This window comes from Lysinibacillus sp. Bpr_S20 (genome assembly GCF_023337835.1).
Classification (GTDB): Bacteria; Bacillota; Bacilli; order Bacillales_A; family Planococcaceae; genus Lysinibacillus.
The window spans coordinates 115,344-346,029 of the sequence record NZ_JALNLQ010000003.1; the positions used below are offsets into that span (position 1 = coordinate 115,344).

The 230,686-nt window shown below is 37.1% G+C and carries 221 protein-coding genes, 6 pseudogenes and 3 riboswitches (2 of these 230 only partly in view); of the genes and pseudogenes, 50 read left to right on the top strand and 177 right to left on the bottom strand.

The window, feature by feature from the left end; all coding sequences use genetic code 11:
• From MWJ95_RS08400 to MWJ95_RS08495, 20 genes are all read right to left on the bottom strand, one after another.
• Positions 1 to 466, bottom strand: partial view of an ABC transporter permease gene (locus MWJ95_RS08400; RefSeq protein ID WP_249073800.1) — the 5' portion only. The gene continues 284 nt to the left of window position 1, outside the view; 466 of the gene's 750 nt are visible here — the first part of the coding sequence; the start codon lies at positions 464 to 466; the stop codon falls past the left edge of the window.
• The gene (locus MWJ95_RS08405; protein ID WP_249073799.1) at positions 463 to 1,185 is read right to left on the bottom strand and encodes an ATP-binding cassette domain-containing protein; all 723 of its coding nucleotides are present in this window, start codon (positions 1,183 to 1,185) and stop codon (positions 463 to 465) included. Before MWJ95_RS08405 ends, MWJ95_RS08400 begins: the two co-directional genes overlap by 4 nt.
• Before the next feature lie 179 nt (positions 1,186 to 1,364).
• Positions 1,365 to 1,520, bottom strand: a complete 156-nt coding sequence (locus MWJ95_RS08410; RefSeq protein WP_249105569.1) for a hypothetical protein — start codon at positions 1,518 to 1,520, stop codon at positions 1,365 to 1,367.
• Positions 1,521 to 1,743: 223 nt separating this feature from the next.
• Positions 1,744 to 2,847, bottom strand: a complete 1,104-nt coding sequence (locus MWJ95_RS08415) for a C45 family autoproteolytic acyltransferase/hydrolase (RefSeq protein ID WP_249105009.1) — start codon at positions 2,845 to 2,847, stop codon at positions 1,744 to 1,746.
• An 87-nt stretch (positions 2,848 to 2,934) separates the two neighbouring features.
• Complete coding sequence (locus MWJ95_RS08420) at positions 2,935 to 3,783, bottom strand: MerR family transcriptional regulator (RefSeq protein ID WP_249105011.1); 849 nt, start codon at positions 3,781 to 3,783, stop codon at positions 2,935 to 2,937.
• A 690-nt stretch (positions 3,784 to 4,473) separates the two neighbouring features.
• Positions 4,474 to 4,794, bottom strand: coding sequence for a hypothetical protein (locus MWJ95_RS08425; RefSeq protein ID WP_249105013.1), 321 nt, complete (start codon positions 4,792 to 4,794; stop codon positions 4,474 to 4,476).
• A 164-nt stretch (positions 4,795 to 4,958) separates the two neighbouring features.
• On the bottom strand, positions 4,959 to 6,527 hold the full coding sequence (locus MWJ95_RS08430; RefSeq protein ID WP_249105015.1) for a putative ABC transporter permease subunit: 1,569 nt from the start codon (positions 6,525 to 6,527) through the stop codon (positions 4,959 to 4,961).
• Entirely contained in the window at positions 6,496 to 7,233 is a 738-nt protein-coding gene (locus MWJ95_RS08435) for an ABC transporter ATP-binding protein (protein WP_249105557.1), read from the bottom strand. The genes MWJ95_RS08430 and MWJ95_RS08435 overlap by 32 nt, the downstream gene beginning before the upstream one ends.
• Before the next feature lie 542 nt (positions 7,234 to 7,775).
• Positions 7,776 to 9,056 carry an alpha/beta hydrolase gene (locus MWJ95_RS08440; RefSeq protein ID WP_249105017.1) on the bottom strand — a complete coding sequence of 427 codons (1,281 nt, stop codon included), beginning with the start codon at positions 9,054 to 9,056 and terminating at the stop codon, positions 7,776 to 7,778.
• A gap of 13 nt (positions 9,057 to 9,069) precedes the next feature.
• Positions 9,070 to 10,149 carry a DUF1648 domain-containing protein gene (locus MWJ95_RS08445; RefSeq protein ID WP_249073793.1) on the bottom strand — a complete coding sequence of 360 codons (1,080 nt, stop codon included), beginning with the start codon at positions 10,147 to 10,149 and terminating at the stop codon, positions 9,070 to 9,072.
• Positions 10,150 to 10,156: 7 nt separating this feature from the next.
• A complete protein-coding gene (locus MWJ95_RS08450; RefSeq protein ID WP_249073792.1) occupies positions 10,157 to 10,534 on the bottom strand; it encodes a GntR family transcriptional regulator in 378 nt (125 codons plus the stop codon).
• Positions 10,535 to 10,995: 461 nt separating this feature from the next.
• Positions 10,996 to 11,373 carry a carboxymuconolactone decarboxylase family protein gene (locus MWJ95_RS08455; RefSeq protein ID WP_249105018.1) on the bottom strand — a complete coding sequence of 126 codons (378 nt, stop codon included), beginning with the start codon at positions 11,371 to 11,373 and terminating at the stop codon, positions 10,996 to 10,998.
• A gap of 211 nt (positions 11,374 to 11,584) precedes the next feature.
• A complete protein-coding gene (gene argH, locus MWJ95_RS08460; protein WP_249073790.1) occupies positions 11,585 to 12,958 on the bottom strand; it encodes an argininosuccinate lyase in 1,374 nt (457 codons plus the stop codon).
• 77 nt (positions 12,959 to 13,035) lie between these two features.
• The gene (locus tag MWJ95_RS08465; RefSeq protein WP_249073789.1) at positions 13,036 to 14,226 is read right to left on the bottom strand and encodes an argininosuccinate synthase; all 1,191 of its coding nucleotides are present in this window, start codon (positions 14,224 to 14,226) and stop codon (positions 13,036 to 13,038) included.
• An 847-nt stretch (positions 14,227 to 15,073) separates the two neighbouring features.
• Positions 15,074 to 15,523 carry a GNAT family N-acetyltransferase gene (locus MWJ95_RS08470; RefSeq protein WP_249073788.1) on the bottom strand — a complete coding sequence of 150 codons (450 nt, stop codon included), beginning with the start codon at positions 15,521 to 15,523 and terminating at the stop codon, positions 15,074 to 15,076.
• A 571-nt stretch (positions 15,524 to 16,094) separates the two neighbouring features.
• Entirely contained in the window at positions 16,095 to 17,438 is a 1,344-nt protein-coding gene (locus MWJ95_RS08475; RefSeq protein WP_249073787.1) for a serine hydrolase domain-containing protein, read from the bottom strand.
• Complete coding sequence (locus tag MWJ95_RS08480; protein WP_249073786.1) at positions 17,425 to 17,880, bottom strand: MarR family winged helix-turn-helix transcriptional regulator; 456 nt, start codon at positions 17,878 to 17,880, stop codon at positions 17,425 to 17,427. The genes MWJ95_RS08475 and MWJ95_RS08480 overlap by 14 nt, the downstream gene beginning before the upstream one ends.
• A 57-nt stretch (positions 17,881 to 17,937) precedes the next feature.
• Positions 17,938 to 18,105: a hypothetical protein gene (locus MWJ95_RS08485; RefSeq protein WP_249105020.1), complete on the bottom strand. Its 168-nt coding sequence runs from the start codon at positions 18,103 to 18,105 to the stop codon at positions 17,938 to 17,940.
• Positions 18,106 to 18,349: 244 nt separating this feature from the next.
• Complete coding sequence (locus MWJ95_RS08490; protein WP_249073784.1) at positions 18,350 to 19,105, bottom strand: SDR family NAD(P)-dependent oxidoreductase; 756 nt, start codon at positions 19,103 to 19,105, stop codon at positions 18,350 to 18,352.
• An 8-nt stretch (positions 19,106 to 19,113) separates the two neighbouring features.
• Positions 19,114 to 20,061: an MBL fold metallo-hydrolase gene (locus tag MWJ95_RS08495; RefSeq protein WP_249073783.1), complete on the bottom strand. Its 948-nt coding sequence runs from the start codon at positions 20,059 to 20,061 to the stop codon at positions 19,114 to 19,116.
• A gap of 501 nt (positions 20,062 to 20,562) precedes the next feature.
• Here MWJ95_RS08495 and proC point away from each other — a divergent pair.
• Entirely contained in the window at positions 20,563 to 21,369 is an 807-nt protein-coding gene (proC, locus tag MWJ95_RS08500) for a pyrroline-5-carboxylate reductase (protein ID WP_249105022.1), read from the top strand.
• A gap of 45 nt (positions 21,370 to 21,414) precedes the next feature.
• Entirely contained in the window at positions 21,415 to 22,425 is a 1,011-nt protein-coding gene (gene namA, locus MWJ95_RS08505; protein WP_249105024.1) for an NADPH dehydrogenase NamA, read from the top strand.
• A 305-nt stretch (positions 22,426 to 22,730) separates the two neighbouring features.
• Here the strand turns inward: namA and MWJ95_RS08510 are convergent, their stop codons facing one another.
• The 6 genes from MWJ95_RS08510 to MWJ95_RS08535 form a co-directional block, all read right to left on the bottom strand.
• Positions 22,731 to 23,528, bottom strand: coding sequence for a class I SAM-dependent methyltransferase (locus MWJ95_RS08510; protein ID WP_249105026.1), 798 nt, complete (start codon positions 23,526 to 23,528; stop codon positions 22,731 to 22,733).
• Between the two features lie 327 nt (positions 23,529 to 23,855).
• Positions 23,856 to 24,740, bottom strand: a complete 885-nt coding sequence (locus MWJ95_RS08515) for a sensor histidine kinase (protein ID WP_249073779.1) — start codon at positions 24,738 to 24,740, stop codon at positions 23,856 to 23,858.
• Positions 24,741 to 24,753: 13 nt separating this feature from the next.
• A complete protein-coding gene (locus tag MWJ95_RS08520; RefSeq protein ID WP_249105028.1) occupies positions 24,754 to 25,536 on the bottom strand; it encodes a hypothetical protein in 783 nt (260 codons plus the stop codon).
• Positions 25,529 to 26,452, bottom strand: coding sequence for an ABC transporter ATP-binding protein (locus MWJ95_RS08525; protein ID WP_249073777.1), 924 nt, complete (start codon positions 26,450 to 26,452; stop codon positions 25,529 to 25,531). Before MWJ95_RS08525 ends, MWJ95_RS08520 begins: the two co-directional genes overlap by 8 nt.
• Before the next feature lie 82 nt (positions 26,453 to 26,534).
• Complete coding sequence (locus MWJ95_RS08530; RefSeq protein WP_374110136.1) at positions 26,535 to 27,209, bottom strand: response regulator transcription factor; 675 nt, start codon at positions 27,207 to 27,209, stop codon at positions 26,535 to 26,537.
• Between the two features lie 256 nt (positions 27,210 to 27,465).
• Complete coding sequence (locus tag MWJ95_RS08535) at positions 27,466 to 28,347, bottom strand: LysR family transcriptional regulator (protein ID WP_249073775.1); 882 nt, start codon at positions 28,345 to 28,347, stop codon at positions 27,466 to 27,468.
• A gap of 128 nt (positions 28,348 to 28,475) precedes the next feature.
• Between MWJ95_RS08535 and MWJ95_RS08540 the strand changes: the two genes are divergently transcribed.
• Positions 28,476 to 29,495, top strand: a complete 1,020-nt coding sequence (locus MWJ95_RS08540) for a DUF2332 domain-containing protein (protein ID WP_249105030.1) — start codon at positions 28,476 to 28,478, stop codon at positions 29,493 to 29,495.
• Between the two features lie 115 nt (positions 29,496 to 29,610).
• On the opposite strand, the gene MWJ95_RS08545 is transcribed toward MWJ95_RS08540, so the two are convergent.
• The 6 genes from MWJ95_RS08545 to MWJ95_RS08570 all read right to left on the bottom strand — a co-directional run bounded on the left by MWJ95_RS08545 (position 29,611) and on the right by MWJ95_RS08570 (position 34,971).
• Positions 29,611 to 30,666 carry an LLM class flavin-dependent oxidoreductase gene (locus tag MWJ95_RS08545; protein WP_249073773.1) on the bottom strand — a complete coding sequence of 352 codons (1,056 nt, stop codon included), beginning with the start codon at positions 30,664 to 30,666 and terminating at the stop codon, positions 29,611 to 29,613.
• 14 nt (positions 30,667 to 30,680) lie between these two features.
• On the bottom strand, positions 30,681 to 31,622 hold the full coding sequence (locus MWJ95_RS08550; protein ID WP_249105033.1) for a ring-cleaving dioxygenase: 942 nt from the start codon (positions 31,620 to 31,622) through the stop codon (positions 30,681 to 30,683).
• Positions 31,623 to 31,676: 54 nt separating this feature from the next.
• A complete protein-coding gene (locus tag MWJ95_RS08555) occupies positions 31,677 to 32,120 on the bottom strand; it encodes a MarR family winged helix-turn-helix transcriptional regulator (protein WP_249073771.1) in 444 nt (147 codons plus the stop codon).
• Positions 32,121 to 32,219: 99 nt separating this feature from the next.
• Positions 32,220 to 32,840 (bottom strand): sporulation-specific diadenylate cyclase CdaS, encoded by a 621-nt coding sequence (gene cdaS / locus MWJ95_RS08560; RefSeq protein WP_249073770.1) that lies wholly within the window; start codon positions 32,838 to 32,840, stop codon positions 32,220 to 32,222.
• A 200-nt stretch (positions 32,841 to 33,040) separates the two neighbouring features.
• On the bottom strand, positions 33,041 to 33,271 hold the full coding sequence (locus MWJ95_RS08565; RefSeq protein WP_249073769.1) for an acyl-phosphate glycerol 3-phosphate acyltransferase: 231 nt from the start codon (positions 33,269 to 33,271) through the stop codon (positions 33,041 to 33,043).
• 269 nt (positions 33,272 to 33,540) lie between these two features.
• A complete protein-coding gene (locus MWJ95_RS08570) occupies positions 33,541 to 34,971 on the bottom strand; it encodes a DHA2 family efflux MFS transporter permease subunit (RefSeq protein WP_249073768.1) in 1,431 nt (476 codons plus the stop codon).
• Between the two features lie 173 nt (positions 34,972 to 35,144).
• Between MWJ95_RS08570 and MWJ95_RS08575 the strand changes: the two genes are divergently transcribed.
• Positions 35,145 to 35,678, top strand: coding sequence for a TetR/AcrR family transcriptional regulator (locus MWJ95_RS08575; protein WP_249073767.1), 534 nt, complete (start codon positions 35,145 to 35,147; stop codon positions 35,676 to 35,678).
• A 107-nt stretch (positions 35,679 to 35,785) separates the two neighbouring features.
• Here the strand turns inward: MWJ95_RS08575 and rnz are convergent, their stop codons facing one another.
• The 18 genes from rnz to MWJ95_RS08665 all read right to left on the bottom strand — a co-directional run bounded on the left by rnz (position 35,786) and on the right by MWJ95_RS08665 (position 53,053).
• Entirely contained in the window at positions 35,786 to 36,718 is a 933-nt protein-coding gene (gene rnz, locus MWJ95_RS08580) for a ribonuclease Z (protein WP_249105035.1), read from the bottom strand.
• A 99-nt stretch (positions 36,719 to 36,817) separates the two neighbouring features.
• Positions 36,818 to 37,651, bottom strand: coding sequence for a class I SAM-dependent methyltransferase (locus tag MWJ95_RS08585; protein WP_249105037.1), 834 nt, complete (start codon positions 37,649 to 37,651; stop codon positions 36,818 to 36,820).
• Complete coding sequence (locus tag MWJ95_RS08590) at positions 37,648 to 39,147, bottom strand: cobyric acid synthase (RefSeq protein ID WP_249073764.1); 1,500 nt, start codon at positions 39,145 to 39,147, stop codon at positions 37,648 to 37,650. The genes MWJ95_RS08585 and MWJ95_RS08590 overlap by 4 nt, the downstream gene beginning before the upstream one ends.
• Positions 39,148 to 39,831: 684 nt before the next feature.
• Complete coding sequence (locus MWJ95_RS08595; protein ID WP_249073763.1) at positions 39,832 to 40,368, bottom strand: cob(I)yrinic acid a,c-diamide adenosyltransferase; 537 nt, start codon at positions 40,366 to 40,368, stop codon at positions 39,832 to 39,834.
• A gap of 14 nt (positions 40,369 to 40,382) precedes the next feature.
• Positions 40,383 to 40,943 carry a nitroreductase family protein gene (locus tag MWJ95_RS08600; RefSeq protein ID WP_249105038.1) on the bottom strand — a complete coding sequence of 187 codons (561 nt, stop codon included), beginning with the start codon at positions 40,941 to 40,943 and terminating at the stop codon, positions 40,383 to 40,385.
• 39 nt (positions 40,944 to 40,982) lie between these two features.
• Positions 40,983 to 41,750, bottom strand: a complete 768-nt coding sequence (gene cobA / locus MWJ95_RS08605) for a uroporphyrinogen-III C-methyltransferase (protein WP_249105040.1) — start codon at positions 41,748 to 41,750, stop codon at positions 40,983 to 40,985.
• Positions 41,747 to 42,385, bottom strand: coding sequence for a precorrin-2 dehydrogenase/sirohydrochlorin ferrochelatase family protein (locus MWJ95_RS08610; RefSeq protein ID WP_249105042.1), 639 nt, complete (start codon positions 42,383 to 42,385; stop codon positions 41,747 to 41,749). Before MWJ95_RS08610 ends, cobA begins: the two co-directional genes overlap by 4 nt.
• A complete protein-coding gene (locus tag MWJ95_RS08615; RefSeq protein ID WP_249105045.1) occupies positions 42,378 to 43,745 on the bottom strand; it encodes a cobyrinic acid a,c-diamide synthase CobB in 1,368 nt (455 codons plus the stop codon). Before MWJ95_RS08615 ends, MWJ95_RS08610 begins: the two co-directional genes overlap by 8 nt.
• Positions 43,746 to 43,756: 11 nt before the next feature.
• Complete coding sequence (locus MWJ95_RS08620) at positions 43,757 to 44,878, bottom strand: cobalt-precorrin 5A hydrolase (RefSeq protein ID WP_249105046.1); 1,122 nt, start codon at positions 44,876 to 44,878, stop codon at positions 43,757 to 43,759.
• Positions 44,871 to 45,656 carry a precorrin-4 C(11)-methyltransferase gene (cobM, locus tag MWJ95_RS08625; protein WP_249073757.1) on the bottom strand — a complete coding sequence of 262 codons (786 nt, stop codon included), beginning with the start codon at positions 45,654 to 45,656 and terminating at the stop codon, positions 44,871 to 44,873. Before cobM ends, MWJ95_RS08620 begins: the two co-directional genes overlap by 8 nt.
• Entirely contained in the window at positions 45,656 to 46,363 is a 708-nt protein-coding gene (gene cobI, locus MWJ95_RS08630; RefSeq protein WP_249073756.1) for a precorrin-2 C(20)-methyltransferase, read from the bottom strand. Before cobI ends, cobM begins: the two co-directional genes overlap by 1 nt.
• On the bottom strand, positions 46,356 to 47,576 hold the full coding sequence (cbiE, locus tag MWJ95_RS08635) for a precorrin-6y C5,15-methyltransferase (decarboxylating) subunit CbiE (RefSeq protein WP_249073755.1): 1,221 nt from the start codon (positions 47,574 to 47,576) through the stop codon (positions 46,356 to 46,358). The genes cobI and cbiE overlap by 8 nt, the downstream gene beginning before the upstream one ends.
• On the bottom strand, positions 47,533 to 48,666 hold the full coding sequence (locus tag MWJ95_RS08640) for a cobalt-precorrin-5B (C(1))-methyltransferase (protein WP_249073754.1): 1,134 nt from the start codon (positions 48,664 to 48,666) through the stop codon (positions 47,533 to 47,535). The genes cbiE and MWJ95_RS08640 overlap by 44 nt, the downstream gene beginning before the upstream one ends.
• Positions 48,666 to 49,325 (bottom strand): precorrin-8X methylmutase, encoded by a 660-nt coding sequence (locus tag MWJ95_RS08645; RefSeq protein WP_249073753.1) that lies wholly within the window; start codon positions 49,323 to 49,325, stop codon positions 48,666 to 48,668. The genes MWJ95_RS08640 and MWJ95_RS08645 overlap by 1 nt, the downstream gene beginning before the upstream one ends.
• Positions 49,326 to 49,337: 12 nt before the next feature.
• Positions 49,338 to 50,099 carry a precorrin-6A reductase gene (cobK, locus tag MWJ95_RS08650; protein ID WP_249073752.1) on the bottom strand — a complete coding sequence of 254 codons (762 nt, stop codon included), beginning with the start codon at positions 50,097 to 50,099 and terminating at the stop codon, positions 49,338 to 49,340.
• On the bottom strand, positions 50,096 to 50,992 hold the full coding sequence (locus tag MWJ95_RS08655) for a sirohydrochlorin chelatase (RefSeq protein ID WP_249073751.1): 897 nt from the start codon (positions 50,990 to 50,992) through the stop codon (positions 50,096 to 50,098). The genes cobK and MWJ95_RS08655 overlap by 4 nt, the downstream gene beginning before the upstream one ends.
• A 14-nt stretch (positions 50,993 to 51,006) precedes the next feature.
• Positions 51,007 to 52,677 carry a precorrin-3B C(17)-methyltransferase gene (gene cobJ, locus MWJ95_RS08660; RefSeq protein WP_249073750.1) on the bottom strand — a complete coding sequence of 557 codons (1,671 nt, stop codon included), beginning with the start codon at positions 52,675 to 52,677 and terminating at the stop codon, positions 51,007 to 51,009.
• A 4-nt stretch (positions 52,678 to 52,681) separates the two neighbouring features.
• Positions 52,682 to 53,053 (bottom strand): (2Fe-2S) ferredoxin domain-containing protein, encoded by a 372-nt coding sequence (locus MWJ95_RS08665; RefSeq protein ID WP_249073749.1) that lies wholly within the window; start codon positions 53,051 to 53,053, stop codon positions 52,682 to 52,684.
• A 138-nt stretch (positions 53,054 to 53,191) separates the two neighbouring features.
• Positions 53,192 to 53,374, bottom strand: a riboswitch (cobalamin riboswitch).
• A gap of 216 nt (positions 53,375 to 53,590) precedes the next feature.
• Positions 53,591 to 53,775, top strand: a riboswitch (cobalamin riboswitch).
• A gap of 213 nt (positions 53,776 to 53,988) precedes the next feature.
• Here MWJ95_RS08665 and MWJ95_RS24440 point away from each other — a divergent pair.
• The 6 genes from MWJ95_RS24440 to MWJ95_RS08690 all read left to right on the top strand — a co-directional run bounded on the left by MWJ95_RS24440 (position 53,989) and on the right by MWJ95_RS08690 (position 60,549).
• Positions 53,989 to 54,120, top strand: a complete 132-nt coding sequence (locus tag MWJ95_RS24440) for a hypothetical protein (protein ID WP_283175734.1) — start codon at positions 53,989 to 53,991, stop codon at positions 54,118 to 54,120.
• A 46-nt stretch (positions 54,121 to 54,166) separates the two neighbouring features.
• Positions 54,167 to 54,913 (top strand): energy-coupling factor ABC transporter permease, encoded by a 747-nt coding sequence (locus MWJ95_RS08670; RefSeq protein ID WP_249105048.1) that lies wholly within the window; start codon positions 54,167 to 54,169, stop codon positions 54,911 to 54,913.
• A gap of 3 nt (positions 54,914 to 54,916) precedes the next feature.
• A complete protein-coding gene (locus MWJ95_RS08675; protein ID WP_249073747.1) occupies positions 54,917 to 55,189 on the top strand; it encodes an energy-coupling factor ABC transporter substrate-binding protein in 273 nt (90 codons plus the stop codon).
• Positions 55,190 to 55,194: 5 nt separating this feature from the next.
• Complete coding sequence (gene cbiQ, locus MWJ95_RS08680; RefSeq protein WP_249073746.1) at positions 55,195 to 55,965, top strand: cobalt ECF transporter T component CbiQ; 771 nt, start codon at positions 55,195 to 55,197, stop codon at positions 55,963 to 55,965.
• The gene (locus MWJ95_RS08685; RefSeq protein ID WP_249105050.1) at positions 55,965 to 56,801 is read left to right on the top strand and encodes an energy-coupling factor ABC transporter ATP-binding protein; all 837 of its coding nucleotides are present in this window, start codon (positions 55,965 to 55,967) and stop codon (positions 56,799 to 56,801) included. The genes cbiQ and MWJ95_RS08685 overlap by 1 nt, the downstream gene beginning before the upstream one ends.
• 262 nt (positions 56,802 to 57,063) lie before the next feature.
• On the top strand, positions 57,064 to 60,549 hold the full coding sequence (locus MWJ95_RS08690; RefSeq protein ID WP_249105051.1) for a S8 family peptidase: 3,486 nt from the start codon (positions 57,064 to 57,066) through the stop codon (positions 60,547 to 60,549).
• A 196-nt stretch (positions 60,550 to 60,745) separates the two neighbouring features.
• Here MWJ95_RS08690 and MWJ95_RS08695 read toward each other — a convergent pair whose 3' ends face one another.
• Entirely contained in the window at positions 60,746 to 61,186 is a 441-nt protein-coding gene (locus tag MWJ95_RS08695) for a GNAT family N-acetyltransferase (protein ID WP_249073743.1), read from the bottom strand.
• Between the two features lie 113 nt (positions 61,187 to 61,299).
• The gene (locus tag MWJ95_RS08700) at positions 61,300 to 62,397 is read right to left on the bottom strand and encodes a glycosyltransferase family 4 protein (protein ID WP_249105053.1); all 1,098 of its coding nucleotides are present in this window, start codon (positions 62,395 to 62,397) and stop codon (positions 61,300 to 61,302) included.
• Positions 62,398 to 62,666: 269 nt separating this feature from the next.
• Between MWJ95_RS08700 and MWJ95_RS08705 the strand changes: the two genes are divergently transcribed.
• The 3 genes from MWJ95_RS08705 to MWJ95_RS08715 are packed head-to-tail and all read left to right on the top strand — an operon-like array spanning position 62,667 to position 65,164.
• The gene (locus MWJ95_RS08705; RefSeq protein ID WP_249073741.1) at positions 62,667 to 63,266 is read left to right on the top strand and encodes a glycosyltransferase family 2 protein; all 600 of its coding nucleotides are present in this window, start codon (positions 62,667 to 62,669) and stop codon (positions 63,264 to 63,266) included.
• A gap of 21 nt (positions 63,267 to 63,287) precedes the next feature.
• Positions 63,288 to 64,316 carry a polysaccharide biosynthesis protein gene (locus tag MWJ95_RS08710; protein WP_249073740.1) on the top strand — a complete coding sequence of 343 codons (1,029 nt, stop codon included), beginning with the start codon at positions 63,288 to 63,290 and terminating at the stop codon, positions 64,314 to 64,316.
• A complete protein-coding gene (locus MWJ95_RS08715; protein WP_249073739.1) occupies positions 64,313 to 65,164 on the top strand; it encodes an SDR family oxidoreductase in 852 nt (283 codons plus the stop codon). Before MWJ95_RS08710 ends, MWJ95_RS08715 begins: the two co-directional genes overlap by 4 nt.
• A 310-nt stretch (positions 65,165 to 65,474) precedes the next feature.
• Here the strand turns inward: MWJ95_RS08715 and MWJ95_RS08720 are convergent, their stop codons facing one another.
• The 7 genes from MWJ95_RS08720 to MWJ95_RS08750 all read right to left on the bottom strand — a co-directional run bounded on the left by MWJ95_RS08720 (position 65,475) and on the right by MWJ95_RS08750 (position 74,857).
• Positions 65,475 to 66,848, bottom strand: a complete 1,374-nt coding sequence (locus MWJ95_RS08720) for an MFS transporter (protein ID WP_249105055.1) — start codon at positions 66,846 to 66,848, stop codon at positions 65,475 to 65,477.
• A gap of 64 nt (positions 66,849 to 66,912) precedes the next feature.
• On the bottom strand, positions 66,913 to 68,196 hold the full coding sequence (locus MWJ95_RS08725) for a (Fe-S)-binding protein (RefSeq protein WP_249105056.1): 1,284 nt from the start codon (positions 68,194 to 68,196) through the stop codon (positions 66,913 to 66,915).
• Positions 68,189 to 69,601 carry an FAD-binding oxidoreductase gene (locus MWJ95_RS08730; protein ID WP_249073736.1) on the bottom strand — a complete coding sequence of 471 codons (1,413 nt, stop codon included), beginning with the start codon at positions 69,599 to 69,601 and terminating at the stop codon, positions 68,189 to 68,191. Before MWJ95_RS08730 ends, MWJ95_RS08725 begins: the two co-directional genes overlap by 8 nt.
• 133 nt (positions 69,602 to 69,734) lie before the next feature.
• Positions 69,735 to 70,430 (bottom strand): FadR/GntR family transcriptional regulator, encoded by a 696-nt coding sequence (locus MWJ95_RS08735; RefSeq protein ID WP_249105059.1) that lies wholly within the window; start codon positions 70,428 to 70,430, stop codon positions 69,735 to 69,737.
• A gap of 469 nt (positions 70,431 to 70,899) precedes the next feature.
• Positions 70,900 to 72,012: a DUF4261 domain-containing protein gene (locus MWJ95_RS08740; RefSeq protein ID WP_249073734.1), complete on the bottom strand. Its 1,113-nt coding sequence runs from the start codon at positions 72,010 to 72,012 to the stop codon at positions 70,900 to 70,902.
• Between the two features lie 486 nt (positions 72,013 to 72,498).
• Positions 72,499 to 73,848, bottom strand: a complete 1,350-nt coding sequence (brnQ, locus tag MWJ95_RS08745; RefSeq protein ID WP_249073733.1) for a branched-chain amino acid transport system II carrier protein — start codon at positions 73,846 to 73,848, stop codon at positions 72,499 to 72,501.
• A gap of 28 nt (positions 73,849 to 73,876) precedes the next feature.
• Positions 73,877 to 74,857, bottom strand: a complete 981-nt coding sequence (locus tag MWJ95_RS08750; RefSeq protein ID WP_249073732.1) for a proline racemase family protein — start codon at positions 74,855 to 74,857, stop codon at positions 73,877 to 73,879.
• A gap of 338 nt (positions 74,858 to 75,195) precedes the next feature.
• Here MWJ95_RS08750 and MWJ95_RS08755 point away from each other — a divergent pair, with 338 nt between their 5' ends.
• Complete coding sequence (locus MWJ95_RS08755; RefSeq protein ID WP_249105061.1) at positions 75,196 to 76,170, top strand: proline dehydrogenase family protein; 975 nt, start codon at positions 75,196 to 75,198, stop codon at positions 76,168 to 76,170.
• Between the two features lie 50 nt (positions 76,171 to 76,220).
• Here the strand turns inward: MWJ95_RS08755 and MWJ95_RS08760 are convergent, their stop codons facing one another.
• Positions 76,221 to 77,552 (bottom strand): AAA-type ATPase lid domain-containing protein, encoded by a 1,332-nt coding sequence (locus MWJ95_RS08760; protein ID WP_249073730.1) that lies wholly within the window; start codon positions 77,550 to 77,552, stop codon positions 76,221 to 76,223.
• A 185-nt stretch (positions 77,553 to 77,737) separates the two neighbouring features.
• Between MWJ95_RS08760 and pruA the strand changes: the two genes are divergently transcribed.
• A complete protein-coding gene (gene pruA / locus MWJ95_RS08765) occupies positions 77,738 to 79,282 on the top strand; it encodes an L-glutamate gamma-semialdehyde dehydrogenase (RefSeq protein WP_249105062.1) in 1,545 nt (514 codons plus the stop codon).
• 338 nt (positions 79,283 to 79,620) lie between these two features.
• Here pruA and MWJ95_RS08770 read toward each other — a convergent pair whose 3' ends face one another.
• Together MWJ95_RS08770 and pdxR are read right to left on the bottom strand one after the other, a co-directional pair.
• Positions 79,621 to 80,067: a YfmQ family protein gene (locus MWJ95_RS08770; protein ID WP_249073728.1), complete on the bottom strand. Its 447-nt coding sequence runs from the start codon at positions 80,065 to 80,067 to the stop codon at positions 79,621 to 79,623.
• A gap of 172 nt (positions 80,068 to 80,239) precedes the next feature.
• Positions 80,240 to 81,670, bottom strand: coding sequence for a MocR-like pyridoxine biosynthesis transcription factor PdxR (gene pdxR / locus MWJ95_RS08775; protein ID WP_249105064.1), 1,431 nt, complete (start codon positions 81,668 to 81,670; stop codon positions 80,240 to 80,242).
• 579 nt (positions 81,671 to 82,249) lie between these two features.
• On the opposite strand from pdxR, the gene MWJ95_RS08780 reads away from it, so the two are divergent.
• From MWJ95_RS08780 to MWJ95_RS08790, 3 genes and pseudogenes are all read left to right on the top strand, one after another.
• Positions 82,250 to 82,858, top strand: coding sequence for a transglutaminase-like domain-containing protein (locus MWJ95_RS08780; protein ID WP_249105065.1), 609 nt, complete (start codon positions 82,250 to 82,252; stop codon positions 82,856 to 82,858).
• Positions 82,859 to 82,960: 102 nt separating this feature from the next.
• Positions 82,961 to 83,160 (top strand): annotated as a pseudogene (locus tag MWJ95_RS08785) (hypothetical protein); the annotation flags it as partial.
• A 184-nt stretch (positions 83,161 to 83,344) separates the two neighbouring features.
• The gene (locus tag MWJ95_RS08790; RefSeq protein WP_132358150.1) at positions 83,345 to 83,878 is read left to right on the top strand and encodes a hypothetical protein; all 534 of its coding nucleotides are present in this window, start codon (positions 83,345 to 83,347) and stop codon (positions 83,876 to 83,878) included.
• Positions 83,879 to 84,066: 188 nt separating this feature from the next.
• Here the strand turns inward: MWJ95_RS08790 and MWJ95_RS08795 are convergent, their stop codons facing one another.
• The 3 genes from MWJ95_RS08795 to MWJ95_RS08805 all read right to left on the bottom strand — a co-directional run bounded on the left by MWJ95_RS08795 (position 84,067) and on the right by MWJ95_RS08805 (position 86,946).
• Positions 84,067 to 84,858 (bottom strand): putative hydro-lyase, encoded by a 792-nt coding sequence (locus tag MWJ95_RS08795; RefSeq protein WP_249073725.1) that lies wholly within the window; start codon positions 84,856 to 84,858, stop codon positions 84,067 to 84,069.
• 65 nt (positions 84,859 to 84,923) lie between these two features.
• Positions 84,924 to 86,141, bottom strand: a complete 1,218-nt coding sequence (locus tag MWJ95_RS08800; RefSeq protein ID WP_249074090.1) for an NRAMP family divalent metal transporter — start codon at positions 86,139 to 86,141, stop codon at positions 84,924 to 84,926.
• 40 nt (positions 86,142 to 86,181) lie between these two features.
• A complete protein-coding gene (locus tag MWJ95_RS08805; RefSeq protein WP_249105067.1) occupies positions 86,182 to 86,946 on the bottom strand; it encodes a LamB/YcsF family protein in 765 nt (254 codons plus the stop codon).
• A 276-nt stretch (positions 86,947 to 87,222) separates the two neighbouring features.
• Between MWJ95_RS08805 and pxpB the strand changes: the two genes are divergently transcribed.
• Together pxpB and MWJ95_RS08815 are read left to right on the top strand one after the other, a co-directional pair.
• Positions 87,223 to 87,963, top strand: coding sequence for a 5-oxoprolinase subunit PxpB (gene pxpB, locus MWJ95_RS08810; RefSeq protein WP_249105069.1), 741 nt, complete (start codon positions 87,223 to 87,225; stop codon positions 87,961 to 87,963).
• Positions 87,954 to 88,943: a 5-oxoprolinase subunit C family protein gene (locus tag MWJ95_RS08815; protein WP_249105072.1), complete on the top strand. Its 990-nt coding sequence runs from the start codon at positions 87,954 to 87,956 to the stop codon at positions 88,941 to 88,943. The genes pxpB and MWJ95_RS08815 overlap by 10 nt, the downstream gene beginning before the upstream one ends.
• A gap of 267 nt (positions 88,944 to 89,210) precedes the next feature.
• On the opposite strand, the gene MWJ95_RS08820 is transcribed toward MWJ95_RS08815, so the two are convergent.
• The 11 genes from MWJ95_RS08820 to MWJ95_RS08870 form a co-directional block, all read right to left on the bottom strand.
• A complete protein-coding gene (locus MWJ95_RS08820; protein ID WP_249073721.1) occupies positions 89,211 to 89,969 on the bottom strand; it encodes an IclR family transcriptional regulator in 759 nt (252 codons plus the stop codon).
• Between the two features lie 194 nt (positions 89,970 to 90,163).
• Positions 90,164 to 91,435: an MFS transporter gene (locus MWJ95_RS08825; RefSeq protein ID WP_249073720.1), complete on the bottom strand. Its 1,272-nt coding sequence runs from the start codon at positions 91,433 to 91,435 to the stop codon at positions 90,164 to 90,166.
• A gap of 378 nt (positions 91,436 to 91,813) precedes the next feature.
• Positions 91,814 to 92,959: an alanine dehydrogenase gene (gene ald / locus MWJ95_RS08830; protein WP_249105074.1), complete on the bottom strand. Its 1,146-nt coding sequence runs from the start codon at positions 92,957 to 92,959 to the stop codon at positions 91,814 to 91,816.
• Between the two features lie 140 nt (positions 92,960 to 93,099).
• Positions 93,100 to 94,410, bottom strand: a complete 1,311-nt coding sequence (locus MWJ95_RS08835; RefSeq protein WP_249105075.1) for an aminotransferase family protein — start codon at positions 94,408 to 94,410, stop codon at positions 93,100 to 93,102.
• Positions 94,411 to 94,568: 158 nt separating this feature from the next.
• Positions 94,569 to 95,822, bottom strand: a complete 1,254-nt coding sequence (locus MWJ95_RS08840; protein WP_249073717.1) for an ArgE/DapE family deacylase — start codon at positions 95,820 to 95,822, stop codon at positions 94,569 to 94,571.
• A 72-nt stretch (positions 95,823 to 95,894) separates the two neighbouring features.
• Positions 95,895 to 97,283 carry an APC family permease gene (locus MWJ95_RS08845; protein WP_249073716.1) on the bottom strand — a complete coding sequence of 463 codons (1,389 nt, stop codon included), beginning with the start codon at positions 97,281 to 97,283 and terminating at the stop codon, positions 95,895 to 95,897.
• 13 nt (positions 97,284 to 97,296) lie between these two features.
• Entirely contained in the window at positions 97,297 to 98,601 is a 1,305-nt protein-coding gene (locus tag MWJ95_RS08850; protein ID WP_249074089.1) for an APC family permease, read from the bottom strand.
• 114 nt (positions 98,602 to 98,715) lie between these two features.
• Positions 98,716 to 100,350 (bottom strand): amidohydrolase, encoded by a 1,635-nt coding sequence (locus MWJ95_RS08855; RefSeq protein WP_249105077.1) that lies wholly within the window; start codon positions 100,348 to 100,350, stop codon positions 98,716 to 98,718.
• Between the two features lie 157 nt (positions 100,351 to 100,507).
• Positions 100,508 to 101,164: a GNAT family N-acetyltransferase gene (locus MWJ95_RS08860; RefSeq protein WP_249073715.1), complete on the bottom strand. Its 657-nt coding sequence runs from the start codon at positions 101,162 to 101,164 to the stop codon at positions 100,508 to 100,510.
• Between the two features lie 566 nt (positions 101,165 to 101,730).
• Positions 101,731 to 103,152 carry an NAD-dependent succinate-semialdehyde dehydrogenase gene (locus MWJ95_RS08865; RefSeq protein WP_249073714.1) on the bottom strand — a complete coding sequence of 474 codons (1,422 nt, stop codon included), beginning with the start codon at positions 103,150 to 103,152 and terminating at the stop codon, positions 101,731 to 101,733.
• A 60-nt stretch (positions 103,153 to 103,212) separates the two neighbouring features.
• Complete coding sequence (locus MWJ95_RS08870; protein WP_249073713.1) at positions 103,213 to 104,589, bottom strand: aminotransferase family protein; 1,377 nt, start codon at positions 104,587 to 104,589, stop codon at positions 103,213 to 103,215.
• Positions 104,590 to 104,729: 140 nt separating this feature from the next.
• Between MWJ95_RS08870 and MWJ95_RS08875 the strand changes: the two genes are divergently transcribed.
• From MWJ95_RS08875 to MWJ95_RS08895, 5 genes are all read left to right on the top strand, one after another.
• On the top strand, positions 104,730 to 105,641 hold the full coding sequence (locus MWJ95_RS08875; RefSeq protein ID WP_249073712.1) for a LysR family transcriptional regulator: 912 nt from the start codon (positions 104,730 to 104,732) through the stop codon (positions 105,639 to 105,641).
• Between the two features lie 963 nt (positions 105,642 to 106,604).
• Positions 106,605 to 107,309: a response regulator transcription factor gene (locus MWJ95_RS08880; protein ID WP_249073711.1), complete on the top strand. Its 705-nt coding sequence runs from the start codon at positions 106,605 to 106,607 to the stop codon at positions 107,307 to 107,309.
• 3 nt (positions 107,310 to 107,312) lie between these two features.
• Entirely contained in the window at positions 107,313 to 108,731 is a 1,419-nt protein-coding gene (locus tag MWJ95_RS08885; protein ID WP_249105079.1) for a HAMP domain-containing sensor histidine kinase, read from the top strand.
• Between the two features lie 190 nt (positions 108,732 to 108,921).
• A complete protein-coding gene (locus MWJ95_RS08890; RefSeq protein ID WP_249073709.1) occupies positions 108,922 to 109,674 on the top strand; it encodes an ABC transporter ATP-binding protein in 753 nt (250 codons plus the stop codon).
• Positions 109,671 to 112,199, top strand: coding sequence for an ABC transporter permease (locus tag MWJ95_RS08895; RefSeq protein WP_249073708.1), 2,529 nt, complete (start codon positions 109,671 to 109,673; stop codon positions 112,197 to 112,199). The genes MWJ95_RS08890 and MWJ95_RS08895 overlap by 4 nt, the downstream gene beginning before the upstream one ends.
• A 109-nt stretch (positions 112,200 to 112,308) precedes the next feature.
• On the opposite strand, the pseudogene MWJ95_RS08900 reads toward MWJ95_RS08895, so the two are convergent.
• The 9 genes and pseudogenes from MWJ95_RS08900 to MWJ95_RS08940 all read right to left on the bottom strand — a co-directional run.
• Positions 112,309 to 112,578 (bottom strand): annotated as a pseudogene (locus tag MWJ95_RS08900) (MFS transporter); the annotation flags it as partial.
• Positions 112,579 to 112,609: 31 nt separating this feature from the next.
• Entirely contained in the window at positions 112,610 to 113,890 is a 1,281-nt protein-coding gene (locus tag MWJ95_RS08905; RefSeq protein WP_249073707.1) for a histidine--tRNA ligase, read from the bottom strand.
• An 802-nt stretch (positions 113,891 to 114,692) separates the two neighbouring features.
• On the bottom strand, positions 114,693 to 114,842 hold the full coding sequence (locus tag MWJ95_RS08910; RefSeq protein WP_249105081.1) for a hypothetical protein: 150 nt from the start codon (positions 114,840 to 114,842) through the stop codon (positions 114,693 to 114,695).
• Between the two features lie 288 nt (positions 114,843 to 115,130).
• Positions 115,131 to 115,517: a DUF5071 domain-containing protein gene (locus MWJ95_RS08915; RefSeq protein WP_249073706.1), complete on the bottom strand. Its 387-nt coding sequence runs from the start codon at positions 115,515 to 115,517 to the stop codon at positions 115,131 to 115,133.
• A 132-nt stretch (positions 115,518 to 115,649) separates the two neighbouring features.
• Positions 115,650 to 116,087 carry a VOC family protein gene (locus MWJ95_RS08920; protein WP_249073705.1) on the bottom strand — a complete coding sequence of 146 codons (438 nt, stop codon included), beginning with the start codon at positions 116,085 to 116,087 and terminating at the stop codon, positions 115,650 to 115,652.
• Positions 116,088 to 116,409: 322 nt separating this feature from the next.
• Positions 116,410 to 116,838, bottom strand: coding sequence for an NUDIX hydrolase (locus MWJ95_RS08925; protein WP_249105083.1), 429 nt, complete (start codon positions 116,836 to 116,838; stop codon positions 116,410 to 116,412).
• A gap of 226 nt (positions 116,839 to 117,064) precedes the next feature.
• Positions 117,065 to 117,442 carry a VOC family protein gene (locus MWJ95_RS08930; RefSeq protein ID WP_249105084.1) on the bottom strand — a complete coding sequence of 126 codons (378 nt, stop codon included), beginning with the start codon at positions 117,440 to 117,442 and terminating at the stop codon, positions 117,065 to 117,067.
• Positions 117,443 to 117,719: 277 nt separating this feature from the next.
• Entirely contained in the window at positions 117,720 to 118,199 is a 480-nt protein-coding gene (locus MWJ95_RS08935; protein WP_249105086.1) for an alpha/beta fold hydrolase, read from the bottom strand.
• A gap of 181 nt (positions 118,200 to 118,380) precedes the next feature.
• A complete protein-coding gene (locus MWJ95_RS08940) occupies positions 118,381 to 118,680 on the bottom strand; it encodes an alpha/beta fold hydrolase (protein ID WP_249105088.1) in 300 nt (99 codons plus the stop codon).
• Positions 118,681 to 119,177: 497 nt separating this feature from the next.
• Between MWJ95_RS08940 and MWJ95_RS08945 the strand changes: the two genes are divergently transcribed.
• Both MWJ95_RS08945 and MWJ95_RS08950 read left to right on the top strand, forming a co-directional pair.
• Positions 119,178 to 121,277 carry a hypothetical protein gene (locus MWJ95_RS08945; protein WP_249073703.1) on the top strand — a complete coding sequence of 700 codons (2,100 nt, stop codon included), beginning with the start codon at positions 119,178 to 119,180 and terminating at the stop codon, positions 121,275 to 121,277.
• Positions 121,278 to 121,635: 358 nt separating this feature from the next.
• Positions 121,636 to 122,370, top strand: a complete 735-nt coding sequence (locus MWJ95_RS08950) for a hypothetical protein (protein WP_249073702.1) — start codon at positions 121,636 to 121,638, stop codon at positions 122,368 to 122,370.
• A 154-nt stretch (positions 122,371 to 122,524) separates the two neighbouring features.
• Here MWJ95_RS08950 and MWJ95_RS08955 read toward each other — a convergent pair whose 3' ends face one another.
• The gene (locus MWJ95_RS08955) at positions 122,525 to 123,760 is read right to left on the bottom strand and encodes a DNA polymerase IV (protein ID WP_249105090.1); all 1,236 of its coding nucleotides are present in this window, start codon (positions 123,758 to 123,760) and stop codon (positions 122,525 to 122,527) included.
• 144 nt (positions 123,761 to 123,904) lie between these two features.
• On the bottom strand, positions 123,905 to 125,302 hold the full coding sequence (locus MWJ95_RS08960; RefSeq protein ID WP_249073700.1) for an aminotransferase-like domain-containing protein: 1,398 nt from the start codon (positions 125,300 to 125,302) through the stop codon (positions 123,905 to 123,907).
• A gap of 133 nt (positions 125,303 to 125,435) precedes the next feature.
• Between MWJ95_RS08960 and MWJ95_RS08965 the strand changes: the two genes are divergently transcribed.
• Entirely contained in the window at positions 125,436 to 126,599 is a 1,164-nt protein-coding gene (locus MWJ95_RS08965) for an aminotransferase-like domain-containing protein (protein ID WP_249105091.1), read from the top strand.
• A 311-nt stretch (positions 126,600 to 126,910) separates the two neighbouring features.
• On the opposite strand, the gene MWJ95_RS24445 is transcribed toward MWJ95_RS08965, so the two are convergent.
• From MWJ95_RS24445 to bioD, 5 genes are all read right to left on the bottom strand, one after another.
• Positions 126,911 to 127,036, bottom strand: a complete 126-nt coding sequence (locus tag MWJ95_RS24445; RefSeq protein WP_269079327.1) for a hypothetical protein — start codon at positions 127,034 to 127,036, stop codon at positions 126,911 to 126,913.
• A 727-nt stretch (positions 127,037 to 127,763) separates the two neighbouring features.
• Positions 127,764 to 128,756, bottom strand: coding sequence for a biotin synthase BioB (bioB, locus tag MWJ95_RS08970; RefSeq protein ID WP_249073698.1), 993 nt, complete (start codon positions 128,754 to 128,756; stop codon positions 127,764 to 127,766).
• Positions 128,757 to 129,314 carry a biotin transporter BioY gene (locus tag MWJ95_RS08975; RefSeq protein ID WP_249105559.1) on the bottom strand — a complete coding sequence of 186 codons (558 nt, stop codon included), beginning with the start codon at positions 129,312 to 129,314 and terminating at the stop codon, positions 128,757 to 128,759.
• The gene (bioA, locus tag MWJ95_RS08980) at positions 129,314 to 130,717 is read right to left on the bottom strand and encodes an adenosylmethionine--8-amino-7-oxononanoate transaminase (RefSeq protein ID WP_249073697.1); all 1,404 of its coding nucleotides are present in this window, start codon (positions 130,715 to 130,717) and stop codon (positions 129,314 to 129,316) included. The genes MWJ95_RS08975 and bioA overlap by 1 nt, the downstream gene beginning before the upstream one ends.
• Positions 130,698 to 131,402, bottom strand: a complete 705-nt coding sequence (bioD, locus tag MWJ95_RS08985) for a dethiobiotin synthase (RefSeq protein ID WP_249073696.1) — start codon at positions 131,400 to 131,402, stop codon at positions 130,698 to 130,700. Before bioD ends, bioA begins: the two co-directional genes overlap by 20 nt.
• Positions 131,403 to 131,767: 365 nt before the next feature.
• Here bioD and MWJ95_RS08990 point away from each other — a divergent pair, with 365 nt between their 5' ends.
• The 4 genes from MWJ95_RS08990 to MWJ95_RS09005 all read left to right on the top strand — a co-directional run bounded on the left by MWJ95_RS08990 (position 131,768) and on the right by MWJ95_RS09005 (position 135,025).
• Complete coding sequence (locus MWJ95_RS08990; RefSeq protein ID WP_249073695.1) at positions 131,768 to 132,232, top strand: hypothetical protein; 465 nt, start codon at positions 131,768 to 131,770, stop codon at positions 132,230 to 132,232.
• A gap of 139 nt (positions 132,233 to 132,371) precedes the next feature.
• The gene (locus tag MWJ95_RS08995; protein ID WP_249105094.1) at positions 132,372 to 133,091 is read left to right on the top strand and encodes a GNAT family N-acetyltransferase; all 720 of its coding nucleotides are present in this window, start codon (positions 132,372 to 132,374) and stop codon (positions 133,089 to 133,091) included.
• A 130-nt stretch (positions 133,092 to 133,221) separates the two neighbouring features.
• Positions 133,222 to 133,920 (top strand): ABC transporter ATP-binding protein, encoded by a 699-nt coding sequence (locus MWJ95_RS09000; protein ID WP_249073693.1) that lies wholly within the window; start codon positions 133,222 to 133,224, stop codon positions 133,918 to 133,920.
• Complete coding sequence (locus MWJ95_RS09005; protein WP_249105096.1) at positions 133,913 to 135,025, top strand: ABC transporter permease; 1,113 nt, start codon at positions 133,913 to 133,915, stop codon at positions 135,023 to 135,025. Before MWJ95_RS09000 ends, MWJ95_RS09005 begins: the two co-directional genes overlap by 8 nt.
• A 111-nt stretch (positions 135,026 to 135,136) precedes the next feature.
• Here MWJ95_RS09005 and MWJ95_RS09010 read toward each other — a convergent pair whose 3' ends face one another.
• From MWJ95_RS09010 to MWJ95_RS09025, 4 genes are all read right to left on the bottom strand, one after another.
• Positions 135,137 to 136,177, bottom strand: a complete 1,041-nt coding sequence (locus MWJ95_RS09010) for a beta-carotene 15,15'-monooxygenase (protein WP_249105097.1) — start codon at positions 136,175 to 136,177, stop codon at positions 135,137 to 135,139.
• 1 nt (position 136,178) lies between these two features.
• Positions 136,179 to 136,661, bottom strand: coding sequence for a MarR family winged helix-turn-helix transcriptional regulator (locus MWJ95_RS09015; protein ID WP_249105099.1), 483 nt, complete (start codon positions 136,659 to 136,661; stop codon positions 136,179 to 136,181).
• A 207-nt stretch (positions 136,662 to 136,868) separates the two neighbouring features.
• Complete coding sequence (locus tag MWJ95_RS09020) at positions 136,869 to 137,267, bottom strand: hypothetical protein (RefSeq protein WP_249073689.1); 399 nt, start codon at positions 137,265 to 137,267, stop codon at positions 136,869 to 136,871.
• Between the two features lie 191 nt (positions 137,268 to 137,458).
• Positions 137,459 to 138,346 carry an AraC family transcriptional regulator gene (locus MWJ95_RS09025; RefSeq protein WP_249105101.1) on the bottom strand — a complete coding sequence of 296 codons (888 nt, stop codon included), beginning with the start codon at positions 138,344 to 138,346 and terminating at the stop codon, positions 137,459 to 137,461.
• Between the two features lie 110 nt (positions 138,347 to 138,456).
• On the opposite strand from MWJ95_RS09025, the gene MWJ95_RS09030 reads away from it, so the two are divergent.
• The gene (locus tag MWJ95_RS09030) at positions 138,457 to 139,419 is read left to right on the top strand and encodes a DMT family transporter (protein ID WP_249073687.1); all 963 of its coding nucleotides are present in this window, start codon (positions 138,457 to 138,459) and stop codon (positions 139,417 to 139,419) included.
• Positions 139,420 to 139,430: 11 nt separating this feature from the next.
• Here the strand turns inward: MWJ95_RS09030 and MWJ95_RS09035 are convergent, their stop codons facing one another.
• Together MWJ95_RS09035 and MWJ95_RS09040 are read right to left on the bottom strand one after the other, a co-directional pair.
• Entirely contained in the window at positions 139,431 to 140,063 is a 633-nt protein-coding gene (locus tag MWJ95_RS09035; RefSeq protein ID WP_249073686.1) for a LysE family transporter, read from the bottom strand.
• Between the two features lie 908 nt (positions 140,064 to 140,971).
• Entirely contained in the window at positions 140,972 to 142,438 is a 1,467-nt protein-coding gene (locus MWJ95_RS09040; RefSeq protein ID WP_249073685.1) for an amidase, read from the bottom strand.
• Positions 142,439 to 142,572: 134 nt separating this feature from the next.
• Here MWJ95_RS09040 and MWJ95_RS09045 point away from each other — a divergent pair, with 134 nt between their 5' ends.
• Positions 142,573 to 143,304, top strand: a complete 732-nt coding sequence (locus MWJ95_RS09045) for a response regulator transcription factor (RefSeq protein ID WP_249073684.1) — start codon at positions 142,573 to 142,575, stop codon at positions 143,302 to 143,304.
• A 185-nt stretch (positions 143,305 to 143,489) separates the two neighbouring features.
• Here the strand turns inward: MWJ95_RS09045 and MWJ95_RS09050 are convergent, their stop codons facing one another.
• The gene (locus MWJ95_RS09050; RefSeq protein ID WP_249105560.1) at positions 143,490 to 144,227 is read right to left on the bottom strand and encodes a tetratricopeptide repeat protein; all 738 of its coding nucleotides are present in this window, start codon (positions 144,225 to 144,227) and stop codon (positions 143,490 to 143,492) included.
• A gap of 188 nt (positions 144,228 to 144,415) precedes the next feature.
• On the bottom strand, positions 144,416 to 144,688 hold the full coding sequence (locus tag MWJ95_RS09055; protein WP_249105103.1) for a hypothetical protein: 273 nt from the start codon (positions 144,686 to 144,688) through the stop codon (positions 144,416 to 144,418).
• 27 nt (positions 144,689 to 144,715) lie between these two features.
• Between MWJ95_RS09055 and MWJ95_RS09060 the strand changes: the two genes are divergently transcribed.
• The 3 genes from MWJ95_RS09060 to nspC all read left to right on the top strand — a co-directional run bounded on the left by MWJ95_RS09060 (position 144,716) and on the right by nspC (position 147,503).
• Complete coding sequence (locus MWJ95_RS09060) at positions 144,716 to 144,922, top strand: hypothetical protein (RefSeq protein ID WP_249073683.1); 207 nt, start codon at positions 144,716 to 144,718, stop codon at positions 144,920 to 144,922.
• Positions 144,923 to 145,137: 215 nt separating this feature from the next.
• Positions 145,138 to 146,367 (top strand): saccharopine dehydrogenase family protein, encoded by a 1,230-nt coding sequence (locus tag MWJ95_RS09065; RefSeq protein WP_249073682.1) that lies wholly within the window; start codon positions 145,138 to 145,140, stop codon positions 146,365 to 146,367.
• Positions 146,364 to 147,503, top strand: coding sequence for a carboxynorspermidine decarboxylase (gene nspC, locus MWJ95_RS09070; RefSeq protein WP_249105105.1), 1,140 nt, complete (start codon positions 146,364 to 146,366; stop codon positions 147,501 to 147,503). The genes MWJ95_RS09065 and nspC overlap by 4 nt, the downstream gene beginning before the upstream one ends.
• Before the next feature lie 167 nt (positions 147,504 to 147,670).
• Here the strand turns inward: nspC and MWJ95_RS09075 are convergent, their stop codons facing one another.
• From MWJ95_RS09075 to aepX, 9 genes are all read right to left on the bottom strand, one after another.
• Positions 147,671 to 148,882, bottom strand: coding sequence for an MFS transporter (locus MWJ95_RS09075; protein WP_249105107.1), 1,212 nt, complete (start codon positions 148,880 to 148,882; stop codon positions 147,671 to 147,673).
• A gap of 258 nt (positions 148,883 to 149,140) precedes the next feature.
• Positions 149,141 to 149,728 (bottom strand): O-methyltransferase, encoded by a 588-nt coding sequence (locus tag MWJ95_RS09080; protein ID WP_249073679.1) that lies wholly within the window; start codon positions 149,726 to 149,728, stop codon positions 149,141 to 149,143.
• A gap of 437 nt (positions 149,729 to 150,165) precedes the next feature.
• A complete protein-coding gene (locus tag MWJ95_RS09085; RefSeq protein ID WP_249105109.1) occupies positions 150,166 to 151,053 on the bottom strand; it encodes an amidase in 888 nt (295 codons plus the stop codon).
• 43 nt (positions 151,054 to 151,096) lie between these two features.
• Positions 151,097 to 151,186: riboswitch (cyclic di-GMP riboswitch) on the bottom strand.
• 232 nt (positions 151,187 to 151,418) lie between these two features.
• Positions 151,419 to 151,625, bottom strand: a complete 207-nt coding sequence (locus MWJ95_RS09090; RefSeq protein ID WP_249073677.1) for a DUF6366 family protein — start codon at positions 151,623 to 151,625, stop codon at positions 151,419 to 151,421.
• A 248-nt stretch (positions 151,626 to 151,873) separates the two neighbouring features.
• Positions 151,874 to 152,365, bottom strand: coding sequence for a chemotaxis protein CheW (locus MWJ95_RS09095; RefSeq protein ID WP_249073676.1), 492 nt, complete (start codon positions 152,363 to 152,365; stop codon positions 151,874 to 151,876).
• A 25-nt stretch (positions 152,366 to 152,390) separates the two neighbouring features.
• Positions 152,391 to 153,506 (bottom strand): M20/M25/M40 family metallo-hydrolase, encoded by a 1,116-nt coding sequence (locus MWJ95_RS09100; RefSeq protein ID WP_249105111.1) that lies wholly within the window; start codon positions 153,504 to 153,506, stop codon positions 152,391 to 152,393.
• A gap of 554 nt (positions 153,507 to 154,060) precedes the next feature.
• Entirely contained in the window at positions 154,061 to 155,167 is a 1,107-nt protein-coding gene (locus tag MWJ95_RS09105) for a 2-aminoethylphosphonate aminotransferase (protein ID WP_249105113.1), read from the bottom strand.
• Between the two features lie 128 nt (positions 155,168 to 155,295).
• Positions 155,296 to 156,423 carry a phosphonopyruvate decarboxylase gene (gene aepY / locus MWJ95_RS09110; protein ID WP_249073673.1) on the bottom strand — a complete coding sequence of 376 codons (1,128 nt, stop codon included), beginning with the start codon at positions 156,421 to 156,423 and terminating at the stop codon, positions 155,296 to 155,298.
• A 4-nt stretch (positions 156,424 to 156,427) separates the two neighbouring features.
• On the bottom strand, positions 156,428 to 157,330 hold the full coding sequence (gene aepX / locus MWJ95_RS09115) for a phosphoenolpyruvate mutase (RefSeq protein ID WP_249105114.1): 903 nt from the start codon (positions 157,328 to 157,330) through the stop codon (positions 156,428 to 156,430).
• Positions 157,331 to 157,593: 263 nt separating this feature from the next.
• Here aepX and MWJ95_RS09120 point away from each other — a divergent pair, with 263 nt between their 5' ends.
• Positions 157,594 to 158,364 (top strand): YheC/YheD family protein, encoded by a 771-nt coding sequence (locus tag MWJ95_RS09120; protein WP_249073671.1) that lies wholly within the window; start codon positions 157,594 to 157,596, stop codon positions 158,362 to 158,364.
• 473 nt (positions 158,365 to 158,837) lie between these two features.
• Here the strand turns inward: MWJ95_RS09120 and MWJ95_RS09125 are convergent, their stop codons facing one another.
• The 3 genes from MWJ95_RS09125 to mce all read right to left on the bottom strand — a co-directional run bounded on the left by MWJ95_RS09125 (position 158,838) and on the right by mce (position 162,251).
• Positions 158,838 to 159,803, bottom strand: a complete 966-nt coding sequence (locus MWJ95_RS09125; RefSeq protein ID WP_249105115.1) for a coiled-coil domain-containing protein — start codon at positions 159,801 to 159,803, stop codon at positions 158,838 to 158,840.
• A gap of 481 nt (positions 159,804 to 160,284) precedes the next feature.
• Positions 160,285 to 161,832, bottom strand: coding sequence for an acyl-CoA carboxylase subunit beta (locus MWJ95_RS09130; RefSeq protein WP_249073669.1), 1,548 nt, complete (start codon positions 161,830 to 161,832; stop codon positions 160,285 to 160,287).
• Between the two features lie 5 nt (positions 161,833 to 161,837).
• Complete coding sequence (gene mce / locus MWJ95_RS09135; protein WP_249073668.1) at positions 161,838 to 162,251, bottom strand: methylmalonyl-CoA epimerase; 414 nt, start codon at positions 162,249 to 162,251, stop codon at positions 161,838 to 161,840.
• Between the two features lie 125 nt (positions 162,252 to 162,376).
• Between mce and prli42 the strand changes: the two genes are divergently transcribed.
• Positions 162,377 to 162,472 carry a stressosome-associated protein Prli42 gene (gene prli42 / locus MWJ95_RS24450; RefSeq protein ID WP_158003016.1) on the top strand — a complete coding sequence of 32 codons (96 nt, stop codon included), beginning with the start codon at positions 162,377 to 162,379 and terminating at the stop codon, positions 162,470 to 162,472.
• 20 nt (positions 162,473 to 162,492) lie between these two features.
• Here prli42 and MWJ95_RS09145 read toward each other — a convergent pair whose 3' ends face one another.
• From MWJ95_RS09145 to MWJ95_RS09190, 10 genes are all read right to left on the bottom strand, one after another.
• A complete protein-coding gene (locus MWJ95_RS09145; protein WP_249105117.1) occupies positions 162,493 to 163,470 on the bottom strand; it encodes an aromatic acid exporter family protein in 978 nt (325 codons plus the stop codon).
• A gap of 223 nt (positions 163,471 to 163,693) precedes the next feature.
• Positions 163,694 to 164,134: a BrxA/BrxB family bacilliredoxin gene (locus tag MWJ95_RS09150; RefSeq protein ID WP_249073666.1), complete on the bottom strand. Its 441-nt coding sequence runs from the start codon at positions 164,132 to 164,134 to the stop codon at positions 163,694 to 163,696.
• Positions 164,135 to 164,368: 234 nt separating this feature from the next.
• Positions 164,369 to 165,466, bottom strand: coding sequence for a methylmalonyl Co-A mutase-associated GTPase MeaB (meaB, locus tag MWJ95_RS09155; RefSeq protein WP_249105119.1), 1,098 nt, complete (start codon positions 165,464 to 165,466; stop codon positions 164,369 to 164,371).
• Complete coding sequence (gene scpA, locus MWJ95_RS09160; RefSeq protein ID WP_249105121.1) at positions 165,466 to 167,619, bottom strand: methylmalonyl-CoA mutase; 2,154 nt, start codon at positions 167,617 to 167,619, stop codon at positions 165,466 to 165,468. Before scpA ends, meaB begins: the two co-directional genes overlap by 1 nt.
• Entirely contained in the window at positions 167,616 to 169,307 is a 1,692-nt protein-coding gene (locus tag MWJ95_RS09165) for a methylmalonyl-CoA mutase family protein (protein WP_349294138.1), read from the bottom strand. Before MWJ95_RS09165 ends, scpA begins: the two co-directional genes overlap by 4 nt.
• 133 nt (positions 169,308 to 169,440) lie before the next feature.
• Positions 169,441 to 170,784, bottom strand: a complete 1,344-nt coding sequence (locus MWJ95_RS09170) for a dihydrolipoamide acetyltransferase family protein (protein ID WP_249105563.1) — start codon at positions 170,782 to 170,784, stop codon at positions 169,441 to 169,443.
• A gap of 479 nt (positions 170,785 to 171,263) precedes the next feature.
• Positions 171,264 to 172,247 carry an alpha-ketoacid dehydrogenase subunit beta gene (locus MWJ95_RS09175; RefSeq protein ID WP_249105123.1) on the bottom strand — a complete coding sequence of 328 codons (984 nt, stop codon included), beginning with the start codon at positions 172,245 to 172,247 and terminating at the stop codon, positions 171,264 to 171,266.
• The gene (locus MWJ95_RS09180) at positions 172,247 to 173,263 is read right to left on the bottom strand and encodes a thiamine pyrophosphate-dependent dehydrogenase E1 component subunit alpha (RefSeq protein ID WP_249073661.1); all 1,017 of its coding nucleotides are present in this window, start codon (positions 173,261 to 173,263) and stop codon (positions 172,247 to 172,249) included. The genes MWJ95_RS09175 and MWJ95_RS09180 overlap by 1 nt, the downstream gene beginning before the upstream one ends.
• 188 nt (positions 173,264 to 173,451) lie before the next feature.
• Positions 173,452 to 174,879, bottom strand: a complete 1,428-nt coding sequence (lpdA, locus tag MWJ95_RS09185; protein ID WP_249105125.1) for a dihydrolipoyl dehydrogenase — start codon at positions 174,877 to 174,879, stop codon at positions 173,452 to 173,454.
• Positions 174,880 to 175,022: 143 nt separating this feature from the next.
• Positions 175,023 to 176,117 (bottom strand): Leu/Phe/Val dehydrogenase, encoded by a 1,095-nt coding sequence (locus MWJ95_RS09190; protein ID WP_249105127.1) that lies wholly within the window; start codon positions 176,115 to 176,117, stop codon positions 175,023 to 175,025.
• A gap of 308 nt (positions 176,118 to 176,425) precedes the next feature.
• On the opposite strand from MWJ95_RS09190, the gene MWJ95_RS09195 reads away from it, so the two are divergent.
• Positions 176,426 to 176,662, top strand: a complete 237-nt coding sequence (locus MWJ95_RS09195; protein ID WP_132356638.1) for a DUF2627 domain-containing protein — start codon at positions 176,426 to 176,428, stop codon at positions 176,660 to 176,662.
• 68 nt (positions 176,663 to 176,730) lie between these two features.
• Here MWJ95_RS09195 and MWJ95_RS09200 read toward each other — a convergent pair whose 3' ends face one another.
• From MWJ95_RS09200 to MWJ95_RS09220, 5 genes and pseudogenes are all read right to left on the bottom strand, one after another.
• Positions 176,731 to 177,456: a glycerophosphodiester phosphodiesterase gene (locus MWJ95_RS09200; protein ID WP_249073658.1), complete on the bottom strand. Its 726-nt coding sequence runs from the start codon at positions 177,454 to 177,456 to the stop codon at positions 176,731 to 176,733.
• A complete protein-coding gene (locus MWJ95_RS09205) occupies positions 177,449 to 179,020 on the bottom strand; it encodes a DUF342 domain-containing protein (RefSeq protein WP_249073657.1) in 1,572 nt (523 codons plus the stop codon). Before MWJ95_RS09205 ends, MWJ95_RS09200 begins: the two co-directional genes overlap by 8 nt.
• Before the next feature lie 360 nt (positions 179,021 to 179,380).
• Positions 179,381 to 179,575 carry a hypothetical protein gene (locus MWJ95_RS09210; protein ID WP_249105129.1) on the bottom strand — a complete coding sequence of 65 codons (195 nt, stop codon included), beginning with the start codon at positions 179,573 to 179,575 and terminating at the stop codon, positions 179,381 to 179,383.
• A 73-nt stretch (positions 179,576 to 179,648) separates the two neighbouring features.
• Positions 179,649 to 180,029, bottom strand: a complete 381-nt coding sequence (locus MWJ95_RS09215; protein WP_249073655.1) for a PH domain-containing protein — start codon at positions 180,027 to 180,029, stop codon at positions 179,649 to 179,651.
• Between the two features lie 350 nt (positions 180,030 to 180,379).
• Positions 180,380 to 180,685 (bottom strand): annotated as a pseudogene (locus MWJ95_RS09220) (DnaA N-terminal domain-containing protein); the annotation flags it as partial.
• Positions 180,686 to 181,810: 1,125 nt separating this feature from the next.
• Here MWJ95_RS09220 and MWJ95_RS09225 point away from each other — a divergent pair.
• The 3 genes from MWJ95_RS09225 (at position 181,811) to MWJ95_RS09230 (ending at position 183,768) form a co-directional block, all read left to right on the top strand.
• Entirely contained in the window at positions 181,811 to 182,695 is an 885-nt protein-coding gene (locus MWJ95_RS09225; protein WP_249105131.1) for a 3D domain-containing protein, read from the top strand.
• Between the two features lie 91 nt (positions 182,696 to 182,786).
• Positions 182,787 to 182,936, top strand: coding sequence for a PspC domain-containing protein (locus MWJ95_RS24690; protein ID WP_481817349.1), 150 nt, complete (start codon positions 182,787 to 182,789; stop codon positions 182,934 to 182,936).
• 415 nt (positions 182,937 to 183,351) lie between these two features.
• A complete protein-coding gene (locus MWJ95_RS09230) occupies positions 183,352 to 183,768 on the top strand; it encodes a DUF3139 domain-containing protein (protein WP_249105133.1) in 417 nt (138 codons plus the stop codon).
• Positions 183,769 to 184,040: 272 nt separating this feature from the next.
• Here MWJ95_RS09230 and MWJ95_RS09235 read toward each other — a convergent pair whose 3' ends face one another.
• From MWJ95_RS09235 to MWJ95_RS09325, 19 genes and pseudogenes are all read right to left on the bottom strand, one after another.
• The gene (locus MWJ95_RS09235; RefSeq protein ID WP_283175735.1) at positions 184,041 to 184,256 is read right to left on the bottom strand and encodes a hypothetical protein; all 216 of its coding nucleotides are present in this window, start codon (positions 184,254 to 184,256) and stop codon (positions 184,041 to 184,043) included.
• A gap of 455 nt (positions 184,257 to 184,711) precedes the next feature.
• A pseudogene (locus MWJ95_RS09240) lies at positions 184,712 to 184,867 on the bottom strand (sporulation initiation factor Spo0A C-terminal domain-containing protein); the annotation flags it as partial.
• Positions 184,868 to 184,982: 115 nt separating this feature from the next.
• Entirely contained in the window at positions 184,983 to 185,258 is a 276-nt protein-coding gene (locus MWJ95_RS09245) for a hypothetical protein (RefSeq protein WP_249105135.1), read from the bottom strand.
• Positions 185,259 to 185,416: 158 nt separating this feature from the next.
• Positions 185,417 to 186,331, bottom strand: a complete 915-nt coding sequence (locus tag MWJ95_RS09250; RefSeq protein ID WP_249105136.1) for an adenylate/guanylate cyclase domain-containing protein — start codon at positions 186,329 to 186,331, stop codon at positions 185,417 to 185,419.
• A 238-nt stretch (positions 186,332 to 186,569) separates the two neighbouring features.
• Positions 186,570 to 187,145, bottom strand: a complete 576-nt coding sequence (locus MWJ95_RS09255; protein WP_249105138.1) for a recombinase family protein — start codon at positions 187,143 to 187,145, stop codon at positions 186,570 to 186,572.
• Positions 187,146 to 187,924: 779 nt separating this feature from the next.
• Positions 187,925 to 188,896: an XkdQ/YqbQ family protein gene (locus MWJ95_RS09260; protein WP_249105140.1), complete on the bottom strand. Its 972-nt coding sequence runs from the start codon at positions 188,894 to 188,896 to the stop codon at positions 187,925 to 187,927.
• On the bottom strand, positions 188,886 to 191,105 hold the full coding sequence (locus MWJ95_RS09265) for a phage tail tape measure protein (protein WP_249105142.1): 2,220 nt from the start codon (positions 191,103 to 191,105) through the stop codon (positions 188,886 to 188,888). Before MWJ95_RS09265 ends, MWJ95_RS09260 begins: the two co-directional genes overlap by 11 nt.
• 3 nt (positions 191,106 to 191,108) lie before the next feature.
• On the bottom strand, positions 191,109 to 191,546 hold the full coding sequence (locus MWJ95_RS09270) for an HK97 gp10 family phage protein (protein WP_249105144.1): 438 nt from the start codon (positions 191,544 to 191,546) through the stop codon (positions 191,109 to 191,111).
• A gap of 3 nt (positions 191,547 to 191,549) precedes the next feature.
• Positions 191,550 to 191,837, bottom strand: a complete 288-nt coding sequence (locus tag MWJ95_RS09275) for a vWA domain-containing protein (protein ID WP_249105146.1) — start codon at positions 191,835 to 191,837, stop codon at positions 191,550 to 191,552.
• 83 nt (positions 191,838 to 191,920) lie between these two features.
• Positions 191,921 to 192,340 (bottom strand): hypothetical protein, encoded by a 420-nt coding sequence (locus tag MWJ95_RS09280; protein ID WP_249105147.1) that lies wholly within the window; start codon positions 192,338 to 192,340, stop codon positions 191,921 to 191,923.
• 2 nt (positions 192,341 to 192,342) lie between these two features.
• Positions 192,343 to 193,032 carry a hypothetical protein gene (locus tag MWJ95_RS09285; RefSeq protein WP_249105149.1) on the bottom strand — a complete coding sequence of 230 codons (690 nt, stop codon included), beginning with the start codon at positions 193,030 to 193,032 and terminating at the stop codon, positions 192,343 to 192,345.
• Entirely contained in the window at positions 193,022 to 193,447 is a 426-nt protein-coding gene (locus MWJ95_RS09290; RefSeq protein ID WP_249105151.1) for a calponin homology domain-containing protein, read from the bottom strand. The genes MWJ95_RS09285 and MWJ95_RS09290 overlap by 11 nt, the downstream gene beginning before the upstream one ends.
• A complete protein-coding gene (locus MWJ95_RS09295) occupies positions 193,448 to 193,621 on the bottom strand; it encodes a hypothetical protein (protein ID WP_249105153.1) in 174 nt (57 codons plus the stop codon).
• Between the two features lie 325 nt (positions 193,622 to 193,946).
• On the bottom strand, positions 193,947 to 194,525 hold the full coding sequence (locus MWJ95_RS09300; protein ID WP_249105155.1) for an HNH endonuclease: 579 nt from the start codon (positions 194,523 to 194,525) through the stop codon (positions 193,947 to 193,949).
• Positions 194,506 to 194,658 carry a hypothetical protein gene (locus MWJ95_RS09305; RefSeq protein ID WP_249105157.1) on the bottom strand — a complete coding sequence of 51 codons (153 nt, stop codon included), beginning with the start codon at positions 194,656 to 194,658 and terminating at the stop codon, positions 194,506 to 194,508. Before MWJ95_RS09305 ends, MWJ95_RS09300 begins: the two co-directional genes overlap by 20 nt.
• Positions 194,659 to 194,734: 76 nt before the next feature.
• Positions 194,735 to 194,935 carry a helix-turn-helix domain-containing protein gene (locus MWJ95_RS09310; RefSeq protein ID WP_249105158.1) on the bottom strand — a complete coding sequence of 67 codons (201 nt, stop codon included), beginning with the start codon at positions 194,933 to 194,935 and terminating at the stop codon, positions 194,735 to 194,737.
• Between the two features lie 69 nt (positions 194,936 to 195,004).
• Positions 195,005 to 195,919 (bottom strand): hypothetical protein, encoded by a 915-nt coding sequence (locus MWJ95_RS09315; RefSeq protein ID WP_249105160.1) that lies wholly within the window; start codon positions 195,917 to 195,919, stop codon positions 195,005 to 195,007.
• A gap of 243 nt (positions 195,920 to 196,162) precedes the next feature.
• Positions 196,163 to 196,648 (bottom strand): helix-turn-helix domain-containing protein, encoded by a 486-nt coding sequence (locus MWJ95_RS09320; protein ID WP_249105162.1) that lies wholly within the window; start codon positions 196,646 to 196,648, stop codon positions 196,163 to 196,165.
• 1,162 nt (positions 196,649 to 197,810) lie between these two features.
• Positions 197,811 to 198,068, bottom strand: coding sequence for a hypothetical protein (locus MWJ95_RS09325; protein WP_249105164.1), 258 nt, complete (start codon positions 198,066 to 198,068; stop codon positions 197,811 to 197,813).
• Positions 198,069 to 198,179: 111 nt separating this feature from the next.
• Here MWJ95_RS09325 and MWJ95_RS09330 point away from each other — a divergent pair, with 111 nt between their 5' ends.
• Both MWJ95_RS09330 and MWJ95_RS09335 read left to right on the top strand, forming a co-directional pair.
• Positions 198,180 to 198,422 carry a helix-turn-helix domain-containing protein gene (locus tag MWJ95_RS09330; protein WP_249105166.1) on the top strand — a complete coding sequence of 81 codons (243 nt, stop codon included), beginning with the start codon at positions 198,180 to 198,182 and terminating at the stop codon, positions 198,420 to 198,422.
• Between the two features lie 94 nt (positions 198,423 to 198,516).
• The gene (locus MWJ95_RS09335; RefSeq protein WP_249105168.1) at positions 198,517 to 199,245 is read left to right on the top strand and encodes a hypothetical protein; all 729 of its coding nucleotides are present in this window, start codon (positions 198,517 to 198,519) and stop codon (positions 199,243 to 199,245) included.
• A 674-nt stretch (positions 199,246 to 199,919) separates the two neighbouring features.
• Here MWJ95_RS09335 and MWJ95_RS09340 read toward each other — a convergent pair.
• From MWJ95_RS09340 to nusB, 13 genes are all read right to left on the bottom strand, one after another.
• Complete coding sequence (locus MWJ95_RS09340; protein WP_249105171.1) at positions 199,920 to 200,891, bottom strand: tyrosine-type recombinase/integrase; 972 nt, start codon at positions 200,889 to 200,891, stop codon at positions 199,920 to 199,922.
• 138 nt (positions 200,892 to 201,029) lie between these two features.
• A complete protein-coding gene (gene spo0A, locus MWJ95_RS09345; protein ID WP_249073651.1) occupies positions 201,030 to 201,821 on the bottom strand; it encodes a sporulation transcription factor Spo0A in 792 nt (263 codons plus the stop codon).
• 325 nt (positions 201,822 to 202,146) lie between these two features.
• Positions 202,147 to 203,094, bottom strand: coding sequence for a SpoIVB peptidase S55 domain-containing protein (locus tag MWJ95_RS09350; protein ID WP_249073650.1), 948 nt, complete (start codon positions 203,092 to 203,094; stop codon positions 202,147 to 202,149).
• Between the two features lie 120 nt (positions 203,095 to 203,214).
• Positions 203,215 to 204,906 (bottom strand): DNA repair protein RecN, encoded by a 1,692-nt coding sequence (gene recN / locus MWJ95_RS09355; RefSeq protein ID WP_249073649.1) that lies wholly within the window; start codon positions 204,904 to 204,906, stop codon positions 203,215 to 203,217.
• 35 nt (positions 204,907 to 204,941) lie between these two features.
• Positions 204,942 to 205,391, bottom strand: coding sequence for a transcriptional regulator AhrC/ArgR (gene ahrC / locus MWJ95_RS09360; protein ID WP_249073648.1), 450 nt, complete (start codon positions 205,389 to 205,391; stop codon positions 204,942 to 204,944).
• A 100-nt stretch (positions 205,392 to 205,491) separates the two neighbouring features.
• Entirely contained in the window at positions 205,492 to 206,310 is an 819-nt protein-coding gene (locus tag MWJ95_RS09365) for a TlyA family RNA methyltransferase (RefSeq protein WP_249073647.1), read from the bottom strand.
• Positions 206,310 to 208,211: a 1-deoxy-D-xylulose-5-phosphate synthase gene (gene dxs, locus MWJ95_RS09370; protein ID WP_249073646.1), complete on the bottom strand. Its 1,902-nt coding sequence runs from the start codon at positions 208,209 to 208,211 to the stop codon at positions 206,310 to 206,312. Before dxs ends, MWJ95_RS09365 begins: the two co-directional genes overlap by 1 nt.
• Before the next feature lie 163 nt (positions 208,212 to 208,374).
• The gene (locus tag MWJ95_RS09375; RefSeq protein WP_249105173.1) at positions 208,375 to 209,256 is read right to left on the bottom strand and encodes a polyprenyl synthetase family protein; all 882 of its coding nucleotides are present in this window, start codon (positions 209,254 to 209,256) and stop codon (positions 208,375 to 208,377) included.
• Positions 209,257 to 209,259: 3 nt separating this feature from the next.
• Positions 209,260 to 209,493, bottom strand: a complete 234-nt coding sequence (gene xseB, locus MWJ95_RS09380; protein WP_053483717.1) for an exodeoxyribonuclease VII small subunit — start codon at positions 209,491 to 209,493, stop codon at positions 209,260 to 209,262.
• Between the two features lie 2 nt (positions 209,494 to 209,495).
• Positions 209,496 to 210,848 carry an exodeoxyribonuclease VII large subunit gene (gene xseA, locus MWJ95_RS09385; RefSeq protein ID WP_249105175.1) on the bottom strand — a complete coding sequence of 451 codons (1,353 nt, stop codon included), beginning with the start codon at positions 210,846 to 210,848 and terminating at the stop codon, positions 209,496 to 209,498.
• An 863-nt stretch (positions 210,849 to 211,711) separates the two neighbouring features.
• Positions 211,712 to 212,527 (bottom strand): undecaprenyl-diphosphate phosphatase, encoded by an 816-nt coding sequence (locus MWJ95_RS09390; RefSeq protein WP_249073643.1) that lies wholly within the window; start codon positions 212,525 to 212,527, stop codon positions 211,712 to 211,714.
• A 161-nt stretch (positions 212,528 to 212,688) separates the two neighbouring features.
• Entirely contained in the window at positions 212,689 to 213,555 is an 867-nt protein-coding gene (gene folD, locus MWJ95_RS09395) for a bifunctional methylenetetrahydrofolate dehydrogenase/methenyltetrahydrofolate cyclohydrolase FolD (protein ID WP_249073642.1), read from the bottom strand.
• A gap of 33 nt (positions 213,556 to 213,588) precedes the next feature.
• Positions 213,589 to 213,969 (bottom strand): transcription antitermination factor NusB, encoded by a 381-nt coding sequence (gene nusB, locus MWJ95_RS09400; RefSeq protein WP_249073641.1) that lies wholly within the window; start codon positions 213,967 to 213,969, stop codon positions 213,589 to 213,591.
• Positions 213,970 to 214,582: 613 nt separating this feature from the next.
• Between nusB and MWJ95_RS09410 the strand changes: the two genes are divergently transcribed.
• The gene (locus MWJ95_RS09410) at positions 214,583 to 215,752 is read left to right on the top strand and encodes an MFS transporter (RefSeq protein ID WP_249073639.1); all 1,170 of its coding nucleotides are present in this window, start codon (positions 214,583 to 214,585) and stop codon (positions 215,750 to 215,752) included.
• Positions 215,753 to 215,807: 55 nt separating this feature from the next.
• On the opposite strand, the gene MWJ95_RS09415 is transcribed toward MWJ95_RS09410, so the two are convergent.
• On the bottom strand, positions 215,808 to 216,218 hold the full coding sequence (locus MWJ95_RS09415) for an Asp23/Gls24 family envelope stress response protein (RefSeq protein WP_249073638.1): 411 nt from the start codon (positions 216,216 to 216,218) through the stop codon (positions 215,808 to 215,810).
• Positions 216,219 to 216,688: 470 nt separating this feature from the next.
• Here MWJ95_RS09415 and MWJ95_RS09420 point away from each other — a divergent pair, with 470 nt between their 5' ends.
• Positions 216,689 to 216,841: a hypothetical protein gene (locus tag MWJ95_RS09420; RefSeq protein ID WP_249105179.1), complete on the top strand. Its 153-nt coding sequence runs from the start codon at positions 216,689 to 216,691 to the stop codon at positions 216,839 to 216,841.
• Between the two features lie 311 nt (positions 216,842 to 217,152).
• On the opposite strand, the gene MWJ95_RS09425 is transcribed toward MWJ95_RS09420, so the two are convergent.
• From MWJ95_RS09425 to MWJ95_RS09435, 3 genes are all read right to left on the bottom strand, one after another.
• Positions 217,153 to 217,521, bottom strand: a complete 369-nt coding sequence (locus tag MWJ95_RS09425; protein WP_249105180.1) for a hypothetical protein — start codon at positions 217,519 to 217,521, stop codon at positions 217,153 to 217,155.
• 184 nt (positions 217,522 to 217,705) lie between these two features.
• Entirely contained in the window at positions 217,706 to 217,867 is a 162-nt protein-coding gene (locus MWJ95_RS09430; RefSeq protein WP_249105571.1) for a hypothetical protein, read from the bottom strand.
• A 206-nt stretch (positions 217,868 to 218,073) separates the two neighbouring features.
• Positions 218,074 to 218,256, bottom strand: coding sequence for a hypothetical protein (locus MWJ95_RS09435; RefSeq protein ID WP_249073636.1), 183 nt, complete (start codon positions 218,254 to 218,256; stop codon positions 218,074 to 218,076).
• 390 nt (positions 218,257 to 218,646) lie between these two features.
• Between MWJ95_RS09435 and MWJ95_RS09440 the strand changes: the two genes are divergently transcribed.
• The gene (locus MWJ95_RS09440; RefSeq protein WP_249073635.1) at positions 218,647 to 218,955 is read left to right on the top strand and encodes a hypothetical protein; all 309 of its coding nucleotides are present in this window, start codon (positions 218,647 to 218,649) and stop codon (positions 218,953 to 218,955) included.
• Positions 218,956 to 219,372: 417 nt separating this feature from the next.
• Here the strand turns inward: MWJ95_RS09440 and MWJ95_RS09445 are convergent, their stop codons facing one another.
• The 9 genes from MWJ95_RS09445 to MWJ95_RS09485 all read right to left on the bottom strand — a co-directional run bounded on the left by MWJ95_RS09445 (position 219,373) and on the right by MWJ95_RS09485 (position 225,548).
• Positions 219,373 to 220,308: a hypothetical protein gene (locus tag MWJ95_RS09445; RefSeq protein ID WP_249105182.1), complete on the bottom strand. Its 936-nt coding sequence runs from the start codon at positions 220,306 to 220,308 to the stop codon at positions 219,373 to 219,375.
• A 459-nt stretch (positions 220,309 to 220,767) separates the two neighbouring features.
• Positions 220,768 to 222,126, bottom strand: a complete 1,359-nt coding sequence (gene accC, locus MWJ95_RS09450) for an acetyl-CoA carboxylase biotin carboxylase subunit (protein ID WP_249073629.1) — start codon at positions 222,124 to 222,126, stop codon at positions 220,768 to 220,770.
• A gap of 13 nt (positions 222,127 to 222,139) precedes the next feature.
• On the bottom strand, positions 222,140 to 222,646 hold the full coding sequence (gene accB / locus MWJ95_RS09455) for an acetyl-CoA carboxylase biotin carboxyl carrier protein (protein WP_249073628.1): 507 nt from the start codon (positions 222,644 to 222,646) through the stop codon (positions 222,140 to 222,142).
• 201 nt (positions 222,647 to 222,847) lie between these two features.
• A complete protein-coding gene (locus MWJ95_RS09460) occupies positions 222,848 to 223,405 on the bottom strand; it encodes a SpoIIIAH-like family protein (protein WP_249073627.1) in 558 nt (185 codons plus the stop codon).
• Positions 223,406 to 223,825, bottom strand: a complete 420-nt coding sequence (locus tag MWJ95_RS09465; protein ID WP_249073626.1) for a hypothetical protein — start codon at positions 223,823 to 223,825, stop codon at positions 223,406 to 223,408.
• Positions 223,826 to 223,887: 62 nt separating this feature from the next.
• Positions 223,888 to 224,031, bottom strand: a complete 144-nt coding sequence (locus tag MWJ95_RS09470; protein WP_166672062.1) for a hypothetical protein — start codon at positions 224,029 to 224,031, stop codon at positions 223,888 to 223,890.
• A gap of 1 nt (position 224,032) precedes the next feature.
• On the bottom strand, positions 224,033 to 224,944 hold the full coding sequence (locus MWJ95_RS09475) for a stage III sporulation protein AE (protein ID WP_249073625.1): 912 nt from the start codon (positions 224,942 to 224,944) through the stop codon (positions 224,033 to 224,035).
• Positions 224,945 to 224,956: 12 nt separating this feature from the next.
• Entirely contained in the window at positions 224,957 to 225,334 is a 378-nt protein-coding gene (locus MWJ95_RS09480; protein WP_249073624.1) for a hypothetical protein, read from the bottom strand.
• Between the two features lie 4 nt (positions 225,335 to 225,338).
• Complete coding sequence (locus MWJ95_RS09485; protein ID WP_012295089.1) at positions 225,339 to 225,548, bottom strand: hypothetical protein; 210 nt, start codon at positions 225,546 to 225,548, stop codon at positions 225,339 to 225,341.
• A gap of 377 nt (positions 225,549 to 225,925) precedes the next feature.
• Between MWJ95_RS09485 and MWJ95_RS09490 the strand changes: the two are divergent.
• Positions 225,926 to 226,087 (top strand): annotated as a pseudogene (locus MWJ95_RS09490) (IS5/IS1182 family transposase); the annotation flags it as partial.
• Between the two features lie 167 nt (positions 226,088 to 226,254).
• Positions 226,255 to 226,671, top strand: a pseudogene (locus MWJ95_RS09495) (transposase); the annotation flags it as partial.
• A 319-nt stretch (positions 226,672 to 226,990) separates the two neighbouring features.
• Here MWJ95_RS09495 and MWJ95_RS09500 read toward each other — a convergent pair.
• From MWJ95_RS09500 to MWJ95_RS09520, 5 genes are all read right to left on the bottom strand, one after another.
• The gene (locus MWJ95_RS09500; protein ID WP_249073623.1) at positions 226,991 to 227,998 is read right to left on the bottom strand and encodes an NAD(P)H-dependent flavin oxidoreductase; all 1,008 of its coding nucleotides are present in this window, start codon (positions 227,996 to 227,998) and stop codon (positions 226,991 to 226,993) included.
• A gap of 201 nt (positions 227,999 to 228,199) precedes the next feature.
• Positions 228,200 to 228,757 carry an elongation factor P gene (efp, locus tag MWJ95_RS09505; RefSeq protein WP_249073622.1) on the bottom strand — a complete coding sequence of 186 codons (558 nt, stop codon included), beginning with the start codon at positions 228,755 to 228,757 and terminating at the stop codon, positions 228,200 to 228,202.
• 17 nt (positions 228,758 to 228,774) lie between these two features.
• Positions 228,775 to 229,836: a M24 family metallopeptidase gene (locus MWJ95_RS09510; RefSeq protein WP_249073621.1), complete on the bottom strand. Its 1,062-nt coding sequence runs from the start codon at positions 229,834 to 229,836 to the stop codon at positions 228,775 to 228,777.
• 2 nt (positions 229,837 to 229,838) lie between these two features.
• Positions 229,839 to 230,273: a type II 3-dehydroquinate dehydratase gene (gene aroQ, locus MWJ95_RS09515; RefSeq protein WP_249073620.1), complete on the bottom strand. Its 435-nt coding sequence runs from the start codon at positions 230,271 to 230,273 to the stop codon at positions 229,839 to 229,841.
• A gap of 60 nt (positions 230,274 to 230,333) precedes the next feature.
• Positions 230,334 to 230,686 carry the 3' portion of a hypothetical protein gene (locus tag MWJ95_RS09520; RefSeq protein WP_249073619.1) on the bottom strand. Its footprint extends 73 nt past the window's final position, so 353 of the gene's 426 nt are visible here — the last part of the coding sequence; its start codon lies beyond the right edge, outside the window; it ends in the stop codon at positions 230,334 to 230,336.

The following is a 230,686-nucleotide window of genomic DNA, read 5'->3' on the forward strand; positions in this document are numbered from 1 at the left end:
ATAGACCTGCTAATATAAAACTCAATGGATATAATGCCAGTAAAACAAAATTACTAATCAAAATAATCATAAAGTAAGATGAAAGTGAAATATCAATGATGAAGGAATAACCAATGAGTAGTAACACTAAAAATACATTTAATAATGTAAAGACACCAATGCCCATCCCCATATAGTAAGTGTGTGGCTTAACGCCTGTTCGCTGTATCCATTGGAACGTTTTATTAGCCTTCATATCTGCCAAATATATAGTAGCGCTAGAAAATGCAAATGAAAAAATTAACATTAAAATTGAAACCGGTAAAAACTGACCTTTAACCAGATAATCAAATGCTTCTCCGGACATCATGTTTTTACAAATAACTGACATGATCAAAAAAATAAAGGCTGGTGACAAGTTTCCAATAGACATGCCTGTATTACGTATACTTTCTAACATATAAATTCGTGCAATTTGTTTCATCATCCCGCTCTTCCCCCTAAAATTTGTCCTGTCACTTCATAGTAAAGACCTTCGATTCCCGGCAATTTCGCCTCAGTGTATTTTCTATAAAGCTCATCTTGTGTGTTATTTTCAATAAGCTTCCCGTCCTTTAAGATCACTACATAATCAAATAACTCTTCTAATCCTGCTACCTCATGACTAATAATAATAATCATTTTGTTACGTCGACGAATTTCATCTTGTAAGTAAAACATCAATTGCTTTTTCTTCGTTAAATCTAAATCAGCAAATGGCTCATCTAATATGATAATCGGTTTATTTAATAAAAAGGAAAGGTAGATCGATACTGCTTTTCGCTGACCACCTGACGCATTTTTTAATAAGATGTGGTCATAAGTTGGTAATCCTAATATTTCATAAAGCTCTCCCAAATCAACCTTAGTGTTTGTCAATGTAGTAAAAAGAGCAATGACTTCACGAATTTTCAGATGCTGATAACTCGAAAAAAATTGGTACTGCAGTGCAACTTGCTCTTGTACATGTTGAGACGTCTCGTTGAATACAATGGTACCTGCATCAGGTTTTACATCTCCAGCTATACATTTTGATAATGTAGATTTACCCGCTCCATTCTGACCTAACAATAAATAACAATACCCCATTTCAAATATGGCCGACACACCATCCAAAACGTTCACACCATTATATTTTTTCACAAGATCCTTCACAATAAGCTCCAAAATAATCCCTCCTAATTTTTATATTCATTGACTATACAAACGGGGATTGCAAAAAGTTCATTTTATTTTTAAAAAATATGAAATAAAATTAGATGTTTCTATAAAATGATTTTTTTATATAAAATGAGTATTATTGGAAATTGAATGAAGTTAAAGGAATATCGCCATAAAGTGAGCTTCTACGACTTCTTTAAGACATTCATCTTTGCAATTTGTGATTCCTTTGAAAAATCAACAAGTTCATTGCTCTGACGAAGCATATTATCTTTTAGCACAACAATATCGTAGATCGCCATGTATGGACTTAAATTAAGGGTTTCTTGATTTGAAATCATCAGGGGCACCACCTGCACAATTCTTTTAAAGGAAAGCGAGACAGATGAGACCCCGCACGAAGTGAAGCATAGGCCCTCGGCCGCGGAAAGCGAGCGGAATGCTCCGGAAAACAACAGTAGAGTCACAGTGCCAAATAAAAAAGCGAGGTATTTGAATACCTCGCGAAGTGAGAAGATATGGACTTTTTCAGTGCCCTCCGCAAAGGAAAGGTCTTTTTGTTGTTTAAGATTTCATTATTTTCCAAAACTCTGCTCCATAGCTTTTATTATTAAATTCAACAGATGTTTGTGTTTTCGCAAAATTCTCACCAACGTCTATCTTGTTTACCTGATTTTGTACTGGTGAGCCAAATGAAAATTCCAGTTGCAAATCAGTAAGGTTAAACAAAATTGAATGTACTGTTCCAAAGCTTTCTTTGTAATTATGGACGGATAATCCTTTAGGGAACTCTGTTAAGAGAAGTTCTTGGATTTCGCCTATAGATCTTTTTCCACTTTCTTTAAATTTCTCCTCTAAAATATCATATCTTAGTTGAGAATGCTCGAGCTTGCCAGGCTCCATTTCTTGTATTGCGGAAAATAGTCCGTGGTTAGTGGCAATAAGATAATCTAGTTCTGCACGTTTCACTTCTTTTATTCCGTCATATGTTCCAATCAAAGCTGCGTCGCCATTGGCATCAGCCAAAAGTAAATTCATATTCGTTCCTACTGGCATATTGTTAACCATATAAATTGCTTCTTCGACATTTTTACAATTTTCTAATAGGGCTCTAACAATAACCATAAACTGTAATCCAGGTACTACTGGTGGTCTCATGCCAGGATATTTGCCAATGGGCATGCCACACGATGCATAGGCAACACATAGCCCCTTCTCATTTAAACCTTCACTTCGACCGAATGTTGAAACAGAAAATCCTGTATGAGTATATTTCCCTTCCACACGAGTAGTACATAAGCGCATATCCGAAATATCAGGAGATAAATCATAATTTCTTAAAACATATGTTTTACCATCCGCCATTTTCCCAGGTAAAATAGCCCCTAAACTACACCCTCCAGGAATTAACCACGCATTTTGATAAAAATTTAGTTGTTCAGGCGCATAACCAAAGCCTTCTGCAAATCCTTCTAATTCTTTATTTAAACCTGGGCAATACTGCTCTATTTGTGCTTTCATTTCAAAATAAGCGTTGTTCGAAGTTAGTTTTTCCGTAAAGAATAGCGATTTTGCAAAAAGGTTTTTTTGAAACTCTCGCGCTTGTTGTTGTCCTATCTCGTATGAACTACCTTGAAGAAATGCAAACTGTCCTGTATTTGTTTTCATCGATATACCCCATTCTATATTTAAGTAGCAAGACATTTCTTATCTTGCTAAATACAGAATAAAGTCTCCATCTACTGGAGAGTTTAGCTAGTTTCTTATTTTCACAAATATTTTTGTCAAAAAATCATTTGGATGTAGCCCAATATTTGGTTTAATATTAATTGGATTTACTACTTCAGTTGGGATTAAGCCCTTTATGTACTGCTCCATAAATGTCCCTTCTGCCTGAAGAGCCTGCTCAGTCAGCCATTCCTGCAAGCGACTATAGCCAAAATGTAACTCTGAATACGATCCCTTTACATGTATGCAAGCATACCTGCCTTCGGGTATTACTTTAATATACTCTGTCAGTTGAGCTGCTTTTACAGGCAACAGTAGTTCAACATCCGCTATATTTTGCTTCCTATACTGTTGATGAAAAATTGTAGTTAGCTCCCCTTCTATCTCTAATTGATAAGCATAGATTCGTTCAAATAATTTTTGTACTAGCCTATCCATTTCCATTACATTAATCTTTTCACGGATGGCAAGCACCTGAATTTTTGGTCGTTCTTCTATGTAACAACTTGATAATATTGGCTTTGGATTAAACGTTTCAGCGTTCCTAATAGAATTTTTTACTTGGACAATATTTTGAATTTGTTCAGCAATTATTTCTTGTTGATGCTCTAATTCCAGAACTTTTTTATGTAATCTTAGCTCTAAATCTTGCCAATCATTTTTTCCTCTCATAATCTGTTCAATCTCTTTTAATGAAAAATGACAATTTTTTAGTACCTGAATCGTATTCAGTTCTTTCATTTTATCGTAATCAAAATAACGATAGCCGGTCACTTCATCTATAAAAGATGGTTCGAGTAATCCAATATCACTATAGTAACGAATAGTTTTTACAGGAACATTACACAGGTTCGAAAATTTCCCAATGCTATACATAAAAACACCTTCTTTTTAAATAGTTACATGTGCTATGTCATTCATTTTAATGCTTAGTTATTGTACGTTAAAGTAGTAGTATTTGTTTCACTATAATGAACTTATTAACATGGTATACGTTTTAACAAATATCATCGACAACTTGCTCAAAAAACAAAAGAGTATGCTCATCATTTTTTGATTTGAGCATACTTCTTTTGGTTATATACTAATTTATTTCGTACGGGTATTTGCCCCGCTTCCGCGGGTATTTACCCTGCTTCCGCACGCGGGTATTTACCTTCCTTCCGCGGGTATTTGCCCTGCTCCCGCGGGTATTTGCCCTGCTTCCGCGGGTATTTGCTCTGCTTCCGCGGGTATTTACCCTGCTTCCGTGCGCGGGTATTCACCCTGCTTCCGCGGGTATTTACCCTGCTTCCGTGCGCGGGTATTTACCCTGCTCCCGCGGGTATTTACCCTGCTTCCGCGCGCGGGTATTCACTCTGCTTCCGCGGATATTTGCCCTGCTTCCGCGGGTATTCACTCTGCTTCCGCGGGTATTCACCCTGCTTCCGCGGGTATTCACTCTGCTTCCGCGGGTATTCACTCTGCTTCCGCGGGTATTTACCCTTTTTATATCAAATTTTTCTAATACGAAAACTGGGTTTTCAACAAGTAAAATTGCAAAGAAGCTTTGAATTGCAAGAGGAATTATATATTCCAATTTGATAAGATTGTATAAACCATAAATCCACCTACTATTAAGTTCCCAATAATTATAAATGGTAAGTTTCCTTGTAATTTAGTATTTTTCTTTTTCCCTACTCCACCTAACGCAGTAATCCCTATAAATAAAGACAATGCAGGATATATAAAGATAAAATACTTACTGCCGTTTAAATTGGGACCAGCTATGTTGAAGGTAATAGGAATCTCATCCGATATATTTTGTACACCAATAATTGAAAACGCCAAAAACAAGGCACAAAATATCCAAGGAATTATACGTACTGACTTTTTAGATGTATTCATAATAATCTCCATTCTCTCCTGTGTCCGCTTCACGATACAAACAGTAATGAAAGCGAGTGAGCGGAACACTCTATTTTTCGATTTTTCAATTAATTTCAGTCTTTATTTAGCTTACTTTTTTCAATAATATTTAATAATTTCATCTTCACACTACTCTTCCCAAATTAAATAGGCTCACCATTTATTGTTTTTGCATATAACATGCTAGTTACGATGCCCAAGCATAAAATAATAATAACATCATATATACCTACTATCGAACCTAACCATAGTACTCTTGGAACTGCTGCAATGAATACCAGAATCGCTGCACCGAAAAACCCCAATACACTTGATATACTCCGCTTTACTACTTGGAGTTCTGATTGCCAACTATAATTGACAAATCTTAAATTAATAGCGACTCCGTATATTGCTGAAAATACTGCAAATGCACATGGAAGAAGTACTAATGTCATGGAATGAAATAATGTTGCTTCAAACACTCTTCCGATTATTATTCCGTTTATTATCGTAAGAGGTATTGTAAGCGTAAGATTAACAAGTATCTTACTCTTTACAACCAATTCTTTCGACAATGGAAAAGTTTTGATTATCCAAATATTTTTACCTTCAAGTGAAAAAGACACGCTACTTGTATTTGATAGGCATACCATCAATGACATTATATACGGTGTTACGCCATACAGAGTCTCTACTGTATTAATAGTATTTATCGGCATATTTTCCATCACTTTTGTAATTGAAATCATTAAAGAAATCGTAAAAATAACCATCATGATCATTCCGAATGTTGTGTTTATTAAGTACGTTGTGGACGAAAATAGTCGTTTGATTTCTTTCACATATAATGCTTTTAATTTACTTGATCTTTTTAATGTGTTTATTTCATATTTTTTGTTACTACTCATTGATCGAATTTTAGTATTTAGTCCTTTGTATACAAACGAGAGACCTATAATGAAAATCACTGTTAACACTATTGAAACTGCTATATATATAAGAAAATCTCCCACTTTTCCTGTTACCAGTATTTTATTAAACAAATAAAACATTGGATACACTTGGTTAGCCTGATTCAATATATTTGTTAAGATCAATTTCATATCGCTTGGGTCTAATTTATAACTACTCAATGTTGGTGCTAATACTAAAAATAAAATAATACACATATAGCTAAATGATGAAACCGCACGAGAATATTTTGCTCTCGATGAAACTTCTAAAACTACTATACTAACAATTGATGCTATAATTGATGGCACTATTGCAACTGTAAGTATTCCAATCAGTATCTTTATCCAAAAAACGCCGCTTACTGTTCCTGTAAAGAAATATACTGCTCCCATTAGAATCATGATTATTAAAGATACTACCGTATTCAAGAAATATATATATAAGAATCTACTTACTACTATTATCGATGTTTTAATAGGAAGTGACATTAATGTGTCATAATCTCTTTTTCCAAAAAACTCATCACTAGCACTAAAAAATGCTATAAACAATGATATAAGAGTACTCACTAAAAATGAATATGCAAGTATGTGTTCTCTCATATTATATTCATTCAGCAAATATCCAAGACTTGTAATATACGCTAGCCCGAAAGCAGACGCAAGAAATATACCAACAATAGCCATTTTATCACTAAAGTTGGCTTTACCTTTTAGGGTATTAAGTCTCACTAGTGAAATAATCCTAATTTTCAGAAGAATCGATAAGTTTTTCATCTTTTAACTCCTTCATAAAGAACTCTTCCAATGTTTGATTTTGTATTATGTCATCCATCGTACCACTATAAACTAGCTTTCCACGATTAATCATGGCCACCTTATTACAAAGCTTTTCTGCAACATCTAAGACATGTGTTGAAAAAAATATTGCATTCCCTTTAGCAGTCATTTTCTTCATTATCTCTTTTAAATCAACTACTGCTTTTGGATCAAGACCTACAAATGGCTCGTCCAGAATCAAAAGCTTTGGTTCATGAATAATAGCCCCAGTTATTGCTAACTTTTGCTTCATTCCGTGAGAATAAGAGGATATTAGATTTCCAAGACTTTCTGTTATTCCAAACATTCCAGAATATTCTTTTATTCTCTTTACTCGAACATCTTCCGGAACTCCGAAAATATCTGCTACAAAATTTAAATACTGGATTCCTGTCAAATGTTCATATAATTCGGGACTATCAGGAATATAAGCAAATTTCGATTTGCATACAAGCGGCTCTTTCTTAATAGAATGCCCATCAATGTAGATGTCGCCTTCTTCAAAATCTAGGATTCCTACTACTGATTTGATTGTTGTACTTTTCCCTGCTCCATTATGACCTATAAATCCAAAAACATCGCCATTTTCAACACATAAACTAATGTTATCGACAGCTTTTTTTTCACCTTTATACACTTTTGAAAAATTTTTAATATCTAGGATTCCCATTCTTTCATCTCCTTACCTTATTATTACCGATCGATTACTTACAACCTCGCTAATGACCTTCGTAAAGCTTTCACGGAAATCATCACAAGTAAAAGTGGTTATCATCAAATGTTTGAAGTTTAAATCCATCTGGAACTTTGCTTCAGAATAGGGGTTATCATTACTTACTATTGGTTTTGAATGGGAGCTTTGCAAACTCTAATTTTTCAAGTGGACTGTTGCTAAATGGCTTTCGGATAGTCTTCGTTCTGATCTCTACGATTCTCTATTTTATGTTCACAAAGTACAGTTAGATTCAGAACTTATAGTTTAACTTGGCTTACTTCCTATGATTGAAAGTAAACCAAGTTCTTTTCTATTATTTTTTATGCTCAGACCATCTTTCAAGTCCTTCCTCACCTTTGAAAGCGCATTCTCTTATATCGCTTTGGATTGGTGAAGAAAATATAATCGCACTTTTAATTTCGCCTAATTGTATATCAGAAACTTTCACTATCGATTCCTTTGTAGAATCAGACCTTCTCCATTCCTAGTCTCTATTTCTTAATAAATTGCTGGATGGCTGGCAACAATTCTTTATGAAGTGGTAATGATGGGTCTGAATACGTCGCTAAATTTTTCGAGCGATCGGCTGGAGCATTTTTTAACACATGATTCATGCCGTCCATATATACAAGTTCGGCATCTGGTTTACCTTTCTTTAATGCTTCCGCATCCGTTGCAACTACTTGTAAGTCAGTTGTTCCTTGAATAATTAAAACTCGGCTGCTTACTTTTGCTAACTCACTTGCAGGGTTATATTTTAACCATGAAATCATATATGGTTGAATGGAAGAGCGGAAGAGAGATTGTAATTCTGGTGAAACGTTCTTCACTAGCTCGCCTTTTTTCAAGGATGCAAGAGCATCTGTTGATTCTTTTAGAAGGGCTGGTGTAAACTGACCTTTTACTTGCTCTAACAGAACTTCATCTATTGGTCTTCCAGTGCCTGCGATGGAAACAAAGGACTCTACCTTTGCTTTTTGTGCGGCTAGCAAACCGATCAGTGAGCCTTCGCTATGACCAATAATATGAACACTTGAATAAGCTTTGTCGGCTAACAGGGTATTAATTACTTGAACTGCGTCATCTACGTATTGGTCGATCGTTAAATCCTCTTCCTTTGTTAAAAGAGATTGATTATCGCCAATTCCACGTTTATCATAGCGGACAGTTGCAATACCATCTTTTGCTAAGCCTTCTGCAATCATTTTTAAGCTATTATTTTTACCAGCTAAGGCTGAATTTCCATCCTTATCAGTTGGACCAGAGCCTGCTATAATAAGCGCAACTGGAGATGATTGGTTGCTAGCCTTTTGAAGAGCCGCTGTTAACTCACCATCTTTGACGGGAACCTTTAACGTTTCATACGTAACTGGTTGTTTTGGCTGTTCTTTGAATGGCTTTAAGACAAGTGGGAATTTGCCACCATTTTGTTGGAATGTTGCTTCTATTTGCCCATCTTTTAATGTGCCTTTAATTTCAATTGCAGAGCCATTTAAGTTGATCGAAACATTCACTTGATCTCCATTATATGTAATGCTTTTAAATGGATAATTCCCTTGCCCAGGTACTGATAGTTTCCCGTTATCTTTTTGCAAATCAACAATAATTGGAAATGCTCCATTCGGTGTCTCAATATTCCCTTCCCATTTACCTATTAGTTGTTCATTCATTTTATTGTCCCCTTTCGTCTCTTTCCCTTTTGTGTTGTCTTCCTTCTGAGCGCATGCTGTTAATAATAAAAGTGCACAACATAAAACTAATAGTTTTTTCATAAAATCTCTCCCTCTATATGAAAATGACTAACAAGATTGGTAAAAATATGACAAGTAAAATGATATAGCTCCATTTATTCGCCATATTCACAGTCCAACCAATACCGTATTTCTTTTCTACTAATAGTGAAGGGTCATTTTTATTACTATAAAAAATACCCCATTTCCAGTATCGATCATCGGCTGAAGCTGTTTCGTTTGTATGTAAATCATCAAAGCGCTCATTACTTTTACTTAATTTCCAATTGAAGAGGATAAGTCCCCCTAAAGAAACGATCATAGATACAATAAAAAGAGGGAAGAAATAAGGAGCTGTTTGATCTTTTAAAATCACTGTCGTGTAATGTAAAACAACAAAAAGAATGGTCATATTATAATTAATCGCCGCTAAATACCAGCTGCCATATTTACGCTGAGTAAGCTCTCTATTGGCCGAAGCTTCTTTCGCCTGTGCGCTCAATTGAATTTTGGCACTTTTCATACCAAAACTTATAATGAATAAGCTAATTTGTGTCCCTAGTAAAATAAGTGGCATGACAATTACAGAGATCCACGTTTTTTCAGTCCAACCGTCTGCCTCACCTGCTGCATTCCAATGGGTTGCAAACACATCCGGAATGGCATTGTAATTCATATAGGTAAAGGTAATCAACGCTAACGTGATAATAATTGGTAATGCGAAAAATACAGGTGAAAGTACTTCATCTCTATCACGTATAGATAGATCCGTCACATAAACAGTTTTGACATGTGCCTCCCAATTTTCTTGCTTTTTTAGTTTTTTTATTTTTATATGATAAGACATAGAAAGAGCAGCTGATAGGAGAAACATGACACATAGGAATATAAAGGATAGTAAAACAAATTTCTCTTCCTGAATGGACGTCAATAATAGTAAAATTTGGCCTAAAAGAAATGCAGCTGCGATGCTCCCTACAAACATGCTGTAGTGCTTTTTAAATAGTTGTAATTGCTGATGTTGCACATAGGGCTCTGGAATTGACACACCAAACACTGTTGTTTTTCTCGACAAATATGGTGTTACTGTTTCCAGTACCCCTACAAAGATAAAAATGCCTATTATAAAAAGCATATTTCCCCTACTTCCATTGTTTTAAAATTCGATGAAACAAACTTGTCATCTGATCTTTTTCGAGGCCACGTGCAAAGGCCTCTGCCATAATTGGTTTTAATGCATTTTCTACTTTTTCAACTTCCGTCTCTTGCAATTCTTTTTTTTGACCACCGATAATGAGAGCCTTTGCTTTCGGCTTTAATTCGATTAACCCTTTTTCTTCGAGTTCGTGATAGCTCTTACTTACCGTACTGACATTAATGCCTAAATCTGCAGCCATTGAACGAACTGAAGGTAATGTATCACCATTTTTTAGCTCTCCCTTAGCAATTAACTCAATTAACTGATTTGCTAACTGTTTGTAGAGCTGTAATTCACTGCTTGGATCTAAATGAATATTCATTTTACCCCTCCAATCTGTACCGCTTATCACCAAACAGAAATCTGTCATACTTAGAGTAGTACAGATTTTTGAAAAAGTCAAATTTTTCTATAAAGTAAAACTGAATCAGCGGGGTTTTTTTCCGCTAAAAAAAGGACCCAGAAAAATTCTGGATCCAAGAACACTTATTTCTATTTGATTTGATCTGTATCGGTTTTTGCTTCTTCTTAAGATACAGTAAAACAGAATATCCTCTGCCTCACCTTTTCCTTAAGATTTTAGAAGCTCACCCTATACAGTTGTGGCGGACTTTCCTGAGATTCCTGGTCTTTGGGTGTTAGACTACTCATTCTACATCCTCCTAATCACATTAGATTAATAAGTGGTTCCGCTTTTAATATGAACTGTTTCACGAATGTTTATTCACCTGATGCGCCTTTTTATTTAAAATCCTTCGTATAGCTTGAAACATCAAGAAAATTTTACGCTCCTTCTTTAAAAACCTGTTGCGCTATCATTAAAGCATTTTGTACACGTGGAAAACCTACATATGGCACTAATTGTAATAGTGCTTCGACAATTTCTGTCTGAGTCAAACCTGCATGTAAACCACGTTTAATATGTGTTTTTGTTTGTGGGGCAGCACCTTGCGTTACTACTGCCGTAATGACAACTAGTGCACGGCTTTTTGCATCTAGCCCAGGTCTTGAATAAACATCCCCATAGGCAAATTCAATAATCATTTTGCGTAAATCTGGTGCAATGTCAGCTAGTGTATCCGCCTCAAGCATTCTTGCCGCTTCTTCATTTGTCACATACTGTTTAATTGTTTCTAACCCCTTTGTCAAACGCTCATTCATTGAAAATCCCTCCTATTATTATTTTTATTACACAAAAACCCCAATTCCGCGTCTCCAGAATTGGGGATTGTCCTTTACCTATGTAAGGGGCTCTTTTTCGTTTCACCCTCTGGCTCTAACAAAAAAGGAAATGTTTTTTCATAGTGCCTCACTGGACAGCTTTAATGAATATCTATGCAAAGTCACAAGGACACGCACGTAACAATAATGATTACATAAGACAAGCTTTTGCCTTTTCGATTTGGATAATTACTTGGTCAAATCCTGTTCCACCTAATGAATGACGACGACGAACCGCAGCTTCAGGTGCTAATACATCATAAATATCAGCCTCGATAAGCTCACTTTCTTTTTTCATGTCTGCAAGCGGTAAATCTAATAAATAGATGCCCTTTTGAATACATGTGAATACAAGTTTTCCTGTCACTTCATGTGCTTCACGGAAAGGCATACCTTTTGTTGCTAGATAATCTGCAAGCTCCGTAGCGTTGGAGAAGTCAGCGTGTACTGCCTGGTGCAAACGCTCTGTATTGACAGTCATCGTGCGAATCATACCTTCAAAGATTTTTAGTGAACCTAGAATTGTATGGACTGTATCGAACATACCTTCTTTATCTTCCTGCATATCTTTGTTGTATGTTAACGGTGTTCCTTTTAAGACTGTTAATAGGCCCATTAAGTTACCGTAAACACGTCCTGTTTTCCCACGGATTAACTCCGCCATATCAGGATTTTTCTTTTGTGGCATAATAGAAGATCCTGTTGAGAAAGCATCATCTAATTCAATAAATTTGAATTCATCTGTCGACCACAATATTATTTCTTCAGCAAAACGAGATAGATGCGCCATTAATAATGATGAATTACTTAAAAATTCAACGATAAAATCACGATCACTCACTGCATCCATAGAGTTTGCATAAACCTCGCTAAAGCCTAAAAGCTCGGCAGATTTTAAGCGGTCGATTGGGAAAGTTGTACCTGCCATGGCACCTGCACCTAAAGGCAAAATATCGATACGCTTAAGCGACTCTGTAAAGCGCTGTTTATCACGCTCTAACATCCAGAAATAGGCCATTAAGTGATGTGCAAATGAAATTGGTTGTGCACGTTGTAAATGTGTATAACCAGGCGCAATTGTTTCCACATTCTCTTCAGCCTTTTCTAGCAACGTCTTTTGGAAGGTCTCGATTAAACCGATTGCTTCCTTCACACGTTTTTTCAAGAAAATATGCATATCCGTTGCAACTTGGTCATTACGGCTACGACCTGTGTGAAGCTTACCACCTACAGGACCAATTAAATCAATGAGCATTTTTTCCAGATTTAAATGTATATCTTCATTTGCAACTGTAAATTCAAGCTCACCTGCGCTTGCTTTCTCTTTTAATTGTGCAAGTCCACCAAGAATAGCCTCTACGTCCGCAGCTGGTAAAATTCCTGTTGAGCCAAGCATCGTAACATGCGCAACGCTGCCTTCAAGGTCTTCTAGAACAAGCTGTTGGTCAAAGCCAATCGATGCGCCAAATTCGTCAACCCACGCTTCTGCTGATTTTTGGAAACGTCCGCCCCAAAGTTTTGTCATAACAGCTCACCTTTTCCTTTGTATAAGGTGCAGCATAACACAAAGCTATCCCACACCTTGCTTGTCAAAAATTGTTTTTATTTATTTACAGAAGAATTAACCACTGTTGGAAGGCCCCATAATTCGATGAAACCTACTGCTGATGCATGGTTGAATTGGTCTTCTTTAGAGTATGTTGCTAGCTTTTCACTATAAAGTGAATTTGGAGATTTACGTCCTTCCACAATTGCATGACCTTTGTAAAGCTTCACACGCACAGTTCCGTTTACAAATTTTTGTGATTCAGCAAGGAAAGATTCCAGTGCAACACGTAATGGAGAGAACCATAAACCATCATAAATTAATTCAGATAATTTTTTCTCAATGACTGGCTTGAAGTGCGCTAACTCTTTTACAAGTGTTAAATCTTCTAGCTCTTTATGTGCAGTTAATAGCACTTTTGCTCCTGGAATTTCATATACTTCACGAGATTTAATACCAACTAATCGGTTTTCTACGTGATCGATACGACCAACACCGTGTGCACCAGCTACTGCATTTAGCTCTTGAATTAAATCAGCAAGCTTCATTTCTTTACCGTTTAACGCTACTGGCTTACCAGCAACGAATTCAAGTTCTACGTATTCCGCTACGTCTGGAGCGTTTTCCACAGAAACGGTTAAACCGTAAGCTTCTTCTGGTGGAGATACCCATGGATCCTCCATTACACCCGCTTCGTTTGCACGGCCCCATAAGTTTTGGTCGATAGAGAACGGTGAATCTAACGTTGCTGGAATCGGTACATTATGTTTCATGGCATATTCGATTTCTTCATCTCGACTCCAGCCCCACTCACGTACAGGTGCTAATACTTCTAAGTCCGGATTTAACGCCTTGATAGAAACTTCAAAACGAACTTGGTCATTCCCTTTACCTGTGCAACCATGAGCTACTGCATCCGCTCCGACTTGATTCGCAATTTCCACTAATTTTTTTGAAATTAATGGACGAGAAAGTGCCGATACTAATGGGTATTTTTGTTCGTACCAAGTATGAGCTTGTAATGAAATTAATGCATATTCTTCTGCAAACTCATCTTTCGCATCTACCATATATGATTCAATTGCTCCTACTTGAAGAGCTTTATTTTTTACGAATTCAAGGTCCTTACCTTCACCAACGTCAAGGCACACTGCAATAACATCCCAACCTTGTTCTTTTAACCATGGAATTGCTACAGAAGTATCAAGACCACCTGAATATGCTAAAACTACTTTTTTATTTGCCATAAAAAATGCGCCTCCAATTAATCTATAAGTTATGTATGTTTATACATCCAACTAAAAGTTTATACACGAATAGTATCATGTTATAAAAATAAAAACAAGTGTATTTTTATAAATTAATAGACTTTTATGTTTATTGTAAAAAGTGTGTCATTCCAATACTTTAAGTGCTTGTGCGAACTATGTATATTTTTACTCGGAAAAACGATTTTTTACTTATAACTTGAATATATATAGTATAAATTTCGGGAGTAAATGGCTCTTTTGCAAAATGAGGGGTTGATTTCCGTTCCGACTGGGCGCTTTGTAGCTGACGCTTCGCTTTCGCACAGAGCAAAGCTTCCTGGGGGCGTCCGATGAGCCGCTTGGGCAAACACGATTTTGGTCACGAAGGCGTTATCACAGGATGTGATGCTCTTAGCCTTCGTTCCCCTATCGCTAATCCCCAAGGAGTCGCCCAGTCTCCACTCCAATCAACTGATTCACATAGCATGTGTTTCTGGCATGTCTCTATAATTTATTGTTTTTAAACGCTATTAAAAAGAACCCATTGCGTAAAATGAGTTCTTATGTCTACAAAAAGGTCAATATTAATTTAATGTGTATAAATTAGCAAAGGTTGGTTTTTAACTCTTCGTTGGCGCTTTCCACTGGTTTGGCTTTAATCACCTTGATTAATTTATACATTTGAAAGGGTACGCTCAATTGGTTCATCTAATATTCTGAGCAATAAATAAGGCTTTTTTTCTCAAAGATTGTTGCTTCTGCCTTGACTATCTTCTTCAACTTAAGCTCTCCGATAGTTGAAGAAGAACTATAGTTTTTTACCACAATCACACCTAATAAACATTTATTTGGATATCCATTCATATTGAATATCAGCTAAATTTTCTTCATTTTCATGCCCTCTCCCTATGATTTCAAATCCTTGTTTTTCATAAAATCGTTGTGCATTTTCATTTACTTCGAATGTATATAATGTTAATCTCCCACTTGATTGTGCTTTAACTTTATCAAGTAATGTATGACCTATACCAATTCCTTGATAATCTATATGAATATATAGTTGGCTTATTTCCCTTTCATTATAGGCAATCATTCCAACTACTTTTTCATCAATTAACGCTAAATCTATTTGGAACTGTTCAGATAATATATGATTTAAAAAATAAACGTGACTTTCAAAGCTGTGACTTTCTTTCTGACCAATAGCCTGTTCCTTACTATTTCGCCACATGTCCACTGTTTGTTCAGCGTATTTGGGATTATACGAAGTAATTATCACTTTGTGTTGGTTCACTACAATACCTCCTCAAATTTTGTTTACTTTATAATTGTTTTCCTACTATAAAGTCGATGAATACTACCTGTTGCAGGTATTTTAACATTTGCAAAGCTTTTTTCTAGTTTCTACTTACTCCGTTAGTTCAATAAAAAAAAGAGCTGCATATGCAACTCAATGATCTCTGATAAATGCCCCGGTTAGTTGAAGAAGAAAAGAAATCTTACTAAAGTATTTTTTTTATTATCTTTCTCTTTTTATTAGACTCTCTATAAATTCGTAGAAATCGCTATTCCTCATTTCGTAGTTTATGAAATAACCTACATCTTCATCTTTAGTTGTAAAAATGATTGTTTTGCCGTTGCCGTAAATATAAGTTGTAAATACCATCTTTCGATATCCACAATCAAAGTAACTCTTTTTTTGAAGTGCGATGGAATTTTAAATTCTTTAATGATTGAACGATAGTATCTTTGTCTTCTTTTTACATTTCAGCTTTATGCAAAGTATAAAGCTTTCGTCTACAAATCTATGAATTAATGATAGCTAACGGTTCTATTTGTTCTCAAATTAAAAAGGCATATAAATGTTATTTTCCTTTAAGCACGTGGTCGTTTATTTTTCTAGCGATCGTTTTTTGATCGTCATTGATAACGGTTAATATGTCTTGCTTAATCGTTACAAGGACACCTAAACCACGTAGGAAAAATTCATCCACTTTCATCGCATGTAACTCAAGTGGCATTGTAGCTGGCAGGAAAATATATAAGCGATGATCCTCTTGTAACGCTATTTCCACAGCATGTTCAGGATGCTCCTGGAGTTGGTATTTACCTTCATAGCTTTGTAAAACTTCAATTGGTAAATGTACAGCTTTATATTGCTCAGGCCTTTTCGGCAAATGGAATTCATGTGTCGTTAATACTTTTTCAATCGCTTCGCCGATAGCTATCTCATAATCTATTTCTTGCTCTTTACTGCGTAAAAATACAAAGACCGTCTTAGATTGCGGATAAATTTTAAAGGTTGTTGCATACCCCGGCCATCCTCCGTTGTGCCATATACATTTTCCAAGTTGTTCATCCTCGGAAATAATCCATCCCATCCCGTAAGAAAAAGGCTGGTCTACTGTAAGAGTTGAAGGTGTAAAGGCTTGCTCAAGTAAAGCTTCATCCCACAGCTGTGCCTGCATAACAGCACGCCCTAATTTCCATAAGTCCTCTACCGTTGAATAGATTCCACCATCGCCAGTAATATAGTTCAAACAAGTAGTACCTTTCGTTTCCTCAAATTCTGAAGGGTCCACGTGTTGTCCGGCATACACATCATACACATAGCCCTGTGCAATTTCATTCGTATATTGTTCAGTAAAAGTAGTTGATGTTACCGTTGTGTTTATCATATTTAATGGTTGAAAAATAGCTTCATCCATATATTCAGAATAGCTTTTATTGGTCACACGCTCGATTAAAAGAGCTAGTAAGACGTAACCTGTATTGCTGTATTCCATTCGCTCACCTGATTCAAAAAGTCGCGGTGGTGCATATTGAATTAGTAGCTGTAACGCGTCTTCATTTGTAGCAGCTGTTGTTTCATCCCAATTTGAAAACAATGCCATATAATCAGGTAAACCTGATGTATGATGTAATAAGTGACGTACAGTAATATTTGAGTAAGGGAAATGATCGAACCATTGATGAATATCATCATCAAATGATAATTTCTTTTCTTGTACTAAAAGTAAAATGCCCAATGCTGTGATTGGTTTTGATACTGATGCTAAGTTAAAACGTTGATGGAGTTCCATAGGTGCGTGTGTTTGAATCGAAGCTTCGCCATAGGCACCTTGTAATAAAATGGTCTCATCTTGTGCAAGCAACACAGTACCATTAAACGTATCATCAAGCTGTTCTTTCACTTTATTCCAATCCATTTGAAATTTCCTCCTCAACAATTCGATTTAAGCGCTGGATTAAGCTACGCAATTGTTCTAAATCTTCCACCGGCATTTTGCTATAAATCTTTTCAATAATGAGTTCATTAATTTGCTCATCGCGATGATAATACGCATCTCCATTTTCAGCCAACATAACAACCACTTCTCTGCGATTGTTAGGGTTAATATCGCGTTTTAAATAGTTTTCTTTTTCAAGTCTCGATACTATTTGACTCACTGCACTCGGGGAGATTTCCATATAGTGAGCGATTTCGCCCATTGTACACTTCTTATGCTTGTGTACAAAATCAATGACCAGCGTTTGTTTCATCGATAAATCATCTGTAAATAGAGCTTCTTGAGCCTTCGCTAATTTTACATTCATTTCATAAGTATATTGATTAATGTCATCTACAATTTGCTTAATTTTCTCAGTCATTTTTACCAACCTTAATATTTTAGTTAACTTAAATATTAACCAAACGAAGTGTTTTGTCTACTTATTTTCATTTTTTACTGTTTCAGTTGTCCTAAATGAATTAACTATCTCCCCAACATTATCAATAATTCCATCCAACTCTTTCGTTATTTCTTTTACTTCAGGATCCTTATCCACATCTACTACTCCAATTCTAAATATCCAATCTTTTTTCTTTTTAGCCATTTTTGCACCCACTTTATCGTTTAATTTTCTTCCTATAAAATTTCAAATATGTTAATTCCAAAACTAAACAAATAATTCACCTAACAAAAATCTTTTCAATTAAAACAATATTTATTCTTCTTAATATTTTATCTAACTTAAATATTAATGAAGATAAATTATTTTGTCAACGAAATGGATTTTTAAAAATAAAAAAACTGTAAGCATACTCGATTTTTACCCGAATATGCTTACAGTTAAATACCTATTTTTTATTAAAAAATGATTTCCCTAAAAATTCAACGGTTGCAGGTGCGATTGCATAAAGCTTACTTGATAACCCCATGATTCGTGGTAAATTAACCTCTCGTACAGGGCGCTCGATTGTTTTTATCGTCGCGCGTGCCACTTCTTCAGCGGTTAATAAAAACCTTCCTAAAGACTCGCGATAGCCACTTTCATCACTTGCCTTATCTAAAAATGGTGTATCAATTGGACCTGGATGAATCGCAGTGACTTTCACATGATAAGGAGCTAGCTCCATGCGAAGTCCATTCGTAAAGCCAACAATCGCATGCTTTGTTGCTGCATAAACACTAGCCTTCGGTGTCGCTACCTTTCCTGCCTGTGAGCCGATGAAGATGAGCTGCCCTTGCTGACGTTGTATCATAGGCGCTGCTAGACGTTTTGCTAAATACATCGGTACACTGACATTTAGTTCTACCATTTGTTTAATCGCTTCATCTGATAATTCAGGTGCCATACCGAATTTACCTACCCCGGCAGATAAAATAGCTACATCGAGCGGAGGTAGCTGTGCGCATACTTCATCTATAGTAGCTACATTCGTTAAATCTGCTTGAATCACGTTAGCACCTACGCGCTCTAATGCTTTCAATGCAACCGTATTGCGTCCTGTTGCATAAACTGTATGACCTTGTGCTACTAATAATTCTGTTATTTTCAGTCCAACACCACTTGTTGCACCTGTCACAAAGATTGTCTTTTTATTCACGCGCATGTTTACACCTACTTTCTATGAAATAAATAAATACCTTCTTCCGTTTTTGTAGATGTAATCAAATTGTTGGCCTCTAAGTAATCTAAATAACCGAGCGTTTTAGACAGTGTCAGACCAAGTTGACGTTGGAAAATTGCTGGGTAAAAGCGCTTCGTTACTTGTACAGCAGTTAATGCTTCGTCACCAAATAATTCGCAAACCTTCAAAGCTTGCTGATGCTGGCGTTGTAATCGTTTATCAATTAAATCAGGAATATTCTGCAACTCTGCACCATGTCCTGTATACATTGTTTTAACTGGTAACCGTCGTAATATTTCTAGCGATTCATTATATTGTAGTAACGATTTCGTACGTCCTAATGTACGGTCTAGTGGTGGCTCAATTAACGGGTTTGGCGTTATTTTTTCAAGCAATAAATCTCCACCGATTACATCATGCGTTTTTTCATCCCAGAAGATTAAGTGACTTTGTGCATGCCCTAATGTTTCAATAGCCGTTAATCCTGGATGTCCTGGCACTTCATCCCCATCGTTAAGGATTTGTGTTAATGGTCGTTCACCTACAAGCTCTATTTCACGGCGGACATGTACACTCGGCTGAATATATTCTTGAGGAACACCGTGCTCAAATAAGCGTTCACTGTAAAACTGTACATGGTAACGTAAAAAATCGTCGTCATGACGAAGCCATTTATCGTTATAGGCATGCCCTAAAATTTCTGCGTTTGGAAAGGCATCCACCCAACCTGCATGATCTGGATGATGATGGGTTAACACAACCTGTTCAATATCTCGCATGTCAAAGCCCGCTGCGCGAATACCCCATTTAAGCGCATCATAGGCTTCCATTGTTTTTGGACCAACATCAAAAATTGTCAACGCATCGCCTTTGACAACAAATGCATTCACATCTCCTACGTCATAGGGTGTTGGTATTTCTATTTTGTATATAGACAAAAGCTGTTTCCCCCTTTTATGCAACTAGTGAATACCGATTCATTCTATTTTACAAGTTTTTCTTCTTTTCGTCACCCTTCTGTTGACAGGTTAATGTATTATCAATATAATTTTGAATAATCTAATTATTTTTATGCGTTGATGAAGCCAAGTACGTAATTGATGAAGGTGTCTTAGAGAGTGTTACATTTGCTGAAAGTAACATCACCCGCTCCCATTACCGAACCTACTTCTGAGCAGTTATGAAAACATAACCGTTTCCCTTGCGATAAAAGGGCTATAAGTTGTGCCAATTGGCAAACAAAGGTGGTACCGCGGAAACAAAAGCGTTTTCGTCCTTCATTATAAGGACGAGAGCGCTTTTTTTATCTTTATTCAGCTACAAATGTTTTATCTGCGCGAAAGCGAAGCGGCAGCTACAAATGTTTTCTGTAGCGAAAGCGAAGCGGCAGCTACAATTACGCCAAGGCGAAATTGATTTTGAGAACTGGAGGTTTTATCGTGAAAAAAATACTATTTATAGGTGCAGGCTCTATGGCAGAGGCCTTGATTCAGGGTTGGATAAAAGAAAAAGTATTTACAGCACAAGAAATTTACGTCACCAATCGCTCAGACAAGGAACGTTTAGAGTTTTTGCATGACACGTATGGTGTAAATAGCCATATTGACCATGATATTTATCAGCGCGCTGATTTAATCATTTTAGCGATGAAGCCTAAGGATGCCGTTGCAGCGATGCGTGAACTAAAACCTAAAATAGCAGAGCACTCAGCCGTTCTTTCTATTTTAGCCGGTATCGCGATTACTACTATTACAGAACATTTAGGTGCTCGCCCAGTCGCACGCGTTATGCCTAACACTTCTGCAACTATTGGGATGTCTGCAAGTGGAATTGCCTTTAATGATAAAGTGACTGCCGAACAGCGCTCCACTTTCTTACAGCTTCTAGAGGCGGTCGGTTCAGTTATTGAGGTAGATGAGGATCAATTACATGCTGTAACGGCTCTTTCAGGGAGTGGCCCAGCTTATATTTATTATTTAATGGAGGCATTTGAACGAGTTGGTACAAAGGTGGGTCTCTCGAAGGATACAGTACGACTTTTAATGACGCAAACTCTTGCTGGTACTGCGGAAATGCTGAAGCAATCCGTCGATGAGCCTGATGTCTTACGCCGTAAAGTCACAAGTCCAGGTGGTACAACAGAAGCTGGAATAAAGGCTCTTGAACAATATCAATTTAATGAAGCGATAGAAGCATGCATTAAAGAAGCAGAAGCTCGATCTCGTTCACTTGCAAATAGTAAATAATGGGTGCAAAATAGGGTATATCACTAGGGATTAGGGGGCTTTATTTTGGCAAAATTATTTGAACCTTATCAATTACAAAATATCAATTTAAAAAATCGTGTTGTCATGGCACCGATGTGTATGTACTCAGCGAAGGATGATGGGCTTGTCACACCATTCCATCAAGTACATTATGCAACGCGGGCTGCTGGTCAAGTTGGTTTAATCATTGTCGAAGCGACAGGTGTTGTACCAGAAGGTCGTATATCTAGTAAAGATCTTGGAATTTGGGATGATGCTCATATCGAAGGTTTACGTCAATTAGTTCAAGGAATGAAGGCTTACGGAGCAAAAGCTGGCATCCAGCTCGCACACGCTGGACGTAAAGCAACTGTTGATGGAGAAATATTTGCGCCATCAGCCATTGCTTTTAGCGATGCTTTTAAAACGCCAACGGAAATGACATTAAAAGATATTGAATATGTTGTCGAAGCATTTAAACAAGCAGCTGTCCGGGCAGCTAAAGCAGGCTTTGATGTTCTTGAAATCCATGGAGCACATGGCTATCTAATAAGTGAATTTTTATCACCAGCAACGAATAAGCGCAACGATCAATACGGTGGATCCGTGGAAAATCGTTATCGATTATTACGTCAAGTCATCGATGCTATACGTAGTGTTTGGGAAGGTCCTTTACTTGTGCGTGTTTCTGCTGAAGACTATGTAGAAGATGGGACAACAATGGATGACTTTATTGTCTTTAGTCGCTGGATGAAATCGCAGGGTGTTGATTTAGTGGATGTTTCTACAGGTGGTGTCGTGCAAGCTCATATAAATGTTTTTCCAGGCTACCAAGTCCCTCATGCTGAAGCGATTAAACATGGTGCTGATATCCCAACAGGCACAGTCGGCCTAATTACGACAGCTATTCAAGCAGAAGAAATTTTGCAAAACAATCGTGCCGACTTAATTTTCTTAGCACGTGTTCTTCTACGGGAGCCCTATTGGCCACTTCATGCTGCCAAGGAATTAGGTGAAGAAGTTCAACCTCCAGTGCAATACGTACGTGGCTGGTAAAAAACAAAGTGCACACTTGCTAATCATCACAAAATAAAAAACAGCTTGTTGATGTATGTTAACAAGCTGTTTTCATTCAATAAATCGGTTATTGTTTTTTCTCCATCTCTTGCCTTCACTAACGTCTCTTACACTTCTTCATTGATGAATGCGAACATACTTTGCTCACAATTTTTCAATTGCTGTGGCTCTTTCTTTTTCTTAAGCCTATGTTAAATAATACTGTTAATTTATTAAAATAAATAACGGGAACTTCATTTCTCAGAATTACCACCTTTAATTAAAGCCCCTTTTATGGAACAAGGCTAACAATTCTTTATACCGAGCTTTACTGATAATGTTAATTTTTCTTTAAACTCTCCAGAGTTAGAAATATCAAGCAGGGCTTCTCTAAGCTCACGTTCAAATAGCTCGATGTTATTTCCAAGAAAAAGTTTAGAACCATAAGATGTGGAATATAGATTTCCGAGTATTGACTCGATGGTCCAAGTTATTTCGTATGTAGGTAAATTGTGTATCTCAACATTAAATTTTGAATTTGACAGTACTTCTTCATGACTCATAATGGGATGAGTATAGGTAGCCTTACCAGCTCTTCTATCTTTCCCGTACCATTTTTCTATGATTTCATTTGTTTTTTCTTGCCATTCAGTTAACGATTGGTTTGGGTCATAGTTATCAATAATAGCTACTCCACCACCATCAGTAACCATATTGAATAGTTCATCTAAAACCTTTGGTCTATCCATCCAATGAAAGGCTTTTGCTATGATTACGAGATTTAATTGTTCATTGTGTTGTGCTTTATATTGTTCTAGTTTTCCATTAAACCAATGTATTTGCCCCATTCTTACCTCTTGATGAAGACGTTTTGCTTCATTAATCATTTCTGGCTCAGTGTCTATTCCAACTATTTTATTACACCAATCCGAAAATCTCATTGTAAGTTGTCCTGTACCACATCCTAAATCAAGTAGGTTCTGCTCCCCATTCAAAGAGAATTTTTCTACCAAGAACCTTATTAGAGAAGAAGGATACATAGGTCTGTATTTAGAATAATAGATTGCTGAACCTTTAAATAAATCCTGACCATACTTATTCAAATTACTCAACCTCCAATAATTTAATTTTAGTCTTCCAAGTCCGTTAAGTACCCTTTAACGGAAAAACGCTTTGACAATCAATTGGAAGATTCTGGTAATCCGAGTTTATCATAGGTCACATTGTTGAGAACAGACAGCTCTCAACAATCATCTTACTAACACCCTTTCTTATCAAGTAGGGCGATTAATCGCTACCAACATAATCACCCCTAAATATACTATAATTACCATAAAAAGTTTTATATTTCCACATTGGAAATAACATTGTTATAAACGTTATATGTAATAGTAATAGCCAAGATGCAATAAGCTTCTTGGCTACTACTATTACATATTCTTTTTTAAACTCACTAAAAACTCAATCATGCCACCTTCTATTTTGGCCGTGGCACTTCCACCTAATTTTTCTGCTAGCAGCTTAACTATAGATAGCCCTAAACCAGTGTTTTTACGTCTGGAATTGTCTGTTGTATAAAATCGATCGAAAAGCTGGTTAGGATTTAGTTGAATATTTTCGTCAATCGGATTTTGAAAACAGATATATGCATATTCCTCTTCTAGCCACAACTTAATAGTTACATCACCTTGAGCATGCATGATGCTATTTCGTACTAAGTTTTGCACAATACGTAAAAGCATTTCTTCATCAGAATTAATGATGAGAGGCTCGAATTTAGGTAAGTTGACGGCTATTCCTTGTTGTTCAAATTGCGCAAAGGCACCAGCAATTTCTTCAAATACAATATTGGATATATTGATACGATTTTTTTTAGGTTGATCTTCATTACTGTGCAAATAGGAATATTCAAAAAATGTTTCTACTAATTGCTCTAGTCTTCCAACATGTTTTTGTGAAATTTCAAGCTTTGTAAGCTGCTTTTCTGTTAAGGGTTCTTTTAAAAGCATTTGTTGATAGCCCTTTATTGCCGTAAGAGGCGTACGAAAATCATGAGAAATGTTTGAAATCATTTCCTTAAAGTATTTTTCTTCCCGTTTAATATACGACCTTGATTTTTGTGATTCTAATAATATGCGATTTATATTAGCCACTAGTTGATTTACTTCTTTGTTTAATAGCTCTACGCTAATTGGTTGCGTATATTGCTCATGTAGACGTTGTGACAATTGTACGTTCATCAATCGTAGTTGCCTTTGTAGATAAAAAATATAAAATAGTAATCCTACAATGATTACAATTGCCACAAACCACATTCCCTACATCCCCTTACCTGATTTCTGCTTTTCTAAATGTCATGAATGTTAAATACAAAACTACTATTATAAAGATTACACAAATGGAAACGGCCGAAATTATATCACCTTTACTCATGCTTACATTAATCGTAATGAACTCCACTGAATATGGTGTAAAGGATAATATGTTATTCATTATCTCAAATGAATTCTGGAAGCTCGCTACCTGTCCAAAGAACATGGACATCATATAATACGCAGCTACGACAAGAACGGATTTTCTTAAGACAAAGGCAAGTAAAATACAAATCGTTAACTGGGCAAGATAGACCATTGTCATTGTGATCATTATTGTTACGTATTCACCAAAGCTACCACTAGTAGTCAATGTTAGAATGCTTAAAAAACCTGCTGCATTCCTCCCCATACTAAACGTGCTGTCCATTGATAAACCAATTATAGTTACGATGATATACGGACTTACAAGAACAAGTAGTAATAACCAGTAAACAATCGCTTTACTTATGACAATTTGGATTCTTGCAAACCCACTTATAATAGGATGATGGATATTTTTTGTGTCAAAATCTGAACAAATAAGTGTCGTGGCAAGTACTGCACCTACTATTGACATCATATTCATATCAGATAATAAAAAACCAATATTACTGATGTTTTCATTGATTGACTTATTGCCGATACCATAGGCAATACTAAACATTGCTATTGCAGAACATGTTGTAAGAGCCAGTAAGACCCAAAATATTTTAGATTTAGTTGTTTTATAGAGGTAAGCACGTACTAAATTAAACATGTTGCTCACCTCCAATTAACGTTAGGAAGTAGTTCTCTAATGTATCTCCTTGTAGACTAAATTCGGTAAGCGTTATCCCATTTTCAAATAACGCTGTTGATACATCTCCGAGGTCTTCTAAGAAATCATACAATTTAATCGTTTTATTAGGCATGACTTGAAAGTTTTGTGTTTTAAGAACTGCTTCTAATACATGTACACATTGTTCTGGAGCTGTACAACCAATGCGAATATAATGTCTACATTCTTCATCAAGCTGTTGTTGAGTCATTTGTTTCATAATTTTCCCTTTATGAATAATGATATAATCAGTCGTTGTTAAATAAAGTTCTGGTAAATTATGACTTGAAATTAATATCGTCATCTGTCGCTCTTCACAAAGGCGTGTTAAAAGCTGACGAATTTCCACAACACCTTGTGGATCTAGCCCATTTACCGGTTCATCTAAAATCAATAGCTCTGGATTAGTTAATAATGCAATAGCAATGCCTAATCGTTGTTTCATTCCTAATGAAAAATGCTTCGCTTTCTTGTTGTTTGTACCCGTCAATCCAACCAATTGTAGTATTTCATCTTCAAGCTCCTCGTTCGGGATCCCTCGCATGTAACGATGATATTTAAGATTACCTTTTGCCGTCATATCAGGGCTAATCGCCGGTTGTTCAATCATGCTGGCAATACGTTTTCGTTGCTGCTGTATTTCCTTGTCAGATGATTTTCCAAATAACTCAAATGACCCTTCTGTTTGAAAACTAATCCCTGAAATAATCTTCATTAAGGTTGATTTACCCGCACCATTTTCACCAATAAGTCCATAAATACGACCCTCTTTTAATTCAATTGATACGTCGTGAAGTACTGGTTGTTTTTTATATATTTTAGTTAATTGATTCGTTTTTAATATGGTTTCACCCATACTAAGCACCTCCCTTTCATATTCATAGATTACTCATGAAAGGTATAGATAAAGTAAAGATGGCGTATAGATTTCGAATAATTTATGGACGTAAACGATAGCCAAGCCCTCGAAGCGTCTCGATATAATCCACCTGTGGATTTTTTGCCTTTAATTTTTGACGTAGATTACTAATATGGATTTTAATAATATGTTCATCCCCTAAGTATTCTTCTTGCCAGATCGATTCATACAAATTTGCTTTCGTGAATACTTTCTCTTTGTTTGTCATAAACAATTCGAGCAATGAATATTCCTTTGCCGTTAGCAAGACCTCTTCACCACTCACTGTCACTCGCTTAGCGACATCATCCAATACTATATCTTTGAATTGTAGCTGCTTCATTGGTGTAGCTTGTTTTTTAACACGACGTAAGATCGATTCAATACGGGCAAGAACCTCACCAAGGTCAAAAGGTTTCGTAATATAATCGTCCGCTCCTAATCGAAGCAAATCAATTTTTGTTGATACTAAATCTTTAGCTGAAATCATAACAACAGGTACATCCGAAATAGCGCGAATTTCCTTTAGCAATTCATCCCCACTTTTATAGGGAAGCATAATATCAAGAAGCACAAGATCAAACTCATTTTGCATAAATGCCCGCTGACCTGCTACCCCATCCATCACACTTGTCACCTGATAATCTGCTTGCTCAAATAACTCTGTTAACATTGCATTTACATCTTCATGATCCTCAACCATTAAAATTCTCAATACCATCACACCTTTGTTAAAATATCCCTATTCATAGTATATAAAACTTTATGTTAGTCAACATTAAATAATTTTAATAGCTATCAACATAACGTGAGTTGATTTCCGTTCCGATTGGGGCGCTTTCCTGAAGTAGCCCAGCCTCCACTCCAATCAACTTTACATAGCATAGATTACAAAATGACTTCCCTACTTTTGATATGAACCATTAATAAAGATATGACCTAAATAAACAATACGAAATTGCTAACGATAATCACAAATAATCCCTCGTTTGAAATAAACAAACTAACTCTTCAGGAACCTTTACCGAATCCTTATAAAAAAGGTATACAGGAACACTTGGTAAAGCTATTTCATCGAAGGGAACGATATTAAAGCGCCCCTCCATACGTTCTCTTCTAACAATCATCCGCGGTAAAAATGACATACCTAATCCATCTTTTATTAAGCGTTTTACCACATAAGATTGAGATATGGACACTTGCTTTCTAACTACAAATTTCTCCTGTAATTTATGTAATAAATCCTCCCAAATAGTCGGATGATGATGTGTAAATAACGTGTAGGTTTGAAATAATTCCTCATAATCAATATAAGCTCCTGTCTCATCATCGAAAGCATCTAGCGGAATAACCAATTCTAAAGTACTTTCTACAAGAAGCTCTTGATGCCAATGTCGATAACGAGTTGGCAATAAGGATATACCAATATGCGCCTTATCACGATTGATTAGATCCTCAATTTTTGCTGAATCCTCCACTAGAATCGATATTTCAATGGACGGGTGTTCATTGATAAACTGATAAATTACATGAGGTAATATCGTTTCCACCATTAAAGGAGTCATTGCAATAACTAACTTTTCTTCAATTCCTTTTGTCGCTAACTGAAAACGTTCAATACTTTTATCCCATTGATGGATAATTTGCTGAGCTTCCATGAGAAAAAGGTGCCCTGCCTCCGTTAATTGCACACGGTTTTTTTCACGTTTAAATAATTTAACATTCAAAAATTGTTCTAACTGATGAATATGAACTGTGATACTTGGCTGCGATAAATGTAGTTCTTCTGCTGCCACTCTAAAATTACTAGATTTAGCTGCTACTACAAAAGACTGTAACCATTTATAATCCAATATCTCCTCGTCCCCTTCAATTAATGTTTTTAATCAACTTCATTATCTATATTTAATTTACTAAATTATCCAACAATAATAAACTAAAATAAGATCCATTTACTTTTACACACAAAGGGGAGAATCGTATGTTAGCAAAATTAAGTCAACAATTCCGTACTTTTGCAAAAAATGAATGCGAAAATTCAAGTCCGTTGTATGAACATTTAGCGATTAAGATTGCTGATGATGATGAACTATTAAACATTGCGACATTTATTCCTCAAGGACAACCTGTACCTAATTTACTATTAGCTGGTGTTCAGTATTTGCTGTCATCATCAGAGGACGAATTAGTGCATTTTTATCCATCTCTAACGACAACACCCAAAGCATTAAATGAAGTGTACCCAGTTTTTAAAGCATTCGTCTTGTCACATTCAGACGAATTGAAGACTTTATTTCAAGAAAAACTTGTTCAGACAAATGAAATTCGTCGTTGTTCTTACCTTTATCCGATGATGACCGAAATTTATGAACGCCACAAAAAACCTTTAGCCTTCATAGAAATCGGTGCAAGTGCAGGACTTCAACTTGGCATGGATCAATATAATTACTGCTATAATCAACAGCTTCATATAAATAATTCTAATAGCGATTTTGTTTTATCCTCAGAAAATCGAGGACAACCGCTCCCAGCTTCCATTACAAATACTCCCGTTGTTTGTAAGCGAGTAGGCATCGATTTAAACCCTATTGATATTCATAATGAGGAAGAGCTCCGATGGCTCGAAGCATTAATTTGGCCAGAGCATCAACAACGAAGACTTTTGTTACATCAAGCACTCCCTATTCTAAAAGAGCTCGATTTACAACTGGTAAAAGGCGATGCCATTAAACTGATAAAAGATATTAGTAAAGAGATAAACCAAGATGCGATGTTAGTTGTATATCATACACATGTGGCAAACCAAATCCCTCTGGAATTACGCCTTGAATTACTGGAGCAATTAAAAGAGATCAGCATGGAACGACCTCTATTCCATTGTTATAACAATCTATTTGATACGCAACTGCATCAAGATTTTATGGATCAAGGAGAAATAGAATCTATCCGTATAATGGAGCGACCTGATGGTCATGCTCGATGGTTTAAGTGGTCCAATTAAAAATAAAAATGGCTACGAAAAAACGCTGCGTAAGATTGCCTTCTTATGCAGCGTCATTTACAATAAAATTAAATTTTCTATTTATTAAAGTATGGTTCTCTTTTCTATCTATGCCTTATTTTGCTGTATATTTTTTAATCGCAGGTAAAATATCGTTCCCGATAATTTCGATATTTTTCATTAATTTATCGAATGGTACACCGCCAAAATCAATTTGTGCCATAAATCGTTGCATACCATAGAGCTCGTATTGATATAGTAATTTTTCAATAATTTGTTCTTTACTTCCAACCATTAAGGCATCTTGTGTATCTGGCGCTTCCGCAAATTGTTGCTTTGGATAACCAGCGCCACGAATTGCTTGGAATCCACCATTTAAATGTGGGTACATCCCTTCTAGTGCCTCTTGCGTCGTATCCGCAACGTAAAATAGGCTTGCTGTAGCAATTGGTAACTCTTTCGGATCAAAACCACTTCGCTCCGCTGCTTCTCTGTAGGCATCAACTGATGGCTTAAAGTTTACAGCGGGACCACCTAATGTCGTTAACATCATTGGAATGCCCATATAGCCTGCTTTAATGGCACTAGCAGGAGGGCCACCGACAGCTCGCCAAATTGGGAACGAGCCATTTTTAGGTTGCGGCAAAATTTGCGCATTGTGAAGTGGCGCACGGAATTGCCCTTCCCAAGTAACAAGCTCATTGTCATTTATTTTTTTCAGTAGCGCTAATTTTTCTTCAAAAATGTCTTCATAGTCCTTTAAATCAATGCCTAGTAATTGATATGCACCTACTCGAGAGCCACGACCAGCTACTATTTCTGCACGTCCATCTGAAAGTAAATCAATCGTTGCAAAATCTTCATATACACGTACTGGATCAGAAACGCTTAGTACCGTCGCAGAGCTTGTTAATTTAATTGTTGATGTAGCTTGTGCGATCGCCCCTAAAACAACCGTATGTGCCTGTGTAGTAAAGTACGATTGATGACTTTCACCCACACCAAACACATCAATACCTGCTTGTTCTGCAAGCTGACTTACTTCAACTAGCTCTTGGATTCGTTGCTGAGCTGAAATTCGTTCACCTGTTAATGGATTTGGAATATGATCCCCTAATGAATAGAGGCCAAATTCGATGCCTTTCGATTGATCAATGCGGTATTTTTCCATGATTAAACCTCTCCTTAATCTAATGGTTCTAAATTAGCTTCGATTTCTGCACGTCTTTCTTCTAAAAATGGCGGAAGATCAAGTTCCTTACCAAGATCCTCTACTGCCGAATCAACAGTAAACCCTGGTCCATCTGTGGCCATTTCAAATAAAATGCCATTTCGGTCTCTAAAATAAAGACTTTGGAAATAATAACGATCTACAATGCCAGTGCTATCAAAGCCCTGCTCCTTAATTTTGGCATCCCATTCTTGTAATTCTTCCAATGTTCCAACACGTAGTGCAAGATGATGAATACTTCCACGACCAGGTTTCTCACTTGGCCCTTCTAATTCTTTCACGACGACTTCTCCAAGTACTTCACCAGAAATGGATTGCAACACCGCTTCTTTTTCATTTTCTGTTACGACTGTGTAGCTAAATAGCTCTTTTAATAAGCTTACTGTCCGTTGCAAGTAGCGAACTGTTATTTCAACTGTACCCATCCCTAAAATGCGATGTTCCGCAGGGATTTCGGAGCCATCCCATGGTTGCCAATGAGCAGGTGTTTCGTGACCATGATTGTTTAAAAGCACCATTCGTAATCCTTCATGATCCTCAAAAAACAATGCATCTTTACCTGCATAAGTTGTAATCTCACTATGTTCAACCTCTAATTTTTGAAAGCGATTTTTCCAATATTGCAGACTGTCATAGTTCGGCACTAATAAGCCAATACGTGTAATAGCATTAGTTCCTCGAACTGTTCGTCCTGCTACGGGCATTTCAAAAAATGTTAATTCTGTACCTGCAGCTCCAGTTAAGTCTCCATAAAATAAATGATACATAGAAGGTGAATCTTGGTTGACAGTCTTTTTCACACGACGTAAGCCAAGAATTTTTGTATAAAAATCATTATTACGTTTGCCGTTTTTTGTTAGCATTGATATATGGTGATGTCCGCTTAATTTGTTCATAAATGTTTCCTCCTTATTTTCACTTGACTAAGCAAGTGATGTTGTAAAAAAAAATCACGCTGGTGGTAGTTTTTTTTCACGGCTATGCTTCTCTAATTTTGACATTAGTGTATTTAAAGTTTTCATTTCATCTTCTGTTAATACTTCTTCAAAAAATGAAGATTGGAATTGTAGCTGACTTGGTGTTGCCTCATCAATCACCTGCTCGCCTTTTGCTGTCAGTGAGATTGTTTTGGTCTTCCAATGTTGCTTACGTTCAATAAGTCCCTCTTTTTCAAGACGAGCAAGCATCCGAGATATACCACCTTGCGTCACTGTCACTTTCTCTGCTAGCTGTAATTGCGTTAACGGTGCATATGTCTTTATTTGTATGAGGACATCAAATTGCGCAGTCGTTAAGTCAAAGCGCTTTAAAAACTCATTGGATAGCTGGTTACTTTGATTGGTAAAGCGCATCATTCGAATCCATGTCAGTGATCCAAGCGTATGTTTTCGCATCGCTTTCTCCCCCTCTCATATATCACTTTACTACGCAAGTTATAAACAAGCAAGAAAAATATCTTGAATTCGAGATATTATCTAGTGTGAAGCCTCACACTAGATAATGCCATGCGTTGTAACCGGATATAAGTTTCCTTTAAAGGCAAAAGAAATTCTCCCTGTTTCTTCAGACACTACCATAACAAGCGCATCACTTACTTCGCTTAACCCTAATGCCGCTCGATGTCTTGTGCCTAATTTCTTTTCCCCCGTATATCTGTCTGAAAGTGGCAGTACATTGGCTGCTGACTGAATTAGATTTTGGCTAACTAAAACTGCACCATCATGAAGCGGATTTCCAGGAAAAAAAATAGATTCTAATAAGGAATGCGTTACTTCTGCACCAATATGAATACCAGGCTGTAAAAGTGATGCTAGAGAATCCTCTCGTTCAATCACAATTAGTCCACCGTGTCTTCTTTTCGACATGTTTTGTACGCATTGCGAAAGCTCAGGATATTTTTCAGTAAACGGGGAAAGATAGCAATTTAAATAAAATGTTGCAGCTTTCATTTCAATCGTTAAAAACTTCTCTTTAATTTTTTCAAAATTCCCAAGAAGACAGTTTGCATCGGTATCCATTGCTTCTACACTTTGCTGTAATGAATTAATAACTTGCAAAAGCTCTTCCTTCAATGTTTGTTTCATTGGCGAAAAATCGCAATTAGTTGGATCCACAAAAAACACCCCACTTTTCAAATTTATTATGTATTTATTTTTTAGTTTCTCTTATTGAAATTATTTTATTCGCTTGAGGTTTCATTCAGTCTTCTTTCTGAAAAAAATGATTCCGAAAATGTAATTTACTTATCAAAATGAAATTAAAAAACACGTGTAGCCATTAGATGATTTAACGAATACACGTGTTGTCATTTAGCTTACATTTGCCCTGTACGAATTTTCTTAATAATGCTAAATGTCGTATAAGCAGCAGCTGGTGCAAGTACAAAAATAAAAATAAGCCAAACCGTTAAGTTGTCCGTAGCCTTTAACGTGTCATAATTTGAGATAACAAAAAAGATAAGTCCAAATAATAATAAATAACTCAACACATTTGGAAATATAACTATTAAACGCGCTAGTGCTGGCGGCACCTTTTGCTGATTCATATAAAACCACTCCCCTTTAGTCAATTATACGAAACTCTACTATTAACCGCATTATTTTTCTCTAATATTCTAAATCTTTGTAATACAACTTTTCCTACATGATCTTTTTCACTTAATAGGTCGAGACAATGTACGTTAATGATAAAAATAAGAGCCTTGCTACATAATTGTAGAAAGGCTCTTCAGCTTGTCGACAAAAGGATGAATACAAAAAATGTAAATTAATCCTTTTCAATAATTCCTCTTCCAATAATAATTTGTTGATATATTTACAAACTATTATTTAATCTTTTTTTAGATGGCACAAATAAAGTTAAAACAAATGCAAGTATCGCTAAGATTGTCATGAAATAATAAGCATCACTTGAACCTAAGATGGAAGCCAGTTTGCGAATACCTTCAGCCGTAGCATTTGGTGTTTCGGCTAACAATGTTTTCGCATGGTTTGTTGTTTGTGCTGTAAAAATTGTAATAACTACTGCCGATCCAATGGCACCTGCGATTTGGCGTAATGTATTATTCACTGCTGTACCATGTGTAACAAGTGTCTTCGGTAAGGCATTCAAACCAGCTGTGTTCAATGGCATTGTGATAAAACTCAGCCCTATTCGTAGAAAAATGGTACGTATCATTAAAAAACTAAAGGCTGTTGTTTCTGTTAAATCTGTTACAACCCACATGGAAGGAATGACAAAAATCAAACCTGTAATAAATAACGGCTTTGCACCAAAGCGGTCATACATTTTTCCTGTCACTGGAGACATAAAAGCATTTACAAGAGCACCCGGTAATAATAATAAGCCAGCATCTAATGCCTTAAACCCTCTTCCATTTTGTAAATATATCGGTAATAAAATCATATCTGCATACATCATCATTGTGACAATAATATTAATGATAGATGTTAGCGTAAATAATTTATTGTTAAAAACGGATAAGTTAAGAAGTGGATCAGAAGATTTCATTTGACGAAGACAGAAGATTGCCGTAGTCATGATCCCTACAAGTATAGTACTTATGACAACTTTATCATCCCAACCATGGCTTCCTGCATTACTAAAACCATACAAAATAAGACCGAAGCCAATTGTTGATAAAATAACACTCATTATATCTAACTTCGTGTTAGCTGTTTCTGAAACATTAATTAAATATTTCATTGCCATGAATATAACGATCACAACAAATGGAATAATTCCGATAAATAACCAACGCCATGAATAATAATCTATTACAAAACCTGCTAATGTTGGTGCAATGGCTGGAGCGAAAATCATAGCAAGCCCAATTAACCCCATCATACTGCCCCTTTTTTCAGGAGGGAAAATAAACATCACAATGCTCATTAGCAATGGCATAATAATTCCTGCTCCAACCGCTTGAATCATACGACCTATTAATAAAGTGGTGAAGTTTGGAGCTACTGCACAAAAAATAGATCCTACTAATAAAAACAGCATTGAACTTATAAATAATTGGCGTGTTGAAAAACGTTTCATTAAATATGCTGTAATAGGGACTAGCACCCCATTTACTAACATAAAACCAGTAGCTAACCACTGAACAGTTGTCGCAGAAACGGAAAATACGTCCATTAAATTACTTAATGCAACGTTTAACAGCGTTTGATTTAGTGTAGATAAAAAACACCCGAAAATTAAAACTGTTAATAGTACTTTTTTATTTATCGATTCTGACATTACATTCTTCCTCTTTCTACTTGTTTTATTAACACTATGTCAATAAAATAGATAATAACACGTTTATTTTTTGATTCCTATTTACAATTTTTCAAGAAGTGTCAATTAAACAACAAAATTAAAAATACTATTCATTAAATTTGTATTTAATAGATAGATAAAGGAGAATTAAATTGACTACACAAAAAAAGCAAGACCCACGAGCTATTCGCTCTAAACGGGTATTTAAAGAAGCTGTCGTAGAAATATTAATCGAAAACCCAGATATTTCGAAACTTACTGTACAAAAAATAGCCCAACGTGCCGAGCTAAATCGAGCAACATTTTATTTACATTTTATCGATATTAATGATTTATTAAAGCAAGTAGTTTACGACATTTTCGACGACCTGTTGTCGAAAATGTCTCCAACTTTACAAATTGATAATTTAAATAATCAAGAACAATTAATCACGTTTTTAGATTACTTTTATAAGCATCGAAAAATTTTAGCTGTGCTATTTGAGCACCCTGGTTTCATAAAAAAAATGCATATGACATTAACGGACTTGATTGTCGTACAACGTAAAAGTGAAGGCGCTGATAGTACTCTATCAATGGATATTCTCGCCTCTTCAATACTTGGGATCCTCATGTGGTGGCTCAGAAATGGGGTTCATTTTAGCTCCGAATATATAGCAAACCAAATTGTTGAATTGTATCGGTGATTATTCCTCATTCACCTTTTCAATTTCTAATTGGCTAAAAACATGAATGATAAAAAAAGTACCTTTTAAATGACGCTACATTTAAAAGGTACTTTATGTGTTTTTGATTAAGTTAATCTATTGTTATTCCATGTAAATACTGATTGATCGGATGTAAGGAAGGTTTGTGGGAAAATCTCCTGAGCATCCGCTAAAAATTTCGGTAAATCATGTGGTAAAAAACGCGCACTTAAATGGTTGAGAAGTAAATAGTTTGCGCCCGCTTGTTGTGCGACTTTTGCCGCTTCTATATTTGTAGAGTGGCCATAGCTTGCTGCTAAATCTGTCGTCGTGCCATCAAAGGTCGCTTCATGAATTACGATATCTGCTCCATTAGCTAATGAAACAGCCTCTGGACAGTATTTTGTATCGCCTAATATTGTAAGCGTAAAGCCCTTTTTCGGCGGAGCAACAACATCTATTGCATAAACAATCGTGCCATCCTCCAGCTCAATATCTTTCCCAGCTTTTAATTGTCCTAACAAAGGACCTTTTGGAACACCAAGAGCCTGTGCTTTTTCTATTAACAGCTCGCCAGGCAAATCCTTTTGCTCAATTCGATAGCCGAAGCATGGAACTACATGTCGCAATTCACTTGCACTTACTGTGAAATGTTCATCTTCATAAATAACACCTTCACGGACTTCAACAAATTGTAATGGATAGGTTAAATGCGTTTTTGACAAGGCTAACGTTTGCTCAATCCATTGCTGTAAACCTTGTGGACCAAATATCGTTAATGGCTCATCTCCACCTTGAAATGAACGAGAGCTTAAAAAACCAGGTAATCCAAAAACATGGTCACCATGTAAATGTGTAATGAATATTTTCGTTACTTTACGTGGCTTTAAGGACGTATGCAAAATTTGATGTTGGGTCGCCTCCCCACAATCAAAAAGCCACATTTCCCCCACTTCATCTAAAAGCTTTACCATTAGGGCACTTGTATTTCGTTCCTTTGAAGGCATTCCTGCGCCTGTTCCTAAAAAATGTAGTTGCACATATGCCACCTCACTTCTATATCTATATCGCTTTATTGTACCCTATCGCTCCCAATAAAAAAAACCTTTGGTCACTAGTTTTGTCCAAAGGTTTCATAATTATTTCGGTTCCCATGATACGAGTGCAGCGTGGAAATCATGTCGATAATAATAACGCCCATTCTTTTCCTCAATAAAAGGCAAAAGCGACTCTTCAACATGTGCTCTATGAAAAGTATCATTTAATATTTTTTTACTCTGTGGTGTGACAAGTTGTTCATAGCTGTCATATTCATACACTCGTTCTAACGGTATGATTTTGCACTCTGCATAAATATCCATTTCATATAGCAAATTTAAAAATTCTATATAATCTCTTCTTGGAAATTTAATATCGTAGCCATACTTTTCGTATAAAATTTCATAATGAGGTTGAATCGGCCCAGTCGTCATGCCAATAATTGCGCGCTTTTTAGCTAGACGATTCATATGGAAAAGTGCTGCTTTAATTTCATACATACGATAAAAGCAATTGACCCCGATGACGATATCGTGTTCTTCTATTTCATCGGCAAGGCATTCCCATTTTGCATGAATATAAGAAACGTGTTGCTTATCCTCCAGGCAACTTTCTAAGTAGCTAAGGATACTTTCTGAGCTATCTACACAAGTTAGCTTTCGCGCATGATTTGCTAGCGGAAACGTATAATTGCCCCAGCCAGGGCCAATTTCCAATACCGAGTGCTCGGGTTGAATACTTTTTTTAATTTCTTGAAAAATTTTCGCAGCATATGGATCTGTTTGTCCAGCCTTTTTTCGGGCGATTGACTGCGCCCAAAACTGCTCCTCTAGTTGATCATTGACCATTCTTTCAGGCATTTGGCCATGCCAGTCTTTCATACCTTCCTGCCATAACGCTTCATAATCAATGGCTAACGGTCCTTTTCTTGTCATATAGGTACCTCTAAATTCATGATTTCGTATACTTTTTTCATATCGAGATTCGCACGCACATGCTTTGCAAGCATATTGTAAGCATCCTCTCTACGTTCTGCGTCACTTTTAACATCACTTGGTAAAGCAGCAAGGCCCTTTTTCACGCGAATGTCGTTGATGAGCTTTCGTGTAAAGGTACGATTATGGAATAAACCATGGAAATATGTTCCGACCACTTGTTCATCTGCACTTACTGCCCCATCTACACGACCATCTGCCAGTTGTAAAAATGGTGTTACTTCATCACGTAAAATTTTTGTACGCCCAAGATGAATTTCATAGCCAGTAAACGTATCCTGCCCTCTTGTTCCCGTCATTTGAACAGTTTTTTTATCGCCCACAAATACAGTTTCCATTGGCAATAATGCTAGACCTTGCGCTGAATCGCCATTTCCTTCTACAGCATCTGGGTCTAATAACGTTTCGCCAAGCATTTGGAAACCACCACAAATCCCAATAATTTTTGTCCCTCTTGCGCGTAATTCAGCAATCGCTTGATCGAAGCCTTGTGACTTTAACCATGCTAAATCATCCATTGTACTTTTTGTTCCAGGTAGTATAAGTAAGTCGGGTGTACCTAGCTCATTGACATTGCCAATTAAACGGACACCAACTTCTGGCTCATCGAAAAATGGATCAACATCTGTAAAGTTTGAAATACGTGGCAAGCGAATCATGGCCACATCCACTGCAAACTCTCCAGGCTTTGGCTTTTTAAAGCGTAATGAAGATAATGCTAGTGAATCCTCAGCCTCAATATTAACCTCTACATACGGGACAACTCCAAGAACAGGAATTCCTGTTTCACGCTCCACCCATTCAATGCCATCATCCAGTAACTCACGCATTCCTCTGAATTTATTAATAATCAGACCTTTTACACGTGCACGTTCTTCTTCATCCAGTAATGCGAGCGTTCCAACAATCGATGCAAATACTCCACCTCGATCAATATCAGCAACTAGCACAACCGCTGCATCTGCTAGATGAGCCATGCGCATATTGGCTATATCACGGTCTTTTAAATTAATTTCTGCCGGGCTTCCCGCTCCTTCAAGGACAATGACATCATATGTATTTTGTAAAGTTCGCACTGACTTTTCAACTATTGGCATCGCTTCTTGCACAAATTGATTGCGATAGCTTTTAGCGTCCATATTTAAAAAATGCTTACCATGAACGATTACTTCCGATACCATATCCTGCTTCGGTTTTAGCAATATCGGATTCATATCCGTCGTTGCAACAACTCGTGCTGCCTCTGCTTGTACACCCTGCGCACGGCCAATTTCCCCGCCATCTTGAGTGACAAACGAATTAAGGGCCATATTCTGTGATTTAAATGGTACTACCTTTAGCCCATCATCAGAGAAAATACGGCATAGCGCCGTACAAATCATACTTTTCCCTACATCAGAAGCCGTTCCTTGAATCATGATAGATGTTGCTGGCATAATCCTTTCCCTCCTTTATTTATAGTTGATGCGCTGGAGCAGAATTTACTTCGCGGGTATTTTGCTTCGTTCCGCGGGTATTTCATCACAAAGCGCGGGTATTCTCCTCCATTTCGCGGGTATTTCACCACAAAGCGCGGGTATTCTCCTTCGTTTCGCGGGTATCACTTAAAACGCGGGTTTTCATCCGATGCGAGGGGGCAACCCGATTCGCAGGTATTCTCCTTCGTTCCGCGGGTATTTCACCACAAAGCGCGGGTATTCTGCTCCGTTTCGCGGGTATCACTTCAAAACGCGGGTTTTCATCCGACGCGAGGGGAGCAACCCGATTCGCGGGTATTCTACCCCGTTCCGCGGGTATTCTGCTCCGTTCCGCGGGTATTTCATCACAAAGCGCGGGTATTCTGCTCCGTTTCGCGGGTATCACTTCAAAACGCGGGTTTTCATCCGACGCGAGGGGAGCAACCCGATTCGCGGGTATTCTACCCCGTTCCGCGGGTATTCTGCTCCGTTCCGCGGGTATTTCATCACAAAGCGCGGGTATTCTGCTCCGTTTCGCGGGTATCACTTCAAAACGCGGGTTTTCATCCGACGCGAGGGGAGCAACCCGATTCGCGGGTATCACTTCAAAGCGCGGGTATTCTCCTCCATTCCGCGGGTACCCATCGATACGAGAGAATCTAATTAGAACTCTAGACCTTTTACAGCTGGAATGCCTTCGTCATAATAATGCTTGGTTGCATCGATTGTTGAGACTAGATCTGCCATTGCAATAAGTGCTGGGTTGGCGCTACGTCCGGTTACGACTAAATGCATGGTAGTTGGGCGCTGCTGGATGGCTTCGATGACTTCGGTTAATGGGAGCACATCAGCGATTGGGAATTTTGTAATCGCAAGCGCGTTGTTGAGCTCGTCTAATACGAGTAAATCAATACTGTCGTCTTGTAGGGCAGCCTTTGTTTTTTCCCATGCCTTTGCTAAAGCGGCACGATGCTCCTCTGGTGTTTTTGTCCAAGTAAAGCCGATGCCCATTTGCTCCATTTCTACTCCAAGTTTACGAAGAGCAATTTGCTCTCCGTATGTACGCTCTGGTGATTTAATAAATTGCATATATCGGACATTTAGGCCTCGGCCAACTGCGCGCAATGTGACACCAAGGGAAGCTGTTGTTTTACCTTTCCCTTCACCTGTATAAACTAAAAACAAACCTTTTCTAGCCATTTTTCAAGCCTCCCCTAAAGCCATGTTGTTTTTTCTTCAAATGATGTACGTTTCTTGTCTTTAAGTTCTTGCTCTTCTGGATAGCCAATAAAGATCGTTCCGACTACCTTTTGTGATTCACTTGCACCAATGAATGCATGCATACGTGGATCATGGACAAGACCTACCCCTCGTGTACGCCATACAAAGCCAAGTCCTAGCTCCTCTGCGGCAAGCCACATAGACATGATGGCACTACATACGGCAAAGACATTATCTGCTGTCGCATCAGCATCACCCTCAACAATATCTGCTGTTACAACTATAGCAACAGGCGTTGTTTGAACTACTTTTAATGAGCTTTCCACTAAATTCGGTTTTGTAGGAAATCGCTCTTGTAAATAAGTATTTGCCATTTCTTCATAGCGTCTCATCGCATCGTCCTGAATAACATAAAAATGCCAAGGCTCACGCATACGATCATTTGGAGCATAAGTGGCAGCTTGTAAAATTTGCTCAATCTTCTCTTTTTCAACGGGCTGTGTCGTGTAATTGCGAATTGCACGACGTTTTTTTAATGCCTCGATTACTGTCATGATGTAATTCCTCCTTATGCTTAAATACGTTTTATTCCTTTATGTAAAGGCCAGTCCTTGCTCTTCAAACCATTGGATTTTCTCGCGTACATTGACGACCTCGCCAACAACAATCATGGAAGGGTTATGGTAGCCTTCTCGTTCAATAATGCTCGAAATTTCATCAAGCTGACCTGTAATAGTACGCTGTTGATCTGTTGTTCCCCACTCAATAACGGCGACTGGAGTAGTTGCCTTGCGACCATTTTCGATGAGCTTTCGAGAAATATAAGCAATATTACCAACACTCATATAAAAAGCGACTGTATCGATACCGGTTGCAAGTGCAGGCCAATTTAAAAAGTCCTGTCCTTTTTCCTCACGACCGTGCCCTGTTACAAGAGCAAAGCTAGTTGCAAAATCACGGTGTGTTACAGGAATACCAGCATACGCCGGAGCAGCAATCCCTGCTGTAATACCTGGTACAATTTCATAAGCAATACCATGATTTTTTAAGATTTCCGCTTCCTCTGCACCACGACCAAAAACGAAAGGATCGCCACCCTTTAAACGTGTGACAATCTTGCCTTCCTGCGCCTTTTCAACAAGTAATGTATGAATCTCATCTTGAATTAAGTGATGCTTACCAGGTAATTTACCACAGTACACAAGCTCAGCATCTTGTTTCGCAAACTCTAGTAATTTCGGGTTCACAAGACGGTCATATGCAATGACATCGGCCTTTTGAATACATTCGAGCCCGTATACTGTAATGAGCTTCGGATCTCCTGGTCCGGCTCCAACTAAATACACTTTTCCATCTTTCATCGCGCTACTCCCATCAGTATTTGTTGTAAAAATGCTTCCCGTCGATCAATGTCTCCATTGCGTGTCCATTCTAATAAGCTTGGTTCCAGTAATGCTTGTAAAGCTTTACGTCTTTCAGGACCCTTTTCAAACTTCGCAGCAATCATTAAACGTGCTTGCTGAAGGAAACAAACATAGTCATCATAAACCTCATCAAATTGCTCTTCGAGATCAGCTTTGATTTTCCGAGCTAGTGATGGACTGGCACCTGATGTTGATACAGTTAATACTAAAGGACCACGGCGTACTGTTGCAGGCGTTATAAAATCGCTCTCAGCCTGTGCATCAGTACGGTTGATGAGCTGCCAATGCTGGGCAGCTTCTTGTACAGCCTCATTTACTGACGTATCATTTGTTGCGGCAATAATAAGTGATGCATCATCTAAGTCACGCGGTTCAAATTCTTTTTCATGCCACGTAATTTGCCCGGATTCCGCAAGTGGCACCAATGAGTCATCTAGGGTTGGGCTTACAACGACAATATTGGCTTTAGCCGGAATCAGTGACGCTACCTTCTGTGCTGCTACGTGACCTCCACCAACAATTACTACGGTTTTATATTCAATATTGATGTGAATAGGAAAATAATTAGTCATGATTTTTCACCTTCTTACAAGCTGTTAGCCAATTGTCAACAAGCTTTGGGTTTGATACAAAATGAAAATGCGTATAGCCAGCTACTAAATTCCCTGCTTGATAGCCTTCTTGTTTGTTACCAAAGCGTCCCTTCGTTTCATAGGCCGGCGTATTATGCGAGCCGCTATATTTTGAATAGTGGAATTCATGTCCCTTGGCTTCTTCATCTGTACCAATTAAAAAATTATGTTGTGTGCCAAAAATTTCACGGTAGCCGAGAGCCGCTAGCTTTGTTTGCATCGCTACCTCACCTGGAATAACACCTACCATGTCATATCGGTCACCATTGCTATTCGTGATAGCCTCTGTCAAATACATGAAGCCTCCACATTCAGCTAATGTCGGTAGACCTTTAGCGATTACTTCACGAATAGATTTTTTCACATTGGCATTTTCCGCTAATAGATCAGCAAATTCCTCTGGGAAGCCCCCACCTATATACAAACCGTCTGCTTCTGCGGGAACAGGCTCATTTGCAAGTGGTGAGAAAAATTGCAGCTCCGCTCCTTTTGCACGTAGCAGCGCTAAATTTTCTTCATAATAGAAGTTAAACGCGGCATCCTTCGCTACGGCAATGCGAATATTTTGCGATGGCTGTTCTGCAAATAGTTGCCCTGATTCTTGTAGAACTGGAGCCTTTGTTAATGCAAGTAATTGATCTAAATCAATCGTCTCTGCCATTAAAGAACCTAGTTTATCAAAAAATGTATCGAGTTCTCCTCGTTCAATCGCTGGCACTAAACCTAAATGGCGGCTAGGAATATCAATCCCTTCCTCCCGCTTCAAATAGCCGATCACAGGAATTCCACACTCCTGCTCAATAGCAGCCTTCGCAATTTCATAATGGCCAACACTACCAACTTGGTTAGCAATAACGCCAACGATATTTGGCTTATCAGACAACAATTGAAAGCCTTTCACAACTGCCGCTACACTGCGTGCCATACTTGCACAATTGACTATTAAAATAACAGGGCTCTCTGTCACAACACTAATGTCTGCTGCAGAGCCAGCATCTGATAGCGGACTTTTTCCATCATAAAAGCCCATAACTCCTTCAATAATAGAAACATCAGCGTCTTTACTTGCACGCGCAACAATATCACGCACCGCTTCATGTGAAAACATCCAGCTATCGATATTGCGCGATACCCGTCCTGTCACAGCAGTATGATAGGTAGGGTCAATGTAATCGGGACCACATTTAAAGCCCTGCACAATTTTCCCCTTTTCTTGTAATGCTTTCATTAGCCCAATGGTAAAGGTTGTTTTACCAACTCCACTGCCAGTACCAGCAAGTACAAAGCGATTCGTTTGCATAGGCTTCCTCCTTAAAATAATAATCTAGCAACCGAGATGGTAGCATTGCCCGATTTTTTCTTTTCTAGCACAAGCGACTCCACCTGTGCATAACGCAATGCTGCCGGTTCACTCACCCCGTATGCTCCTGTATATTTAAATACAGTTTCCGAAGGTGAAGGGAAATCAATTTCATTTAATTGCGCCGGTGAATATGTAACAAATTCCCAATCGTGTTTTTTCGTTATTTCAAGGAAGCATTGTTCGTCCTTTTTTAAATCGATCGTGCATAGCGCTTTGACACTTTTCTTCGAAAGTTTTAACTCCGCAAGAGTTTCATCAATGACCTGCTCAACTTCTTCCACAGATGTTCCTCGATTACAGCCCATGCCAAGCACAACCGATTTTGGTCGATATATAACACCATTTTCAAGAAGCACTTCTTCCTCTTGATCAATGATACGGTCAGTAATGAGCAGTGTCGCATGTGGTTTCGCTTCAATCGCTGCATATGTCGACGGGTAAATCTTAATGTGCTCTGGCATCGGTGTGTCACGCATCCACCAATCACCTTCCCCCGTTTCCTGAACGATGGCAACATGCTCCTCATTAACAACAGATGCACTGACAGGCGTCAGTTTATCGGCACTATCCCATACCCAGCCAAAACGTGCTCCAAATAAATCAACTGGAATGGTCTTTTGCACATCGGAAGCTGTTGTAATAATTGGATTTGCTCCAAGTGCTGCAGCTACTTCATGCGTCAACTCATTGGCGCCACCTAGATGTCCCGATAAAACACTAATCACATTTTCACCACGGTCGTCAATAACAACAACACCTGGATCTGTCTTTTTATCCTTTAAAATCGGTGCTATCATGCGGACAACTGCACCGAGTGAGATGATTACAATTAAGCCTTTGTATTGCTTAAAAAGAGTAGGAAGCAGTAGACGGACAGTACCTGTAAACATTTGAATATGCTTTTCTGCTTCATCGCCCTGCTCAAATTTACTCATGTAATATAAGTCGCTCGCAGCAAAAGTCTGCTGCAAACGACGACCGATTTGAACACCATGCTTTGTAATAGCTACAACCGCATAAGGATTTCGTTGGTCAACCTCTGGTAAGATGCCCTCTTGTAACTCAATCACTTGTCTTCACACCTTTTCTGAAACCATGTGTAAAGGTAGCATCATATAATTTCGAACGATATTGATCTTTATCATGAATAGTCGGATCTAATGCCCAGCCAGCTAAAATCATCGCATGCTTACGAATACCGTTCACACGCATTGCTTCATCCAGTTCAATTAATGTTGTACGTACAATTTTTTGATCTGGCCAAGAAGCTCGTTGAATAACAGCTACTGGTGTGTCATCTGCCCAGCCAGCACTTTGTAATTCTTTGACGATTTTCTTTGTTAGCGTTGCGCTCAGGAATAACGCAATTGTACAGTGATGACTCGCTAAATCGCGTAGCTTTTCGAATTCTGGTACAGGTGTACGCCCTTCGGCACGCGTTAAAATAAGTGTTTGTGTTAAGTCAGGAATTGTTAATTCTGCCCCGATTGCCGCCGCAGAAGCGAAGACAGAGCTAACACCAGGAATGACCTCATAGCCAATGCCCTCTTTTTTTAATAGGGCCACCTGCTCCATGATCGCGCCATACATAGCAGGGTCCCCTGTATGCATACGAGCTACTACTTTACCCGCGTTAACACGATCTACCATAACCGCTACCATTTCCTCTAAATGCATCCCTGCAGTACGAATAACCTCTGCATCTGGTTTTGCTTTTGCAATAAGGTCCTCACTCACTAAAGAATCTGTATACATTACAACGTCTGCCGTTTGTAGCATATGTAAGCCTTTCACTGTAATTAAATCCGGATCACCAGGACCAGCACCGACAATATATATTTTCTTCATTATTTGCGCACCACCATTAACGTTAAATATTCTAAATCGACACCGTCTAGCTCCCGTACATCCCAAATGATTTCCTCGTCAGATGTTACCTTCGTTACGACGGATGCCTTATCTAGTAAATCTAAATCACGTAGTACCTCAAGCATTAAATCAATAACCTTCGCTACTTTTATGAACACTACTGCATCGTGACTTTCAATCGCTTCACGCATTGCCTCATAGTCATCGTGTGCAGGTACAATAGCCACACGGTCATCGCCATCCGCCAGCGCAATTCCCAGTCGTGATGCTGAACCATTGAACGAAGAAATACCAGGAACCGTTCGAATTTCAACGTCAGGATGCATGTCCTGCATAAGCTTCATCATATGGATGAACGTACTATATAATAATGGATCTCCCTCCGTTACGAATGCAACGTCCTTACCTTCTTGTAATTTTTCATAAACAAGTTGAACTGATTTTGTCCATTCTCGCTCTAAAACAGCCTCATCCTTGGTCATTGGAAATACTAGGCCAAGCATATCCTTTTCTTCTGGGTTAATGTAGACATCTACGATACGATGGGCGTAGCTTTTACTGCCTTTTAGTTTTTTCGGATAAGCAATAACAGGCGATTCCTGAATGACACGGAATGCTTTGACTGTAATTAACTCTGGATCGCCAGGCCCTACGCCCAAGCCATATAAAATACCAAGATTACTCATAATTTTCTTCCTTTCGATATGCAGAAATAATATAAATCGGATTTAATGGGACAAAACGTGTCATATCTAATATTGGTTTACTGCGCGCAAGCTGTGCCTGCAATATGTCTACAGCAAAGCCACAAGACTTAAATGCTTCAACTGCCTTATATAAATTTTCAATTGTTGCAGCATTCAAGACAATACGACCATTTGGCTTTAAGCGTGTACAGCACAATTGTAATAACTCCACCATTTCTCCTCCTGTACCGCCGATAAAAATCGCATCCGGATCAGGGAAGTTTTCAAGTCCTGCTGGCGCTTTACTATGAATAGCTGTAATATCTACACGGAACTTTTGCTGATTTTGCAGGCAATTTTCTAAATCAGGTGCGTTTTTCTCCACTGCAAATATTTGACCTTCTGGCGCAAGCTTACCAGCCTCAATAGCCATCGAACCTGTACATGTACCAACATCCCAAATGATACTATCCTTTTGTAGTTGCATTGCTTGTAAACTTAAGACACGAATTTCCTTTTTCGTAATTAAACCTTTGTCTGGCTTTCGCTGCGAGAATTCTTCATCATCGATACCAAGCACATACCGTTTCGGCACTGAAGTTTGCTGTAGAATGACAACATTTAAAGAAGAAAAATCTTCCGTTTCTAATTCATCCAGTGAGTACCAGCCGAATTTTTCATTTGTACCTTGTAAATTTTCTGCCACAAACGCACGGTATTCTGTCATACCAAAATGCTTTAAATAACGGGCTAGCGCATTAGGGCTATTCTCTGCATCTGTTAACAGTGCCACTTTCTTTTTACCATCAATTCGTTGTGCTAAACCTTTCATGGAGCGACCATGAATACTTGTGACATAAGCATCCTGCCAGCTTTCCCCCACCTTTGAAAAAGCAAGCTGGACTGAGCTCATATATGGATAAACTTCAATGTCTAGCTTTTTCGCTAAATAACTACCGATTCCATAAAATAATGGATCACCTGACGCTAAAATAACTGTATTTCTTGTTTCTGCAGATAATCGTTCAACAAGCGCTGAAAGACCACCTTTAATCAACATTTTTTCTCCAGTAAAGTTCGGGAAAAATGCTAAAACGCGCTCTCCCCCAACAAGCACCTCACAGTCTTCAATCCACTGTACATACTGTGGTAGCAAGCTTTCTTGTCCGTTATCCCCGATCCCAATCAATTTCATCGATCGATGCAATGTCATCAGCCCTTCCTAATAATTGTCCCTGCATCGAATAGATCGATGTGGAAAGCGATAAACCGCCTTTAATATGATGTAATGATGAATAACAGCAAGCCTCACATAAACGGTGAAAGAAAGCATCATAGCCACTTTCCGCCATAATTTCTCCGACCTGTGAAGCTGTGTTTGCCTCTCGTACGTTCGCTATGGTCTTCTCATCAGCCCCTATATCCACTGCTAATTGTGCTAAAAAGTTAAAGTCAATAGGAGCACTTTTGGAGTGCACCATCATGACACCTTGTGCCACCTTCGAGAATTTCCCCATCATCCCAACAAGCGATACTTGCTTCATCCCAAGTCGTTTACAATGCTTTAATGTAAAGCCTACAAAATCGCCCATTTCTATAAATGCTTCCTCTGGCAAATTAGGGTACTGTGCCATTGCGAACTTTTCACTACGTCCACCTGTCGTGACAACTAAATGCTGACAACCAGCCTCTTTTGCAACACTAATCGCTTGGACAATGCTGGCCATATAGGCGGAACTCGAAAAAGGCACGACGGTTCCCCTTGTGCCTAAAATGGAGATGCCTCCAATAATACCAAGGCGCCCATTTAACGTTTTTTTAGCCATTTCCTCACCCTCTGGAACAGAAATAACTACGTTAACGCCTCGTTTAATGTGAAATTCATCTAGTACGCCTTGTACAGTACTATGAATCATCTTTCGTGGCACAGGATTGATGGCTGCTTCTCCGACAGGTACTGGTAAGCCGGGCTTTGTTACGCGCCCGACACCAATTCCACCGTCCAGATGAATGCCTGGTATATCCGCCCAGCTCACTGTGCCAATAATGAGTGCTTTATGCGTTGCATCCGGGTCATCACCTGCATCTTTAATCGTTTCACAGCTTACAGCATCATTCTGAAATGTACATTTTTCTATCGTAAAGGTCGCATCTCGTCCAATTGGCAAATGAATTGTACTTGTTTCTTGCTCTTCATTTGTAATTAAAGCAAGTAATGCAGCCTTCGTTACCGCAGTTGCACAGGCTCCCGTTGTATAACCGTGACGCATGTCCTTGGGATCCTTTTTAGGCTTCCGCTCCATTATTTTTTCGCCTGTTCATCCGCTAAAAGTGAGACAGCATTCAATGCGGCAACCGTCACTGTACTACCGCCTTTACGACCAACATTTGTAATATAAGGAATACCTTCTAGTTTTAATAGCTCTTCCTTCGATTCAGCGGCTGAAACGAAGCCAACTGGCATACCGATAATTAAATCTGGTTTCGCTAAGCCTTCTTTAATTAAACGAATTAATTCCAGCAATGCTGTCGGTGCATTCCCAATTGCATATATACCGCCTTCATGTAATTTAGCGGCCTTTTGCATGGAGATAATCGCACGTGTAGTGTTTTGTTTTTTTGCTTCAACTGAAACGTCTTCATCTGCAATATAACAGTGTAAATCTCCTCCATGCTTTTGGAAGCGTTTTTTACCTGAACCACTTTCAATCATTTGTACATCTGCAATGACATGGCGACCTGCAAGAATTGATTTAATCCCAGCCTCGATTGCGCCCGGGGTAATAATCACGCTACGTCCTAATTCAAAGTCAGCAGAAGCGTGAATAATACGACGTACAACTTTCCACTCGTCTTCTGAGAAATTATGCTCGCCCATTTCTTCTGCAATAATTGAGAAACTGTAATCGTAAATTTTATCTGGGTCTACTGTTAATGGTTTGAAATCTGTTTTAAAATCCATCGGAATTGCCTCCTAAAGTGTGTTTTGTACAGCTTGTAATACATCTTCAAATGTTGAATATTGCTGTCCGTATTTTATATTTGGTCTTGCAATTAAAATCGTTTCGATGCCACATGCAAGAGCAGCCTCTAGCTTTTCATCCACCGAGCCTACCTTGCCGCTTTCTTTCGTAATCATCAATGTCACATCATATTGACGAAATAGTGCCTCGTTTAATTCCTTTGAAAAAGGTCCTTGTATGGCAACAATATCTCTTTGTGCCACACCAAGTGCTTCACATTTTTCCATATTATCGAGTCGAGGAAGCATACGCGCAATCACTCGCGTATTCTCTAAGCCATGCAACACCTTTGTAAAGGTCGCTAACGTCTTACTGCCCGTCGTTAGCATAATGACACCACGTTTTTCTGCTGCTAATTGGGCAGCCTCCTCATAATCTTTCACAACCGTAATGAGTGGATGGGCATAATGCCAATGTGCACGTTCATAGCGAATATACGGAACATTTGCTTGCTCCGCTGCCGCCATAGCATTTTTCGAAGCTTCTTCAGCAAATGGATGAGAAGCATCTACAACTAAACGATATCCCTGGTCCTTCATAATCGCCGCCATTTCTTCCGCTGTTAAACGACCAACTAAATGAGGTAGTCCCACTTCTGCAAGGCTTGAGGCGGCTGAATCCGTCACAACAGTTGCTGTCACAGCGTAATTTGCTGACTGTAATTCAAGCGCTAAATTCCTTGCATCACTCGTCCCTGCTAACATGAAAATCATTTCACTGGCTCCTCTTCATGGTGATGATGATGGTCGTGATGGTCATGCTCATGATCGTGCTCATGGTGGTGATGATGATGTGCATGTCCATGAACTGCCGCATAAGCACGATAATTTTCCAAATCTTGCATGCCTGTTGATGTGCCATTTACAGCTTGCTCAATACGCTCCAATAGCACATTTTGCAAACGCTCATGATAGCCAAAATAGTTGGCAATTTGAATTTCACAATCCACATATTTTTCGTTAAATTGCTCACACATACCATTCATTCGTTCCATTAGGACCCCTGTGAATAAGAAATACGGTAGCATAATGATTTTTTTAGCACCCAGCTTCACACAGCGCTCCATTCCTTCTTCAACACGAGGATCTGTGACTCCCATAAAGGCGCTCTCTACATACTGAACCGGGAGTTTTTCCCACAGCAAACGTGTAATTTTATAAAAATCACCATTTGCATATGGGTCACTACCGCCTCGTGCAATTAATAAAATCGCAGTATCCTTATGTTCTTCTTCTGCATTAAAACCGATTTCTGCAAGACGATCTTCTAAAATCGCAAATATTTCTTCATGAATACCGATTGTTTGACCATATGTGAACGTGATATTCGGATAATGCTCACGCGCATGCTCGATCTCTGCAGGAATGTGCATTTTTGAATGTCCAGCATGAAGCAGGATAATCGGAATAACATGCACCTCAGTAGCACCCTTTTTCACACAGTTCGTAATACCTTCTTCGATGTTTGGCGAAGCAAACTCTAAAAAACATGTTTCTACTAAAAAACTTGCATCAATGCGAGGTGTCATTTGCTTGATAAAATTGCGTACCTCTTCATTTCCTGCTTCTAAACGGCTCCCGTGGCCGACAAATAAAATTGCTTTCATCTCATTACCCCTCACTAGTCGCCGCATGGAGCTGGCTCAACTTTTATTTTTGAAGACATATCCTGATACGTAAAATGTAGGATCTTTTTCACACGCTTGAAGTATTTAAACAAACGTTCATTTGGATGTGCATTTGCTTTATATTCTTCGATAATGTCGGTGATCAGCGGTATGAGCTGTTCAGGCTCTAATCCCTCCACAACCGGCTGGGCCGCATGTGCTGTTCGTCCAACCGGCTTGGCCCCAATAAAAACATCAAATTTACTTTTACGATAAACAATACCAATATCATCAAATACTGCTCGATAACACGCCATACCACAGCCGTTAAAGCCAATATTTAATGTTTTCGGTAATGCCATACCACCGAGCTTTTCTTGAATCTCTTCTGCATAAGGAATCGAATCGACCTTTTCTCCGTAACAGAAGTCACAAGCCTTTAACGACAGCACGTCACCAATTGGGGCTAGTAAAAACCCAACTTGACGAAGCTTTGCTGTAATGTCTTCAGGCGCTGACGTAGGAATTTTCAAATGAATTTGATGGTCTGGTGTATACTCCATCGTTCCTTTCTCACCAACTACCTCCGCTAACGTCATCATTTGTTGAGGCGTAAAAAATTTATTGGCTACCCCTGGACTAACAGCTAATTCAAAAATGGATTCGATTCTTTGTTGCACGAGCTTAGGTGTTGCTTTCACAGCGCTAGTTCCCTTCACTAAAGCAAGAGCTGCTGTCGCCATTTCAAGTGAAGATTTTTTAGGCTTTGGTTGTGGTGTTATAGCTAAACTGGGCTTCATACGATTGGCATTGGGATCTGTCGCAAAATCACTACGTGCAGAACCTGTTTCTTGATTCATGGCCCATGGTTCATTTTCTTCCTTCAGTCGTTGATGCGGTCGTAACGGTTGTTTTTCTTCACCAAGTGTATATTTACGCTGATAACCACGTGGTGTAATCATTTTATTGTCATAGAAAAATGTTGTTGAATTCCCGATAACCACTGTTGTTAACATACCGATATCATGTTCAAGCATTTCTGATAAAGTCGTCATCGTTATTTCCTGACGGTCACGATACGCGCTTTTCACAAGTCCAACCGGTGTATCTGGCGAACGATATTCCAATAAAATTCGTTGTGCCTCTACGATTTGTCTCGTACGGCGTCCACTTTTTGGGTTATAAAGAGCAATAACAAAATCCGCCATCGCTGCTGCCTCTACTCGTTTTGCAATTAAATTCCAAGGTGTTAAGTGGTCACTTAAACTAATCGTACAGGCGTCATGCATAATTGGAGCACCTAGTAAACTTGCACATGAATTAATAGCAGAAATACCAGGAACGATTTCAACCTCGATACCAGTTGCTTCTGTCCAGCCTAGCTCGATTAAGACCTCATATACTAATCCAGCCATTCCATAAACGCCTGCATCTCCACTAGAAATAACCGAGACGATACTTCCAGCCTCCGCTTGACGTACTGCTTCCTGCGCTCGAGAAACCTCCTCTGTCATACCAGTACTAATAATCGATTTTGCACTTACTAAATCCTGAATTAGTTCAACATACGTTTTATAGCCTATGATCATATCACTTTGTTGTAGTGCCTCTACAGCACGAGTCGTAATATGTTTAAAGTCTCCAGGACCAAAGCCAACTACGAAAATCTTACCTTTTTGCGCCATTTTGTTACCCCTCTTTCACCTTTTCAATACCTTTAATGGCTGTTGTTTGTGCTGTACGCTGTAGCGAACCTTCACGCATTGTAAAGACATGCTCATTCTGTAAAGATTCATGATTTAAATCTTGAACGAGTGCTCTTCCATGCTCCTTTGTCGGCACACGGTACCAATTCCCTTGAGGATATGCAATGACCACACAAGCATCCTTACACCTACCATTGCACCGAGTCCTCGTCGTATGTATTTCCTGATCAAGCGCTAGCAACTGAATCTCATCACGGATTGCCAGTGTAATATCCTCAGCATCTTTTTTCATACAGCTACTACCATTACAAATAAAAAGATGCGTTTTCATCCCCTCTAAATTCCAAGTTGTCATCGTTGTTCTCCCCTCATTTGCTTTAAGAAAAAGAAAAACCTCTACTCTAAAACGAAGAGTAAAGGTTTTGTAGAAGCCAAATAAAAACGAATATTACGGATACTCGCTCTCGCTTCAACTTCTCCCTCCGAAAAGTTTGCATGCATTATCACATAAGCAGGTTTCCTGACTTAAGCTTCCTTTTACTTTCGCGCCTTCCTAGTTTTCACTAGTGGCATCCGCGATTTCATCAGCTTTTACAGTAGCGGGGGCTGTATCGGATTTTCACCGATTTCCCTATTATCTTGAACATATTCAAGCACTTATGGACGTTTTATATAAATTTATGTAATTGAAAACTGTTTCTATCATAGCTTATTTTTTTAAAATTTCAATATTTCTTTCTTAATTTGTGACATTTTTATTCATTTTTTTAGAAAAATGAGACATTCGTTTACTATTTATCCGAATTTTCTACATAGATATTCAATTTTAAATTTTTTCACAAAAGTATAGCATATTTATGGAAAATCATGTTACACTTTGTCGTGAAATCTCACAACTTCATCTTTTTTCGGTGCGAATTGTTCAGCATTTCGCTTAAAAGGGAAGCCGGTTTAAGTCCGGCGCGGTCCCGCCACTGTACTAGGGAGTTTTATAGAGAATGTCACTGTCCAATGGATGGGAAGACCTATAAAACGTTGAACTAAAGCCAGGAGACCTGCCGAAAAATATGTGATCGTTTCAACCTACGAGGATGGGTGTGCGGCTGAGCAGATTAGAATTTTATTTGCATTTTTTAGCTATGCACTTTTCCACTATCGGAGAAGTGCTTTTTTCATTCAGAAGAGACTCCATCTCAAGATAGTAAATGAGTACAGATATGGTCCCAATCGGGCCAAAACACCTACTGAATGAAAAAAAGCCTCTGGCGGATGTCGCGGATTTTTAAAGGAATGAATTGTGATTGCACAATTCAAAATCCGAATGCATTATTTATCTGTGCGAAAGCAAAGCGACAGCTACAAATGGTTTCTGTAGCGAAAGCAAAGCGACAGCTACAATTACGCCAAGGCAAAATTATATAGCCTCGCATACTATTTCGAAAAATTTTAAAGCTAGGAGGAGAGATTTTTGAAATTTTCAGGTTGGAAGCTTAGTTATTTCTTATTGGCATTTTTATTCGTGCCAAATCGTGCATTTGCGATGCACATTATGGAAGGCTTTTTACCAATTGAATGGGCCATTTTTTGGTGGGTGGTATCGATACCATTTATTATTTTAGGATTACGTTCTATTCGTAAAACTATTGATGAAAATCCTGAAACAAAAATGATATTAGGTCTATCGGGTGCCTTTGCTTTTGTGCTATCAGCCTTAAAAATCCCTTCTGTAACGGGGAGTTGCTCGCATCCGACAGGAGTTGGGCTTGGGACAGTTCTTTTTGGACCATTGGCGATGAGTGTTATCGGGACAATCGTATTATTATTCCAATCTTTACTTTTAGCACATGGTGGACTTACAACTTTAGGCGCTAATGCATTTTCTATGGCAATTGCTGGTCCTATTATTGCTTATTATGTTTTTAAGGGTTCACAAAAAATAGGTTTATCATTTTCGGTTGCCGTCTTTTTAGCAGCCATGCTTGGTGATTTAGGGACATATGTTGTCACTTCTGTACAATTAGCTCTTGCATTCCCTTCTGAAGTTGGTGGCTTTATAGCTTCATTCACAAAGTTTGCTGGTATTTTTGCGTTGACGCAAGTTCCTCTTGCTGTTAGTGAAGGTCTTTTAACAGTGATCGTTATGAACTTCCTGAAAAAATACAATGTCAGTGAATTAAAAGCTTTACGTATTTTCTCAGCAAAGGAGGCTCATTAAAAAATGAAAAAAAACTTATTGCTTTTAGCCATTGTTGTATTGCTAGCAATCTTCCCTCTATTCATTCAAAAAGGCGCAGAATTCGAGGGGGCTGATGGCGAAGCAGAAGCAGCAATTGGTGAAATCGATGCTAGCTATGAGCCATGGTTTGAAAGTTTATGGGAGCCACCAAGTGGTGAAATTGAAAGCTTATTATTCGCTCTGCAAGCTGCTATTGGCGCTGGATTTATCGGCTATTTTATTGGCTTAATGCGTGGCAAACATAAAGAAGGTTAAACGCCATGTTACTCATTGATAAGTATGCTTATATGAATAAACTAGCATCTGTTCATCCGCTAGAAAAAATGGCGTTATCCCTTGGACTACTTTTATTGTCGCTTATCATGAGAGATGAACGAATTTCACTCATCACATTTCTTGTGATGAGTGCTTTTATCATTTTAGTCGCAAAAATCCCTGCCAAATATTACGGCAAATTATTATTGCTACCTGGATTTTTTTTACTATCAAGTTTAGCATCCATTTTAATTTCTATAGGGCCAGCAACAAGTTCGCTCCCTTCAAACATTTGGTCATTTTCTCTTCATAATTGGACAATTTTTGTAGGTAGTGCGAGCCTAGTGACAGCACAACAGCTTTTTTTCATCGTCCTTGGCAGTATTAGCTGTTTGTATTTTTTAATTCTCACAACATCTGTTCAATCCATTTGTTACGTTTTGCGACAATGGCGACTTCCTACTCTGTTTGTAGAGCTAGTAGAGCTAACGTATCGTTTTATTTTTATCTTTTTAGATAGTATGCAAAAAATTCACCTTGCCCAACAGGCTCGATTAGGGTACAGCTCCCCTATGCAATGGCTTCGCTCCGTATCAATGTTGATTGCAGCTTTATTTGTCGAGATGTTCCAACGAAGTCGTGAGCTGAATAATGCGATGGAAGCACGTGGTGGCGAAGCTGTCTATTGGCAGCAGGATGTCAGCTATAACATAAATAATTGGCTAGGTATTGCCGCTATTTTTATACTCCTTATCATTTATGGAGGTTTTTTCTAATGACAGACTTATACTTTGAATTAACAGATTTATCTTACGCTTATGCAGATGGAACTCATGCCTTAACAGATATTACACTTCAGATTCCAAAGGGGAAAAAAATCGCTTTACTTGGTCATAATGGGGCTGGAAAATCAACGTTATTTCAGCATTTAAACGGTATTTTAAAGCCTACTAATGGAAGTATATCCTTTTGCGGCAACGAACTTAAGTATAGTAGAAAAGCATTAAAAGAATTGCGTCAACAAGTTGGTATTGTTTTTCAGGATGCGGACAACCAGCTTTTTTCTGGCACAGTTAAGCAAGATATTGCATTTGGACCGCTGAATCTTGGCTGGACAACCGAAAAAATTGAAGAAAAAATGGCATGGGCTGTCGCTCAAACTGAAGTCGAAGCACTACTAAATAAACCAATCCATTTTTTGAGTGTTGGACAGAAAAAACGTGTCGCTATGGCAGGAGTTCTGGCAATGGAACCATCCATTTTATTATTAGATGAACCGACAGCTGGACTTGATAATTATTTCAGTGCTCAAGTTTTACACTATTTAGCCTCGTTAGAGAACGGTGAAAGAACAATTTTACTAGCTACTCATGATATCCCATTAGCCTATGAATGGGCAGATCAAATAATCGTGATGGAAGCTGGGAGAATTATTTATAATGGAGATCCAGTCGACATGTTTTTTCAAGAGGATTTGCTTGAAAGAGCTCATCTTGAACGCCCTTGGGTTTTCGAAATGGCCCTTGCCCTACAAAATAAAGAACTATTTGAGAAAAACATCAAAATGCCTCGTTCGAAGGAAGATTTACAGAGACTTATTGAACAGCTGTAAGGCAATTTGACCAACGCCAATTGTGCCAAACCACTCCCCTACTCTCATCTCACAAATCAAGTAGGAATGGTTCCAGCAGACTATATATATTTATGTGCTGTTTTTAGTTCTAATCGTAATAGCACTTTTACAAAAATTTATAATGGAAAAATATAGAATGGTTCTTTTGGAAAAATATACGCTATTTACGAAACTTTTCTATTACTCATTCGTAATAGTAGAGATGGCTCAAATAATGAACACACCCAAGGAGGAAAAACAGTTGAAGAATTGGAAAATGAAATCATTCGCTATAGTAGCTTCTGCAGCACTAATGGTTCCTGCTACTTCAGCCTTTGCCGAAACACCGCAAAAAACAGCAAAGAACCAAGAGTTAGTGAAATTAGCTAGTAACAAGGACCAAGCATTCAAGAATCAAAAGGAATGGATTAATAAAGATACTATTATCGTAAAACATTCCGGTCTTGATAAAAATGTGCACAAAAAAATTGGCTCAAAAGTGATTCGATCTATTCCTTCATTAGGTTACGATGTTATCCAACTTAACAAAGGAACAAGTTTAGAAAAAGCAGTTTCATATTATGCTAAACAAAAAGGGGTTAAAAGTGTATCTCCAAGCTATGTTTATCATTCCTTTGGCACACTAGAAGATCCGAAGAAAAAAGATATGTATCACTTAAACTTACTTCAAATTGATAAAGCACTAGAATTGGCAGGTAACAATGAGGTAAAAGTGGCAGTTATTGATTCTGGTGTGGATTTTAAACATCCAGATTTAAAATCTCAAGTACTTCCATCCTATAATGCAGCAGCCCCTGCCAATACTCCTATTCCTAGTGAGCACGGAACACATGTAGCAGGAATTATTGGTGCAGCAAAAGATAATGGCATCGGAGGACATGGGATTAATCCTAACGCTAAGCTTCTTCCAATTGATGTATTCAACGGAAAAGATGGTATATATGATTTCGACATTGCACAAGGAATACTTTACGCGATCGAGCAAGGCGCTGATGTGATCAATATGAGCCTTGGTGGTTACGGAGAATCTCCTTTAATGCAGGAAGCAGTTCAAAAAGCAATTGAAAAAGGCGTTACCATTGTAGCAGCTGCGGGAAATGAATCGACAGATCAATACTCCTTCCCTGCTTCTTACGAAGGCGTTATTAGTGTAGGTTCTACGAATGATAGAAACAAACTATCAAGTTACTCTAACTTTGGTCCATCGGTTGATCTAGTAGCTCCAGGTGAAGAGATTTATAGTACAGTTCACGATCAGAAAGGATCATCCTATGTAAAATATAGTGGAACATCGATGGCATCTCCTGTTGTTGCTGGTGTAGCATCCCTATTAAAATCAAAACATCCGGATTTAAAACCTTATGAAATAGAAGCAATTCTAGAAATGACTGCAAAGGATTTAGGGGACAAGGGCTATGATCTTACTTACGGAAATGGCCTTGTAGATCCTGTGAAAGCATTACAGTTTAATATTAAAAATCTACCTAAACAGTATTCAGAAACAAAAGAAGAGCGTCTGAAAAACGCAAAAGTCCTTAAAAAGGATATATTTAATACTGAAAAAGGTGCATTTAAGCAACCTGACGAAATAAACTGGTACAAAGTTGATTTAGAAGCAGATGAGTATGCTCAACTGACATTAAAAGGTGCAAACAAATATGACTATGCATTTGATTTGTATTTCTACCCTGAAGGTAACAACGAAGAAGTAGAACCAATAAACATCAATGATGTTCGTGTAGGCAAGCAAGAAGGATACCTATATAAAGCAGATCAAAAAGGAACCCTTCTTATTGGCGTGAAGGATCATAATGGTAGCTATAGTTTAAAAGGCGAATCTAACTACACTTTCACAGCCCAAACGACTAATAAATTACCTATTGATTCATTAGATATGGATCATATGGATACTATTGAAAAATTCCCCTTCAGTACAGCTGGGAAAAACTATACCCTACTTTCTGAAGATCATCTAGGTGACAAAGATTATTTTACATTTTCAGTGAAAGAACCAACGACATTGAAATTTGATTTAACTGGTATTCCAGGTGTTACAGCATCTATGGAGCTATATCTAAAAGAAGATATGGTTAATGATGAAGTCGATGATGAAGAATTCGATGAGGCCTATCCAATCCGCACATCTTATGGCACGGATAAAGGCGAAGGAGTAAACTTAGTTGTCGATGCTGTGCCTGGTGAAGAGTATGTAATAAGTGTATCTAATACAAATAGTAGCACTTTTTCACTTGATATGTTCTTTAGCGGCGGTATTAATACCGAAGAAACTATTAGTGAATCAATCATTCCATACACATTAAAAGGTGAAGTGGTTACCCTTCCAAAAGATGAAGACGGCCTTTCATTTAATGGAGAAACGCAAGAAATCAATGTACAAAAGGATGTTTTACCTTTAACTGAATATAATACTAAAAAACGTAATCAACTAAATGATTTCATGAATATCTTCATGAATCCAGGTGCTATGGAATTACCGGAAAACGTGGACCAAATTATGGACCAAGCGATTCGTTTTGATATTGGTCAGGATCAAAAGGCATACTTCCAAACAGAAGATGATGAAGATTACTTCACATTTACAGCTAAAGAAGATGCGGTATACGGTTTCAAAATTCAAAAAGGTATGAACCAATCACCAGCTGGTACGATATTTGAATACGATGAGGAAACAAATGCATTAAACCCAGTTACTTCTTTAACGAATGACATGGGGATACTTGGTCTACTTTTTGGATCAACAAGTGATCCAAACGATGCGAAGACAGTTGCATTGAAAAAGGACAAAACTTACGTTGTAAAAGTAATGAATCTTGGTGACCGTTCCGCTGAGCCATATACACTTAAAACAAGTAAAATGGCCGCTGTTCCAGAGGAGGATAATCGAAATAATAATTCACCAATAGCTGCTAAAACAATTCGACCTGGTATCACTTACAAAGATCACCTTATCTATCAAGATGATACTGATTTCTACTATTATAAACAAAAGGGCAAAGATGAGGTAATGAGTCTTCTTGTTTCATCTGTACCATTTACGAAAGAACAGCTAGATCAATTACCTAAAGAACTTCAACATGACTTAAAGTTTTCAGGCTCTATTATAGAAGATACAAATGGTAATATGGAAATTGATCCAAAAGAAATGGCCACAGAAATTCCATTTGGACAAGGTGAGGACCTTCTTCAAATACTGCTTGGTCTTGGCGGGACAACAGATCTAAATACTTCTTTTAAAGCAAAAAAAGATCACGGTTACTTTATTGTTCTTAACGGCAGTAATGTTGGACAACTATCAATCCAACCATATAATTTAACTTTGGTTGATCATAAAAATGTAGATGAAGATGCAGATTCCAAGTTAGTTAACGGTATACCGACAAAACCAAACGTACTTAAGAAAAAAGACGGTAAATGGGTTGCGACTCAATATCTAAATGCTGGTGTTCCATTTGGAGATAAGGACTATTTTGTATTTACAAACGACAGCAAACGCAATGTATTCTTCTCTCTTCAAACAGAGAAAGCACTAGATGGTGTCATCCGTATTATTGATGCAAAAGGTAAAACAGTCGAAACGTTAGATCTTTACGGAGCAGGAGATGCTGAGGTAGGTACAGTCGAACTGGATAAAGGAACTTACTATATTGAAGTGAGTGAATATTACGGTAAAGCTAGTACTCAACCTTATACACTCGAAGTAAAATAAGACATCCTTGGACTGAAAATTAGTAGAAAAATAGAATTTTCGGTTGAAGAGAATGTAGAAAGACTGAGGCTGGGACAAAACTGGCCAAAACTTTAAAAAGCGCAAGAAATCAATTTTTGATTTCTCGCGCTTTTTTGATGTGAAATTTTTATCCTTTAGCTATAACGTTTAAATGACTACTTCTAGATCATCTTTTCTAGCTAAAATATTTAACATAGTTACTATATTGATCCTGCATCATTTCAAGCTTTTCATATAGCTTCCGCGCATTCACATTATCAGGTGCCGTTTGTAGTGTTACATAACGAGCATACTGCTGCTCACAATATTGAAATACCTTTTCCATTAATGCCTTCCCCACCCCTTGGCCTCTAGCATCTTCGGTTACATATAGATCATTCAATATATATGCGCGCTGCAGTGCAATGGACGAAAATGTTGGATATAATTGTGCAAATCCGATTGCTTTGTTCTTTTCCACAACTATAAAAATAATAGATTCTTGTAAGGCCATTCGTAGTTGTAAAAATGCCTTGGCACTGCTTACATCTGATTCAATCCCATAGAACTGGCGATATTCATCGAAAAGTATTGTTAGCTCCTCTAGTTCCTTCATTGTTGCCTGAAGTATTTCCATCTTATTCTCCCCTTGTGTCTGCCCTTGATTGTCAAAATATGAATCTAACTTTATTATAAAGAAAAAAGTAGAACAAAGGAAAGAATACCATCTTTTTCGAGCAAAAATACGCCTTAACTCGGTTTTCCCTCTAAATACTTCGCCACTTTTTGCACAATCTGCTTCCAATTTAATTCCGCTCTTGCGAATGCTTGGAGGTGTTCGCAAGTATCAGCCAATAAAGCTTCCTGGTTTGTTACTTGCTGCAATGTCCGTCCAACACTTTGCCAATCATGTGTCGGATGTATTGTTCCGTAACGTTGATGATGAGTAATATCTGAAGCCCCATCTACATCGGTCGTCACAATATAACAACCATTTTTCGCTGCTTCAGCAAAGACATGAGCATAGCATTCTACTAAGGAAGTTAGGCAAAAAATTTTAGCCTTTCTATATTCCTCCTCCAATCGCACCTTATCATAAATCGGTCCCAAAATTTTGACATTCGCTGCAAATGGACTTCCATCAAGTACGTTCAACAGCTCCTGTCTAAACGCCTCTGACATTGGACCTATTAAACGAAACTCCCAATCTGAAAGTTGTGCTGCTAAAAATGCTTTTACTGCTAATAGAATTTGTTTTTCAGGAGCATCCAAACGACCAACCGTTACGATTCTATTTTCTTTCTCTTTAAATGAAACAGGGACTGTTTGGAACATTTCATAAAAGCCGTTAGGAATATGTTTAATATCCAAATTCGAAAATTCATGAATTGCATTTTGAATGGATTCACATTCAGAGGATAATACATCACAAAGTTGGAGTAACTCCAAAAAATAAGGATACGTTTTTAATCGATTTAACCAAAACCGATTAACATCTAGTTTCATATAAATTTTTCCATTCGGGTTAAATTTTTTATACGTTTTTAATATCGATAAATACGATGGGTATGGCCCTATTGCAAATGCAATATCGATGTCCTTTGCATGCTCTATTAAATAGCTATTCATATTTGCAACATAGTCATCCTCAAACGGGATATGTTGAAATGTGACAGCAGGAAAGGTTTGTTTCAATAATTCTTCATTCATTTCAGTTGCTAAAATACTAACATCATAGCCTAAATATTCACCTAACAAAATAGGCACTAGGCACAAATCCTTGAAAAGATGTGCGTCGGAGAGCTTATACGATTCCACACTACATATGAAGGCTATCTTTTTTGACATAATATCCCCCTCTTTTAAATGAAACGTTTTATTAAATTATGATTTCTTGTTCAATAATGTGAAAAGATTAGTATAAGTACCATTAACACACTAGTAAAATTGCCTTTCTCTCTTATCAATAACTAACAAATGTCAGCAATTGCCTACAGAACAACTCTTTCAACGCATATAGTAATAATGAATCCTTTATGTCAATCAAAGTAACCGTATAGACTTTATAAAACTCCTGCTAAACACTTCTACTAATAATAAAAGAATCGAGGTTTTACATGAAAATTAGCTTTTTATCACCAGCCTACAATAGTGACGAGTGGATATTGACAATGTTAGAAAGTATTCCTAAAGAATACGCCTATGAAATTATCGTGTGCGATGATGGCTCTACCGACAATACATTAGCCATATTAAAGGACTATCAAAAAAACTGTCCTGCCTTAAAAATTATTACTCACCCAACTAATTTAGGTGCTAGTGTAGCCTATAATCGATGTATCGCAGAAGCTACTGGTGATTACGTAGCTATCATTGATAGTGATGATCACTACTTACCCGCTATTCGAAACGTCTTAGCTCAAGTAGATGGTCAGTTTGATATTTACTATTACAACATGTTAATAAAGGACGGCTATGCATTTATAAAGGATGAATCAAACCAATACACATTACCTGGACAATTTAAAATTATCCGAAGAAGTTTTATAGGTGATGCAACCTTTACTGTAAGGAAAGATATTGCCGGGGATTGGGATTTTAATTGTGCTTTAATGGATAAAAATCCGACAAGTAAATATACAAATGAATTGGCATACTGGTATAACTTCCCTAGGGAAAATTCTGAATACGATTTACATCGAAGAGGATTAAAATGATTCATTACTTGAGGTGTGACAATGTTTAAAGATAAAGTTCTTCTCATTACAGGGGGTACTGGCTCTTTTGGTAATGCAGTATTAAAGAGATTTTTGAATACAGACATTAAGGAAATACGCATCTTTTCAAGAGATGAGAAAAAGCAAGATGATATGCGTAAACTCTATCAACATCCGAAAATTAAATTTTATATTGGTGATGTACGTGACATTCAAAGCATTCACAATGTAATGTATGATGTCGATTTTGTTTTTCACGCTGCCGCTCTTAAGCAGGTCCCCTCTTGCGAATTTTTTCCAATAGAAGCCGTTAAGACGAACATTCTAGGTACTGATAATGTTTTAACTGCGGCTATTCAAGCAAGTGTTAAAAAAATTATTTGCCTATCTACTGATAAGGCTGCATATCCAGTAAATGCAATGGGCATTTCGAAGGCAATGATGGAAAAAACGTTTATTGCTAAGTCAAGAATGGTTAATCCAGATAAAACATTGATTTGCGGGACACGATACGGAAATGTCATGGCTTCACGAGGCTCTGTTATCCCTTTATTTATCGAACAAATTAAAGCTGGCAAGCCTTTAACGATTACAGATCCAAAAATGACACGCTTTATGATGAGTCTTGATGAGGCAGTAGAATTAGTTTTATATGCCTTCTCACACGCTGACAACGGGGACATTATGGTACAAAAATCCCCCTCTGCACATATCGAGGATTTAGCACAGGCTTTACTAGAAGTTTTTCAAGCTAAAAATAAGATACAAACAATCGGAACACGACATGGCGAAAAGATGTACGAAGTATTATTAACAAAAGAAGAAGCTGCAAAGGCCATTGATGTGGGGAATTTTTATAGAATCCCTGCAGATAACCGAGATTTAAATTATGGAAAATATCTTGATGAGGGCTCTCCTAAAATTACGTTAACCGACGAATACAACTCTACTAATACGAAAATACTGTCCGTCGCTGAAATAAAAGAAAAATTATTAAAGCTTCCTCTCATTCAAGAAGAATTACAAAATTGGACAGGAGGAAAACCTTGAAATTTTTAGTACTTGGAGCTACTGGAATGGCAGGCCACACAATTTCACTCTATTTGTACGCCCAAGGACATGAGGTAACAACCTATTCACGAACTGCCTTTTCATGCGGCAATAATATTACGGGAGATATTACAGAAACAAGTTTTTTAAAGGCACTTTTATTCGATCACGAATATGATGCTGTAGTCAATTGCATCGGTGTGTTAAATGACGCTTGTGAAACGGACCGCGAAAAAAGCGTATATCTCAATAGTTATTTGCCTCACGCCATAGAAACTTTATTAAAAAACAGTAACACCAAGCTTATTCATTTGAGTACAGATTGTGTATTCTCAGGAAAAGCAGCCCCCTATCATGAAAAAAGCCTTCGCGACGGGGAAACCTTTTACGATCGTTCGAAGGGACTAGGAGAAATCGAAAGCCCACAACATCTGACATTTCGTAACTCTATCATCGGCCCTGATCTGAAGGAGGATGGCATTGGCCTTTTTAATTGGTTTATGAAGCAGCACGATACTATTCACGGCTATACCGGTGCAATATGGACCGGGGTTACGACCCTAACGTTAGCAAAAGCAATTGAACGTGCAGCAATTGAAGGAACAACTGGCCTCTACCACCTCGTCAACAATAGCAGTATTTCAAAATTTGAGCTGCTGAAATTATTCAATACGCATTTCAAGGAAAATAAAGTAACAATCCAACCATATCCCCTCGTAAACATTGATAAAACACTAGTCAACACTCGAAAAGACTTTTCATTTACTGTTCCTAGCTATGAAGACATGATCCTTGAGATGAAAAACTGGATATGGCAACATAAAGATTTATACCCCCATTATTTTTAAATGGAGGTTCAAGTTGCTAAAGAGAAAGTACGGAGACCATGCAGAATGGCCACGAGCTATAGAAAGAACGTATAGTCAGTCATACCTTGATTAACTAAATCATAGCACCGTCATTTAATTCAAGTGGAGCACCGTCTTTTTTGAAAATAGCTGAAATTCGGTTGTACGTCAAAAGTGGCAAAATCGCATTAAAACGACGGAAATTTCCATTTCTATTTCTATTGAACTCTTTAGTAGGATGAAGAAAGACTAAAAAAACAGCTTGTTGGATTTTAATAATCACAAGCTGTTTTAATAATTTAATAGTTATTTAAGAGAAAATATTAACACTATCTTCTTTTACATTCCCTTTAACTTTTTCTGTTTCTTTTACTTTATTTTTATCCCCTTTTTTCTCAACGTCTTTTAAGAAAATAATCATGATAGAACTAATTAATAATAATGTACTTAAAAAATATAATCCGACCGTCGTTGTATTAAATGTATCTTTTAAATACCCCATCATATATGGTCCAACAAAACCACCTAAGTTACCAAATGAGTTAATCATGGCAATACTTACCGCAAGTAAAGACGGCGCCAATAACAACTGTGGATAAGTCCAGAATGGTCCTTTGAAACTATACATTCCTGTTAAAGCAAATGTAATCAATACCATAGATAAAACAGGATATGCACTAAATACCCCTGCACCAGCTAGCGTAATAGCAGCAATCAATAAAGGGAAAGCAGAGTGGAACTTTCTTTCTTTCGTACGATCTGAGTTACGTGACCATAAAATCATCACAATTGTCGCTACGATATAAGGCACCATAGCAATAAATCCAACTTGTGTATTTGATAAGTCATCTGAGAATCCTTTAATAATTTGCGGCATCCAATAACCTACGCCCAAACTTCCTGTCAAATAAACAAAGTAAATAATTGATAAATACCATACACGCCAATTTTTAAATGCTGCAAAATGACCATCTTGTTTTACAGCTTTACTTTGCTTTACATTTTTCTCATTTTCAATTGTCTTCGTTAACCAAAGCTTTTCATCATCATTTAACCATTTTGCATCCATTGGCTTGTCTGTTAATAATTTAAATGCAATAAATCCACAAAGAATAGCTGGAAATGCCTCTAAAATAAACATCCAACGCCATCCTTCAAAACCTAAGAAATAGAAATTATCCATAATAAGAGTTGATAGCGGTGCTCCTATGATATATGAAACTGGAATGGCCACTGAGAAAATAGCAATGGCAGAGGCTTGTTCCTTACCTCTGAACCAATAGGTTAGATACAAAATAATTCCAGGGAAAAATCCCGCTTCTGCAACCCCTAGCAAGAATCGAATAATATATAATTGCACTTCAGTTTGTGCAAAAGCCGTACAGCCCGAAATGATACCCCATGTAATCAAAATACGCGCAATCCAAATACGTGCGCCAAACTTCTCCATTAAAATATTACTTGGAATTTCAAATACAAAATATCCTATGAAGAAAATTCCTGTTGCTAAACCGAAAACCTGGCTTGTTAAACCTAAATCTGCATTCATTTCTAAAGCAGCATAACCTATATTTGCCCGGTCTAAGTATGCTAAAATGTAACATAAAATCAAGAACGGCAAAATACGTATAGATACTTTTTTCATTAATTTACGCTCGTCAACTTGTGGTAAATTATTTTCCATAAACTATATCCCCCACTTACCTATTTTCTATATTTAAGCCCCTTTGTGAGAAGCAAAATACCAATTATATATGGATATCACATGCATCAGCTAGAACTTCTACTAGATGATAAACTTCTACTTTGTCATTCATTTTTTCACGTTCAATACCAAGCTTCATTTGCAAATGACAGCCCGGATTCGATGTAATAATCCATGCTTTTTCTTGATGTAGTGTATTTTTTACATGAAGCATCTTTTTATCTAAAATCGCCATTGATGCTTCATAATTTATAAAATTATAAATTCCAGCTGAGCCACAGCACATATCTTTTTCAAGTAATGGTACATATGAAATACCCGGAATTTTCTGAATTAATTCAACAGGCGGTGTAACACATTTTTGAACATTTGTCATATGACATGAAGGTTGATAGGTGACAAGCTGCGAAAACGATTTTTCAAATGGTAATTCTACTTGATTTAAAAGGACACTTATATCGACAACTTTTTCAGCAAAGGCCTTTGCACGTTCTGCCCATTTACTATCATTTTTCAATAAAACATCATATTCAATGAGCATTGCTCCACAACCACCAATACTATTAACTATATAATCAAATTGATATTTTTCAAAAATTTCAATATTATGCTTCGCTAACTGTATGGTTAAATCATGTTCACCGCTATGATTATGCAATGCTCCACAACAACCTTGCTTTGGAACTACACTTACATCACAATGAGCCATCTGCAATAATTTAATACTTAACGTATTAATTTTTTTAAACATCGTATCCATTACACAACCTGTAAAAAATCCTACATTAAACTTTTTAATTTGCTTAGATTCATAAAATGATTGTCTTTTGTGACGTTCTACTTCTGGTAATATGTTTTCAAACGCTTTCATTTTTTCTGGAAATACATTCAATATATTTGATTTACGAACTACTTTTTGTACTCCTGTTTTTTGATAAAGACTTAACCCGACTTCGCCAATTTTTAGTATTTTTTTATTTGGAATGATATGTTCAAACAACATATACTTAATAAGTTTTTGACGTTTTTTCATTCTCTCTTCATTATAAGTCACTAAACTTGCAACAGCCGCTTCTAAGATCGTGCCATATGGAACATTGGAAGGACACGCTGTTTCACAAGCCCTACACCCAAGACAAAGCTCAATACCTTGTTCCATATCTTCATAAGAAATTTTCCCTTCAGCAGCCATTTTCACTAAATTAATACGGCCACGTGGTGAGTGTTTCTCTTTTTTAAAGGTAATATAAGTTGGACAAGCAGGTAGACAATAGCCGCATTGTACACAGCTAAGCGTTTCTTTATAAGCAAGTTCTTGTTTAACCATTTGTTAACGAAAATTTTTGCCCTTTTTCAGCAAAAATCTTTCCTGGATTTAAAATATTATTTGGATCCCATGCTTGTTTAATTCGTTTCATCATATCTACCCCTACCTCACCTAGTTCCATTTCTAAAAATGGTGCCTTTAATGTACCTATTCCATGCTCACCAGAAAGTGTTCCACCAAGTTCGATGGCTGCTTCAAAAATTTCTGTTACCGCTTTTTCTACCCGTTTCATTTCCTCCAAATCATTTGCATCTGCAATAATATTTGGATGTAAATTCCCATCACCAGCATGACCGAAAATAACTAGCTCAACGTCGTATTTTTGACGAATTTCTTTTAATCGCGTAAACATCTCTGGAATTTTACTTCTCGGAACCGTTGCATCTTCTGAAATTTTTGTCGGTTTATTACGAACAATTGCTGGTGACACTAGCTTACGTGCCTTCCATAAAGCAAGAGCTTGCTCTTCTGTGTTAGCAATTTCTACTTTTCGAGCGTTATACTTTGTACATACTTTTCTAACAACTTCAATTTCTTGTTCAATTGCTACTGGATGCCCATCTAGTTCTATTAAAATCATAGCCTCTACATCTATTGGTAGCCCTGTCGGTTGATATTCTTCAACAGCTTGAATAGACGCTTGATCCATAATTTCTAATTTAGCAGGTATAATGCCTGCACTTAAAATATTAGAAATACTATGCCCAGAATCTATCAAATTGTCAAATAATGCCATTAATGTAACTGTGGCCTGTGGTTTCGGATAAAGTCGTAGCGTTGCTTCTGTTATGACAGCAAGTGTACCTTCTGATCCAACAATCAAATTCGTCACATCGTAACCGGTTACATTTTTAATCGTTTTTCCACCTGTACGCATTACATTTCCCTCAGGCGTTACGACTTCTAAGCCTACTACATAGTCTTTCGTCACTCCATACTTCAACCCTTTAGGTCCTCCGGAATTTTCCGCAAGATTACCACCAATCGTAGCAATATTCATACTACTTGGATCTGGTGGATAAATTAAGCCATGTTTGAGTGCGGCATCATTAATTTGCTTCGCTGTAACACCTGGTGAAACTACCACAAGCATATCCTCTGGAAAAACTTCTAATTTCGATATCCATTGAGAACAATCTAAAACAATACCGCCTTGTACAGGTAAAGGTCCACCACTCAAACTCGTTGATTGCCCTCTTGGATACACTGGCACTTTATAATGATTCGCTATTTTCATAATATTTACTACTTCATCAGTTGTTAAAGCTTGTACAGCGATATCAGGCATATACGAACCAAAAGAGGCATCATATGAATAACTTACTAAATCTGCTGGATCTCTCATAACTCGTTCTGCGTCTAAAATAACTTTTCTAATTTCACTTTCTACTTTCTGTAGCTCCATTTAATTCCTCTCTCTTCTATTAGTAATATGAGCTCTTTTCAATTAAGCCTGAAAACTAATCACTTCATGAAAGCCGTAAAGGACTTCAAAAATAATTTTTTGTTTACATTTATAAAACACATTCAATACTGTGTTATTTCAAGGATTCCAATTTATTACGGGCATTTGTTAAATGTAAAATCATCGCACTACTTGCCGCGCGTGCATCTTTTCTCTCAATTGCTTCTACAATTTTTCTATGCTCTTCTAATACTTCATTACGCTTTTTTTCTAACCCTAAGTTTTTTGATAAAGAAAATTGTAGCGCCTTTATATACAGTTCTGAGAGATTATTTTGTGTATCTATAAAAAATTGATTGTGAGAAGCTTGCATAATTAATTTATGAAAAGCAAAATCAATTTGTTGCCCCGTCTCATAATCACATTTATAAACCTCTTCAAATTGTTGAACTGCTTCTTTTAAAGCTTCTACTTCTTCTTCTGTACGACGTTCAGCTGCCAAACTTGCTGCACTGGACTCAATATGTATACGAAACTCTAATAAATCAAGAATTTCCTCTAAAGAAATGACTTCAAAGCGAATTGGCTCTAACATATCTGATAAATTGACCGAATTAATACGACTTCTCCCACCCTGTTTACCGGAAATGATACCAGATACCTCCAGAACCTTTAAAGCTTCTCGAATAGGTGCCCTACTTACACCAAAATGTGTAACTAAATCATGTTCACTTGGCATTAAAGACCCGACAGATAATTCATCATTTTTTATCATTTCTAATAATTCTTCCAACACCTGATTTGAAATACTTTTACGTTCAATCATCATATAACCCTCTTTCTAATACATCGATACACTCGAGTTGTTAACTTGTAATACAAGTATACAAATTATTACCTTATTTTTCTACATCTTTTTATGAATTTTCTTAATTTTTTTACTTCACTTTTAATGACAAAGGATTCACTTCGGCTAATTGTATGCGAATAGTTACACTTAACATTTTTGCAGCATTGTGAAAAAACAAACTAGAAGTCTGTAGAAACAATTTCATTTTTCTATCCTTTTTAACGTGTTTCAAAAAGGAAAAAGCACTTCAAACCCTTGTTACCAAAGATTTGAGGTGCTTTTCAATTGTTTTAAACGTTTTCGCTGGGACATTGGCATTACTCGGATTGTTGAAGTTTAGGTGTATAATTCACGGACATACAATATGTATGTATTCAAATGCCTCGTACAAAATATTTTTGATATTGCAGCAAAAAAAACACCTGCTACGGTGTCTTTTGGCACGAGACTAATAGTTGATTTTGAGCGTATCCCCATCGACATAAACTCCCTTGGAACGGGAAATCGGCAACTTTTGCTCTGCTGAAAAGCCGATCGTTTCTCCATCCCTTAAAGTGACGTTCTCTTCTACTATATATCCAGAAATAGCAATCAAAAAATCACGCAGCTCGGCAGGAGATGCTTGGCTGTCCAAGATTTCAATTTCATCCTTGCCAAAGGCTTTTAGCCCATAAGTATATCCATCTACCCCGGTTTCCGTTCCGACCAGGCCGAAATAAACCAGATTCAGTAAAGGAAACATGTCGTCATTCTTCATGACTTCAGCCATATCTAGAAAAAGTTCAGGCTGATATACGGTGCCGCCTGTATAGATCCCTATTGCATTAGGAAGCTTCAGACAACTAGCCGCCAGCTTAGTGTAAAGCTTGCCACTGTCCAGCGGAGAGCCCGAGCGAGTAATTGCCGCCAGAATGATTTGAGCTACATGCGTTTGAGTAACCTCCACGGCTTCCTTCCATATGTAGTTTCCCTGTGCATAATGCTCAGCTTCACCATCTGGGACGGGAGCATCGACAAAACTAACCGCTAACATGCAGTCGTCCACTTCAAAGACTAAAGTGCCTTCCTTATCCTCATCCTCTGCCGACGAGCAGGAGATGTTCCAATCACTCAAAAGATTGGCCTTGATCTGATCAATGTCACATTCTCCAGTGTTAAGCAGAACAAACCCATTAAAAATACCAGATCCATCGTCTTGGGTTTCCGTCTCGTCCTCCATAGATTGCGTAGCTTCATAATCTGCAGCCTGTTGCATCCAGTATTCTCGGATCATTTCTACCATCTTTACAGCTTCTTGCTCTGCGGTCGCAGGGTCATATGGTTGCATTTCGCTAAATATATGGCCGCAATGCTCGGTGTCAGACGGGTCCTCATAGCCCCCACATACGCCAAGGAGCCATTTTCCGAGCATTGTTTGTTTATACTTGAATATGTAATAGTGCATATCATATAAATCAAACTCTCCTGCAATTTCTATTTTCCTCGGTTGTTGCCCAAGTTCGCGTTCATCTGCAAGCCAATCAATCATAGATTGCATTGCTGCTTGTTGTTGAGCCGTCATTAATTTCTCCCCTTTATGAATGTATGATTCTACAATTATACTACCAACTTTTAGGAAGATGAATAATGCATCGATAATTTCCCTAAAAATTAGTAGATTACTTCTATTTTTGTTTCTCTTCCATCCGGGGCTTTGGGCCGACTAATGTCTTTTATGCGAAAGCGAAGCGGCAGCAACAACAGTACGATGTTAAATTCTTAGCCTGCGTTTCCCCTCTAAAAGGGAGCTTAAATCAAATCTATAGTTCTTGACATTGAAGTAAAGCTCTAGTTAGTTAAATAGGTATTATTCATTACGTTTAATTAGTTTAGTTTTAGTGAAAACACCTGCAACGATTGTGACATTCTACCAAACGATATAAGAAGATGAAAAACAATTAAAGAACCTGTTCCTTCTAAACGATTCCAATTAAAAATGTGCCTTTTTAAGTAAAAAGGCACATTCAACAACTTTTTAAATGCAATTATTATAATACTATCGTTTCACTTAATTGGATACACTATTACTACTTTGTACAACATTTTTATTGCTAAAAAGATAGCCAATAATAGCACCTAACAGACCTGTAATAAGCCAACCTGCACCTGATGTGAATAATGGAATAAAGGCAAATGTAGAGTTAATTTGTTCTACCAAAATATTAGCATCCTTTAATGCATCTAATACTGCTATAAAAGCAGTACCTATCATCGTTCCTACATATACGCTTTGTGCTCCCCCAAACCATTTCTCTGTAAAAATAAGGATGATTAAAGTAATAGCAATTGGATATAAAAGCATTAATACTGGTGAAGCCATCGATAAAATCTTTGTTAAACCAAAGTTTGTAAATACAACACCTAGTAAGGAGAAAATAATTAACCACTTTTTATATGAAATACTTGGCATAATGCGGCCAAAATATTCAGCAGTGGCAGCTAAACAAGCGACGTTTGTTGTAATTCCTGTTAAGAAAATTACGATTCCAATTAAATAAATTCCGATTTGACCAAATAAAGTTTTCGCCGCTAAGGCTATAAGCTCTCCTCCATTTGATACATAACCAACAGAACCTACACTCGAAACGCCAATCCAAGCCATAGATACCTGTAAAGCAACTAAACCAACAACCGTAATAATCCCTGCTTGAAAAAATACTTTGGAAACGTCTTTTTGTGTCTTCAAATTCAACGATTCAATTGATTTAATAAAAATTCCACCAAAAACGAAGGCAGCAAGTACATCCATTGTGTAATAGCCTTGTGTAAAGCCCTTTAAAAAAGCAGCCATCGTTGTTTCATAGCCAGCCGACTCTACAGGTGCTTGTGCAGAACCCATTGGTGTAATAATTGACTTTGTCACAATAATAACTAAAAGCACTGTAAAAATAGGTGTCGCAATTTTCCCTAAACGTTCGACAAGCTTAGATGTTTCCCAAGATAAATAAATTGTCAAAGCGATAAAAGCAACTGAAAAAAGGAGTAAAAATAATGTATGGTTCGCATCACTTGGGAACAATTGTTTTAATGCAATTTCATATACAACCGATGTTGTACGTGGAATCACATAGAACGGTCCTAATGCAAGGAATAGTAAAATAGAAAAAGCCACTGCAAACTTTGGCGAAACGCGATTCGCTAAACTTTCTACTGTACCGCCACCTTTATTTAATGCAACGATTGCTAAAAGAACTAAGCCCACCCCTGTAATTAAGAAGCCTGCCATTGCAATTGGCGTATTGTTTCCTGCCTGCTGCCCTACAATCGGTGCAAAGATAACATTTCCTGCACCTAAAAACATAGCAAACAACATGAATCCAATGACTAGAATTTGAACAAAGGATACCTTATTACTCATATAACCGCCCCTTTTCCTGTTATTTTATTTAAACAACAAAACCTTCTGGATAAATATCTTTATTTTGAAGTATGAATTTATGCTCCCCAGTAATCCAAGCTGCACCGCGAATAGCTGGAATGATTGCCTCATAATCTCCCACATTCGTTTTGCCTAAAATTCTGCCTGTAAACTGTGAACCAATAATACTTTCTTGAATAATCGTATCTCCTTCTTCCAATGAAAGCGTTGCCATTTTTGCGCATGTACCTGTTCCACAAGGAGAGCGGTCAATTTGTTCATTCCCAAAGACAACAACATTTTTATAGTGGCTATTTGTAATTTTTTCTGAAATCTCTACTAAGTCAACGGACTTGATGGCGTCAATCGACGGATGTTGAATATCGATGTTAGCATTGACATAATCCCTTATTTTTTTGGCGTACTTTAATATTTCTTGTTTATTTTGTAAATCTATTACTATCTTTAACTCGCTTGCATTTACTATAGCGAAAAAACTTCCTCCGAAAGCAATATCAAGCTGAACTGTACCTAGCTCATTCAAATCAATTTTTAAATCCTTATGTAGTACAAAGGCAGGTACATTTTTAAATTCAACTGCTTCAACTTCATCACCGTTATAATAAACAGAGCATTCCACAATACCTGATGGTGTATCCACTAATACTTTATCTTTCTTTTCAATAAGCCCTTTATTAATACACATAGTGACTGTACCAATAGTTCCATGCCCGCACATATTCAAATAAGCACCACTATCCATGAAAATAACGCCAATATCACACTGTTGATTAATAGGCTCAACTAGAATAGATCCAAACATATCTTTGTGCCCACGAGGTTCATTCATTAGTAACATTCGTAAATGATCATAATTTTCCTTTACGAAATTTTTCTTTTCCATCATTGTTTTGCCAACAATTTTTGGAAACCCATCCACAACAATACGTGTTGCCTCCCCTACAGTATGTGTATCAATTGTTTTGATTTCATACTTATAACTACTCATATAATTCCCTCCCCAAAAATCAAAAAATATTTTAAAAAAATAATAAAATATACAAAATAGTAAATTTAGGAAATTCTATTTTAAAAATTATTCACCCCTTTTAGAATTTTCTAATAAATCTATACATCACAACATAAAGCATAATCACTCGTTTGAAAAGTTTTTTTTCGTCAAAAAATTATTTTTTACTTATTTTCAAGTCTGTAGAAATTCAATAAACACAATAACCCACGACCCGAAAACACTCTGTAAAATAATTTTTTGAAATTTTACAGTTTTCTTTTTTTAGTGTTATAATCGCCAAGAAATTTAAATTCATTGTTTTAGGAGGATTTTATATGGCATTACGTGACTTTTTTATTTACTTATCAGAGAACCAAATGCTTAATGGTGCAGCTCAAAGATATGGTTTACGAATGGGCGCACAAAGCGTTGTAGCAGGCACAACAATTCCAGAGGTCGTTCAAACAATTAAAGAATTAAACAAAGCAAACATTTCTTGTACAGTAGATAATCTTGGCGAATTTGTCTTTGAGAAACCTGCAGCAACAGCAGCGAAACAAAATATTTTAGCCGTGATACAAGCTATCCATGATGAACAATTGGATGCACATATTTCCCTTAAGCCTTCACAGCTAGGTCAAGATATTGATATCGATTTTTGCTATGAAAATTTAAGAGAAATCTTGGCACTTGCACATAAGTACGATATATTTGTAAATTTCGATATGGAAAACTATGCACGCCTTCATAGCTCATTTGACTTACTAGAAAAGCTACACCAAGAGTACGATAATGTGGGTACGGTTATTCAAGCTTACTTCTTTGAGTCAGAGGAAAATATTGAGAAATACAAAAACTTCCGTCTCCGAATCGTAAAAGGGGCTTACAAGGAAGATGATCGAGTTGCTTATCAATCAAAAGATGATATTGACCGCAATTATTTAAAACTAATCGAGCAACATTTGCTAAACGGTAAGTTCACATCCATTGCAACACATGACCACCATGTAATAAATCATGTGAAGAAATTTGTTAAAAAGCATAATATTCCGAATGATAAGTTTGAATTCCAAATGTTGTATGGCTTCCGAAAAGATATGCAATATGAATTAGCGAAAGAAGGCTATAACTTCTGTACATATTTACCTTTCGGTAGTGATTGGTACGGTTATTTCATGAGACGTCTAGCAGAGCGCCCTCAAAATCTAACACTTGTCACAAAACAAGTATTTACTAAAAAAACAAATACAGTAATTGGTCTAGGTATTACAGCCTTTGCCCTTGGTCGTCTATCTAAAAAGGTCAAATAATTCAACACTTAAACTCTTCTACACTTAAACTCAATGAAAAAGCGAAAACATCATGAATTAATGTTTTCGCTCTTTTTATTGAGTTTATAGTTTTTCACACGATACTGTAAACTTTGTCGCCGTATACCTAATGTAGCCGCAGTTTTTGAGATATTGCCTTGGTGAAAATCTAATGCTTTTGAAATATAATACTCTTCCACCTCTTTCATATAGACATCAAGTGGTCGAATATCATTTGGATTTTTAATAATAAATAAATCCGCATTCTCTTCCACCCCATCATAAATCTGCTGGATTTTCCACCTAAAGTAAGCTGGTAGCATATGTAAATCCACTACAGTTTCATTAGTCAAAAGGGAGGAAATTTCATCAAGTAACACTTCTAACTCCTTTAAATTTCCAGGCCAATCATATTTCAAAAAGATCTCTTTGACTTCTTCCGATAACCCCTGAATGGATGAGCCAAAGCTATCACGATGGCGATGGAAGTAATCATCAATAAACGGCATGATATCTTCTTTTCTCTCTCGTAATGGGGGTACATAAATCGTAATCCCTGAAAACAATCGATATAACTCCCTAGATAACATTTGTTCTTGAATTAAATCAATCGGGTCTTTGCCCACACTAGCAATCAGCATATGCTGATGATGCGAATGGTTGTTAAACAATTCTACAATTTTTTGTTGCGCAGCTAAAGATAGATACTCAATCCGTTCTGCGAAGAACGTAATACTTTCTTTTCCAGCAATGTTTTTTTCAAACTGCTTTAAAATGGTGTTTTCATCTCTGCGGCAAATTAATGTAATAAACAGATCGTTTTGCACTCTTAAATCATGATGAATGCCCTCAGCAATCATATCAATTCCGGTACCCGACTCCCCTATTAACACAGCAGGCATCCGACTCAATGCCACAATTTTTGCTTTTTCAATAACATCTCGCATCACTTCTGATACTGCGGTAATAATTTCAAAAGTCAGCGGAGCACCATATCTTCTTAATGGCTGGTACATCATATATTCAAGCTGTGTAATATCTCGTGCAAATTCGACAGCTCCTATTAAAGCTCCTTCATAGTGCAATGGATAAATATTACTAATATAGGTGACTTCTTGATTTTTTTTATTCCAATACGTTTTTTTTACATTAGGTATTGGCGATTCAGAGCTTAAAACTTTATAAATATCACGTTTCTCTGATTCAAAATCAATAATTTCGTATGCTCGTCTCTTCTCAAATTCGTCTTCATCCACGCCTTCTAATTCTCGCATTTTTTTATTATAGATGAGCAATTTTCCCTCTGTATCCACAACACAAATGCCCATATCCCCTTTTTCAATAACGTATTTATAAATATTTAATAAAATATGATTTTCCATCTTGTCCTCCTATATACGCCTATCCCTCCCAATATTTTAACATTTTGCATGAATGGTAGACATGCAAATTGAAAAATTCCGAAAATTATTGTTGATTAATGCCAAATTATATTGCATTATAGAATTAATAAAATTCTAAATAGTGCATAATCATTTTGCACTTATGCTCACAGGGGGAAATTATTTTGATTACATATAAACACGAACCATTCACAGATTTCTCGAAACAAGAAAACAAAGATGCATACGTAGCAGGCTTACAAACTGTTGAAGGCTATTTAGGTCAAGACTACCCGCTAATCATTGGTGGTCAACGCATCACAACAGAAGAGAAAATCATTTCGTACAATCCAGCGAAGAAAACAGAAGTGATTGGTCGCGTATCAAAAGCTACACGTGACTTAGCTGAAAAAGCAATGCAAGTGGCAGATGAAACATTCAAAACATGGAAAAAAGTAGATCCAGCGATTCGCGCAGACGTATTATTCAAAGCAGCAGCAATTATCCGTCGCCGAAAATTCGAATTCTCAGCTTTATTAACAAAAGAAGCAGGTAAACCATGGAATGAGGCAGATGCAGATACAGCAGAAGCAATCGACTTCATGGAATACTACGGTCGTCAAATGTTACGCATTAAAGATGGGCATCCAGTAGAAAGTCGCCCAGGTGAATATAACCGTTATGACTATATTCCATTAGGTGTAGGTATCGTTATCTCTCCTTGGAACTTCCCATTCGCAATAATGGCGGGTACAACAGTAGCAGCACTAGTTACAGGGAACACAGTTTTATTAAAACCAGCTTCTACAACACCCGTTGTAGCCTATAAGTTTATCGAAGTAATAGAAGAAGCAGGATTACCAGCAGGTGCAGTCAATTATGTACCAGGTAGCGGTACAGAAATCGGGGACTACTTAGTAGACCACCCACGTACACGCTTCATCAGCTTCACAGGTTCACGTGATGTTGGTTTACGTATTAACCAACGTGCTTCTGTATTAAACGATGGTCAAATTTGGATTAAACGTGTTATCGCTGAAATGGGTGGTAAAGATACTATCGTAGTTGATAAAGAAGCTGATCTTGAATTAGCTGCTCAATCCATTGTGAAATCAGCATTCGGCTTCTCTGGTCAAAAATGTTCTGCATGTTCTCGTGCTATTATCGTTGAAGATGTCTATGACACAGTTGTTAATCGTGTCATTGAGCTTACTAACACGTTAACAGTCGGTGACCCAACAGACCCAACAAACTTCATGGCAACGGTAATCGATGCAGCTGCATTCAACAAAATTACAGAGTACATTGAAATCGGAAAAAGCGAAGGTCGTCTTGTTGCAGGTGGTACGGCAGATGATTCAGTAGGTTACTTCGTCAACCCAACAGTATTTGCAGACGTAGACCCATCTGCACGCATTATGAAAGAGGAGATCTTTGGTCCAGTTGTAGCAATCAGCAAAGCAAAAGACTTCGACGAAGCAATTGCAATTGCAAACGATACAGAATACGGTTTAACGGGTGCAGTGATCACAAACAACCGCTTGAACTTAGAAAAAGCACGTGAAGACTTCCACGTTGGAAACCTTTACTTCAACCGTGGCTGTACAGGTGCAATTGTAGGTTACCAACCATTCGGTGGCTTCAATATGTCAGGTACAGATTCAAAAGCAGGTGGCCCTGACTACCTACAACTTCACATGCAAGCAAAAACAACTTCTGAGTTACTCTAAAACATAGAAATTTATAACTTAAATAAAGGCATGTTTAATTTATTGGAAAATGCTATTGAGATAGATTAATATAAACCCGAAGCGATACTAAAGCTTCGGGTTTTATATTAATAGTAGAAACAGGTAAAAAAACACTTGTAGCTGACGTTTTGCTTTCATACGAAAACATTTTTAACTGCCGTTTCACTAGCCATATCCCTGATTTTTTGGCCATAAAAAAATCATCCATTCAATTAAATTAGAGAATAATCCCTGCACTATTTTCACGTAATTTTTATGGTAATAAAAAAAGGGATTCTACGTCAGTGATGAATCCCTTTTTTTTGAAAACCTTCTATTCAATGGTTTGGATTTATAGTTAAAATGGAGAAATTTTGTAGATTTTCAGAACTAACACTATATGAAACAACCTTCTCCTTGTATTTCTTGACTACATCAACGTGATTGTCGTACCTAAAAACAAAGAAATCAACCTCTTTTTTGCCTCTTTTGACGTTCATGACAAATGGGGTAACATTAGTCTCTGGTTGTAAAAATAATTTTTCATTACCTGGAAATATATAGTGTTTTTTCAAAAAGGAAGCTTTATTAAAATAGTCTGTAAATCTAATTTTTTCATCCTCTTCTAAATTATCTCCATTAAATGTTACCGTAACATCTTTTGCATCAAGCTTTTTATGAAGTTCAAATTTACTTACCCCCCATGCCACAGCTATACTGGGAGGGCTCATTAACAATTTAATAATAGATCCAATCACTAGCGTAACAATCATACCCGTTGTCATATCTTATCATCTCTTTTCAGTAGGCTTTATAGATGATTTATCATCCACTCCCAATGATAAGGGATTTATATTTTTTATAACCATCCAATTCGATGTTTTTTTGACCATCCATTTATCTTCGGGATCACTATTTTAAAACATCGAACCTACCAAATTTTAGTCAACCGATTGTTTATAAACTATTAAGAGCTTCTGCAAACCTTTTGATTCCTTCATCTATTGAATCTTCATCTTCCTTGGCGAAAGTAAAACGAACAAAGCCATCTTTGGATCCAAGTGTAGAACCAGGAACATAAATGACGCCTCTTTTAATGGATTCTTCAAGCAATTGGGTTTCATTATAGTTTTTAAGTATTTTACACCATATATGAATACCACCTTGAGGAATAGAATATTCCACTAAATCTTTTAAATAAGCATCTAGGCTTTTTACAATTTTATCTCTCCTTTTTTGTAATTCCTTCATTAAACTTTTTATATGAATATGAAAATTTTCTGATTCTAAAAAATCATTCGCTATCCATTGTGTATAGCTAGAATGACCGAAGTCGATTTGTTGTTTTGCATCGGATAATCTTTCAATCACCGATGTTGGGCCTATAATCCACCCTATTCTTAATCCAGATGCAACAATTTTGGACAAAGAACTAATGTATAAGACGTTGCCATTCCTATCCATTGATTTAAGGGTAGCGATTTTTTCTCCTGAAAAAGCAGTTAAACTATAAGGATCATCTTCTACTATTGGAATTCCAAGCTTTGAGGATATATCTAAAATCGCTTCTTTTTTCTTTTTATTCAATAAGGAACCCGTTGGATTTTGAAAATATGGATTTAAAAAAATCATTTTAATTCGATGTTTTTTATATAATGACTGCAAATCTTCTGGGTTTATGCCACCCTTATCAACAGGAAGGTAATGCACTTGTATACCCACCGATTTGAAAATTGGAAGATTATAATTGTAAGAAGGATCTTCTATTGCTATTGCATCTCCAGGCTTTAACAAACATTGTACAATTAAATGTAATGCTTGTTGCGCTCCTGATGTTATCAGTATTGAAGAAGGATTAGATTCGATTCCCCGACTTTTTTTTACGTGTTTTGCAATGGTAGTTCTAAAGATTTCATTCCCCTGCGGGTGATCATATCCTAGGCTTCCAATAAAAGAACGTGTTGACGTTATCTCGCTTAAAAACCTTTTTGGGAAAAGTTCTTCTGACAATTCACCGGAAGCTAAATTTATTAATTTATGTTCAACTGCTTCTTTTCTTATTTTTTGCGTGACAGGTTGACTAGGTAAAAAAGAACCCGCCTCAATATACCTATTCCAGCTAGGAATCCGTTTTTTTGTTAAACCCCATATATCCTTACTAATGGTAGTACCACTTCCTCTATTTCTTTCAATTAGCCCCATTGATTCTAATTCGTCATATGCATTCACGACAGTACTTCTGTTTACATTTAGAGCACTAGCTAAATATCTCTCTGATGGCAATGGTTTATCAGGTGGAAATGTACCATCTGCAATTCCCTTTTCAATATATTCTGCGAGTTGTTTATAGATAGCTTTTTTCGCATGTCTATCAGGCTTCCAATCCATAAATACACACCTCATTATTTCCTTCAAACTTACGCGCTTTCTTCTTTTAGCAATGTTATTCCTGATAAAAAATTATATATTAATATTATTTCATTTGTAATTAACCATCCACTTCATTGTTATTTTAGCCATCCACTAAAAAAAACAATCCTCATTTTCTATTTTATAACCAATGTTACAATGTGCGTGAATTAAACCCCCATTTCATAAACTACATTCCTCTACTATTCTATTGATGAACTATCATCAAGGAAGTTCTAGTGTGATGAATACATACAAAAAGGCTAGATGCTCCGTGCCGTTAAATCATCTCGTTTTTCTTCATGCTTTCTAAGCAGTAATATCCATTAAACTTGTCACGACACGTATTTCTTTACCCCCAAGATCTTGAATCGAACGACACTGCGGCGTTTTTTTGTGGTATTCCCCAAGTAAGTCCTTTTTTATTAAGGCTGTTTTCTTAAAGATCGTTGCTATTCAACAAAGGTTAGTAGAAAAAAATATATACGAACCATCTCACTTTATCGTATATTAATACTTAACGATTAATAAAAATTCAATCGAGAGGGTTGGTGGTTTATGGGGTTTGTATTTGAATCTGAAAATTTAGGGGATTATTTACTTGAGTTAGATGTGGTTGATTATTCAAATTCAATAATTAAAGAAAAAATTGAAGAACTATTTAACTCTACTCAAACAGAAATTGAAAAAGCAAAAATTGCTTTTGAATTTGTTCGTGATGAAATATCACATTCTTGGGATATTCAAAGAAAAAAAGTTACTTGTCACGCATCAGATGTATTGAAGTATAAACAAGGTATTTGCTATGCAAAATCAAATCTTTTGGCAGCACTATTACGTTCGCAAGGAATTCCAACAGGTTTTTGTTATCAGCGTTTAATGTTGTTTGATACCCCAGAAAAAGGATATTCGATTCACGCTTTGAATGCTGTTTATTTTCAGTCTTATAAGAAGTGGATACGATTAGATGCTCGTGGAAACAAAACTGGTGTTAATGCTCAATTTTCATTAGATGAAGAAAAATTAGCTTTTTCAATTAATAAGGAACTTAACGAAGAGGATTATTCTATTATTTTTGCAAAACCAAACCATAAAACCATTGCTGTATTAAAAGAGCATACCGATGCATTGGAAATGTATAAACATTATTTACCTGAAAATATATAGTTATTTTAGTTTAAGAATGATTTACTAAAGACCAAGTTCATCTACAAAATGTGTAGAATGGACTGGTCTTAATGCATTTGCAGGAGGCGTTCAATAATATGTAAAGGATGGATGGAACGATTTCAGGGCGTTGGTACGTATTATTTGGATAGTACTGGTATCGTTGGCTTGAGTTACATAAAAACTTGGCATTTGAAAATCGGGTAGAGCAAATGCTTATTTTAACTTGTCAAAAATCTAACTATTTCACAATTGAAGCAATAAGAAAAGGCAAAGAGCACCATTTATCAGATGCTTTTTAAGCGGATTCAGTAGTTTACTGTTATTCAATTAGCGAAGAAAAAGAGGTTTTCACTGAATTAATATGGTAAATTTGATAAAAGGTGGAATTATTTTATTGTTTCTCCTTATAATATAATATACAATATTTAAGCGTGTGTTTTTATACTACTAGATTTTTTGTAAGTAAAAGTGTGGGGTGGTTAATTGAATTTTATTACTTGGTCAATTATTGCAGCAGAAATTGGTTTTTGGATTGTTATAATACTCGGTCTAACTTTACGTTATGTATATAACTTTAAAAAAATGGGATCGTTCTTTTTACTTCTAACACCCGTGATTGATTTGTTTCTGTTAATCGTAACTGCTATAGATCTATTAAAGGGTGGAAATGCAACTACGTCTCACGCAATTGCTGCTATCTATTTAGGTGTGTCGATTGCTTTTGGAAAGAGTATCGTTCGTTGGGCTGATGAAAGGTTCTTATACTACATAAAAAAAGAGGGAACAAAACCTGAAAAAAAGACTGGTTTCGCATATGCTCGTAATTCTTTGAAAGGGTCTTTTCAGCATTTATTCGCATATATCATCGGAGCAGGATTTTTATTAATATTGATATACTTAGTAAATGATGCGGACCGTAGCTCTAAACTTTTTGAAACACTAAAAGTATGGTCTTTAGTACTGGGAATTGATTTTATCATATCTATTTCATATTTCATTTGGCCACGAGGAAAATAGTTATTTTACATAGAAGTAAGTAAAATATTTTAAAAATAATGAATGTTTTTTCTTCAATCACGAAATATCAAACCGAAAAGACAGATTTATCCTACACACATTTTGTAGATTAAATCTGTCTCTAACAGCAACAATCTTTGAGAAAACAGCCTTTATGAAGAAAATTAATAAATGTCTCCGAACATACCTTAAAGTATACTCAAGCTTGTTTCCTTTATATCAGTGATTAGCATATGCCCCGGTGCATGGGTAATTACAATAGAAGGTTTACTTTCCATTGCTACTGCCTGAGGGGTTACGCCACAAGCCCAAAATACAGGTACTTCCCCTGACTTAATGGACACGGCATCACCGAAATCTGGTTTTGAAATATCCGTAATCCCTATTTGTTCTGGATGACCAATATGAATGGGTGCACCGTGTACATTTGGAAAGCGCGAAGTAATTTGGATGGCACGAATCGCATCCTCTGGTGTCATAGGGCGCATACTGACAACAGTTGGTCCTTTAAACACACCTGCCTTTTCACAAGCGATATTTGTTTTATACATTGGTACATTACAGTTTTCTTGAATATGTCTTATTGGAATACCTGCTTCAAGAAGAGGTGTTTCAAATGTGAAGCTACACCCTATTAAAAAGCCTACCATATCCTCTTCCCAATAATCTGTAATATCTAATACTTCTTCCGTTAAAATACCATCCCGATAAATACGATATTTCGGAATGTCCTTGCGAATATCTGCATTTTTAGCAATTTTTGAAGGTATAAATGATCCAGGTTCAGTCACGTCTAATAATGGGCATGGCTTTGGATTTCGCTGACAAAATAGGAGAAAATCAAAGGCGTGCTCCTTCTTCAAAATTACTAAATTTGCTTGTGTAAACCCAATCGACATGCCAGAAGTTGGTCCAGAAATTTCTTGATTGCGAATACGTTGACGGATTTCATTCGGCTCTAAAGTACTATATGTTGTCATCATCCATTCACTCCTTAGAAATTAACCATCCATGAAAAGTTGCTCATGGATGGCTGGTTATTAGATTAACTAAAAATTTTTGGAATTTGTTCAATTAATGTAATGATGCTGAGATATCCCATAAGAACAACTACAATGGCTCCCGTTACAGTTAACCAACGAGGATGCTTATATGTACCAACAATTTCTTTTTTGTGTGCAGCAACTAATATAATGCCAAGTGCTAATGGTAAAATCAGTGCATTTAATGCACCTACCAAAATTAACACATTAACAGGCTTCCCAACCAAGGCAAAGGTTGTTGTTGAAATGACGATAAAGGCTATAATCACCCAATTATGATATTTCTCAATGCTAGGGTGGAATGTACGAATAAATGAAACGGATGTATAAGCTGCACCTACAACAGAAGTAATCGCTGCAGCCCACATAATCATACCAAACATGCGATAACCAATATTACCCGCAGCTAGTTGGAAAACAGAGGCAGGGGGATTGGCAGGATCAATGACTAAACCTTTTGAAACAACGCCAAGCACCGCTAAAAATAAAGCAATACGCATTACGCCAGTGATCAAAATCCCTGTCACAGAGCTTTTTGTTACTTCGGGCAAAGATTCTTGCCCTTTAATACCAGCATCCAAAAGGCGGTGACCACCAGCAAAAGTAATGTAACCTCCAACCGATCCACCAACCAAAGTTACAATCGCAAACCAGCTAATTTCTTTAGGCCAAACGGTATTCACAATCGCTTCTCCTACAGGTGGTGACGTTTTAAAAGCAACGAATAACATGAGTAAAATCATGACACCGCCAGCAATTTGCGCAACCTTGTCCATTGCCTTTCCTGCTTCTTTATAGATAAATATAAAAATAGCAAAAAGTGCACTTAATATGGCACCCATAATTGGTTCTACTCCAAGCATTGCATTTAACCCTAATCCAGCTCCAGCAACGTTCCCAATATTAAATGCTAAACCTCCTATAACAATCATAATTGCAAGGAGAACACCTAATCCAGGTAACACCTTATTGGCAATTTCTTGCCCTCGCAAGCCAGAAACAGCAATGATTCGCCAAACGTTTACCTGTGCGACAATATCTAGAATTAATGAAATTAAAATGACAAATCCAAAACTAGCCGCTAATTGCTGTGTAAATACTGTCGTTTGTGTTAAAAAACCCGGTCCGATAGATGAGGTAGCCATTAAAAAGGCTGCTCCTATTAACACACTTTTACTTGCTGTTTTCTTAACAAAGGCACCTTTTTTCTCTTGCTCGATTGCTGCTTCACTAACTTCCTTTTCTTTTGCTACCATTGGCTTACCCCTCCTTGATTGCACGAACTGATATTTGTTGCTCTGCTAATCTTGAATGAATATATTTTGCAAACTCTACAGCATGTTCCCCGTCCCCATGAATACAAATAGTATTTGCCCGTAATGGGAGATCAATTTTCTGTTGGGACAGCACACTTCCCTCTTTCACCATTCTCACAACCTGACTCACTGCCTGTTCCTTATCGGTAATCAATGCATCCGGTTGTTTACGAGATGTTAAAGAACCATCCTTCTGATAGGTACGATCTGCAAACACTTCATGGGCTGTTTGAAGCCCTACTTTTTCTCCAGCTTTTGTTAATTCACTACCTGAGAGACCAAATAACACAAGTGAAGGTGACATATCATAAATAGCTTGTGCGATTGCCTCAGCAATCGCTGGATTTTTAGCAGCCATATTATAAAGTGCTCCATGTGGCTTAACATGCTGCATGGTTTCATTGTAGGTCGTTAGAAAACCTTGCAATGCTCCAACTTGATAAATAACCATATCATAAGCTTCCTGTGGTGTGATGTTCATCTCACGTCGTCCAAAGCCATTTAAATCCGGTAATCCTGGATGTGCCCCGATCTTCACACCATTGGCAATGGCTAACTTAACTGTCTCTCGCATGACTGTTGGGTCTCCAGCATGGAATCCACAAGCAATATTAGCAGAGGTTACATATTGTAAGATTTCTTCTTGCTCTCCAAGTCGATAACGACCAAAACTTTCCCCTAAATCACAGTTTAAATCAACTCGAAACATCTTCTTCCCCCATTTTCTTCTAACTAAAGTAGTTATACTGAATACATTTACCAACATTTGTACCGATATTCGGAACTTAAGTTTTGAAATTTAAAAAAATATTAACATATTTTATTGTCACTGAAAAGTGTGAATTTAAAATTTTGAGAAAGAATATTTTTTTAAAAATTTTCATTTAAATCAAACTTGTTTTCGTTTATTGTTGAAATATAATATTAAATAATCCGTTATTTAAAACTTGCATACCGAATTACGAAACTTCAGGAGATGGTTTTTATGATGAATTTAAAAGAGAATGTACAGATAAGACCTTTGAGTGATTCTGCACTAGTCATACATGTAGGTGAAGGAATCAGTGAGGCAATTCATTACAAAGTGAAATATATATTAAATGTATTAGAGAGAAATCCATTTGAAGGATTCATCGAGGCTGTGCCTGCCTATAATAATGTGACAGTTTATTACAATCCTATTGAAGTATACTTTTCAAATGTAGAAAAAGGAGGCGAAATGCCTTACGAAAAGGTGAAAGCAACAATTCTTTCTTTACTGAACCAATCTCATATAGTTGAAACAACGAAGGCGCGTGTCGTAAAAATCCCTGTAGTATATGGTGGCGAAATGGGACCAGATCTAGAATTTGTAGCCTCCTATCATGGGATAACACCTAATGAAGTCATTAAAATTCACTCTTCTGTTGAATATCTTGTTTACATGATAGGCTTTGCTCCAGGTTTTCCGTTTATGGGCGGAATGGACAGACAAATAGCAACACCTCGTAAAGAAACTCCACGGTTATCGATTACTCCGGGATCTGTTGGAATTGCGGGAAATCAAACAGGGATTTACCCATTAGAAACTCCAGGTGGATGGCAAATCATCGGCCGAACACCTTCACGTTTGTTTCAACCTGAACTATCTCCTCCAACCTTATTACAACCGGGTGATCGAATTCAGTTTGTACCAATTTCGTTGGAAGAATATAAGAGCGAATGGGAGATGGAAACATGGGCATAAAAGTACTACAGCCAGGTGTGCTGGCAACTATTCAAGACCTAGGAAGATATGGACTACAAAAGTTTGGTGTTATCGTCGGAGGAGCAATGGATTCAATGTCCTTGCGAATTGCGAATTTACTTGTTGGCAATTCGGAAGGAGAAGGCGCTCTTGAGGTGACACTTTATGGAACAACCCTTTTATTTGAAACGGATGAACTGATCGCAATTACAGGTGGTAATTTACAACCTACAATAGACGGCAAAGAAGCCCCAATGTGGCGACCACTTTTCATTCAAAAAGGCTCTGTTTTAAAATTTAATACTGCGATTAGTGGTTGCCGAGCTTACGTATCGTTTAGTGGGGGCATTCAAGTGCCCAATGTGATGGGCAGTAAAAGCACCTATTTACGTGCTGGAATTGGAGGATTTCAAGGAAGAAAATTGCTGAAGAATGATGTCTTTGAATTAGATAGACGATCAGCGTTAGGAGAGGATCTTTTTAAACAATTAAAAAAAGAACCGACACATCTTTCTTGGTCAGCTGATTACACATCCTTTGTTGCATTTAAAAAAACGCAAACAATCCGCTTCATAAGAGGCTCTGAATATCAGCATTTCGATGAAGAGAGTTTAAAAAAATTCCTGTCAACACCTTACACCATCACTACACACGCAGATCGAATGGGCTATCGATTAGAAGGAGAGGCTATTCAGTTAAAAGAGCCATTTGAATTATTATCCGAAGGGGTTACATTTGGAACGATTCAAGTCCCCCCCAATGGGCAACCTATTATTTTAATGGCAGATCGTCAAACAACTGGTGGATATCCTAAAATAGGTCAAGTCATTTCTGCTGATTTACCCTCATTAGCACAAATGCAAGCAAATGGTCGCGTCCATTTTAAAGAGGTCACTCTTGAAGAAGCTCAATTAGCATTAATACGTCAAGAAAAAAAACGGCATGAATTAGCATTTGGGCTCCGTTTAAAAAGGTTGTAGCATATTTAGATAAAAATATTTCCTAAAAATTAGGCTTTTCATCAAACCGTGTGGTTGATTTCCGTTCCGACTGGGCGCTTTGTTGCTGTCGCTTCGCTTTCGCACAGAGCAGAGCTTCCTGGGGGCGTCCAGTCTCCACTACAATCAACTAAAATACCGTGCATATATTTTTAAAAATGTCATCCACAACTTTTGGTGATGATCCATAAATTATCAACTCCAACGCAAAATGGGTAATCTCAAATGACTTTTGAGACTACCCATTTTTTAAAGCTGTTCATACCCCAATTGTTTAGAAATCTCTGCGGTAGCTTTCTTTAGTTTCTCGACGAAGATTTCAACGTTTTTTCCTTGATAATTGGTTTCTAATCCCGCAATACTCATTGCTGCAACAACTTCTCCTTTATGATCGTAAATCGGTGCTGCAACAGCAGATGTATAATTTTCTAATTCTGAATGGCTGATTGTATAACCAAGTTCTCTAGCCTGCACAATCGTTTCAAAAAGTCTTTCCTTTTCTGTAATCGTCCCCATTGCAAATGATTTAAGTTCTACTGAATCGAGATATTCCTTTATGTCTGCATCCGGTAAAAAGGATAATATAGCACGCGGGCATGCCCCTGCATAAAGAGGACTTTTTCTACCAATTGCTGTGTAGAGTCGAACTTTTTGCTTCGTATCTATTTTCTCGATATAAACAGCATCATCACCATCACGAACGATTAAATTAATGGCTTCTTTTACATCATTATGTAACGCATTCATAATTGGATCAGCGATTTTCCGCACATCTAGGCGTGTTGATACTAGATGTCCAAATTTAAGGAAGAGAATACCTAACCTATATTTTGTATCCGTTCCCTTTTCTAAAAATTCCATTTCCTCAAAAGATTTCAACATGCGGAAAGCGGTGGTTTTAGGGATTCCTGATAACTCAATGACTTCTTGAAATGACAGTTCAGTATGATCGATAAATAAATTTAAAATATCCATTGAACGGACGACCGTTTTATTATTATTTGTCAATTTAAGTTTTCTCCCCCTTCTATACAAGGTTTAATCTAATCATAATTTTTCTTTTCTTCATTACTAATTATACCTAACATCTTACTATTTTGATATACCTTGTAAATCAGGTAGTAAAAACAGGAGCAGAGAATGGTGGCTTTCCTTCCATACTCTTTACCCCTGCTTTTATTGTTATTCTTATTTCGATTCCCTCATGCGGATATTCTTTTTTGTCCTACTCTCTGACGTTTTTCCTTCAATAACATCACGCCAATCAAACCAACGATGGAGAAAATAACCGGCGTGATGAAACCATAGTAATATCCATCAAATAGATTTCCTGAAGTTGATTGAAAATGATCCAATATATAGCCAAAAATGATGGGTAGCAATACAGCACTTAAAAAGCCGCCCGTATTGGCAATCCCTGAAACAATTCCAGATTCTTTCAGATTAAAAGATTGACGTACAGCTGCAAAGGTTAATGCACTTGCCCCATATCCAAAGCCAATGATAAAGAAAATAATTATTAGAAAGACAAAGGAAGGATGCCCATTACATAAAAGGAAAGAAATCCACCCTAATAGAACAATGATTTGAACAACAATATACGGTCTTTTAATTGTTTCAAGCCGACTTGAAATCCAACTAGCTAGAGGTGCTCCAATCAGTGCCCCGATAAGACCAATCATAATCAGCTGGCTGGCATCTGAACGCGTCATTTCATACATATCCATCCCGTATGGAACTGCCCACGAACTGATAAACCCTACATAACCGCCGACTACCCCAAAATGGCAAAAGAATAGAGCCCATGCTTGCGGATTTGAAAATATTCTTCGTAGTAAAACAGATGTTTTTTCACGTTGCACTTCTGCTACATCCGCTACTGGTTCATCTCCCAAAATTTGTTTTGGTTTTTTTACAAGTACAACATAAAGGAGAATGCCACATAAACATAATAGTAGTCCTACTGAGAAAAATGTTACCCTCCATCCAAATAAGAGTATCCATGTGGAGAAAGGTACTGTCGCCAATAAGAAACCAAGACTTCCTGTCATGCCCGCTAGGCCAATTAATCGAACAAATTCTTTTGGTTGAAACCATTGGGCCAAAATTAACACCATGTTAACCCATATGGTTGCATCCCCAACCCCAGTTAGTATTCTGGCAAAAAACAGGACGAATTCATGTGTACCAAAACTATAAATAATTGTACCTAAACCTGTAAGAGAAGCCCCGATAATTAGGAAAAAATTTGGCCCAAATCGATCCGCTAAAATCCCCATCGGAATTTGCAAACTCGTGTAGACAAAAAATTGAATACTCGTCAATAACCCAATCGTTGATGCTGTTACATTAAAATCTCGCATCAACTGGTCTGTAATCAGTCCTGGGGCGGTTCGTTGACTCGCCATTAATAAATAAGTAAATAATACAGAAACAAATACAACCCATCTATATCTGCTATTTTGTTTGTCCAATGATTTCTACTCCTATTAGTTTTTACTTTATATATATGAATTACCGGTAACGTTAAAAACCTGCTTTTAAAAGTAGTTTTATGATTGGAATTTGGCTGAACATGCTTTTAGTTCTCAATGTTCAATATAAAGCTTACATTCTTTTTGAAGTTGAACACGTCTCCCTACACTTTTATTAACCTACTTTTTTTGGAACTACAATACCCATGCCATCGGAGAAGTACTTATTGTTGAATGAATTTGCAAATTATAGTTTTATAAAGAACTACAATCTGCAGGCATTCATGTTAAATAGAAAAGAAGGTGAAAGCTTGGTAGATTACGTTCTCTACCAAATTTCACCTTCTTTTCATTTCAAATAACATTATTTCTCTTATTCTATTTAACTGCTAACGCCGAAGTTGTTTCTGCTGCTAATTCTACTTGTAGATCCGTATATGGTAATCCATGTGCATCAGCTACCGCTTTATATACTATTTTTCCATTTACTACGTTTATCCCCTTCGCTAAAACAGGATTATCTAAAGCAGCTTGGCGATAGCCTTTATTAGCTATTTGCAAACCGTATGGAACAGTTACATTTGACAAGCCCATTGTTGAAGTACGCGCACAAGCACCTGGCATATTCGCAACTGCGTAATGCACAACACCGTATACTTCATAAGTAGGATTACTATGAGTAGTAATTCGATCAATTGTCTCAATAGAACCCCCTTGATCTACCGCTACATCCACTACAACAGAACCCTTTTGCATCGTTTGAATCATTTCTTTTGAAACTAATTGTGGTGCACGTGAACCTGGAATGAGCACAGCACCAATTAACAAATCAGCTGTTTTCACTGCTTCAGCGATATTGTAGGTATTTGATGCAAGTGTACGAACACGTCCTTGGAACATATCATCTATTTGACTTAAGCGTGTAATATTAACGTCTAAAATTGTTACGTTTGCACCTAATCCTACTGCCATTTTCGCAGCATTCGTCCCGACAACTCCAGCACCTACAATCACTACATTTCCAGGTGCAACACCAGGAATACCACCTAAAAGAACTCCTTTTCCCCCTTTGGAATTTTCTAAAAACTGTGCACCAATTTGTACAGACATTCGGCCTGCAACTTCACTCATTGGCGTTAACAACGGTAAGGCACCTGAATCTAATTGAATTGTTTCATAAGCAATTCCAGTAACTTTACTTTCAAGCAAAGCTTTCGTTAATTCTGGCTCTGGAGCTAAATGTAGGTATGTGTAGAGAATTAAATTCTCTTTAAAATATTTGTACTCCTCCTGAATCGGCTCCTTCACTTTAATCACCATATCAACATCCCAAACTTCCTTAGTCGATTTAGTAATTTGAGCGCCTACATCTAAATAATCTTGGTCTGTAAATCCACTACCTAGCCCTGCACTCGATTCAATTATTACTTCATGACCACCTTTTTTGTAAGCCACAACACCCGCTGGAGTAATTCCTACTCGATTTTCATTATTTTTTATTTCTTTAGGTACACCAATTATCATTATATTTCCTCCTACCTATTTTTTTAGTTTTGATTTATAACTACAAGTTTCACTTCTGTCATTTCCTCAATTGCATACTTCAGCCATTCTCTTCCCATATCACTTTAATTTCCCCTCATTAAATTACCTCACCTTTCGTATTACAACTTATTTACCAATACCTGATTCTCTACTTCTTGAATCGCCTTTTCTAGAATATCTAATAAATCTCTTAACTCCTTTTGGCTTATTGATAATGGTGGTGAAAATACAACAATATCTTGAGCATCTAGTACAACAGAGCGACATATTAATCCCAACTTTGCTGCCTCTGTCACTATTTGCGGAGCCAGGAGTCTTCCTTCATAAGAGATCTCTATACCTGCCATTAAACCTAATCCTCTTACATCAACAATAAATGGATACTTCGCTTGTAATACTTTTAACCCTGCTAATAGCTCTTGACCACGAATTTCTGCATTTGCTACTAAATTATCTTTCTCTATAATTTCAATATTTTTCAGTCCAACTGCACAGGCCATTGGATGACCACTATACGTGTATCCATGCAATATAGTTCCTTCTGATAACTCAGAAAATTCTTGGTGTATTTTCTCTGAGATCATTACACCACCTAATTGTGCATATCCACTAGTAACACCTTTTGCAAAGCACATCATATCCGGTACCACATTAAAATGTTCCATCGCAAAGAACTTACCCGTCCTACCAAATCCTGTGATAACTTCATCAGTTATCATCAAAATACCATACTCATTGCAAATTTCACGAATTTCTTTGAAATAATTTTCCGGTGCAACATGCACCCCACCTGCACCTTGTACTGGCTCGGTGATGAAAGCAGCTATTGTTTCTGGACCTTCAGATTCAATCAAATCACGTAAAGCCTGAATGGAGAAATGATCTACGAATAGAAAATCTGGTGCATTAGAATTTGTAAAATCACGAAATCCTTTTAAACCCGTCGCACTTGTAGCACCGATTGCCACCCCGTGATAAGATCTCGATCTTGAGATAATTTTTTTTCGAGAAGTTTCCCCTTTTAATATCCAATAATGACGAGCCAATTTATAGGCGCTATCATTGGATTCTGAACCACCGGACGTAAAAAATGTAGTATTTAAATCACCTGGTGCTAATTCTGCTAACTTTTTTGCTAATAGAATAGCAGGCTCATTACTAAACGTTGCAAAACAAGAACTGAAGGCTAATTTATCCATTTGTTCCTTCGCTACTTCACCAAGTTCTGTTCTACCATGTCCGATATTCACATTCCAAAGTGAAGACATACCATCAATAACTTTTTTACCTGTAATATCATACAGATAAACACCTTTTCCTTCTGTAAAAATAAATGCCGGACCGTTTTCTGTCTTTACTGGTGAAGTAGGGTGTAGAAAATGCTTTTGGTCTAACACTTTAAGTTCTTCAACAGAATAATTTCTTTTCATAAAAATACATCCTCTCTTTTAAATGTTTTTAAATAATAAGCTTGCCAACTATTAAAATGTGATTTACTTACATTTCGGAAATGAATTATTTTAATTTTCAATTAATTCAGAATACAAGAATTGTTTCATCGATTTAATTGATAAGAGAGAAACGTTGATTAACTCTCGCTCCACTTAATAATATAATTTGCCAAAACATTAGTTACTTCTACTACGCTATCTAAATGAACACATTCATCTGGTCCATGCATATTTTCTCCAATTGGCCCAAAGCACAATCCTTGTTTTCCGTAATACTGAGTAAATCGTGCATCATTTCCTCCAGCTCTTCCAACCATTATTATTTTATGTCCCATAACATCTTCTGCATTTTCGATGAATAATTTTACAAAAGGGTTCTCAGGATCTTGGTACCATGGCTCTGTTGACCATCCAAACCACTCTATAACAGGTGGATTTTTATCCATCCACTCATCGCCTAAGACAGAGTTCATAATCGTGTCTTGTACTAGTTGCTTAATTTCTTCGCGAGTTTCCCCTGGGATAAAACCAATTCTTCCTTCGAGGATCGCTTCCCCTGGAACTGTCGATACCCAGTCCCCAGCTTTTAGTACACCTAAATTTAAGTGAACGGACTGTCCAGACCCCTTTTCAAATAAATCAAACTTAACATTTTTAGCACGCCATTCACTTAATTCATCTAGCGCACTAAGGATTTTCATCATTTTTGAAATAGCATTGATGCCTTCATGCGCTAAACCAGCATGCGCTGTTCTTCCCTTTACGTACACTCGAAAATACATAATCCCCCCATGACTTATTGTCATATTCAAATTATGTGGCTCTGTCGAAATGTACCCATCTGTTACGAAGCCTTCCTCCAAACATGCTAAAGCTCCGCCTCCACCACCAGCTTCTTCTTCTATTACTGAATGTAGCTGAACATCTCCAGCAATTGGATAACCTAAATCAATTAATGTTTTCAATGCGAACCAATTTGAAATAAGTCCTGCTTTCATATCGGCAGAGCCTCGACCGTATAACTTGTTTCCAATAATATCTCCACTCCATGGGTCCATCGTCCAGTTTGAATAAGGTTCTGGAGAAACAACATCTACATGCCCATGAATCGTTAATGATTTACCATTGGAGACACCTTTATGTATTCCAATAATATTTTTTCGGTCTTCAAACGGAATACCTGAATCAATAAACGCTTCATGAGCTGAAACCTTCTCATATTTTGGTTCAATCTCATGCAAAATCAAGTTAAGTTCTTCATATTTTTTTTTCATGTATAATTGCATCTCTTGTTCATTACCAACAACGCTTTTTATACGTACGACATCTTGAATTGTTTTAAATAATTCTTCTTTATTTTCTTCTATATAAAGTCGAATTTTTTCTTTCAAAGCAATCACTCCTTTATTTACTTCTTGTGTCATTAAAAAGAGGAAGATTATCGATTCTCATCCTCTATATAGTTAATTCAAGACTTTAATCTTATCTTCATTAAAAATCTCTTTATCTAATGACTCCAAGTCATCAATAGAGTCCATGCTTCCAAGTTCTTTTTTAAAGAATCTTGTTATAAACAGCATGTAAATGGTTCCGATTATAAGCCAAACGATTCCACCTATAAATGCATCAACGTGTAAATGATACCAAAGAACTCCAGTAGCTAATGCTCCTAAAGAGGGCATAATTAAGTACTTAAAGGTTTCACTGCCTGATCTCCTTTTTTCACGAATATAGAAATGAACAATAACAGATAGATTAACGAATGTGAATGCAATTAATGCCCCAAAGTTAATGACTGAAGCAATTAATTCTAAATTTGGTCCTATTGCAAATAATGATACGATTCCCGTCAAAACAATCGTAAAAACAGGCGTTCTAAATTTAGGGTGTAAGTATCCGAAAGTTTTTTTAGGAAGTACACCATTTCTGCCCATAACAAATAGCAAACGAGATGCACTTGCATGAGATGCAAGTCCTGAAGCTACAGTAGCAGCGAAAGCTCCAGCAATGAAAAGTAGTTGGAATAGCTTCCCGCCTACATATAAACCAATTTCCGGCAATGTATCATCTACATTTTCGAACACAGAAACATCCGGGAATAATGCTTGTGTAAAATAAGAAGCAATAAAGAAAATACCCCCACCGATTAAAACAGTTAGTAGGATTGCTCTAGGAACTGTTGATGTATCCTTTGCTTCTTCCGTATACATTGTTATTGCGTCGAAACCGATAAACGAGAAAGCTACTACTGTTGCCCCAGTTAAAACGGCCATTAATTTCACATTTTCATGTGATAGTGGATGAATCGTGAATAATGTACCATTTCCCATACCGTGATAAAGTTGTACAGAAGCAAGTATTATGAAGATACTTATTAAACAAATCGTGAAAACAACGAGTATAAAGTTTAAGCTGGATGTTGATTCCATACTATAAGCATTAATTGCAGTAACTACAATGACATAAGCAAAAACCCAAATCCAAACAGGTACATTCGGAAACAGAGATTCCATATATATTCGAATAATTAATGCATTAACTAAAGGTAATAATAAATAATCTAATAACGATGCCCAACCTACGAGGAATCCTAGGTGAGACCCCATTGTTTCCCGGGTGTATGTATATGCTGAACCAGCAGCCGGGAATACCTGTACCATCTTTCCATAACTAATCGCTGTCAATACCATTACTAACAAGGCGACAAAATACGCCATTGGTACTACACCATTTGTTAATTTTGATACAATTCCAAACGTATCAAAGATCACTGTAGGCGTCATATATCCTAATCCCAGTGCAACAATTGACCAAACACCTAATGACCTTTTGAGCGTAGTGTTATCTGTCATTCATCCATCCCCTTTACATATTTTTAGCTGTTTCATTAAACTGCGACGAATCAATCTGATCTGGATTGAGCACTGGTGGTTTATGCTTAAGACCTTTTGTCATAAATAATAAATAAATAACACCAATTCCTAACCAAACACTACCAAGAGCAATCGAATAAACGTCTAGGTTGAAAAGCAAACAAGTTGTAAGTACTGCTCCGATTAATGGAAAAATCAAATAGAAGATAATCCCCTTTAAGGAGCGTTCTTTTCGCTTACCGAAATATAAAAAAACAACGGATAGATTCACAGCAGTAAATGCAAGTAGGGCGCCAAAATTAATGAAAGACGCGACAATGGTTAGACTTAAAAACAATGCAGATAATGATAAAAGACCAATTAATAAAATATTGTTAACCGGGGTTCTCGTTCTTTTATTTATTTTCCCAAAAAATTTTTTAGGTAATTGTCCATCTCTTCCCATTGCGTATAATACACGTGCAGCACTTGCTTGAGATGCGGACGCGGAACCAAATACAACCACTGCAGTTTTTGCTAGGAATGCTGCTTGTAAGGCATTCCCGCCTACTAGGAAAACAATTTCATAGGAAGCAGAATCAGCATCTTTAAAACTCGTATAATCTGGCCAAACATTATGTGCAAAATAAGATACGATTACAAAACATAATCCACCAATTATTGTTACTAAAGATATTGCACGTGGTATGTTTTTCTCCGGATTTTTTACTTCTTCTGAAAAAGTAGAAACTGCATCAAAACCGAGGAAAGAGAAACATAGTAGTGCAGCACCAGCAACTATATACTTAAATGACTCCTCGGTATTAATAAAGGGATCAAGGTTAAATAAAATGCCAGTCCCGGTTCCAGTTACTATTGATTTAACTGATAAAATGCAAAAGACAGCTATAAATAATACCGATAAGCCTATTACTATCATGTTGATATTTGCGCTTAACTTTACACCTTTAACATTTACAAATGTCACAAGAACTATTAATGTAAGTATCCAAACATATTGTGGAACTTCAGGTATAGCAGCTGAGAAGAAAATACCAAATAGTAAAAAGTTAACCATTGGGATCAAGAGATAGTCCATTAAAATTGCCCATCCCACTAAGAAACCAACATGAGAATTAATAGCTTTTTGCGCATAGGTATAGGCAGATCCCGCAATGGGGTACGCTTTTGCCATTTGACCATAACTATGAGCCGTAAACATCATCACAATTAATGCAAGTACATACGATCCAGCGACCATACCATGAGATATTTTAGAGGCTATACCGTATGTGCTAAACACTGTAGTTAAAGCCATAAAGGCCATCCCAGTAACAACAACAGACGTTAAAGAAAGTGATCTAGACAAATTAACTGGATGTTTTATTTTTCTCACTCCTCGAATAGTAATAAAAAATTCTCGGTAAAATGATCAATTAACTAAAATAGTAGGATGGTAGACTGATTCACGATAAACAACTTCGCCATCCATAATTGTTAACAAAACTTTCGTTTGCAAAATTTCTTTATTTTCTACTTCAAAGAGGTTTTTATCTAATACAATAATATCTGCTAATTTTCCAACTTCTAATGTACCCAAATCTTTTTCTCTGAATGTGCTGTATGCTGAACCTTTTGTATACGCTTTCAACGCTTCTGCGAGTGTTATCTGCTCTTGACTATTCCACTCATAATCACCAGTAAAGTCTAATCTCGTAATCGCATGGAAAATTTCTTTAAAAGGATCTAATGTTGTTATTGGATAGTCTGTACCAAAAGCAATATAGTCGACTGCGTCGTATAACGTTTTACATAAATACGTATAAGGGTCTTTTTCTTTACCGACACGCAATGTATGACTTTCTTTTGGCATCAATGCTAGATGAGAAGGCTGTACAGATGGAACAACCCCCAATTCTTTAAATCTCTTAATATCTGTCGGATGAATCACTTCAATATGCTCTAGCGCATGTCGTGAATCTCTCACACCATTATCCATCCTTGCTGCTTCAAATATATCTAGAGCAAGCCTAACTGCGCCATCACCAATTGTATGGAAGCGAATTTGAAATCCTTCTTTGTCCGCTTTTGTCACCCAGTTTTTGATCGTTTCTACAGGAAAAGCAGTACTCCCACGTGTTATAGGTTTGTCTAAGTAAGGATCTAACATGTATGCGGTATGTCCAGTTACAACGCCATCAATAAACTGCTTAAGTCCTGCAAGCTGTAATTTTTCGGAATTGTACTTTTCACGCAAGCTTATCGCTCTATCTATATCATCATTTAACTCAGGGTAAAGATGAATTCGAGTCGTAAGTTTTCCAGCTTCATCATATGCCTTATACATATCGAAACTATTTAACTTATCAAAACTACTTGCAAACAAATCATTTACTGATGTAATGCCTAATTGAGCTGATTTTTTTAAGAACTCTTCAAACAATTCTTCTTTCCGTTTATCCGGAAATGCAAGAGCAATATCCACAACTAAATTCATTGCTGTTTCAAGAAGAATTCCTGTCATTTCATTATTTTCATCTTTTTGGATCGTACCATTAGGAGGGTCTTCAGTTTCATTTGTAACCCTAGCATTTTCAAGTGCTAAACTATTAACCCACGCATAATGACCTTCTGCGTGGAAAAGAATAATTGGGCGGTTAGGAATTACTTTGTCTAAAGAAAAACGTGTCGGCAAGCATTTCTCTTCCCAATTTGTATGATCCCATCCATAGCCTATAATCCATTCATCAGCATGCACGTTTTCCGAGAATTGCTTTACTAAACTAGCAACTTCTTCTTCCGAATGAGCATCCGATAAATTGATACTTGCATGCGAGAAAAGACTACCAAACATCAGATGAAGGTGCGCATCATGAAATCCTGGCATAATGAGTTGGTTGCCATAATGATATTCCTTCGTGTCTAAACCTATAAATGGTTTTATTTCCTCCATCGAACCTACCGCAATAATTTTGTTACCTTTAATTGCAATAGCAGCTGGCTTTGCTTCATTTTCTAAACCTGTAAATACTGCTTCACTCGAAATAACTTTATCAGCGATAACCATTGATAACTCCTCTCTTTACCTAAGATTTACCTCTAATGGAACACTTATAACAATAAATTGAAAGCGCTTACACAACTAAGGAAGTTAAATAATCGCAATAAACAATGGGCATCCACTGTTCGCCTATTAAAATAGGCGAACATAATGGACAAAAGACTCATACTAATTTAAGCTTGTAAACTGGATTTTTCCATTCCAAAAGTGTTGCATATTCTAATGACTCAACATCCCCAGGTAAATAGCCTGGCATTACTTTATTTAATACGTATCCGTTTTTCATTTGGAATGTTAATACAGGATCATATATTTTCCCTTTCATTACCTCTAGTGCATACTCATCTGCACTCATCTGCTCAGCATATTTATAGTAAAAAGGTATACGACCACCTACTAAGATACTTTCTAAGTTAAGTTTCTCACATATTCTTTTTCTGCCATCATACAAATGACGTCCCAATTGTAACCCTCTAAAATCTTCATGTACTCCAATTTCAATACCATATAGGTTTCTACCCTTAGGGTTATGATTTCGAATAAATCCTAAATCACAGATTTGAAAATATGAGTGACTATCTCCGTAATCTTCAAAATTTACAATTAGACTTAAAGCGGTTCCTACAATTTTACCGTTATATTCTAGACAAATTTGACCTTCTGGAAACAACTCAATCTGACTTTCAAAATGCTCATATTTTAATGCCATATCAGGTCCAAAACACTTCATAGAAAGTGCGGCAACTTCAGCAAGATCCTCTTTTAAAATATTGCGGACAACTATTTCTTGTCCATTATTTTTTAAATGTACTTGAGACATAATAAATCCTCCCTCTTATTTTATTGAAATTAAATTAAAGTTTTAGGTGTATTGATTAACTAATTTTATCTAATTCTAATGAAAGAAAAGGTTGATTTTCGCTACGGCTACTCGCTTTCCTGCGGGCGGGAGTCGAGTAGCCCTTCGCTACAATCTATAAAATCGGCATTATTTATATGGTAAATTTTATTAGGAAGCTGAGGAATAAGGGTGAAATTATTCAATAAACTCCTAATCAACACGCCTGTTAAAGTTCATTACTTTATTAATTGTGTAGATTTAATCCACATCCTTTATAAACTAAGTATGGGGAAAGTAATCTTTGGGAGAATGCAGAAAAGTCTACCACAATATGCACTTGATTTAATGTAAATCTTATGCCATGTAAGCACATGGGACGAAAGGCGGCGACTCCTTGGGGATTAGCGAACAACTTGAGACCCCGCAAGAGCGTTAGCGACGAGGAGACTCAAGGTTCGCCCCCAGGAAAGCGTCCGCCTGTAGTGGAATGTGCTGTCAAGTACAGACTTTGATATAGAGCCCCTAGATTAGTAACAATTTTTTAATTACTTTAAAAAGATCGATACAAACTTCTTCTCCAAGTACTCCTCAAGTCCGTACCAACCGCCTTCTTTCCCCATTCCACTTTCCTTCATACCACCAAACGGAGCTTGTACAACCACTGGGGCTGGATCATTAATACCAACAATTCCGAACTCTAAAGCACGCATCATTCGTAAGCCTCGACCAATGTCTCGCGTATAACAATAAGCTGCAAGACCATATTCAGGATGGTTTGCTCTTTCAACTACCTCTTCTTCCGTCTTAAATGTATAAATTGGTGCAACTGGTCCAAATGTTTCTTCTGTTGTAATCTTCATATTATCGCTTGCATATTGAATAACTGTGGGCTCAAAGAAGTAACCGCTTCCATTATTTAATGTAAATACATTACCACCCGCAATTACTTTACCATCATGTTTCACAGCGTCTTCTACTTGACTTTTCACTTTTTCAAGAGCCGCTTTATTAATTACTGGACCGACATTTACGCCATCTTCCAATCCATTTCCTACAACTAATTTAGATACCTTTTCAGCTAACTTTCCTGAGAATTCATCAGCTACAGTTTCCGCTACGTAAATCCGGTTGGTGCTGATGCAAGTTTGACCTGAGTTAATAAACTTAGACACTAAGATACCATTAACTGCTGCGTCGATATCAGCATCCTCAAACACAATATACGGTGCGTGTCCACCAAGCTCCATTGATATTTTCTTCACTGTATCAGACGAATCACGGATTAGCTTTTTCCCCACACGCGTCGAGCCAGTAAATGTGATTTTACGAACGTCTGGGTTACTCGTCATCTCGTTTCCAATTTCTTCAGCTGGACCAATTACCAGGTTTGCAACTCCAGCAGGTAGTCCAACTTCATGAAAGCATTCAAATACTTTTATCGCCGAAAGAGGCGTTAAGTCAGCCGGTTTTAAAACAATCGTACAACCTGCAGCAAGTGCAGGTGCAATTTTTCTTGTAATCATCGATAACGGGAAATTCCATGGTGTTATAGCTGCACATACTCCAACAGGTTCACGAATTACCATTAAGTGTTTATTAGCTGCAGATGCAGGAATTGTTTCCCCATAAATTCTCTTAGCTTCCTCCGCATACCATTCCAGATAGCCGATCGCACCTGCTACTTCACGAGTAGCATCTGGTAAAGGCTTACCATTTTCAAGTGTAATTGTTTCAGCTAATTCTTTTGTTTTTTCTTTCATCAATTGAACCACTTGAAACAGGTAGTTGCTGCGCTCATTTCCAGTTGTCTTACCCCAGAATTCAAATGCCCTCTTCGCACTTTCAATTGCTTCTTTAGTTTCAGTTTTACCACCTGTAGCAACAGTTCTAATTATTTCTCCTGTCGCAGGATTTGTTACATCTAATTTATTTCCTGTATCTCGCCATTCACCATTTATATAAAGCACTAGAGAACCTCCCTTTTTTAACTATAACCACCACTACTCAACTTACTTTATAGGAATAGTTTAGTTGCGTGTATTTTTAAAAGCAGTAATCGAATCGTCTATAATTTGAATCATTTTTTCAATTTCTTCTTTGTTAATAATAAGAGGTGGTGCAATTGCTACAATTTGGTTATTGGCTCCAAGCGCTCTTAATATTAATTGGCGTTCGAAACATGCGTCAACTACCGCATTTGCTGGGAAAACAGTTGGATCAAACAATTTTCCACTTGTTGGATCTTCGTAAAGTTCAAATGCAGCCAACAGACCAATAGCTCTGCAATTTGTTACAATACTATGTTTTTCAGCTAAGTAGTCTAAGCCTTTTTTAAGTTCTTTTTCCATGTCGTCTACGTGGTCAATAATATTATCACGCTCTAGTATTTCAATATTTTTCAGTCCAATCGCACAAGCAGTCGGATGGCCACTATATGTGAAACCATGTGGGATAACAGCATCAAAGTTTGCAATTGTTTCTCTAATTTCATCATTAATCATGACCCCGCCAAGTTGCGAATAACCGCTCGTAATTCCTTTTGCAATTGACATCATATCAGGGACAACATTCCAGTTGTTTACACCAAACATTTTCCCCGTACGACCGAATCCACAAATAACTTCATCTGCCATGAAAAGGATATTGTGCTCGTCACAGATGTTACGAACTGCTTCTAAGTAACCTTCTGGTGGAATATTAACTCCGCCCGCACCTTGCACAGGTTCAATAATAATTCCGGCAATCGTCTCCGCACCTTCTCTTTCAATTGTTCCAAGAATTGAATCTGCAAAGTTTGGATCATTCTTATCACCTAACTCACAGTTTAGTAGGTGGGCTGTTGCACGAATAACTCCGTCTATATTTGATGATGCGAACTTGTGGTATGCTGCAAGACCAGTAGCTGTTTGCGCTCCTATTGTTACACCATGGTAAGCATTCGTTAGCGCAATAATCTTTCTTTTTTCTGATTTCCCTTTAAGCTCCCAGTAGAAACGAGCTAATTTAATCGCTGTGTCATTTGATTCTGACCCACCAGAAGTGTAGAATACACTATTTAAATCTCCTGGTGCTAACTCAGCTAATTTTTCAGCAAGTAGAATGGATGGTTCATTTGAGAATCCTTTAAATGATGATGCATACGCGAGAGTAGATAATTGACTATTACCAGCATCTGCAAGTTCTTGATTCCCATGTCCTAAGTTCACGTTCCAAAGCATTGACATTCCGTCGATGTATTCCACATCATCCGTACTTGTAACTGTAACGCCTTTACCTTTAACAAAGATAATAGGCGGTCCATTGTCAATTAAAGCCTTCGGATTTGTAGCTGGATGTAGCAAGTGCTTTTTGTCCAGTTTAGCTAACTCTACAGTTTTTGATTGTTGAGTAATTTTAGTTGTCATTGATAAAACCTCCATTAAATCCAATTTTTGAACTATTCTTAATTATGAAAATAGTATATCTTTACATTTTTATAATGTAAATTATAATATTTATATGACTTCCATATATTTTATGAATACTAAAAGGAGGAGTTATCAAAATGAACCTTCATCGTTTACATTGTTTTATTACAGTAGTTGAGGAAGGAAGCATTACAAAAGCTGCTACTGCACTGCAAATGACTCAACCCCCCTTAAGTATTTTAATTAGAAAATTTGAACAAGAATTAAATGTCACTTTGTTTAATCGTTTAGGTAGGTCTCTTGAATTAACACCAAGTGGAGTATTTTTATATGAAAAAGGAAAAGAATTACTTGATTTATCTGAGAATACGGAGAAGAAATTAGTCGAGTTTCATGAAGGAATTAGAGGTACTGTGAAATTGGGTTGTACTACTTCAGCAAATCTATTTATTTTGCCAAATGTCTTAAAAAAAATTCAAACGGAAACTCCTAACATAGTTACACATGTTCGCGAGGGTAATACATCATATATTTTAGAAGAACTAAGAAGTCATAAAATAGATATTGGAATTGTCCGAACTTCAGTGAGAGCGGAGGACATCCATACTTCAACACTATTAACAGAACCTTTACTTTTAGCTCTTCCACCTAACCATCATCTATGTGAAAAAGATTCTATTGATATTGCAGACTTGAAAAACGAACGATTTCTTTTAAATACAACATCTTATGGATCAGGTGTTGCTGATGATGTGATCGAGGCATGCCAAAAAAGTGGATTTATGCCTAATGTCGTATACTGGGGGACAGAAACATTACCAACACTTATGATGGTAATGAAAGGCGCAGGAATTTGTTTTGTACCTAGTTGTTTCAAGCTACTTAATTCTCCTGATTTACCAGTACTTAGACCACTAGCAAATCCAGTGTTACAAACAAAACTTAATATAATTACACTTAAGGATCGTTACATGACATCAATTTCCAAACGATTTCTTGCGATTACCGAAGAGGTTGCAGAGAAAATGACAAGCATTTTCAATGATTAATGTGATTGAAATAATGGCGTTCAAATTGAAATATTCGGTAGATAATGCGTAATAAGTCAAAATTACCACCTACTAAAGTAGGTGGATTTTGTCATGAATGTCAATGACTCAAGTCTTTTTTATCTAAGGCTGAAGCCCTTCTCAAAGCTCTTGTGCTCAAGCATACTGAACATGGACTAAACTCATTGTTCAATACATAAAACATCATTCTCATCATCATTATCAATAACTCACTATGTTTAAATCAGTAAAAGAATTGTCATTAAAAATAGCAGAAACAGAGGTGTTAGGATATTCAACTAACATAAAATCCCCCACTTCAATTTTGAATGAAATAATCACCATTAAATCCCGATAACTCTATAATATAAAGTAGTTATCTTCTTTTGGTCAGTTTGTACTTTAGTAATATCTTTATCGACTTTCTTTTCTGTAGCAGGCTTATTTTATCAGATATAGTCTTTTTGTTGATTTCCCGCCCACCGTTCACCGATCCTCTTTTTGAAACAACTTCCTCTTCAAATATATTTGTATACATTCTTGATTTCCGTGATCATCCCCATTATGTTAGGTCCCAGTTCAAGTTCAAGTACTTTATATTAATTAAAATACCCAATGTATACAACAAACGGTACAATATATTCACATTATTCACCAATACAATTCCCTCATTTGTTTATATTTACAATATAATAGAAATCATACTAGTGATGAGAAATAACAAGGAGGCATTTATATGAAAGCACCATTCGCAATCCAAGGTACCTTACCTATTCTAGTAGCCTAATCCTAAATTAATTGGCGAACACTGTATTCTAATTGGAGTATGCCTACTATAGAATCTGCAACAATGGGTGGCAAAGTCTTTTGGGACACATTAGAATTTTATGAAGGTTCTCATTTACAAAAAAACAAAGTACCAAGCCATTGTAGGCTTTTAAATAATTAAAAGAGGTGATTAAAATGCCTTTTAGGAATATTTTAATTGTTGATGATCATATAGAAATTATTCAATTGATGACTGATTTTCTAGAGTTGGAAAATTACATAGTTTATAGTGCTCAAAATGCTGAAGAGGCAGAAACACTGTTACGTCAGATGACAATAGATTGTATTATTTTAGACGTTATGCTGCCTGGGATTGATGGCTTTACACTCTGCAAGAGAATCCGAAAAGAATCCGAAGTTCCTATTTTATTTTTAAGTGCCAATCACCAAACCGATACGGATAAAATAAGAGGTCTTATGCTAGGAGCTGATGATTATATTGTCAAAACGGCAAGTCCAAGTGAAATTGTTGCAAGGGTCAAGGCAGTTGAAAGAAGAATAGCTATACATTCTCGGAAAGCTATAGATGTGCAGAGGGTTTTATCTATTGATCAACTTGAATTAAATCTAGACACAAGGTCAGTGAAAGTAGCCAATCAAGAAGTAGAGCTAACGACAATCGAGTTTGATTTATTATATTTTTTTATGGAAAATGAAGGAATCGTGCTAACGTATGAGCAAATTATAGATAGAATATGGAATGATGATGTAACTGGATTTCATAGTGTGCGAGTCCATGTTGCAAAATTAAGAGAGAAGCTAGCCCCTTTTGATACAGTTCCCGAGATAAAAACAATTAGATCTGTTGGTTACCAGTTGCATAAAGGAATGAGAGGATAAAAGATGCCAAAGATTAGTTTTAAGGCGTTTATTGCGTTGAGCCTAATCGTTATTGTTTTCACGCCAATCCTTTTAGCGAAAACAGTTACACGCCTAACGGATGTGTATTCGTCCAAAGAAAATCAAATATTCGATTTGGATTTGTGGGTGCAGGACAATATAGTGAATACATATAAGACACAGTTCGATAAGGAAGAATGGAAAAGTCAATTAATAAAGAAAGCCGAAGAAGATAATATTGATCTGCTAATTATTTTTGCAGATGATGGGTTGCTCTACACTGAAGGAATGCAGGAACCTAAAAATACTCTACCTCTTAAAGGTGATCAAGCCCTTTCAGAAAATCTCGATGAAAAATCTAATTTATATCTAGTTCAATCTAATTTATATCCAGTTCATTATAATGTTTATTCAGCTGATGATTCGTTTATTGCAACGGTATATATTAGCTTTCCTCCGATACCTGCAGAAGAACAACTTAAAAGTACGAACTATGACTTTGTCTTTTACATTGGTGCATTTTCTCTGGTCTCGATACTCTATATAGTGTTTCTGCAAGTAAATTTAATGAAGCCATTGCGTGCTATTAATAAATCTTCACAGCTTATATCGAATGGAACATATAGCATAGATTTGCCAGGTTCCAACATTAAAGAAATGAACTATGCGACTCAAGCCTTTATTGAAATGGCTAAAAATCTCAAATTATCGAAAGAGAATAACGAAAGATTAGAAGATGAAAGAAAACTCTTTGTGTCTTCCATTGTTCATGATTTAAGGACACCTATTTTTTCATTGAGAGGTTATTTGGAAGGATTAATAAAGGGACTTTTTAAAAATGAACAAAAGAAAACGCAATATTTAGAGATGAGCATGAAACAAGCAAATCATCTGAATGAATTGGTCACGTCTTTGGCAAATTATTCAAATATTGAAGGACAAATTAAACTCGAAGAAATAACAGTATTTCAAGTTAATGATCTGGTACACGATTTAAAGCAGATGTTGTATATTAACCTTTCAGAGAAAAAACTTACGCTAGAAGTAAATAATCGAAAGAGTCACCCCATTGCTGGTGATTATATGTTGCTAAAAAGAGCATTTGAAAACGTGCTTATCAATGGTATTCGCCATAGTCCAACAACAGAGAAAATAGAAGTATTCATTAGAGAAAGGGATAGTTTTATAGAAACGATTATTTTAGATAATGGAAAAGGGTTTGCTGAAAAGGATCTTGAACACATATTTAAACCTTTATATAAAGGAGAAGAAGAAAAGTTTAGCGGAGGCCAAAGTATGGGCTTAGGTCTAACTATTGCGCAAGTTATTATTCAGAAGCATCATGGAACAATCCAAGCTGCAAATGATGAGGATAAAGGGGCAAAGATTGTTATAAAAATACCTAAAAATATTATCGAATAAAATAATCAGAAAACATAAAAACGAAGGAAGCTATCTCCTTCGTTTTTTAGTATGGATTGTTATAATTTTCAAGGTTATAACCGTTTTATAAAATGATGATATTTCTTGATAAAACCTTGATAATAGATCGATAGAAAATTGATTTACCTTGGCTATAATTCTTACGAGAATAAGAAGGAGGAGATTAAAAATGTCAGTTCTTAGTGTGAGAGGACTTTCTAAGATTTATGGCCAAGGTCAAAGTCAAGTAAAGGCATTAAATCATATTGAATTAGAGATTGAAAAAGGCGAATTTGTCGCCATAATGGGAACAAGTGGTTCTGGAAAATCGACCCTTTTAAATATGATATCTGGGCTAGATACTTATGATCAAGGAGAAGTTCTGATAAGCGGTGAAAATATAAAGGGATATTCAGATTACGAATTGACTCGTTTACGCAGAGAAAAAATAGGGTTTATTTTTCAATTATTTAATTTAATCCCCGTGTTGTCTGTTATTGAGAATGTTACACTCCCTGCAATGTTAACAGTGGAGAACAAAAAAGAATTAGAAAAAAAAGCTACTGACTTGTTAAATTTAGTTGGTCTAGGTTCTTATATACAATCTAAACCTAATCTATTATCTGGCGGTCAACAGCAAAGAGTAGCGATAGTGAGAGCACTTATAAATGACCCAGAATTAATTCTAGCAGATGAACCTACTGGTAGCCTTGATTCAAAAACCTCTAAAGCCATGATGAGTATTCTACGTAACTTCTGTGATGAACTGGGACATACATTAATTGTAGTAACACATGATGCAAATGTAGCCGCTTATGCTAATAGAGTTATTTTCATGCATGACGGTATAATCTGCGATACGCTAAATTTAAAAAACTCAAACTTGATGGATCATGAAGTAGTTAGAATCATTGCATCTAAGATTGAGGAATTAAGCTTATGAGATTATTAATAAAAGCAGCTATTAATTCAATATTCAACCATAAGGCCAGAAACGCATTCTTAGTTTTAGGTATTTCTCTAGGTGTTGCTCTACTTGTAATTGTACAAATATTATTAGCTAGTTTACAAGAATCAAATGAACAGACAATTAAAGATCTGCATGGTGATTTTGACATTGTAGTTGGTTATCAAGATAGTCATAAGTCACTTACTAAATCAGAGATTGATACGATCGAGAGGATAGAAGGAGTGGAGAAAATAAGTCCCTTCCTATACCCATACTTAAACAAAGAAGATAAGTATGATATGTGGAGCGAACCAACATACATTGGTTTTAACAATGATGAGCTGGCTTATGAATATCCGTTTGTATCAATAAAATCGGGTCATTTCCCTAAAGCGGAAGAAGCTTTAATTTCTCCCACATACGCTAAATTAAATAACTTGCAAATTGGTTCGGTTATAGAAATGAATTTTCCACCACAAGGGAAAAGAGAGGTTACGGTATCAGGAATTAGTGAGGAGCATGAAGCCTTAACAAATATGGTCATTCTCGACTTTCATTGGCTTCAAGAAGTTACTTTAAACGATGGAATAACAACCGCATTGATTATTAAGTTAGATGATATTAAAAAGAAATCGGATGTTGTTCAAGAATTGAGAGAGCTTAACCAAGATTTTTTTATTGATAATCGATTAGAGATTGATAATGAACGTAATAATATTGGAGGCCTTGGACCATTTGTTAAAGGGCTTAATATAGCCATTTATCTTGTGAGTGCATTAATACTTATTAGCACTATGAGAATGTCCGTTCAGGAAAAGCAGAAGGAACTTGCAACTCTACGTCTATTAGGTTTTGGGAAAAAACACATTATGTTTTTAGTATTAATTGAAACGATGATAGTAGGTTTAGTGTCTTTGGCAGTAGGAATTATAATTGGTATTCTAATCCCCCACCTTACACTTGATGTATTTTTAAGACTTATGGATCTTCCAAATACCGGCATTATATTACCATACCAAGATATACTATTTAGTTTAGGGATTTTTACAGTAGTTATTTTTTTATCTTCACTTATTCCGAGCTATATAGCAAGTCTTTCTCCACCACTTGTTGTTTATAGAGGTGTGAAAAATACTCAAGGTATTACTAAAAGGTATTTCATATTTAGCTTGTTGTATGCAGTATTCATAACTATATTATTTGCCTTAAACCAATGGCATTGGCAATCAAAGTTTATGTATGTTATTAACGCAGTTTCGTTTATAGCATTGATATTTATTACGATTCCTCTCATGTTTGTTTTATTTGAGAAAGGAGTAAGTCTGTTAGATCGAAAATTAAAAGTTAGAGCAGAAGCTTTATTAGCTACAAAAAATTTACTAAGACAATTAAGCAGAAATGTACAAATCTCCACTATTTTCACTTTAGGGGTTGTCATCTCTATTATTGGAATGATGGTATTAACAAGTGTTAAAGCAAACACAATTGAAACAATTATGGATACTTACCCAAATGACTTAAAACTAGTGTCTGTAGGCTCAGAAATAGAAAAGGGATTTCCGTTTTCATTCTATGACCTTGTTAGTGAGAATCCTAATATAGAGGCTCATTTTTACACAAATGAGATGCTATTTGAATCGATAAATCTACCTTTAAAACAAGGTACTCAAAATGAAGTGATACTTGCTATTAGCGGGACTGATTTACAATACAGCTTAGATAGAAATGAGGTTAAGAAAAAGGATGGAATTAATCTCGAGGAAGAGTTGAATCCAAATGGCGTTATGATAACAGAAAATACTTCTAAGAAATTAGGATATCATTTAGGAGATGTAATAGAAGCTAATTTCTTTGAAAATACAGATGGAGTTAATAAGAAAGAATTTATTGTAGAAGGTATTATAACTAACTCAAAGCACATGAGTGACGATTACAAAATATTCACTACTAAAAAAAATATGGAGGATATGTTTCAGATTCATACTCTTCATAGCGTAGAGATGAATATAGTATCAGATGTAGCCCAGCAAGAAACAATGGAAGATGTTCAATCACTGATCCAACAACCGCAGTTTGCTAATACTATTTTATACAATAGAGCGGAAGAATTGAATGACCTGGAAGAACAGTTGTTGCAACGCTTTTTCATTTTATTTCTAGCTGTAGGATTAATCATTATGTTTACTATCATTGGGTTAATGAATAGTACAGCCAGTAATATTAAGGAAAGAATTCAGGAATTAAGTATGCTACGTGTACTTGGTTATACAAAGAAACGGTTATTTTCGTTGCTATTGCTTGAAGGGGCACTTTTAACTGGAACAGTTGGAATATTTGCAGTTGGGTTATCAACGATTTCCTCATACTGTTTACTTGAAAGTTTAAATGCTACAACATTTCCGTCAATGCCTTTACTTCTGGGAAGTATAATTGTTCTTTCTCCATTAATAGGTATGGGAGCAGTTTTATTTCCCACTCTATGGGCAACGAGGCAAGATGTGATGAAGGGATTACGCTAGAATGTTTAGCTTTTTATAACAGTTGTATCTAAGCTTAAGAAATAAGAAAGATGGAGGATGACTTTTCCTCCACTTTCTTGGATACGATGATTCCATCAGCAACGTTTCTAAGACTTCCTGTCATGCCCGCCAGGCCAATTAATCGAACAAATTCTTTTAGTTGAAACCATTGGACCAAAATTAGCACCATGTTAACCCATATGGTTGCATCCCCTACCCCAGTTAGTATTCAAGCAAAAAACAGGACGAATTCATGTGTACCAAAACTATAAATAATTGTACCTAAACCTGTAAGAGTCGCCCCAATAATTAGAAAAAAATTTGGCCCATATCGATCCGCTAAAATCCCCATCGGAACTTGCAAACTCGTGTAGACAATGCTTTTAAAAGTAGTTTAAAGCGGCATTTCATTATTTATCAAACACAAAACTAAATAGCTGTTCTTCTCCACTATTCATATCTTTCATTTTATAACGATTCGCAGATACTTCATTCTCGCCAAGTACAATTGTCTTTTGGATATCCTCCCGATTGGCTTTATCCATTGCTTTCCGGACTTTTTTACCACTTAGCTCAACCTCTACTCGATTGCCCTCGTTACGTAGTGCTGCAGCCAAAACAAGTGCCTCTTTTTCTGTTCTAATTGGAATGATGTAAATATCAATATCTGATGTTCGCTTCTCTGCTTTCCCTGTTAGCTCAAATGCAGTATAGATCACATCTAACCCAAATGAAATCCCCACTGTTGCATAGGAATGATTTGTTCCAAGTAGTCCACCAATCGCATTATCATAGCGTCCACCGCTGCCGATGCTTGATTTAATCATACCATCAGCTAAAAAAATTTCGTAAATCGTACCTGTGTAAATTTCAAGCCCACGAGCTAAAAACGGATTAAACACACATTGTTTTTCAATGCCTAATGCGCATAAATAGCCGGCTAGTTCTGTTAATTCTTGTAGCCCTTGTCTAACAAATTCATTTTTAGAAACAAACGATTTAAAGTACCCCAGTGTTGGCTTTGCATCTAAAAATTGCACTATGTCCTGCAAAGACTTTTCGAAAAGCCCTAGCTCCATCAATTCCTTCTCTAACGTTGCTCGTTCAATCTTTTCCATTTTATCTAAAATCAAAATGACCCGATTCATCTGTGCTTCCTGCACTTCGAACATTTGTAGTAAGCCATACAAAAGCTTGCGGTTATTGTACTGAATCATAACTGTTATATCTAGCTTCTGAAAAGCATCGACTGCCATCATCATAAGCTCTGCTTCCGCTGCCTGCGATTCTACCCCTACAATATCAACATCACATTGCGTAAATTCACGGAAACGCCCCGCTTTTATCGGACCATCACGAAAAACCTTCCCTATTTCGTAACGCTTAAATGGCATAGGAATCGTCGGATTCATTGCGACCACTTTCGCAAATGGAATCGTTAAATCATAGCGTAATGCTAGGTCCCTTTCTCCACGATCCGTTAGCGTATAGATCTCCTGTAAAATTTCTGCGCCCCCCGCATATTTCGAAGCCATTAAATCTGTATAGTTAAGAATCGGCGTCTCAAGCGGTTTGCACCCATACGCGATAAATGTATCTTCAAGCGTTCTCCGAATTTTACGACGAAGTACCTCCTGCTCTGGTAAATAATCTAACGTTCCTCGTACATTTTGATAATCCATTTTTTTCATAATGAAAACCTCCTTATTTTTTTTGCAAATAAAAAAATCGTATAACCATAAAGCTCCCAAGTCGGCTTTATTTATACGATTCCACAAAGAATAGTCTTCCTATGCAATATTAAAAATTTAATAAAGATAGCAAGACTATTAAATATGATGATGTGTTGTAATAAAGTTATTAATCCTCGTTTTTAACATAATATTCCTCCATTAGAGTTTAGAAAGACTATACCTCATATCCCCCAAAAAATCAAAACTTTTTATATATAGGGTCTTTACCACCTTCTAATTTCAAATGGTTCTATGAGATTTCTCAAGTTACTAATTATACCTTTTATTTTAGGTATCGATATGGGATTAAATACCCTGAATCAGGCTGAACCCCCTCGCTTCAGATGGAATACCCGCGCTTTGGAGGGAATTACCCGCGGAACGGAGTTGAATACCCGCGCTTTTGGGCGAAATACCCGCGGTACGAATCAGAATACCCGCGAATCAGACTGAGCCCCTTGCGTCGGATGAATACCCGCGTTTTGGAGGGAATTACCCGCGATATGGAGTTGAATACCCGCGCTTTTGGGCGAAATACCCGCGAAACGAACCAGAATACCCGCGCTTTTAAAAAAACGAGATAAACATTTCGTTTATCCCGCTTCCTTTGCTACCCTTATTCTATTACTTCTTTGATCACTTGAACTTGCTCTGTGCGCTAATTGTAACACAGTTGCTCAATTGTTCAGTTAGCTTAACAGAACGCTTCAAACCATTTTAAGCCTTACAAAAGCTTTATACTCCTACTTAGGCAAAAGAATTATTTATCTGTTTGTTCTTGCTTCTTTTTCAAATACTCCGCACGTATTTTTTCAAGTTGCTGCTTTTTATCAAATTTGGCAGGCTTGTTTTTTTCATGATACTTTGTCACAGCTGCCTTACCCTTTGTATCCAATTGATATTTCCCCACTTTGTTCACCTACTGTCTTTAAAGAGAATTTATTCAACAAATATAATATACCTTATTTTACTGAAGCAAACCTTATTAATGCACTGTTAACCTTGCATATATCCTTAAAACATTAAAAACATAGCGCCAAATGGTATTCATGATACTTATCTATTCAATTTTAAATTTGCTGAATCCTATATAGTCATCAATCAAATCGCTAATTTTGACCCAAAAAGACCCCTCTTATGTTAATTCCTTCACCACAATGGTTAAGTTCTTTCATGGGAGTTGAAAAGAGATCTTTTTTTAGATGGTATCCAAAATCTCTTTTGCGATTTTATCAAGTTCTTCTGCGAGTTCATTATGTGTAGGTGTTTCAGCAACTCTTGTTAAATACTCTCTAAACTGAACTCTTGACTTTCCTGGCAATTCAATAACCAAAAAGTGTAAAACAAACCACTTCCAATTTTCGTCATCTGAAGATAAAACATCTTGCACATGTGGGACAATTTCTTTTGGAAAAGTTAAAAGTAATTCTAATATGCTTGGTGCTACTGGCCAATTCATATCTTGAATCCATTCAAGAAGGTTAGGCAGTAAAGGCAATATTTTATCTCTATCCAAATTTTTAATCATTTCTACTCTAGCATTATCATACTTATGTCTGGGCAAAACATCCCCAATGATTTCCACACGTCAACTCTCCCTTAGATTTCTATACAGTGCAATCTAATTTATTGTAGTAGTCTTTATTAATCCGCATAGTTAACTCAATAAGAAAAGCTACCTTTACTTTGGAGCATGACATTAAATTCTTAACATTACTTATTTGATTTCCTCAGCCAACTCCAAAATTATTCCCTCTGGACCCCGAACGTAGCATAATTTATAACTTTCTTCATACTGCTGTATCTCACTAAAGATTTCCGTACCCTTCCTTTTCAATTTGGCAACAACAGCTTCGATATCTTCAACAGTAAATGCAATATGTCGGATACCCAGTGTATTTGCAAGGGGTTGCTGAATATCTTTTTCATCTGACGGTGTATAAAATTTGATTAGCTCTATCCACGTCTGACCTTCTGGCGTTCCTAATCCTACACACGATACTTTAACGTCATTAAGCCCAACTGCATATCCCATCAAATCTCCTTCCATTTCCCATTCCCCTTTCACCTCAAGTCCAAAATCGTGAAAAAACTCTTTAGCGGCTGAGAGATCATTTACAATTACTCCCACATGATCTATTCTTCGGATCTTCAAATTTCATACCTCCTATGTTCTTGTTATTTTGCACTATCCTGTATTCAAATTCTAGTATTAACAATGGGACGATAACTGTTTACTTTGATTATTTAACAATACTGCACAGTTAGTTGAACAAGAAAAAGATGGGATCTTTGTAGAATCCCATCTTGAGGTAAAACCCCCGTCATTTAATAAAGAAGATTATTGCTTCTCTTTTAACTATCTTCTTTAACTAAAGCATTCGATAGCTTAAGGTTATTGCTTCACAATTTTAGCTTTATTAAGAGAATGCTGATCAATTTGTACAAGAAAGAAGGTTTTTAACTTATTTAGCGATTTAAAGCAAATCGAATAATCCTTCTGGAACTAATTTTAATTTATTATTTGTAAAATCGCTAATTGGCTTCCAAAGCAATTTGAAGGTTGCACCATTATCTTCTTGCCCAAGAAAAGAAGTCTTTTCATAAAAGGACTTTTCAACAAATTCAGCATCATATACAAAAACTACTTCGTGTCCAAGGTCACCGTTAAATGTAAATATGTTTTCAATTGTACCTAAATAGTTTAAGTTAGTTATATCTGCCTCGATTTCTTCAAGTACTTCCCTCTTTAATGCTTCAGAACTTGTCTCCCCGTATTCAATTCCTCCGCCAATTGGTCGATAGAAATGATCGCACTCTACTTCATCAATGCCTTCAGCGACAAGTATCGAATCGCCTTTCCTAAATACACAAATAGCTATTGCTCTAATTTGTTTTTTCTTCATCCTATCCCTCCATTATCACTGCTTCGATAGGCTCACAAGTTGCTTCGTGTAAGTGTTTTTAATTAAATCAATAAATATTGATAACTAATTTGCTGCTTTATTTCAAATGAAAATCTTCACAATTTCTTCGCTCCATAAAGATTTTCTTCAAATGTGTTACACAAGAAAATGGCCCGATTGCAACAATCTTTACGAAAACAGCCTTTAATAAAGAAGTTATTACGAATTAAATTTGTACTTCGCACATTAAAGCATGTGTATTTCCTTCAGTATCTTTAAAGAAAGCCATCCACGTTTCTGTATTTCCCATTTTCGCAACAACATGTGGTTGGTCGATAAAGGACACTCCCTTTTCAAGCAATTCTTCGAAGGTTTTTTTTATATCTTCGACCTGAAAATAGATCACTGAACTTGAATTGGCAAATTCATTTTTTTCAGGAAGTGAAAGAAGAAGTCGTTGCCCATTGCACTCAAAAAATGCCATACTTTCTGTACTAAAAAGAAGGGATAACCCTAATACTTCTTTATAAAATTCAATTGCATTTTCTACATTTTTTACCGGTACCCCAATTTGTCCAATTTTTTGAATTACATTTGTTTCCATTATTATTCCTCCATCGAACACTCGATTTTATGCCAAATAGTAAGAGACACAATCTTATCTATTCTAGTTTATCTGAACATTCTCCTTCTTCTTCAACTATCCTCCCCCGTTATTAGCGTCAAATGTAAATCCTGGGGACATCCGATATTCGCAGATCCTCAAGGGGAAATCTTATCTCCACCCTAATCAATTTATGGCATACGTTTTACAAGCATCTTCCCTACCTTTTATAAAGAATAAGCAAAAAGTAAAAATAGATTCCTTTTCGCACTATGTACTATTTAATAATCTTTCCTTCTGGTAACTTACCATCTATTAGCCACTCTTCTACAAAACGGTTAAAGAACTCAGGATTCGCTAATGAAACACCGTGGCCGATATTAGATAGCATAACACCTTGACAATTGAGGTTGCTATTCACAAGATGGAGCGCAGATTTTTTCATGTTGACCTTCTCTTTTTCACCGACAGTTACTAAAATGTTACATTGAGCTTTCGAAAAATCACGCGGGATGGCAAAAGACATATTTTCTTGCAATATTTTTATCAGGGTATCTACTTTCATCTTTGAACTATCTTCATAATATTGCTCAAAATATTCTTGACCTACATATAACGTTTTAGCTTGAAGCTTGGCGAATGATTTATTTTTTATTAAGGGAAAAGTTAATTTTATCAATGGTTTAATCCATTTTTCTGCAGCAGGGGAAGGTGTCACTAAAGCACTGTTGGTGATGGCAACATCTATTAATTGCATTTATCAATTATGCCTCGGCATAATTGCGTCCGGAATCGGTTTTGTGCTTGCACAAAGAACTCCTTCCCGATTCAGTGACATCCGCCGGAGGCTTTAACTTCTTTCAGCGGTTGTTTGGATACCCACTGAAAAAGCAACTTAATCTGCATTCATCTCACCACATATAGAAGTGGGATATACTTTAGCTGAAAGAAGTTAAACTAACCATTTGAATAACAATTTGTGCTCCTAGTGAAAATCCGACTACTATGACACGTTTAGTTTTTGCTTTTTCTTCTATTAAAGATAGAAGCTTTTTTGCACTACCTTCAATTGAAAAATCAGAGCTATTATTAGCCTCATTATCTAATAATTCTGGTACAACGCAATGATAATCGGAAAAGTATTGGACTTGTTTATCCCACATCCACCCTCCAACACCACCCCCATGAATCAACACTATGAGCGGCTTATGTAGATTACCGTACTCTTTATATTGCATTACTACACCTTCTTTCTTTGTTCTTGTATTCCCCGGGAAATAAACAGATTATTCTTACATATTTCGAATCATCCCCAAATGCAGCGGATAATTTTGTTAAAGTGTTACCATGTTTATAAGTTGATTGGAGTGGAGACTGGGCGACTCCTCGGGGATCAGCGATATAGAGGAACGAAGGCTAAAAGCATCACGTCCTGTGATAACGCCTTCGTGACCAACATCCTGTTGCCCCGACGCCCCAGGAAGCTCTGCTCTGTGCGAAAGCGAAGCGTCAGCTACAAAGCGCCCAGTCGGAACGGAAATCAACCACTCGTTATGGTTAAGACCTACATTTTTACACACTGTATTTATTTTACCAATTTTTAGTGTTTATGTGTCATATTTATAGTTACTGCAGCATATATAATACTTGAAACACATTTAGAATTTTTTGAAGCATTGTGGCTCTTGGGATTGAGGAAGAAAGACAAAAAATAATAAACATGGAGGTAATACAGATGGATCAAAACAAAACGAACGAAGCTAAAGAATTAGTAAAAGCCATTAACCCTTCTAGTTTAGTAGAATTTCCCCTCGCACCAATCAGTGGCTTATATGCATGGAGTGAACAGCAAATTCGTGAGGAACTTCGCCTTGATGTAGATGGATACTACCCACAACTGGTAGCAAGCGGAACGATTATTTCAAACCAGTCTTCTACTATTCATTGGATTGCTAAGTTGACAGCTAATGGTCCGGATACTTGGACAGGCAATATTCGAAATAAATACCTAGACGAACTACAATCATTTCCTTATACAAATGTAAAAATACAGGTAACACGCGGTTCATTGCCTGAACAGCATACAGCAGAAGTCGCATTTTTAATTGGAGGGGAGATAGACAGAACTAGCACTTTCCAGTTTCAAACTCCTTACTTCCACCCTGTGGAATTTGAATTCGATGCTGAAGAAGGTACAACACCAGTTACTACCTATCAAACTCACGCTCACCCAGACATGCCAACCTCTTTGCCGGATGAAACTTTATCCATTTCAGAAGTTTTTAAACGCACTGGGTTTGATGTAAAAATATCAGAGGGTAATAATATTGTTTCCAAAGACTATGCAGGGACTGATAAAAAGTGGAACACTCAAGAGATGCATGATGCCATGCAAGTATATTGGTCACATTTTGATAATAAGCCCCAATGGTCCATGTGGACATTCTTTGCAAATTCGGAAGCTGAAGAAGGACATGGTCTGGGCGGTATTATGTTTGATAGCATAGGTCCGAACCATCGCCAAGGGACTGCTATTTTTAATAATTCATTTATTGCTGATCCACCTAAAGGTGACCCCGCTCCTGAAGCTTTTGTACAGCGATATCGTTTTTGGTGTGCTTGCCATGAGATGGGACATGCTTTCAATCTCCTGCACTCTTGGCAAAAACATCTAGGTCATCCTTGGGAACCGTTGGAGCGCCCTCTTACCCCAGAACCTAAAGCGCTAAGCTTTATGAATTATCCCTACAATTTCGATAGTAAATCTGGTGGCAAGGAGTTCTTTAAAAGCTTTGAGTATCGTTTTAGTGATCAAGAGCTTTTGTTTATGCGACACGCACCTGAGCGCTTCGTACAAATGGGTAATGCTGACTGGGCTGTTGATCATGGTTTTGAGCAGCCAATCATGTCTATTCACCCGTCTTTTAATCTTGAACTGAGGGTTAACCGTAAAACTCCTATATTCCAATGGTTAGAACCAACAGTTATTGAAATCAAACTAACTAATACTTCAAATCAACCTCAGACAATCAATAAACATTTATTGTCTGATTTATACGGAATGTCTGTAATGGTTAAAAAAGAAGGAAAACAAGGGCGTCGGTTACTACCTCATGTTCAATATTTATGGAACATAGAGAACAAAGTAATGATGCCCGGTGAATCACTGTATGAAACCATTTTCGTTTCCGTTGGGAAAAATGGCTGGTTAATTGATGACCCAGGATTTTATAACATTCAAGTGGCTATGCAAATAAACGGCCATAACATCGTATCAAATAACTTAAGACTTCGAGTTTTACCACCTACCGGATACGATCAAGAATTCCTTGCTCAAGACTTTTTCTCTGAAGAAGTAGGCCGTGTTCTTGCATTGGATGGCAGTCGTTTTCTTGACAAAGGCAACGATATCCTTCGTGAGGTAACCGAAAAACTTAGTGACCATGCTGTTGCCCTTCACGCTCATATCGCTCTTGCTAAACCATTGGCGTTCGATTATCAATTCCTTGATTTCACAGGAGACTCAGATACAAGAGGTAAAATCAAACTAATACCTGCTCAACCAGATGAGGCACGTAAACAGTTTACTTCTGCTTTAACTAAGCACAACCAAATTGCTGCTAAGACACTTTCTAATATTGATTATCAAGAATATATGGGAACATACAGTGAATTTCTAAGTACCCAAGAAGAAAACAAGGAAGCCGCAGAGGTACAAACTGTCCTTTATCAAACGCTGTCTGAGCGAAATGTTCTAGATAGTGTATTACAAAAAATCAAAGATCGTCGCGAATCCTACGAACAAAAGGAAAATGAACACTTTACAAATATATAAAATTTCTATCTTGATACGTTAAATACTATTCAATGGTATTTTAGATAAGAATAATAGAAAACCGTTATTTCGAAATGAAATGACGGTTTTCTGTTTGATTGGAAGTTGTTCTGTTCTTTTTGAACTAAAGCCCCTTTAATATAAACGATTAACCTTTTTACAAATCTACATCAAAATAAGTTCAAAAGAAATAAAGGCTCGTCGATAAATACTAGTAAGTGGTTTTTTACACTTATTCAATTTATTGTACAATTATATATTAAGTGTAAATTGCTGTTTGATAAATATTCATAGTGTCAAAACTGAAAAAACTAGAACACTTCAAATGCCTATAATTTGAAAGGGATGTAATAAAGTTATGAAGATCACTAATTTATCGCAAATACAATCTACCCCTGTATATTCAACGAATAAAAAAGATTCTATAAAAAGTGCTCAGTGTTATTTAGCAGAAGCATATGTATATTCTAAGGAAAGTGTTCAGACTTCCGAACTACTGTACAACTATACGCCAAATGAAGTAGGAATGAAGTCGAATGTCAATCTTGTTGCGAGTCGCTCCTTAAACACACCAAATTGGGACATCATCCCGACAAAAGGCATGAAAGTTCCCCCGCAGGATGTATTAATCAGCCAACTTAAAGCATTAGTTGAAAAATCAGTGCAGAATACAAATCGAGACGCCATAGAAGGATTTCATTACGAGAAGAATAAATTACACGCACAATATATTTCTTCCGTATCCCCTGACCGAAAAACGCTTCACAAACAAGCAATGCAAGCAATAAAAAAATTTGAGTCAGAGGAAACAACGCAGAACCGTGAAATGACGCTTGTAGATTATTTAATAAAACACGACAATATACAATTGGAAACAAATAATAGTCTTGCTGCAGGTGGCATGGTACGTCCTAGCATCAATTCTTTAGGTGGTTATGACTACGATGTCGTAGTTGGAGGGATTACGATACTAGGAAGCACAAATGGACAATGGCATTACGGAACGACTCCGGCAGAAGAACTAAAATCAAAAGAGTTTTATGAGCTCTATTGGTCATTTGTAGACGAGGCTAAAAATAATTTAAAAATTTGAAGTTAGTTGAAAGTTAAACTAGTTAGATGAAGATATATTTAATGAAAAGAAGTTTTCAATTCAGAAGCGGCAAATATCAAAGCCATCAATTCATTGATGGCTTTGATATCATTTAATTATACTCCAAAGAAACTAATCCTTCATTTGTTCCTTTTTACTTATGCTCGTCCCAAAAGTCCTTACTAAAACTCGTATTTGCTTGATATTTCCCTACTGGTTTGGCAATATCTGACCCCCGCAAAATCGTTCCTTTTCCAAACTTTTGCTCGATTTGATCAACCAGTTTAATGATTGGTTCATCTTTTACATGCTCTTCAAAGTTAAATAACGTTAGCTGCTGTGTCGTTTCTTTAATATCACTGACATTCGATACGGTAACTCCCAGTAATCGTACTGGCTCCTCATCCCAATGCTTATTAAATAAATACCAGGCATGCTCAACGATATCCTCTTTTGTATGAATCGCGTTATTGATGGACTTACTGCGTGTACATGTTTCCCAGTCAGCTGAACGAATCATGATACTGACAGTGACTCCGGCAAGTTTCTTAGCCTTTAATCTTTCCGCTACCTTTTCAGAAAGTGTTGCGATTACTTTATATAATTCATCTCTATCTGTCGTATCATGAGAAAGTGTTGTAGAATTCCCTACACTTTTCGTATCGTATATTGCTTCTGGATCAACAGGTCTGTCATCTTCGCCATTTGCTTTTTGTTTCATCCTTAGACCATTAATGCCGAAGTTTTGCTTTAATATATATTCATCTGCTACAGCTAGTTCTCCAATTGTTTTAATATCTAATTTACCTAATTTCTCCGCTGTACTTTTACCAATCCCATGCATCTCAATGACATCCATCGGCCATAACACTGTGGGCACATCACGCTTACGGAGTATGGTAATCCCCATTGGCTTTTTCATATCACTTGCCATTTTTGCTAAAAATTTATTCGGTGCAATGCCGATGGAGCAAGGGAGTTGCAGTTCGTTCCAGATTCTATCTTGCATATTTTGTACATGTTGCAAAACATGCTGGCCTTCCACTATAGAAAGTTGCAAATATCCTTCATCGATGGAAACTGGTTGGAGAATGTCGCTATACTCTTTTAACAAATTAAAAAAAGACTTGGACGCAGCTCTATATCGTTCGAAATTTGGAGGTAGTACAATTAGCTCTGGGCACTTTCGGCGCGCCTCTCCAACATTCATAGTTGTATAAACACCATTTGCTCTTGCTTCGTAGCTACACGTAATAATAATACCTCTACGCTCTTTAGGATTACCTGCGATGGCTACAGGTTTCCCTTTTAATGAGGGATCGTAAATTTGTTCAACAGAGGCATAAAAGCAATTAAGGTCAATATGTAAAATGATTCTTCCTTTATTCATATTTTGTCACCTCATTTACTTTGGCTTCCCCTTCAGACTGGGGCTATGCGCGTCTGCACAACGGCGCATAATAAATATTCATGAATAGTATTACGCCATCGTATCACCATTTTTTATATACCTTTATTATAAACCTTCCTTACATCAATCAACAAATGTATAATCACCATCACTTTCAAGTAAATCCTTCAAAATAATGAGTGCTTGTTCAAGCTGATTTTCAGGGGCAGTGATAGCCAAACGAACTGCATTAACTAGCTTCGCATTTCCTACGGCAAAACGTTCAGCTGCATATACTTGCACACCAGCTTTTGCTGCTAGCAATTCAAACTGAACGCTGGTGAATTTTTCAGGAAGTATAAGCCATCTGAAAATACATTCTTCTTCTCCTAATATGTTATATTCCCCTAAATATTGATTGACAAGGGCATTTTGTTGCTTGGCATACAAACGATGCTTCTCTAAAATGGTTTGTGCAACGCCATCATGAATCATCCTGGCGGTAAGCTCCACCATCAATAGGGACACTGAAATATTTATATTATACAGTGTCTCCATTATTTTTTTTCGTAGCGCTGGCGGTGTAACAATATAGGATAGTCGTAAACCAGGTGAGATCGTTTTTGATACACTAGCAATATAAATAACCTTTTCTGGTGCAAAGGAGGCTATTGGTACAAGTGGTTTCTCTTTAAGAAAACTATAGATCGCATCCTCAATAACGATTAAGTCTCTCTGCCTCGCTATTTCCGCTATCATTTTTCTTGTTTCCATCGACATTGTATGGGTAGTTGGATTATGAAAATCCGGAATAACATAAAGACCTTTTATATGCTCATTTTTACAAGCATATAATAGTCCCTCTCTTGTCATTTCACCGTTTCTTTGTTGGATTGCCACTAGTTGGATACCAAGCATATTTGCTGCTGTTTTTATCCCTGCATAGGTAATGGGATCTGTACCAATTCGATCTCCTGGCTGAAACAATGCAGCTAATGTACCAACAATCGCATTTTGTCCTCCTGCACCGAGCAATACAGGCTGATCTGTTTGAAAGTTGACCTTTTCCAAAAGCTTTATTGCTGCCTCTGTTTGCCACACATTTCCTTCAGGTCGTCCGTACTGAAATAATTTGCTGAAATTAGGGTCATTCATCATTTTTTTCATATAACGTGTAATATCCTCATTTGCATGATTTTCTGGCAGCACAGAACCCATTTCAATCATCTGAGAGGAATTACTTGTCGGTAATAAAATTTTGTTCGTCGCCGCATCGGATGAAACGAATGTTCCATTACCGATAGAAGCATAAATAAGCCCCTTTTGGCCACAAAGTTTAAAAGCTCTTGTAATCGTGCTTAAATTAACATCTAAAAAATCAGCTAACTCTCGCTGAGGAGGTAGCTTCGTGCCCGGTGATAATTTTCCATCCTTGATATCTTGTTCCAGTTGTTCAGCTATCGCTATATATAATGGAGCTGAACCTTTGCTTATATTCGGCTTCCAACTCATTGGATATTCTTCAAACGAATTCACTGGCATATTCTAAGCTAAGCTCCTTCTCTCTCATTTTTTGCATACAATATTTAATTGTCTTGCATACAATGATAATATTGTATGCATATGATGGCAATGATATAATTTTTAAAAAATCAGAAAAAGGGAATGAAAAATTATGCAATTTTCAGAAAAGATATTAAATACCCCATCCTCATTCATCCGAAATATTTTGAAAGTAACTGATTCAGAGGATGTCATTTCTTTTGCAGGAGGTCTTCCAAATCCAATCTCTTTCCCAATTGAGGCATTAAAGGCATCTGCGAACCATGCCATTACGGAAAATGGTAGTCGCCTATTCCAATACTCTTCTACACAAGGCTATGCGCCTTTACGTGAGTACATTGCGGCAAAATATCGACGAGTACATGGACTAGATATACATGCTGACGATGTATTTATTACAACAGGATCACAACAGGCTCTTGAACTACTTGGGAAAGTACTTATTAACAAAGGTGACGGAATCGTTATCGAGGAACCTGGTTATTTAGGTGCTATTCAAGCCTTCACATTAAGTGAGCCAACCTTCCATGGTGTAACTCTCGAAAATGATGGTTTAAACTTAGAAGAGTTAGAGAAAGCACTTCAACAACCAAATGTAAAATTCGTTTATACGGTACCAAATTTCCAAAACCCAACAGGTCTTACGTATTCCAAAGAAAAACGTCAGCAAATTTGCGAAATTATGTCAAAATATGATGTAGCGTTAATCGAGGATGATCCGTATGGAGAATTACGCTTCCAAGGTGAGCCATTACCATACATCGGTGCTGGTAAATTAGAAAATAGTATTTTACTAGGTTCTTTCTCTAAAACAGTCACACCAGGAATGCGTCTTGGTTTTATCATTACAAAAAATAAAGAATTATTGCAGCATATCGAAACAGCGAAGCAAGCAACTGACCTACACACAAATATTTTCGCACAATATGTCATTTATGATTACCTAGCAAACAATGACTATATGGAGCATGTTCAAAAAATTATAGCGTTATATAAAAATCAAGCCGATGCTATGCTAAATGCGATGGAGGAGTTTTTCCCAGCACATGTGGACTACACACGTCCAGAGGGTGGTATGTTCATTTGGGCTACAATGAACAATGGAGCTTCATCAGTAGATGTCTTCCAAAAAGCGATGGAGCAAAAAGTCGCCTTCGTACCCGGCGATCCATTCTACACTTCTAAAACTGATGTCAATACAATGCGCCTAAATTATACAAATGCAACACCGGAAGTTATCCGAGAAGGTATTAAACGCTTAGGTAGCATTTTATAAGGGTGAAACGTAATCAGTGGTGGTTCTTTATCCTCCACTGATTTTGTCTTTACCAACGATTACTGCCCGTTAATGCGGGCTAAAGTGAAACTTTAATCAGTGGGGGTTTTCTTTCCCCACTGATTATTAGTCTTCACCAATCGGGCTTTTACGGGCAGTTCAACTTCCAGCTAATGCCTCGGGTTTAAGGTTTGTACCTAACGCTTCGTTTTCAGCAAATTAATTACTGCCCGTTAATGCGAGACAAATAAAAAAGCAACCTTTTTCGTGCGCTATTGCATCGAAAAAGGTTGCTTCTTTCATAACTGAAACTATTTTGTATACGTTAAAACTGCATTTTTCTTAAATTTTGCTAAAGCCTGTGTTGCCTCATCTTTGTTTGTATACTCAAAAATTCGAACGTCCTTTTTATCAAAAACTGTAATAACCCACATCATAAATTCTCCCTTCCAATTTGTTTTTGAAATATAACAACCACTTCAAACCGGGATACTTTTTACAAACTGTTTTATAACAATGCCTTACTTGATTCTTATTTTACGCCAATTTTTTTAAAAATAAAGTATTATGTGAAGCCCTTCACAAACTGTTCAATTTCAAAACGCTTTCATTGAACAATTTGTGAAAATCGGATTTTTCAAGGCATAAAAACGGTTCTTTTCGTTTTGGCATCCGTAACTTTTTATCTCTTATATGTCGGTTTTCGATGGATCAAAGCAGCTTTAAATTGGTACCCGAGCGTTTCCACGTTGGACCTGAGCACTTTTCTTGCCTACCTGAGCGTTTCCACGTTGAACCCGAGCACTTTTCTTACCTACCTGAGCGTTTCCACGTTGAACCCGAGCACTTTTCTTACCTACCTGAGCGTTTCCACGTCTAACCTGAGCACTTTTCTTGCCGAGCGTTTTCACGACGGACCTGAGCACTTTACCTTACCTGAGCGTTTCTACGATGGGATCCGTCCAACAGAAAAAGCCGTATGTACGCCTTTTCCACGACGCACATACGACTTTCCAATTCGATGATAATTAAGTAATAGTAGTAGATTTTATTTCATAAAGTGAAACTTTAATCAGTGGGTTTTCTTTATCCCCCACTGATTATTCATCAATCGGTATTAACGGGCAGTTCATTACTGCCCGTTAATGCGGGATAAGTTTTTATTTAGCAAATTGCTGCTTGCTTTTCCGATAATTCAATTTCAAAGCCTAAATCCTCAAGCATACGATAATCACTGTTTGCTTCTTGTCCTTCAGTTGTTAAATAATCCCCAACAAAGATACTGTTTGCTGCATATAAGCCTAGTGGCTGAAGTGACCCAAGATTGACTTCACGGCCACCAGAAATACGAATTTCTTTTGTTGGATTAATGTAACGGAACAACGCTAAAACCTTTAAACAATAGCGAGGATTTAATTCTTTCGTCCCTTCCAATTTCGTACCGTCAATCGCATTTAAGAAGTTGACAGGGATAGAATCTGCGTCTAATTGATGTAGAGCACGCGCAATATCGACAACATCCTCTTTTGTTTCTTTCATGCCAATAATGGCACCTGAGCAAGGTGAGATGCCATGCTTCTTTGCAATTTCAACCGTATTTACACGGTCTTCATACGTATGGGACGTAGTAATATAAGAGTGATGGCGTTCAGATGTATTTAGGTTATGGTTGTAACGATCCACCCCCGCTTCTTTTAATTGCTGTGCTTGTTCTTCTTTTAATAAGCCAAGACAAGCACATACTTTTAAGCCATACTTCTCTTTAATTTCTGTAACAGCTTCACTTACGACATTGACATCCTTGCGAGTTGGCCCACGACCACTTGCTACGATACAGTAAGTGCCAATTTTATTGTCAAAAGCTCGTTTTGCCCCTGCTAAAATTTCTTCTTTCGTAATGAATGGATATTTTTCAATCGGTGCTGTTGATTTAGATGACTGTGAGCAATAGCCACAATCCTCTGGACAATATCCGCTCTTTGCATTCATAATCATATTTAATTTTACTTTTTTCCCATAGTAGTGCTTACGAATTGCAAAGGCACCATCCATTACCTTCAATAGTTCATCATCATCACTATTTAAAATGGCAAGAGCCTCTTCATTGCTAATGATCTTCCCATCAATAACTTCATCTGCTAGCTGTAACCAATTCATTTAAACATTCTCCCTCTCTACTTTTACAATTTTTAAAGATTTTGCGGAATTAAATACTTTGTAAAGTCGCTCCGCCAAAAATGCAGAAGCTATCGCTAAGCAAAAATCGGCAACAATACTATTTAAAAAACCAACTACGAAAATATGTGACCAGCTCGTTTTCACGTGTAACCAGAAATTCAAAGACACATATAAGTACGGAACTGCCACCCCATAAATAATCATTAGCCCAACAATATTTGCACCGATAAAATGTTTTTTCGTTGGTTTATCTACTCTTTCAATCATCAAACCAATTACGAGGGCGGCCAGTGCAAAGCCAATCAGGAAGCCAAATGTTGGTTGTAATACATAAGTGATTCCCCCACCCTGTGTAAAAACTGGCAAACCAACTAAACCAACCCCTATGTAAACGAGCTGACTTTGTAATCCATTTCGACTACCGAGCAAGCTTCCTGCTAAAAAAACAAAAATAATTTGTAATGTAAAGGGCACGACTGGTAGCGGTATTTTAATAAATGCGCCGATTGCGGTTAATGCGGCAAACATTGCAATCATCACAAGTGACAGTGTTGATTGTCCTTTGAACAACTTACTCCCTCCCGCTCCTCAAAAAATTGCATAATCGTCTCTTTTGTTGTCTCAATCATAAAATCCATTTCATCATCAGATATAATGTATGGTGGCATGAAATATAATATATTGCCAAGAGGACGAATTAGTAGACCTTTTGCTAAGGCGCGTTTAGATATTTGATAGCCGATGCGTTCCTCACTAGGAAGTGGCTCCTTAGTTTCACGATTGGCGACTAATTCAATAGCGCCAACTAGTCCCACCTGTCTATATTCACCAACAAATGGCAACTCTTCAAACGCCAGCTGAGCAAGCTTACGCATACGTTCACCCTTGTTTTTAATCATGTCGATCACATGCTCCTCTTCAAACATCGTCAACACTTCTAGGGCTACTCGACAAGCAAGTGTATTACCAGAATAGCTATGAGAGTGTAAAAAAGCTTTCATTGTACCGTAATCATCATAGAATGCATTGTATACATCATCCGTCGTTAACACCGCAGATAGTGGCAAATAACCACCCGTTAAACCTTTTGATAAGCACATAAAATCTGGCGCAATACCCGCTTGCTCACAGGCAAATAATGTACCTGTACGACCAAACCCTACTGCAATTTCATCTGCGATAAAGTGAACATCGTATTTTGTACAAAGTTCTCGTAACCGCTTCAGGTATATTGGAGGGTACATTTTCATCCCTGCAGCCGCTTGAATGAGTGGCTCAATAATAATAGCTGTAATTTCTTCATGATGCTGACTAAGCTCATCTTCCACAAATTGTATACATTGCGCTTTACAGCTTCCAGGATTCTCTCCAAATCGACATCTGAAGCAATCTGGTCCTTGGGCACGCACGGTATCCAATAACAGCGGCTGGTACACTTCGTTATATAGCCCTACTCCACCAACAGATAAGGCTCCAAGTGTTTCACCATGATAAGCATCTGTTAAAGCTAAAAAACGCTTTTTCGTCGTTTTTCCCGTTTGCATATGATATTGAAAACTCATTTTGAGTGCTACTTCTATTGCCGACGAGCCGTTGTCTGCAAAAAATACTTTATTTAACCCTTCTGGCGTTAAGGCAACTAATTTTTCTGCTACCTTAATGGCAGGTTCATGTGAAAAATTCGCAAAGATCGTATGCTCCAATGTAAACGCTTGATCGCTTAATGCTTGACTTATACGTGGATTCGCATGTCCAAATAAATTTACCCACCAGGAAGATACGGCATCTAAATAGCGATTATTATGTTCATCGTATAGCCATACACCTTGTCCTTTTTTAATAACAATAGGCGGATATTGCTCATAGTCTTTCATTTGTGAGCATGGATGCCAAACATGCTGTAAATCTCTCGTCTGTAAATCAGTTAATGATTGTTTCATATTTGACCAACCTTTCAAACAAAGATGAGTGTGAAATAGAAAAGTCAACAACCTCTGAAATATCGCCAAGCTTCGGGATTGTCACATATGGCAATTCATGTTGTTGTAAAATCATCTTCACATTATCCTGTTCCATCTGACTACCTGTATCTCCATTAAATACAAGGCCGAGAACCTCAACATTACGAGCATGTAATGCCTCAAGTGTAAGCAATGTATGGTTTATCGTTCCTAGTGTTGTTCGTGTGACAAGAACGACCGGAAGCTTACTTTGAACGATTACATCAAGAAGCATTTTTTCTCCATATGTATCTAGCGGGACAAAAAGCCCCCCTGCTCCCTCACAAATTACGACATCGTAGGCTTGCTGTAACAGCTGAATTTGCTGTAATAAATGCTCCACATTAATTTGCTGTCCCTCCAGCTGTGCAGCAAAATGTGGTGATGCGGCTTCTTTAAACGAATAGCCATTTAAATCTGCTTGCTTTAGACTTTGAATTGAATACTTTTCATACATGGCTGTATCGTAGTAATAGCATTGCCCATTCTCACAAACTTCTCCTGTTTGCACGGGCTTATAAGGTGTCACTTGTAGACCATGCTCTTGTAATTGACGCATCAGCAATGTAGTGACAACCGTTTTACCTACATCGGTATCTGTTCCTACAACCCAAAAATGTTGCATCGTTAACCTCCCCCTCTCTTTAAGTTAACCATTAACACTTTTTAAGTTAACACATATAAATTTATTTTGTAAATAATATTTCCATATTTATTCAAAAATAGCTCTTTTCCGTACGGAAGATAGAGAATTTTGTGATAACTCAGCAACCTTTTACTTCAACAAAAAACACTAGATTCTTACCTTGAGGCAACATCAAAATATAAAATCCAATTAATTTATCAACTTTAAAAGTCTTGTTGCATAAGTAAATGTAACAAGATTTTTTATTTTAACTCACGATCAAATCTACCTAAATTTCAATATTTTAGAAAAATAAAAGGATTATACTCTTCGGTCGTAGTATTAATCTAAACGGGGGTGGCTGTATGTTTGGTATTTTTAAAGAGTCAGAAAAGATTATAGATACTTATGAGCATGTTGGCTTTATTTTAAAATCTGCGCTTACATACGAACTAAAAGATTTACCAATTCGCTATGAATTTTGGTATCGTGTAGCTATTCGTCAGGAAGAATTGCGAGCATTAAATATGGAACATCGTGCAAAGAGCTTGATGACTACAGCAGTAGGACGTTTTCACCAATCACAATATGAGGGAACGAAACAAAAGTTAGCAAAGCTTGAACGGCTTGCAGATCTGTATAAAACATTTTGCATTGAAGAAGAACGAGAAGCATTAAATCATCGACTCTTTTTTCATAAAGAAGAGATTTCTGAGCTATATGAACATGTCCAAAGTAAAGAGCTATATGTGTATTGTGATGCTGTACATCAACAATTTTGGGATGCAGTGTGTGAAGATCTATTAAATGCAATCGCTCACCTAGATTAAGAGGTGCGTTTGGGCAAGGGGCTTTCGGTAAAAATTATTGTGGAAATTTCCTTGCCTAATGGTCTTAAGCTTTTCGGCTCGCGGGGTACGTGCCGGTAGGAAAATGAATGTGAGGTATTTTAAAAAGAGGTGGAATTTCATGGATAAACTTCTTCAACATCTACAAAGAGTTGGCGTACATTACCTAAAAAGTGAAAATGTCCTTATGTTAGAAATTTCAGAAAATAGACTTCATCTTGCTTCTGAAATAGACAGGCTTATACACGAACTTTTAGGTGAATTACAAAGTAGTAGACTGGAAAAAGTTAGATTCGAGTGTCCTAAAATTCTTTTAGATCACTTAAATTGTACGAGGGCTAAAATGGATATCATTGGTGAAAGAGTTATATATAAGAGATCTTTCATGTCACCATTAAATGTTTCGACACAAGATTATGAAGTATGGTCATTTTCAGATGATAACTCTATCCTTTTTTTATCTGAAGTGATGGGTACAAGTTTTAGTGATGCAGAAACCTTTTTAACTGGAATGAACACCGAACTCCCGTCACAAGTAAAGGAAATGTTTACAGTGTATATAGTTAACAATGAACCTGTTGGTGTAGTTTTTCCTCATATAGAACCAAATACAGCGAATGAAGGACGCATTTTTTGGATAGGCATTCATCCTAAATTTCTGGGGACAGGATTGGGAAAGAACTTACATTCAATAGGATTATACAGATTGAAAAATGATTTTAAAGCAATGTCTTATTTAGGAATGACTCAAATTGACAATATGCCAATGAGAAATATAATGGTTTCAAATGGATGTATTCAAAATAATAACACGGTAATTTCTTTACAATATTCGATTTAGGACGATGCAAAGCTCTTTTCGTTGGTCCAAGTTTAAGTAATTGCATTTGTTGTAATTCCGAACAAGAAATCACTCAAAACTTGAAACATTTTCCTCCTTTGTTCGTAAATAAAACAAAGAGAGGAAGTGAATGGCAATAGATATTAACATACATAAAGGTGGCTATGTAGAGAACGAAGCCATTATTACAGACATTCAATTTCAAGTAAACAGTGGTGAGCTTGTTGGGTTAATTGGTTCTAATGGGGCAGGTAAAAGTACAACCTTACAAGCAATGATGGGAGTACTCCCAATAGTGGATGGTCAAGTGACACTAGGAAATTATGGCTACGTACCGGAAAGACCCATTTTGTATGAGTATTTCACATTGTGGGAGCATATCGATTTTTATTTACGTGTAGCTGATAAAGAAAATTCTTTAACAAATCGCGCGAATGAATTACTAAAGATTTTCCAATTGGATCATAAGCTACACGATTTTCCAACAACGTTTTCCAAAGGTATGCAACAAAAAGTGATGCTTATTTTAGCATTTCTTGACGAGCATTCTACCTATATTTTAGATGAACCATTTATGGGACTAGACCCACAGGCAATGCGTAAACTCTTAACAATTTTAGAAGAATTAAAAGCGCAAGGTGCTGCCATTTTAATGAGTACACATGCACTCGATACGGCAGAAAAAATCTGTGATCGTTTCATATTAATTGATCATGGGCGAATTTTACAGCAAGGTACACTCGCATCGTTACGCTTAGCGGTGAAACAGGACCAAGCATCGCTTCTGGATATTTTCGACATACTGCTTGAGGAAAATCACCATGACTAATTTAGCGCAGCAACGACGAAAATTAGAGCGCTCCAACAATTTCAAGCTACTGGCAAACATTATCGATTGGACAGTTGCCTTATATATTGTTGTACCATCACTAGTCATTGGTTTTTTTCTTTATAAAGACTTTATCTTAACTATTAGTACGTCTTGGATTGTACATATTCCGCTAGTGATTTTCATTGTACTGTTATTTATTATCACAAGTATCGAAACTCTTCGTACTTATTTGCAGCAAGCCGATCGTCTTTTTTTAATCCAACACCGAAAACGAATGATACAGTTAAAACGCGCTGGCCTTTATTGGACGCTAAGTAAGCACCTAATTATACTTAGTTCTGCCCTTGCTTTATTAGCGCCCATTTTTATAATCGTTCATCATGTAACCATACTAGAGTTACTCGTTTTACTACTACAACTATTTACGTCTAATTTTACGAAGGTACTTTTACAATTAAAGCTTCGTAAATGGCAGCAACTACTAAGTAACATTTTATTATCGATAATCGGTACAGTTTGCTTTTTATATGTACCTATTATTATTACTTCACTTATTTATCTAATTCTTCTTGTATATTGCACAAGCTATTATAATAGACATTTTATCAATAGCACTAAATATTTTGATCAGCAAGTAGAGCTCGATCAAGCAGCTTTTTATAGATGGCAAAGTATTTTATTCCGGATTGCCCCTGAACTTCGAAGTCAGTTAGTACCGAAATTAAAAAAGCCTCGCCTACTATGGAAAAATTCAAAGCGCATGTTTCAACGTTCCGATTATTTTATAGAGGAATTAGTATGTAAAACGATGCTTCGCCAAAAACAGTATCGCTTTGGATATCTTCGTTTTTTATTGAGTGGTATTGGACTCATCATTATTGTGCCAGTATGGGCAAAAATAATCATACTTGGCATTCTTTATTTTACTTTACGCTCAATGATGCAATCGGTCATCCAACAAATCTTCGAGCATAAAATATGGACAATCTTTCAAGTATCCCAAGAACAAATTCAGGTAGCTAGCAATCGATTGCTAAAGGGATTTGTAGATCTCCCATTGTTGTGTGTCCTTATTATTTTAATTATTATTTTTATCTTATAAACATGGCAACTTTTAAATAAATGCTATGTGTTTACACAAATAGCCTCCCCTATTTATCGATCGTCCAAACCAAAACAGGTGCCAGCTTAGTTTGCTAGCACCTGTTGTTTATTAGTATTTAGTATCTTCCATTCCTTGAAGAAGCATTTTTCTAAATTCCTGAGCTTGATCGGCTTTAATAGCTACATTGTTATAACGTTTTTTAAGCCCAAGCATGAAAGTTACTTCCACAGGCTCCTTCATTTTTAAAATAAATTGTGGGTATACCGCTTCAAAATCACGGGCAATAAAATCAATTGTATCCTTGGATAATTTTCTTTCCAACTGTTCCTTATCCTCAATAAGCTCTTCAATTTGGTCAAAGCGAATTTCCGCTCGTTTCGTTAATCCTAAAGACAAATACAATTTATCAGATGTGACATAGACAGGATTTAAGCGAACGGCCTGCATATCCGCTAAAAAAAATAGCACAGAGTATACATTTAAAATAAGCAATAGAATAGAAAGAACCATTGATTTCTCATGTAGCCACCAATGAATCCCTATCGTTTCAATAGCTATCCCATGGATTAGCATAATGATAAAGGCAATATAGCTCGAATTTTTATGCAAAGTTAAACCAGGGTGCTCTTTTCTCTTCCAGCTTGCAAAAGCGTAATAAAATACTAAAAAATCTGCGCAAAGCATTTGAATAATAGGATGCTTCGGTGCATGTTTTTCAACTGCTTTTGGAAATGAGAAGAGATCTGGTAAAGTAGTTGATCGCACATCCGCCAGAATTTTCGGCATGTAACGCACAAGCGTAGCAACGAGCAAAATTTCTAAAAGAATAAGCGTACCTTCAATTGCAAAACCAGCCCAAGTCACCGCAACAAATGGTTGCAAATGTTCTATTGGAATAATAAAACGGGCTGCAATACAACCAGCCGCTGCTAAAATAATCGCTTGTTTTATAGAAAACTGCCCTTTATACAGCAGAAATAAAACAGGCATAATCACAACAAAATCAATTAATGAGCCAATCACAACGCCATTTGTTTCAGAGGGTAAAACCGATGAACCAAGTCCAGTATTATACAGTGTGTAATTGCTGGCAAGTACGACTAACAAAAATGCTAGCCATATATTTTGCTTTTTCTTCAATGCCATCATGTTAACTCTCTCCCTTTTCATTTATTTCATGAATAATTCCTTCCTTTAATACAATTTGGTTTAACTTTTGAACAATCTCTTTTAATTGCACGACTTCACTTAACTCAAGCTTCGAATAATATCTTGAGATAATAAAACGTTTGATTTCTTCCTCTCGATCAAAATACTTAATGCCTGAAGTATCGAGACTTACAAATATTTCACGTCGATTTTCAGGGTTAATGCTGCGACATACATATTGTTGCTCTTCAAGTTTGCTAACTAACTGTCCGACAGCACTAGAAGTTATATTCATATAACTTGCGATTTGCCCAATTGTCACTTGGCTATTTTTTTTAATAAAATCTAAAAGAATTATTTGTTTAGGAGATAATTCATCACTGATTAAATGTTGATGTAACTTTATGAAATGGCTATCCATCGAATAAATAGCTTCATTTATTTCCTCCACATGCTTATAAATCAGTTCTTCATTGTTTGTCATAGTGCATTCAATCCTTTAAGTAAGTTAATAATAAAGGTATCTTTACTATTAACTTCACTTTATTTTAAATAGTAAATACTGTCAATAGTTTCAGTAATAAAATGACGTTTCTATTTCTATAATTTTCAAGAATTTTTCACATATCTTAACGAAATCAAGGCAAATGCAAAATTAAAAGACCTCCATAATGAGAGGTCTCTTTAGCCATTACTCTTCTACAATATCTAACTGCTTGTAATAGTTCTCTACAATTGGATGAATATCTGGGTTTGAATCGTAATAGGTATTGCCAATTTGATGTAGCGTGAATTTAAATTCTTTTTCGCCATCAAAAAGAGCAATACTATATCGCCAACCTACACTTTTTTCTTGATTATCTTGTGGAGTAAATTTTATATTTTTAATCAGATCTAGAAATTCACTAATTTGTTCATGCTTCGTTATCGTTTTAGAATAACCGGTTGAACCATCTTGAATAATCACTTTGTGCACTTTTTCAATTTTTGCATCCTTATAAAAATCTTCTAATGTTTGCGTTTTTTCATTAGAACAAGCAGAAAGTAAAAATAGAATGACAAATAACATCAGGAACATCGATTTTTTCATTGAACCACCTCCAAATCTATTCTACTTCCTATTAGAAGGATTAAAATACAAATAGTTACATTACAGAAATGATCATAACAAAGATGAGAAACTATTATTTAGACCAAAAACAAGCCTTTGCTTAAGATGAAGCGATTCATTGTAAACATGGGTACATGGGTATTTGCTTCAGTCTATTTTCCATTGCTATACTATTCTTTTTCAAAAAAATATTTACGATAGGCATGTGGGGAATAGCCTGTATATTTCTTAAATTTTTCAATATAGTAACTTACTGTACTAAAGCCTGTTGTTGTCGCAATTGTAGTGATAGACTGATCGCTATCACGTAAAAGCTCCATACTTTTGCGAAGACGATAATGTAGTAAATATGTGAATGGTGTGATGCCGACCATTTTTTTGAAAAAGCGACTACATTCTGCACGGCTTAAAAAAACATGGGCAGCTAGATTTTCTAAAGTTACCTTCTCCTGATAATGGGCATGTAAATAATCAATCATATCCTTTGCACGCTCATGCTGCACAATAATGGCTGGGTCTAGGATTTCTTCTGTTAGCATCGATTGAGACAAAATCGTTTCCCAAATGACTAATAACTCTCTCCATATCTTTAGCTCATAAAAAATGGCTTGCTCTTGCAGTAATTTCGCTACGATTTCTACTTTTTGCGCCAATTGGCCTGAGAGCTTTACATAAGGTAGTCTATTGCTCGTTATATATGGGAGTACATATTTAGTGGCAAAAATACTGTCCTTGTGCCCGCCTAATAGTAACGGATCCACGTTAATACAGAAAGTTGTTGCCTGCTCTACTTGAAAAGGCTTGGCTTCATGTAGACCTGATGCATTGACAAAAACCCCCTCCCCCTCCTCAAGTACAAATACATCCGCTCCTACTCGGTATTCCACAAGACCGCTTTTCACATAGACAAATTGAATTTCTTTATGCCAATGTAACGGTACGAAATCTAAACTATCTAGTTGCAAAACCGTCTCATACAGAGCCACTGGAAATTCCTTCGTCCCATGTAACGTTAATTCTTGTAAATCCTTCGCAATTTTAATATGTGTTAACGCCATTACTTCGTACACCTCAATATATTGATATTTTTAATGTTATAAATCGATATTTATTAAGCATAACATTCCTTATAATTGCTTTATATTGATAGTTTAGGAGATGTTTTACGATGAATCAATCTACACAGAAAAATCGCACGCTTGGTTTTATTCTTGTCATTCTAGGGGCAAGTTTTTGGGGTGTTGGCGGTACCGTCGCACAAAAGCTATTTCAGCAGGAAAATATTGAGGTTGGCTGGCTCGTTTCCAGTCGTCTTCTGTTAGCCGGTCTAATGCTCATAACAATCTACAAAATTACACATCGTAAAGAATCTATTTTTGTGATGTGGCGAACAAAGCACAATGCTTTTAGACAAATTTTATTTAGTTTACTTGGCATGCTGGCTGTTCAATATACATATATGATGTCGATTGCTATAGGAAACTCTGCTGTAGCGACTTTATTGCAATACTTAGCACCACTCTTTATTATGGCCTATTATTTAATAACGAAGCATAGTCAATTGACAAGGCAGGATGGCATCGCTGTGACTTTGACACTTGCCGGCACTTTTTTACTACTAACAAATGGCTCGCTGTCTACACTTTCTGTCCCAGCGATGGCCGTGTTTTGGGGAATTTTATCCGGTCTTTCTGCTGCTTTTTATACGTTATATGCTGTTCCACTCTTACAGCAGTTTCACTCATTGCTCGTTGTAGGATGGTCAATGCTTATTGGTGGTATTGTGATGAGCCTTTTCCATCAGCCATGGCAAATTGACATGTCCAATTGGGCATTTTCAACAATCTTATACTTTCTGTTTATCGTTGTTTTTGGGACAATGCTAGCATTTTGGTTTTATATCGCAAGTTTACATTATTTATCGCCGAAAGAAACAAGTTTACTTGGTAGTCTGGAGCCCCTTACAGCTGTTATTACAAGTGTTTTCTGGCTTAAAATTGCATTTGGTGGCTTTCAGTTTATTGGGACAATGCTTATTCTCTGTATGATTTTATATCTCACAGTTTTTCAGAAAAAGCACGCTCGAGAGTCAAATTCCTATAAACGAACAAGAAAAAGTGCGATCTTTTAGGATCGCACTTTTCATATATAGATCTTAATAGCTTGTATAAATTCATAGATAAAATAGCCTGCAAAGCCAATTAGTAATAAGCCCGCAACCATTGTAAGTGACTTAATGACCTTACGACTCATCGCTCTACGGCTAACCGAAACAATGGCCATCAAACTTATATCATGTAACAATATGCCACTCAGTACACCTGCAGCAATTACTAAAAAGTTTGCTGACTCACCTTGCCCATAAGATTTAGCTAGTACAACACCGAAAACATTTACCCAAAATACTAGATTTCCAGGCGAAATGGCAACTAGTAAACCATTACGATAAGAAGCAAAAAATGATTTCGTCACTTTCTCTCCGGCAAGCGTAATATCATGATCAGCATTTTTGATTGAATCGAGCCCTAGTAGAAATAAAAATCCTGCCCCAATAATCCACATAGGAATTTGAATGATCGGCATTGCTAAAATGGACGCTAGTCCCATATACAATGCAAAAACCAATACAACATCAATCGTCATCCCACCAAGCCCGACAGCCCAGCCATGCATAAAGCCATTTTTTAGTCCCTGTTTGGTCATTTCTACTGTAATGGCTCCAACAGGCATGGCAATCGCAAGTCCTACTAATACATACGCTACATATAAACTCAAATAAACACTTCTTTCATGCAATAAGATATGTTTCATACGTCCGTTTATAGTTTTATTATAGCATAAAAATACATAAATAGAACATTATACTAATATTTATTCATTTCCTTGCTATTACTTTATTAAATTATTTGTATGATGTTATTGGAAAACCTATTCCTATTGCCATTCGAGTTTTTAAGATTGGGCAACTTCTTTTAAATCAGTTAGGTAAACTTTTTATGGTGTAACACATATCGCAATCCCCTTTTAGTGTACTTTCTTAATTTTGACGACATAAACGTAAAACATGATTTAGATCAATATCTTCAAGTAAATGTTGCGGTGTCCAAGGTATATAGATGTGTGGCTTTACGCCTGTATCATCATTTCGTTTTACTAATACACGTTTTACTTGTCTTAATCCTACATTCCAATTTTGTCTTTCTGGTACAGGATCCTCTAAAATTTTCGAATTGAGATTTTCAAAATTTGAATTATATCTTCGAAAATTTGCGTTTTACTGTGGATCGTATCATTCCATTCCTTTGAATTTGAATGTATATGCAAAAACAAATAAAAAATCCCTCTAAAAATAGCTTCAGAAGGATTAGTTAATAAATTTATTGTGTACAAAAATAAGTCTACAATGAGGTAAGCATCATAAAAGTATAATAAATGAACAGGCTAATCCTATTTTTATTTAAAAAATGCATATACACTTTACATTTAAAATAGAATTATTTGCTCATCGTCCATTCATCATCCCTTCAACTTTAGTAGATTAATTGTAACGTTTGATTTTTGAAAATTAAAATTTATTAACTATTATCGCATATAAACATTGTATGGAGAATCGTATCAAATAATATTAGTTTTTTAAGATGTACGTAAAGTAGGTACAAGAAAAAATCTTGCACCTACTTTTTTTATGATGTCGCAATTTCCTTAACTTCTGCACCCACGTGTACGGGTGGTTTTCGATCTTTCCACGGTGCAGATTCTTCTAATTGTTTTCCAAGCTGAAGAAGGGTTAACTCATCTGCGAAACGTCCTGTAAATTGCAGCCCTATTGGTAAGCCTGACGTACTCATTGCAAGCGGTAATGATAATGATGGTTGCCCTGTTGCATTAAACAAATTTGTAAACGGTGCGTATGTGAAAATTTGCTCCGACCATTCAATTGCTGAAATGTTTGGATTATCCGCATTTAACTCACCAATTTTCGCTGGTAATGTGCCGATTGTTGGGCTTAAAAGCACATCATAATCTGTAAAGAATGTCGCTACTTGACGTGATACAAGTGCATTCGTATTAATGGCTTCTAAAAGTGTGCTAGCTTTTAAATCTTTGCCGTATTCATAGCATTGCCAAATGGCCGCTTCAATATTATCGCGCGAAGGTGTTTTACCTGTTATTTCCGCTGCTCCCTCAATCATTTTATAAATATTCGCTGTCCATATATTTACCGTTGCCCGTAAAAATGGTGCTTGATCGTAAACTGGTCGAGCTTCGACTAATTCATGCCCTAATGCTTCTAATAAATTTACGGCCTTATGCACGGCCTCAATACATTCCGGATCAACAAATGCACCAGAATTTGTTTCTGTTGTCCAGGCGATTTTAAGTGGGCGTACCTTTTGCTGAATGGCTTTACTGTAAGGAATTTCTGGACTTTGAATAATCGAGTAGCACCCTAAGTCTGGCCCAGCTACTTGGTCCAGTAGTGTTGCGGTATCACGAATGGTTTTTGTTAGCGCAAATTCAATGGCTAACCCATTTAATGCCTCACTATTATAAGGCCCCATTGGCACTCGACCACGTGAAGGCTTCAAGCCAACGACTCCACTGCATGATGCAGGAATACGAATGGATCCGCCACCATCATTGCCATGAGCGATTGGGACAATGCCACTTGCGACAGAAGCGCCTGCACCGCCACTTGAACCACCAGGGCTATGCTCTAGATTCCATGGATTACGAGTTGGCCCATAAATGACAGCTTCCGTTGCGGCATTATAGCCGAACTCTGGTGTTGTGGTTGTACCGCTTAATACAAAACCCGCGTTTTTAAAACGTTTCATTAATTCACTATCGACAGACAATACAGCTTTTTCTGCTACACGACTTCCCATACTATGCGGCACACCTTCCGCATGGAGGACAACTTCTTTAATTAGAAATGGTACACCTGCAAATGGTTGATCATCATGTAAAGTTGAAATCGCTTTTTCAGCCTGTTCCTCTAACACGCTGACAACTGCATTAATCGAAGGATTAACCTTTTCAATACCTTGTAGCGCTAATTTTGTAAGTTCTTCTGGTGTCACTTGCTTTGTTTTCACTAACTCCGCTAATCCAAGACCATCATAGGATGCATATTCTTGTAAATTCATCTGATCACCTCATAATAGTTTTGACTTACAAGTTCATCTTAAGTTGAGACGAAAAAAATTGATATTACCCAAAAGGATAATTTCTCACGAACGAGAATATATGAACTTAAAGCAGAAAATAGGAGGAATTAATATTGCATGAACATAAAGAGGTGGAGTTTTTATTAGAAGCAACGTTTAAGATTTCGAATATGAATATGCAACAAACAAGCGAAAACTTTAAATTGAATATGTTGCAAGTATTGAGTGAGTGTTTTCAATATGAACATACAGTATTTTGGGAAGTGGCAGATGGGGAATTAAATGAACACCCTGTCTGTTTCAATGTGGAGACTTATACAGTACAAAATTACCTACATGAATATAAATATTACGATCCTTTACACCCAGTGAATATGCAAAATCAACCCGATATTCAATTAATGCAACGAAATGAAGTCATATCGATGAAAAAAAAGCGGTATTATGTTGAGCGCTTTTTACAAAAAAATGATTTTATAGACGAGATGGTTATGTATCTATACAATCAGCAAAAGCCAACAGCCGCTATTGGCTTTTTGCGAAAATATGGAGAAATACCATTTACAGAGCAGGATAGTCAAAAGTTATCTACTGTAAAGCGGATGATTGAAAATGTCTATTTATTAAATCAATATGTTCAGCCAGGTGAATCATTGCAAATTACACAACGTGAGAAAGAGCTGTTAATTTATTTATGTAAGGGATGTAAAAATGCAGAAATCGCCACTTATTTATATGTTAGTGAAAATACAGTAAAGAAGCATCTGCAAAATTTGTATCGAAAATTTCAAGTAACTTCCCGAACGCAGCTTGCATTAAAATATTCGGAAAGCTTGCGGGCATAAAAATAAGATGTTAGTAATCGATAAAAACCGAGTGCTGAATCAGAAGACATTTATATAATAATAAACCAGGCAAAGGTTTCACTACCAATCTCTGCCTGGTTTTATTAATTGCTATTCAATAATCATTTCCCCCACTCATTGCAGCAAATCCGTCTAACAAGCTTAAGTCGGATTCCCTATTCCGCTTATAACAATCGTTTTTTCCATTGTGACAGTACATCATTGGATTTCGCAATGTCTACTTTTAATGAAACCTGTTTATTAGAGCAACGTTTCTTAGCCTTCTCCCACGCTTCTTCAAGAGCAGGTAAATAGCTTAAATTTTTTGTAGCTGCGACAAGCTGTAAAAAAATATTCCCTTGAATATAGTACCAGCGGGGGTTCATGCTATCTAAATGAATAGCTTCTTCAATCAGACGTAATGCTAAGTACGGACTGCCTTCATTTCGACTCAAAAACTGCGCGAAGGCTCCCCAGTAAAGTGCTTTATTCGGCTGTAGTTTGATCGCTTCCGCATATTGCACAAGCGCTTTATCCTGCTCCTTAGCAAGAGCAAAATACTCAGCCATCGTATAGTAAGCATTTGCTTGTGCCTCGACCGAACCAGCTAATAATTCATCTACTACTTTTCCAAATTGCTCTTCATCCTCACTTCCTATGTACGCAGCGAGTACATCGCGCTCTGGATAAGAGCCATCCGTACGTTCAACACTTTGCTTTACTTTTTCAGCAGAAGGAACTGGCATATTTGCATATCCGTTCGCTTCTAACAATGCGACGTGCTGCTGAATTGTTGGATATGCTTCATGTTCTGTAAACTTATTATCAACTAACAGTACTTTGGCTAATTCATAGCTTTCTTTCACATGACCATTTAAAAATAATTCATTTATTTGTTGAACTTGCTCATCAAGCTGTTTCATCACTATTAAAATCCTCACCTTCACCAAAAGAAAAGTCTTATAGGTAGTTTACCATCTTTAAATCTAAAACAAACTAAATAGAAATAATTTTTCTATAATTCTTTTAATTTAATATCGAATCAATAAATCAGTGAGGGTTGATTTCCGTTTCGACTTGGCGTTTTCTCGAGGGAATCCGATGAGCCGCTTCACTCGCGTTGCTCGGCACGGGGTTTCGCCGCTTGGACATGGTTTTCAGCCGCTAACTCATGGCTTTCCGCCGCTAACACGTGCCTTTTCGCCGCTAAACTCATGCCTTTCGCCGCTAAACTCATGCCTTTCGCCGCTAACACGTGCCTTTTCGCCGGTAAGTCATGTCTTTCCATCGTCTCATCAGTGACGATAATACCCCGATAAAAAAACATTGGATAAAGTTCTGAATTATGAGATAATTGAAGTGTATTTTCGTTTTTTGAGAACATGAAACTATATATAGGAGGGCTTGTGCTATGAATAGACGATTTCATTTTGTATCGCTGATTATGGGAAATTTGTTAACACTAGGAGCTATTTTCATTTATGCTATGCAAAGTCAAGTAGATGTGGCCTTCAGCACATATGCCCTTGTGATGGGGTTTTTAAGTACTTTACTCCTAATCTTTTTTTATTTATGGAAGGATGAAAAACGACAAATATCGAATCGTTTTTTTAAATAACGTTTTCCGAATTTTCCCTTTTACACTTTAGAGTTAAGGGGATTTTTTTTCATGAAATGCTTCTTTATTCGTGGCGTTCCCCTTTGAATTCGAACGATTATTATTGAAATATAAAAAATTTTGTAGAAAATTTAAAAAGAATCATTGAGTAGTGATTCAATTTTCTGTATAATCAGCTTGTTTGACAATACTTATTTGAATTTGGGGGTAGACAATTGGGTAAAGCATTGATTATAGGTGCTGGCGGAGTGGCCAGTGTTGTGGTACACAAGTGTGTTCAAAATTCGGACGTATTTGAGGAGATTTGTATCGCAAGTAGAACTGTTTCAAAATGTGACGCTCTAAAAGAAAAACTAGATGGCGGTAAAACAAAGATTCATACTGCACAGGTAGACGCAGACAATACGGAAGAGGTTATTGAACTTATTAAAGCCTTTGGACCAGAAGTTGTTATTAATGTGGCACTACCTTATCAAGACTTAACGATTATGGATGCTTGCTTAGCGACAGGTGTACACTATGTGGATACTGCAAACTACGAGCCACCTGAAACGGCAAAATTTGAATATAAATGGCAATGGGCTTATAAAGAGAAGTTCGAAAAAGCCGGCTTAACAGCTTTACTTGGTAGCGGTTTTGACCCAGGTGTAACAGGCGTTTTCACAGCTCATGCACAAAAACATGAATTTGATGAAATCCACTACATAGATATTGTAGATGCAAATGCTGGTGATCACGGTTACCACTTCGCGACAAACTTCAACCCAGAAATCAACATTCGTGAAATTACTGCGAATGGTCGTTATTGGAAAGAAGGCGAATGGGTAGAAACTGCACCACTTGAGAAAAAAGAGGTTTATAACCTACCAGAAATCGGACCAAAAGATATTTACCTTTTATACCATGAAGAACTTGAATCACTTGCTAAAAACATTAAAGGCTTAAAGCAAATTCGATTCTGGATGACATTCTCTGAAAAATACTTAACACATTTAAAAGTATTAGAGAATGTTGGTATGACTTCTATCGAGCCGATTGAATTTGAAGGACAAATGATCCAACCAATTCACTTCCTTAAAGCTGTACTACCTGATCCAGCATCACTTGGACCACGTACAAAAGGAAAAACGAATATCGGATGTATTATTCGAGGTCTAAAAGATGGTAAGGAAAAAACTTATTATGTATACAATGTTTGTGACCACGAAGAATGCTATAACGAGGTAGGTTCGCAAGCTATTTCTTATACAACTGGCGTACCTGCAATGATCGGTGCAATGCTTGTGATGAACGGTCAATGGCGGAAACCAGGTGTTTGGAATGTAGAAGACTTCAATCCAGATCCATTCATGGATGCATTAAATAAATGGGGTCTACCATGGCAAGAAAGCCATAATCCAGAATTACTTGACCTTGAGTTAGATGCAAAGGAATTAAGTCGATGAAGCCAATAGATTTCTCAAAAGTTCCATCCCCTTCTTACATAGTGGATGAACGATTATTAACAAAAAATCTAGAACTTTTAAAATCGATTCAAGATAGAACGGGTTGCCGTATTTTACTTGCCTTAAAAGGATTTTCAATGCATTCAACCTTCCCATTAGTGGGGGAATATTTAGCGGGGATTACGTCCAGCTCATTATTTGAAGCTCGACTCGGCTATGAAAAAATGGGCAAAGAAGTTCATGTCTATGCTCCAGCCTATGTGGAGCATGAAATGGACGAACTTCTTGGTTATGTGGATCATATTGTGTTTAATTCATTTAACCAATGGCACCAATATAAGGACAAAGTAAAATCTGCTGGTAAAACAATTGAGTGTGGTATTCGTATCAATCCTGAGTACTCTGAAATTGAAACAGAACTTTACGACCCTTGCTATACGAATTCCCGTCTTGGCACAACTTTAGCCAACTTCGATAAGTCACAACTTGACGGTATTGATGGCCTACACTTCCACGCTATGTGTGAGCAAAACTCTGATACGTTAGAGCGTATTATACAAGTTGTTGAAGAAAAATTTGGTGATGTGTTACATCAAATGAAATGGTTAAACTTTGGTGGAGGTCACCATATTACCCGTGAGGATTATGATGTAGAAAAGCTTGTGAATATCATTAATTACATTCAAGACAAATATAACCTTCTCGTATATTTAGAACCAGGCGAAGCTGTTGCACTTCATACAGGTTATTTAGTAGCAACTGTTCTCGATGTACAAAAAAACGGTATGAACCTAGCCATTTTAGATACATCGGCAACTTGCCATATGCCAGACGTTCTAGAAATGCCGTACCGCCCAATGATTATCGGTTCTGGTCAACCGAATGAGCTAGCTTACACATACCGCCTGGGCGGGCTTACATGTCTTGCTGGTGATGTAATTGGCGATTATTCATTCAAACAGCCTTTACAACCAGGAGATCGTCTAGTATTTACAGATATGGCGCATTACTCAATGGTGAAAAATCATATGTTTAATGGTGTAAATCTTCCATCAATCGTTTCTTATAACAATGAAGAAGGCATTAAAGTCATTCGTGAATTTAAATTTGAAGACTATAGCGGTCGACTTTCATAATACAAAGAAAATCCTCTCCAATAGTCTGTATAAACAATTAGTACATCACTTTTATAAGTGGTGTACTTTTTTATTAAAACAATAAGAAGGACCATCAAAAATGATGGCCCTTCTTCACAAACTATTATTCAGACCTTAAAAAGCTAATAAATCCTTCATCTTTAATTTTATTGTTCCAAAACATTTCTAACAAACAATGGCTTGTTTTTATAAGCAATTGTACTTACTATCGCAAGTAATAGCCCCGAAATAACGAATACAATTCTAATTCCTAACAAATCTGCTAATACGCCCATAACAAGAGAGCCAACGCCAAAAATCCCAGTTCCGATAGCACCTAATGAGGTATAAACAGTTGATAACTGTTCTTTTGACACACTAGTTTGTATAACCGTTTGTTGAGGAATTTGTTTAATTTGTCCAAAAAGCCCTACAAGGAGCGATAAAAATAAGGAAATCATTGGAATGCTGTTTATGCTAAATAATATTGTGAATAAGAAACTTGCGAATGAACCGACAAAAATAAAGGTTGCTATTTTCCTTCCAACAAAAGAGGAAAATTTAATACAATAAGCACTTCCTAAAATCAGACCTAAGAAGTTAGCTCCATTAATAAATCCCCACCATTTTTCACCGACGTTCAAAGCATCGTTGACAAATACATATAAAATAGCAGCTATCCAAACTGTTGCTGCAATTGTTTCCAAAAATTCTATCCAAGCAATTCTTCTTAAAACTGGCGTGTTAGATAAAGTTCTCCAACCCTCTTTAATCTTTTCTAGTTTCCCTTTTAGCTCGGTTGTTTCATGATTGTTTACACTTTCTAAAAGGCAAAGTATTATGCTTGCCATTACAAATAAACATCCAACTAACCAAATAAGTTGTTGAGAGCTCATAATCATGAGCAATGAACTTCCTACGAACCACATACCTGCTTGTATGATCTGCGTAATTGTTTCTGCAATTCCATTAGCTTGAATTAGATGTTCAGGTTTAACATAGTACGGCGTTAAAGTCTGTCTTATTGGATTTGCACATCCATCAAAAAAAGCAATCAATCCTATTATAAAAAAGATAAAATAATAATTAGCTACTGTTAAACCAATTAACATAAACCCTAGAATAAAGAGTAAAATCGTTTTTGTAATTTGAGATCCAGCAAGTAACCATTTCAGATTGAATTTCTCCACCAAAAGAGGTGTTAGCAGACTAGATATAAACATAGAAGAAGCAATCGTAAATGGTACAAACGATGCTGCAAATGCAGAATCTGTTAATACAAAAATTGTACTTATAACACCTACTATATATAATACATCGCCTATATTAGCGAGTGACTGACCCAATAGTAATAAAGAAAAATTTCTATTCAATTTCATTATATTTCCCCCGATATTTCATTCGAATTTTGGCTTAATAGAGGAATATTAAATTGGACTATTCATTAAATTTGCCTCCTATCATATATCGGATAAATCTGGGGGAAGTAGATTTATCACAAGTTTTGTATCACCCATAAATATTTATATGAATTATAGCATTTTTTCAAAATATTACAAATTAGAACAAAAAAGTAGATATAATCTACAAACGCGTAGAATAAATTCTCCCTTTTCGTTTACTTCACCCAAGGATGATCACTTTATCTTCGTTGCTAGTATTGCAGATGAAGTTGGTGTTAAGTAAATTTCTGTTGCTATCAATCCACTATGGTTTAGCCAATATTCCCTAACTTTATCGGGTTTCCCTTTCCATTCATCCGGAAAATGCTCTTCAGGAGTAAAATCGTCCATAAATAACATTCCTCCGATATCTAATGTATCGAATAATAGTTCTCCTTCAATCGTTTTTGCAGCAGCTGCATCGGCAAAAATAAATTGAAAAGGCCCTTTCTCTTTTGCAATAACCTCTTTCCAATCTCCACAAATAAATTCCGCTTGATTATGTCTAATTTGATTGGCAGTAGCATCAATTTTTTCTTTTGAATGATCCACCGTAATAAATTTTACTGTTGGAGCAATGGTAGAAAGCATCCAAGAACTCCCTACACCAAAACCAGTTCCAACCTCAAGAATTTCCCCTTGTGTTATTTGTCCAACGAGAACTGATAATAGTCTTCCAGCTTCATCTGAACAGGAACCTTCGAAATCATTTCTTTTAGCTAATAACTTGCTAGCCTGAACTAATTCCGGAATATATGTATTCGAACGATATAAAGTAGACATTAGATTAACCACCTTCATTATGGATTTTTCACTTTCTATATACGCTGATTCTTCTTTAAAAACCTTCTTAAGCAAACCCGACCAGTTAGTTGAATAGCAACAATCTTTTATGTAATTATTTAGGTATGACAGGAACCCAAAGCTCACTATTAGGCACTTTATCAGGAGCTAAATGATGCTCAATGCAAGGCAGGTCAAGCGTGGGTATTCTGCTCAGTTCCGCGGGTATTTCACTCCAAAGCGCGGGTATTCTGCCCCTTTCCGCGGGTATTTCACTCCAAAGCGGGGTATTCTGCCAATTCATACCCTGAATTATACAAAAAGAGGATAGATAGAGCTAATTTTCTTAAGCTCATCTATCCTTTTCATTTCTATACATATATTGTGTTACATATAAGAATTTTCATTAATTAAACAGTTTTAGTTAGAGAGGACTTTTACGGTTGCATATTCATCCAACTATCAACATGATGAATGGCAAAACCATTAAAGCTTATTTTATTGGCATACTGTTTATGAACTTGTGCTAACTGATTATTCATATAGGCTTCCCCATCATCATAAAAGGTAATATTATTCCCTTCATCAGAAGCTCCTGTTTCCACACCAATAACAATTGATTTATTTACTTTTTTTGCATAGTTTATTTCATGTTCAACAATGTTAATAATTGCTTTAGCAGTATCTCGATAAGCCATTATCGAAACACTTTCTACCTGATCAATCACCCAATCAGCTAATAAACCTTGTCCAAATTGGTTTTTGTATGAGATCTCGTCAAACCAAAATGGCAGATCAACTTCCAATGGTAATTGTAATTGATCGCTATCCCCTTTTGCTCTAGTAAGAAGCGCTTGATAGGACTCAACCGTTTTTTCTTGGTTTGAGATCCAACCACTATTTAAGTAGGGCTCTACATCGAGATGAACGCCAGAAAATCGCTCAGTTGCGGATGCATCTTCATTATATGTACGTAACCAATCAAATAGCTGATCCTGCATTTTATAGCCCTCTGCTGAAACCCAGCTTGCAGAACCATCCAACGCATATACTTTTATACCTTTTGATGTTGCTTTATTGATAAAACTTTTGTAATCGTTACTTGCTATTTCACTATTAATTTGTAAATATAATTTATTAACTTGTTTACTTTCTAAAAATGAGAGTACCCCTGATTCATTTTCGACAATTTTTGTCGTATCCCATAACCAAGTAGCTCTATCTTGCATGGCCTTTGCGTCTACCTTTCCCATTGTTAATCCTAGCGTACTTACAATTGTTACTAAAAAAACAATGATTGCTTTTGATAGTGAACGACTTCCCATTTATTACATCTCCATTCTCTTCGCCGAGGCTCATAGAACAGAACCTGGCAACCTGACAATCATGCACTAATAATAGTGTTTAGACTCATGGCTTTGCGTCCTTCCCTTTCGGTGAAGTTTGCCTTTTACAGTAGTTTTCTTACCCTAAATAATACGACGTTATAGTGAAATTGTCTGTAGGTAAAACGCATAATTTTATTGAAAACTTTCAAAAAAGATACTATGAACACAGGTTATTTTTACTATATAAGAATAAAAACAAGAAGATGATATTCAGGGGACATTTTGAATAGAATGATGGTGAATAGATGTTTGGCGTGGCAATTGGGGGTTATGGAATGCACTATTAATTCCTTTCAATATCTCTAACTGAAAAACAATTTGTATGCAATATAGCCTATAAATAATACAACAGCTACTAGCAGCGTTTCCTTCCAACCCATACCATTTAAATTCCCACCACTGCCTCTATTTATGCCATCGTTAAGAGCACCAGTAGGATTGTTTTTTAATTCATTTTGTCTTAAACGCTCCCTTTTCTCTTCTAGTGTTTCCTTTATCTTTGAATCCATGTGGCAAATACCTCCCAAAATATTATTTACTTATTTATACTAAAGATACATTCATAATTATGCTTATTTTTATGAGTGAAGTGCTCAATGGAACTCAAACACTCGTTTTAGTGATAAGCTTAACATTCGACATCGTGTATTCATTTTCCTTTTATTGCATGGAAAAAGAAAGACAGAATCACAAATTTGTAATTCTGTCTAAAACTTCAACTATGGTGTGTATGATTGTATGGAATTAACTCGTAGTTTTATAAAGCCTCTACGTTTTCTTTTTCATTTTCAAGCATTTTGTGCAAATAATTAATTATTTCACGTATACCCTCCAATGAATTGACAAGTATTTTCGGATCCACGTATGTAATCATACGATTTTCAAGATTTGCTACAGCTGTAAAGTAACGTGTTTTTGAATAATTGACAAGTCCCATCTGCTTTAGTACCGACTCATCAAAATCAAGAATTTCACGAGCTTCTGTTACAAGTAATCCATAGTTCACAACATCCGTGTTTAACACAATAATCCGTGCCGTTGTAGCATTAGAGGCACGATTATAAAGAATACGCTCAAAATCAAGCACAGGCACTAGCTCGCCACGAATTCTTGTGAAGCCTAGAAGATAATTAGGCAAATGAGGAATCGGTGTTACTTGCTCTAACTTTTCAATCGAAATCGCTTGTTCTACAGGTACTGCATATTCCTCTGTACCACAAGCAAAAACTACAGCCTTTACATTCTCCATGCGGTCACATCCTTCGAAACTGTTGTTATTTTTGCGCAGACTCTTTTACGATTTCAACTAGTAAATCTGCTAATTTCTCTAATTCTTCTACTGGGATTTTTTCATTTGTTGTATGAATGTCCTCATACCCAACAGAAAGATTTACTGTAGGGATGCCAAAACCTGCAATAACATTAGCATCGGAACCGCCGCCTGAAATACCAAGCTTCGGTGTACGATCGATGTTGCGAGCGGCTTCCATTGCCACTTGAACAACTTTATCTGATTCTGTGACACGGAATCCAGGATACATTAGCTTCACTTCAACTTCAGCCTTTGCTCCTAATGAAGCAGCAACTTGCTCAAACGTCTCCTGCATATGCTTAGTTTGAGCATTTAACTTCGCTTCGTCGATTGAACGAGCTTCTGCAAGAATCGTTACTTCATCACATACAATATTTGTTGCTTGGCCTCCCTCGAAGCGACCAATATTGGCTGTTGTTTCTTCATCTAATCGACCTAGCTTCATTTGTGCAATACATTTGGAAGCAACCGTAATCGCTGAAATTCCTTTTTCTGGAGCAACACCAGCGTGCGCAGTTTTCCCAATTATTTTAACGAAAATTTTAGCTTGGAACGGAGCTGCTGTAACAATCCCTCCTACTTTGCCATCACTGTCTACGGCAAAGCCATATTTCGCTTTAATTTTAGATGGATCTAACTCTTTAGCGCCAACAAGTCCACTTTCTTCGCCAGCCGTAATAATAAATTCTATATCACCATGTTCAATATTTTGCTCTTTTAAGCGTTTAGCCATTTCAAATAGTGCGGCCAGACCAGCTTTGTCATCAGCACCTAAAATTGTTGTACCATCTGAAACGATATAGCCATCTTCACGAAGAGACGGTTTAATCCCTTTACCTGGAACAACTGTATCCATATGAGAAGTAAAATATATTGGTTCGACATCTAATGAACCCTTTAGAGTAGCAAGTATATTACCTGCTCCATGCCCGTTACGAGCATGGGCGTCATCTTGTTCTACTGTAAAACCAAGCGCTGTTAATTTGTCGATTAAAATCGGCGCTATCACTTCTTCATGTTTTGTTTCTGAATCGATTTGTACGAGCTCAAAAAACTCTTCTACTAAACGACTTGTCATGTTGTAGGACTCCCTTAGTTTACGTGGTTTTCCACGTTATAGTATATGTATTATTTTAGCACAACGTCTAAAGAGTTGAAATAATTCGCTTACAGGAACTACGGTATTTTTAGAAAGGAATATCAATTACTCTTTGGCGTAAATAGTACAACTCTTCGGTAAAACTAGGGGTTGATTTCCGTTCCTACTAGGCGCCTTCCTGAGGGCGCCGGGCCAACTAATGTTTTCTGCGCGAAAGCAGAGTGTTAACGTAGCGACACGAGGTTGGTCACGAAGGCGTTATCAGCTGATCCCCAAGGTTTCGCCCAGCCTCTGTAATTTTTGAAAAAAGATTGAATATAATCGATAATCCTCTATTTTAGGATAAAAATAAGCCTCGTATTTTGAACAAAGTTTGATCAAAATACGAGGTTTAACTTGTATATCGCTAATCATTTTTATAAACGAAAGATTGGTTTTTCTAGAATATGGATCTTCAACTAAAGCACCCCATAACAAGGAAAAGCAAATTTATTAATATCACCTACATAAGATGTTAGTTTTCCACTGTTCCGTCAACAATTCAGGTTTTTAAGATATGTTTCTAATAAAGTTAAAAAGTGCTCGATATCATCTTTGCTTATATCACCAATGTTGGCTACCCTAAAAGAATTTAATTGATAAATTTTTCCAGGATATATCGTTATCCCATTAGCATAAAAATAATCATGCATTTCTTTAAAATTATACTTTTCACTTTCGGGCTCTACTATTGCTGTAATAATTTTTGAATGGTGCTCCACAGGGACAAGATATCTTAAACCGAGTCTAGAGAGGCCTTCTATTAAGGTTTCCCAACATTGAGAATATCGTTCATATCTTTCTTTCATTCCTTCTGCTTTTAATTCTACAATCGCCTGTTTTAGCGCATAGATAGTTTGTATAGGCGGAGTAAAGCGCATCTGACCCGTCTCGATGAAATGGGTATATTGAGAATAAAGATTCAAGTAATAATTTGTCGGCTTTTTTGTCTTTCCTTTTTCTAGTTCGCTTTTTTTAGCTATAACAAAAGAGACTCCTGCCATTCCTTGAAGATTTTTATTGGAACTAGCCGCCAAATAACTTATTTTCATTTTACTCATATTAATAGGAATAGCCGCAAACGAACTCATTGCATCTACCATCATATTAATCTCATTTTCTTCACAAATGGAGCCAATCGATTCTATATCGTTTAATAATCCCGTTGTTGTTTCATTATGCACGACAGCTAGAAAAGAAACTTTTCGTGGAATGCTTTGAATAAATGAATGTAACTGATCTAATTTTATCGGTTGATCGGGTGGACTTACAAACTCAATCCAATCTAGCTGATAAGCTTCTGCAATTTCACACATTCTTTTACCATAAGCTCCGTTATTAATGATTACTATAACCCCATCAGTCATTACTGAACTCAAGATTGACTCTACAGCAGCAGTACCTGAACCACCGAATAAAACGGTTGAATATTGATTCTCTTCTGAAACTAAGCTAGTAATTTCAGAAGTAACAAATTGTAATAATTGGCTGAAGTCATCTTCACGAGGGCAAATATCAGGTACCACTTGTGCATATTTAACCGTATCTGTTGTAGTGGCAGGTCCGGGATTCAGTAATATATTTCTTTTAATATTCTTCACGGTACTCCTCCCTTAAATTTTATTACACTTTTACCGCGGTTCGGATTATCTCGCTCAACAAAGTTTCAGTACGGTAAAGAGGCTTCTTATAGGCAAGATTAACCTACTAATATTCATTTTCAGAGAAATTATTTAATAAATCCCTGTAGACGAGTTTTAACTTCACTTGGAGTAACTTTTGGGCGTCCTAGATTTTTTTTAGATCCCTTTGAGATTTTCAAATAAATAAAAGTCAGCCCTTTTGTCATTTTCCATTCTTGAATACACATTTCAAGCTCATGTAAATTGTGGATATAGTATGCATTTTCATACCCGCAATCTGCAGCAATATTGACAAAATTAACATTGTGAGAAACGGTATTTTGCCCTCCAGTTGAATCGTGAACTTGATTATCTAGAAGAATGTGGAGCATGTTTTCAGGTTGATAGTAGCCATTTGTAGATAAGCTCCCCATTCGCATAAGGAGGGAACCATCTCCATCAATAACAACTACATCTCTATCTTTTCGCGTATAGGCTAATCCTAAGCCTAAAGAACCGACACAACCCATGGAACCAACCATATATAGATTATTATCAGAATCCTCAACCTCATATAGTTCTCTTCCTGTTTTACCAGTTGTTGCCATTAATACTGTTTTCATATCTTTGAGACCATTTATCACTTTTAAAGTGTCAAAACGACTTGGCATTTCATCTAAGTCATTTTTTTCACTTTTTTTCATATTTTTATGATTAAGACGTTGCTCTATCTTCAATTTCTCACTTGTAAATGTTTCTTTTTTCACTACAAAAAAGAATGGTTGATTTGCTTCAATCCACTTGTTAGCTTCTTCAAGCTGTCCCTTAGCCTCACTTTCATCAGGAGATAAGAATTGCCATTTTATTTGCATGAGATCTAATATTTGTGTCGTAATTTGTCCCATTAATTCATGCTGCGGTTCATCATTCAATCCGGGTTCTCCACGTAGACTAACAAACCCAAGTATAGGTATTTGGAAGGGGTAGTTTAAGGAAGTCAAAGGGGAGATACAATTAGTTAGACCGGAGTTTTGCATTAAAACAACTGATTTCCTTCCCCCAAGGTATGCTCCTGAAGCAATGGCTACAGCATCACCTTCGTTGGCTGCAGCAATATATTCACACTCATTTATGGAATAGTTAATAAGATTCTTTAAAAATGAACATGGGACCCCACTGTAAAAATCAAAACCAAGTCTTTTAAGCTCATTTCCAAATTCATTTGTATTTAACATACCATCACTCCGTTCCGGGTTGTAATTGGTTATTAGTTGATGGCAAATACTTCTTCTCTGCTTTTTGAAGCTCCTCAGCATTTTGGAGTCTAAAAATCTCTTGCACGCTTACGATCGATTTTTCTACTTGAATGAGACTTTCATCTTTTAGGATTTGTTTGGAGATGTTCTGCATAGCAGTGATCGATGCTCTTAAGTTATGGTTAGCCCAGATTGCAGTACTTATTCCTACTTTTCTGAATTCATTAGTTGGAGTTGTATAATATTTTGTAGGCACAATAACCACTGGATGCCTTCCACCCCATTCCTTCATAAATGCTTCAATTTCTATAAAATCTGATTTTTTACTATGCACAAGAATTGCATCGGCGCCTGCCCTCCTGTAAGCTTCCGCACGTTTAAGGGCTTCATCTAATCCCAAGCCTGCAATAAAAGCCTCAACTCTAGCTACAATCATAAAGTCTTCATCCTCTTGAGTATCTTTCATTGCTTTTATTTTCCCGCAAAATTCTTCAATTGATGCGAGAGGTTGTGCTTCCCCATTAATAAACGAGTTCGTTTTCGGGAAAATTTTATCCTCAATACAGACTCCAGCAATGTTCAATTGTTCTAGTTTTCTAACTAACCTCCGAGCATTATTAAAATTCCCATATCCTGTATCCCCATCTAATAGGATGGGAATTGTTGTCGTATCACTCATAAAATCAAGTATATCTAATACCTGCGTCCATGATGCTTCATTATTATCTCTTACACCCAATGATCCTGATATCGATAGACCACTCGCCCAAATCCCTTTAAAACCAACTTCCTCAACAATTTTTGCGGAAAGACCGTTATGTGCTTCCATTAAAAACTCAAGTTTGTCTGAATATATTATTTCTTTTAATTTCGTCGTTTTTTTCAATATCTTCCCTCTCCTTACTCGACATATCATATTATCATATGGCTACAAGTAAAGATTTATAGGGCAGATACATTAGATACTAATGATTTTGAAGTCAAAAAAATGGAAGTATAAAGATAAAGAGAGAATAATTACGTTACCAATTCCATCCACCCATGCAAGATAAATCAATTTATATACAATACAGTAATCACCATAAGTGAAGAGGACTACCCTATTTATACAAAAGAAATAAAAATATCTTACTAAATGAGGTGAGTTTATTGAAAAACGCACTAGGAAAATGGGAACAATTCTTACTTTTAAATCAAAATTCTTTAACAACTAACTTCATTCCAGAATCAACACATTACAGTCTAGAAAACTTAATCTATTTATTAAATAAGTATGAGTATGTTTATGTGAAACATAATAGCACTGGGCAAGGAAGAGCGATTTATAAAGTCTACAAAAGAAAAGATGGACAGTATTGTTTTAATGGATTTACTATGCAAGGCGAAGAAATTAATAAATGTGTGGCAACAATTGAGGATTTCCATCAAGTTCTACACCCATATGAGAAACATGGTAAATTAAGCGGAAATTATATTATACAGGAGGGGGTCATGAGTCTAACCCCTAATGGAGATTCAATTTCCATTCGTGTTCATGTTCAAAATCTAAAGGGAACATGGGTAATTAGTGGAATGTACGGAAGAATTGCAACTGAGGATCATGGGATTGTTAATTCAAATCGGGGTTCTCAAGTAATACCGATTGATGAATTATTATCAGTTTATATGATGATGGACAATACAGAGAAAGATAAAACAATAGACTCACTAAAAAAAGATTCTATTTTAGCATCTGAAGTAATTGAATCCCACTTTCCTTGTAGAGAATATGGCATTGATTTTGGAATAAATCATAAAGGAGAACCTATATTATTTGAAGTAAATACAACGCCAAGCATAAGTAGTTTTGCCAAAATTGATAGGGCGATCTGGAAGAACATTGTTGAGATTAGAAAAATGCAAAATGAAGGCGAAGATTGAAATGTAGTTATTTTTCATGTTAGTCACCAGCATATTTCTATCAATTGACAGACATCAAACAATTACTTCCCCTATTTACTCCTATTATAGTTAAAGGAAAGAAGAAACTTAATTGCATCCGTTACTTGTGAACGATTAGGAATTTACCTTAAAGGAAAAATGGCACTATGTATGTTTATTTGTCGATTTTTTCAAACGCGAACTGGTTGGTGCAAGTTCGGGGAGACACAAAGACGCAGCGCTTATGTATATAGCATTGAGCAGTATTAAAGGCATAAGCGACTGCAACAATGTATTATCTGTGCGAAAGCATAGTGCTAACGTTGTGTCAGCAACATTTAACAATAGTTAAGAAAGCGAAGACAGCGGTCCGATGCTCAATCACAGGAAAACGGGCTTGAAAAGGAAACCACAATCATCCCATTTGCTAAACGAAGAAAAAACCTGTGAAAAGAGGAGATTCTTTTCACAGGTTATTTTATATCGACGTTTTGAAAGATCGCTTCTTTTTCTTTTTGTAGTGACTGCAAATAGTCACCTGCTTTATTACGTTTATCCTGTAAACGCAAGATCGTATTATGTACATCATCTTGCACACGAGAAACCTGCTCTCTTGCGGTAGATATTTTAGAATGGACTGACCAAGCTGAAAAAATATCATCAAAGAAATAGTCCGCAAATTTTACAAATCCATCTGTTTCAATTGCTAATGATTTCGTTGACATATCATGAACATCCAGTAGTTCGTTATGGAAACGCTGTAATGCAATTTGAGCATTATGAAGATAATTTTCAGACTTATCAAGTGCATCATGCTTTAAATGTGTTGCAATAAGTCCCCCACCAAAGAACGTATCCCACGTTGAATAACCATTTGCCGAATGCAAGGATTCTGCGGCTTGTCCAAGCTTAGTAAGTGCTGCTTCACCGGCTACTTCTGCCTCGTCTATCTCTAAAATTAGTTGTTTCGTTAACATTTCTTCATGCGCTAATTGATCAAGCTTTTTTGCCTGTTCAGGCTCATGTATTTGTAAGTAGCCTTTCTTTTTAGCATTTAATTGGGGTAAAGCTTCTTGCAGCTCCTGTTCATTAATTTGCGTAAGTTTAGTATTTAATTGTCCTAAATCATCTATCAAATCAACTTCCATCTTTTTTGCTTCATTTATTTTTAATTCAAGAATGGCTGCTTTATCAATTTTTTCTGCACGTAGCTCATCTTGTTGCCCTGTCCACGTCCGAATCATATTCATAAAAGAAAAGCCTTCTAACTTATCAAGTTTCAAACGAATTTGATTGAGAGCTTTAGAATGATTGTGAATTTCTTGTTGTGTACGCTCGATTTGCTTTTCTATTAAAACCTTTTGTTCACTTAACCTACTAGCAGTTCTTAATTGTGCGTAAATCTCCTCTTGCTCTTTTTGTAATTGTTTCCATTCCATTCATCTCATCTCCTCTTACATATATGTACGAATGAAATGAGGATATGTTTCAATTATCTGTCATTTCTAATTAATCTTTTATTATCAAGCGTATTTATTAACTTTTTTATCCATTCCAATTAATTAGAAGGCTATGATTTCCGCTACGTTAGCACTACGCTTTTGCAATTGCTTCTAACGTTTCCTTTTGCACATTAAACATTCATGGCTGAGCTATTAAATTATCACTATAAATTAACGTGAATGTAAGAAGATACATGCTAAGTGAGATGTTGATTGGAGTGGATACTGGTCGACTCCTTGGGGATTAGCGTCACAGACTGGAGAGCAAGCGAAGCGGGCAGTCGGAACGGAAATCAACCCCTCTTTTTGACGAAAAGTCATACTTTATTTATTAGGTTACTTTAATTTCATTGTCACAATAGTTTTTCAACAACATGAAAGCCCAGTAATCGAATGACTACTAGGCTTGTACAATTTCTTATAGAGGAATGTTGCCGTGCTTTTTCTCTGGACGTGTTTCTTGTTTGTTGGATAACATATCTAGCCCTTGAATTAGCTTAATACGTGTATCACGTGGATCGATAACATCGTCTACCATGCCGCGAGATGCTGCCACGTATGGGTTTGCGAATTTTTCTTTATATTCTTCAATTTTCGCTGCACGTGTTGCTTCTGGATCTTCTGATTTTGCAATTTCACGAGCGAAGATAATGTTTGCTGCACCTGCTGCACCCATAACAGCAATTTCTGCGTTAGGCCAAGCAAATACTAAGTCTGCCCCAATTGATTTAGAGTTAAGCGCAACGTATGCACCACCGTATGCTTTACGTAGAATCACTGTAATTTTAGGTACCGTTGCTTCTGAGTATGCATAAAGGATTTTCGCGCCATGACGAATAATACCGCCATGCTCTTGTTTAACGCCTGGGAAGAAACCAGAAACATCTTCAAATGTGATGATAGGTATATTGTAAGCATCACAAGTACGAATGAAACGAGCAGCCTTGTCTGAAGAATCAATATCTAATCCACCAGCTAATACTTTAGGTTGGTTACATACAAGACCAACTGATTCACCAGCAATACGCGCAAAACCAACTACTACGTTTTTCGCAAACTCTGAATGAACTTCCATAAATGAGCCTTCGTCCACTATTTGCTCAACTACTTTACGTACATCATAAGGACGAGTTGTTTCGATTGGCACAGCATCCACGATTTCCGGACGATAGTCATCACCCTCTGGACGTGCCTGACGCGGAGCTTTTTCTTTATTATTTTGTGGTAAGTAGCTTAATAGTTTCTTAATTTGATTAATAGCTTCTTCTTCAGATGGTGCGCGGAAGTGTGCGTTACCACTTACAGCATTGTTTACTTTTGAACCACCTAAATCTTCGGCTGAGATTTGTTCACCTGTTACAGTTTCGATAACTTTAGGTCCTGTAATAAACATTTGAGATGTTTTATCAACCATTAGAATGAAGTCTGTAATTGCTGGAGAATATACCGCTCCCCCAGCACATGGCCCCATGATGACTGAGATTTGAGGAATTACCCCAGAGTAGATTGCATTACGATAGAAAATATGACCATACCCATCAAGGGAAAGTACACCCTCTTGAATACGAGCGCCACCAGAATCATTAATACCGATAAATGGTGTACCATTTTTAGCAGCTAGATCCATCACTGTTGCCATTTTTTTGGCGTGCATTTCACCAAGCGCTCCACCAAAAACTGTGAAATCTTGAGAGAATAAGTATACTGGACGTCCATTAATTTTACCAAAACCAGTTACTACACCATCACCAGGGCCTTCCATCTTTTCCATGCCGAAGTCTACTGTACGGTGTGTAATGAATGGGTTGATCTCAAAAAATGTACCTTCGTCTAGTAATAATTCAATACGCTCACGAGCAGTTAATTTGCCTTTATCATGTTGCTTCTCGATGCGCTCATAGCCGCCACCAAGTTCAATTACTGTCTTACGGTCATACAAGTCATTAATTTTGTCGAACATATCCATACTGATCACTTTTCCCCTTTTCCACTTTTATCGCATAATTCATATAACACACCGAAAGATGATTTCGGATGCATGAAAGCAACCTCTGCACCACCAGCACCTGGTCCTGGCTCCTCGGATAGAAGACGTACGCCTTTTTCACGAAGCTCAGCCATACGCTCACGAATTCCTGTTACACCGAAAGCAACATGGTGGATACCCTCTCCACGTTTTTCGATATATCCGTGAATAGTACTTTTTTCACTCATCGGTTCTAATAACTCAATTTTCACATTACCCGCATCAATGAATGCAACACGAACCTGTTGAGATTCTACTTCTTCCACTTTTAGCAACTTTAAGCCTAAAGTTTCTGTATAATATGTAATGCGTTCATCAAGATCGCGGACTGCAATCCCAATATGATCTACTCTCTCCATGGTGACATCTCCTTCTGTTATGGTACATAATCTATTTTACAGACTTTTTCGTCAAAACTCTACTACTTGAGAAATTTTTCAGATTTGATAAACTATTTATAAGAAAAGAAGGAGCGAACGAGCATATGAGTAATAAAAAATTTCAAAAAATCGTTGTTTATACTATGGTCGCAATCATGGTAATCTCATCTCTAGCATTCGGCTTATCAATGCTAGTATAATGAAAAGCAAGGCGTCCGCATTATTGCGGGCGCTCTTTCTTTACCTTCAATCCCTTAAAAGTCTGCTTTATTTCTAAATATCGATCCATTTCCTCTATAAATTGATAGAGTGCCGCTTGTGCAAGAAATTGTTCATGATTTTTCGGTAAAGGTAACTGGGCGAAATCTATTTTTACTTGCTCTAATTTCTCTCTAAAACGACTAGCCGTATTTCCAGAATGTACATGCTCACCAAGGTCCTGCAAAAAGTCAGCAACGATTACTGCCTCTTGTACTATAACAGGCAAGGCCGTTATTTTTGGAAGAACCCTATCGATAATTTCTAGCTGCTGTTCACGCATATCAAAATAAACGTAGTAGTCATTTTCTCGTCTCGTAAAATGATTTTCAACATCTTTAAACGCTAGGGATTTCGCACTATTTAAAGCTTTAATCGCTTCAATAATTTCCTTCCCATCCCACGATGTATCGCCTTCCCTTAAATAGTTGGCAATTTCTAAAAAAATCTTACTGTAAAGTTCCTCAATTTTAACTCGGTAGTAATTTAATTCCTTTTGAATGTCTGGCATATACATATTTATAGCTATTCCCGTACCATAACCAATTGCCATTAATGCGAATTCATTATACACAAGTGCCAATGAAAAGCTTTTAGCCGCATAAATATGCATGATAATAACTGCACTAGAGACAAAGCCATCTGCAACCTTTAATGACACAATTGTTGGTATAAATACGATTAGCATAGCTGCTAATGTAAGCGGATGATAAGAAAATAGCTCAAAGCTCAAAAATGCATAAAACATTGCGATAATACTTGCGACAAATCGTGTATAAGCAGCATGAAGAGATTTTTTCTTCGTTGGTTGTACACATAATATTGTTAGAATACCAGCAGATGCATAAGAAGCTAATTCAAAGTATTGAGCAATGGCAATAGCGATTGCTGCACCAAATGCCGTTTTTAATGTACGATAGCCGATTGAAAACTTCTTCAAGTCGACTGCCTCCTATCTTTTAGTACTCTACTTATTTTATTCATTTCAAAGAAAACTATAAGCTCATCGTTTAGCCAATATTACAAAAATTCTAAATGCAATTCTACTGGAATCAGTGGAGAAAGCGATGCTAATTCGGAGAACTTTTTAGAAGTAAGTCTCCGCAGACATTTTATAGCCTGCGGAGTTTTTTGCTAAATATAGCTTTTTTCATTGAATAAAATTAAAGTTCGTCGCAGTATTCCTCAAAGTTTGCTTGTAAGTTTGTTACTACTGACATTGGGTCATGCCCCTCAATTTCATAGCGTCCAACTTCTGCTACTACTTGTCCATCCTTTAATAACACAAATGATGGGGAAGATGGTAAATGATCTTCACCGAAGTGATAACGAGCAGCTGCAGTCGCTTCTTTATCTTGACCAGCAAATACTGTTACAAGGTGGTCTGGACGTTTATCGTAATGTACGCATTGTGCTGCTGCTGGACGTGCGATACCTCCTGCACAGCCACATACTGAGTTTACCATGACTAATGTTGTACCTGGACGAGCAAACGCCTCTTCAACGGCTTCTGGTGTGCGAAGCTGTTCATAACCAGCTGCCTCAATTTCTCCGCGTGCTGTTTTTAAAATTTCTTGCATAAATAAATCGTAATCCATATTCATATAGCGATAGCTCCTTTCAAGTTCGCGTCATCATCATCCATTATGCACCGGCATAATTGCGTCCGGATCAGCTTTGTCGTAGCACATGCTGATTCCGTGACAACCGCCGGAAGCTTTAACTTCATTTAACTGAACGAAGTTAAACTTACTAGCTTTAGATATTCGACACTCATACATCTCCTATCATAGCAGTTAGTGACGAATTTGTGCACCTAGTTGCTCATAAACGGCAGATTATTTCTGTGATTGTTCATCGCTAAATAAACGATCTACACCTTGTGTTACTGTCAACTGTCCATTTAAAATTTGACGTTCTAAAAGTTGCACCTGAGCTTTTCGTTCTGGATTACCATAAAACATATCGATTAAATGGTCGGTAATCATCGACTGAAACCAATCTCTCGTCTGGTTCTGGCGTCTGACAGACCAATAATTATTTGCCTCAACGATTTGTCTGAATTCCCCTATTGTACTCCATACTTTGTCGAGACCACGTTTTTCCCAAGAGCTTACAGGCATTGCTGTGGACATCCACCCAGGAGTTGCGGGTTGAAGGAAATGTAAAATTTGCTTATACTCCGATACTGTTTTTTTCGCAAGGCGAACATTATCACCATCAGCCTTATGAACAACAATGGCATCTGCTAACTCCATAATGCCCTTTTTCATGCCTTGAAGCTCGTCACCAGCACCTGTTAAAACTAACAGTAAGAAGAAATCAACCATACCTCGAACATACGTTTCACTTTGTCCAACGCCGACTGTTTCTATTAAAATGACATCGTAGCCAGCCGCTTCGCAAACAAGCATTGTTTCACGTGTCTTTTTATGAACACCCCCTAGGGTACCCGCTGATGGAGAGGGGCGCACAAATGCATTGGGCTTTTTTACGAGCTCCTCCATTCGAGTTTTATCGCCAAGTATACTTCCTCCCGATAAAGAAGAGCTTGGATCAATCGCAAGGACTGCCACTTTTTTTCCCATCTCACAAAGCATCGTTCCGAAAGCCTCAATGAATGAACTCTTTCCCGCACCTGGAACACCTGTTATCCCAATTCGGACACTGTTTCCTGTATGTGGCAGAAGCTCTTGTAGAAGTTCTTGTGCTTGCACTTTATGTGTCGCATTGGAACTTTCAATGAGTGTAATAGCTTTTGACAAATGTGTACGAGAGCTCGCACGTACTTCTCGCGCAAGCTCCTGTATGTTTAAATTGTCTGCTTTTTTCTTTCGGAATTTTTTCGGTGTACCATATTGCATTCCGTCGTGAGTTGCCTCTACTCCGTTCATTACAAATAGCGCACTTTCAGGCATTCCTTTGTTTTTGTCCATTATTCAGACACTTCCTCATAGCCTAAACGTTTGTAAATCTCTTCAATAATCTTTTGTGCCGATACAGGAATAACTGTACCCGGTCCAAAAATCGCTACTGCGCCTGCGTCATAAAGGAAATCATAATCTTGTGCTGGAATTACACCACCAACAATAATAATGATATCTTCACGACCTAGTTTTTCTAACTCCGCTACTAATTCAGGAACTAGCGTTTTATGACCAGCTGCTAATGATGATACACCAATAACATGAACATCGTTTTCCACAGCCATTTGAGCTGCTTCAGCAGGTGTCATAAATAATGGTGAAATATCTACGTCAAAGCCTAAATCAGCATAACCTGTTGCCACAACCTTTGCACCTCGGTCATGTCCATCTTGTCCCATTTTCGCTACTAAAATACGTGGGCGACGACCTTCGTTTTCAAGGAACTCTTCTGTCATTTGTTTCACTTCAGCAATTTGCTCTTCATCTGAAAAGTTTGCAGAGTAAACACCAGAGATTGAACGTATTACTGCCTTATGGCGACCAGAAACAACTTCGATTGCATCAGAAATTTCTCCTAAAGAAGCTCGAGCACGCGCTGCATCGACAGCTACTGCTAATAAGTTTTCTTCTCCATCTTGCGCAGCTTTCGTTAATCGAGCTAAATGTTTTTGTACTTCTGCTTCATCTCGAGCTGCCTTCATTGCCTCTAGACGCTCAATTTGCTTTTGACGAACTAATGTATTATCAATGTCAAGAATGTCGATAGGTTCTTCTTTTTCTAAACGATATTTGTTGACGCCAACAATCGTTTCTGTTTTAGAGTCGATTTTCGCTTGACGTTTTGCTGCAGCCTCTTCGACTTTCATTTTTGGAAGACCTGTTTCAATCGCTTTCGCCATACCGCCTAGTTCTTCGATTTCTTCAATTAATGCCCACGCAGATTTTGTAATTTCGTCCGTTAATTTCTCCACATAGTACGAACCGCCCCACGGATCAATAACTTTTGTCATCGCTGTTTCTTCTTGTAGGAACAGCTGTGTATTACGTGCAATACGTGCAGAGAAATCAGTTGGTAGCGCAATCGCTTCATCAAGTGCATTTGTATGCAGAGATTGTGTATGCCCCATTGAAGACGCATTAGCTTCGATTAATGTACGTGCCACATTGTTAAATGGATCTTGCTCTGTTAAAGACCAACCAGATGTTTGTGAATGTGTACGAAGTGCTAATGTTTTAGGATTTTTGGGATTAAACGTTGACATCATTTGTGCCCAAATTCGTCGTGCTGCACGCATTTTTGCCACTTCCATGTAATAATTCATACCGATTGCCCAGAAGAACGATAAACGTGGTGCAAAGGCATCAATATCAATTCCAGCTTTTAGCCCTGTACGAACATATTCAAGACCATCTGCTAATGTATAAGCAAGCTCGATGTCATTTGTTGCACCAGCTTCTTGAATATGGTAACCAGAAATCGAAATAGAGTTAAATTTCGGCATAAATTTCGCTGTATATTCAAAAATATCTGCAATAATTTTCATCGACATGGCTGGTGGATAAATGTATGTGTTACGAACCATGTATTCTTTTAAAATATCGTTTTGAATCGTACCCGCTAATTGGTCTGGTGTAACGCCTTGCTCTTCTGCAGCAACAATATAGAATGCAAGAACTGGTAATACAGCACCATTCATTGTCATAGAAACTGACATTTGATCTAAAGGAATTTGGTCAAATAATATTTTCATATCCTCTACAGAATCGATCGCTACTCCAGCTTTACCAACATCCCCTGTAACCCGAGGATGATCTGAGTCATAGCCACGGTGAGTTGCTAAGTCAAAGGCAACAGAAAGACCTTTTTGACCCATTGCTAAATTCCGTTTGTAGAATGCATTTGATTCTTCAGCTGTTGAGAAACCAGCATATTGGCGAACAGTCCAAGGACGAGCTACATACATAGTAGGGTATGGACCGCGCGTATTTGGCGCAATACCAGCTACATCGTTTAAATGTTTTGCCTCTTTAATATCTTCTTTTGTGTATACTTCTTTTATTTCGATACCTTCATTGGTCATGAATTTTTCTTCAGACGCTTGAGGTGCTTCTGCTGCTAAAACTTTTTCGATTTCAACTGCACTAAAATTTGGCTTGCTCATCGTTGGACCTCCTTCATGCTAGCGAACACTGCGTTTAATTTTTCGATGATGTTTTGTCCTGCGAAAATAAAGCCGTTTAAACCATTTGCTAACCAAGCTTCTTCTTCGTCTTTAAATTTACCTGCAACGTCAACTATGACGTTAGCTGGTTTGCCTGCTAAAATGGCTGGTACTAATTCTTTTGCATTGTCATCATTACCCGCAATTACCACATAAGTTGCTTCCGTAGTGTTTAACCAAGCTAATGCTTCTTCAACTGTAGCAACTGGTTCACTTTTTTCTGGAACTAAACCTACAGTGTTTAAGAAACCTGACACGAAATCAGCACGTGGTTTTGAGCTTTTTAGTGTGCCTAATGCCAAAATTCCAGTTTTCACATTTGCCGCTGTCATTTCCGCACGTAGCTGTTCGAAAGGTATTGCAATTCGTTTAATTTTTGCAAACGCTGTGTTCGTTTCGCTTTCAAGCACATCTGCTGGATTAGCATAAATATTTGTACCGATTAAGGATTGCTTACGTGTTTGTACCGATTGGATACGAGCTTGATAAGATTTTTCTAGTTCCTCCGTAAGCTTTCCAGATGCAGTGTAAGCGTCAATGCCGCCAGCTGCTTCAATTTCTAAGAATAATGCCCAAGATTCTTTCACAAAATCTGCTGTTAATGACTCAATAAAGTAAGAGCCACCAGCTGGGTCTATAACTTTTAAAACATTTGTTTCTTCTTTTAAGATTAAGGATACGTTTCGTGCAATACGAACCGATTGATCTGTTGGTTTCGTTAATGCATCATGGGGGTGAACTGTAAAGACATCCGCACCACCAATTAAGCCCGAAAGCGCTTCATTTGCCGAACGTAATAAGTTTACATAAACATCTAGCTTCGAGAAGCTTCTTAACGATGTTTCGGCAATAGTTGGAACTTGTACACAATTCGATTCTCCATAAGCGGATGAGAACGCTTTCCAAAGTACTTTAAAAGCACGGAGTTTGGCAATCTCTGTAAAGAACTGTGTATCAACTGCAAAGGATACATAAAATTTCTTCGCGAACGTTTCAAAGCTTTCTTCTTGATTTGCGTATTTTGCAGCTAATGCAAGTGCATATGCTAACTCTTGCACAGCGTTTGCTCCCTCATTATGATAAACCGTTGTGTCCGCACCGATTGAGCGCACGCTCGGGAAATCATTTAAAGAGATTGGATTTTTCGATACGATGAAACCTTTTACAGCTTTACGCTGATCAACTGCAATTTTGTCGAATACTGCTAATAATGGGTCATTTGAATTTTCAACCGTAATTTTAAACGAATATTCTGAGAAATAAGTCGCTAATTGTGCCAATACTTCTTCAGTCCATTCAAAATTTACACGGCTATCAATTGTTACTACTTCATTGCCTCGAGCTAAGCTATCATCAAGCTGTGCGAAAAATGCCTCGCTTGTTTCAGCATATATTTGCTGTGCCACTCGAAATGCTTCGTTATTTTGTAGGGAACGGATCGTAGCAACTTGTTTATCAAGTTCTTCACCAAGTTTTGCTACTAAACTTTCTTGGGTGTAAAGAGGTTCTAATGTAATACCTTCACTCGTTTTCGTTAAAAGAGACTCGAATGGTTTCCCTTTTAAAGCCTTGATTGCTGCATCTTGCCATTCTGAATAAGACGGCTTTTCAAATTCAATATTTTTCATGTTGTTTGACATGCGGACGCTTAATCAGCTTCCCCCCTTAGTAGTTTCTATTTGTTATTCTACATGACAAATTGCGACTCGCAAAGCAAAAAAAAAATCGGAAACCGTTATACAACAGGCTTCCGACAAGTCATCAGTAGACTGACGTTGAAGATTTATTTGTATTTTCGAGTATTTCTTTTACTCTATTTAGGAATTTACCGCAGACAAGTCCATCAAGAACTCGATGATCTAAAGATAAACATAAATTCACAATATCTCGTGCAGCGAACATTCCACCAGGTAAAACAACTGGTTTTTTTACAATACTTTCCACCTGAAGAATAGCAGCTTGTGGGTAATTAATGATGCCCATCGACTGAATGGAGCCGAATGCACCGGTATTATTGACCGTAAATGTACCACCATTTACATCATCCATCGCTAGTTTTCCGGCCCGAACTTTCGCTGCAAGCTCATGAATTTCTTTGGCAATACCTTTAACCGACTTTTCATCGGCGTGTTTTATAACAGGAACAAACAAAGCATCATCTGTTGCGACTGCAATGGAAATATTTATATCATGCTTTTGAATAATTTTGTCGTCTGCCCACATGGAATTCATCATCGGGAATTCCTTTAGAGCTTGAGCAACTGCTTTTACAAAGAAAGCAAAATACGTAATATTAAAGCCTTCTTTTTGCTTAAACTCTGTCTTTATGCTATCACGGTATACTACTAAATCCGTAACATCCACTTCCATCATCATCCATGCATGAGGTACTTCATGAACACTACGTAACATATTATTGGCGATAGCACGTCGTACTTTCGTTACTGGAATTTCAATATCGCCAGCTTGAATTGGTTGGGCAGGTAGGGCTGATTTAGTATTTTCCTGCGATGGACGTGCTATAGCAGATCCTGATTGCGGTTCGGCTGAATCGACTACAGGCGGTGCTTCACTCGTAGAAGTTGGCACATTTCCTGTTGCAATCAGTTTCATTAGGTCTTTTCTCGTAATACGTCCACCTTCACCAGTACCTGTGATTTGCTCAAGCGCAATATCATGCTCTTGTGCAAGTCGAAGAACAGCTGGTGAATAACGTACTTTATCCGGTCGAACTGTTTTTTGCGGTGCTTTTGTAACCGTAGCTTGCTGCTGCGTCTCTTGTTTCTTTTGTACACCTGCATTTAAAATGGCCGTACTTACTGCTGATTTTTTTGGCGGAGGCGGAGGAGGTAACTCACTGTCACCCGTTATTTCAACGGAACAAACGATTGCACCAACCGGTAATGTTTGCCCTTCCTCTGCAAGCAGCTCTGTAATGACGCCTTCAAAAGAAGACGGGATTTCTGCATTTACTTTATCTGTGACAACTTCTGCTAGTGGATCATATTTTTTTACCGTATCACCTGGCTGAACTAGCCATTTTTCAATCGTACCTTCTGTTACACTTTCGCCGAGCTGTGGCATTGTAATATTTTGAATAGCCATCATCTATTCCCCCCATCAATTATGCCTAGGTGTAATTGTATATATCAAATTACTATCATATTCATAAAAAACTCCTCACCATAAAGTGGGGTTGATTTCCGTTCCGACTGGGCGCTTCCCTTTCGCTCAGAGCTTCCTGGGGGCATCGGGCCAACAGATGTTTTTGCGCGAAAGCGTAGTGCTAACGTAGCGACAGCAGAGGGTTTTATTTGTGCGAAAGCGCAGCGACAGCAACAGCACCGATGTTGGTACGAAGGCGTTATCACAGGATGTGATGCTCTTAGCCTTCGTTCCCCTATCGCCAATCCCCAAGGAGTCGCTCAGTCTCCAGTCCAATCAACTTATATATGTGACATAAACGTGAAATATCATCCCGAACTTTCGATGAAGAGTCTTAAAATATCTGTGATATTTATAAACCCTTCTTTTATAAGCTTCTATTTACCACATGAGTGGATATCAAAATAAACTTTGCTATATTAGAATGCTGCTAGGTCTCGCATTGCACGCTCTACTTTTTCAGGGTTGATCATAAAATACTTTTCCATTGTTGGTGCATACGGCATAGCCGGAACATCTGGCCCTGCAAGGCGCTGAATTGGTGCATCGAGCTCGAATAAACAATGCTCTGCAATGATTGCTGCAACCTCACTCATAATGCTGCCCTCTTTATTATCCTCCGTAACTAGTAAAACTTTACCTGTTTTACTTGCTGCCTCAACGATTGCTTCCTTATCAAGTGGATAAACCGTGCGTAAGTCGAGGATATGCGCTGAAATACCATCGGCAGCTAAGCGCTCTGCAGCTTGTAATGCGAAATGGACAGCTAAACCATACGTAATGACAGTCACGTCTTCCCCTTCCCGCTTTACATCTGCCTTACCAATCGGCAGTGTGTAATCGTCTACAGGAACTTCACCTTTAATGAGTCGATAAGCACGTTTATGCTCAAAAAACAGTACTGGATCCTCATCTCGGATTGCCGCTTTTAACAAGCCTTTTGCATCATACGGTGTAGATGGGATAACAATTTTCAACCCTGGTGTTCCTGCGAAGAGTGCTTCTACAGACTGCGAATGATAAAGCGCTCCGTGAATTCCTCCGCCAAATGGTGCTCGTATAACCATTGGACAAGTCCAGTCATTATTTGAACGATAGCGGATTTTTGCTGCCTCAGAAACAATTTGGTTAACGGCAGGCATGATGAAATCTGCGAATTGCATCTCTGCGATAGGGCGCATCCCATACATCGCCGCACCAATACCGACACCTGCAATGGCACTCTCTGCAAGCGGCGTGTCAAGTACACGATGTTCACCAAATTGCTCGTAAAGACCCGCTGTTGCTTTGAAAACCCCACCTTTGCGACCAACGTCCTCTCCTAAAATGAAAACACGCTCATCACGTTCCATCTCTTCCCTCATCGCTAATGTAATCGCATCAATATAAGACATCACTGCCATTACACGTCACCTCCGTCCACTGGTGCATATACAAATTTCAAAGCATGCTCTGGTGTTGCATACGGAGCAGCTTCTGCATAATCTGTTGCATCATTTACCTCGGCCATGACACGCTCTTCTATTTCAGCACGTAGTTGTTCTGTCAAAACTCCAGCATCCATGAGATACTTTTCAAATAACAAAACGGGATCCTTTGCTTTTCCTTCTGCTATATCCTCGGCAGTACGATATTGACGATCATCATCATCCGAAGAATGAGCTGTTAAGCGATACGTCACTGTTTCAATTAAACTTGGACCTTCCCCACTACGTGCGCGATCTGCCGCTTCTTTTACTACCTTATAGACTTGTAATGGACATTTCCCATCAACAGTCACCCCTGGCATACCATAGCCAATACCGCGATCCGATACTTTCGCACAGCCTAGTTGACGTTCAACTGGCACAGAAATTGCGTATTGATTATTTTCTACCATTATAATGACCGGAAGCTTGTGTACCCCTGCAAAATTCGCTCCTTCATGGAAATCGCCCTGGTTTGATGAGCCTTCCCCGAGTGTAACAAAAGAAATAAAGTCTTCTTTTTGTAGACGCCCTGCTAGAGCGACTCCCACTGCGTGTGGAACTTGTGTAGTAACTGGCGAAGAGCCTGTTAAAATACGATTTTTCTTCTGTCCAAAATGGCCTGGCATTTGTCGCCCACCCGAGTTTGGATCCTCTGCTTTAGCAAATGCGGATAACATCAATTCTCTTGGTGTCATACCAAAATGTAAGACAACACCCATATCACGATAGTAAGGCGCAATATAATCTCTATTATTATCTAGAGCAAAGGCGGCCCCTACTTGTGCTGCCTCCTGCCCCTGACAAGAAATAACAAACGGAATTTTACCAGAACGGTTTAATAACCACATACGTTCATCAAGTCTTCTCGCCATTAACATCGTTTCGAACATGGCAAGTACATCTTCATTTGATAAACCTAAATCTTCATGCTTGATTTGAACAACTTGCATACGAACACCCCTTTCGTATTATGAAGAAATAACTAAAGTATTTGATCAAGCGTTTGATTAACCATCCTATCTATTTAAATGAGAAAATACCGATTTTCAGTTACTGTTTACTCACTTTAAACTAGATTTCCTTAATCAACTCGCCCAGTATTTTAAATTTCCAAACTTTAGTTATAAAATTATGAATCTTAAAAATGAATAGCGCGCTTATCCACTGCTAACGCTGATTCTGCTAGTACCTCATTCAGTGACGGATGTGGATGAATGGCCTGACTAATTTCCCAAGGCGTTGCATCCAATAATTTAGCAAGTGATGCTTCTCCAATTAAATCTGTCACATGCGGTCCTACCATATGAATACCTAAAATATCATTTGTTCCTTCATCGGCGATTATTTTCACAAAGCCATCAGTTTCCCCATTAACGAGTGCTTTCCCAATCGCCTTGAATGGAAACTTACCAACCTTCAATGAATAACCTTGCTGTCGTGCATCCCTTTCTGTGAAGCCAATACTTGCGACCTCAGGGTAAGAATAAACGCATTTTGGTACATTGAGATCATCAAGCGCCTCAGTGTTACCCGTTGCAATATGTTCAATAGCTGATACTCCCTCGTGTGAAGCAACATGAGCTAATTGTAAGCCACCGATAACATCCCCTATGGCATACATATGTGATTCCTTCGTTTGATACGAATCATTGACCTTAATAAACCCATTCACAACTTCTATCTCTGTATTTTCTAATCCAATCCCTTGTGTATTTGCTTCACGTCCAACTGAAAGTAATATTTTATCAGCCTCAAATAATTCATCCTGATCATTAACCTTCGCAGAAATGTAAACGTTATCATTTTCGATTTTAAAGGTTCCCGTATCTAAACGAGCGTTAGTCACAATTCGAACGCCTCTTTTTTCAAGCTGCTTCGTTACCTCTTTTACAATATCTGTATCCTCTGACGGTAAAATGGATGCCCCATATTCAATGACTGTTACGTAAACCCCAAAATCACAAAGCATCGAGGCCCACTCAATGCCAATGACCCCTCCGCCAACAATTAACAATGACTTTGGCAGTTCTTCCATTTCAAGTGCATGATCAGAGTTCATCACATATTTACCGTCAACCGTTAGTCCCGCCATTCCCCTTGGCTTTGACCCTGTTGCAATGACCACATTAGTTGGAACTAGCATTTCATTTTCATCGCCATTACTCATTTCTACTGAAATAGTGCCAGGCATTGGTGAGAAAATGGACGGTCCTAAAATTCGCCCTGTTCCCTGATAAACGTCTATTTTGCCCTTTTTCATCAGTGTATTCACACCTTGGCTCAATTGCTCAACAATAGCTTGCTTCCGTTCCTGTACTTTGTCGAATTTCAATGTTACGCCTTCGATATTAACACCATATTCATTAGCTGTTTTATTTGCCATACGATACACTTCTGCACTTCGAAGTAAAGCCTTACTTGGGATACAGCCTTTATGCAAACATGTTCCACCTAGACGCTCACGTTCGACAATTGCTGTTTTTAAACCCAGCTGTGCAGCTCGAATAGCAGCAACGTAGCCACCTGTACCTCCGCCTAAAATGACAACATCATAATTCTGTGCCATACGGATTCCCCCTTTTGAGAAAAAAATGCTAAAGCACCCTGTTCACCACAATCACTTTGTTACTTAAAAAAAGTTAAACTATTAATTTACGATAAAGTTAGAAGAAGTCGACAATGCGACTTCTTTCAACGAATAAGCGGTTCTTAACGACCGTGTAAAATATTTTTTTCATTTTTTAAGAATTGACTACGAGACTTTGAAACCCGAGCGATACGTTCTTCCGCTAAGCGATTAGCTGCTAAATATGTCGGTATACCCTCACGCTTGGAAATCTCGAAGATTTTTTCGATACTATCATAAATACCTTCAACACGCTTCATCGCACGCTCGCGGTTATATCCATATAATTCATCCGCTACATTTATTACTCCACCAGCATTAATCACATAATCAGGTGCATAAACTATCCCTAATTCATGTAAATAATCGCCATGTCGAGAATCTTGTAGTTGGTTATTAGCAGAACCCGCGATAACCTTTGCTTTTAGTTGAGGAATCGTTTCATCATTTAAAATCGCTCCCAATGCACAAGGAGAGAAAATATCAACTTCCTGTGAATAAATTTCCTCTGGTGCCACAGCAGTCGCACCAAAATCATTGACAACTCGATCTATTGCCGCTTGATTGATATCTGTAACAACAAGTTTTGCCCCTTCATTATGTAAATACTCGCAAAGCTTGTAGGCTACGTTTCCTAGACCTTGTACAGAAATAGTACGCCCCTCTAGTGATTCAGATCCAAATGCTTCTTTTGCCGCTGCTTTCATACCTCGATATACACCATAAGCAGTTACTGGAGATGGGTTTCCTGACGAACCAAAAGCCGGAGAAATTCCAGTTACATAATTTGTTTCTTCGTGAATTAAATCCATATCTGATACTGTTGTACCAACGTCTTCTGCCGAAATATAGCGACCATTAAGCCCTTGGATGAAACGTCCTAATGCACGGAACATTTCTTCATTTTTATCTTTAAATGGGTCACCGATAATAACTGTTTTTCCACCGCCAAGGTTTAAACCAGCTGCAGCATTTTTATAGGTCATCCCTCGTGCTAAACGCAATGCATCCTCAATTGCATTTTCTTCTGATGCATATGTCCACATACGCGCCCCACCTAGTGCTGGTCCAAGTGTTGTGTCATGGATAGCGATAATCGCTTTTAACCCTGATGCTTCATCTTGGCAAAATACCAATTGTTCATAATCATACTTTTCCATATACTTGAAGATTTCCATGAAAACTCGCCCCTTTGCTTTGGAAAGTGCACCCCAAATGCCCATCCCAATTCAGTATAATTAATATTCGAAATTATTTAACAATGGATAATATTGCTCCATTTATTTTTACAATACTCACAATTTCACAATTTATCAACTATTATTACATATTCTTGTTTAAGTAGGAATTTTCTAAAGATTCAGTTATAAATACAACACTCTTTCTTACTTGCAACTGGGTTCATCCGTTCCTTAGTTTTATAACCTTTCTTGACATTCCCATATCCACAGGTAAAATTAAACTTAGGAGTAAGGGAGGGACATGCATGGCTCGTTTAGCTGCATTTATTGTAATGCTAATCCCAGGTCTTATGGCTGCAGGTGGCATTAAATTTATGCGTGATACATTATTTGGTAAGCTCATCTCACCTTTCCCATTTTTATGGCTACAATTTGTCGTTGGCATTATTCTCTTTGTTATAGGCTTTGGCTTTTTCGCAGGTTTCTTACTTCACCGCGATCGAAAAAATGGAAAAGTGGCACCACGCTTTCAAAAAAAATAAAAATAGCTATCCTTTTAAGTCTCACAGACTTATTGGATAGCTATTTTTTACTTCATTTAACAGAATGATTAACGTTGCTGTTTCGCAATTACTTTATCAGGAAAATCAGTAATCCAACCAATTACAGAAGGATGTGGATTCATTAAAAATGTTTCATCCCCATCAATTGCATAAAAACGACATGCTTTATCACTTGCCACACACGCTTCTAAATATTTTGGTTTATAATACCTTTTATGCATATGAACACTATCAATTGCTTTATAATCACTAAGTAAATCCCATTTTAATTTTTTGGTTGCTATAAGTGCTGTTTCATAGTCTGGCTTATATTGTTTCACGATCTCTAAAAGCTCGTAGTGAAACGATGAAAAATGACTGCCAACAGGCAAAGTAAGCCCATGAAGCATTTGTATAAGTGCGTTTTTATTATCAAGGATTGTTGATTTTAATTCGATATTAAGAGGTAGTTGTTGTGAATTTGCCCATGCTAAAACTACATCAAACGTTGGAATTTTATACGTTGAAAATAATCGCCTCCACGGCTTTCCAAGTTTAAAGCTTACTAGCTCCTCTATCGTACATTCGTTCACAAGCTTATTGATGCCAACCAATCTAGACAGCTGTGGATCATGATATACAACGGGAATGCCCTCTTTTGAAAGTTGGATATCTAGTTCAATTCCATCTGCCCCTTGCTCTAAAGCCTTTTCAAAAGCCTTCAACGTATTTTCAAGTGCATACGCAGAAGCCCCACGATGAGCAAATACAGGAATGAAAGATTCGTTAGACATTTAACTCACCAAATTCAATTAGAAATTTACCATTTGTCATCTTACTTAATAAGGATGACTTTTTACCAATTTGAATAAAGGTGCCAGGATAAGCTTCCTTCGTCACTATAATTTCTTCTTTTCCAGCATGACGCATTTCATCCATTATTAGCTTAACTTCACGATCAATTGTCACTGCATCCGCTTTCAATTTTGTTAAACTTTGTTTTGTTTCTTCAAATGTAGCGATCTGTTCCTTAGACATTTGGTTAAGGAACGGCAGTAAGTTTTTAATTTTCCCCTCGTGCACAGAGATTTCTGATTGCAACTGCTTAAGCTGTGAAGCTTTCTCTTGCACAATGGAGTATCTTTCTTGCTTATTCACGCTTTCGATGATTAAATCGGTTCGACGTTCTAAACGATTTCCTGAGATGCTAGTAACAATGGTATTCTTAGCTACTGCACGGCCCCCAATAATTTTCCCTTTTCGTTCGTCCACAAAGATAGAATGCGCAGAAAGCTGCGATCCCAATGCATAGGACCCTATATGGATACTGTCAGCTGCAACTAGATTTGCCTCATTTACATGTTTAACAAAAATATTGCCACCTGCCTCAACAATAGTAGAGCCTAAACCAAAAATCCCACCACGAATATAAACGTCTCCCTCAATGGATTTAATAAGTTTGGCACCGCTTACACCTTCAGCACCCTCGATGGAAATATCTCCAGTAGCAATGACTGTATAACCTGATGTAACAGTTCCTTTAATGCTTAAAGAACCATCAAAATCAAGATTCCCTGTTTCAACGCCAACGTCCCCATTAATCGGTAAATGTCTATTAACACCGATCATGCCCTTGACATCATCTAATACACCAGCTATTTTCGAACGGATGACAGTTTTCCCATCCTCTTCTACTTCATAAGCTGATTTTTTATCATATTTTATTGGAAAATCACGACCTGGTACAGCAGCCATTATTTCGCCTAGTATATTTTCCCCTGGTTTACCTAATGTCGCAGGGATTTTTTCGCCTAGCCATGAACCTTCGGAAATTTCAGAAATAAAGTTCATATCATAATAATCAGCTTTCCCATCTTCGCGAATTACTGGCTTTCTCTCTGGTTTAGGTAAGTATGTAATTTGTGCATCTGTTCCTGCTACTGGTGGCGTTCCTTCTGCAATTAAAAATGCTTTTCCCGGATCAATATTAGAAATATCGAAATCTAATATTCCATGAACAATCCCTTCGTTCTCGATTGTTTCCAGAATTTGTTGAGTTAATTTCTCTTTATTCTTTAGTATATACTCGTGTGTTTCATATACAAATATTGAGGCAGACATTTTATCTCGCGCAATTTCTACTTCAACATTTGGAAGCCAGCGTCCAATTTCAACAGGACTTGTGCTTTCTGTTGCTAAGACATTTTTTAATATTGAAAAATTTGACAATTTAAGTCGGGGATGACTCCGTAAAATACTATCAAATTCTTTTAATGGATATCCTGCTTCGTAAGTAAGCATATAGACCTTGCCATTATCTTCGGTTATTTCGAACTTATCATTTCGAACTAGTATCAAGTGATCTCCTCCTTCCCTCTACCTGTAAGTATATACAATCTACTTATATTTGTTTAGAGACAATTGTCACTGCCAAGAAAGAATTTATCCATACTTTGTAAGTAATACTTTCATACATCTCTTACATTTCCACTCCAACATTAGTCGATTTATACTACAAAAAGGAAGTTTTTTTCTAATATTTTAAAATCTCGCTTCATTCATTGAAAACATTCCATAGGTACTAATCAGGAAATTCACAAAATCTTCAACAAACTGAAAAATAAATAATATATCTGTCATAATTTTTATAAATATTCATTAGGCCTTCAATACTAACTAAAAACATTTATTAACTACTCGAAGAAAGCTGGATTATGGTTACTTGTCATTCTCTAGATTAGACTCAATGCATATATGTGCGCCTAATTGATCAAAATCTAGGAGCTGTTCACGCGTCATATAGTAAACACTAATGCTTCCATTCATGCCAAGGCGCACCTCAAATAAATGCTCTCCTACCTGTGTTATTTCTAACGAGTTTTTTTCGTCAAGTTGTAAGTTTACGCTTTTCATAAGTTATCACCCGTATTAATTATATACGTTCTAGTAAAGATAAACGATCAACGTATTGTTGACCGTTTACATTTCACTTTCCTAAAACATACTCCGCTAGCACACTTTGAATTTTATATATGTTAGTTGATTTATTAAAGCTTTTTTGTATCGGTAATTCATTGCCTGAAACCCAAATTTTCAACTCTGCATCTAAATCAAACGTTCCCGCAGTTTCAACTGAAAAATGAAGAATACTCTTATACGGAATTGAATGATATTGTGTTTTCTTTCCAGTTACACCTTGTTTATCAATTAAGATAAGTCTTTTATCCGTAAATATAAAAGTGTCTCTTATGATTTTATACGCGTTCATAATTTTTTCATTAGGTGTTAATAAATCTTTAACTTCTTCCTGCAATTTCCCTAGATTTACTTCACTTGCATTACCGATTATTCCATCAAATAACCCCACCTTCATTCCCCCTCCATTTAAACTATGAGATTAATTTTCCATACATTCAATGCACCAACTGCAACATAGGAAGTGAACAATGTATTATTTTGTACTCAAAAAAGGATCTCTATTCGTTCTTATTGTAAATGAGAACTTTTGTACAATAGTCCAACATATTACGTTCTATTTCGATTTAGAATGTTCTTAAACACATAAAAAATACACCTTTTTAGAAAGCCGGTGCATACTATCTAAAAAGGCGTATTGATTTGGCTATAACAGCGTGAACTAAATGACAATTACCGGTCGCTAGCCCCAAAACGCTATATCATTGTTATTCTTTATTTCATTTAACTCTATAGAGTGTTCTGTATCCTAATCTCCGGTAAATTGAAATCGTCTGAACCCTGTTTTTTTTGCGTAACAAACTTAATAAGTAAGTCTCCGCCTGTAAGCTCCCTTAATATACCTGTAATCAAATTTGAATAATGATTCTCAAGCCAATCTCGAGCAAACGAATTCGGCGCAGCAATCACCGCAGTCGCACTATTACCATTGTAAGACAATAATTTTGTAGACTTAAACCATGTTTCGAAACTTGGTTTAGAAATTTTTTGTTCAATTCGTGCCAGGGCAAGCTTCCATAATTCTTCTACATGTTCAAAGCTACTAATCTCCTGTCCTGGGTTCTTTAAGATTTCATCTAGTATTTGTCCATTTACTTCAAGTTTATGCTTTGTAAGTTCGGATTCCTTATGTATCGGTTGACTGTGAATAACCATCTTTAGCTCTCCAATTTCTTCGGCTAAGAAATTGATATTTTGGTCTACCTTATTAAGATGCTGTTCAATTTTATCTAGACGTTGGTTCGTTTCATCAAATTGTTTATTCATGTCTGCTTTCATTTCATCCATGCTAATCGTAATATTTTTCAGCATTTCCATCATTACGTTTTCGTGTGTCATATCTTTCGTCATTTTTTTCTCCTCGGTATAAAATTGTTCTCCTCTATTCACTCTTCTTACTCATTTAATCAAATTTCCAATTTCAATTGTAGCTTCAATATTTCTAAGAAGGCTTTAAATCATTTATGCCCAACCTCTCTTTTGGTTCATAATATTCCATATATAAGGAAAATACAATACTTGATTTACCTCTTGTAAAGGCTGTTTTCTAAAAGATTGTAGCTGTTATAAAAACAGAGTTAATCTACAAAATGTGTAGAATCAACTCTGTTTTAATGTTTGATATTTTGTAAATTAATTTTGTAATTAAAGCACCCGTCGTTTAATAGGAGGGTCTGTACATTCTATCTGTGTCTATAACAAAATCAACTTCAATTTCGCTATCATAAGGAATACATTCAAAATTATGAAGCCTACAAAACAAATTAGGAAAGTCCCTTATTTCATAAGTTAATTCTTTTGCTAGTAGATACTTGTATTTAACAGATGTTTAGAAACGCTTTTTACCTATAACCAACACTTGATGAAAATAACCATCTATTTCAATAATCAACACTCAACACTTCTGTTTGCTAAACAGAAAATATAGCTTTAATTGACATGATTATCCCTCATTTATTAATTTTATTTAATGTATAAACATTATCACATTTAACCCTTAATGTATCAGGTATCTCCATCTTGGAAATAGTATCCTTTAATATTAGCAATATTATTGCAATATAAATGCCATAGACGAAATCAAATTAACATCTCCTTGTTCTTTTTCTCAGAAAAATCTATGTTACGATGATTTTACAATAACAACTAAGAACGCACATGGAGGATTAATAAATGATTAAAAAAATAATTTCAATTGTACCCGTTGCAATGCTTTCGGCAACTTTAGGCGCTAATGCTCAAGCTGCAACAATTACCGTACAAAAAGGAGATACTCTTTGGGATTTATCTCGTGCACATAATACTTCTGTAGAAAATATCAAAACATTGAATCATATTACTACCAACCTTATTCACCCTGGCGATGTCCTTACCATTGCACAACAATATACCGTTAAGCAAGGTGATACACTATGGGACATAGCCCTAGATCATCAAGTCACTGTTTCGCAAATTAAAGAATGGAACCAATTACATACGGACCTTATTCATCCAGGTTTAAATCTATCCATTATTAATGGTACGAAAACGAATACGGCTGTAACTGACAAAGCAATAAAGCCTGCAGCTCATGCAGCAAAGGAAACTACAACTTCAGTAACAAATAATACAACTGCAATGGAGGGTAAACCTGAAGAAACTGTTTCATCAACAAGTAATACAACTTCAAAGGATAGTGCATCTGAAGTGGCCGCTCCATCAACAAGTAATACTGCTTCAAAGGAGAATGCACCTGAAGCAACTGCTCCATCAAAAAATAATACTGCTTCAAAGGAACTTATAGTGGAAGCTTCAGCCTATACGGCTTCATGTGAGGGATGTTCCGGTATTACTGCTACTGGAATTAACCTTAAAACAAACCCAAATGCGAAGGTCATCTCAGTTGACCCAACTGTAATTCCACTGGGTAGTAAAGTTTATGTAGAAGGCTATGGTGAAGCAATCGCAGGGGATACTGGCGGTGCCATTAAAGGAAATCGAATCGATGTCTTTTTCCCTTCTCAACAAGATGCAATTAATTTTGGCGTAAAACAATTAAAGGTCACAATATTAGACTAACTTAACCGGTCTAATAAGCAAAAAAAGAACCAGATTAGGTTCTTTTTTGCTTATTTATTCAATCCTACACCATCTTTTTGCTCGCTTTATATTGAAATCACGAAATGACCGAATTATTTGTGTCGTTTGTGGAGGGATTGCGCAATCCTTTGGAGTGTCACCTTGGATTATTAGATTAATTTTCCTTTTTGTGATACAAAAGATAATTTTATTTCATTATAATCAACCATCCGACATTTAAATCAATTGAATCACACTCCAATCTAAGGACTTGCATTTATGATTTTTCCTGCAAGTCCTTTTGTTTTGCTCTCACAATAGCTCCTACAGCACAAGGTTTTGTAGCACCAACTAAGTTAGCTATGTAAATGACTCTTCTGCTCCCTTTCAACCCTCATAGACTATTAAATGTGATTGAATTATAATCACCAATTGACTAAATACTAAAATAGTGTAAAATTACACACAACAGTTGCTTTAGTGGATGAATTGAGCAAATTGTTTGTAGCTTTATTTTTACTCGGAATAATAAGGGGTATCCTCATTTTCAATACGCGAAACAACGCTTATCACACATCAATCTAGGGCTTGTGCGTAAAAAATGATATTTCTGTTATTAAAGAGATGGAAGAAACAATATTAAGGGGTGATGGAAGATGATTAAAAAAAAGATATTAATTATAACTAGTACCTTAATCGCTGTTATTGTCTTTGCTCTGCCAACTGGTTTTATTTATGTTCTAAACAACGGTAATCCATATACAAAATATATCGCTAATAAGTATGTTCCGAAATATTTAGAAGCGAAGGGATATACAGACGAAAAAATTGAAGAATCACATTTTGTTGAGCCAAAGCACTTAATAAATAAAGATTTTTATCACGGACATTATATGGTCATCTTTAAAGACGAACCTAATACAACTTATTATTATGGAATTACTAAAAAAGGGAAACAAGTTCAGCAATTTTGTGAAAAAAATAGACTTTCAGATGGCATTACTGAAATATTTGAGGGTGAGACAAAACATAGTGAACATGACTGTAAAAATTCACTTGATAATAGAGATTAGTTTGCTTTGGATTAGCATTATATGTCCAATTATTCAACGGTGGTAAAGTCCTACTTCTATTACCTAACAAGCCCAATATCAAAGATTCGTTTACTGAAACAATACCGAACTTTGGTATACCAATCTTGATAGGACTTGTGCGTATGATAAAAACTCATTATACACAAGTCCTTTTGTTAGCTTCCTCTACTCGACTGTAACACCACTTCCCCTTTTGAAGATGGCTCTTTAAACTGATCTACGATATCCCGCTGAGCGATTGTTCAATCTCATTAGAAGCAAGCAATTTTACAAACTTCTTCAGGAATATGCTTATACAAACAATTGTCTTCAGCAACGAAAATATCATACGAATGGTAATCGTGTTCAAGCGAACCGCCAAAGTCTGCTATTTCAACTATTCCAACCAGTTCAATGCCATTGAATGTGAATAGAACTTTTTCCCCAAAACCAAATTCCATTGGAGGAAAATTCCAGTTTTTTGACATGTGAATTATTCCTCTTTAAAAACTCCAACACGATTCATATGTTGTACTCGTAGTTTTATATTCCTTGTATAATTGGCTGTATTGGCTTTTTATAATCCTCTTGTCTATTTGAATAGTTAATATCTAAACTCTTATCAGAAGTGTATTTCCCACGTTCAAGCAGATATTTAATATAACATCTTACATGAGACGTTACTTGCATCTTCAATTTCCAACTCTTGTACTAAGTAATTTAAATAACGTCAAAGTTTGCTCAAATGATTTTTTGGTTTGAATCCAACTGGATGTCTATTTCTGTAATTACCTTACCTTTCTGAAAAAAAATAGCACTCTCCTATCCATTAAGTTACTTGAACTCAATAAATAAAAGTGTGCTTATATAAACACGCTTATTTTTGTTTATAGGCAAATAATTCTACACCGAATAGCTTCTCAATCCCAGTCACATCAAAAATTTAACTCGCCATCATATCAATGCGAATCTTGTCAGCGATCATGGCGATGAATTCGCTATTTGTCGGCTTTGATTTTAAATGGTGTACTGTATACCCAAACATCGACGAAATCGATTCATAATTGCCGCGATTCCATGCGACTTCAATGGCATGACGGTTTAGATAACTTTTATATAGCGAAAATTTACCGGTCATTCTACCGGAAGCCTTCGCAGTTTTTGACGACTTATATTTACCGATAATATTACACTACATTATTTAGTAAGTAAACTTAAAATGGATCATTATTTACGATTGTATTAATACGGGCCAAAACTCGATGCCTTTCCATGTATTCAATCAAGGCTCGAATTCCAAATTTAACGTTATTAGTTTCCTCAATAATTCTAATCATAATATAATACGCTTCTGCCTCTAACGGCGTAAAATAATTGTTCCCACGGCGATTCATTGCAAAACCCGGAATAAAGTAACGAACTTCTTTCATATGGTTTTGAATTGTACGCTCACTAACCCCAGTTTTTTCATACATAGCTTTAGTATTCATTTTCTCTCCGATTTTTACATCGATGTAAAATTTATTAGCGCTACAATCAGCCTACATCACCAGTAAATAAAATTCTAGTGGTAAAATCAAGCAAACCCTTACGGCTCTAAGACTAAGCGTCAGTTTTACGTCAGAAGTATTACCATTCTATTAAATCATTATACAAACAATTTCCAATAAAAATCGCTTTCAAATTCATCACTTAGATCTGATTTATAACTTTCTAAACATCTATTATAATAATCTTTCACCCAGACATACTTTAACAATACATTCATATCATTTCCTTTTAGATTCTCTTTAATAAAATTTTGTATAGGTTCTATGATATCAATATACCAACTTTCACAAATCTCCTTAAAAGCTTGATAAGAAGTATCCACTATAGTTCCATCATGACTTTTAATTATTTCTTTTTCATAACTAGCAGTATGGATGCACGTATAGATAATTTCATCTAAATAATTAATAAAATAATATCCATCATCATCTTTTATAATCAAACGTTCAAATATTTGTGAAGCAATTGTTACTTCACTTATGTAATATTCCGTAATATTCGCCAATTCATTTTCATTACATACTTCTAAGTTATAAGTAAAATTATCTTCTTGATGTTTTTCCTCTATCCGTTGAGATTCTTTTATATATTTGATTAATTCCTTTGATAATACAATTCTTGGGACAGTAGCTATTTTACTTTCAAGTCTATAAGCCTCATTCATTGCAGGACCAAATAGCTTTTCACCCTTGTGGAAACAATCTCCTATTTCAATACCACCACGAATAAGTACTTTATTTTTTATTAGTTCACATTGCATTTGTTGAATAATATCTAAGATAAAATCAACATAGTAAATATCTAGTGGAGCTGATACTACAATGCAATCAGAAAACCAAGTGACCTCTATCTCTTTTGCGGACATTTCTTTTATGAATTCTTTTTTTGACTTTTTAATCTCACTTACTATTTCAATAATAGAAAAAGCTTTATCTGTATTTTCAACAATATTTTTGAAACCTAATATATCTATAAATGCTACTATTTTTTTCTCATAACCAGTTTTGCGCAATTTAATCACCCTTTTTTATGTTTATTATACCTTAAACAATTTCTATCAATTAAAGAAATTCATTTATTTATGTTTAGCAAATCTCATTAGAAATCACCTCGTTATTAATATCAAGGTATACGCCAAAACGTTGAAAAGTTGTGTGCAAGGTCTGATGGCCAGATGACGCCATTCAGAATCGGGGGCTTTGGGGGTCACGCACTTTCGACGCAAAAAAAGAACGATCAAGCGCGTTTGCTCAATCGTTAATTATTTCATTCGCTTTTCGTTTTCTTCTTTCTCTCGCTAAAGTTGCCACTGAAATTCCCGTCTTTGCTTCAACTTCTTTATAACTATTCGATTCCAATAGCTGCATTGCAGTGTCTAAGCGTTTCTTCTCAAACTTCTTCGGTCTGCCTTCTCGAAAGTCCTCACGCTGCTTTGCTATCGCCTTACCTTCTTGCGTTCGTTCAATGATTAAATTGCGTTCCATTTCAGCTACAGCCAATAACGTAGTAAGGAAGAAGCGTCCCATTGTCGTATTCTCTAACAGTCCTACGTTAAGTACATGTACGCGTACACCGCGCTCGAATAACGCCTCGATAACCTCGATGCCCTCTTTAGTGTTACGTGCTAGTCGGTCTAGTTTCGTTACCACTAACGTATCACCTTCCGCTAACAACGACATAACTTCATTAAATACCGGTCTATCCGTCTTAGTACCCGTAAACTTCTCTTTATAGATTTGCGTACAACCTTCTGACTCTAACGACTGAATTTGCGACTCTAAATCTTGTGCTACCGTTGACACCCGAGCATATCCGTATTTAGCCATTATATCGCTCCTAACTTTTGATAATAAGTTTTGATAACGTTTATAAGGCTATCTTATCGCATCGGTAAAACGTTGTCAATACTGTTAAGTTTTGATAAAGCGATAATGTCCAGAATCTTTGCGTTAAAATAGCGTCATTCCGAAACCCCTCGAGTTTCAGACCGCCCCGTCCAATCCGACTTCCTGCCCCCTGTAATCTGCGTTAACATTACGTTATCTCACTTTACACGAATCGTAATGGTTACGACTTTCTTCTATTATATGTACCGGCGAAACCTTCGTTTTATGTAAGGTTATGTAAAGTGTTTTGAGTGCGCGTCCATCCTGAGCTTCTACCCGTCAATTATGCGTCAGAACTAACGTGTACTAAAGTTGCATTTTCGACTTTCTTCTATATAATGTCGTCAATTTCGGAAGGTTTAGTTAATGACGGATTATGCCGATTGTCAAACGGTGATAATCGTCGAGAATCAAAGTGTTTTAAAGGCGCGTGCATTTCCGTCATCTGCCCGATTAAATCGCTCATATACTCCGATATACTAGCGTTAATTCTGCGTTAAAATAGGACATAATCGGAACTATGTATTTCGAGTTTCTTCTATGTAATGCGTCAGTTTTACGTTATGTCCGATTGTGATTATTGAAATCGGAGTTCTTACGCAACTAGGCATAAAAAAGTAGGCAAGCACCGCTGTAAAAGCCGATACCTCATAAGTTTTAGAGAATCGCTTGCCGTATAACTTCCTTACAGAAATAAAAGAGACACGGCGTTAATAACGCTATGTCTCGATATATTCTAGTTCATATGTTCGTTCTAACGATAATGACATCGTATGCAAACCGGCTCTATATTCGTGCGTATCTGCAGCGACATAATAATCGCCTGGTGCTCGGGTCATTTCATCAAAAAATCTAACGGCTGTGCCTGTCTTAACCTCACGAACGCCTAATACCTCAACATCTAGCGTTTCCATCAGACGTGCTTTCTGTTTTAATAGTGTTTCTGCTCGCTGTTTTACCTGTGAAGCCGTAGCAGATTCGTCCATGATTTCTACTTCTTGAAGGACGCCATACTTAACACGTTTATCACTATCTTTTACTGTAATGATTGTTTCTTTGCCTTTAGTTCCGCCAATGACCTTTATTTGCGTTTTAGTTTCGTCAATTGTGCGGTGATACGTCACGCTAAGTAAATTTTCGCCGGCAGATAAAACGTAACGCTCAGAAGGTTTTGCTCCCTTCTTCAAAGTCAATTTACCTTTATCGTTACCAATAAAATAAGATAGTCCTGTCTGTCTTTTCGTAAGGTTTAGTACTTTTAAGATGATTTCACGCAGCGTACCTTCTGCTTTGTAATACGGGATTACATAACCTGTATCATCAATTTGACCGATTTCTATCCCGTAATCTCTAGCGATTTGCTTTATAACATCGCTTGCCTTCTTGTTTTTGATAATTAAGCTGTCGTTTGATTTCGCTAAATAAATGTTCGTATCATAAGCAATAAGATTCATATCGCCGTATGATTCTATATCTTGAGCAAATAAAACGCCCACAAAGTCGAGTACATCATCAACGTAAAAAAGGACGCGAGCGCCTTCTTCAACGTTTAAGGCGCGTTTACGTCCGTCAATAGTTCCTGTTATTTTTAAGTTTAATTTGCGATCAAATATGGTAGCATTGCCACTTGTCGTTGCCGTCTGTACGAGTTCGGTGACATCCAATTGACCGATTATAACTTTAATATCCACGTCTAGAAGCCTCTCGACCAAGCTCACGGGATAATGCCATGGCTACTTTTTGGATGTCAGCTTCTTCACGAATAACCATTGTTCCGTTGTAATTAAAAGTAAAACCTCCTGACCCGTTTCCGCCTTTACCTTGCGAGTAATCTTTGTTTTCCTGTGCAGTCATAACGCGTTCCCCTTTGTGCAAGCGCGTATAATATGAGTCATAGGGAACATAATCCAATCCATGATAGTTAGATTTTGCGTTACCACCCTTACCGTCGCCAACACCAATTAAGTTACCGACGAAGTTTACCCCTGCGCTAATTCCGTTCGTAATCCAACTTGGCATCTTAGCTTTACCGATGAAGCCGATGAAGTCTTTTACATGTCCATAAGCTGTCGATATCCAACCACTTAGCGTTTCAAACCAACCTTGTACGGTTGATAACGCTCCGGCGAAGTTATCGAACGCGTTTTTAACAGCAGTTAAGATAAAGTCAACTAATGGCGCTAATACGTTGTCCCACATCCATTTCATTATGGTAGACAATGCTTCGAATCCTAATGCAAGTACAGTAAGAATCGGCTGCGCAACAGCCAAAGTAGAGAAAAGTTGTACTAAGAACGAAATGGCCGGTGCAATCACGTTATTAAATACCATCATAGCAACGTCGCCGAGAATCTGTAGCATGTTCCAGAATCCGCTCAAGTACGGCTCAATAATCGACCACGCATTCGATATTATGTCGGACACTGTGGACCACGCTTGAGAAAATGCTGATTTCAGGCGCTCGAAAACTGGCATGAATTGCGCTATTTTTTCGGAGATATACGACTTCACTTCTTCGAATTTAGTCTTGAGTGATTCAAACGATCCGTCTCCGAAAAGCTTATTGAATACGCCGCCAAACCCACCTTCTTTAAATGCCGACATAAGCTCGGAAACTTTCGTTTTAATCCCGTCTACAATACTGTTTACTTTGTTCGCAATACCTGGCGGGAATAATGCGTTGATTAAACCACTTGTACCGCCGGATTTAAATGCGGAAAATAACGATTTTACCTTCGAAACAATGCCGTCAATGGCTCCTCGGAATGTTTCACTGTTATCATAAAGCGCTTTAAATCCGACTGCAGCTGCGGCTATTCCCATAGCTATTAAGCTGATAGGATTGGCTAAGGCTGAGATAATTCCGACAATAGCGAGAGCGCCTACAAACGCGGCTATTCCTCCTAGTGCGTATGTGATAGGCTCTCGCCATTTCATGAATGCGTCGTACAGTGCGATTGCTTTGTCGGTTGCTTTACCGAGCATACTTCCTAGTTTGTTACTAAGTGCTTCGGTATCAATCCCTTCAAACATCGTGTTTAGTCGCCGTAAGAAGTCTCCTAGTTTCGTATTACTTTCCATCCCCATATTTTTAAAGAATGTTTGCGATTTCTCTTGAAGCTGAGACCACAAGCCTTTGGTTGTATTCCCCATCTTATTAACCATTTCATCTGTTACACCCATTTTGGTTAATAATTTATCTAAACCAGCCATCTTAGCAGACAAGCCGTCCATTTTAGTGATCTTCTGTAATTCTTTTTTATCTAACCCTATCGCTTCGTACATCGAAACGTAGTCACCTTGCATAAGTTCTTTAGTTGAGAAAGATGCCTGCTGAGTATCTACACCAGAAAAGGCTTGAATACGCTCAACTAAGCCCCAAACTTGTTTTAGCTCATCAACATTCTTGCTGAGTCCTACGAACGCCTTTGAGTTTGTCATCATATCTGTACTATTTAATACCGGACTATCTATTGCAGCCTTTTCGACCATTTGGAGATATTTTTTCGCCTGTTTATCGTCACCAAACATGCCGCTAATTGCCATCGCATTTTGTTCGTAGTTTGCTGCAGCGCCGATTGTTGCATTAAAAAACTTGGCCGCCCCTGTTACCCCCGCATAAGCCCCCATGAGTCCAATTAAACTGCTCTGCATCCCACGCAATGATGCGCTGAGCCCATTAGCACCCACGCGCAATGATGAAACGCGAGTTTCAAATCCACCCATTCGATTAGATGCGGATGATGCTGCGCCTCCAAGCTTAGTGGTTGCCAATTGCGCCTTCGACATGCATCCGCTAGTCATCTTACTCGTTTGATTCATCTTGTCCATCATCTGTGTAAGCTTTCGAAGCTGTGCGGATCCTTGATCGCGAACCTTAAACACGGCGGAAAGTTGCATAAATTACCACCCCGCCTTTCTAAGTTCTGCTTCAAGCTCTTTTTCAAGCCATTGGCGCCACTTATCTTGATTATCTTTCGCAGGCTTGTCGAGGAACTTTTTCTCGCCAGATAGTACGTTCCCTTTATCTTCGTGGATGTAATACGCGTAATTAAATCGCTTATCGTTGCGCTTTTTGCGTCCTGTCTTTTGGGACGTTAATACTCCTGGACCTCGGGTTGAATTTGCGGTAGCTTCTACTCCAACCTCATCGGCGCCAGTAAATATCTCCGTTTGAATTTGTCGACGTAGATTCCCGGTATCAATAGGTGCAGCATCTACGGCTTCTGCTCGCCAATCGTTCTTAACGTCTGTAAGCCCAGTTAGCAAAGCTTTACCTACTGCCTCTGGCGATTTCTTTAATGCTCGTTCAAGTTGAGATAAGTCGAGACTAAATTCCATACTTTAACACCTCATCTCTAGCGCTGCATTAATCCGTTCATATGCCGCCTTAAACTCTGCTAATACGTTTTGACCTTTTGCTTGTTTAGTCGCTAATACTAAACCGTTTAAAAACTGCTCCGCCTCAAATCTATAACTTTTATCGTATCTGACCATGTATAACAGTTGTGGCTTTAATTCCTCTGCTCGAGAGGCTACATCTGCGCTAACCTTGAAGTTATTGCGTTCATAGTCGTTAATTACGCTTCCTGCTCGCAAAAATAACCGTTGTTGAGCCGTTAATTTTTCCATTTCTCGCATCTCCCTTGCGTTTTTTATGAATAGAAAAAGGCACAACGTCGATTAAAACGTCATGCCTTGCATCTTCAATTTTCTTAAGACTCCATCTGTTCAATTGTTTTTGAAAAAGCATGTAATTTACGTGCATTATCCAGTAATGAACGTGCTTCATCTGAATCTGAACCCGCAGTTAAATGCTCAACCTGTCGAAGTAATGCTTCCATTTCTGCACTTGTCGCTACTTCATTTTCCACAACCTTAGCAATTTCTTTTACCTTTTCTGTTTGTTCCACTGACTGTTGTGCAGCTCGTTTAACCTTGCTATATAAAGCGCGTGCTCTAGTACTGCCTGTAGATTTCGCAACATGTAAAGCTACTTCGACATCTTGCTCTGTTACCTCACCTGTTGTTAATTTTTCTTTCAAGCCTCTTTCTAAAATTTGTACATTAACTACTTTGCCTTGGCCCGCTTTTTTAGCTTCAAAAATTGCTAATTGTTCATTATATTTACTCATTATTATTTACCTGCCTTTGTAGTAGTATTTTTCGCTGTTGGTGCTACGTCAATATATTGATAATCGCTTGGCGTGTTGCCGTGTGTGTGTTGCGACACTTGCTCTAGCAGTCTACGTACACCGCTCATCGCTCCAGCCTCACCAAAAACTCGAGCGTTTTCTGTCGGGTGACCTTGCGACATGATGTAACGAGTTTTTCCACTCGAATGATTAGCTTTCACCAAATCACTAATTTCTGTGTAAATATCGCTATATGCGTCTCTATATTCTCTATGGTCGTCTATACACGAAAGAATAAGGTCACGAGCAAGTTGTAATTTCGGATTTACTTTCCCTACAAATTCTGCTTGAACCTTGTCTGCAAATTCGGGTTCATATTTCTCTACTACATCTACAGATGAAATTGTACCTTCCGGCATTGCCGCTCGTGCTAAACGCTCGTCACGCTCCCGGCGTTTGACAACCTCTTTTTGTAGCGCAATGTCATCGTCAATTTTAGAGAGTTGAGCAGTTTCATCCGTACCATGCTTAACGCTCTCCGTAAACGTATGCTCATATTGTGTCTGCAACTCACTTAAACATGCGCGAGCGCTTGTTAAGTCTGCTTGATACTGCGCTAGTTTTGCTGCTCTTTCGGCGCCTTCTTTTCTGTAATCTTGTAATAGTTGGTATTCGTGTACTTTAATTGTCATCTAGTTTTATCCCCTTTGTTTTTAGAATTTGAATAACTTTTTCTAACTTGTCGATACACCACAATCGCCACGTAGGAATAACAGGCGCTGGCTGTTCGTCTTGCTTGTCTAACTCGAATAATTCGATTAACATTTCTTCGTTACGTGTAATCTGCTCGCTTGTACCTTCGACTTCACGCCGATAAATCACTGGATACTGAGCGCTCATTAATTCTCTATACAACACTTGGCTATCCGTCTGCAACTCGTTTATTTCATACGCATATAAATCGTCTAGCAAGTCGACTACATCGTCGTAAGGCTTTGAGATTTCGCCAATTAGATTAGATATGCCCAGTTCATCCGTTTGATAAATTAATAGTGATATGAACGGAATATCTCGCAAGTCAACGATTGATAGCAAGGCAAAGCGCATTTAATCACCGCCTTTTAACAGCTGTTGAATTACGTAATTAGCTGCCTCTGATTGCACAAAATATCGAGCATCCAACGTAGCTACTTCCGGCGGTAAAAATATCCGATGCTGTCGTTCGCCTTCGTCGATGTAAACGCAATGCACTCCGTTATCATTACTGTAATAAATCTGCATTAGCGTCACTCCTTTCCGTTTGACTGAATAGGGTAATAGATTTAAGCAATTCTTTCGATACTAGCGTTTAAAAATATATCCTCGACTTATTTATTAGGAAGGCTCATAATCGCCGTTTTCGAGCCGTTTTAGTACATTTTTAAGACCCCTATGTAAATTGTCTGGAATCTTGAATTGCACCGCCTGCAATTTTCCTTTACGATCTGTGTACGTGGCCATGACTTTATAACCTTTTCGTTGTTTCAAGCGCCGAATAGCCTCGTTATGACCGGCACCTACGTATAAAATGAAAAAGCCAGGTATGCGCCAGGCTTCGAAATCTCGGTTAGTCAGCTGGAGACACCACCCTCAAATCAGCAGCTTCATCCGCAAAGCCCTGTTTCCATGTTTCGATTTCCTGTTCACTTGGATCATACTTTAACAAGCGCCTAGCAAATTGTTTAACGAATTCATGCCACAACTCGTCTGTAAACTTTTCACTAGTTTGATAGTAGTCGTAAACATGCAAACGTCCTTTTGATGTATTACATGAACGGTGACATGCCACGATATTGTCATCGATGTTTTTACCAGCATAGCCACCCGCATAGTAGATATGATCCATTACAAGCTCGTTTGCGTCACCACTGATTCGATTTCCTTCACCACCGCAATAGACACAGTGTGTAGCCGACATCATTCGTTGAATGACTTCATCTGTGTAATGACTTGGGGTATTAGACTTATACTCGTGCTTTCTGAATTTCTCACGCTCATACTCACCGTTTTGGCTACGCATTTTACAACGACACAACTTACAACGACCTGTGTATCCGTCCCTGTTACGTCTCTCCATTTCAAACTGACTTAACGGTTTCTCTATATGACAAAATTTACATACTTTCTTAATTTCCGTTTTCTCCATCTTCATATCCCTCAATCTCTCCCTCAATCGTTTTTATAGTTTGAAGTATCTCGTCACGCACCTTGATCCCTGATGCTTGTACTCCTGCTAAAGCTGTTAGATATTTGATTAATAGCTGTAGTCGCTCATTCACTCGCTCACCTCCACTAAAGGCTTTACTTTTGACTTCTTATGTGATAACATGTAAATATGGATATTTATGTTCTAATTTATTGATTGTCGACAAAAATAAATAAACTTTCATCCAATTGCATTTTTCGCACTATTTTAGCTCGAGTTAATAAGCTCATTGTCTGCGATCCGCTCTCAATTCTTGCGATAGTACTATTTCCAACACCCACCAATTCAGCAAACTTTCTTTGAGACATAGATAAAGCTAAACGTAAATCTCGTAGCTGCTCACCTGTCATATCGTTTCCCTCCCTTTGATATCATTTGCTTACCAATACTCTAAAAATAAATGCGGGCTTAAACCGCCCTTAATACCTATATAGGGGATTTTCCGACGCATATTTCACTTCACCAGAGGCAATATTTACAGTTAAAAACGGCTTAAATTCAGGCTTTTTAGCACATTCTCGTCGTTTACCTTTCATCGGTGACGTGGCTATTCCTTTCGCATTCCTTCGTTCAATTGCTTTGATAGGTTTCGCTACCTCACGCATCCTAGCCGTGTCCCCAATATGTTCAGCGGTCTGCTCGACGTAGAAATAGACAGGTAAATATGAGCCATGCTTTTTATATCGCTCCGTAGCGTCAAAATCTGCTTTTCGGCAAGTATCACAGCAATAACGACTATCCGTTCGTTTAGAATCTCCCTGGCGGATATTATCGCCTTCAATCGGAAACATATTTAAGCAGTATTTGTAACGGCAACCTCGGAATTTCTTACGCTCGCTTCTGTAATAATCCCAATCCAAACGGTCAGTATACGTAGATAACGCAGCACTTCCGAAAATCAGCAAACGTATCAAGTAAGTAGCGACACTGTACCACTCCATGACCGATCGAGTATCGTTATATAAGTCATGCAACGTAAAGTCAGAGCGTTCGACGTACGAGCGATCCGTAACAGGCGGACATATGCGGGCCTTTTCTTGCTCGGCGCTTTCCGATTTCTTCACTCTCTGCAACGCATCATATTCCAACGAACCTTTTGGCGCACGCTTTAAATACACCTCATCAACATTCGCAAACCGTTCTAGGATAGACGGCTTTTTCGGCTTCGGAAAATCTTTACTATACAACGGTTTATGTCGGGCTTTTAGAATCTTTTCTACGAAAACAGAACCAGGATATACATTTCCATACGTTATCGGAATACCTTCTGCTTCTGCGATTTCTATTAATGCACGACCCGCTTTTCTTAGTTTAGCTGCGACTGCTTTCGTCATTGGCTGGCCTCCATTTAGTGGTGTGAAAATTTAACCACGCGTTGTATTTTTTGTTCATGCTCTTTTAAATACCATCACTAATATATGAGAGTGATAGATAGCGTTTATTAATGCACTCTTTTAAGCATTAATGAGCGCTAAATGTTTTAAGTCTTTATACGTAAGTCTTAGTAAGTAAGTATTAATACGGTACAAATATTGCACCACTGCAAAGTAATAATTACACATCGTAAAATATGAGCATCATAACAACCCATCCCTGGCTGCAGCTTGTATCTTTTCAAATGCCTGCTTACGCTCATGTCTTTGTTGAATATCAGCAAGACGCGATCTTTCATGTTTAATTCGCTTCGCTAACGCATCTGGAAACCTGTGGTCAAATGCTGTACGATTCGAAATAGGACGCTTGAAGAAGTACACGTCATTATCATAAGTAGGATTACGATTTACTAAGATTAAATCCAATTCTTTCAGCGTGCTGATAGCAGTCACAACGGTACTCCTACTTACGCACAATGCATCAGCTATTTGATCCTGCGTTGGCCAAGCGTATCCCTCCGTATGATTAAAACGGTGCAATAAATACAGATAGACTCGTAGTGTTGCACCTGTAAATTTCGGATGAAATGAATATAATTCGAATATTGCGTTAGGAACTCCAGTCCAACCAGCATCGTATTTAAAAGGCAATACTTTTTGTTCATCAATTGTCTGCTTTTGTTCTGTCATAATATCGTCTCCTTTAGTTTTTATTTGGTGTATAAACGCCGATTGAGCGACGGAATTGCCTCCTACTATATATCCCCAGTAAAATGATTCTTTTTGGGACAACATTTCAAAAATAATTCCTACTTTGTAGTGCTCGGTAAAATAGAATTTTGATATCACTTTTCGTAAAAAATACTCCCCTACTTTACATAGCAGACTAAAACCCTTAATTGATATCACGTTTTAAAAATTTCTCCCTACTTTATTTAGCCTACTAAAATCAAATTCTGTTAACACTTCCGTTAAAAAAGTTTGCCTACTACTTTATATACCCGAATAAAAATTCAGTTTCGGACATGTTTCTGATAATTTCCTCCCTATTACTTAATCCTCGGCAAAACATCCAATTTGATATCACTTTTTATAAAATTTTAGTTCTACTATATCCAGCACACTAAAACGTCGTGTTTTGGGACAATTTGCAGAAAAAACATTCTCCTATTATTAAGTACCGAGTAAAAAGCTAAATTTGATATCACTTTTAAAGAAAAACCTCTTCCTACTACTCTTATATCCATTAAAATTCCGTTTGTCGCACTTTCGTTAAAATAAAATTTCAATGCTGAACCGTCCCTACTAAGCTTATATACATAAAAAATGAGTTTCGCACACTTTCAAGGAAAATAAATCAACAATGTTTAACAACCTCCCTACCTTTAATAGCACACTAAACCTTTCATTTCGATATCACTTTTTCTTAAAACAATCCAAAATACCTACGAACTATATCGAAGTTATAAAAAATAACGGCCATCACGTTGCAGCATGAGGACCGTCATATATAAGAAGCTAGTTCGTCAATTCTCTCTATGTTAACGGAATGTCGCCAACCACTCCGCTAGTTTAAATCATTATAAAGCCGCCTGTATGTGTAACTTGGTGAAACCGCTAAATACCGTTTGCAATACTGCTGTTTAATCTGTGAGCATTTGCCGATACTCTGATGTAGTAGCGCAATAGAATCCGTCTATTTACGCTCCGACCGCCTTCACTCAGCGTTGAATATCGCCAACTATCCAACCGTCGTGGCAAGTAAGACGTGCCTTTACGTCTGCAAAATTATCATCTGTAGCAAATTCCGTATTATCCACTATCAGCGTCCGATACCGTAGTAAACTACGTATTAAGCTAACAATCTAGGAGCCTGCGCTAGAATCGCTAGTAGTTCGACAGGTTCGCACGTGTCTAGTTCAGCAAATAACGCAGCTGATTCATCGGTCCAAGAAAAATGAACTTCATTATCTCCGATGTGTAATGTTGCTTCATCTGCATAACCTAGTTGCTTATAGACTTCTAAATGTACTCCGGCGAAAATTTCGGTTCTTACTACTTCATAATTAAAGCCTGGCTCAATCTCAATGATTTGTGTTTGTGTGTTCATAAAAACAACCTCCCATAAATATATTTTTGGTACGCATATAAGTACCACTTCTGCTATTATTATATGGTACGCTATTGCGTAACGTCAAGTATATTTTAGGAGGAATTTTAAATGGCTAAGCAAGTGGTTATTAAAATTGATTACTTAATTGAAAAGTACGAGGTTAAATCATTAAGGAAATTGGCGGAAATGTGCGATATAAGACACGCAGCATTAAGCGAATTGAATAATGGTAAAAGAAGAAATATCAACTTCGGACACATCGAGAGGATCGCTGAGACTTTGGGGATTGAGAATATTACTGAGATAATTGATTTTGTAGAAGTAGACGAAGAAAAAGCGCAAGCCGACTAATTGGCTGCGCTGTTTTATTACTTTATAAGGACGATACTTTTATATTCTTGTAATATAATGTAATAACGTAAATATTAGGTTAGGAGATGATTTAATGTCGGACATCAAAACAAATATAAAATTTTATATTGATTCCATGAAAAGCGTACACAAATCTATTATAGAAATAAACGGGACATCTTTTATTGTAAATCATAAAAAAACTTTATTATTTAGCCTTATAGAAACACTCTCAAAAACTGTCTATCCAGGTGAAAGTAATAAAAATAAATTTATAAATTTCATAAGTGATTTTTGTATGTGGGAAGAGTATGATAGGGTTAGTATTCAACAATTAAAATATTATATGGATAAAATAGATTCTTTAAATATAACATTGTACTCCAATTTAATTACATACATTAATGAAACTCTCTCAGAATTCCCTAAGTCTACTCCAGTACCATTTTCGATCGACCCTACTGTTGAAACCATTAATAGTTTCATTCCATCTTCACAAGGAAATATTAACGGAAAAAAAATAAATCTTTTCACTCACGGTGAATTGATATGGCGCTATAGAAATGCTTTAGTGCACGAAGCTAGAAGTCTAGGTACAACCGAAATGTTCAAATATGAACAACCACATTATGTTCCTTTTACTTATATAGATTCTTTAGATGATAAAATTTCAGTAAGCGATAAATATTTCGTAATTTGTTATCCTCTTAATTTCTTGAATACTTTAATTGATGTAGGTATTGATAATTTAGAAAAACATCTCATTTTACATAATATTAATCCTTATGATACATATTCATTAGAAAATTTGTGGGTAGATTAAAATATATCATTGACATAATTTTCCTATCTTCTCACCATGAAGCCGAGATAAGGAAAACGGCTTGGCGCTGATTTCGGTTGCCTACGTTAGCGATTCAAAAAAAAGAATCAACTAACATAGACAGCCGATTTTTCATGAATCCTCAATTAAGGTATCCGTATTGTATGCCCTTGTTTAATCGTGATCCTTTCGAATCGATACACGTAGTTTCTACTTCTGCCCCCGAAACGTCTTGTAATCCGTCTACACGCCTCTTGCATGTATCGTAAATGCTTATCCTACTGTTATGAGGAACTCGGCAACAATTACAATATATCGTGTACCCTGCGTGACCGTAGCCACTCAGACCTTCCACTCCTGACCAAATATGTGCGTCAACCACATTCAGACACTACGAAAAACAAGGAACTCGCTTATTGTGTCCTAGCCGAATTTAATGCGTTGGCTCGGCGTAACCTGACGTGTTTTTTAATGACGCTTAACGGCTTCTCGTCAGTGAGCGTTCCTAAAAAAGGCAATAGGAAACTAGACCTTTGCATTTTACGTTTTTTTCGAGTAAAATGAAGGCATATCATCGCTCATATTCAGTTGTGAGTGAACACTAACGCTGCCAGGCAATTAGTGTAATCGTTTTAAGAGTCGTTAGTGCGTCAACACTAGCGGCTTTTTTCTATTTAAATATTTAAGTTCTCTAACGGACTATGCTGTCGGTACTTCTTCATCACTTCCTTATCAGCAAAATCTAAATAAATTTGAGCAGTAATATCAACGCTGGCATGTCCAAGCAAACGAGATAACGTCGCTAAATCACCACCATTAACTAAATACCTTTTTGCAAAATTATTTCTGAGCAAATGAGGTGTCACCTGTAACCCGACATCTTTACTACGGAGTCTAAATGAACGCTCGACTCCCTCAATCCGTAATTTAGTTCCTCTATTCGTCGGAAAGACATAAGAGCTATCTGAATATCGATCCTTGTATGCTAGCCATGACCTAAGATGTTTGCGCGTCTTTTCAGAGTAGTAAACGAAACGTTGCTTGCTGTTTTTTGTCTTTCGTAATAACAACGCATTGCCTCGCAAATCAATATCAGACACTACAACTTCCAACAATTCTCCTATTCTAGCACCAGTATCAAAAATTAATCGCGCAATTACCCAGTCGCGATACTGATCGAATTTCGTAACGTCGAAAGAACGGAAAAACTGTTTTAATTCATTATCTTCGAGCATAACTTTGATTTTTCGCTCCGGTTTAACATTCTTTAAATCCTTCAAAGGATTGCTGCGAATAAGTTGTTCTGAATATAAATGCGAATAAAACGCTTTTATGTTTCGCACATAATTCGCTATTGTCGTTTTACTGACCGGCTTGCCAAAATCACCACGTCGTTCTGGATAGTTTACAGGTGTTTCATCGGCGCTTACCTCGAACTTACCCCTTTCTTCGATTGAACGAATATAGGCTCGTACATGCTCTGCCTTAACGCTTTTAACATCATCTATTTCGAAGTTATCGAAAAGATACCTTGCGAATAGTCTAAGCGTTTGCTCATACGATTTTAGCGTTTTAGGCGAAAGACCTTTTGCGGAACAATCCAACATATAACGGTCAACTTCGATTAAAAACGGACTTATAGACATAAAAAATACGCCCCCTCAAACAGTCGGCGCAAACTGTCTAAAAAGGCGTTATATTTTTCGCTATATAAGCGTTATCTAATTTAGATTTACCGATCATTCTCCGCTAAGCCAATCGCTACAAACCTTGATATACCGCGATTAACTCGCCATCATATCAATGCGAATCTTGTCAGCGATCATGGCGATGAATTCGCTATTTGTCGGCTTTGATTTTAAATGGTGTACTGTATACCCAAACATCGACGAAATCGATTCATAATTGCCTCGATTCCATGCGACTTCAATGGCATGACGAATCGCACGTTCAACTCGTGATGGCGTTGTGTTGAATTTTTTAGCGATTTCCGGATATAAAATTTTCGTCACAGAGCCCAATAACTCGATATCTTCAAACACCATCTGAATAGCTTCTCGCAAATAAGAGTAACCTTTAATATGTGCAGGAACGCCGATTTCTTTAATGATGGCTGTAATCGTGCTATCTAATTGATGTTGATTTAATTTTTGAGGTGCCGCTGGTTGTAAAACACTTGTCTTTTTAGGAAGTGTAGCCTTCTGTCCAGCACAATGTAAAATCTTTTGAACCAATTGGTCAAATTCAAATGGCTTTAGCATGAAATAAGAAGCCCCTAAGTCTACAGCTTGTTTCATGACATCTTCTTGACCGAATGCAGTTAACATGATCACTTGAACTGAAGACATACGTTCATTCTGATACATCGACTCTAAAACAGCTAACCCATCAAGATGTGGCATGATTATATCTAGAAGTAAAATATCTGGAGTGAACTCCTCTAGCATTTGCAAGCAAACTTTCCCATTTGAAGCTGTTGCAATTATTTCAATTTCAGGATGTCCTTGAAAATACTGCTCCATTGTTTTTAATAACTCACGATTATCATCTGCAATCGCAACTTTAACCTTTGTCATTTAAATTCCTCCTTCTGCTCCTCAAAGCGTCACTTATCCCCTAATGCATTTTTTGCACACTTTGGAATTTTCGACATTTTTGTTTTAAAAACCTTTTCTATTTCCAAAAATGAGTATGTAGTCCGATACTTTCTTTTTATATCGACAAGTTATGATAAATACCTGCAAAGCTTCTTAAGCTTATACCATTTATTTTAGTGAAAAAATGGAGATAAAACTACAGTTTTTTTTAAGTATCGCTAATCGCTTCATAAATAAATGAAATACATGGTGAACGACATATTTTCATGAAAGAATGGAGCTACCATTTGGCAGCTCCTTCTGTTTATGAAGATTTTTTTAACATTTCCGCTACCGTAAGGGCTGCTCCTTTTGTTGGCTCCTCCACGAACATATGTGTAACTGCACCTACAAAACGACCGTCTTGAATGATAGGACTGCCACTCATTCCCTGCAAAATACCACCTGTTTTTTCAATGAGCTTTTTGTCAGTTACTATGAATTCAAGTCGTTCATTTTCGACCTTTATAATTTCAATTGAAAAGGTTTCCACCTTGCTGCCCTCTATCGCAGTATAGATTTCAGCCTTCCCTGTTTTTATATCTTTTTCATGCATAATTTCAATTGCTTTAGGCAATCTTTGTTGGTAACCGTCTTCCCAACGACCGAAAATTCCATAAACTGTATTTTTATCTATACTCCCTAATCGATCCTGATGTTTTTCAATGGAGGATATTTTATAGCCAGGTTGACCCGGTATGCTTTTACGAATTTGTTGAATCGAAGCTAAGAAAATGGAGCCAGCATGGAAAATAGGGGCTTCTTGTAGGGTTGAATCAACGATTTGGTGGCCTAATGCTCCGTAATTTTTTGTCTCGGGATCAATGTATGTCAATGTTCCTACTCCATCTGTTTCATCTTTTAGAAAGGAAATAACATGTTCTGCTTCTTGCTCTTGTAAATTAAGTGTTATTTCTTTTCCTTCACTTTTTATCGTCCATTTCTGTTGTCCTTCGCGATTAACAGCCTTTTTAGCATCTGAAAGCGTTTTTACTGTAATATCATTTATTTTTTCAATTACAGCGCCTCCTTTCATCCACTGATTGGAAGCTAATAGCACATCATGCGCTACAAATACATGTGATAGCTGCAATTGAATACCAATTGCTTCGCCCATCGGAATTAGCTTTTTTGCGGCAAAAGCCTTTACGGGCATGAATAATAAAACGATGAGCATAGGCAAAATGACAAATTGACGCCAACGACGATACATACGACACCTCCTTTTTATTTTTGTCTTTTTACTATGTGTTGTTGTGGCGTTCTTATAAGCGGTAAATATTTGCGTAAAAAGAAAAAAGCCAGAAACAACGAGCTGTTTCTGGTTCTTTCGCTATCTCATTTGTTTTTTTCGTTCATTCGCCATTTTTAAAAGCTCTGTTGCATGCTGCAAAGTTAGATCTGTAATTTCTGCTCCAGATATCATGCGACTTACTTCTTCAATACGAGCGTCCGTATCTATCTCCAGCAATGACGTAAATGTTCGATCATGCTCAACTTCTTTTTTAATAAAATAATGATGATCGGCCATCGCTGCCACTTGCGGTAAATGCGAAATACATAAAACTTGAGAGTTTACGGATATTGCTGCAATTTTTTCTGCAATTGCTTGCGCTACACGACCACTTACACCAGTATCTACCTCATCAAAAATAATGGATGTTATACCATTAGAGGAAGAGAATATCGTCTTTAATGCAAGCATCATACGCGATAATTCCCCACCAGAAGCAATTTTCGGTAAAGATTTTGGCGGTTCGCCTACATTTGTAGAAATATAAAAAATGACTTGGTCTTTACCATTCGCATCAAAGTAAGGCAATTCATCAAAATTAACAATAAATTTTGCTTTTTCCATATGTAATTCACGTAGTTCGGCCATAATAGCTTCACTTAAATTATGTGCAGCATCTTTTCGAACAGAAGAAAGTTCTGCAGCATGCTCATTTAGTATGGCTTCTAATTCCAGTACTTTTCGTTCTTTTACTTGCAAAATTTCGTCTCGATTTAAGAGCTCATTTAGCTCCGTTTTAATTTTATCGTAATACGCTAAAATTTCTTCAACTGTTGTGCCATATTTGCGCTTTAAATTTTGTAATAATGCTAAACGTTGCTCAACTTCATTCAATCGGGCTGGATCAAATTCTAATTCGTCCAACACATTTTTGACCTGGTAAGCAGCATCCTGCAATGCATAAAATGCAGTCGTGACAGATTCTGACGCTTCTTTAAATTGCTCGTCAACAGTCGCAGCATCCTCTAAGGCTCCCATTGCATTGCCAATCCAATCAAGGCCTTTTGATTCTCCTTGAATAGCTTCATAAGCTGCACTCGAGCGTTCGAAAATCTTATTAAAATTCATAAGACGGCGACGTTCATCAAGTAGCTCATCTTCCTCGCCAAGTTTTAAATTGGCATCCTCCAGCTCTTTCATTTGGAATTGGTACAAATCAATACGTTGCGCCATTAACTGTTCATCGATTGAAATCGAAGCTAATTCTTTTTTTAGTGAACGATACTCATCATATTTAGAACTGTACAAATCTTGAATAGGTGTAAGTTGTTCCTCAGCAAAATGGTCAAGTAAATAGATATGTTGTTTCTCATCCATAAGTTCTTGATTTTCATGTTGTCCATGAATATCGATGAGACTAGATCCAATATCACGTAACACAGATAATGGCACAAGTTTACCGTTTACTCGACAAACACTTTTTCCCGTGTCATTTAAATCACGGCGCAAAATAATGGCATCTTCTTCAATTTCAATGCCTGCCTCTTCAAGTTTCTTATGTACAGGATGCCCAGAACTAGAAATTTGAAATAAACCACCTAATTCAGCTTTTTTAGCTCCATGACGAATAAATTCGGTATTTCCTCGACCGCCAGCAAGTAAATGCACCGCATCGATAATAATTGATTTTCCTGCACCTGTTTCACCTGTTAAAACAGTTAAACCATCTGAAAAACTAACTGTTAAATCCTCAATGATGGCAAAGTTTCGAATACTAAGCTCTCTTAACACAAATTGTCACCTCTGTATCAAATTACCCTACTATTTTATAGCATTTCTAATAAGCGATTTTTTGTATTTTCACGCTCATCTTCATTACGACAAATAATTAAAATAGTATCGTCTCCAGAAATAGTACCTAAAATTTCAGGCCAATCTAAATGATCAAGTAGTGATGCAATAGCATTGGCATTACCAGGAAGAGCCTTCATGACTAAAAAGTGCGATGCACCATCAATACTAACAAAAGCATCCGCTAAAGCGCGATGTAATTTTTGTATAGGATTGAAACGTTGGTCTGCGGGCAAGCTATATTTATAGCGTCCATCCTGTAAAGGTACTTTTACCAAATGAAGTTCTTTAATATCACGTGATACCGTTGCTTGTGTCACATTATAGCCTGCATCTTTTAAAAATTCGACTAAATCATCTTGTGTTTCAATTTCATGGTTGGCAATAATATCCCGAATTCGTATATGCCTTTGTCCTTTATTCATATTGGTCACCTCTTATAAATAGTTGATTATTTGTATATTTACACTACCATTTTAAACATAAAAGCACAAGAAAAAACACGGCTCTATAAACGAGCACGTGTTATTTTAGTGCACTATGCGCTTCTTCAACGAGTGCATTAAAAGCTGTATATGCAGGAATTTCTTCATCACCAATAGGATTCACTAAATGGAATAAAAATTCAATATTCCCCTCGCCTCCTGTAATTGGTGAAAACGAAGCATCCTTCACAACAAAGCCAACTTCAGTCGCCATTGCAGCTGTCTTTTCTAAAACTTCTAGATGTACTTTTTTATCACGAACAATGCCTTTTTTACCGACATTTTCTTTACCAGCTTCAAACTGAGGCTTCACCAGTGCCATTACATCGCCACCTGGCATTAACAATGTTTTTAAAACCGGTAAAATAAGCGATAATGAAATAAAGCTGACATCAATGGTTGCAAAGTCTGGTAAGCCCTCGGTTAAATCTGCGGCTGTCGTATAACGGAAATTTGTTTTTTCCATTACAGTTACACGTTCATCAGAACGGATTTTCCATGCTAGTTGGTTGGAACCAACGTCTAATGCATAGCAATGTCTTGCACCATGCTGTAATGCGCAATCAGTAAATCCTCCTGTAGAGGAGCCAATGTCAAGCATTAGCTTCCCCTCTACAGACATATCAAAAATTTGTAGTGCTTTCTCAAGTTTCAAGCCACCACGACTTACATATTTTAAATCAGAGCCTTTTACTTGTAGTGGTGCATCTATAGCTATTTTTTCCCCCGCCTTATCGATACGAGTTTCATTCGAAAAAACAAGCCCTGCCATAATAGAGCGCTTTGCTTTTTCTCGTGTTTCACATAGCCCACGCTCTACAAGTAAAATATCTACACGTTCTTTTGGATGTTTTGTCATTATTTATTCAAACCTACTTGCTGTTTTTGTTGAAGTAACACATGCATACGTGCTGCTGCGTCCTCAGCCGTCATATGGATTTCAGCGAGAAGCTGGTCTACATTACCATGCTCAATAAAGTGATCAGGGATACCCATACGATCGATTATAGCATTTAAATAGCCATGGTCATGGGCAAATTCTAATACACCACTACCGAAACCACCTTGTAGAACTGCTTCTTCAATTGTCAATATTGGCTTATGGTTCGATAATATACGGTGAAGCATATCCTCGTCCATCGGTTTAATGAAACGTGCATTGACTACTTCGATCTCTATTCCTTGCTGCGCCAAAATATTGGCTGCTTCTAATGCCATGGGAATGGTCGTACCAAAAGTTAAAATCGTTGCATCCTTACCTTCACGTAACACTTCCCAGCTACCAATTGGTAACGTCATAAGCTCATCATCCAACGGAACGCCTGCCCCATTACCTCGAGGATAACGTAATGCAATTGGACCACCATCATACTCAATGGCTGTTTTCACCATATGCTGACCTTCATTTTCATCTTTTGGCATCATAATTGTCATATTTGGTATATGACGAAGGAACGCAATATCAAATACGCCTTGATGTGTTTCACCGTCTGCGCCAACTAAGCCTGCACGGTCAATCCCAATAAAGACATTGAGGTTTGGACGTGCGATATCATGTAACACTTGGTCATAGGCACGTTGAAGGAATGTAGAGTAAATTGCTAAAAATGGCTTCATTTTTTGTGTTGCTAGACCAGCTGCCATCGTTGCTGCATGTTGTTCAGCAATACCTACATCAAAGAAACGTTCTGGGAAATCCTTTTGGATACCTTGTAATTTTGAGCCTACTGGCATTGCAGGGGTAATAGTGACAACACGTTTATCCTCATGAGCAATTTTACGTACAGTCTCAGCAACCAAACTACTCCAAGCTGGGCCTTTCGCCTCTGACTTTACAAACGCACCGTTTTCAATTTTATAAGGACCTGTACCATGCCAATTACCAATTGTATCATCTTCAGCAGGTTTATAGCCTTTACCTTTTTTCGTAATAACATGAACGAGCACTGGGCCTTTTACTTTTTTAGCTTGTGATAAAGTTGACTCAAGCGCTTCAAAATCATGTCCATCAATCGGACCCAGATATTTAAAGCCTAGCTCCTCAAAGAACACACCTGATACCACTAAATATTTTAAGCTATCCTTTAAACGCTCAGCAGTTGAAGCAAGCTTACCACCTAGTACCGGAATCTTATTAATGAGTGATTCCACTTCTTCTTTGGCTTTTGAATATTCTTTGGCTGTACGAAGACGTCCTAGTACATTGTGTAACGCTCCGACATTTGGAGCGATTGACATTTCATTATCGTTTAAAATAACAATCATATTTGTTTCAGCATGGCCGATATGGTTTAGTGCCTCAAGCGCCATACCGCCAGTTAAAGCTCCATCTCCAATAATTGGTATCACGAAGTTCTTTTCTTTTTTGATATCACGTGCCGCTGCCATACCCATGGCTGCTGATAAAGATGTCGAGCTATGACCTGTCTCCCACTCATCATGTTCACTCTCCACACGCTTTGGAAAACCACAAAGCCCTTTGAACTGACGTAATGTATCAAATTGACTTGCACGGCCTGTCAAAATTTTATGCACGTAAGCTTGGTGGCCAACATCCCATAAAAACTTATCTTGTGGACTGTCAAACATTTTATGGAGCATAATTGTTAGCTCCACAACACCTAGGTTCGGTCCGATATGACCACCTGTGACAGAACATTTTTCGATTAAGAAGGTACGAATTTCTTGTGCTAGTTGCTCAAGGCCCTTCTTATCTAAGTTTTTTAAAAAGGCTGGACTAGTTATCTTATTTAAATCCACCTTTCTCACACACCTTTTCAATAAATTATTCACCGTAATTGTGTTTCCACTATTATAACAGTGTTATTAATATGCTAAAAGTACGAACACTTTTTGTTTGCTTATCGGCAAACGCCCTCAACTATTTTAGCATATTATGTACCTTTAACGCCTTGTTTTTCCCCTAGTTTTTACGATGAACAATATAGGCTGCAAACTCACGCAATAAGCTGGCATCTACTTCCAATTTATCGAGTGCGTTAACGGCATACTGATAATGCTCGGCAAGCTTTTCTTTTGCCCCAACTAAAGATAACAGAGCTGGGTATGTGCTTTTATCACTCGCTACATCTTTACCTGCAGTTTTACCTAGTTCTTCTGTTGTTCCTTCAATATCTAAAATATCGTCTTGAATTTGGAAGGCAAGACCGATATGATGCGCATATTCCTTTAAAGTTTCGCGATTTTCTTGGGTTACATCAGCTAACACTGCGCCCGCTTCAATACTAAATCGTAATAGAGCGCCTGTTTTATTGATATGGACATGCTCTAGCTCAGCTAAGTTTAGCTGACGCTTCTCACCTTCCATATCGAGTACTTGCCCCCCAACCATACCTTCTGCACCAGCTGCTTTACTTAAAAGATTAACCAGTTCAATGCGTTTTTCTGCTGATACATCCATGCGTGCTAAAATGCCAAACGCCAGTGTATTCAATGCATCTCCTGCTAGTGTCGCTAATGCCTCGCCATATACTTTATGATTTGTTGGCTTACCTCTACGGAAATCATCATTATCCATACTTGGTAAATCATCATGGATTAACGAATACGTATGGATCATTTCAATGACTGATCCTACAGTTAAACCATCCTTTAAATTCTTATTATATAATTCAAGCACCGCCAATACGAAAAGAGGACGAATACGTTTACCTCCAGCTTTTAATGAATAAAGCATGGATTCTTTTAAATTGACAGGTGCATCAATTTTCTCAACTAGTGTAAACATTTCAGCTTCAACTTGTGGTATGTTGCTTTCAATAAAATGTTTTAATTGCTCGTTCATTTCTTAATTCTCTCCCTTTAATGGATCAAATGCTGTCGTTTCACCTGTCTCTTGGACAATAGAAATTAACTGTTCCTCAGCATGTTGCAGCTTGCTATGACAAAATTGGGATAGTTCCATACCTTGTTTATATAAATCAATCGCATTTTCTAGCGGTACATCACCCTGCTCTAGCTGGCGGACAATTTCTTCAAGTGCCGTCATTGCATCTGCAAAAGTTTGTTGTTTCTCTGCCACAATTATTCCCCCTCATTTTTCGGCAAGATCTTTACCACATCCGCAATAACTTTCCCATCATGGAAGGAAAGCGTTAATTGGTCTTGTGGCTTAACATCAGCTGATGATTTTAACATTTGATGATCTTTATAAGCTACCGTGAAGCCCCTAGTTAAAATGGCAAGCGGATTCAATGCCTCTAAAGTTCTGACATTTGCCTCAAATTGTTGTTTTTGCTTTGTTACATAATGCGTTGCAGCACGAGTTAATTGTTGGACGTGCGTTTCTAGCTCTCGTTGATGGAAAGCTAGTGCCTTTTTTGGTGAGTGCTGCTCTACCGCACTATGTAATTTTTGAAACTGCGCTGTTTTCTTCATCAAATCGACCTGCATTGCTTTTTGTAATCCTGATTCAAGTTGTGCTAGCCTTTCCGTAAATGGACGATATAGGCGTTCTGGCATTGACAACGGATACGATTGTTGGAGCTTATTTAGACGTTGCCGTTCTGTTATAAGTTGCGCTCTTACGATTTGATGTAGTTGTGATTTTTGTGTAAGCACCCGTTGAAATAAATCTTGTTGATCAGGTACAGCCATTTCAGCTGCTGCTGTTGGCGTCGGCGCGCGCAAATCTGCCACATAATCCGCTATCGTCGTATCAGTTTCATGACCTACTGCACTAATAATCGGGATTCGGCTTCCAAAAATCGCTCGTGCAACTGCTTCCTCGTTAAATGCCCATAAATCCTCAATCGATCCACCGCCCCGCCCAACAATTAATACATCGCAACTCGCATCGTTATTTGCGCGCTCAATATTGTGAACTATATTTGGTGCTGCCTGTGCTCCCTGCACAAGGGTTGGATAAATGAAAACTTCAGCAAGCGGGTAGCGTCTCTTTAATGTTGTACAAATATCTCGAATGGCTGCACCAGTTGTCGACGTTAAAACACCAATTTTAACTGGAAACCTTGGAATCGGTTGTTTCCACTCAGGTTTAAAAAGCCCTTCTTTTTGTAACTGCTCTTTCAGCTGGTTAAAGGCAACAAACAAGCTACCAATACCATCTGGTTGCATTTCCTGTACATATAATTGATAGGTACCGTAGCCTTCGTAAACGTTTACATCCCCGCGGATAAATACTTGCATACCTTCCTTTGGTTCAAACTCTAATTTTGTGGCTGCCGTTTTAAACATGGTAGCAGCAATTCGTGCTCCATCATCCTTTAATGTAAAGTAAATATGCCCTGATTGATGAATCTTGACATTGGATAGCTCACCCTTTACATAGACTTCACGTAAATGCGGATCAGCATCAAATTTCCGTTTAATATATTTTGTTAATGCTTTTACAGTTAAATAAGAAGCAGATGACATTTTTCCGGCTCCTTTACTAAAATCAAGTTTTTCACAAAACTACACCTATCATAACATTTTTTAGTACTCCTGACGTGTCAAAATGCAGTTTCGCTAGAAAAAACGACTGTCTTTCATAGTATTGAAAACTTTACTATAACACATCTTAAGACGTCGTATAAAATAAAGTATTGCTTTTCGACAAAACGAGGGGTTGATTTCCATTCCGACTGGGTGCTTGAGCGACGGATAAATTAGGCGAAGTAACGGATTGTATCGTTTGAGCGACGGATTGATTCCGGGGCGACGGTAAGGTTAGTCTGAACGACGGATAAATCAGGCGAAGTGACGGATTGTACCGCTTGAGCGACGGATTGATTCCAAAGCGACGGTAAGTTTAGTCTGAACGACGGATAAATTAGGCGAAGTAACGGATTGTATCGCTTGAGCGACGGATTGATTCCAAAGCGACGGTAAGTTTAGTCTGAACGACGGATAAATTAGGCGAAGTGACAGATTGTATCGTTTGAGCGACGGATTGATTCCAAAGCGACGGTAAGTTTAGTCTGAACGACGGATAAATTAGGCGAGGTGACGGATTGTATCGCTTGAGCGACGGATTGATTCCAAAGAGACGGTAAGTTTAGTCTGAACGACGGATAAATCAGGCGAAGTGACGGATTGTATCGCTTGAGCGACGGATTGATTCAAAAGCGACGGTAAGTTTAGTCTGAACGACGGATAAATTAGGCGAAGTAACGGATTGTATCGCTTGAGCGACGGTAATAGCAGCCTCGTCGACGGTAAGACAGGCAAAGTGACGTTCATTTTTTCAACAACAAAAAAGCCTCACAACTAAAACGAAAGTTACGAGGCTTTTTAAATTAATAAAATATTAATAGAAGCGTACCTACAAGGAAGCAATAATATGTAAAGTAGCTAAGCTTGCCACTTTTCATGATTCCCATAAACCAACGCATTGCAAAATAAGTCATAAATAAAGTCGCAATAAATGTCGCAGCATAGGGAATTGCTAAAGCTCCTTTATTTGGCTCATCTAAAAAGTCGGAAATCCCAAGGACAACCCCACCAAGACTTACAGGAATATAAAGCATGAAGGAAAATCGCAAAGCCGTTTCCTGCTTCATACCAACTGCAATGGCTGAAATAATCGTTGCGCCTGAACGACTAATACCAGGTGTTAATGCCACAGCTTGACCCAGACCTACGATGATGGCATCTTTCGCAGTCAAATCCGCATCCCTTTTCGTACCACGCATATTACGGATTAGCCATAGGGCAATACCTGTCACAAATAGCATTAGTGCAATCGTAGTCATACTAACATTTTCCGCAATAACATCACTTAATAAAACACCTAAAATGCCCGCTGGAATAGAACCAATCACAATGAATACGGAAAAACGGAAATCTGCTCTATAACGATTCTTTCGTGTTTTAAGATAAAGGAAAAAGTTTGTAATGAGTCGGACAATATCCTCTCGATAAATATAGACAATCGCTAGTAACGAAGCTGTGTTCGTTAAAATAGCAAACGTAAAACCTTGCTCACCAAGACCAAGAATTTCGCTAGCAATCATAACATGTCCGCTCGATGATACAGGAATTGGCTCAGTAAATCCTTGTACAAGACCGATCATGATATGTTTGATTATAAGTATTAAATCTATGTTTTCCATAAAAACCTCCCTATTAATATGTATGACCCAAACGTTACATTAGACGTTGAAGGCAATGGGAAAGTTCTTAAAGAATACCTAGAAAGTAAAATAATGCAAAAAAGCTATCTCAATAAAAATAGTGAGATAGCTTTTTTGGCAAACTAAAGAGTCATTCAAAATTATAACTTAACTGTATGTGCAAGCTTATTTTCTGCTGCTTGAACTGTGTTGAATAATAACATAGTAATTGTCATAGGTCCTACACCGCCTGGTACTGGTGTAATGTGAGAAGCAATACCATCGACCTCACTAAAGTTTACGTCACCGCAAAGCTTGTTGTTTTCATCACGATTAATGCCAACATCTATAACAACTGCGCCTTCTTTAACATGCTCCTTCGTAATAAAGTTTGCACGTCCAACAGCCGCAATTAAAATATCTGCTTGTTTCGTGAATGCAGGTAAATCTGGTGTTTTGGAATGCGTATATGTAACGGTTGCATCCTTTTGTAGTAGAAGTTGTCCCATCGGTTTCCCAACGATATGACTTCTACCCACGATGACCGCATGCTTTCCTGCTATTTCGATTCCTGAATATTCAAGAAGCTTCATTACGCCAAACGGTGTACAAGGCAAAAATGTTTCTTGGCCAAGCATCATTTTCCCTACACTTACTGGTGAGAAGCCATCAACGTCTTTTTCAACAGCAATTGTAGCAATAACTGTATCCTCATCAATATGTTTTGGGAGTGGTAATTGTACTAAAATACCATGAATATCTTCACGATTATTTAATAATTCAATTTGTGCTAATAACGCTTCTTGTGTAGTTTCTTCTGGTAGTTTGATTAGCTCAGAAAACATACCTATTGCTTCACAAGATTTTTGCTTATTTCTCACATATGTAGCTGAGGCTTGGTTGTCTCCTACTAAAACAACCGCTAAGCCTGGTGTTAATCCTTGCTCTTTTAAACGCGTTACTCGCTCTGCTACTGAATTACGAATTTCTTGACCAATTTCTTTACCATTAATAATTGCACTTGACATAGACCTTAGTTACTCCTTCCAATTCAACACATTTTATTGTTCTGTAAATTTAGAAAGTACGCCATTAACAAATTTCGACGAGCCTTCGTCTCCAAATGTTTTGCATAACTCGATTGCTTCATTAAGTACTACTCTTTTTGGTGTTTCTGGCATGTATAAAATTTCGTATACAGCTAGACGTAAAACCGTTCTTTCAATCTTCGGTAAACGGGCAAGTGACCACTTTTCAAGATGCTTCTCTAAAGTAGCATCAATTTCCTCTAAATGTTCAACTGTTCCAGTAACAATCTTTTCGTAGAAGACATTTGTTGGTTGACCTTTAATATGGCCCATTGCTTCTTCTACTGTTAGTTCAGTATTGTCTAGCTGAAACAAAACTTGCAACGCTTTTTCGCGTGCCTCATGTCGTTTCATGTAAAGCTCTCCTTCTTAAGTGGCATTAAGGTTTATAATAGCATAAATTCGTACGAGAAACACGAATTCAAACAAGTTTTAAATAATCTGATACCTTTTTCAAGCAAGTTTTTGCTTATTTTAACTCCCTGCAATTAACTTTACTAAAAAATATGTTGAAATTAGCAATCCACCATTATTGTTTAAATAACAAGAATGTTATAATTAGGGAAATGATTTTATCTTATGAGGTGTTATATATGCATTATAAAGTTACATGTACAAGCTGTAAAAGACCATTCAAGTTATACGAAGGTGAAGAACAATATAAGCAATTCAAAGAACGTAAATCCCAACTATTTTACTGCGAGGAATGTAAACATAAAATTCGTTTTGATGCCATACGAAACTTCTTTAGCTAATAGTAGTATGTACATTTTATGAATAAACACATGCAACTTTTTGTTCAAAAACAATTATACCACCTTGTATAATTGCGAACTAATACTTCCACACTTATAAAAAAATTGATAAAAATTAAAACAAATCTTTTGACCCTATAGTTACTATAGGGTTTATTGTATTACTTGGAAATATTCTAGTAGATTTAGATTCATGTATCAAAGGAGAAAAAATGAATAAGAAGCAAATTTTAACCTTAAGTATTTTATTATCAAATTTATTCATTGCCTTTTTAGGTATTGGTTTAGTCATACCTGTACTACCAACAATCATGAATGAGCTAAAAATTTCAGGCTCAGTCGTTGGTTATATGGTGGCAGCATTTGCTATTACACAACTGATTGTCTCACCGATTGCCGGTAAAATGGTAGATAATATCGGTCGAAAAATTATGATCATTGCGGGTCTTTTTATTTTCGGTTTTTCAGAGCTGCTATTCGGACTTGGACGTACAGTTGAAATACTATTTATCTCACGTATGCTAGGTGGTGTAAGTGCTGCCTTCATCATGCCGGCAGTAACTGCATATATCGCTGATATTACAACAATATCACAACGTTCAAAAGCATTGGGTTATATGAGTGCAGCGATTAGTACTGGCTTTATTATCGGACCTGGAATCGGTGGATTTTTAGCAGAAATCGGAACTCGCATACCGTTTTACGCCGCTGGTATTCTTGGATTTTCAGCAGCTATCTTGTCAATACTATTACTAAAGGAGCCGACACGTGCTTCAGATGATGAAGAGTCTGCACCTTCAATTTTAGGCAGCGTGAAGCGTATTTTTAGCCCGCTCTACCTTATTCCGTTCGTGCTTATTTTCGTATTATCATTTGGTTTAGCTGCATTTGAGTCGTTATTCAGCCTATTTGTGGATCATAAATTCGCATTTAGCCCTTCAGATATCGCAATTATTATTACGGGAAGTGGAGTAGTCGGGGCCATTGCTCAGTTAGTGCTATTCGATAGCCTGACTAAAAAAATGGGCGAAATTAATCTTATCCGATATTCACTCATCCTATCTGCTGTTTTAACATTCGCGATGACTATAGTTAGTCACTATTTCGCAATACTGTTTGTCACATTCTTTATTTTCGTCGGCTTCGATTTAATACGTCCTGCCGTTACCTCTTATTTATCGAAAATTGCCGGTAATGAACAAGGATTTGTTGGTGGCATGAACTCTATGTTCACAAGTCTTGGTAATATCTTCGGTCCTATTTTAGGCGGGGTATTGTTCGATATAAATTTAAACTATCCATATTATTTTGCGACAATTGTTTTAACAATCGGTGTAATACTCGCTTTGTTCTGGAGAAAGCCAAAACATATCGACATCTAATAAAGTTGTGTAACATTTCATATAAAAAGAAGGGTTGCCTAGGCAACCCTTCTTTTTATTCTTGTGCAGCTACTTCTTCTTTTTCAAAGTGAATACCTGTAATGTGTACATTCACTTCTGCTGTTTCAAGTGCTGTCATATTAAAAATCGCTTGGCGAATTTGAGTTTGTACTTCCTTCGCTACTTTTGGGATTGTATAACCGTATTTCACAGAGCAAAATACATCAATGGCGATCTCACCAGTTTCAGTAACACCCGATTTAATACCCTTATTGTGAACTTTTTTACCAAAGCGTTCAACTACGCCTGTAGCAATATTACCACGAGTTGCAGCGACTCCTTCTACCTCGTTCACTGCGATTCCCGCAACAACCTCAATTACTTCAGCTGCTACTTCAATTTTCCCAAGTTCTTCTTTACCAGAAGGCGTTGGTTGTACGAAAGATTGTCCTACTTTCTCTGCCATACAAATATCATCCTTTCCCTTACACATCACAAACAAATGCTGTACTTACGCTTATTATACTATAAAAAGGAAAGTTTGGCGCCGTAAAGCCGATTTAATTTATTTAGGACATGTTTATGTCGATAAATTTAAAAAGTTGGGTGATAAATCCAAAATTTTAGTCGATAAATTAACAAAGTTAGTCGATAAACTCAAATAACCTCTCGATAAAAATGAAAAGCGAAAATAGCCGCTACCTGACAAATATATTTTTCACTGTCCCTCTTAGTAAATTTACCAAATTTAATTAGAGGGAGTCCTCCCTACTAGCCATTTTTCACCAGGAAACCTGACGTTGATTTTATCACTTACGACTTTCGATAATGCATCAAAATATTTCATATCTTTCCATTATATTTCCAACGAACAATCATAATAAGCTATAATTCACTATATATGTAGTTTTAATCAGGAAAGGGGAATTGAACAATATGGATATTTTTATATTTATATTAGTGCTACTTTTAGTTTATACAGGTTTAGCAATAGAAAGAATTTTGAAAGATATTCGTAAACAAAATAAAGAAATTATTGATATATTGAAGAAGAACAATCGAGAAAAAGAAGACAATACAAGCGAATAAGTTGAACAGTTATTCTAGGTTTGTGCGCATGATCTTAATTCTAGCAAATTTAAATAAATAGCAGATTCAATGCACTTTAGCAAACAAAACCGGTCTGAAAGTCATGATGGCGATAAATTTAAAAAGTTAGGCGATAAATCAACAAGCGGCTTTTATATTAGTTTCTTAATCGAACATCCAGTCTTTTCTTACATTAAACTGCCCATTCGTTTAAGTACATTCTTTCACAAACATTATTGATTTGGAAAAATTAAACAGTTTATATATTTGAAATACATCATAACGAAAAATTACTTCTTTTCGTTTCATATTTACTTATTACTTTGGCTGTTAGTATGTCCTTGCTTGCTAAATACTCTTATAATTAATTGCCCTAAAATATAAATAATTGAAACAAATATAATGGCAGCATCTCTGCCAAAAGGTTTAAACCAACCTCCATCATCAACTATAAAAAAATAGCCAAATATCAAAGAAATAACGGTCATAATAAAATTCAAGCCAAAAAACAAAGGAAATTTAATGTTTCTCGATGACATACCAACAACAATTATGAACACTAGAAATACCGGAAACAAAAAATGAGCGTGTTGCCTAGCAAGGTGACTATTATATTCGTAAAAATGAAATAAGAAAGGAACTGGAAATAAAGACAAAATACTTATAATAAACCTCTTCAATTTATATATACCCCCATATTAAATTGATAAGGAAAACAACCTTATAGTGTAATTTTACACTATAAGGTTGTTTTTTCAATATGCTGTATTTTTTTATTTCTAATTCTTATTGAACTAACCTCCCCGTTCGTTGAAGAGCAACAATCTTTACGAAACCAGCCATTAACTTTGTGAATATATAGTGTTACTGTCTCTTTTCAACAAATAACAAAATTAGTGTTGCCAGTGGACCTAACACAAGAGAAAGTAAAAACCAATTTAACCCCGTTCTATTCTTCCCTTGTGCAAGTGCAGCATTGATTAACGCTAATGTACCCCAGCCTACGACATATTGATTATCCATCATCTGTCCCCCTATTTCATTTAACACTGCACGTTTGGTATAGATTTCTTCATACTTTTGATTATAACATATCCAAATTACATACTTCATAAAAGGCTAAATTCGAGAGGTAACCGGGCACTGGTGTCCGTTAAACTAAAACGATTGTTTATTTTCAAAAAACGCCGAGCTTGCTTTTCGTGCATTTTTAACGATTCCCTAAAATTTGTTCACTCCAAGTTCATCATTAGCTCGATTTCGGATGCTGCGTAAATTACGTTGTTGAACGTTAAAGGTTCTCCCATGAATACATATAAGGAACCTTGACCTTCGCTGTAATATACGTCTGTTTTACGCCCAGTCCGTTCGAGTAGTTTGCGTTGGATATTAACAATACTAACTGCAATATTCATTCCATTTAATCCCCTTATAATTCCGTTTGTTTAAGCTTCGAAACACAAAAGATGATAAATACGTCGACTGGCGATTTAAAACCGATTTTAACCACGTAAAAAGGCGAAATAAAGGCATAATGCTTCCTTATTACTAATATTCAAGCATAGTACTGTTTTCAGATAAGATCATCTGTAAAAACATTTAAATATTTCCCAAGATGGATCCACGCTGTCTTACTATTGATTTAGGCGATCATTTAAAGGCAATTCGATGAGTTGTTAGTATGTTCTTCAAGGCTTACTTCTGGAAAATCTTCCTCATTCAACTATTTAGTCACAAAAAGGAATATTAATATAAAACGTTGAATTAAGTTTAGAAAATTAATTAATTGGAAGTGATCATCTAAAATGCGAGAAAAATTAAAAAATTTTATAAACGATCCCTGGTGGTTGATTTCAACAAGTATGTCAGAATCCTTAACGAAAGAGTTAGAGAAAGAACTTTCACTAACACACATTCTCTACGGAAAAGAAGCTGTAGCAATGGCTAGAAGAGAAGATAATGATGATGTTATTTTTTGGATTAAAAAGCTAAACAAATATGCTGTTGTTCATTTAACATATTCAAAAGAAACTTCAAATGATTTCCCTATTACATTACTATTTACATTAAGTGAGTTAGAAGAATACTGTAAGACTATTTCAAAATTTTATTAAAGAAACAGAGGCTATTAGATAAAACTAAGCATTGGCGCACCTAGGTTTCAACGGCCATTATTAGCGCAACGATTAGTCGTATTCTTTAATCGTTTGTTTACGTTCCCGATAAGCGCATTTGTTCTTTAAAGATAATTAGCGCCGAATTAACGTCAATTGTTTGCTGTTATTAGCAGTTCATTATTTCATTTTTAGGACGTTTTTAATGCGATAGATATTGCCTATTTCGAAATTTTTACGCACAAAAAAGACCCCCTAACGCATCAGTTTCGTTAAAGGGTCTAAAAATTGGATATTCCGTCTTGTTTTATTCCTAATTCTATTTAGCTGACAACTATTGCGCAAGTTGATACACCTTACTGAATTGCACTAATTTAAAGATTTAATGTTCATCAATGCTTGTTAGGATAATAAAGTTTACATATTTTCAACAAAGGATTTTAGCATCGCTGCCTCATCTAGAAACCATTTTTTCTTTAATTGCGGAGAATGATAAGAATTATCGCTATGAAGATATGGTTGTGAAATAATGCTTTTTGCAACTGGAGCCATAAAAATTTTATTAAGGACTTCCAGAGGCGCCGGATACACAAAGTATAATGTTAATAGAGGTTGTGGATTTTCGATTCTCCAATTCGCAAATCCTTTAGAAAAGTTCTTGTGTTCCGGCATTTTTATCTGTTGAAATATTTGTGCGGGTAATAAATTTTGTGCCAAACAATAAAGACCATGTGCAGGCACACATAGCTGTTTCATCGCTTTACTGAAATCGGCACGCATGTATCCTGAACACAAATTTTGTAAATGTTCCCCCATTGCCTCGATATCTTCTTTGTGTAAAGCTAACAGAAATGCAGCTCCTGAACGTTCCCATTGCGGTTTATTTAAACCAACAAATTTTTCAGCAGCATTGAGCGCTTTTTGCAACAGTATTTCATCTCTATACCACATCGCCCTCAGGAGATTGCTCATCACAACATAAAATGGATAACCATTTTTAGTTAGCCCCAGTTCAGATGGAAGAATGCGCTCCATTGTTTCGTTATCCCCGCAAGCGAATGCCTCTAAAATATGTAAGGTGTTGTTACAATGATCATACCCTCCACTGCATCCCGGTAGTAATTGATAACGCATTTCCTGGAAAATCAAATTATTCAACTTTTGCCAGTCTTGATGTATCAAGCATTCATCTAACCATATATCGTAGTTGGTTTTTATCAGTCCAAATGACATTGACTTAGTAATTTCCTCTAACAATTCATGATCTTGTGTAGCTCCTTCTTTTGCATCTTTTACAATTTCCTCGTAATTAATAATGCATTGCTCTATGTATTGACTTTGATCCTTTTCCATTATACTTTACAACCCCTTCTTTTTATTTTTCCTTTCAAGAATTACAAAGGGCATTCACCTATTCTCTCTTTTTACCATTTCATCATATTATCTACATAGGGTTCAGAACATGTCAAACCTCGCTGCACTGATACATAAGATGCTTTATAGCTAATGATACTTTTATGTACTGTACCACTACTATTAGGATACAGATAGTAGTGTATATGGAATGTTATCCTCCGATTTGTAGTAAAAGACTTAGTGATATTATAGTGCTTTCGGAGGCTTAAAAGGATAGAACTTGCATGTATGAATTATCTTCATCTATGCAAGTCCTTTTTAATTCACTTTCACAACTGCCCCTCCTGTACGCTGACCTTTTCTAAACAAATAAAAAACCTCCTAACAATTGAATGTTAGAAGGTAATTTTATTGCGATATTTGAAATGTATTCTATTCCCTAAATCCACAGATCAACTACTTGCTTGTCCCCAAAACATCATTCTCTTCTAGGAACTTCGTATTGAATTGTGCTGATTTGAAAACGTCATTGTTCATCAATGCTTGGTGGAATGGAATTGTTGTATTGATCCCAGGACCAGATACTTCAAATTCGCTAAGCGCACGATTCATTTTCGCGATCGCTTCTTCACGTGTATTGGCATGAACAATTAGTTTTGCAACCATTGAATCATAGTATGGTGGGATTGTATAGCCAGCATATACAGCAGAGTCAATACGTACACCATAGCCACCTGGAGTTACGTAAGTATCTACAGTACCAGCTGATGGCATAAAGTTTTTATAAGCATTTTCTGCGTTAATACGGCATTCAATTGCCCAACCATTTAATTGAATATCATCTTGCGTGAAAGGAAGTTTTTCACCAGATGCAATTTTTAATTGTTGTTGTACAAGATCTACACCAGAAATCATTTCAGTTACTGGGTGTTCTACTTGAATACGAGTGTTCATTTCCATGAAGTAGAATTTATCTTCTTGATAGTCATAAATAAACTCGATTGTTCCGGCACCTTCATAGTTACAAGCTTGAGCAGCTTTCACGGCAGCGGCACCCATTTCTGCACGACGCTCAGAAGATAGCGCTGGAGATGGAGCTTCCTCTACTAATTTCTGCATACGACGTTGAACTGTACAGTCACGTTCACCTAAATGTACAACGTTACCATAGCTATCTGCTAATACTTGGATTTCACAGTGACGGAAGTACTCGATGAATTTTTCTAAATATACGCCAGGGTTACCGAATGCTGCAGCAGCCTCTTTTTGCGTAATTTCAATGCCTTTTACAAGGTCTTCTTCTGTGCGAGCGACACGGATACCTTTACCGCCACCACCAGCAGTTGCTTTGATGATTACTGGGTAACCAATTTTAGCAGCCCACTCTTTACCTGTTTCGATATCTGGAACAATACCAGTACCCGGAACGAGTGGAACACCTGCTGCTTCCATTGTTGTACGTGCAACGTCTTTAATACCCATAATTTTAATAGAATCTGATGAAGGTCCAATGAACTTAATGCCTGCGTTTTCACAAGCCTCAGCGAAGTCAGCGTTTTCAGATACAAAACCGTAACCTGGGTGGATACCGTCTGCACCAGTTTTTTCTGCTACGCTAAGTAAAGCCGGGAAGCTAAGATATGAATCTTTTGATAGCTTTGGTCCGATACAATATGCTTCGTCTGCTAATTTCACATGTAATGCGTCAGCGTCTGCTTCTGAGTATACAGCAACAGATTGAATGCCTAACTCTTTACAAGCACGAATGATTCGCACAGCGATTTCGCCGCGGTTTGCAATTAAAACTTTTTTCATGATTGTGCACTCCTTACTCAGCTTTTACAAGGAATAATGGTTGACCGTATTCTACTAATTCACCGTCTTTAACAAGTACCTCAACGATTTCCCCTTGAACTTCTGCTTCAATTTCGTTGAATAGTTTCATAGCTTCTACGATACATACGATTGTTTCATTACCAACTTTGTCCCCCACTTTAACGTAAGCTGGTGAATCAGGATTTGGAGATTGATAAAAAGTTCCAACCATCGGAGACACAATTTTATGTAACGATGGGTCGTTATTTGCTGGTGCCGCAGCTGGTGCTTCCTCAGCTTTTTCAGGAGCTGAAGTAGCTGGTGCTACAGGAGCTGCTGCTGGTGCAGATTGTTGTACAACAGGTGCAACAACTTCTTTTTTAGGTGCTACAGTTTCAGTAACAACAACACCATTCTTTTTTAATTTAACTTTTGCGCCATCAACTTCATAAACGAACTCGTCAATTGAAGAAGAATCTACTAATTTAATAATTTCACGAATTTCTTGAATTTTGAACATTTCTAACTCTCCTTATGAAATAAAATCTACTACAAGCACTATTTTATATTTTTTTCGAACAATTTGAAATACTTAAATGCAAATTAAGTAAATATGAACAAAATAAAAGGCTTTCCTTTAATAAACGAAAGCCTTTTCATTATACTGATATATAACAATAGTGATTTAATACACAGAAAATTCCTATTTATCTTTAAATTTTTAATAGTTATTTGCACTAAATTTTACGATGACGTCATTTGCGCCTTCCATCTCTGTTTTTACTAAATAGATAATTTCATTTGCTTGAGCTTTTGATAGTTCCTCTGCCATAACAGTTACTTGTATTTTATCACCATCTGCTCGTACAAACGCATCGGAGTAACCTGAAGATTTAATAAGCATTTCTAACATTGCTTCAGAGGATTCTTGTTTTATAAGGTTATCCATATCGTTATACGCCTTACTTTTTTCTTCTGCTGTGTAATCTTTGGAACCGATTTTCTGCTCTAATTGCGAACGAAGCTTGCTTCTTTCATCACTAACTTGCATGCGCATTTCTTCAAATAAATGACTTGGAGAAGATACTTCCTTCGTCTCTCCCTCTTTCGTTGCTTCTTTGTCAGTCACACCCGTAACCGCAGTTTGCTGTAATGTGTCATCTGTGAAAATAGTTAGTCCATTAAATTGTTTTGCTGGATCAACCAAATAATACACTGAAATAACCGCTACTAGACTTAATAATGTCATAAACCAAACTGTTCTTCTACGTACGCGCATTTACTTTTCCTCCTTATTCTCCATTGGAACGATAATAATTCGATGAATCGGCAATTGCATTACTTGACTAACTACAGCACGAATTTCATTTTTCACAAAGATATCTGATGCTCCTTCTGAAACAATTAGCATCCCTGTTACTTCTTTCGTGCCTTGTTCAGTGCCTCGAAAATATTGACTGAATAGTTGATTGTCATCCGTCTTATCTGTCATATCTCCGTAATAAAAATAGACTTTAACCTCCCCAACACCTTTCATAGCCTTTAGTGTCTGCTCAAGTTTTTCTTCATTGGTCTTCGATGTTACTTGCCCATTCGTTGTACTCGTTTGATACATTGGTAAAATGATGAAAATTCCTACGGAGGCAGCGATAAGCATTAAGACTATAAATGACGTTGTTTTTTTTCGTGTCTTTTCCACATCACTTGTACATTGCCTCCTTTCATCTTCTCTTTTTCAAGTGTATGTACGCTTGTTTCCTCCTATGAATTGATAAATGGAATCTTTAATAGCAATTGCAAAAATACTAACGTAATAACAAGCTTTGTAAGTGAAATTATTTCTTTATCGTCTGTTAGAAACACAAATATCTGACAGATAAAGAGCATTGCCAATAAAAGAATCAATCTATCTCCCCCCGGCCATAACTTGCACAAAAACGATGAGGAATAAACAAGAAAACATAAATGAAAAAGCAATTAGAAATGATACAGCACATAATGTAAATAGAGATTTACTAACATGATCGAGTAGTTTACAAATATCATCAAACGCAATTGGTTCTAAAATAGCCGCTAACATTTTCAACGAATACGCACTAACAACAAGCTGAACTGTTGGAATAAACGACACGGTAATAACGGCTATAAAAGCAGAAATACTACTAATAGATGAGGAAAACTGTGTCATATGCTGGAACATCGAAAAACTATCTACTATAAAGGAACCTACAACCGGAATATTTTCCTCTATTAATTTCTTTACAGGCTCCGCAACAGCTGCATTGACACTAAAGGCGGCTACACCACTTGCCGACATTAAAATGATGTAACAAATAACAGATGCCGAGACGATGCTCATAATGGTAAAACGTATCAATTCAGCTATTCTCGTAAACGAAATTTCTTTGACAATGACACTGCAAACGTCAAAAACAATGGCGAAAAGTACTCCAGGTATAAGCCATTTACTACTAATTACTGTTAAGACTTGTACAAAAAAAAGTAAAAAAGGCTGCCAAGAAGCTATTGCTGTAATACTGCTTGATAAAAGAAAGCTTGAAGTAAGGATCGGATAAAATGCAGTAAATAGATGAGCAAGTCCTTGTGCTATTTCGTCTATTAATTTAAATGAATTCACTACGACTGGTCCTATAGTTGCCAGTACAATCAGAAAAAAAAGTATCCTTGTCCCTTTTTCAAAATCTGGTAAAATCATATTGACAATCAAAATAATAATGACATAGCCACACAAAATAAGCGTCATCTTCAGCAATAGAAAGAATGGATCCGTTAAAAACGAAAATATTTGCTCTAGCAATGTCTTCGCCCCTTAGTTTAGCCGTTGTAAAATGGCCGACACCTCCTGTAAAACAGCCAAAAATTCCTTAAACCAATACAACAATATAACAATCTTGACGCCATCATAGACAATATGTCCGAGTACTTTATAGTTTTGTTCTACAAGTAAAACAGACACCCATTGCCCTATATAAAAAAGGCTAGCACTGACTACAATTGCTTTCGCGTACGGCAAAAAAGCTAATGTCTCAAGCAATTGCTTGATGAATGGCAACAGGAGTGTCGAAAACAACATACCGAATAACAAAAACGAAAACATTACACTAATTAGCGCATGGAGTGGCTGTATGACTTCTTTTATAAGCAATAATAAAAGCAGCATGACAACAGCAATGATGACAATTTCCATTTACCTACCCAGAAGAGGTCAGCCATTGGAAGAATGTAAGGATTTCATTGAAAAATAGACGTAAAAATCGCAGTAATTCCGCTGTCATATATAAGTAAGCAATGAAAAATAGGAAGAATGAAAATTCTTTCTTTCCTGTTTGATCAAAGAAGACATGAAGAAGCGCAACTACTAGTCCCACTCCAGCGACTCTTAATACGTCTTGTAATTCCATTTCATACGCCCCCTCGTGTACAGCAATATATGTTGCTACCAAAAAAAAAAGACCTCCATACATACGGAGGGCACTGAAAAAGTCCATATCTTCTCATTTCGCGAGATATTCAAGATTAAATCATTGAATACCTTGCTTTTTTCTTTTGGCACTGTGATTCTACTGTTGTTTTCCGAAGCATTCCGTTTCGCTTTCCGCGGGCGAGCGCCGAGCCTCCTCCTACGCTTCGCTTCGTGCGGGGTCTCGTCTGTCTCGCATTCCCGCAGGAGTCGAGCGATGCTTCTCCAAACAACGCAATGTATCATACTATTATTTTCAGTCATACTTTCCTTTTATAATAAAAGAATTAAAGAATTAATGTGCAAATGGTGCCCTCGATGATTTCAAATCAAGAAACCCTTAATTTTAGTCCATACATGGCGAATTACGATATTGTTGTGCTAAAAGATAATATACTTCGCCAGATAGAAGAGTTAAGAACAGAATATTGTTTAGACAATGGACGTAATGCCATTCCTCCAATTCGCATGCTTTTGTTTGAATAAAATTGCAATTAACATCTTTTGTTGTTTTCCGAAGCATTCCGCTCGCTTTCCGCGGGCGAGCGCCGAGCCTCCTCCTACATTTCGCTTCGTGCGGGGTCCGTCTGCCTCGCTTTCCCGCAGGAGTCGAGCGATGCTTCTCCAAACAACGCAATGTATCATAAAAAGATGTTGGAATGTTTGTATATAAGGCCGGTCATCTCTCGACAAGAAAAGCTCGTACGGGTAAAAAAGGAACGAGTAAGAGTCAACGTCAGACATATTATTTTGATATCGAAAAATGCAAATTATGTCCAATGAAAGAGGGCTGTAAAAAAGAAGGCGCAAAGAGTCAAACGCATTCTGTCACAATTAAATCGGATACACATGCCGAACGAGAAGTATTTAAGCAGTTAGCCACAAATCGCTGCAAAATAGAAGAGAAGAATAGTGAATTAAACAACGGGCACGGGTATGATACGGCATCGACTGTGGGTCTATTTAGCATGAATATTCATGGTATCACAACGATATTCGCTGTTAATTTTAAACGGATTTTAAAGCTACTAAACGAAAATAATGAAGAAATAAGACAGAAATAAGGCACTTCCTGTTCAAAATTGAACAAGAAGTGCCTTAATTTATCTGATTAAAAAGTAAGTTTTTTAGTGCCCTCATACCTACATATAGAGATCTTCGTATTTTTTTGAAACCAGTAATGCCTTGGCATAATGGCGTCTGGAATCAGCCGGGGGCATTATGCCAACGTGTTGTTGGTCACTCAGTTATTGCCACAGGACATGGTAATGACTGAGTTCTTTTAATTCAGCGGATGTTTGAATCCCCGCTGAAGATTACCTTAAAACTGTATTGACTTCTTTAGCTGACACAAAATATCTGTTATAAAATTGCTGAATGAAGTTAAAGTAACTTTTCAATGATGCTTTTCACAGTCCCTGGTTGTTTCACTAAATAGCTCTTTTCTCCCATCCACATTGATAAATAACCGGCTTTACCCTGTTTTGCACTTTCTTTACGAATAGTTGACGTTAGATCATTTTGCAATGGATAAGGTGCAACAACAGCATCCTTCATACGCTCCGTAAAATCATTTGCTAAGCCTCTTGCTGGTTTACCAGAAAAAGCACGCGTAATCGTCGTCTGCTGTGCTTTCGATTCAAGCAAGGCATTTTTATAGAGAGATGAAATTTCACACTCATCTGCTACTAATAAGGCTGTTCCAACTTGAACCGCTTGAGCACCCATTGCTAGTGCTTTGCTAACATCTTCCTTTGTAACAATGCCTCCAGCAGCAATAATCGGTATGGAAATTTGTCCTACTACTTGCTGAAGTAAATTATGCAAATCAACTAATTGCATTGGTTCTGTAAAGGAACCACGATGACCACCAGCTTCACCACCCTGAAGGACAACAGCTTGCATGCCTGCTTGTTCTACACGCTTTGCTTCCTCTAAGGTAGTAGCTGTTCCAATAAGATAAACATTGTTATCCTTTAAACGCTGAATGACCTCTTCAGAAGGCAGTCCAAATGTAAAGGAACAAATGGCCACATTTTCATCAATAACAGCTTGCACTTGATCTTTAAATACTTCCTTGGACATGACACTCTGTACAGGTGAAAGTCCAAGCTCATCATAGAACGGTTGTAAAGCCATTCGAGCTTTTTGAAGTACATCGATATCAATACGCGGCTCTTCTTGTACGAATAAATTAACAGCAAATGGCTTTTTCGTTAGCTTTTTAACTTCCTGAATAAAGTTTTTCGTCTGCTCGCCGTCTAAATAGCCCGCTCCAATTGAGCCTAAAATACCTTCCTCTGCACAGGCAGCAACAAATTTTGGCGTAGTTACACCAGCCATTGGTGCCTGTATGATTGAATTTGGTATATCAAATGTTGTTTGTAACATAGCATTCACTCCTTACTATTATTGTAAACAATTCTTCCAATTATGACCATGTACCAAATGATAGAAACAAATTTTTATACTCGTAAAAAAAAGTTGTTATATCTCTATCAAATGTCACAAAGTTCGATCTCTTTAGCTTTATATGTATAAAGAAAAACCTACCCTTTTGTAAGAAAAGAGTAGGTTGGATATTTTTATTCATTACGCACGAGAAACGTAAGAACCTTCTTCCGTATTGATCACTAACATGTCACCTTGGTTAACGAAGAATGGTACTTGTACAATAAGACCTGTTTCAAGAGTTGCAGGTTTTGTACCACCAGAAGCTGTATCACCTTTAATACCAGGCTCTGTTTCTGTTACTTCTAACTCAACAGTGTTTGGTAATTCAACACCTAACATTTCACCTTGGTAAGATTGGATATGCACTTCCATGTTTTCTTTTAGGAATTTTAATTCATATTCAATTGCATCTGAAGAAAGTTCAGTTTGTTCATATGATTCTAAGTCCATGAATACATGCTCGTCACCTTGTGCATAAAGGTATTGCATTTTACGATTATCAATTTGTGCTTTTTCAACTTTTTCACCAGCACGGAAAGTTTTTTCATTTACTGAACCGTTACGTAGGTTACGTAGTTTAGAGCGCACGAACGCAGCACCTTTACCTGGTTTAACGTGTTGGAAATCTAACACGCGATATAATTGGCCATCTACAATAATTGTTAGACCTGTACGGAAATCGTTTACTGAAATCATTTGTGTTCCTCCAAAGTTTATAAAATAATAAGTTCTTTTGACGAATGAGTTAGCAGCTCATTACCTGTCTCTGTGATTAAAATATCGTCCTCGATACGTACACCACCGATTTCAGGTAAGTAAACTCCTGGTTCAATCGTTACGGCCATACCTGGCTCTAGCACCGCTTCTGAACGCACCGATAAGCCAGGGCCTTCATGTACTTCAAGACCAATCCCGTGTCCTAATGAATGTCCAAATGCCTCGCCATAGCCTTTTTCTCTTAAGTAGTTACGTGCAATCGCATCTGCTTGAATCCCTGTTAAGCCTGGGCCAACCTTTTCAAGTGCTAAAAGTTGGGAAGCAAGTACTGCGTTGTACATATCCACTAATTTTTCAGATGGCTCACCAACTGACACCGTACGTGTAATATCCGAGATATAGCCATTGTAAAGCGCTCCATAGTCTAATGTGACAAAGTCGCCCTTTTCAATCACTTTATTCGTTGCAACACCATGTGGTAAAGCTGAGCGAAGACCAGACGCAACAATTGTATCAAACGAAGATTGAGTTGCTCCTTGTTTACGCATGAAAAATTCTAATTCATTCGAAACCTCAAGCTCTGTTTTACCTGGCTTGATGAAGTTTAAGATATGTGTAAATGCGTGATCAGCAATTTCACACGCAACCTTAATAATATTAATCTCTTGTTGCGTCTTAATCAAGCGAATTTTTTCAATTAGCCCAGAAATCGGTACTAAATCAGCTTGAATTTTATTTTTATACAGCTCATATGTTCCAAAGCTAACAGTATCTTTCTCAAAGCCCAATAATTTGATACCCATGTTTTTTACTTGCGTTGCAATTTCTTCAATGATCGTCGCCTCATGCTTGACAATTCGGAAGTCCTGTACTTGCGCAGCTGCTTGCTCTGTATAACGAAAATCCGTAATAAATACAGCATCATTTTGAGACACAATCGCTACGCCCGCAGTCCCTGTAAAACCAGTCATATAGCGACGATTGTACTCGTTCGTAATTAAAATGCCGTCGATGTTTTGTTCCTGAAGTGCCTTACGTAGCTTTTGTAATTTCAACATAATCAATTCTCCCTCTCGATAAATGTGCGTAGTGCCAGTTCATAGCCTTTCGTACCTAGTCCACTAATTTGACCAAGGCATGCCGGAGCGAGATAAGAATGATGACGGAAAGCCTCACGTTTATGGATATTGGAAATATGTACTTCTATAACCGGCACAGAAATCCCTGCAATTGCATCATGTAACGCAATGCTTGTATGGGTATATGCACCGGGATTAAAGATTATACCATCATATTTTTCGTCCTCCGCTTCATGCACCCAATCAACAAGCACCCCTTCATGATTAGATTGACGAAACTCGACAGTGGCACCTAAAGACGCCGCAAGATTCTGAATATTATTTTTCACATCTTCTAATGTCTCATTACCATAAATATGTGGCTCTCTTTTCCCTAGTCGGTTTAAGTTAGGTCCATTCAAACATAATAACTTCACGCATATTCGCCTCTTTCTATGTACTTGCCATTATTTTATCATAGAAGGCGCATACAGCAACTAATTTCCTTTTTGTGCTGTGTGCTCCTTCTGATGAAAATTAGCCGTTTCAAGCAAGAAACGTAATAGACAAATAATAATGACCATGAAAGGGATCGATAGTTTTTTAAAGGAAGAAGATTGTAAAGGCAAATCAAGAACAATCCATTCTAATGTCATTGACACAAAAAGGCCAAGCAAAAAGGAAGACAGCACAGCTGGAATAATATAGACATATCTCAACGTAATATATAATAAAAATCCAATAAGAAATAATACTAAGATAAGAAAGCTCCATTGAAATAGTTTGGAACTACCCTCGAACAAATCCCACTTCTTATAAAAACCTATTGGATTCCATTTAATGAGGTGAA

Excerpts from the sequence above, each read along its gene's own strand:
- MWJ95_RS08410 (WP_249105569.1), bottom strand. The coding sequence starts at position 1,520 with ATGATTTCAAATCAAGAAACCCTTAATTTAAGTCCATACATGGCGATC.
- MWJ95_RS08415 (WP_249105009.1), bottom strand. The coding sequence starts at position 2,847 with ATGAAAACAAATACAGGACAGTTTGCATTTCTTCAAGGTAGTTCATAC.
- MWJ95_RS08420 (WP_249105011.1), bottom strand. The coding sequence starts at position 3,783 with ATGTATAGCATTGGGAAATTTTCGAACCTGTGTAATGTTCCTGTAAAA.
- MWJ95_RS08425 (WP_249105013.1), bottom strand. The coding sequence starts at position 4,794 with ATGAATACATCTAAAAAGTCAGTACGTATAATTCCTTGGATATTTTGT.
- MWJ95_RS08430 (WP_249105015.1), bottom strand. The coding sequence starts at position 6,527 with ATGAAAAACTTATCGATTCTTCTGAAAATTAGGATTATTTCACTAGTG.
- MWJ95_RS08440 (WP_249105017.1), bottom strand. The coding sequence starts at position 9,056 with ATGAAAAAACTATTAGTTTTATGTTGTGCACTTTTATTATTAACAGCA.
- MWJ95_RS08445 (WP_249073793.1), bottom strand. The coding sequence starts at position 10,149 with ATGCTTTTTATAATAGGCATTTTTATCTTTGTAGGGGTACTGGAAACA.
- MWJ95_RS08450 (WP_249073792.1), bottom strand. The coding sequence starts at position 10,534 with ATGAATATTCATTTAGATCCAAGCAGTGAATTACAGCTCTACAAACAG.
- MWJ95_RS08455 (WP_249105018.1), bottom strand. The coding sequence starts at position 11,373 with ATGAATGAGCGTTTGACAAAGGGGTTAGAAACAATTAAACAGTATGTG.
- argH (WP_249073790.1), bottom strand. The coding sequence starts at position 12,958 with ATGACAAAACTTTGGGGCGGACGTTTCCAAAAATCAGCAGAAGCGTGG.
- MWJ95_RS08465 (WP_249073789.1), bottom strand. The coding sequence starts at position 14,226 with ATGGCAAATAAAAAAGTAGTTTTAGCATATTCAGGTGGTCTTGATACT.
- MWJ95_RS08475 (WP_249073787.1), bottom strand. The coding sequence starts at position 17,438 with ATGGATTGGAATAAAGTGAAAGAACAGCTTGATGATACGTTTAATGGT.
- MWJ95_RS08480 (WP_249073786.1), bottom strand. The coding sequence starts at position 17,880 with ATGACTGAGAAAATTAAGCAAATTGTAGATGACATTAATCAATATACT.
- MWJ95_RS08485 (WP_249105020.1), bottom strand. The coding sequence starts at position 18,105 with ATGGCTAAAAAGAAAAAAGATTGGATATTTAGAATTGGAGTAGTAGAT.
- MWJ95_RS08490 (WP_249073784.1), bottom strand. The coding sequence starts at position 19,105 with ATGCGCGTGAATAAAAAGACAATCTTTGTGACAGGTGCAACAAGTGGT.
- MWJ95_RS08515 (WP_249073779.1), bottom strand. The coding sequence starts at position 24,740 with ATGTGGTTTGTGGCAATTGTAATCATTGTAGGATTACTATTTTATATT.
- MWJ95_RS08520 (WP_249105028.1), bottom strand. The coding sequence starts at position 25,536 with ATGTTTAATTTAGTACGTGCTTACCTCTATAAAACAACTAAATCTAAA.
- MWJ95_RS08525 (WP_249073777.1), bottom strand. The coding sequence starts at position 26,452 with ATGGGTGAAACCATATTAAAAACGAATCAATTAACTAAAATATATAAA.
- MWJ95_RS08540 (WP_249105030.1), top strand. The coding sequence starts at position 28,476 with ATGTTAGCAAAATTAAGTCAACAATTCCGTACTTTTGCAAAAAATGAA.
- MWJ95_RS08545 (WP_249073773.1), bottom strand. The coding sequence starts at position 30,666 with ATGGAAAAATACCGCATTGATCAATCGAAAGGCATCGAATTTGGCCTC.
- MWJ95_RS08550 (WP_249105033.1), bottom strand. The coding sequence starts at position 31,622 with ATGAACAAATTAAGCGGACATCACCATATATCAATGCTAACAAAAAAC.
- MWJ95_RS08555 (WP_249073771.1), bottom strand. The coding sequence starts at position 32,120 with ATGCGAAAACATACGCTTGGATCACTGACATGGATTCGAATGATGCGC.
- MWJ95_RS08565 (WP_249073769.1), bottom strand. The coding sequence starts at position 33,271 with ATGAATCAGCAAAAGGTGCCGCCAGCACTAGCGCGTTTAATAGTTATA.
- MWJ95_RS08570 (WP_249073768.1), bottom strand. The coding sequence starts at position 34,971 with ATGTCAGAATCGATAAATAAAAAAGTACTATTAACAGTTTTAATTTTC.
- MWJ95_RS08585 (WP_249105037.1), bottom strand. The coding sequence starts at position 37,651 with ATGACAAGAAAAGGACCGTTAGCCATTGATTATGAAGCGTTATGGCAG.
- MWJ95_RS08590 (WP_249073764.1), bottom strand. The coding sequence starts at position 39,147 with ATGCCAGCAACATCTATCATGATTCAAGGAACGGCTTCTGATGTAGGG.
- MWJ95_RS08595 (WP_249073763.1), bottom strand. The coding sequence starts at position 40,368 with ATGGCTAGAAAAGGTTTGTTTTTAGTTTATACAGGTGAAGGGAAAGGT.
- MWJ95_RS08600 (WP_249105038.1), bottom strand. The coding sequence starts at position 40,943 with ATGACAGTAATCGAGGCATTAAAAAAACGTCGTGCAATTCGCAATTAC.
- cobA (WP_249105040.1), bottom strand. The coding sequence starts at position 41,750 with ATGAAAGATGGAAAAGTGTATTTAGTTGGAGCCGGACCAGGAGATCCG.
- MWJ95_RS08610 (WP_249105042.1), bottom strand. The coding sequence starts at position 42,385 with ATGACTAATTATTTTCCTATTCACATCAATATTGAATATAAAACCGTA.
- MWJ95_RS08615 (WP_249105045.1), bottom strand. The coding sequence starts at position 43,745 with ATGCAAACGAATCGCTTTGTACTTGCTGGTACTGGCAGTGGAGTTGGT.
- cobM (WP_249073757.1), bottom strand. The coding sequence starts at position 45,656 with ATGAAGAAAATATATATTGTCGGTGCTGGTCCTGGTGATCCGGATTTA.
- cobI (WP_249073756.1), bottom strand. The coding sequence starts at position 46,363 with ATGAGTAATCTTGGTATTTTATATGGCTTGGGCGTAGGGCCTGGCGAT.
- cbiE (WP_249073755.1), bottom strand. The coding sequence starts at position 47,576 with ATGACATTGCATCGATCGATGAAATTGATTGGGATCGGGGATAACGGA.
- MWJ95_RS08640 (WP_249073754.1), bottom strand. The coding sequence starts at position 48,666 with ATGGAGCGGAAGCCTAAAAAGGATCCCAAGGACATGCGTCACGGTTAT.
- MWJ95_RS08645 (WP_249073753.1), bottom strand. The coding sequence starts at position 49,325 with ATGGATTTTAAAACAGATTTCAAACCATTAACAGTAGACCCAGATAAA.
- cobK (WP_249073752.1), bottom strand. The coding sequence starts at position 50,099 with ATGATTTTCATGTTAGCAGGGACGAGTGATGCAAGGAATTTAGCGCTT.
- MWJ95_RS08655 (WP_249073751.1), bottom strand. The coding sequence starts at position 50,992 with ATGAAAGCAATTTTATTTGTCGGCCACGGGAGCCGTTTAGAAGCAGGA.
- cobJ (WP_249073750.1), bottom strand. The coding sequence starts at position 52,677 with ATGGCGCAAAAAGGTAAGATTTTCGTAGTTGGCTTTGGTCCTGGAGAC.
- MWJ95_RS08665 (WP_249073749.1), bottom strand. The coding sequence starts at position 53,053 with ATGACAACTTGGAATTTAGAGGGGATGAAAACGCATCTTTTTATTTGT.
- MWJ95_RS24440 (WP_283175734.1), top strand. The coding sequence starts at position 53,989 with ATGAATTGTGATTGCACAATTCAAAATCCGAATGCATTATTTATCTGT.
- MWJ95_RS08675 (WP_249073747.1), top strand. The coding sequence starts at position 54,917 with ATGAAAAAAAACTTATTGCTTTTAGCCATTGTTGTATTGCTAGCAATC.
- cbiQ (WP_249073746.1), top strand. The coding sequence starts at position 55,195 with ATGTTACTCATTGATAAGTATGCTTATATGAATAAACTAGCATCTGTT.
- MWJ95_RS08685 (WP_249105050.1), top strand. The coding sequence starts at position 55,965 with ATGACAGACTTATACTTTGAATTAACAGATTTATCTTACGCTTATGCA.
- MWJ95_RS08695 (WP_249073743.1), bottom strand. The coding sequence starts at position 61,186 with ATGGAAATACTTCAGGCAACAATGAAGGAACTAGAGGAGCTAACAATA.
- MWJ95_RS08700 (WP_249105053.1), bottom strand. The coding sequence starts at position 62,397 with ATGTCAAAAAAGATAGCCTTCATATGTAGTGTGGAATCGTATAAGCTC.
- MWJ95_RS08705 (WP_249073741.1), top strand. The coding sequence starts at position 62,667 with ATGAAAATTAGCTTTTTATCACCAGCCTACAATAGTGACGAGTGGATA.
- MWJ95_RS08710 (WP_249073740.1), top strand. The coding sequence starts at position 63,288 with ATGTTTAAAGATAAAGTTCTTCTCATTACAGGGGGTACTGGCTCTTTT.
- MWJ95_RS08720 (WP_249105055.1), bottom strand. The coding sequence starts at position 66,848 with ATGGAAAATAATTTACCACAAGTTGACGAGCGTAAATTAATGAAAAAA.
- MWJ95_RS08725 (WP_249105056.1), bottom strand. The coding sequence starts at position 68,196 with ATGGTTAAACAAGAACTTGCTTATAAAGAAACGCTTAGCTGTGTACAA.
- MWJ95_RS08730 (WP_249073736.1), bottom strand. The coding sequence starts at position 69,601 with ATGGAGCTACAGAAAGTAGAAAGTGAAATTAGAAAAGTTATTTTAGAC.
- MWJ95_RS08735 (WP_249105059.1), bottom strand. The coding sequence starts at position 70,430 with ATGATGATTGAACGTAAAAGTATTTCAAATCAGGTGTTGGAAGAATTA.
- MWJ95_RS08740 (WP_249073734.1), bottom strand. The coding sequence starts at position 72,012 with ATGACGGCTCAACAACAAGCAGCAATGCAATCTATGATTGATTGGCTT.
- brnQ (WP_249073733.1), bottom strand. The coding sequence starts at position 73,848 with ATGAGTAATAAGGTATCCTTTGTTCAAATTCTAGTCATTGGATTCATG.
- MWJ95_RS08750 (WP_249073732.1), bottom strand. The coding sequence starts at position 74,857 with ATGAGTAGTTATAAGTATGAAATCAAAACAATTGATACACATACTGTA.
- MWJ95_RS08755 (WP_249105061.1), top strand. The coding sequence starts at position 75,196 with ATGGCATTACGTGACTTTTTTATTTACTTATCAGAGAACCAAATGCTT.
- MWJ95_RS08760 (WP_249073730.1), bottom strand. The coding sequence starts at position 77,552 with ATGGAAAATCATATTTTATTAAATATTTATAAATACGTTATTGAAAAA.
- MWJ95_RS08770 (WP_249073728.1), bottom strand. The coding sequence starts at position 80,067 with ATGACAACGGGTATGATTGTTACGCTAGTGATTGGATCTATTATTAAA.
- pdxR (WP_249105064.1), bottom strand. The coding sequence starts at position 81,670 with ATGGATTGGAAGCCTGATAGACATGCGAAAAAAGCTATCTATAAACAA.
- MWJ95_RS08780 (WP_249105065.1), top strand. The coding sequence starts at position 82,250 with ATGGGGTTTGTATTTGAATCTGAAAATTTAGGGGATTATTTACTTGAG.
- MWJ95_RS08795 (WP_249073725.1), bottom strand. The coding sequence starts at position 84,858 with ATGACAACATATAGTACTTTAGAGCCGAATGAAATCCGTCAACGTATT.
- MWJ95_RS08805 (WP_249105067.1), bottom strand. The coding sequence starts at position 86,946 with ATGTTTCGAGTTGATTTAAACTGTGATTTAGGGGAAAGTTTTGGTCGT.
- pxpB (WP_249105069.1), top strand. The coding sequence starts at position 87,223 with ATGATGAATTTAAAAGAGAATGTACAGATAAGACCTTTGAGTGATTCT.
- MWJ95_RS08815 (WP_249105072.1), top strand. The coding sequence starts at position 87,954 with ATGGGCATAAAAGTACTACAGCCAGGTGTGCTGGCAACTATTCAAGAC.
- ald (WP_249105074.1), bottom strand. The coding sequence starts at position 92,959 with ATGATAATTGGTGTACCTAAAGAAATAAAAAATAATGAAAATCGAGTA.
- MWJ95_RS08835 (WP_249105075.1), bottom strand. The coding sequence starts at position 94,410 with ATGAAAAGAAATTATTCTGTTGAAGAACTTAAAGTGTTAGACCAAAAG.
- MWJ95_RS08845 (WP_249073716.1), bottom strand. The coding sequence starts at position 97,283 with ATGACAGATAACACTACGCTCAAAAGGTCATTAGGTGTTTGGTCAATT.
- MWJ95_RS08850 (WP_249074089.1), bottom strand. The coding sequence starts at position 98,601 with ATGGCTTTAACTACAGTGTTTAGCACATACGGTATAGCCTCTAAAATA.
- MWJ95_RS08855 (WP_249105077.1), bottom strand. The coding sequence starts at position 100,350 with ATGGTTATCGCTGATAAAGTTATTTCGAGTGAAGCAGTATTTACAGGT.
- MWJ95_RS08860 (WP_249073715.1), bottom strand. The coding sequence starts at position 101,164 with ATGTCTCAAGTACATTTAAAAAATAATGGACAAGAAATAGTTGTCCGC.
- MWJ95_RS08870 (WP_249073713.1), bottom strand. The coding sequence starts at position 104,589 with ATGACAACTAAAATTACTCAACAATCAAAAACTGTAGAGTTAGCTAAA.
- MWJ95_RS08875 (WP_249073712.1), top strand. The coding sequence starts at position 104,730 with ATGAACCTTCATCGTTTACATTGTTTTATTACAGTAGTTGAGGAAGGA.
- MWJ95_RS08880 (WP_249073711.1), top strand. The coding sequence starts at position 106,605 with ATGCCTTTTAGGAATATTTTAATTGTTGATGATCATATAGAAATTATT.
- MWJ95_RS08885 (WP_249105079.1), top strand. The coding sequence starts at position 107,313 with ATGCCAAAGATTAGTTTTAAGGCGTTTATTGCGTTGAGCCTAATCGTT.
- MWJ95_RS08890 (WP_249073709.1), top strand. The coding sequence starts at position 108,922 with ATGTCAGTTCTTAGTGTGAGAGGACTTTCTAAGATTTATGGCCAAGGT.
- MWJ95_RS08895 (WP_249073708.1), top strand. The coding sequence starts at position 109,671 with ATGAGATTATTAATAAAAGCAGCTATTAATTCAATATTCAACCATAAG.
- MWJ95_RS08905 (WP_249073707.1), bottom strand. The coding sequence starts at position 113,890 with ATGAAAAAAATGGATTATCAAAATGTACGAGGAACGTTAGATTATTTA.
- MWJ95_RS08925 (WP_249105083.1), bottom strand. The coding sequence starts at position 116,838 with ATGAAGAAAAAACAAATTAGAGCAATAGCTATTTGTGTATTTAGGAAA.
- MWJ95_RS08930 (WP_249105084.1), bottom strand. The coding sequence starts at position 117,442 with ATGGAAACAAATGTAATTCAAAAAATTGGACAAATTGGGGTACCGGTA.
- MWJ95_RS08935 (WP_249105086.1), bottom strand. The coding sequence starts at position 118,199 with ATGCAATTAATAGATGTTGCCATCACCAACAGTGCTTTAGTGACACCT.
- MWJ95_RS08940 (WP_249105088.1), bottom strand. The coding sequence starts at position 118,680 with ATGCAATATAAAGAGTACGGTAATCTACATAAGCCGCTCATAGTGTTG.
- MWJ95_RS08945 (WP_249073703.1), top strand. The coding sequence starts at position 119,178 with ATGGATCAAAACAAAACGAACGAAGCTAAAGAATTAGTAAAAGCCATT.
- MWJ95_RS08950 (WP_249073702.1), top strand. The coding sequence starts at position 121,636 with ATGAAGATCACTAATTTATCGCAAATACAATCTACCCCTGTATATTCA.
- MWJ95_RS08955 (WP_249105090.1), bottom strand. The coding sequence starts at position 123,760 with ATGAATAAAGGAAGAATCATTTTACATATTGACCTTAATTGCTTTTAT.
- MWJ95_RS08960 (WP_249073700.1), bottom strand. The coding sequence starts at position 125,302 with ATGCCAGTGAATTCGTTTGAAGAATATCCAATGAGTTGGAAGCCGAAT.
- MWJ95_RS08965 (WP_249105091.1), top strand. The coding sequence starts at position 125,436 with ATGCAATTTTCAGAAAAGATATTAAATACCCCATCCTCATTCATCCGA.
- MWJ95_RS24445 (WP_269079327.1), bottom strand. The coding sequence starts at position 127,036 with ATGATGTGGGTTATTACAGTTTTTGATAAAAAGGACGTTCGAATTTTT.
- bioB (WP_249073698.1), bottom strand. The coding sequence starts at position 128,756 with ATGAATTGGTTACAGCTAGCAGATGAAGTTATTGATGGGAAGATCATT.
- MWJ95_RS08975 (WP_249105559.1), bottom strand. The coding sequence starts at position 129,314 with ATGATTGCAATGTTTGCCGCATTAACCGCAATCGGCGCATTTATTAAA.
- bioA (WP_249073697.1), bottom strand. The coding sequence starts at position 130,717 with ATGAAACAATCATTAACTGATTTACAGACGAGAGATTTACAGCATGTT.
- bioD (WP_249073696.1), bottom strand. The coding sequence starts at position 131,402 with ATGCAACATTTTTGGGTTGTAGGAACAGATACCGATGTAGGTAAAACG.
- MWJ95_RS08990 (WP_249073695.1), top strand. The coding sequence starts at position 131,768 with ATGTTTGGTATTTTTAAAGAGTCAGAAAAGATTATAGATACTTATGAG.
- MWJ95_RS08995 (WP_249105094.1), top strand. The coding sequence starts at position 132,372 with ATGGATAAACTTCTTCAACATCTACAAAGAGTTGGCGTACATTACCTA.
- MWJ95_RS09000 (WP_249073693.1), top strand. The coding sequence starts at position 133,222 with ATGGCAATAGATATTAACATACATAAAGGTGGCTATGTAGAGAACGAA.
- MWJ95_RS09005 (WP_249105096.1), top strand. The coding sequence starts at position 133,913 with ATGACTAATTTAGCGCAGCAACGACGAAAATTAGAGCGCTCCAACAAT.
- MWJ95_RS09010 (WP_249105097.1), bottom strand. The coding sequence starts at position 136,177 with ATGATGGCATTGAAGAAAAAGCAAAATATATGGCTAGCATTTTTGTTA.
- MWJ95_RS09015 (WP_249105099.1), bottom strand. The coding sequence starts at position 136,661 with ATGACAAACAATGAAGAACTGATTTATAAGCATGTGGAGGAAATAAAT.
- MWJ95_RS09020 (WP_249073689.1), bottom strand. The coding sequence starts at position 137,267 with ATGAAAAAATCGATGTTCCTGATGTTATTTGTCATTCTATTTTTACTT.
- MWJ95_RS09025 (WP_249105101.1), bottom strand. The coding sequence starts at position 138,346 with ATGGCGTTAACACATATTAAAATTGCGAAGGATTTACAAGAATTAACG.
- MWJ95_RS09030 (WP_249073687.1), top strand. The coding sequence starts at position 138,457 with ATGAATCAATCTACACAGAAAAATCGCACGCTTGGTTTTATTCTTGTC.
- MWJ95_RS09040 (WP_249073685.1), bottom strand. The coding sequence starts at position 142,438 with ATGAATTTACAAGAATATGCATCCTATGATGGTCTTGGATTAGCGGAG.
- MWJ95_RS09050 (WP_249105560.1), bottom strand. The coding sequence starts at position 144,227 with ATGAAACAGCTTGATGAGCAAGTTCAACAAATAAATGAATTATTTTTA.
- MWJ95_RS09055 (WP_249105103.1), bottom strand. The coding sequence starts at position 144,688 with ATGTTCTCAAAAAACGAAAATACACTTCAATTATCTCATAATTCAGAA.
- MWJ95_RS09060 (WP_249073683.1), top strand. The coding sequence starts at position 144,716 with ATGAATAGACGATTTCATTTTGTATCGCTGATTATGGGAAATTTGTTA.
- nspC (WP_249105105.1), top strand. The coding sequence starts at position 146,364 with ATGAAGCCAATAGATTTCTCAAAAGTTCCATCCCCTTCTTACATAGTG.
- MWJ95_RS09075 (WP_249105107.1), bottom strand. The coding sequence starts at position 148,882 with ATGAAATTGAATAGAAATTTTTCTTTATTACTATTGGGTCAGTCACTC.
- MWJ95_RS09080 (WP_249073679.1), bottom strand. The coding sequence starts at position 149,728 with ATGTCTACTTTATATCGTTCGAATACATATATTCCGGAATTAGTTCAG.
- MWJ95_RS09085 (WP_249105109.1), bottom strand. The coding sequence starts at position 151,053 with ATGGGAAGTCGTTCACTATCAAAAGCAATCATTGTTTTTTTAGTAACA.
- MWJ95_RS09090 (WP_249073677.1), bottom strand. The coding sequence starts at position 151,625 with ATGGATTCAAAGATAAAGGAAACACTAGAAGAGAAAAGGGAGCGTTTA.
- MWJ95_RS09095 (WP_249073676.1), bottom strand. The coding sequence starts at position 152,365 with ATGGAGAATGTAAAGGCTGTAGTTTTTGCTTGTGGTACAGAGGAATAT.
- MWJ95_RS09100 (WP_249105111.1), bottom strand. The coding sequence starts at position 153,506 with ATGACAAGTCGTTTAGTAGAAGAGTTTTTTGAGCTCGTACAAATCGAT.
- aepY (WP_249073673.1), bottom strand. The coding sequence starts at position 156,423 with ATGTTAAATACAAATGAATTTGGAAATGAGCTTAAAAGACTTGGTTTT.
- MWJ95_RS09125 (WP_249105115.1), bottom strand. The coding sequence starts at position 159,803 with ATGGAATGGAAACAATTACAAAAAGAGCAAGAGGAGATTTACGCACAA.
- MWJ95_RS09130 (WP_249073669.1), bottom strand. The coding sequence starts at position 161,832 with ATGGATATGTTCGACAAAATTAATGACTTGTATGACCGTAAGACAGTA.
- mce (WP_249073668.1), bottom strand. The coding sequence starts at position 162,251 with ATGGAGAGAGTAGATCATATTGGGATTGCAGTCCGCGATCTTGATGAA.
- prli42 (WP_158003016.1), top strand. The coding sequence starts at position 162,377 with ATGAGTAATAAAAAATTTCAAAAAATCGTTGTTTATACTATGGTCGCA.
- MWJ95_RS09150 (WP_249073666.1), bottom strand. The coding sequence starts at position 164,134 with ATGAATATGGATTACGATTTATTTATGCAAGAAATTTTAAAAACAGCA.
- meaB (WP_249105119.1), bottom strand. The coding sequence starts at position 165,466 with ATGGACAAAAACAAAGGAATGCCTGAAAGTGCGCTATTTGTAATGAAC.
- scpA (WP_249105121.1), bottom strand. The coding sequence starts at position 167,619 with ATGAGCAAGCCAAATTTTAGTGCAGTTGAAATCGAAAAAGTTTTAGCA.
- MWJ95_RS09165 (WP_349294138.1), bottom strand. The coding sequence starts at position 169,307 with ATGAAAAATATTGAATTTGAAAAGCCGTCTTATTCAGAATGGCAAGAT.
- MWJ95_RS09170 (WP_249105563.1), bottom strand. The coding sequence starts at position 170,784 with ATGGCTATTCAAAATATTACAATGCCACAGCTCGGCGAAAGTGTAACA.
- MWJ95_RS09175 (WP_249105123.1), bottom strand. The coding sequence starts at position 172,247 with ATGGCAGTGATGTCTTATATTGATGCGATTACATTAGCGATGAGGGAA.
- MWJ95_RS09180 (WP_249073661.1), bottom strand. The coding sequence starts at position 173,263 with ATGCAAGTTGTTCAAATCAAGCATGAAGATTTAGGTTTATCAAATGAA.
- lpdA (WP_249105125.1), bottom strand. The coding sequence starts at position 174,879 with ATGGCACAGAATTATGATGTTGTCATTTTAGGCGGAGGTACAGGTGGC.
- MWJ95_RS09190 (WP_249105127.1), bottom strand. The coding sequence starts at position 176,117 with ATGGAAATCTTCAAGTATATGGAAAAGTATGATTATGAACAATTGGTA.
- MWJ95_RS09195 (WP_132356638.1), top strand. The coding sequence starts at position 176,426 with ATGGCTCGTTTAGCTGCATTTATTGTAATGCTAATCCCAGGTCTTATG.
- MWJ95_RS09200 (WP_249073658.1), bottom strand. The coding sequence starts at position 177,456 with ATGTCTAACGAATCTTTCATTCCTGTATTTGCTCATCGTGGGGCTTCT.
- MWJ95_RS09210 (WP_249105129.1), bottom strand. The coding sequence starts at position 179,575 with ATGAAAAGCGTAAACTTACAACTTGACGAAAAAAACTCGTTAGAAATA.
- MWJ95_RS09225 (WP_249105131.1), top strand. The coding sequence starts at position 181,811 with ATGATTAAAAAAATAATTTCAATTGTACCCGTTGCAATGCTTTCGGCA.
- MWJ95_RS09230 (WP_249105133.1), top strand. The coding sequence starts at position 183,352 with ATGATTAAAAAAAAGATATTAATTATAACTAGTACCTTAATCGCTGTT.
- MWJ95_RS09235 (WP_283175735.1), bottom strand. The coding sequence starts at position 184,256 with ATGTCAAAAAACTGGAATTTTCCTCCAATGGAATTTGGTTTTGGGGAA.
- MWJ95_RS09245 (WP_249105135.1), bottom strand. The coding sequence starts at position 185,258 with ATGAATACTAAAGCTATGTATGAAAAAACTGGGGTTAGTGAGCGTACA.
- MWJ95_RS09255 (WP_249105138.1), bottom strand. The coding sequence starts at position 187,145 with ATGGCTAAATACGGATATGCTCGGGTGTCAACGGTAGCACAAGATTTA.
- MWJ95_RS09265 (WP_249105142.1), bottom strand. The coding sequence starts at position 191,105 with ATGCAACTTTCCGCCGTGTTTAAGGTTCGCGATCAAGGATCCGCACAG.
- MWJ95_RS09270 (WP_249105144.1), bottom strand. The coding sequence starts at position 191,546 with ATGGAATTTAGTCTCGACTTATCTCAACTTGAACGAGCATTAAAGAAA.
- MWJ95_RS09275 (WP_249105146.1), bottom strand. The coding sequence starts at position 191,837 with ATGGAAAAATTAACGGCTCAACAACGGTTATTTTTGCGAGCAGGAAGC.
- MWJ95_RS09280 (WP_249105147.1), bottom strand. The coding sequence starts at position 192,340 with ATGAGTAAATATAATGAACAATTAGCAATTTTTGAAGCTAAAAAAGCG.
- MWJ95_RS09285 (WP_249105149.1), bottom strand. The coding sequence starts at position 193,032 with ATGACAATTAAAGTACACGAATACCAACTATTACAAGATTACAGAAAA.
- MWJ95_RS09290 (WP_249105151.1), bottom strand. The coding sequence starts at position 193,447 with ATGCGCTTTGCCTTGCTATCAATCGTTGACTTGCGAGATATTCCGTTC.
- MWJ95_RS09295 (WP_249105153.1), bottom strand. The coding sequence starts at position 193,621 with ATGCAGATTTATTACAGTAATGATAACGGAGTGCATTGCGTTTACATC.
- MWJ95_RS09300 (WP_249105155.1), bottom strand. The coding sequence starts at position 194,525 with ATGGAGAAAACGGAAATTAAGAAAGTATGTAAATTTTGTCATATAGAG.
- MWJ95_RS09310 (WP_249105158.1), bottom strand. The coding sequence starts at position 194,935 with ATGACAGGTGAGCAGCTACGAGATTTACGTTTAGCTTTATCTATGTCT.
- MWJ95_RS09315 (WP_249105160.1), bottom strand. The coding sequence starts at position 195,919 with ATGACGAAAGCAGTCGCAGCTAAACTAAGAAAAGCGGGTCGTGCATTA.
- MWJ95_RS09320 (WP_249105162.1), bottom strand. The coding sequence starts at position 196,648 with ATGACAGAACAAAAGCAGACAATTGATGAACAAAAAGTATTGCCTTTT.
- MWJ95_RS09325 (WP_249105164.1), bottom strand. The coding sequence starts at position 198,068 with ATGAACACACAAACACAAATCATTGAGATTGAGCCAGGCTTTAATTAT.
- MWJ95_RS09330 (WP_249105166.1), top strand. The coding sequence starts at position 198,180 with ATGGCTAAGCAAGTGGTTATTAAAATTGATTACTTAATTGAAAAGTAC.
- MWJ95_RS09335 (WP_249105168.1), top strand. The coding sequence starts at position 198,517 with ATGTCGGACATCAAAACAAATATAAAATTTTATATTGATTCCATGAAA.
- MWJ95_RS09340 (WP_249105171.1), bottom strand. The coding sequence starts at position 200,891 with ATGTCTATAAGTCCGTTTTTAATCGAAGTTGACCGTTATATGTTGGAT.
- spo0A (WP_249073651.1), bottom strand. The coding sequence starts at position 201,821 with ATGACAAAGGTTAAAGTTGCGATTGCAGATGATAATCGTGAGTTATTA.
- MWJ95_RS09350 (WP_249073650.1), bottom strand. The coding sequence starts at position 203,094 with ATGTATCGTCGTTGGCGTCAATTTGTCATTTTGCCTATGCTCATCGTT.
- ahrC (WP_249073648.1), bottom strand. The coding sequence starts at position 205,391 with ATGAATAAAGGACAAAGGCATATACGAATTCGGGATATTATTGCCAAC.
- MWJ95_RS09365 (WP_249073647.1), bottom strand. The coding sequence starts at position 206,310 with ATGACAAAACATCCAAAAGAACGTGTAGATATTTTACTTGTAGAGCGT.
- MWJ95_RS09375 (WP_249105173.1), bottom strand. The coding sequence starts at position 209,256 with ATGAACGAGCAATTAAAACATTTTATTGAAAGCAACATACCACAAGTT.
- xseA (WP_249105175.1), bottom strand. The coding sequence starts at position 210,848 with ATGTCATCTGCTTCTTATTTAACTGTAAAAGCATTAACAAAATATATT.
- MWJ95_RS09390 (WP_249073643.1), bottom strand. The coding sequence starts at position 212,527 with ATGGAAAACATAGATTTAATACTTATAATCAAACATATCATGATCGGT.
- folD (WP_249073642.1), bottom strand. The coding sequence starts at position 213,555 with ATGTCAAGTGCAATTATTAATGGTAAAGAAATTGGTCAAGAAATTCGT.
- nusB (WP_249073641.1), bottom strand. The coding sequence starts at position 213,969 with ATGAAACGACATGAGGCACGCGAAAAAGCGTTGCAAGTTTTGTTTCAG.
- MWJ95_RS09410 (WP_249073639.1), top strand. The coding sequence starts at position 214,583 with ATGAATAAGAAGCAAATTTTAACCTTAAGTATTTTATTATCAAATTTA.
- MWJ95_RS09415 (WP_249073638.1), bottom strand. The coding sequence starts at position 216,218 with ATGGCAGAGAAAGTAGGACAATCTTTCGTACAACCAACGCCTTCTGGT.
- MWJ95_RS09420 (WP_249105179.1), top strand. The coding sequence starts at position 216,689 with ATGGATATTTTTATATTTATATTAGTGCTACTTTTAGTTTATACAGGT.
- MWJ95_RS09430 (WP_249105571.1), bottom strand. The coding sequence starts at position 217,867 with ATGATGGATAATCAATATGTCGTAGGCTGGGGTACATTAGCGTTAATC.
- MWJ95_RS09435 (WP_249073636.1), bottom strand. The coding sequence starts at position 218,256 with ATGAATATTGCAGTTAGTATTGTTAATATCCAACGCAAACTACTCGAA.
- MWJ95_RS09440 (WP_249073635.1), top strand. The coding sequence starts at position 218,647 with ATGCGAGAAAAATTAAAAAATTTTATAAACGATCCCTGGTGGTTGATT.
- MWJ95_RS09445 (WP_249105182.1), bottom strand. The coding sequence starts at position 220,308 with ATGGAAAAGGATCAAAGTCAATACATAGAGCAATGCATTATTAATTAC.
- accC (WP_249073629.1), bottom strand. The coding sequence starts at position 222,126 with ATGAAAAAAGTTTTAATTGCAAACCGCGGCGAAATCGCTGTGCGAATC.
- accB (WP_249073628.1), bottom strand. The coding sequence starts at position 222,646 with ATGTTCAAAATTCAAGAAATTCGTGAAATTATTAAATTAGTAGATTCT.
- MWJ95_RS09460 (WP_249073627.1), bottom strand. The coding sequence starts at position 223,405 with ATGCGCGTACGTAGAAGAACAGTTTGGTTTATGACATTATTAAGTCTA.
- MWJ95_RS09480 (WP_249073624.1), bottom strand. The coding sequence starts at position 225,334 with ATGGAAATTGTCATCATTGCTGTTGTCATGCTGCTTTTATTATTGCTT.
- MWJ95_RS09485 (WP_012295089.1), bottom strand. The coding sequence starts at position 225,548 with ATGGAATTACAAGACGTATTAAGAGTCGCTGGAGTGGGACTAGTAGTT.
- MWJ95_RS09500 (WP_249073623.1), bottom strand. The coding sequence starts at position 227,998 with ATGTTACAAACAACATTTGATATACCAAATTCAATCATACAGGCACCA.
- efp (WP_249073622.1), bottom strand. The coding sequence starts at position 228,757 with ATGATTTCAGTAAACGATTTCCGTACAGGTCTAACAATTATTGTAGAT.
- MWJ95_RS09510 (WP_249073621.1), bottom strand. The coding sequence starts at position 229,836 with ATGTTGAAATTACAAAAGCTACGTAAGGCACTTCAGGAACAAAACATC.